Source organism: Runella aurantiaca (assembly GCF_003339505.1).
GTDB lineage: Bacteria > Bacteroidota > Bacteroidia > Cytophagales > Spirosomataceae > Runella > Runella aurantiaca.
Genome location: NZ_QPIW01000003.1, coordinates 173,014 through 396,219, shown reverse-complemented (window position 1 = coordinate 396,219; position 223,206 = coordinate 173,014). Strand labels below are relative to the sequence as shown.

The window sequence follows — 223,206 nt, the reverse complement described above, 5'->3', positions numbered from 1 at the left end:
AGGTGATACCGTTACCGACACCGTGTCTTTGCAGCCATTCAAATCATACACAAAACTATATGTTCCTGCAAACGTCATCCCAGTTACATTATTACCCGTAATGATGGCTGTAGTCGGTGTAGTGCCAATCTGTGACCACGTACCGCCTGTTGGAATTGGAACTAATGTGTAGCTCGTCGCTAAGGTATTGCTCAAGGCATCAACGCAAGCCAAAGTGGTGTCTCTGCCCGCATTAGGTTTTGGATTCACCGTCACCACTACTTGAGAAGTGTCTTTACAGCCTTCGGCATTTTGAGCTACCAACACATACGTAGTCGTAGTTATTGGCTGAACCGATGTGGGCGTTGCCACAACCGTGCCGTTGGCAGTCCCTACCGTCCACACTGGACTAAGGAAAGTAGCATAGTTAGTAATCTGAGCCGTCAAATCTACCGTTTCACCCGAGCAAATCGTCACTGCGCCATCACCAATCGAAGGTTTGGCATTGACAATCACCTCGGCCGTATCGGTACAGGTTTGACCACCTGAGGTAACTGAATACACAAAGCGGTAAGTACCTGCCGTAGACAAGCCTGTGATGTTGCCACTGTTGTCAATCATCGCTGCCGATGGGTTGGCGGGGCTTCCTATCGGTGACCAACTGCCTCCCGATGTTAATGCCGTTAATTTGGCCGTGCTGATAGGCTGACAGACCGCCACCGCGTCAGGACCAGCATCGGGTTTGACACATCCTGCACAAGGTGATACCGTTACCGACACCGTGTCTTTGCAGCCATTCAAATCATACACAAAACTATATGTTCCTGCAAACGTCATCCCAGTTACATTATTACCCGTAATGATGGCTGTAGTCGGTGTAGTGCCAATTTGTGACCACGTACCGCCGGGTGGAATTGGAACTAATGTGTAACTCGTCGCTAAAGTGTTGCTCAAGGCATCCACGCAAGCCAAAGTGGTGTCTCTGCCAGCATTCGGTTTTGCATTCACCGTCACCACTACTTGAGATGTGTCTTGACAGCCTGCTGCGTTTTGCGCTACCAACACATACGTGGTCGTTGTTATTGGCTGAACCGATGTGGGCGTTGCCACAACCGTGCCATTGGCAGTCCCTACCTTCCACACTGGACTAAGGAAAGTAGCATAGTTAGTAATATATGCCGTCAAATCTACCGTTTCACCTACGCAAATCGTCGCCGCGCCATCACCAATCACGGGTTGGGCATTGATATTAAGCATGACAAAAGCAGTATCAGCACAACTCACATCACCGATGGTGTTGACCACTACGGCGTAATATTTAGTACCTGCTGTGGTAAGAGCGGCACCGGTGGGTGTATAAGAAGCCGTGGTTTGGCCGCTGATGGCCGTTCCCAAACTGCTCGTTGTATCGGCCAACGGACCGTACCATGTGTAGGCTACGCCAGTGCTTGAACTAACAACATAGGCGGTAGGCGAACTACCCACACATATCGCCTGTGTTTTAGGGGTAACGGATGCGATTGGCTTAGTACAGGGTACAATACATGGGGTCTGCAAACACGTTAATGTTAGGTCTATACCATTTGCCGAAGTCTGTAAATCAATAGGTTCAATAATCAACTGAATAGCACCAACATTTGAAAGGTCTACTCCCGAGCCTACTGCCGTAAACGTCGTAAATTTCACCGGTATGTTGGCAAATTGTGTTACTGTACCCGAATCAACGACAACTACCGACTCTGAATAGTTAGCGGCATCCGTATAAACTCTCAGTGTGAATTTACTGCGCAGTATATCCGCTCCGGCAATCAGAAACCCAAATTCTCCTCCGCCTGTCATATTAATACCTCCTAAACCAGTAGGGTTCAGTGTTAAAGCATCATTATCGTTACCATCCCAAGTGAGGGTTAGTTTTGAATAATTTCCAGGACCATTCGAATGGGAGATGATACCATTACCCACATACCCCGAGATAACCTCAGGAAGTGGTGATGGCAACAGTTCTAATTGCATGTCACGTTCACCTCCAACAATATTGACATCATCCAAGGTACTGTTTCCGGCATCACTTAAACGTTGTAAAGTTTTTAATGAGTCAATCGTACAGATAGTTGAAGCAGATTCATGCACTACTGCCGTTACGGTATCAGAACAGGTAGAAGTAGTATAAACAAACCGATAAGTGCCTACTGTAAGTCCTCCTACAACCTGCCGAGGGGTAGATGTGGGCGTTCCAATGGTGATGACGGTTGGATTAGTGGGCAATGCAGACCAATTCCCGCCTGATAAGGTCGTATTGAGCAAATAAGCAAAGCCACTGGTCGGTGGTACACCAGCACATTGTATCGTATCAACACGAGGCGTAGGGCTAGGTATCACAGTTATACTCACAAAAGCGGTATCAGCACAAGTCACATCACCTGCCGTATTGACAACCACGGCATAGTATTTAGTACCCGCTGCAGCGAGGGCGGCACCTGTTGGCGTATAGTTAGCCGTAGTTTGGCCGCTGATGGCGGTTCCCAAACTACTCGTCGTATCGGCCAATGGGCCGTACCATTTATACTCTACGCCAGTGCTTGGTGTAACGGTGTAAGCTGATGCTGCACTGCCTACACATATCGTCTGAACTTTAGGCGTGACTGAGACTACTGGCTTAACGCAGGAAATTAACTGAATGCCCGTGATTAAACTAGCCCGGCAAGCACCTACTTCAATGTTGACAGTGTAAGTACCTGTGTCAGCAGGGGTCACAGCATTAATGGTAATGGAGGCCGTAGTAGCCGAGAAACCGTTAGGGCCCGACCATAAATAGGTAGTTCCACCACTGGCTGTAAGTGTAATAGAACTTCCTTCTGTTACGGATTGAATAGAGGTAACTGCTGGCACGAAATCACAATAGATTCCTTGGTCCCATGAATAATCTTCTTCCTCAGCGGTTAGCGTTGTGGTAGCAGTAATGGTAGCGGGCTCGCTGTTGTAGGTGGTATTGCTACCATCAGAATCATTGTTAGGGGTGCTATTGGCTGCGTTTTTAGGTGAAGTAGAATATCCTACGGGTAAACAGAATACCGCGTAATAATCTCCGGGTAATAAGTTTGTAAACTTGTAATATCCACCGTTGCCAGTAATCGTAAAATTAATGAGCGAGTCGGTGGCTGGGTTTTGTGCGCCCGTTACTCTTGGCGAAAATAGTTTTACTTTAATTCCATCAACGCCGCCCTCATTGGCATCTTGAATGCCATCTTTATTGGTATCAAACCATACTAGATCCCCATAGAAAGCGGGCGACCCAGGTTTTACCTTGATGCCTACTTTGATAGGTTCTGCCGCCAAAAGTGCTTGATTATTATCGGTGCGTGTGGCCACAAATCCAAAGGAGTTCCAGGCAATCTCGTTATTGGTTGGAGCATTTACGGGCGCTCTCATGGGCCAGTTGAATACTAATGAATCACCTCCCGCTAGTACCGTCGTACCAAAATCAATTTTGACTGATTGTACTTTGGTAATATCTGATGGCGGCGTAGTACTCCAATTGGCAGGTACACAACCCGTTGGGAAAGGAGAAGGGTCCAAGGGCTGTTTGACCTCATCACGGCAGGGGTTACCTGTGGTAGAATAATAAACGGTGATACCCGCAGGTGCCGAAATCGGATCGGCTAAGTTAGGCCGCCAAGCTGTCAAACGATTGCTTGGGTCGATTACCCCCTTATCTCCAATAAACGGAAGAATATCAATGATTTTGATATCTTTCATCGTTACGTTACCCGTATTTTTTACAATGAGTTTGTAGTCAGCATTTCCTCCTGGTACTGTTTGCCCAAAGGCAGGATATCTGGAGTAAGTCGTATCACAAATTCCTTTTACCCATTTGATGGATTCCATAGAAGCAGAGACTGCAATATTGATATCACATTGCCCGTAATTTGTACTAGATCTTCCTACCAACTCAGTAGTATTTCCGTCCAAATCCCAGTCCTGAGTATCCGTAAAATTTCCGTAGTTGTAGTCTGGCACACTCGCAGAAGCATTGGAGAAGGTTGCAATAAACTCAGCATTATAAGGTCCAGGGGGAAGGGCTGGCGAAATTTTCACGGAAACATTCACAGTGAATTGTTTACCGTAAGGCAAAATCGTCCCACTTGGAAATGTCCAGCGGTACAAATCTCTTAGAACTCCTCCTGTTGTTATATAATTAGGGATAATTTCCAGTGTAGGAGGCGTTGTAATACCAGAATTGTTAGCTGTAAAAGTCTCTGATCCTGACACATAAGTAGAGCCTGTAGGAATTAATAAAGCACAGACAGGGTTACTGCCATCAGCGTAACCTATATCAGCAGTTACTGTTCCAGAAAAAGTAACAGTCCCTCCCAATACTTGCGAGCAGTTCGATAGATGATTTGCGGTATAATTAGCTTTGGAGGTAGTAGGTCTAGGCTGTAAAATTACCGAATTATTACACACAGTTCGGCCTGCCTGGTTAGGTATTCCTGCTGTGGTACTTGTCCACTCCATACAGTTAGTGACTGTTTCGGGAATGGTTACTTCTCCTATTGATTTAAAATGCAATATCTGGTTATTCGCCAACAACGATGCATTGGGCGGAAAGGGACTTCTCAGCACAAACTTGATTTTGGTGAAGTAAGTACCCGCAGCAAGGTCGGGAACGCCCGTAGCATCAGGTAATACAATCCAAGTACTCCCCGATACATTGGTTTGATACTCAATATGATCAACATCGTCCCATTCAGCTACCCGTACCCCATTGAATTCGGCATCTTGGTCTATGATGACATTCGCGGGAATGGTCTCTATGATTTCTACACTATCCAAAGGGGTATTCCCATTATTGGTAAAACTCCAGGGGTACGCAAATCGCTGACCCGGGTAGTAAGTACCACCGCCTGATTTTGTCAATACCGCCGAGATAGTAGGCTCTGCCAGAGTGGTCGTCTCTGTTAAATCGGAAACACATCCTCCCACATTATCACCATCATTGAGTACTGAGGCACTGCCAGAAAAGGGCGTATAGGCCACCGTAGCGGTATTGGTCACAACATCGGTTGCATTAAAATCAGGCGAGTTGAATTTTACCTGTATATCTAAGTAATAGTAAAAACTCTCCCAAGCACCGGTGCCATTCAATTGTCGTAATGATAGATTGGGGATGCTTGCCGTCACCACGCCTGCGGAGTAGGTGCCTGTCCCTATTTCTGTATTGTTTAAGTTATATACTTTTGCACTGATAAACTCTGCATTGGCAGGCAAGCTGTCGGTAATGGTAATATTAGTTGCCTGCAACGTTCCAAAGGGAGCCAGCACGGGGTAAGAACCACCACTGGTTGCAGAAACCCGAACTCGGTAAGTGGTGATGTTGTTGATTGCCCCACCATTGAGCAGCGTTTTTGTGGCACAAATTCGAGGAATGGCCGTAACGTTGATGCACTGATTTTTGACTCCGGAGGTGGCTCCGCTTCCATCTGTTACTTCAGCGGTGGTACAGAGATTGGTATTATTGGGGGTGGTGAGGTTATTGGTTCTGACACAAAATTCCAATACGCCCGTCGAACCCGATGGAAGTGGATCAACGAAGGTAATGGTGAGTTTTTTAGCCCCTACTGTATTGGTAAAGACGAAATTTGCCACCGGGGCGTGGGTTGTACCCACAAAATCGCTTACCCCGTAAATATTATCAGGTAGGTTAATAACTGCTTTCACTCCTGAAGCATTTCCTGTGGTGCTGGAAATGGAATAATCTAACTGAAGGCAATACTTATCACCTGCCTCAATGGTCGTTAGGCTATTTTTTTCTTTGTAGTCAAGAGTAAGAACAACTTGACTTTGGGCTACACTAGCAAAAAGGCAAAATAGTATTGCCAAAAAGGCTGTGTTCTTGGAAAAAGATAATAAATATATTTTCATTGTATTAGGTATTAAAATTTTCAAAGTATTATATGAAATAGGTAGGATGTCATGGCAACATAGTCTACTTAATATGATACGCATGTTGTCGAACTTGAAGGTATAAAGCACCGTTTCCCCAGTCAGAATGTCTGTTTTGTCGGCAGAGGCTTCAATGGTAAGGGTTTGCCCCAAACTTGGCTACTACTTATTTGCCAAAATAATAAAACACCAATCAATGGTGAGGCCTTTCAGAAAGGCAATAAGGATATTTTTTTCATAAGACTATTTTCAAAGATTGAGGTAAGCAATGGATTAAGAAAAAGGAATGTTAACCTGTCATATCAAATAAGTTTATGAATTAAAAAAAAGGTGGATTGAAAGACTGAAACAAAATTTTATGCGTACTCCCACTTAAAATATTTATTTATCAAGTAAGATGCCATAGTATACTTATTCGAAATAATACACCATGAACGGTAGGAAAAAGGATACGCATAAATCAAAGAGCGCAAAGGTCCCCGTGAAAGAAAAATTCATGCCAAAATGTATCTATACCCCTAACACAAAAACTCCTCGCCCACAAGGTGAACGAGGAGTTGGTAGCTATGAGATTACTGAAAAAAATAAGGGTTGCTTCTCTTCAATAGGATTTACAATGGTTTTCCTACCTTTTTGGTTTGTTTAATTGTAAACGGAATACACAAATCTACTGGGCAGCAATTGTCTCCTGGCTCGATGATAATCGGGCAAGACATCGCTGGTTAGACGCCGTAGTTGATTTTTGTCGTTGTAAAAGATACATCCTCAGAATCTCTTTCACTTTATAGGTAAAGACTTTAATCGTATAGCTAAGCGTGTCTCTGAGTTGAGCAATCTTAGTGATAATCAAGATACAAAATGTAGCATCGAAAAAAAGCAATGATGAATCGAAAACAAGATGAGTAGCAATTCGAGGCTCCTGTACGAATTACCGGGGGTTCTGCCGTAAAGTGACTCGTCAAAACCCCCAGATATAAAAACCGATATTCTTACAACTCCAAGCGCTGTTTGTCTTTCAACAACACCTCGCGGAGTTTTTCGTAGGGAAGTTTTTGGGGTGACATTTTACCGTCAATCGCTAAAACCGCCGCCGTGGCTGCCGATTGTCCCAAAATCATAAAAACGGGCTCCATCCGAATCGAGCCAAACGCAATGTGTGAACTCGACACGCATACAGGCACCAAAAGATTATTACACTCGTTTTCTTTGGGCAAAATCGACCCGTAAGCGATAGAATAGGCACTTTTGGGATGTACGCCAATGTCACCTTCGTTTTGCACGAAGCCATCACTTTTGACGTACCGCTGCGCGTTATGGGCATCAAGCGCGTAAGAACCCATACCGATAGGGTTGGGCACTTTGGTTTGCGCCAAAGCGTCCGCTTCTTTCATCACAAATTCGCCAATCATGCGCCGCGCTTCGCGGATGTAGAGTTGGTGCGGCCAGTTGCCATTGTCGGTAAATTCATCTTTGGGCAATCCCCATTGCTTCATTTTGTCCTGCACATCGGCGGGAACGCGCGGGTCGTTTTGCAGAAAATACATCAGGCCTTTTTGATACAACTCATGGTCTTTGATGATTTCTTGGCGGCGCTCGTAGCTTGCTTCGGGATAATCGTAGTTTTTGCCGATATAATCCGTGCTAAACGGGCCATGGTTATTGGTATCGGTTTTACGGTTAGGAATAGGGTCAAACTTATCGTAGGTTTCGCGCCAGCCCGTTTTGAACACCCGCGCGTACAACTCATAACGGGCGGGGTCATAACCTTCTGGTTTTGGGAAAGGTATGCGGTTGTCGGGGTTATTGCTGAGGCACATTCTGAAGCAGTACGCCTGAATCTTATTGTCGCCCGTACCGTTTTCAGCGATGGGTTCAGCCGATACCTCTGGTAGTAATCCGCTTTTCGGGTCTCCTTCAATTTTGTAAGGACTGACGTTGGCTTTGAAATAGTGACCGTGTTGAAACACACCCGCCTGAACGCCGTTCCATTTTTCGCCGTACACGCTGTTGGCTTCGCGACCTACGTGGTATTTTACCCCCGCCAACGCCATTAAATCGCCTTCGTAGGTAGCGTCGATAAACATTTTTCCCTGATATACATTGCCACTCAGGGTCTTAATGGAAGTGATTCCGCCCGATTTTTTGGTGATTCCTTTGGCCGAACGGTCGAGCCATTCGTTACGATAAATGGTCAATTTGTACTCTTTGACAAAATCCTCAAAAACGCCTTCTGCCGCGTGAGGCTCAAAAATCCACATGGTCCGGTTGGTGCCGTCAAGAGCAGGCGTACCTTGCCCTTTGTTGCCGTATTCTTCTTTTTTCTGCCATTTCCACGAGGCTTCTTTCTGATAATGCGTATAGAGTCGCTGATAAAACTCGCGCGACAAGCCCCCAATCACTTCTTTGTTGCCCGTGTCGGTAAAGCCCAACCCACCCGACGACAAGCCGCCCAAGTGTTTGTCGGGAGAAACAACAATGACGGTTTTACCCATTTTTTTCACCTGTACCGCCGCAATGACTGCCGCGCAGGTTCCACCATAAATAATCACATCGGCCTGTCGCACCGCCATTGGGCTATTTTGTGCATTTTTCGGAGATTCCATCAAACCTCCCATTTTATGACTCGGCAATAAAATAACGGTGGCAATCAGCCACACCAGAGAGCGAATTTTGTTCATTGTAAAAAAGTGATTATTGGTTAAAAAAGGTGTTTTTAAGTATATTTTACTACCTAAAAACACCTTAAGATATTAGTATCCGGGATTTTGGTCAGCAGGTGATAAATCAGGATTATTATCCATTTCTTGCTTCGGAATCGGCCAAAACAAATGCGCATCTTTCACGTCTTTGCCGCGCGCCGTTTTGATGATTTCTTTGAGTTTGGCCACGCCCAATCGCTTGAGATCATACCAACGACTTGCTTCCATCATAAATTCGTAGGCTCGTTCGGTCATGACCAATTCTCTAAAAGACGCCGCCGATTGTCCTTCCAACGTAAAATCAACGGGAGATGCCGCCCCTGAAGGATACCCATACGCCCGACGGTGTACTTTATTGAGGCTTTCCAAGGCTTGGGCGGTGGGGCCGTTGTTGGCTTGGCTTACCGCCTCGGCATAAATAAGCAAGGCTTCGGCATAACGTAAAAGCGGAAAATCGTTGCCCGCAGGATTGGCGGGCGTATCCCTGAATTTACGAAAACAAATCGGCTCTGCCGTGGGGAAAGTCGTCAGTCTACCGCTGCGATTGGTATAAGACGAATACAGGTTGTAATCTTTGCGCAAGTCTTTGTCAGACCAGTTTTTGATCAAAGGCAAAGTGGGCAAGGTAAAATGCGCCCGCACACCCGTGGTATAGGGACCATCAGCAGGGTGTTGATAACTCGGATACCCCCAGCCCTGACCCGTGATACGGGCATATTTGATGTAAAAAACCTCTTCCGATGTCGTGGTTAAATCGGCACCGTAAAGCTTTTCAAAATCATCTGAGGTCTTGACTTCAACCAATGAATACAACCCTGACTTAATGACCTCGTCGGCTTTGTCGCGGGCCAAGGTCCAGTTTTCACGGGTCAGATACACACTGGCCAACAGCAACTTAGCCGCATACAGAGTGGGGCGTCCTGCCTGCCCAGAGGTAACGGTCTTGGGCAAATTTGTTTCGGCATACTGCAAATCGTCGGTGATTAGTTTATAGACCTCATCTACCGAAGCGCGTTTTCCACGCACCTGCGACACCTCACCGATGGGCGTGGTGCGGAGTGGCACTCCGCCGTAGTTGCGCACCAAATTATAATAGTTTAACGCCCTCAAAAAACGAGCTTCTGCTTCGATGGCGTTTTTCTCGGCGTCGGTGATGTTTACGCCTTTAACGGCCTGAATCACAATGTTGGAGGAATTGATGCTTTGAAACAAGTCGCGCCAAATGACATCTGTGCGGCCGATATTGGTACCGTCCAACCCCTGAAATTCGCTGACAGGAATCTGGGTACCACGCGAAATACAAAAATCTGACATTCCGTTCAATTGCGCCGGATAGTTGGTGCCGTACGAGTTTGCCCCCCGTACCTGCGCATACACGGCATTCAGGGCCGCAATGAGGTCCTCCTTGGATTTATAAAAATTCTCTTGCGACAAGCGGTCAGTTGGGACTTCTTCCAGTAAACCTTCGCAGGATGTAAACAAAAGGGTAAGAAAGAGAATAGCTATCTTTTTCATAATAAGTTCATTTTGGAAATTAAAAACCGAGACGTGCGCCAAATGTGATGGTTTTGGCTACGGGATACCCAAACTGGTCAACGCCAGGACTGATGGAATTGCCACCGCCGAGGGTACTTACTTCGGGGTCGTACCACGAATATTTGGTCAAGGTCAATAAATTCTGACCGCTCACGTACACCTGTGCTTTCCGCATCCATTTAAGCCCCCATCGGGCCGTGGGCAAATTATACGCTAATTGGACATTTTTAACCCGCACAAAAGAACCATTTTCTACGTATCTGTCTGATTCTCTAAACTTTGTATTGACGCTTATTTTGGGGTATTTAGCGTTGGGGTTAGGGCTTTGTGGTGTCCAACGATTGGCATACAAATCCTTGATTTGGTTTTCGCCAAAGTTGAAACTGTTGGCAAAACTGGCCACGTTGAAGTTAAACAGGTCTACCCCCTGCACACCCTGCACAAACAGGTTCAACTCAAAGTTTTTGAACGAAGCCGACGAGCTGAATCCAAAAATGGCACTGGGGTTAGGGTTTCCGATGATGGTTTTATCATTGGTGTTGATAATACCATCGTTGTTCAAATCTTTGAAAACAATCTCTCCTTTTTCATTCAGTCCATTTTCCTGATACCCAAAGAAAACCCCCACGGGCTGACCCACGCGCACCAAGCTGACAGGCACTCCAAGCGGATTTTGCAGGCTGCTGCCAAACACATCGCTTCCTCCCACCAACTGATTCACTTTGTTGCGGTTAAAAGAAACATTGGTTGAAATATCCCACTTAAATTCTCCCGAAAACAGGTTGGCATCTAGCCCTAGTTCTACCCCTGAATTTTGGATTTCACCAATATTTTGGGTCGTACTGGTGTAGCCTGCGGAAGTCGGCAACGAGACAATAGCCAACAAGTCTTTGGTATTTTTTTGGTAATAATCCGCTGTCAGACGAATGCGGTCTTGCCAAAAGCCAATGTCGAGTCCGATGTCGGTCTGGGTGGTAGTTTCCCACTTCAGGTCAGGATTGGATAAACTCCCGCTTGGGGCATAGCCAATCGAAAGGTCGTTGCCAAAAATCGTTTGATACGATGCCAAACTGTTCAGGGTTTGGTATGGACTCAGCGCCGTGTTGCCCGTTTGTCCCCACGAAACCCGCAGTTTAAGATCCGACAAAAACGATTTGTCTTTCAGAAAATCTTCTTCAATCACCCGCCATGCAAAAGCGGCCGACGGGAAATATCCCCATTTATTGCTCTTTCCAAACCGCGACGACCCGTCGGCCCGGTAGCTGGCGGTGAACAAATAGCGGTTTTTCAAGGAATAATTGACCCGCCCGAGGTAAGAAAGCAACGTCCATTCCGACGCTCCGCTGCCCGGAATACCCGGCGTAGCGGCTCCCTGCAACGCATCGGTGGTGAGTACATCGGAAGCAAAACCGCTCCCGCCCGCACTCAACGAATTGTTTTTTTGATTTTGGTACGTCACCCCACCCGTCAGCGACAGATTGTGTTTTTCATTGAACGAACGGACGTAGTTCAGGATATTTTCGTTCAAGAGGTTGGTTTGCCGAGACGTAGAAACCGAAGCTGAGCCCGTTGGGGAAGTAGACAATTTACGGGTCGAATATTGATCCTGACGGCTGTTAAAGGTTTCAATACCTCCCGAAATTCTTAACGAAAGTCCCTTGATAAATTCATAATTGACGGCGGTGTTGGCCAATACATAATCCCGCACATCTTTGTCGGTCCGCTCATTGACGAGCGCAAACGGATTGAGCAATACGTTGGAACTGAACGAATACGGAACCACATTGCTATAGTCGCCGGATGGTGTAAACGGTGCCACCGTGGGAGGAGCTACCAAAATGGCAGAAAGCGCCCCGTTGCCCCGGTTGCTGTTTTCGCCATCGATACGCCCTTGGTTGAGCCGGCTCAAAATGGTACTAAAATCAAAGGTCAGTTTATCACTTACGCGGTGGTTGATATTGCCCCGAATGGTTCCTTTTTTATAACTTGAGTTGGGAACAATCCCCTCCTGTGAGAGTAAATTTCCCGAAAATGAGTACTGCATCCGCTCAGTACCGCCCGAGAAAGTCAGTCCGTGGTTTTGGATGGGGGCGTTTCGGAGCAATTCCTTCTGCCAATTGGTTCCTTCGCCAAACCCATTGATTTCATCTTGCGTAAAATAAGGCTTAGCTCCATCATTGGTGGCGCGCTCGTTGGCGATTTCGGCCATTTCGCGGGCGTTCATCATTTCAATCAGCTTTGTGGGTGATTGAATCCCATAAAAGCTTTCTACATCCACCTGACTTTTACCCGCTTTGCCTTTTTTGGTGGTCACAATCACGACCCCATTGGCGCCGCGCGAACCATAAATGGCGGTGGCGGAGGCATCTTTCAACACTTCCATGGATTCAATATCGGAGGGGTTGAGCGCGGCAAGGCTTCCCGAAAGTGCAAAACCGTCAACTACGTACAAGGGTTCATTGCTGGCTCTCAGCGAGTTGCCTCCCCGAATCCGCACCGAAATATTAGAGCCAGGCGCGCCAGAGTTCTGAATTACCTGCACCCCTGCCACGCGTCCTTGCATTCCCTGCACGGGCGTCGTAATCGGAAACGACGTAATATCTTTTGCTTTTACCGAAGCCACGGAGCCGGTCAAATCACTCTTTTTGACCTGTCCATAGCCCACCACCACCACTTCGCTGAGGGCTTTAATGTCGGTTTTGAGCGAAACATCAAGTGCGGTGCGGTTACCTACCACGATTTCTTGCGGCTCATAGCCCACAAAACTAAACACCAACACCGCTGCCGATTCGCCGTCGGGCAGTGCGATGGAATATTCACCGTCACCATTGGTTGAAGTGCCGCGCTGCGTTCCTTTGAGCAAAATACTCACCCCCGGCAGTCCATCCCCTTTTTCGGCGTCAATCACTCTCCCTTTGAGAAGCTTATCGGCGGGTTTTTCTTTCAGCAAAGGCTCACTACGCTCGTTTTCGGGTTCGGTTCTGGGCGGCATCCGGTTGAGCAGGATTTTATTTCCTACCACCTCATATTCAATATTCAACGGCCGGAGCAAGCCTTCCAGTATGGTGGAAAGCCGCTCATTCTTAGCCACTAAAGTTACTTTTCGTTTAGAAGAAATAAGCTGGGGGCTGTACATAAAATGCACATCCGCTACTTTTTCGATGCGTTCGAGGGCGCGTCCAATTTCTTGGTTAGCTACCTGAACACTGATTTTTCGTTCGAGTAATTCCTGACCTCTGCTATCTATGGCGTACCCCAGAGAAGTGCCGAGGATAATCAGGAAAAGTTGATAACAAGTGATTCGCATGATTTTGAGCAGCAACTTGTTGAATTGTCGATGTTTTGACATAATTTTGGACTTTGTTGGTTTACTGAATTGACAAAAACATCCCCGCACTCGTCAATAAACGGGTGTCACGAAGCCTGAGAAACTTTGGGGAAATTACGGGTCGGTGATGCGGACACATCGCCGACTTTTTTTTGTTGGTTAATCGGTGATACTTTTCTAAATCATAGCGTCTCCAAGGGGTTTAAAAGGTTCTTTACTTATCGAAGTATGTGGAGTTTAGCGGTTATTATTTGTTTTTTTACTTACATCCCTTCCCTGTCACCACAATCTGCGCATCTATCAGTTCATAATTGGCTTCCAGTACTTTACAGATAAGGTGCATTTTTTCCAACAACGGTTCATCACCGAGCGTGGCGGTGAGTTCGCAAGCGCCCATGAGTTCTTCGTCGTACACAATTTTTACGCCGTAGGCTTTTTCCAACACCGCAAATACATCCGAAACGGGCGCCTGACGAAACTCAAAACTCTGCTGCTGAATGTCGGACAGGGCCAATAATTGCGGTTTTTCAACCAACGAGCGCACCAATCGGCTATCTGCCCGTCGAAAAGTCACTTGTTGGTTGGGGGTCAGCACCAAGCCAGTCAGTTCTCGATTTTTTTGTTTGGCATCTGCCGCTGGGTCTTCCCGCGTAAAGACAGACACTTTTCCCGTTTTGACAATGACCCGAACTTCCCGGTCTTTTTCGTAGGCTTGCACCGTAAATGAAGTACCCAGCACCTTGGTTACTAACCCATTGGCAAACACAAAAAACGGTTTTTCAGGATTTTTGGAGACTTCAAAAAAGGCTTCGCCAGACAATACAACCTCCCGCTTATCGGTCTGAAAAATGGTAGGATAACTAATGCGCGTTTGCGGTTGTAACACCACAGAACTGCCGTCGGAAAGCGTCACTGATTGGGCGCGGGAGGTTGTATTGGTAAATTCGATGAGCTTAACATCATGCTTAATCTGCTGAACAACTTCGTGGTAAGGGGTTACTTCTTTGCTAAAATTCCGCTGAAAAATCAGCCATCCAGCGAGTGGAATCAACACCACTGCCGCCGCCACGCGCACCCAGGTTTGGCGCCAAAGCGGGACCACCGCCACGCGTTCTTCGGCGCGTTGCACGAGCTGTTGGATGGCCTCATCCACTTCCACTTCCGAAATCTCTTCTTGCGCATGATACAATGCCCAGACAACCCGCTTTGCTTGTTGCACAGCGGCGTCCTTTTCGGGATGTTCCGCCAGCCATCGCTCCCAAAAAAGAGATTCTGCATTTTCCAAAACCCACGCCCGAAACGATTCGTCTAAGGCCAACGCCTCGGCGTCGTAGGCGGTATAATCAATCATAGAAATAATTGTACTTTGATACCCTGTCTATAGAGAGATAGACACATTGCCCGCGGCAATACTCACTTACAAAAACATTTTTTTTGATTATTTTACATTAGCCCAGAAGAAAAGCATCATTTTGGCCAACGAAAACCAATTGGTTTTTAAAGAAGTAAGGGCCCGATGCAGCAGATTAGCCACCGATTGGCGGTTCATGGTCAAAATTTCGGCGATTTGGTTATTGGACAGACCTTCGTAGAATTTCAAAAAGATAATCTCTTGCTGCCGTTTGGGGAGCTTGGCCAAAACGGCCTTTATTTTTCCTTCATTTTCGTGAAAAAGCTCGCTCTCAATCAGCGTTGATTCGGCCGAAGTATGGTCTGAGAAAGGCAAATCTTCGTCTAAATCTTCCGATTCGAGCATCCACCGTTCCTGACGAAGTTTACGAAATAGGTTGTTACGCAACGATTTGATGAGGTAAATCCGAACAAAAGGCGTCTCGGTCAGGTGCTCTCGTCGCTCCCAGAGTTCCAGAAACAAATCCTGAATGCAATCCCTGACAATCTCCCGGTCTTTGGTGAATTTGGCGGCGTAATTAAACAAGGCCCGGTAATGACGCCGCGAAAGCTGCCCCAACGCACCGCTGTCACCCGCTTTGAAGCGCTGCCAGAGAAGTTCTTCTTCGTTATGTAAGAAGGTGATTTTCAAAAGGGGTATTTGTGAGTTTTACCAAAGTTGACATCAAATTAACAAACAAACCCTCACAAATCATACTATTTTTTATAAGCATAATACCAATGCAAAAGCATTGTACTCCTCGGGTATTTTTATAAAACAGCAAAGGGTATCAACAAATAACTAGCCACTTATTCAGGGAATTAAAAAAAGTCAAATAATATTATTCCACTATTTCAATGGGAGGCAAGCCTCTTTTTTTTAGTACAAAACACAGTTTTTTTTAAACTAAACAAGCATTTTAAACATTTGTTTAAAATATGCATTTAAATGTTTGGCGGTTAAAAAAATAGTTTTCAACTTTGGCGCAAGTTTTGAAAATTAGGAGGCCAAAGTGACGTGTATTACTCAATCAAGTGAAGAAAAAATTAAAGAAGCAGCGAAGACTGTTTTTTTAAAAAAGGGATATGCAGGCACCACCGCGAGGGATATAGCGGAGGCAGCCAGCATGAACATTGCGCTTACGAACTATTATTTCAGAAGTAAAGAGAAACTTTTTTTTGAAATTTTTAGAGACCTGTTCAGTTATTACTGTAAAAACACCCTGAAAATCTTTGAGAAACCAATCAGTATTCGTGAAAAGCTGATTGAGCTTATTGAAGAAGATTTTCAAATGATGAAGAAGGAGCCGAGTTTAGTGTTGTTTTTGATGACCGAAATCCATCGGGACCCCGAACGGCTCTTGCCGGAGTTATCAAGGTTTAAGGAATTATTACATGTTACACTATCAAACCAAATTGAAGAAGAGATTATAAACGGCCGAATGCGCAATATAAGTGTGGAGCATTTGATGCCTTTGATTATGGGAAGCTTGCAGTTTGTTTTTGTGGGTAAGAATATGAATATGAAAATGTATAATGCATCAGAAGATGAATTTAATACATTCGCCGAAAATCATAAGAACCTAATTATCAGCATGATTACCGAATATCTTTTTATTTCTGAGACTGTTAGTTAGTTTTAAAAGCCATTGAAACATTTTCGCCCAATTATTGTTCATTAGATTATCCTTCTTTACCCTACCCGCCATTAAAATTACTGAGAACCTATGATGAAATTGACCTTTGGTCAATTTGATAAATTTATATATTCTGACACACATTGACAGTATGAGTAAGAAGTTACAAAACAAAGTTGCAGAATTTAAGGATGCTGCTGCTATAAAAGAAAAAGGATTATATCCTTATTTCAGACCTATCGAATCAGGGCAGGATACGGAAGTGATAATTGATGGAAAACCCGTTTTGATGTTTGGTTCCAATTCTTATTTGGGACTTACAAACCATCCTTACATTATTGAGGCGTCGCAAAAAGCGGCCCAAAAATACGGTACCGGATGCGCAGGCTCGCGCTTCCTGAATGGTACATTAGACATTCATATTGAGCTAGAACGCCGGCTGGCGGCTTATACTGGAAAAGAATCAGCTATTCTTTTCAGTACTGGCTATCAGGCCAATTTAGGCGCAATATCCTCACTTACAGGGCGTAATGACTACATTTTGTTGGATGAAATGAACCACGCTTCCATCATTGACGGAAGCCGTTTGTCTTTTTCAAAAGTCATTAAGTACGCCCACAACGACATGACTGACCTTCGCAAGAAGTTGAGTCTGTTGCCCGATGAAGCCGTTAAGCTCATCGTAACCGACGGCATATTCAGCATGGAAGGTGATATTGTCAATCTTCCCGACTTGAATAAAGTTGCCGCCGATTTTGACGCCGCCATCATGGTCGACGACGCCCACAGCCTGGGCGTAATCGGTGAAAAAGGAGCTGGTGCATCGTCGCATTTTGGACTGACAGATAGTACCGATTTAATCATGGGTACGTTCAGCAAATCGCTTGCTTCGTTGGGTGGATTTATCGCCAGCGACGCCGCCACCGTCGACTACCTCAAGCACCGCGCGCGTTCGCTTATATTCAGCGCCAGCATGACGCCCGCTACCGTGGCCAGCACGTTGGCGGCATTGGACATTATCGAATCGGAGCCATTCCACATTGAGCGACTTTGGGCCAACACACGCTACGCCAAAGAGTTACTCCTCATAAGTGGCTTTGATTTGGGCCATACCGAAAGCCCGATTTTGCCAGTTTATATAAGAAATAACGACCTCACATTTATGATGACCAAGCTTCTTCAGGAAGACGGCGTCTTTGTAAATCCCGTCGTTTCGCCCGCTGTTCGCCCCGAAGACACCCTCATCCGGTTCTCTTTGATGGCAACGCACACGTTTAGCCAAATTGAAGAAGCTGTCGACAAAATGGCCAGAATTTACCGCAAACTTCGTCCTGAGGCGATAAAAGTAAAACTATGATTCGCGTAGCTTCCGTAGACTCTAAGAAAGAGCTTGGTCAGTTCATTGACTTCCCGCACGATTTGTATCGCGATGATAAAAACTATGTCCCTGAGCTGTTTATCGCTCAGCGGGATATGCTGACGCCGGGCAAGCATCCTTTCCACGAACACTCTACGGTGAAGCCTTTTCTTGCGTATAGTAATCTACGTGTAGTGGGGCGTATTGCGGCCATCTTCAACCGAAATCACAATGCATTTACGGGAAGGAAAGACGGTTTTTTTGGTTTTTTTGACTGTATTGACGACCAAGAGGTTGCTGACGCACTCATCAAGCAGGTATCTGAATGGTTGAAATCGCAGGGAGCAGAGCAACTCAACGGCCCAGTCAATTTTTCTACCAATGACCCTAGTGGGCTTTTGGTAGAGGGTTTTGACCGCCCCCCGATGGCCATGATGCCCTACAATGCGCCTTATTACGAAAAACTGTTGCTGAAAACAGGACTACGTAAAAAGACCGATTTGTTAGCCTACGAACTGGAAGTAAGCAACTCCAACGACCGCTCCATAAAGCTGTTGGATACCTTACAGCAAAGGTTAAAGCGCGCAGGAATTACCATCCGAAAAGTAGACCTCAAAGATTTTAAAAATGAGGTAGTTAAGATTCGGGATGTGTACAACTCGGCGTGGGACAAAAACTTGGGATTTGTGCCGATGACCGATAATGAGTTTGATTATTTGGCCAAAGACTTGAAGTTGATTTTGGACCCAAACTATTGCATAGTGGCCGAAAAAGATGGCAAGTTTGTGGGGTTTGCGTTGGGGATACCCGATATAAATCAAGTACTTATCAAGATTAAGCGCGGACGGCTATTGCCAACGGGTATTTTCAAACTGCTTTTTCAGAAGAAAAATATCACCCGTATCCGTGTTCTGACGCTGGGGGTCCTTGAAGGGTACCGTAAAATGGGCATTGAAGCTTGTTTGTACGGGACCATCATCAAGAATACCTACGGAACCAAAATTACAGGGGGAGAATGTTCGTGGATGTTGGAAGATAATTACCTCATGAACCACGCCATCGAACAGATTAACGGCACGCTTTACAAAAGATACAGATTGTACGAGAAAGAATTATGAGCAGCAGGGTATTGATTACGGGAGCAAGCGGTTTTATCGGTTATCATCTGATAGAAGCCGCCCAAAAAGAGGGCTTGGAAGTTCACGCCGCCGTCCGTCGTTCCAGTAATGTCAATCACCTAAAAAAATTCAATCCTGTATTTGTATATCCAGCGTTAAGCGATAAAGAGGCGCTGAAAAAAATGTTGAAAGAGGGGGATTACAGCTACATTATTCACGCGGCGGGAGCCACACGAGCCAAAAATACCCAAGCCTACAATCTAATCAATGCCGATTATACGCGTTTGCTGGCCGAAGCAGCACTGGAAGCTGATATTCCGCTGAAACGGTTTTTGTTTATGAGCAGTTTGGCGGCACTGGGTCCTTTGTCGTATGCCGAAGAGCAGCCCATCACGGAGAACACTTTACCATTGCCCATTACGAGTTATGGCAAAAGTAAACTGTTGGCAGAGAATATGTTGGAAGAATTAACAGCCTTACCTTTGACCACCATACGGCCCACTGCCGTGTATGGACCGCGAGAGAAAGATTTGTTCATTCTTTTCAAAACCCTCAATCAAGGCTTCGACGCTTACATCGGCAAAGAACCCCAGCGATTGAGCTTTGTCTACGTCAAAGATTTGGCAGAGGTGACGGTTGCGGCCTTGCTCAAAGGCCAAAATGAACGTCAGGTCTACAACATCTCCGATGGATTTGCCTACGACCGATACGCCTTGGCCGACGCCTTTAAGGAAACAAGCGGCAAAAAACCCCGTCGGATTCATTTGCCCGTGGGCGTGTTGAAACTAGCCGCCAATATCATGGAATTGGGCGCCACGTTTTCGTCGGTGGCCCCCGTGGTAAACCGTGAAAAAGTAAAAGAGTTGACCGCACCAAATTGGTTTTGCAGTATCGAAGCCGCCAAACGGGATTTACAATACCAGCCTCATTATAACTTAAACAAAGGAATTGCCGAAACTTGGCAGTGGTACAAAGCCAATGACTGGATTTAAAGCAACCCACAAAAAGTGCCTTTACCGAAGTTTTTTTTCTAAAGAAGAAACTTGATTAGACCCATTCAAATGTACAGTCGTGATGAACAAAGGGCCAAAAGCCCACATTAAAATGAAAAAGTTAGCCACAGATATAACCAACCTCCTGTCGATTTTATGTCTAACGTTAGGCGTTGCGTTTACCCAAACGACCACCGTCAAAGGCGTTATTACCGACACTAAATCGGGCGAAACCCTGCCGTATGTAAATGTACAGGTAGTAGGAACCAACATCGGTAGCACTTCTGATGCCGAAGGCCGCTATAGCCTTACCGTACCAGCCAACAAATCAGTCATTAGGTTTACCTACATCGGGTACCTGAGCATCGACAAAAACGTCACGCCCGGGATTGCGCAGACCATTAATATAAAAATGGCCGTCGATGCCTTGCAATTGAAGGAAGTGACCGTCAGGGGAAAAACGAGCCGCTATCGAAACAAAGATAATCCAGCGGTGCAGCTCATTCGGGAGGTGATTGAGCACAAAGAACAAAACCAGATGGCGGCCAATGACTACGTGGAATACGAACAATACGAGAAAATTGCCTTGTCGTTGAGCAACCTTTCCGACAGTTTTAAGGAGCGTCGCATTTTCCGGAACTACCAGTTTTTGTTTGTCAACCAAGATTCGACGGGCATGGGCGGCAAAAATCTGTTGCCCGCTTACATGCAGGAGAAACTCTCTAAAGTCTATTTTCGCAAAAATCCCTATACCAAAAAGCAATGGGTAGAAGCCGACCGTAAGGCCGAATTTGACTCTAAATTTATTGACAATGATGGTTTGAACGCCTACTTCCGACGTTTGTACGAGGATGTAGACATTTACAAGAACGACATTTCTATCGCCACCAACCTGCTGCTAAGCCCCATTGCCAACACGGCCCCGACGTTCTACAAATTTTTTATTCGCGATACCGTCAAAACCCAAACGCCTTGGCTGATTGAGTTGGGATTTGTGCCGCGCAATAAAACCGATATGCTCTTTGAAGGGAAACTATTTGTGACCCTCGACGGTAACTACAGCGTTCAGAATGCTTACCTGACGGTCAATAAGGAAATCAATCTCAACTTCATGCGCGATTTGGAAGCAAAGTTGGAGTTTGAAAAAGGTACGGACGGCCGCTACCATCCTGCTAAAACTACGCTAGGAATGGAGTTTGCACTGGGCGATAAATCGGGCGGCCTTTATGGACAACGCGTCGTAAATTTCAAGAACTTTACCATCAATCAAGTCCGTCCCGACAGCGTTTATAAAGGCCCAGCGCAAGAAAATGTGGCCGCACTTTTGGCCGTAAATAAAGGAGAAACCTACTGGAACAATGTGAGACACTTACCGTTGGAGCGGCTGGAGCGCAATATTTACCGAAACGTAGACACGCTCCAAACCATCCCGTCTTTCCGCCGAACAATGGATGTTGCAACCTTGCTTCTGGCGGGTTATAAATCCTTCGGCCTTGTAGAAGTGGGTCCCGTCAATACGTTTTATAGCTTCAATCCCGTGGAAGGATTCCGTCTGCGTTTTGGCGGCCGAACCACCACCGACCTCAGCAATCGTTACTTTTTTGAAACCTACGCAGCCTACGGATTCAAGGATGAAAAATGGAAGTATTTTTTAAGCGGCACGTATTCGCTCAACAATAAATCGGTGTACCAGTTTCCGTTTCATTACATACGAGCCAGTTTTCAGCGCGATACCAAAATTCCAGGACAGGACTTGCAGTTTGTGCAGGAAGACAACTTTTTATTGTCCTTCAAACGCGGCGATAATAACCGCTGGCTGTACAATGAAATTTTTAAATTGGAGTACATCCGCGAGTTAGCCAACCATTTCTCTTACCGGGTGGGCTTTACGCAGTGGAATCAAAGCCCCGCCGGCATCCTGCGTTATGAAACCGTTGATAATGAAGGCAACGTACAAAGTGTACCTCAGTTGAAAAATACCGAGCTGAGTCTGGAACTGCGGTACGCGCCAAACGAGCAGTTTTACCAAGGAAAACTGTACCGCACACCGCTCATCAACCGCTCCCCTATTTTCACACTTCGCTACAACGTGGGCGTGAAAGGCTTTTTGTCGGGCCAAAACAACTACCACAACATTACGGCCAATATTGCAAAACGTTTTTACTTCTCGCAGTACGGCTACGCCGACGTCACGACGGAAGGCGGCTACATTGCGGGCAAAAACATTCCGTTTCCGTTGCTGATGATTCACCGCGCCAACCAAACCTACGCCTACCAATTGAACTCATACAATCTCATGAATTTTCTTGAGTTCGTGAGTGACCATTACGCCAGCGTAGACGTGCAATATTATTTCAACGGATTCATTTTCAACAAAATACCATTGCTCAAAAAACTAAAACTCCGCGAGGTGGTCAGCTTGAAAGCACTCGTAGGCGGCCTGCGCGACGAAAACAATCCGAACAAACAAACCTCTGTTTTTCGTTTTCCAGTTGACGAGCAGGATAAATCCATCAGTTACTCTTTGGGACGCACGCCGTACGTGGAAGGCAGCGTCGGGATAGCCAATATTTTCAAATTATTGCGTCTGGATTTGGTAAAACGTTTCAATTACCTCAATCATCCGGGTGTATCCGAGTGGGGCATTCGGGCGCGGTTTAGGGTTGATTTCTAATACTTTAAACCACCTAATTATCAATTATTTAAAGAAGCACAAAGAATGAATTACGCAATCATCGCAGCAGGAGAAGGTTCACGATTGGCGCAGGAAGGGTTTCCGCTTCCTAAGCCGATGGTCGCGCTGCACGGCGAAATGTTGATTGACCGTTTGATTGGTATTTTCAGTAATAATCGGGCCGAAAGCATTCAAATTATCATTAACGAAGCCTCGGAGGCACTGGAAAAACACTTGTCGGAAACAACTTATGAGGTGCCGGTTCGGGTCATCAAAAAATCCACGCCGAGTTCATTGCACAGCTTTTATGAATTGCTAAAGGCCAATCCCGCCATTGATGAGTTGTGTCTGACCACCACCGACACGGTATTTACGGAAGATGAATTTGAGTCATATATTCGGGCATTTGAACAAAACCGCGAGCTGGACGGATTAATGGCCGTCACCACCTTTGTGGATGACGAAAGTCCTTTGTTTGTGGCAACCGATGAACAACATTTGGTCACGGCTTTTACCGACACCAACACTTTGAGCACGCCATTTGTATCGGGTGGCATTTATTGTTTGCGCAACAAAGCCCTCGATTGCGTTACGCAGGCGATTGAAAGCGGCACCAGCAGAATGCGCAATTTCCAACGCCAATTGATTGACAATAAGTTAATTATCAAAGCTTTTCCCTTTTCAAAAATCGTGGACATTGACCACGTGAGGGACATTACCACTGCCGAGCTTTTTTTGAGCCACGCGCAGCAGACACCAAATCATGAAGTTGTTTTATAATGAATACATTTGAATTACTAGGAGTACACCGAAACAAGAAGTTTTCACCCAATCATATCGGAAATGATGACGCCATTTTTTCATTAACCGCCCAAGCACTCCAACGAATGGGATGCACGGTAAGCATCTGTTGCGAAGACGAGTTTCTGCAAAAAGAGACGATTGAGCAACGCTTTATTTTTACCATGGCGCGGCAGAAAGAAGTAGTGAAAAAATTGCAAGATTTGGAATTGGCGGGAAAAGTCGTTGTCAATTCTGGTTTTGGAATCGAAAAATGTTTTAGAACAAATATGACCAAAGGACTGGTCGAAAACGACATTCCATATCCCAAAAGTTTTATTGTGCCCACTTCTTATGCTGGAAATGATGTTTTTGAGCAACTGCCCGGCAAAGGATTTTGGATTAAACGCGGTGATTTTCACGCCATTCATAAAGAAGACGTGACCTTTGCGGCAAGCGCCGACGAAGCCCGTGAGATATTGCGTGAATACGCACTCCGGGATATTCCCGACGCCGTCATTTCTGAGCATTTGATGGGCGATTTGGTGAAGTTTTATGCCGTACGCAACACCGATTTTTTCTATTGGTTTTATCCGTACGCCAACAACCACCACAAATACGCCGATTATGAAAACATCAACGGCAAGTCGCTGTACTATCCTTTTGATGAGGATGCGCTCCGCAAAGCCGCCAATGCATCAGCCGAAGCACTCGATGTACACGTGTATGGTGGAGATGCCATCGTGGGAAAAGACGGACGGTTTCACATCATTGACCTCAACGACTGGCCGAGCTTTGCTCCGTGCCGTCAAGATGCCGCTGAGTCGATTGCCCAAGCCATTTTTCAACAATTTACCATAGCTGCCTGATGGAAAATTTGACCCAAAAAATACCCACCGACAAAAAGGAAACGCCCAAAAGCAGTGCTTTTGAAAATTCACTGAAATCAAGCGATACCGAAGAGCAGATTGATATTTGGTTTTATCGGCCCATTGGCTATCAAATTGCCCTTTTTTGCGCCAAAGTAGGCATTACGCCCAATCCCGTTACCATTGTCAGCATCTTTTTTGGCGTAGCGGCGGGAATTCTTTTCTATTACCAAGAACTGTGGATAAACGTCATCGGCATGTTGTTGTTGGTTTTTGCCAACTCTCTCGACAGTGCCGATGGGCAGCTGGCCCGCATGACCAATAACAAGAGCCGACTAGGACGCATCTTAGACGGAGCGGCGGGGGATTTTTGGTTTATTGCCATTCACGTTGCCATTTGTTTGCGCAGCCTAAACGAAGGTTGGAGCGCGTTTATTTGGGTACCGGGCGTGGTAGCGGGCGCTTCGCACGTGGTGCAATCAGCGATGGCCGATTACTACCGCAACGTGCATTTGTTCTTTATCAAAGGCACTTCTGGCAGCGAACTGGACAACAGCCGCGAGTTGCAGAAAGAATACGACACGCTGACGTGGGGTAAAAACTTCGGCATGAAACTGGTTGCAAGATTTTACTTAAACTATACCAAAATGCAGGAAAGCTTCTCGCCCAATCTGCAAAAACTTTTGGGTGTAGTACGCGAAAAATATAGCTCAGGGTTGCCCGAATGGCTTATTACCGAGTTTAGAGCACAAAATAAGCCACTGATGAAATATACCAATATTATTCAGTTCAACACGCGGGTTTTGTTTCTGTTTTTGTGGTTGTTTATCGACCAAGCGTGGATTTATTTTCTATTCGATATTTTTATTCTGAACCCCATTCTCATTTACATGTGCGTGAGTCAGGAGAAAGTGAGCCGTCATTTTTACCAAAAAATCGTGTCTTAACGTGAAGAGTACGACGATATACAAAGCCCTATTTTTGGTGCTGGGTGTCATTTTCCTGGGCTATATGATTTATGGCATGGGGCTTGACGTCATCGAAGCCAACATCCAAAAAATGGGTTTTTGGTTTATTCCCGTCATTGGCAGCTGGTTGGTGATTTATGTTCTGAATGCTTTTGCGTTTAAGGCCATCATAGAAGAGCCACAACTGCCCGCAAGCAACCTTTCTTTTTGGTCGGTACTTCGATTGACGATCACGGGTTACGTTATCAATTACATTACGCCGTTTGTGGCGCTGGGCGGCGAGCCGTACCGCATCATGTTGCTCAAACCCGCGCTCGGAATCCGCAAGGCCACGTCGTCGGTGTTATTGTACAGCCTGATGCACATGTTTTCGCACGTGTTGTTTTGGTTGGCGTCGATTGTGCTCATCGTGGCTTTTGTTCCATTGAGTACGCTGATGCTCGCGGGTTGCGGCCTCATGTTGGTGGTGGGTTTGGTGTTGGGCTTTTGGTTTATTCGCGTCTACCAACGCGGCTTTACGGTCAGTACGTTTCGATTGTTGGAAAAAATGTACTTCGTCAATAAAATGGTAAAGGGCTTTATGGCCGAAAAAATTGACGCATTGCATGAAATCGACGAGCAAATCCGCATTCTCTACGCGGAGCGAAAGCCACGTTTTTACGCTTCGCTGGGGCTGGAATTTGCGGCCCGGGTGGTCGGTTGCGCCGAGATTTACTTTACGGCTCAAGCCATCGGATTGGATATGTCGATAACAGAATCGCTGATTGTTAGCTCAGGCTCTTCGTTGTTTGCCAACCTGATTTTTTTCTTCCCGATGCAGCTCGGCACCCGGGAAGGGGGGTTGGCGCTGGCATTGCAGAGCATCGGAATGCCAGCCGCAACGGGCCTGTTTATCGGTATCGTGGTGCGTATCAGAGAGTTGGTGTGGATAGGCATTGGGTTGCTTTTGCTCCAACGTACAAACGTTCAACCAGTGGGCAAAGAAACTGCGCTGGAAACCATTTCAAATAAATGATGATTTTTTTGGTTAATCTGTCACCCAATTATTTAAAGTAAATCGTTTATGATAAAAGGAGTTTTGCTTGACTACGGTGGCACCATCGACACCAACGGATTGCATTGGGGCGGTGTATTGTGGAACAGTTACCAAAAATATGGGGTACAAATTGACCAAGAAACATTTTCAAAAGCGTACTCATTTGGGGAGAGAGCCTTGGCGATTCATCCGATTGTGAAACCTGAGCATACTTTTTTAGATACCTTACGGCTCAAGGTGGAGCAACAGTTTCAGTTTTTAAAAGACAACGGTTTTCAGGTCAATTCTGAAAGCATTGAGCTGATTGCAACGGACTGTCATCTTTTTGCCAAAACAACCGTGGGGCAGGCCGCCCCCGTTTTGGCGCAACTTTCAAAGCAGTATCCGCTGGTGATGGTTTCTAATTTTTACGGAAATATCAACAGCGTTTTAAATGATTTTGGGATTGCTGCGTATTTCAACGCCGTGGTAGAATCGGCCGTGGTGGGCGTAAGAAAGCCCAATCCAGCCATTTATCAACTCGGAGTGGATGCGTTACAATTGCCCGCCGAAGCCTGCGTCGTCATTGGCGACTCGTACAGCAAAGACATTGTTCCAGCGCACGAAATCGGCTGCAAAACAATCTGGCTAAATGTACAAGGTTGGGAAGAAACCGCCACCAAAACTGACTCCGTCGCCGATGTGGAAATCCATGATTTTGCGCGAGTACCTGAGGAGGTTACGAAATTAAGAAGTTAAGCACCAATGAAGTTAAACAATTAAAAGTTAGGCAGTTAAATGATTTTATTGTAAATTCATCATTCTGATTGCTTACTTTTTAAGATTTAGCTTCGACGCATTTTTACAAAAATACTGACACCAAATCATTGAAGAGTATGTACGATATATGCACCATCGGGCACATCACGCTCGATAAAGTCGTGACACCCCACTCGGTCAAATATATGCCGGGAGGCACTTCTTTTTATTTTTCCAAAGCCATCCAAAAGGCACAATTAGACTATGCTTTGGTCACGGCTTTGGCAACGAGTGAGTTGGGAGTGGTTGCCGACCTGCGCAAATCAGGCATTGAAGTATATGCTTTACCCAGCGAGTACTCGGTGTATTTTGAGAACATTTACCCCGAAAATCAAAACCACCGCGAACAAAACGTATTGCAAAAAGCCTCCCCGTTTGATGTTCCGGTCATGCCCGACATTACCGCTAAAATCTACCATTTAGGGCCTTTACTTTCAGACGACATCTCCCTGGAACTGTTGAAACTACTCGCCACCAAAGGCATGGTTTCATTGGATATTCAGGGATATTTGCGGTACGTTAAAGACAAAAAGGTGCTTTATAAAGACTGGGCCGACAAAAAAGAGGCGCTGCCGCACGTAAGCATTTTGAAAGCCAATGAGTTTGAAATGGAGGTATTGACGGGCAAAAGTAAGGTGCAGGAAGGTGCCAAATACTTGGCCGATATGGGCGTTAAAGAAGTAATCATTACCCTTGGCAGCCACGGCTCGGTGATTTATACCGATAATCGCTTTCATAAAATCCCCGCCTTTACGCCCACAAAAGTAGTGGACGCCACGGGTTGCGGCGATACGTACATGGCGGGCTATTTATCAAAAAAAATAGCCGGCGCCGACGTGGAAGAAGCCGGTGAGTTTGGTGCAGCCATGGCCACCATCAACATCGAAGCTTCTGGCCCTTTCTCGGGCGATTTCAACAAAGTTGAAAAAGTACTGAATTACGGAACTCATGAAGGGTACGAAAAGGTTTTTTCATGGGCAGAAGCATGGTCTTCGGTCGTTTAAAGTTGTTTTTGCAGTAAACTATAGTCATGAAACTTTCAATTATTCTGTGGTTGCTTGTTGCCCCGCTACTTTTATCGTTTTCGACACCCAACAGTAGCACCGATAAAGCACCCCTCCCCGACCCGGAGAGCTTTCCCGTACCCAACGGAATCAAAGGGCTTCTGTTTTATATCCAACGCGACCCTAATACCAACACGATTTGTTACGAAATCAATGTGGATAAAAACGGCAAATTAGAAACAGAGGACCCCGTTCATGCGTTTTGGATTCGGTATCCAGAGGGAGGAATTCGTAAAGACCTGAACTACATTCAACGAAAATTTGCCTACGGAATCAACGTAAAGTCGACGGGAAACGACCGCTACGAACTGCGCTCGGTGGCCTATTCTAAGCTACCGCTTTTGTTGAAGAAAGACGCCCAAAATCAATATCAGGTATATACCGCAATCAATAAAAAAGAGTGCGTATTGAGCCGGGTATTCATCCGCATCGACGGCGGCTCGTTTTGGTCGCCCAATGTTCTTTATATTGAGTTAAAAGGAACTGAAATCGCAACGGGCAAAACCGTAACTCAACGCATTAAGCCTGTCTAAGAGTGGCTTAATGCCCCCCCCCTTCCAAAAACGCTACCGATAACTTTTTCAGTTTGGCATCGCTCAATGTGCGGTCAAAAACGGCTAATCCGCCGATTTGTCCCTTAAAAAAATTACCCATTCCCGCTTTAAGTAGCACAGCCCCCACGGTAAAATCAGAACCGTTGTTGCCCATGCCGTCGGGAAAATAATACGGATTTTTGGATTGGGTCAAACCCTCGGGGTAGCCCTCAAAGCCTTTGGTATGGTCGATGAGTTCGGTCGGACGCGCTTTGAAAATACCGTTAAAATACGAGCGAATGTATTGCCCATCGTACGTAAAAGCAATGCAACACCACTCATTGGCGGGCACAGTCTGTTCACTCGCCGAATAATCAATAGAATAAGGAAACGGCGGCGTAGGTTTGCCAGTGAGTGAAATATGACCACATACCTGATTTCGACCGTTGTAATACGGCAACGACACAAACAGCCCGTACTGCCGTTTGCCACCGTCTTGGTGTTCGTTCCAAATCCCTCCCACAAATCCCGTTTGTTCTCCTGTCCACTTGACCCAGGCCACCACGGTCACGCCCTGATTTTTACCGTGAATATTGAGCTTACCGATTTCAGCATTGGGCAGCGAAAGAAAAGCCTTGTTACCAAAAAGCGCCGAATAGCCCGACAGTGGCCCTTCGTTGATGCGGGGCAGTGTGCCGTTTTGTTCTTGTAACGGAAAATCCGCCGTGCCCCGGGATTTTCTGGACTGTCCCTCTTGTTCTTTAAAATCCCACAATGCCACTAAGCCTTTGGTTCTGAGGAGTTTACTGAGAGAACGCTTTGGGGCTTGTCCATACACGGCACAGTCTACCCACATCGTCAGAAAAAAAAACAGTAAGCATGGATGAATAATTGGAATGGATTTTTTCATAACAACGTCGGGAATTGCCTGAATCAGTTTTAGAAAACAATTGGTACAATGTTAAAGATTTTTTCCTCATTTACACTCCAATCAGGAAGCCTTTCATGATTGAAAATTATTCTTTATGCTTCCTCCATATCTGCCTCAAGCGTGAACGCTTTTAAAAAATTATTGTTTTATAATTTATACCCATTGCGTTACTATCCACACCACCACAACTTTCTTAACATCCCGAATGACTCGGTTACACTTTCTAAAAAGTCCATTGGTTTTATCCTATTTAACAGACAATCAGAAAGAATATAGTCCGGTCATTTAAGAATTTAAACACTATGAGAACATTGCCCGTATATAGCTTCGCTCCTGCAATCAAACACTGGAGAGCGAGGGGTGGAAGTCATTATTCTGCCGATTCTTCCGTTTTTCTACGCCGTTTTTTACCCAACGGTTCTTGAAGTATCCGACTTCGCACCGCCTAAATATCTTTCAATTTCCTCTTACTATCATAATTTTTACCCTGAATGAGTTATTGGTCAAAATCAGATAAAAAGTTTTTTTTAGCGCTGATTACCGTTGCCTTCCTATCTCCGCCTCCCAGCCTGCTTTGGGCACAATCGCAGGCATCGGTCGACGGCGGAACCTTGGAAAACGCCACCTTGGAAGAGGTCGTGAAATACGCTTTGAAAAATCAGCCCGCCATCCAACAATCGGTGATTGATGAGCGCATTACCGAAAACAACATCAAAAGTCGGCTCGCCGATTGGTATCCGCAAATCAACTTCAATTACAACCTGCAACACAACTTTATTGTACAAACCAGCATCATTGGCGGCAATCCCGTTAAGTTGGGAGTCAGCAATATCTCGGCGGGGCAGTTTACGGTGTCGCAACCCCTTTTTAACCGCGACGTGCTTTTGGCCCGACGCACCCAAAACGAGGTACGATTACAGGCCAATCAGCTGACATCTTCCAACAAAACCGATTTGGCCGTCGATGTCTCCAAAGCCTTTTATGATGTTTTGACCACCAAGCAACAAATCGACGTGGCCAACGAAGACATCGTCCGGCTAGAGCGCAGCCTAAAAGATGCGCAGAATCAGTACAAAGCGGGCGTGGCCGATAAAATTGACTACAAACGGGCGCTGATTTCGCTCAATAATACCAAAGCCTCAAAGAAAGGCAACGAGGAAATTCTGAAAGGAAAAATCGAATACCTCAAGTCCTTGATGGCATATCCCAAAGCGCAAGAGCTAAATCTTCAGTACGACAGCCTACAAATGGAGCGTGAGCTTTTTTTGGATACCCTCCAAAATGCCGAATATACCTCCCGCATTGAATATCAGTTGCTGAATACCCAAAAGCGCTTATTGGAGTATAATTATCAATACACCAAATGGAGCTATTTACCCACAGTAGCGGCCAACGGAGCCTACAATTTGAACTTTCAAAACAACCAGTTTTTGGATTTGTACTCCAAAAATTTCCCCAATTCATTTGCGGCCATTACGCTCTCGTTTCCTATTTATCAAGGAGGAAAACGCAAGATTAATACCAATACCGCCGAGTGGCAGCTCAAACGAATTGATTTGGACATTAAGCGCCTGCAACTCAACGTCAACGCCGAATATGTGCGGGCTTTGGGCAGCTATAAAGGGAGCTTGACCAATTTGCTTACCCAAAAAGAAAACATGGAATTGGCGCGCGAAGTCTATGATATTCTTCAACTGCAATACCGGTCGGGCATCAAAACCTACCTCGAAGTCATCGCTTCGGAGACTGATTTACGACTGGCCCGTATCAACTACTACAACGCGCTTTATCAAGTACTTTCCAATAAAATTGACGTACAACGCGCCCTTGGCCAACTTAATTATTAAAAAACTGAATCACCGAATTATATGTATTCGAATCCCATACACTACTTTACCGCCGCATTGTCCATCGTTTTGCTGACGTCTTGCGATAAAAAAGAGGACCAAAAAGCGGTCCAACAGGCCCCTCCCGCCGTGGCCGTGACGTTGGAAGAAGTCACCACCACCGACGCCGTTTATTACGACGAATACCCCGCCAGCATTACGCCCATCAATCAAGTTGAACTGCGCCCGCAGGTGACGGGCTTTATTACGGGGGTACATTTTCAGGACGGAGCACGGGTGAAAAAAGGACAGCTTTTATACTCCATCGATGCGCAACTTTATTCGGCCAATTATGAGCAGGCCGTGGCCAACCTAAAAGTACAGGAAGCCAACGTCAACAAAGCCCAAAAAGACGCTGACCGTTACCATGAGTTGGATAAAAACGACGCCGTAGCCAAGCAACTGGTTGACAATGCCGACGCCGCACTCGAAGTAGCCAAGAAACAGGCAGAAGCCGCCAAAGCCAATATTTCGGCGGTATCTACCAGCGTAAGATATACCAAAGTGTACGCTCCGTTTGATGGTGTGATTGGTATATCTTTGGTAAAACCCGGCGCAGCGGTTTCGGCAGGGCAAACCTTGCTGAATACCGTCTCGACCGATGGACAACTGGCCGTTGATTTTGGCGTGGACCAAAAAGAAATCTATCGGTTTGCGACCTTACTTAAAAACAGAGCTTCCAAAGACTCCACATTTACGCTTGCTTTTGGCCCCGATATTTATCCTCATCCTGGCAAAATTCAATTGCTTGACCGCGCCGTAGACCCGCAAACGGGAACCATCAAAACGCGCCTAATTTTCCCCAATCCCGACAATTTACTGCGCGCTGGCATGACCGGAACCGTGCGGGTACTAAACCGCGCCTCTACCAAATCGGTCGTGATTCCGTACAAATCCGTGACCGAGCAATTGGGCGAATTTTTTGTCTACGTTGCGGGCGACAGCAGCAAAGTAAGTCAGCGGAGAATTGTAGTGGGCCAACCGTTGGGAACCAAAATCATCGTGAAAGAGGGATTGAAAGAAGGTGAAAAAATCGCCGTAGAAGGAGTCCAAAACTTACGCGAAGGGGCACTAATTAAAACGGACAAATAACTCATTTACAATTGTTTATTTCAATCGGAAATCAACAATCGCAAATACAAAATCTCTCCAAATGATTGCAGATATTTTCATCAAAAGGCCCATTACCGCCATCGTCTCGTCGATTGTGATTGTGTTGGTAGGACTCATTGCTTTATCTACCCTGCCCATTGCGCAGTATCCAGATGTGACCCCTCCTACCGTGACGATTTCGGGGAACTTTATCGGAGCCGATGCGCAAACGGTAGAACAAACCACCACCACCGCCATCGAAACCCAAGTCAACGGCGTGCCGGGCATGAGTTATATGTCGAGTACCAGTACGAGCAGCGGGCAAAGCGGCGTCAACGTGGTATTTGAGGTGGGCACCGACGTCAACATTGCGGCACTCGACGTGCAAAACCGCGTCAGCGTAGCCGAGCCTTCTCTGCCCGATGCAGTCAAACGTTTGGGGGTTACGGTCCGAAAACGTCAGCCGAGCATCATGGTGGTATTGGCGCTTTATTCGCCCAAAGGCACGCACGATGCGCAGTTTATCGGAAACTACGCCAATATTTACCTAAAAGATGCCCTCCAACGGGTCAAAGGAGTGGGCGATATTGTATCGCGCGCCGATGATTTCGGAATGCGTATCTGGTTAAATCCCGACAAACTCGCCAGCCTCAAAATGACGCCCGCGGATATTTCGGCGGCACTTTCGGAGCAAAATCTTCAGATTGCGGCGGGAACCGTGGGTGGAAATCCGCAGCCCAACACCCAGACATTTGAATACAGTATACTGACCAACAGTCGTTTAAACACAAAAGAACAATTTGAAGACATCGTGGTGCGCTCCTCGCCTGCCGAAGGGCGCGTGGTGTACCTGCGCGACGTGGCGCGGGTTGAGCTCGGAAAGTTTGATTATGGGGTAAATGCCTTTGTCAACGGAAAACCTGCGGCATTTATTCTGATTTATCAGGCGCCCGGTGCCAACGCCCTCGAAACCTACGACGGAGTAGTAAACGCCCTCGAAACCATGAAAAAGACGTTTCCGAAAGACATCGACTACGTCATGCCGACCGAAACTGCTACTGTGGTGCGGGTTTCTATTAGTGAAGTATTAAAGACCTTTGGCGAAGCCATGATTTTGGTGATTATCGTGGTGTTTTTGTTCCTGCAAAACTGGCGCGCCACGTTGATTCCGATTCTGGCCATTCCTGTCTCACTCATCGGTACGTTCATCTTTTTTATCCCGTTTGGATTTACCATCAATACCCTCACGCTTTTTGCTTTCGTGTTGGCCATCGGTATCGTCGTCGACGACGCCATTGTGGTCGTAGAAGCCGTTCAGCACAACATTGACCACGAAAAACTCTCGCCCAAAGAAGCGACCGCCAAGGCCATGAAAGAAATTTCTGGCCCCGTGATTGCCATTGCCTTGATTTTGGCGGCGGTGTTTGTGCCCGTGAGTTTTGTGCCGGGCATCGTGGGGCGTCTGTACCAGCAGTTTGCCATTACGATTGCCGTTTCGGTGCTGTTGTCGGCTTTCGTAGCGCTTTCGCTGACGCCGGCGTTGTGTTCTACCATGCTTCGCCCTTCCAAAGGAGCGGGCGATAAGAAGAATTTAATGGAGAAATTCTTCGACCGATTCAACAAATGGTTCGAGCGCTTGTCGGTTTCCTACACCAGCGGCGTGGCAAAGTGGATCAAAGGTACGCCCTACGTGATGGTGATGATGGTGTGTTTGTTTGTAGGATTGTTTTTCCTGTTCAAAAATAAACCAACGGGTTTTATCCCCGTTGAAGACGAAGGACGCCTTTTTGTGACGTATGAAATGCAGGAAGCAACTTCTACCACGCGCAACATTGCGATGATTAAGGAAATCATGACCCGTGTAGAATCCATTCCCGAAGTACGGGTCGTGGGTGGTTTAGCGGGGTTGAACGTGCTCAGTTTCTCCAACAAATCCAACGTTGGTACGCTATTTATTAACCTGCACCCTTGGGCAGAGCGCAAAGGTGCCGAGCACCACGTGCAGAGTGTCATCAAAGAGATCCAAAAACGCACCGCCGACATCCGCGAAGCGCGCGTTTTGGCCATTGCACCACCCGCTATTCCGGGCTTGGGTGCCACGTCTGGATTTACGTTTCAGATACAGCAAACCACCAGCACCGATAATATTCAGCAATTTGAGGGCGTAGCCCGTAATTTTCTGGGAGCGCTTACCAAACGCCCCGAAATCGGCGCGGCCTTTACCTTTTTTAACACCCGAACTCCCAGCTATAAAATTGACGTAGACCGCGAAAAAACCAAAAAACTGGGCGTATCGGTTTCAGAGGTATTCAGTTCATTGTCGGCCATGTTGGGAAGTAACTACGTCAACGACTTTAACCTTTACGGGCGAAACTTCCGCGTGGTGGTACAGGCCGACAGCAGTTTCCGCTCGTCGTTGGATAAAATTGAGAAATTTTACGTGCGCAACCGCGAAGGAAACATGATTCCGCTGAGTGCTTTGGTCACGACACAAGTGGTTGAAAACCCCGCTTTGATTTCGCACTATAACATTTATCGTTCGGTCGAAATCAACGGGACGCCCAAACCTGGCTTCAGCAGTGGACAAGCGATTACGGCGCTGCGGGAAGTAGCCGCCCAAACCCTTCCCGCTGGATATGGCTATGAATTTTCGGGCATGAGCAGCGAAGAAATCAAGGCAGGCGACAGCACCACGACCATTTTTGCCATTTCTATCGTCTTTGTCTTTTTGTTTCTGGCGGCCTTGTACGAAAGCTGGTCCATTCCATTTTCGGTGCTTTTTGCCGTTCCCATCGGGGCCTTCGGTTCTATTTTGACGCTGACGTTTTTACCCAACTTATCCAACAACATCTACGCCCAAATCGGGTTGATTACGCTGATTGGATTGGCCGCTAAAAATGCCATTTTGATTGTAGAATTTGCCAAAGAGCGCGTAGACGGCGGCATGGAATTGGTCAAAGCTACGCTTGAAGCCGTACAATTGCGCCTTCGCCCCATCATCATGACTTCGTTGGCATTTATTTTGGGTGTGTTGCCATTGGCGTTTGCCAGCGGTGCCGCTGCCGAATCACGCAAGACCATCGGTTGGACGGTATTTGGGGGAATGTTGGCCGCTACCTCGCTGGCTATTTTTGTAGTACCCGTACTGTTTGTCCTGATTGAAAAAATCAGCATGGGCAAGCAAAAACGTACAGAAAACGAAAAAACAAGTACAACTTCGACGGTAGTGGAGTAAGAAACATTTTAGGAAATAACTAAAACGCCCATAAAACAGCTGATTAATCAACTGTTTTATGGGCGTTTTTCATTTAATGATTTTACATTAAGTTAAGCAGGTTCACAAACTGCCCCATAGTAACTATCGTTGTATTATTGTACGTTTCTAAACTTAACAAATCGGCATCACCAGTAACTAAGAAATCGGCATTACAACTTTCACAAATGCCTAGCAAGTAATCATCTTTGGAATCTCTTACTAAAGTAGGCTTTGTTAAAATTGACACCTCCTTCAGAAATAGCATAGCCAGTGACATAAACCTGATAATCTGATTGGGAGCGATAATTTTTGAGAACTTTTTTCGAGTAATTACTCCCTCAAATTCTTGGAGCAGTTCGGCCGAGTAGTAAATCTGCAAATGAGTATTTTTTAAAACCGTATAGTAAAGTGTTCTTCGGGAGTTTCTATTAATGCAAGCTGATATGTACCAATTTGCATCAACCACCACATTAATTTTTTTTCTTTTGGGCATTACGGAAGGCTTTTATCTCTTTTTGAATTTCAGACATTGAAATCTCCACATCTGGCAGTTCAGCATCTAATTCATCAAAAAGCTCATCGGCCATCTGTAATTGAATTTTTTTGGCAATAGCAAGCCTATCCTTCGTAGGAAAAGCATTGAATGTCCTTATAAACTCTGTTTGAGTCATTTCGATTCAAGTTTAATAATATTATTAATATTATATCAAATGTAGCACTTTCTCGACCTCTTGTCAAAACCGAAACTAGAATTTTCTTCCGTTTTTTAGTCTACAATATAATGAACAGAATTGCTCTATTTTGCCATCTTTGCGCATAAAACTCACTAATATCTCCCAATCTAAACCTCCCTAAAAGTTGCATTCTATCTTTTCAAGGGCCTTTTTTTAAACCTAAATAACATTTGCTTGAAAAATCCGTTAAATTCTCGGAGATTTAATGATTAATTTGGCAAAATGTTTGCGGTAGCTTTGGTATCATGACGAGAAGACTTCTTTTAACCCTGCTGTTAGGTATATCTTTTTGGGTTGCGCAAGCGCAAGACCCTCAATTTTCGCAATTCTACGCGAACCCCTTGTATCTTAACCCTGCCTTTGCTGGTGGGGCTTTGGCACCGCGCGTTATGATGAACTACCGTAACCAATGGCCCGGCCTAGCCGCCAACTACGTTACCACTTCGTTTGCCGTTGACCATTACTTCTCAGGAGTCAATAGCGGTGTGGGCTTGATGTTTGTTAACGACAGTCAGGGAACGGGCAATTTGAGAACTTCCGAAATATCGGCCCAATATGCCTATCAACTTAAATTCAATGAAACAACCGCCCTACGCATGGGATTGCAGGGAACCTACGCCAATCGCCGCGCCGACCTACGCGAATTGACTTTTGGTGACCAATACACCAACCGTGGTTTTACGGGAAACCCTACCGCTGACCCCCTCGCCGCCAACGGAACGCCTACGATTGGATACATGAGTTTCGCCACGGGATTATTGCTTTATTCTGACCGTTATTGGGTAGGAGTATCAGCGCACCACCTCAATCGTCCAGAGCAGGGATTTTTTCAGATAGCCGATGGTACGCGTCTGCCCATCAAAGGAAGTATTCACGCGGGCTTAGTCATTCCGTTTGGGGGCTATACTGGTTTGGGCGATGAATGGAGCCGCGAAATGAGCATTTCACCCGCTATTAACTATAAATTTCAGGGCAAATACGACCAGTTAGATTTGGGGGTGTATCTTACCTATTCTCCTATCGTATTGGGGCTTTGGTACCGTGGGCTGCCCATTAAGAAATACGTTGACAACATCACCAACCGCGAATCGCTCATCGCACTGATTGGGTATCGCCAAGATAAGTTTTCGTTTGGTTACAGCTACGACATTACGATTTCGTCGTTGGGATTGCCGAGTGGTGGTTCGCACGAAATCTCGATGGCTTACACCTTTGATTTCGAGCCTTCGCCCCGTCATCGTCGCTCAAAGAAAGACAAACAGCTATCGTGTCCTAAATTTTAAGGATTATTTTTCTTCGATATCAGTAGCTACTACAACTTCACCTGCTTCGCAAAGGCATCTTTGAGGCGTTGGTCGTGCGTTACGACGACGAGACTGGCGCCGATTTGCTCGGATTGATTCTTCAGAAGTTCGATTACTTTATCGCAATTGATGTCGTCGAGGCTGGAGGTAGGCTCATCGGCCAAAATGACCGCTGGGTTGTTCATCAACGCCCGGGCGATACTGACGCGTTGTTGCTCTCCCTGACTCAATTGATTGGTTTTTTTGGACAGATGATCGGCAAAACCCAATTGCTCCGCAAGCTGTTTTACCCGCGCTTTATCTTGCGGTTTTTGGGCTAAATAACTCGAAAGAAGCACATTATCCATCACGTTGAGCGAGCTAACAAAATGCGGACGTTGGTAGATAATACCGATTTGACTTGCGCGTACCGCCGCCGCTTCGGCTACCGAAAGAGGCGTAATATCTTGATTGTTGATAAAAACTTGACCACCTTCAGGGCGCAACAATAAGGCCATTAAATGCAACAACGTCGTTTTTCCCTTGCCCGATTGACCCAAAATCAAGAGCGCTTCGCGGTCGTTACAAACAATATCAGGAAAAGAAAAATGCTTTTGGGGAGAATACGAAAACGTTAGGTTGTGGCAAGCAATCATCGGGCGCGGTATGTAAGAGTTTCTGCGGTTCGGTTATTAAATACAAAGAAACTTAGAAACGCAGAAACTCCCAACTAAAATGAAGAAAGAGCGATTATTGCCCAAAACGTCGTTTTACAATTTCTAACAATTCGCCAACGGTATCACCCGTCATGTCCCATAGATGCTGAGAGGCAAATTTGTAGGTAATCAGGCCGCGTGCGGTTTGAAAATCAGGCGCTTGTTCCAATTCGGTAATGGCATTTTCGTAGGCGCTGTTGCTTCCTCCAAACAATTGGTGAATAAACATAAACTTCTGGTGAAGCGGTATATTTTGCGAAATGCTCGCAATCGGCTGCTTTTGATAGTTGCTTGAAATCGACGCTTGCTCGGTTCTGAAACGCTCGTTTAGCGACTCCTTGGCGGCGTTTCCATTTCCACCCACGGTTTCGTGGAGGGTAGGCGGCATGGGAGGCATGGCGGGGGGCGTAAAAGCGGGTACGGGAGGGACGTAGACATCCACAGGGCGTGGAGGCTCCGGCTCGGTCAATTTGACGGGATTGGCCACTGACTCCTCTACCAGCGTATCAAAAAACGATTGGTCGGCCTGCGGCTCTCCTGGAATCACAATTGGTTCAGGACGATTCGTCTTTTTCAACAGTGACGAAGCATCCAACGCGGCTTTTTCAGAAAACACCGCCACCCATTGGTCAATAGAATCTAGTTCGGCGGTGCGTTGCGCAATGGCTTGCTCCGACCATTCAATGGCCTGATTGACGTACACAAACGCCCGATCGGCCATTGCTTCTGCGATGGACTGGGGCACAAACTTATTGAATCGAATGTACTTACGCAGTTGCTGAATCGTATCAGCGGTGACGGTAAAATTGGGCTGATTGCGAAAAATTTCGTTGAAATAACTGTTGGGGTCAATCAAGAGCACCAACGTATCTTTGGTGGCTTCCACCAAAACAGGCTCAAGCTGCTCTCTTTTTACCGAAATCTTGCGCGACACCACATTCATAAACTGCTTGAGCGCTTCTTTTACCTCGCTGCTTTCAAAGTCAAAAAATGGGCTTTTAAACGCTTCCGCATCGGCTTTCCACTTATCGTATAAACTACTGATAATAAACAAATTCACTTGTGGAATTGCCGTTAAGTTCAGGATATGCTGACCTGATGCGACGGAATTATGCGCAAAAAAATCGTCGCAAACTTTATGGGCAAACTGCTGACTATAGTCATTGAGGGCCGAAACATTAAACTTGTGAAGCATCCTAAAAATCGTTTGTTTTGTAAAAGTAGTTTTTCAAAGCCGGTTTCTGCTATCCATTATTCGAAAAATTTTCGATAAAAATAAAACAAATAACGGTTCAAGTATCACGGCTATTATTTATTGTAATGTTCATCGAACCCAATCACAATACTAAACATTCGCAGCCTCGCATTGGGTGGGTGGAGGTCGTTTGCGGCTCTATGTTTTCGGGAAAAACCGAAGAACTCATTCGTCGGCTCAACCGGGCAAAGATAGCGCGCCAAAAAGTGGAAATCTTTAAACCCGCCATTGATAAACGTTACCACGACCTCGACATTGTTTCTCACAACGAAAATTCGATTCGTTCGACCCCCGTTAACACCTCCGAGGAGATTTTACTCTTCGCCGGTGATTGCGACGTGGTGGGTATCGACGAAGCCCAATTTTTAGACAACAATCTCGTGGAGGTCTGCAACAAACTTGCCGGCAGCGGCAAACGCGTCATTGTGGCGGGCTTAGACATGGATTTTGCGGGCAAACCTTTCGGGCCTATGCCGCTGTTGATGTCTATTGCCGAGTACGTTACCAAAGTCCACGCGGTATGTGTCGTCTGTGGAGAAGTAGCGCAATATTCATACCGAAAAGTCACTTCTCAAGATAAAATTCTCTTGGGCGAAACCGATTCCTACGAAGCGCGCTGCCGGAGATGTTATACGATGGGGGAATTGGCGTGATTATTGCGACAAAAATCTTCATTAACTAAGTTGAACTGATGCGTCTTTCTTTCTACACCATACTTTTTTTTGCCGTTTTTCAGTGGCTCACTTCAACCTCTGCACAGGCACAAGGCTACTTGCTGCTTTCGGGAAAAGTCGTTGACAAATCGACCCAAAAGCCCATTTCGCACGCTTACGTGGGCATGATGAGCAAAAGTACTGGAACACTGACCAACGAGGATGGCCAATTTTTTTACCGTTTTCCACGCATTGCCATCGACTCTGCGGTGGTAGTAGCCGTGATTGGTTACAAACCTTTTCGACAAAAAGCCTCGGCCTATACCCTGAACCAAAAAGACGTGGTGATAGAACTCGAACCCGCCACTCCACGGCTCGTAGACAGCTCTTTCATCAAGACTTTTGAAGCACGAAATCTGGTATCGGATGCGTTGGGAAAAATAAAGAAAAACAATCCCCAAACGCCTTATTTACTAAATGGGTTTTACCGCGAATCTCTCCAACAAAACGGCGAATACGTCGACATTCGAGAGGCGGTGCTGCAATCTGAAAAAGACCCCCGCCCCAAGATTTTGGTTCCAGAAAAAGTAAAAGCCCTGAGAGGACGCCAGTTTTTGAGCGATAATCGTTCAAAAACGCTCGAAGGATATTCATTCCCAAACGGTGCCACGATTGTGACGCATTCGATTGACGTGGGTATTCCCGAATACCTCGACGGTAAAAACCTGTACGATTATGTATACGAACTGGATGATACCATCGCCTATTATCTCGATAAGCAGGTATACCGGGTACTTTTTCGACCCGTTAGCGCAGGCATCAAAGCGGCTCGCACGGGCAGCATCAGTATCAACGCCGCCGATTCGGCCATCATTCAAATTGAATATGATTTTACCGCTGAAGGGGTCAAAGATGTACTCAAAACGAGCACGTCTGACAAGGTTTTCGGCAAAACCAAACGAGAAGCCAAACGCGTCTATACCTGCATCAATTACAAGCCTTTTGCGGGAAAATGGTATTTGCAAGATTACAGAATGCTGCTGGATACACAGTTTGAGCAGAATAAAGTCCAAACATTGGGAAGCATAAAACTGCAATTTGTCACCACCGAAATTCAGAAAAGCAACGGGATGCGCATCCCCGAAACGGACGTATTGATTGATACCGAGAACTTTTCTCCGCAAGTCATTCCTAAATATGATGAGGTATTCTGGGGAAACTTCAACTTCATCATTCCCTCCGAAGCCATGCGGCAGATCGTGAATACGTTAGCGAAGTAGGGTTAGGTTGTCTCTTACAAAATAGGTAAATGAAAGGGCTGCAAAATTTTGCGGCCCTTTCCTGTTTAAAATCTTTATTTTTATTATCCGTGGTCTGTGTCTTCACTGACCTTCAAAAACGTTCTTGACAGTGTACGTGTAAAATCCATAGTTACAAAAAAATAAAAAAAGACTCTATGATGTGCAATCACCCATCATAGAGTCTTAATGAAATTAGATAGTTATAAACACATACTGTCATGAAAAGTCCAGTCATTGGTAGTGGGCTAATTTTTGTTGGGATAGTACTCTTTTACGCAACGGGAGCGTTTGCCCAGACAAGTTTTAAGTTGCGACTTGTCCCCAAAGTAATCGCTTGCGATAGTGCCATTGTCAGCGTAGAAATTCAGGCCCCCGACAGTGCATTTGTAATGGGAAATGCCAATTTGAGAATTTTCTATAAAAGTGCGCAGCTCGCAAACCCGTCTATTAAAAGTCGAAATAACTTTTCTTCAGGAGATTACTTTAGTATAACTTCATTGACAGATGTTGGGGCAGACACCTCTGTATTTACGCTGAATATCTTGTACAGAGGAGAGCAAGGGAGCGGAACTACCGTGGGGGCTTCTTGGATTTCAGTCGCTGACGTCAAATTTGCATTGACTGAAACAAATACTTCCAAATGCTATGACTTGTTTTTTCTGCCAATCGGTGCGTCCCGTTCACTGCCCAATACCGTCATAACCCGTGCTTATGCCTCCCCAACGGTGGAGGAACCAGGTCGGACGCTGACTGAAGAAGTAAACGGGACATTTACCAACATTACGAATCAATGTTCGCTTCCAATAGTTGCGATTGCAAAAGCTCCCACCATCAATGCGGGTGAAATGGCGATTCTGACGCTCTCGTCACAAAATGGAGTCTTTCCAGCTACGGGTACAATTACTGGGGAAGCCCCCATTCAATTAACCCGGGCAGAGCCAATCAAAATGGTATCAGGTAGAAATTCGGGAGGCAAGGGTTGGAGCATCTCAGGAGATACACAAAATTGCACCATCTCCAATGTCATTACCATTACGCCCGAAACACCCGCTATTTGTCCGGGCACATCCATCACCATGAGCGCGAGTGGCTGCACAGGCACGCTGACCTGGTTGGGCGGGCCGAGTCCACAAACTGGGTCTTCGGTAAGTTTTAGTCCTGCCGTTACCACCTCCTATTCGGCGAATTGCAGCACGGGCGGCTCGGGGACCTTTACCATTGTGGTGGCGACCAATACCGTTGCGGTAGGTTACGATGTAATCACAGGCAAAGAACGGTTCAAGGCCGTCACGACCCTTACTTCCGACAAGAAAGTAGGCCACGTCACTTTTTCGCCCAGTGCCAACGTCGTCTATGAAGCGGGAAACGCCATCACCTTACTCCCGGGCTTCGCAGCAGAAAAATCGAGTACTTTTCAAGCGGAGATAAAGACGTGTCCATAAGGCAATGAGAGATGGACCATAAAAAATCTGGCGGATAGATTTGAACAGGAAAATGTCTCTCCCGTTGGGCATAGTTAATAACCACGACTCCTACGCCAATGTCTGTGTATCCAAAGACATTGGATTTTAGATTTAAACGAAAGGGCTGCAAAATTTTGCGGCCCTTTCCTGTTTAAAATCTTTATTTTTAGGGACAATTAAACTTCATCCAATGAAACTACACCTTTTACCCCTGTTTTGCCTTGTGGGAGCAATGGCCTTTGCCCAAGCCCCCACCATTCAGCAATCCATTTCGATGAAAAGCGCGGGCAGCCCCAAAATCTCACCCGATGGCCGTTGGGTGGCGTATACCGTCACCGAAACCAATTGGGAAGAAAATGCCTACGAGACCGAAATCTGGCTGGCCAACACTGCTACCGGTGAAAAATACCAACTTACCAATTCCAAAAAATCAAACAGCAGCCCGGTATGGTCGCCTGATGGCAAAACGCTGGCTTTTCTCTCCACCCGCGACGATAAAAGCCAAATTTACGTCATCAAGCCGCAGGGCGGCGAGGCCATAGCACTCACCAAATTTGAAACGGGCGTATCGTATTTTGACTTTTCACCCAACGGAAAATCCATTGTATTTGCCACCACCGTTCCCGATTCCAAAGCGTTTAAAGAGCGTGTAGAAAAATACAGCGATTACGAAGTGGTGCAGCAGGATTACAAAATGACGCATCTCTACATTCTGCCCGTTTCAGACACCACCACCAAACTCCCCATGCCCAAAGCCTTGACCAAAGGAACGGATTTTTCGGTGGGTAGTTTTTCTTTTTCTCCCGACGGTACAAAAATCGCGTTTGATGCCACCAAAAATCCTGACTTAATCAACAGCCATACGGCTGATATTTATGTACTTACGTTGGCCGATACCACTACCCGGAAGATTGTTTCCATGAAAGGCCCCGACAATAACCCCGTTTGGTCGCCCGATGGAAAGCAGATTGCATTCGTAACGGCCAACGAAGATGAATTCTTTTTTTATGCCAATCGCCTCATTGCCAGCGTACCAGCCGAAGGAGGTACACCTACCGTTTTAAGCCAAAGTTTTGACGAAAACGCTGGTTTATTAGATTGGTCGAGCGAAGGGATTTGGTTTGGTGGCTTGCAAAAAACGAGTGCGCACTTGTTTTTACTAAACCCAATGACCAAGAAGTTTACAAAAATCACGCAACCTGACAACCTCATTGCCAACCAGTTCTCATTCACGAAAGACTTCAAACAAATCGCTTTTGTGATGGCTTCGCCCAATCAAATGGGAGAAATTGCGGTTTCGACCATTCCCGCTTTTGCGCCCAAAATCCTGATGCAAATGGGTGACCAACTCAAACCCTACAAAACGGCGAGCCGAGAAGTAGTCAGCTGGAAATCGCGCGACGGCGCCACGATTGAAGGCGTATTGATCAAACCCGCCAATTATGACCCCGCCAAGAAATATCCGCTTTTGGTCGTAATCCACGGTGGCCCAACGGGCATTGATATGCCGAGCATTACGGCCGACCGTTACTATCCTATTGAGCTTTTTACGACCAAAGGCGCGCTGGTACTGCGACCCAACTACCGTGGTTCGGCGGGCTATGGCAAAGCATTCAGGGCATTGAACGTCCGCAATCTGGGCGTGGGCGATTATGATGATGTCATCTCAGGTGTGGATTTTCTGATTGGAAAAGGCATGGTCGATAAAGACAAAGTAGGTGCCATGGGCTGGAGTCAGGGTGGCTATATCTCGGCTTTCATCACCACCTTCAGCGACCGTTTTAAAGCAACGTCGGTCGGGGCAGGGATTTCCAATTGGGCCACCTATTACCAAAATACGGACATTACGCCTTTTACGCGGCAATACCTCAAAGGAACACCGTGGAATGACCCCGAGATTTATAAGAAAACGTCCCCCATTTCGTACATCAAAACCGCCAAAACACCGACACTCATCCAACACGGCGAACTGGACCGGCGCGTGCCCATTGCCAATGCGTACGAGTTGCGATTAGCGTTGGAAGACAACAACGTCCCCGTCAAAATGGTGGTTTACAAAGGCTTTGGCCACGGCATCACCAAACCCAAACAAATGCGGCAGGTCATGGAAGAAAACCTACAATGGTTTGGAAAATGGGTCTTTGGCGAAGAACCGAAGAATTAAATCTTAAAAACTGAGCTTTTACTCTTATTCATTTTACTACTCCTAACTTAATGAAAAAACTACTTTTATCCCTCTGTATATTCTCCCTGATTTCACTTTTTTCATCGGCTCAACCCAAGCCCAACTTGGAATCTATTGTCCAAAAACACGTCAAAAACTACTATGCCGACCTGTATGATTTTATGATTTTGCCGAGCAATGCGCACATCAAAGAGCAAATTCAACCCAACTTGGATTGGCTGAGAACAGCCTTTGAGAAGCGCGGCTTCAGTACCGAAGCACTGCCAACGGGCGGACACCCTGTTTTTTTTGCCGAAAAGAAACCCGCTACCCCAACCACTGGACCGCTCAAAACTTTGTTGTTTTACATGCACTTTGACGGACAACCCGTTGAACCCGAAAAATGGCAACAAGAATCTCCCTACAAGCCCGTCCTGAAAAAACGCGGAGCCAACGGCCAATGGGAAAAGATAGACTGGGACAACCTACAAACGGGCTACGACCCCGAATGGCGCATCTTTGCCCGGGCCGTTTCGGACGATAAAGGGCCAATTTTGATGTTGCTGGCGGCGTTGGACATGATGCAGAAAGAAAGCATCAACTCACCCTACCACATCAAGGTAATCTTAGACAGTGAGGAGGAAATCGGTGCGCCGCACCTGGCCGAAGCCGTGAAGAAATACAAAGAGAAACTGGCCGCTGATTTTCTGATGGTGATGGATGGCGGGCGGCACCTCTCCAATGAACCTACGCTTACGTACGGCTGTCGCGGCATTGCCACCATTACGCTGACCACTTATGGGCCAAAAACACCACAACACAGCGGGCATTACGGAAATTATGCCCCTAACCCTGCGTTGCGCATGGCACAGTTGCTGGCCTCCATGAAAGACGAAGACGGCCGCGTGACGATTCCGGGCTATTATGACGGCATCAGCATCGACGCCGACGCCCGCAAAATTCTGGCGGCGGTTCCCGACAGTCCCGAAAACATTAGGCAAAAATTAGGCTTTGCTGCGCCCGATAAGGTGGGGGCTAATTATCAGGAAGCATTGCAGTATCCTTCTCTTAACATTCGAGGGTTGGTTTGTGCCAACATCGGCGAAAAAGCCAACACCATCGTACCAGAAGAGGCCATTGCAGAAATCGACCTTCGACTGGTTCCCGAAACCGACCCCGACCGCCTCGTTTCGTTGGTAAAAAAACACATCGAAGGGATGGGGTATGTTATTTTGAATCGGAAACCCACCGATGAAGAACGCCTCAAATACCCTAAAATCGTCACCCTTACCGAACGGGAATCCAGAATGCTGCCTTTCCGGACCGATTTCGGCATTTACCCCGACCGTTGGCTGACGGCGGCCATGATGCGCACTTTTGGCAAAGAACCCATCAAAATACGCATGACGGGCGGCTCCGTGCCGATTGTACCGTTTTTAAGAGAGTTGAATTTGCCCGCTATTCACGTGCCGATGGTCAACATGGACAACAATCAGCACGCCGCCAATGAAAATTTGCGACTGGGAAATTATGTGGAAGGAATAAAAACGTGGATGGCGATTTTGACGCAGGAGCAAGTAAAATAAACACGCGTCGGACGGTTTTGAACGGGGGCACCAGCCCGTCTGACGCTTATGAGGAATAAAAACGTGGATGGCGATTTTGACGCAGGAGCAAGTAAAATAAACACGCGTCGGACGGGCTGGGTGCCCCCAACCGTCTGACACTTAGTCTTTACCTAAATGCAATGCAGCTTTGGCGCGGTCATAAAAGCCGGTGCTTTTGAAGGTAAAGGTTTTGTGAAGAATGTAATTGCTGACAAAACTCAATCCCATTCCCACCAGCGTAGATGATGCCTCAGTGACGTTGACATCCTTGTATTTTTCGGGAATAATACCGTACGGGATTTTATAGATATAATCGTTGGGATCTGATGAGTGCAGAATTTTGAGCGTTAAAGCCGCAAAACCAACCGTAATTCCGAAGGAAATACAAGCCACAATACCGAATTTCACCATCTCACGACGGGTTTTGTTGGTATTTCGGGCATCAAAAGCAAACATTTTGGTGAGTACAAAGCCCACAACAAACGAGACGATGTAGCCCAACGATACTGACGTAAAAAAATCAACGTAGTTGCGAAAAAAACTGCCTGCTACAAATTGTACCGCCGCGCCAGTGCCTGCAATCAAAAAATATACGATGAGGTCTTTAAAATTGAATAGTGTTGATTTCTTCTTCACAAGCATAAAATAAGGCCACTTTCATCAAACAAATGGCATGAAGCAGCGGATATGAAGGCACAAAATAAACGCATTTCGAATACGGTCGCAAAAAACCTTCTCCTTTTTTATCTATCGGTCTCTGGTATCTCTGTTTTTTGGAACAAAAATCATAAAAAGAAAAACAGTTTCCGGCAATTCAGTGCAAAAGCACTCAAAGCCGAAAACTGTTTTTTAAGAATTTACCAGACCTTTATTTTTTTCTGGCGGGTGCAGGAGTCACAGGGGCAACGGGCTGTCGTACCCTCGCAGGCGCCCGTACCGCCTTGGGTGTTTGAGTACGAACACGCGGAGCTGGCTCAACAGGAGGCGGTGGGGGCGGCACCATCAGTTCTATCGCGGCTGATTCAATTTCCATTTTCTGCGACAGTTCCTCGTTGATTTGTTCCAACTTCTGTATTTGCACCTCAAGTTCTTCCACGGGTTTCCGCACCGTTTTCAGTTGCTGCCGCAGCTCTCCCAGTTGTTGATTCAACTGCTGCATCTGCGTTTCGCGCTGCTTGATTTGGTTTTCCAACTCGTCGATTTCCTTTTCAACTTCGGCCGCTGATTTTTTTACTTTTTGCCCTTCTTGGTACATGACCTTATTTCGTTTTTCGAGCACTTGGTTTCGTTCATCGGCAGCCTTGTTCTTTTTCCATTCCAACACTTCCATTTTTCGTTCCAACTCGCTGGTTTTGAATTCGTGCTGCTCCATCTCCAACCGAAGGGCTTCCATTTTTTGGTGTTGCGGCTCCATCAATCGATTGAGGCTGTCCATTCTACGGTGATGATACTGCATTTTACGTTCATCAATGGTATCAGAAAAAGCGACCGCAATGGCGTCAACAATGGGTTGGGCATCGGCCAATGCCTGTTCAGATATAGCTTCCAATTGGTCATCAGTAATGCTTATATTTTCAAAATCAATATGAGAAAGCCCGTTTGCCAAGGCCGCCATTCCTTGATGAAGGCCAGTTTCTGCATCGGTAAGACGAGCTAAAATGGCTTTTTGCTCCGCATTTGTGATGCTTTCAAGCGTGATCTCTCCATTGTCAAGCTTCTCTTTTAATTTCTGCAATTCAACCACTTCCTTCGCGGCTAATGGGCGTTGTTTCCACGTCACTTTTGTGAGCCTTCCATTCTCATCCAATTCAATTTTTGCGTCTTTGGATGTATGGCTAATATTCTTGGCTTTGGGAGTTTTGGGCTTATCCTGCGGCTGAAACGCATACACCGATACCCCAAATACCAACAGCACGAGCAATACCAACGCATTTGGGTTCATTCGGCGCTGCGGTTTTTCGGGAACCCCCAGCACCCGACGAACACGTTGCAACATCACTCCTTTTTTGGAAGCAAAGGCCATCGCCAATGCGGGTGACTGACGAAACGCTTCCACTTCGGCCAACGCCCGGGCAAAGGCTACTTTGTCGCCACAAACCTGAATCGCCACGTCGTCGCAGCAATGCTCACGCTCAATACGCACCCGCGACGACACCCACCACAACGCGGGATGGAAGAAATATACCACTTCAACCAACGATTGCAGGAGATTGACCAAATAGTCGTACCGCTTCACGTGGGCCAATTCATGCGCCAAAATCGCCTCAATTTGCTTGACGCTCAAACCAGTCGCCAGCCCAACGGGAAGCAAAACGACGGGGCGAATAAAGCCAATGACCACGGGCGTGCTCACCCGTACCGACTCAAACAAGTGCACGGTTGAGCGAATGTTGAGCGCAGTGGCAATTCGACGAAACATCTCCTGAATGCCCGATTCGGTCAGTCGAATCCCTTCTGCCTTCAATTGTTGTACATACACCCAGCTCCCCACCAAACGCAACAACAATACCGATGCGCCAATGACCCAAAACAGCACGATGGTCTCCAGATTGCTCTGCAAAAACCACAAAGTCTGCTTGTACCAAGGCAAGGAAATCATCACTTGCGAGCCTTTTGTCATCAAAGGCTGGGCAAATTGGGTTACTTTAGGAAGAGACGCCTGCAATACAAGGGGTTGATAATACAACGCAAATGTGGTCACCGAGGCCGCCACTTGCAACGAAAGCGCACCGATACCCGTCCAATAACGGCTATAACTCGCCTTTCGACGTAGTAAAAACAAGATTCCAGCGGCCACTAAAGCGATGGCAAACCCCTGCCAAACGGCGTGGAGGAGCATCCAACCAAAAGCTTCGATAATGGGTTCTGAGGATAATGAGAAAAGTTTCATGGCTGTTTTTCGATTTGGTCTAAGAGTTTACGAATTTCGTCGAGTTCGGCAGGAGTGGCTTTGTGGTTGCCCAAAGCGTGCATGACCAGTTTGCTGGCCGAGCCGCGAAAGGCCGTGTCGACAAAGCGTTCGAGTAAGGTCGATTGCGTTTCTTCTTCGCTGACATTGGCGGCATACACGTGCGACCGTGCTTCTTCCAAACGCGTCAAAAGGCCTTTTTCGTGCATAATCTGCATCAGTTTAAGCGTAGTGGTGTAGCCCACATCTTTGTTTTGGGCGAGGCGCTCATTCACCTGCCGCACGGTGCTGGGGCCTTCTTGCCAAAGCACCTGCAAAATTTCGAGTTCAGAATCGGTTGGCTTCATGGTTTTGTCATGCGGTTAAGCATTTATTCAATCTACGAATAATTTCGTAGCAAACATATACGAAGAGTTTCGTAATACCAAGTTTTTTATACGAAATATTTCGTAGATAAAACTTACCAACTCTCCAAGACATAGTAAGTTTGGGTTTTGCGGCTTTTTTACCCAATTTTACACTCCTAAAATAGCTAACCGATTATTCGTTCATGGTTGGCTTTTACGATTAAAAAAATGACCACCACGATTGTTCCCCAACTCCAAGCTACGCAACAAGCAGCGGCCCAAATCCGCCGTTTGACCAGTGCGCAAAAAACGACCCTCCTGAATCGTTTGGCTGACATACTGATTGAAAATCAAGCCCATATCATGGCTGAAAACCAAAAAGATATGGAGCGTATGCCAGACGGAGACCCGAAAAAAGACCGTTTATTTCTCAACGAAAAACGTATTCAGGGATTGGCCGATAGCCTGCGCGACGTGGCGCAATTGCCCGACCCGTCGGGGCAGGTGTTGTTTGAACGGGAAATTGAACAGGGACTCAAACTCAAAAAAATAGCCGTGCCGCTCGGTGTGGTGGGAGCCATTTTTGAATCGCGCCCCAACGTAACCGTAGACGTAGCCGCGCTGTGCCTGCGCTCGGGCAACGCGTGCGTGCTCAAGGGCGGCAAAGAAGCCGATTTCTCCAATCGTTGTTTGGTGGGGCTGATTCACCAAGCATTGCAAGAAAACGGCATAGATACCAACGCCGTGATGTTGCTACCAACCGACCGCCAATTTGTGATGGAACTGCTCACGGCTACGCGCTATGTTGATATTATCATTCCTCGTGGGTCAGAATCATTGATTCAGTTTGTGCGTAAAAACTCACTGATTCCCACCATCGAAACGGGCGCGGGGGTTTGTCATGGTTACGTAGAAGCTACGGCCGATTTGACCAAAGCCCGCGACATTGTAGTAAATGCGCGTGTATCACGTCCGTCGGTTTGTAATTCGATGGATTGCGTGATTGTTGACAAAGCCATTGCGGCCACTTTTTTGCCGATGCTCAAAGATGATTTTATCAAATGGAACGTAGAAGTGTTTGCCGACGATGAGTCCTATCCTTTATTTGAGCAAGTGCAATATCCTATGCTCCAACACGCTCAACCGCAGGATTTTGGACGGGAATTTCTGGATTACAAAATAGCGGTAAAAATCGTAGATGGTCTGGATGAAGCTCTTTCGCATATTCAAAATTATTCATCCCGCCACTCTGAGGCCATTGTTTCCCAAAACCAATCCGCCATTGACCGTTTTCTCAATGAAGTAGATGCCGCCGCCGTGTATGCCAACGCCTCCACGCGCTTTACCGACGGTGGGGTGTTTGGACTCGGCGCCGAAATTGGCATTTCGACCCAAAAACTTCACGCACGCGGGCCCTTTGCCCTCGAAAAATTGGTAACTGAAAAATGGGTGGTTGTAGGTGATGGGCAAGTGCGCTGGTAGAATAACTTAACTTTGTATAAAACCTAACGTTAAACCTTAAGCCCACATGAAACACCTACTATTGGTGGTTTCTTTTTTTTGTATGTCTGAAACCATTTTTGCCCAAAACAACCTAGCACAGCGCCTTTTCGACGCGCACGAGCTATTCAAAGAAAAAAGCGTCACCGAGCGTCGGGCGTTTAAACATCGTCATTTGGTGCCCCTCATCGATAAGGCCAAAACCAATTCCAATTTCAGCGTTACGGAAGCGGGTAAATCGTTTGAAGGGCGTTCAATTTTTCAATTAAAATATGGCAAAGGCGCACCTCCCGTTTTGCTGTGGTCGCAGATGCACGGCGACGAAGCCACTGCCACGATGGCGTTGTTGGATATTTTTAATTTTCTGAACGCAAGCGGCGATGGCTTTGATGATTTGCGCAAAAAACTTCAAGAAAAAAGTACGCTCTATTTCGTTCCGATGCTCAACCCCGACGGCGTGGAGCGCTGGCAACGCCGTACCGCGCAGGAAATCGACATGAACCGCGACGCATTGCGGTTGCAATGCCCCGAATCAAAATTGCTCAAACATCTTCAACAGACCCTCAAACCCGCCGTGGGTTTCAACCTCCACGACCAAAGCCCGCGCTACAGCGTAGGTGAGTCCAAAGAAGTGGCCGCGATTTCGTTTTTGGCAACCGCCTACAACGAAGAGCGCACCATCAACTCTGTTCGCGAGCGCGCCATGCAGTTGATTGTGGGCATGAACCGTGAATTGCAAAAGTTTGTCCCCAACCAAGTAGCGCGCTATTCGGATGAGTTTGAACCCCGCGCCTTTGGCGATAACATCGCCAAGTGGGGCACCAGTTTGGTGTTGATTGAATCGGGCGGATACAAAAATGACCCCGAAAAGCAGTATCTGCGCAAAATGAATTTTGTGGCCATTTTGACCGCGCTAGAATCCATTGCCGATGGCACTTACGCCCGCGAAAACCGAAACGATTACGAGAAAATCCCGCAAAACGCGCGTAACCACTACGACCTCATCATTCGTAATGCCAAAACTGAATTAAACGGCCAAACCTACACCGTTGATGTGGCCGTAAACCGCAATGAGGTCAACAACGCCGACGCCACCGCGTTCAGTTACCGCAGCAGCATCGAAGATTTCGGCGATTTGTCGGTCTTCTACGGCATTGATGAACTCGACGCCCAAGGTGCTATGCTCGTTGACGCCAAAGGCAAGCCGCTTGTGTTAAGATTGGGTGACCGAGGCAATTTTGAGCTTCGTTCCGACAAGAAAAGCTGGAAAGTCGAAAGCGGATTTTTGAAAAGTTTATAGTTGCCTTAAAATGCAAAAAATTTGGTGCGGTGGGTTGCTTAAATCCACCGCATTTTGTTTATTTCTAAACCTTTTACCATTAAAAATGAAAATACTAAAACTCATCCTGACGTATTTATTCGGTGCCTTCATGATTTTTGGGGGCGTGAATCACTTCCTGAAGCCCGAAATGTACCTTCCTTTTGTTCCGAGTTTTTTACCGGGCGAGGCCATCAACTATCTATCAGGAATAGCCGAAATCATCGTGGGCATCGGCGTTTTTATTCCTGCTTTTCGCTCGCAGTCTACCCTCGGAATTCTCGTGTTGATGTTACTGTTTCTGCCTTTGCACATCGTGGATGTATTCAAAGAAAATCCCGCCATCGGCAGTCATCAAATAGCGCTGATTCGCTTACCCCTGCAATTTGTGTTGATTTTATGGGCTTGGTTCATTCATAAAAAATAATCCTACGACATTGACCATGAAAAGACGAACGCTGCTTTCATCTCTCGCCTTGGCACCTTTAGCCATTCATGCTAAAAATACCACCCAACCAACGCTTTCGGACCGAGGTACTTTTGCCATTGATGCCAACCAGGTGCGTTTCTTCAACGCCGCCATTCGCGAGCGTTTCAGTATTCTGTTTGTGGCCGACACACACTTGTTCATTGATGATACTCGGGGAGAACCTTACCTACAATACAGCGCCCGCATGGCCAAAGCCTACAACCAAACGAAGCATTTCCAGACGGGTGAGCCGACAAATCCAGAAAAATGCTTTCAAGAAACGCTGGCCATTGCCCAGAAAGAAAAGGTTTCGTTGGTGGCACTCATCGGCGACATCATGAGTTTTCCTTCCGAAGCCGCCGTAGATTGGGTAAGTCAACAATTAAAAACGGCCAATCTACCCTACGTCTATACCGCAGGAAACCACGATTGGCACTACGAAGGAATGTCGGGCTCGGCAACGGAGCTGCGCGATACATGGACAAAAAAGCGTCTTTCTCAGCTCTATCAGGGCGAAAATCCACTGATGACCGTGCGCGAAGTTAACGGCGTGCGTTTTGTCGTTATCGACAATTCTATTTATGAAATTCTGCCCGAGCAGTTGGCGTTTTTCCGTAAAGAAGTTGCCACGGGAAAACCCTTGGTTTTGATGGTTCATATCCCCTTGTACGCGCCCGAAAGAGGCATGGGCTTCGGATGTGGGCATCCTGAATGGAGTGCCAAAACAGACCGAAATCACGAGCTCGAACGTCGTCAGCGGTGGCCAGAAGCGGGACACACCGAAGTAACCATGACTTTTCACAAAGAAGTTATGAAAGCATCCAACCTGCTAGGAGTCTTTGCGGGACACACCCACAACCAATCGCTGGATGTCGTCAACGGTTTACCCCAAATCGTCACCAATCCCAACGCGACGGGCGCTTATTTAAAGCTAGAATTTGTGCCACAAAAAATTTAACCAACGGCTTCTGCTAGGTGCCAATAGAATATTATTACAACCTATTTTAGGTATGGATATGGCTAAAAATACGGGAGAAACAGATATCCCTCTTTTATTGAAAGGAATGAACCCCATCTTGAATTCGGGCGAATATGTTTTCTGTACCCTTGAAAAAGATGCGCAAATCCACGTTGACGATGTTTTATTTTTCTTTAGGGAAGCTGAAGGAAATACGGTGGTCATACGACGAGACCAAGCAGACGCCGCAGAGTACGCTTATATGACTACGTTTGCTTGGATTTCACTTACGATTCATTCTTCGTTGGAAGCTACGGGGCTAACCGCCGCTTTTTCATCGGCATTGGCCCAACACAGAATCAGTTGTAATGTAGTGGCCGCCTACTATCATGACCATATTTTTGTGCCCGTTAAGGATGCAGAAAAAGCGATGGGTGTTTTAAAGGCTTTTTCGGAATAAAACGAGCATTATTTCCCCAACATTCCCTTCAATTTATCGAAATCCACCGCTTTTTGCAACCCTGCCATGGCTTGTATCATCATAGGGTCTTTGTGATTACCAACAATAACCACCGAGATAAACTGCGGCGAAGTTCGGGGGAGTTTTTTGTCAAAATAATTGGGATTCGGCTTAATCAAAATATCCGGATAAGGGTCGGTAGCAGTAATAAAAAGATGCGACAAAAAATCGTGAGGGTCTTGCTTTACAATGGCTGGTTTGTTCAATTCATCGGCTGGCATTTTCAGTAATGCCTCTACTTTGGCAATGGCATTTAGAAAGTTTTTTTCGGTTCTTGCTAGATTTTCCCAGTTTTGGGCTTTAAAATATTCATACTCATTTTTGAGGTATTTTTGCAGCTTTAAGGGGTCATTGCTGTATTGCTTTTCCATCAGCTTACGCTCGGTTTCGCGGCTTTCGGCATTTCGGCTCGCCATGGCTTTTTCTTCTTCCAAGCCCTTCAAAAGCTTCTGTTTTTTTCGTTCCAGAAATTCCTTTTTGGTCACCAGCAAAAATGGCCATTGCCCGTTGCGGGTGATGAGCCACGTGTGTTGCTGCCCCATTCGGCCAAAACCGATGCTAGTTTCTTCGACATGGTAATACAATCCGTCTTTTTCAACGGGTAATTGACGAATTGAACGAAATCCATTGTCCCAAGGAGACGAATCCGTGTAAGGTTCGTATACGTCAACGCCAAAAGTAATCACGTTGGCCGCAATAGTGAGGCTCGTTGAGGTCTCGTGCGCCTTCACAACGGTCTTATCGTTACAATAATAGGGCAACACCCGCAAGTTATAGCTATATTGATTTAACCATTGATACTCACTGCGGGTGGCATAATACGCACCGTTGTAGTGGGCATCTACCCCTAGAGGACGGTAACTCTGCTGCATCATTTTGTGCAGATTATCCACGACGATTTTCTCTTTGGCCAAGTCAGCCGTCAACACTCCCGATGTGGAGCCTTTCATGCCTTCTATCCATTTGCCGGGAGTTGTGAGCAACGTTGCTTCATTGCATTCTTGGGCATAAGCATTTCCCATAATTAGAAGAAATACACCAATAAAAACTTCAATTTTCATTTTTTTTACTTCGTTAAGCAGGGTTTAGTATATTGCTAAAACCGTTCGCAACTGAGCAAATATACTGATTTCGCCCCTTGTTTTTCAAGAGGTTGAGCGTACTCCAACTTCGTAATGGGTAATTATGTAGCTTTGTCCAAAATTTCAGGAAGCGTAATGCATATTTTTCATTCCATCGCCGACCTTCGCTCTTACTTGCGTTTACAACGCCAACAGGGAAAGACCGTCGGATTTGTACCCACCATGGGGGCATTGCACGAAGGACATTTGTCGCTCATAGAAGCCTCCAAAGCGCAAAATGACCTTAGCGTTTGCAGCATTTTTGTCAATCCGATTCAATTCAACAATCCCGACGACCTCGCCCGTTATCCCCGCACCCTCGATTCCGACTGTGCAATGCTGGCTCCGGCGGGCTGTGATGCCGTTTTTGCGCCGTCTGCCGAAGAAATGTACGGTAAAGCGACAGCGTCGGACGCCTATGCTAAACCCATTTTAAAATTCGATTTTGGTACACTGGAGCACGTCATGGAAGGGCAATTCCGTCCGGGGCATTTCAACGGAGTCGGAATTGTGGTGTCTAAGTTGTTCAACATCGTTCAGCCCGACCGGACATACTTTGGTCAGAAAGACTTACAGCAAGTGGCCGTGGTTCGGCAGATGATGATTGATTTGGGTTTTCAGATTGAACTTCACCCCTGCCCCACCCTCCGCGAACCCGACGGACTGGCGATGTCGTCCCGCAATCGAAACCTAACGGTGGAAGAGCGCGCCATTGCACCGCATATTTTCAAGGGGTTAAGCTTAGCCAAATCGTTGTTGCTTTCGGGCCGCCCTCCTGCTGAAGTGAAACGAGAAATCACCGCGCATTTTGAGCAACAACCCGCTTTTCGATTGGAGTATTTTGAGATTGTGGATGCCCATTCACTTCAAACCATCGAGGCAATGGCCGACGCTGGACAAACGGCGCTTTGCATTGCCGCCCATTTGGGAAAAGTGCGTCTGATTGATAATGTAGTTTTTTAGCGTGAACTTTGCCCCCCGATTAGCCGTTTTTCAGGTGATTAACCACATAGACATTTAGCTTATCATTCATTTTCAGCAAGAGAGCCGAGACATTGTTTTCCAACATTTTCTCAACGGTTTTACCACTGATTAATAACTTTTCTCAAGATGTTTGTCACAATATTCAAATCAAAAATTCACCGCGTTAAGGTCACTCAGGCAGAATTAAACTACGTTGGGAGCATAACGATTGACGAAGACCTGATGGATGCCGCAGGTATTCTGGAAAATGAACAAGTGCACGTAGTCAACAATAACAACGGCGAACGACTCATTACGTATGTCATTAAGGGTGAGCGCGGTACGGGCATTATTTGCCTCAACGGCGCAGCCGCCCGCAAAGCGCAAGTAGGTGATGTAGTCATCATTATTTCGTACGGTATGATGACCCAGGAAGAAGCAAAAACGTTTAAACCCAAAGTCGTTTTCCCCGACGAAAACAATAAAATAGTTGGCAGTTAGCCGTTTACCCATGAAAAATATCCTTAAATATTGTCTTTCGCTGGCCATTGCGGGTGGCTTGATGTGGTACGTTTTTAAAGACATGGATTTGGCCGCTATGTGGGCTAAATTCGAAAATGCCAACCATTGGTGGCTCATTCTGGTTACGCTTTTTACCATCATTGCCGCGTGGAGTCGGGCCTACCGTTGGAATATGTTGCTTGAGCCGCTGGGTTTTAAACCCTCTTCATTTGACTCCACCGTGGCAGTATTTACGGGTTATTTTGCCAACCAACTCATTCCCCGCGCGGGAGAGGTGACGCGGTGCGGCACGCTCAATCGGCTGGAACGGGTGCCTGTCAATGTCAGCTTTGGTACGGTAGTAGCCGAGCGGGTGTTTGATGTCATTAGCCTTCTGGCACTCATTGGTTTGGCTTTTATACTGGAATTCAACCGATTGAGCGATTTTTTCATGCGTCTTTTCGGTGAAAAACTGGGAATGGGCTCGGGCAACGGCTCTGGTCGAATAGTCCTTTTGGGCGGCGTGGCCGTATTGGGAATAGGCATTGCGGTAGCGGCTTGGTGGTTTTATCGTAACAACGCTGAACGGCTGCGTCAGAATTCTCTTTTTGCTAAAATCGAAGGATTTGTACTGGGATTGGTGGAAGGACTCTTGAGCGTTCGTAAACTTCGCAATCCGTGGGCGTTTGTTTTTCACACGGTTTTGATTTGGACGATGTACCTGCTCAGTTCTTATGTGTGCTTTTTTGTGCTCCCCGAATCGTCCCACCTTACCCTTTTGGCGGGACTGACCGTTCTGATTATGAGCGGATTGGGAATGTCAGCCCCTGTTCAGGGCGGGATTGGGCCCTACCATATTCTGGTCAGTAGCGCGCTGGTACTGTACGGTTTGTCCAAAGAAGATGGGCTGGCATTGGCCACTTATATCCACGGCACCCAAATGATTCTGATGTTGTTGTTAGGCGGTATTTCGTTCATTATCACTTTAGTCAAAAGCCCCAAAGCCGAAAGTCAAACTTCACTTTCACATTCTATTTCAAACAAAAATGTCTAATACTGCCGACAAAATTATGTCATGGGAAGCCGGCGCAGCAGCCGCTCGCGCATGGCAAGCAGAGGGTAAAAAAATTGTTTTCACCAATGGTTGCTTTGATATTGTTCACTTAGGGCATATCGACTATTTAGAAAAAGCCCGCAACCTCGGCCACAAAATGGTGCTGGGCCTAAACACCGACGCATCGGTCAGCAAACTGAAAGGACCGCTACGCCCCGTGGTCAACGAATACGCCCGAGCCCGTTTGATGGCTGCGTTGGAGTTTGTGGATGCTGTCATTTTGTTCGGTGAGCCCACTCCTTTGGAGCTGATTCAGACAATTTGTCCTGATATTTTGGTAAAAGGCGATGATTATACCCCTCAAAATATCGTTGGCGCGGATTTTGTCGTTGAAAGAGGAGGAGAAGTGTTAACCGTTCCGTTGGTTCAAGGTTATTCTACTTCTTTACTTATTGAGAAGATAAAAAAAGGTTATTAACCCTGATTTTAAGTAGATTTTGACGGTTTTATGTTCTTGTTGATAGATACAAAAATCCATTAATCAACCTAAAATCAATAAATCTAAGACACAAAAATGGGAGGTTTAATTCTTATTGGTATCGTATTCATGGTCATTGGGATGTTTGTCCAGTGGCGTCTGAAAAGCAAATTTACGGAGTACTCGCAGGTGGGATTGATGAACGGCATGAGCGGCGCCGAAATCGCCGACCGCATGTTGCGCGACAACGGTATCTACGATGTGCGCATTACCCAGGTGGAAGGAATGCTTACCGACCACTACAACCCCGTTGATAAAACCGTCAACCTGAGCGCCGATGTGTATCATGGGCGCAACGTTTCGGCGGCAGCCGTGGCAGCGCACGAATGCGGCCACGCAGTACAGCATAAAGTGGCCTACGCGCCGCTGAAAATGCGCTCGGCGTTGGTTCCGGTGGTACAAGTATGCAGCAATATCCTCAACATGTTCAACATGGCGATGCTGTTTATCGGCGGGTTTATATTCTACAACCAAGGAATCGTGAGTACTACCCTTTTGACCGTTTTGGTTGTGGCCAACTTGGGTGTAACGCTCTTTGCTTTGATTACCCTTCCGGTAGAATTTGACGCCAGCCGTCGGGCATTGGCGTGGGTAGAGCAGCGCGGCATCGTAAACCGCAACGAACACGTCATGGCCAAAGACGCACTGTGGTGGGCCGCCATGACCTACGTAGTAGCAGCATTGGGCGCATTGGCCAATCTGATGTATTACGCCAGTATGTTGCTTGGAAGAAGAAGCAACGACTAATTGGAATAACTTAAAAACACAATAAAAAAAGCGGCCCGAAAGCCGCTTTTTTTATTTTATTCTATGACCTGTATCCATCCTTTACACTGGACCGTGGGCGTTACTTTTAATTGGTAAAAGTACGTTCCGTTCAAAACCCCTTTACCCCAATCATCAGGATAATTAGCATTGCTGTAAACTTGCTTTCCCCACCGGTTAAATACTTCAAGTTGAGCGTTGGGAATTCCAATGATAAACGTATCGTTTTTGCCATCACCGTTGGGGGTGATGACGTTAGGAATCTTATCTAAGTTCAATACCGAAACTGTCTGTGTCACGGAGGTGGCACATCCATAGGCTGAAAACGCACTGAGCGTCACCTGATAGGTGCCGTTTTGGGTATAAGTAGCAATCGCAGGGGTAGCGTTGGTGCTGCGCGTACCATTCCCCAAATCCCACTCAAATTTTGCATTACCAGAAGTTCTGTTAAAATACTGCAACGTGGTGGGTTGTCCACAGGCGTAAACGGGCTCTATTTCGAAGCGCACATTTTGCGGCCCTTGCTCTACATTGACAGTGACGGTTCGAACGGGGGTGCATCCGTCGGGGTACGTGCCCGTCACGGTGTAGGTAGTCGTTTGGGTAGGTTTCGCCACTGGGTTACGAATTGTAACATCCGATAAGCTCGGCGAAGGAAGCCACGTAAATTTGGTTGCTCCCCCCTGCGCAAGGAGTTGTACACTCTGTCCTGCACAGATAATGGTATCAGGCACGACCCTGAAATCAGTTTTAGTATCTTCAATCCTGACCGTTACGCTTTTTTGGGGTAAACAACCATCGGCGTAAACCCCCGTCACGGTGTACGTAGTCGTTTGGGCAGGTTTGGCTATTATGCGTGTTCCGACAGAATCGCTCAAGGTCAATGCGGGACTCCAACGGTAACGAGTGGCAGTGCCCAAGGCCGTCAAAACCGCACTTTGACCAACACATATCGTGGTATCTTTTAAAGCCTGAAAATCAAGTTTGTTATTATTTACTGTAACCGTCACGTTGCGTTTGACGGTGCAATTAGAATCGGTAACGGTGCAGATAAATTGCGTAGTAGCGTTGACTTTTGCGATGGGGTTGGCAATATTGGGATTGCTTAAACCCTCCGACGGACTCCATGAATACTTGATACCCCCTTGTGCAAAAAGCGGCACGCCCACATTGGCGCAAACAGTCGTATCGCCGCTCGCTTTGGCATTTGAAACGCCCACTTTGATAATCTTGGTCACCACATCTTGGCCCCGACACACCAACGGATTGAATATGCGTAACGTAACGCGGTATTCGCCGGGTTGATTAAAGGTATAGGTTGACTTAACGGGGTCACGCGAGATATTGTTACCCTGCACGTCCCAATTGTAGGTTCTCCCACCAACGCTAGTATTGATAAAATCCAGCGTCAGGGGAGCACATCCAGACACAACGCCTTTGGTTGACCCTTCGTAGGTATCAAAATCGGCCTTCATGCGGTCAATATCAAATTTAAAAGCCGCGTTGTTACAGTCAAGGCTATTCCGATTGACGGACCAAACATTGGGAGTCGAAGGAAAATTGGCTTGCCGACAAACGCAGGTAGCGTGATAAATAACGCCATTTTTGGCAAAACGACTGGTTCCGCCATCCACATGGTCGCCGTCGTCACTGGTGACGGTACTCCCGATAAATGTGCCGTACAACAATGATTTGGCTCCTTTTTCGAGAATAGCGAGGTAAAAATTACTACCAGTGGTGGTACGCATAAACGCATCCTCGGTAGTAGGCAACCCCACGGTACTACTTGACAAAATATAGCCATTGCGACTGTTCACAACACCTCCCCAGCCCGACAAGTAAATATTGCCACATTCATTGACCAGAAAAGCCGTAGGTGCAATATCTGGCCCCTCACGATTGGAACCGATGGTGGTTGAAAATACCGTTTGGGCAAGATTTTTATCAAGTGCATGAACAAACTGGCCTGCGTTTGTAACATTGTAAGTACCCGCCGTAGCGGGATATTTACCGTTTGTAATTCCAAAAACGTGGGCATTTTCTTCGGCATCTACATCCACCAAATAACCAACATCAGAGCTATCGGTACCCAAATAGGTAATTTGGGCTAATTGGTCATTGGCGAATTTAGCCAGAAAACCATCTTCCAACCCTGAAAGGGTGTTTTTGAAAGCCCCTGTTTTTACGGGCAAATTAGAACTTCGGGTTACTCCTGTCACGTAGACCGCTCCCGAGGGTGCCCATTTGATTCCGTACGCTGCGTCGACTGAAGTTCCGCCCAAATACGTACTCATGAGCATCGTTTTCAGGTCCGAACTCAATTTGAATACGACCGCATCCTGACGGCCGCCGTATTGATTGCCCGGCGCATTCACCAACGGAAAATTAGAGGAATTGGTTGAAGTAGCTACGTAGACGTTGTCTTTATCATCGACCACCACTTCTCCCCGAAATTCATCACCGTAATTGGCCAACGAAAAATCAGGCGTACGGCTGTATCCATCGCTCCCGTTTCCGCCCACGTAGGTACTGCCCGACAGCACACTACCCGTAGCATTTAATTTCAGGACGAAAATATCCATACCATTATTAAACTCAAATCCACCGAGGGGCATCACGGGAGTTCCGCCCCCAAAACGGGTTTGAAAAGCCCCCGAAGTAAGCGGAAAATTGAGGGATGATGTTGTTCCAAAAATCACTAATTCACCCTTATTGTTCACAATCATGCTGTGCGGTACATCGCAATCAGAACCACCAATGTACGTGCCATACAATAACCGCGTTCCATCGGGACTAAATTTAAGCAGTCCAATGTCTACTTGATTTCCAGGCCCACCTATTTGCCTTTGAAAAGCGCCCGCCGTGGTGGGGAAAATACCCATAGAGTGCGTCGTGCCCACCGAGTACAGGTTTCCCTGTTCATCGTAGGTAGCAGCATGCCCGAAATTATTGGCGTAAGAGCCCGAAAAAGTCGAAAAAACCAGTTCCGGGTCAATGGTCAACGGGACCGAACGGTCATAGCCTTTGGGAAAATCAAACGAAAGATATTCCCCCTCTAGTCGGTACTGCGTGGCTACTTCCTTACTGCGTTGGTTGATTTCTTGATACGTGTAAGGCTTCGCTTCCTTAAATTGGTTGACCGTGGTGGCCACGAACAGCTCGTTCTTGACCAATTTTAGCTCTTTGCTGCCCACGTAGCGCATTTTGATACGCGAAGCATCGGCATTGGGGGCCACCAAAAATTCATATTTGAGCGTTTGCCGAAAGGCGTACATTTTGAAGTCAATGCCCGGATACACATCACGGTAAATGACTTCGCCAAACGACGCCACATTGGAAGCCCAACGGTTGGGGTCATTGCCCAAAAAGTAGTTGTATGTGGCAGTGTTTTTGTGTTGTTCTTCTACGTTAAATGTAGGATTTGACCCCTCAAAAAGCACTTCCACGGCGTGCCCGTTTAACGCACCTGTTTTGCGGGCATTGGGCGCACCTTTTCGGGCGTGAACACTCTTGAGCGCCTCTTCTTCAAAGAAGACATACATCAGCGATTTTTCTTTCAGCAGCAAATACCCTCCCGGTATTTCGGCGCAATAGCGCACGGCGGCCTCCCACTGTCCCTGATTTCGCACAAATCGAACCGCGGCGGAATTTTGCGCCATCAGCCCGCCAGTAATTCCCAGAAATAGTAAGGTAATACGTAAAATTTGCTTCATACAGAAAAAACGAAAATGCAGCTTTTAAATTACGAAGAATAATGACTTTGGCGTTGAAAAAGCCCGATTACTTGCTGTTTTCTATCCTTTTGACAATTCCTTCGCCCGACGCTCGGCCGCCAAGATTCCCGTTTGAAGGGTTTTGGACAAATCGCCCGCTTCAAACTCCCGTAAAGCCGCTTCCGTCGTGCCGCCTTTTGACGCCACGGCCTTGATTAAGTCATCCAAACTTTTGTCGGCATTATTGATTAAATGAAACGACCCCAACATGGTTTGTTTGACCAAGAGCGTTGCCAACGACTCTTCAAAGCCCATTTTCTTACCTGCTTCAACCATCGCTTTGACCAAATAATAAAAATAGGCTGGGCCGCTACCACTCAGGGCCGTCACGGCATCCAGCATGGATTCGTCTTCCAAAAACACCGAGCGCCCCGTGGCGTTGATGAGGTTATCTACTTTCAACAATTGCGCAAAACTCAACTCCTTGGCCGCCGAGAAGCCCGTGATGCCCATGCCAAGCATGGCGGGGGTATTGGGCATGGCCCGAATGACCAACCGATGGTCGAGTTTTTCCTGAATATTGGCAATCGGAATCCCTGCCATAATCGACAATATGACCTGCTGTGGCTGTAATACTTCGCGTAACGCATCCTGCACCGCCGCAAAATCCTGCGGCTTGACCGACAGAATCACAATATCGTACTCTCCTATGTGCGTACTGATGGTTTCAATGACCACGCCCGTGTTTTCGGTACGCAGGGTTTCAGCGCGGTCGGCGCTTTTTTCAATCAAAAGAAGGTTCTCTTTTTTTACAAGATCATACTGCAAAAACGATTTGGCAAAGGCCATGCCCATGTTTCCGCAACCTACAATAGCAATTTTCATTGGTTCGGGGTAAAAATTGGTGGTTAAAGCGCAAAATTGGGGATATTTTGGCAATAAAACGCGATTTTGAGTAAGTTTACAAAAAAGATACAGCGCACATGAGCCAAGAAATCGAAGGGGTTTATTTGAGTAAAGTTACCATCAAAGACTTTAACTGCTTTCGGGGCGAGCAAACGATTTCGTTTACGCGACCCGACGGCCGCTATCAGCAATGGAATGTTATTTTAGGAAATAATAATACAGGAAAGACAACGATTTTAAGGTTGTTGAGTGGGTTGAGTATTAGCAGAGAGATGTATAAGATACATAACGAAATACTCCCAGCAGGTGCATTTAGCGACAAATATTTACATGAATACTTTTCCCAACAACATGAGTTTACTGTCAAATCTAACCTCCAATATTTCAAAAAACATATATTAAAAAACGCTTTGTGGGGCTATAAACAGGAATCTAACTTAATGGTCAAATATGCATTGTGCAATGATGAACATTTAGGATTTATTAGCCTTTTAATGATACAAGGATATGGTACCTCCCGTAAAATGTCTCCCTCCAATTTATCAGAAACATATATTGATAATGCTATTGGAGGTCTCTTCCAAGACAATTACGAACTTATAAACGCCGAAGAATGGCTATTACAACTTGACTACGGCGCTAAAAACGGAATTAAAAACGCTGAAATCGTATTAAATAAGCTTAAAACGGTTCTGACCAGCGGCCTTTTACCAGATGTCAAAGCAATAGAATTAAAATCAGAATTGAATCCTGAAACCAACAGTATCAAGAACTACGCGCTGTTTGAGACAGATTATGGTAATGTTCGTTTGAAAGATTTGGGTTACGGCTATCAGGCAACGATGGCTTGGGTAGTAGACTTAGCCAAAAAGTTATTTGAAAGATACGCTTCATTAGAAAATCCTCTCACGGGGGCCGCCATTGTGTTGGTAGATGAAATTGATTTACACTTACACCCCGATTGGCAACGACAGGTTATCAGCCATTTAAGTAGTATTTTCCCCAATGTTCAGTTCATTGTCACGGCGCATAGCCCTCTGATTGTACAATCGGCAGACAATGTCAACTTGATTATTTTAGAAAAAGGGAAAGATAACCAAACGCACATTCGGCAGGAATTCGGCACATTTAAAGGGTGGACGGTAGAAGAAATTTTGCAGGATTTGATGGGCCTTGGCGATAAAACCCTGTCAGACACCTACTTGAATCTTCTTCAACAATTTGAAGATGGGCTTGATAGCGATAACTATGAGAAAGCGAAGGCCGCTTATGATGAACTTTTACTGATTCTTCACCCCCAAAGCAGCCAACGCAAATTGCTAAAGTTACAGTTGGGAGCCATTGCCCCTACCACCGTATGATTAGATTGCAAGACGTACCACGCCCCGCAGAACTGACCGATGAATTGATAGAAAAGCTAACAAAGGAATTTGAGGAGACAGGTAGGCATGTTTGGAAGCAAAATTTTATCACGAATAATTTATTGAAAATGTCTAATGGGAAATGTGCATTTTCCGAATGTATGTTGGTCGAAGAAGGAAAATATCTCGAAGTAGAACATTTCCACCCAAAAAAGTTATACCCTAGCGAAGTAGTAAAATGGGAAAATCTACTCCCCATCAGCAGTCCATGTAATAAAACTAAAGGTGACCATGACACAAAGAAAGAGCCCATTCTCAACCCTCGATACCAAAATCCTCAAGAGCATTTGTACTTTCGGGCGTACGAGCTTAAACCTAAAACAAGTCAGGGTGATTTAACGATAAATAAACTCAAGCTTAATGATAGGAGAATTTGGCTAACTAAGAGATTTGAAATAGGTGAATTAGCAAAAAGTAAGCTCAAAGATGTTCGTCGATTTTTAGAACATTTCATTTCTGATAACGAACGCTCTATTTTCAGTCAAGATGAAATAATGTGTAAGCTCATTAATTTACTTCACGAAGGAACTCCCAAAGCCGAATACAGCGCTGTTGTAGCCTCTTATTTGCTCAATGACGATGATTTTCAAATTATAAAAGACCTGATGCGAAAAAATAACCTCTGGGATGAGGAATTTGAAAGCTTAGAAAAGCAACTAAAATTCTGCGCCTTGAATGTTCGAGAACCCAAATCATAGTCGAATTTTTCCGGTTCGTCGCAAATTGGAAATAATTTTAGCAGGGGTAGCCTAAACTTCTGAAATTTGACCTAATCAACAAACAATAACCATTTGCCTGACCAAATAATGAAAAAGTATCTACTGCTTCTACTGTTAGGAGGGCTTTCTCCCGCGCTCATTGCCCAAAAGAAAGCAAAAAAATCGGCCCCACCTCCCGCGCCGACGGTTGTCAAAAAACCGCTTACCCACGATGTGTACGATTTTTGGAAAGACATTCCTGAGCGGGTCATCAGTCACAACGGACAGTGGTTTGGCTACGCGCTCAATCCGCAGGAAGGTGATGGGAAAGTGGTATTTCACAATCTTGCCACCAATCAAGCCGACTCCGTAGCCCGCGGCGAAGGGTTGAAGTTAAGCACGGATTCGGAGTTTGCCGTTTTTAAAATAAAACCCCAACTCGAACTGACCAAGGCGGCTCGACGCGCCAAAAAGAAAAAAGACGAACTACCGAAAGACTCATTGGGGATTTATGCACTCGCCTACAAAAAGCTGGTCAAATTTCCAACGGTTCAGTCTTTTAAATTGCCCGAAAAAAGCAGCGATTGGGTAGCTTTCTTGGGCGAAAGCCCAAAAGTAAAGCCAGATACCACCAAAAAAGCCCCGAGCAAACGCCCCAAACGGGAATCGGACGAAAACGGTTATCGCTTGGTGGTGAGACAATTGAAAAGCGGAACTGAAAAAATATTTCCGTTTGTGACCGAATACGAAGTAGCCAAAAATGGCAAACGCCTCGCCTTCGCTTCTACGGGTGCCGATTCTACCAAAACGGGCGTTTATATCTTTGAACCCGCCACCAATCAACTCACCCTGATTCACGCGGGCGTGCCCAAGCACAAATTCAAGAAATTATCCTTTGACGAAAACGGCGACCAACTCGCTTTTGTGGCCGATTTGGACACCAATGCCAAAGTTCAGGTTCGTTTGCCGAAGTTGTTTTATTGGAAATCAGGCGACGTCACCGCCACCCGCTTGGCCGACGAAACTACCCAACCCGCCGCGCAGGGCTGGCTCATCAGCAGCGAATACACGCCCAAATTCTCCAAAGATGGGGCGAAATTGTTCTTCGGAACCAATCCTAAACCCATTGTTCAGGATACCACACTCCTCAACGAAGAAATCGTGAACGTGGAAGTGTGGCATTGGCAGGACGCCAAACTCCAGACCCAACAAAAAGTATCGTTGGAGAGAGACCGCAAAAAATCGTATTTGGCGATGGTCAACCTCAGCGATAAAAAATTGGTCCAATTGGGCAGCGAACTCATTCCAGAGGCCGAGTTGATCAATGAAGGAAACAGCGATTTTATCATCGGTCATTCCGACATTCGCTACTCCAATCAGCACTGGGACTGGAACCCCAAAGAAGATGCGTACCTCATCAGCACCCGCGACGGTTCTAAAACCCTACTCAAAGAAAAAATCCAAGGCAATGCGCGCGTATCGCCCGAGGGTAAGTATTTGTACTGGTTTTCCAACCCCGACACCGCGTGGTTTGCGCACGATATTGCGGCCAATAAAACCATCCAATTGACCACCAATAAAGCTGTCAAATTTGCCGACGAAGAAGACGACCACCCTGATTTCCCAAATCCTTACGGCCTTGCGGGCTGGACCAAAGGCGACCAATCCATCCTCATCAACGACCGTTTTGATATTTGGCAAATTGACCCGCAGAACCCTAATACTCCTAAGAAATTGACCAACGGTCGGGGCGACAAACGAGTCTACCGCTACGTACGATTGGATGCGGAAGAACGGAACGTTGATTTATCTAAACCATTGCTCCTGAGTACAGTCAACGAAACCACCAAGCAGTCGGGTTTTGCCCAATTATCTCCCACTTTGCAGGTAACAAAGTTGTACGAGGGCGATTTTAGCGTCGGAAATCTGGTGCTGAAAGCCAAAAATGCCGACCGTTATCTGTTTACAAAACAAACCTTTAAAGAATATCCCGATTGGTACGCCACCGACGGAAGTTTCAAGAGCATAACACGTGTCACCAATGCCAATCCGCAGCAGTCTAATTACCTGTGGGGCTCGGTCGAAATCGTGAACTGGAGAGCTGGCGACGGCACACCGTTGCAGGGATTATTATACAAACCAGAGAATTTTGACTCGACCAAGAAGTACCCAATGATGACGTACTTTTACGAGAAAAACGCCGATAACGTACACACCCACTACGCCCCGCGCCCCATCCGCTCGTACATCAATTTCTCGTATTTTGTGAGCAATGGTTATTTGGTTTTTGTTCCTGATATTGTGTACAAAACGGGCTATCCAGGCCAAAGTGCCTACAATTGTATCGTGCCGGGCGTGTTGAGCATGATTGACAAAGGATTTGTGGACAAAGACAAAATAGGAATTTCTGGGCACAGTTGGGGAGGCTACCAAACAGCGTATTTGGTCACGCAAACCAACCTTTTCAAAGCTGCCGAAGCAGGCGCTCCCGTAGCCAACATGACGAGTGCTTACGGTGGTATCCGCTGGGATTCAGGACTTTCACGCCAAGCGCAGTATGAGCGCACCCAGACTCGTATTGGGGGTACACTGTGGGAAAAACCCATGCAGTACCTCGAAAACTCACCGCTTTTCCACGCGCCCAAGATTCAAACGCCCGTGCTCATGATGCACAACGACGACGACGGCGCGGTGCCTTGGTACCAAGGGATTGAGTTTTACATGGCGCTGAAACGTCTGGACAAACCCGTTTGGATGCTGAACTACAACGGCGAAAAACACGGCCTCACCAAACGCCAAAACATGAAAGATTTCGCGGTTCGTTTGTACCAATATTTTGACCATTACCTCAAAGGCGCCCCCGCGCCTTCGTGGATGGCGGAAGGCTTGCCCTTGGTCGAAAAAGGAATCAATCAGCACTTGGCACCTGCCAAAGCAAGCGGAGGCTCACAATTGGGCGGCGGAAGCGAGAAATAACAGCAAAATTGAAGTTCATAAAAAGAGCGCTCGGAAAACCCTGAGCGCTCTTTTTATGAATATATAACAACTTTATCGTCCAATCGCTACCTTCCTTAAAATTGAATCAATGACGTAGCGCGTCGTGATGCCGTCGGCTTCGGCTTCGTAGTTGAGCATGATTCGGTGATTGAAGACGTCGGGAGCCGCTTCTTTTATATCTTCTGGAAGCACATAATCTCGGCCCGCAAAATACGCCAATGCTTTGGCGGCCAAGTTGAGTTTAATGGTCCCGCGTGGCGATACGCCAAACTGCATGTATCGAGCTTCGTCGCGCAAACCATAATCTAGGGGGCGACGCGTAGCAAAAACCAGCTCCACAATGTAGTTTTCTAAGGTTTCAGAAAGCGTAATCTGATTGATTCCGTGGCGAATTTGCGCAATATCTTCCTTCGTCAAAATTGCTTTCGGCTCGTAGTTATAATCCAGATTTGACATCCGGCGCATCACTTCCATTTCTTCAGTTTTGCTGGGATAATCCACAAAAACTTTCATCATAAAACGGTCCAATTGTGCTTCGGGGAGTGGATACGTACCTTCCTGCTCCACGGGGTTTTGGGTGGCTAACACAAAAAAAGGACGGTCGAGGCGAAAGGTTTCTTCACCGATAGTGACTTGCTTTTCTTGCATGGCTTCCAACAACGCCGATTGCACCTTGGCGGGTGAGCGGTTGACCTCGTCGGCCAAAATCATATTGGCAAAAATAGGCCCTTTTTTTACTTCATAATCGCCCAATTTGGGTTTGTAAATCATGGTGCCGATGATGTCGGCGGGAAGTAAATCAGGTGTAAACTGAATACGCTGAAAATCCAGATGCAACACCTTAGCCAAGGTATTGACGGTAAGGGTTTTGGCTAGTCCAGGTACACCTTCCAACAAAATATGCCCTCCCGTACATAATCCGATAAGCAGTCGATTGATCAGGTTTTCTTGCCCCACAACCACTTTTCCCATTTCCTCAAAAATCTCCTGTATTTTGTTCTGTGGCATTTGGTTTCAAAGTAAGTGTAAGATGTAAAGTTAGGAATTAGCCGTTTTTACACCTTATTTTCTTACATTTTTTCTGCATTATCTGTTCTCCAAAGGCAACAAAAACACTTTTTCCCTGCTCTTTAACGACGAGATATGCCCTGAAACCATGTTATTGACAAACCTTACACCCCTATCGACCTACTCCCGAAGAATGCATAAGACCCATTGGCACAAGCGCTAAACCATTGACTCTGTGTAGTATAGGGTTAGCACCCTACTGGTATTATCCAAATTGCCATTTTGCGATGCCGCCAGTTGTATACGCTCTAAAAATTCCCAATTGATGGATATAATAAAGTCGTCGTGCTTGGAGGTCAAAAGTGCGTGTATACGTAATTGCCCCTCTCCTATTTCGTTGCCGAATATACTTTGACAACTCATCTCATACAATTGCTTCTTTAAAAGCTTTTCGGTCAATGAAAATGCCGTATCTGTTTTTGAAAACAACTCCTGAATCTCTGATTCGCACCTAAGTCCTGTCATGCTTTTGTTTTGCAGCACATATTGAATAAAACAGCAGGACACTTCACCGACCAAGCATATATCGGTTATTTTTTCTCTTTGAATCGTTTTTTTGACCGCTTTTAAGAAGTTATCATCATCAAAATAGAAGACCGAGGCAGGCGCAGTAAGAAACAAAACGTCCCCGAAGTGTTTGGTAATAAACCTTTCCATTTGGCAAAAAGGACACACCAGAAACAACTGATTTTGGGGCTTAGCATTCATGATTAGTTCGTGACATTTTAATTTGGGGTTGTACCCTCAATTGGGCACAACCCGTTTTTTTAGCCGATATTAATTTCAGCATTCAAATCACACTGCTTTTGCTTGATTATGAGCTGTTTTGCTTCATAGAAATCCTGAAGGAGATTTTTAATACGATTTTCGCGCATTTTTATGTCCTCTTCATTATCACTTTTTTCAATCTTACTTTCATGAAATTTTATTTTTACATGAACCAGTTGCGTAAGAATATCAAGTGCCTCAGATTGAGTGAAATTTCCTTTGAGAAATGGGATGTTCATGATTGAAAAAAGTTAAAGTTACTGTCCTTGCCCCAAAGAAAATGCGGGTTTCCCGTCAAAAGCATACAGGTTTTCGGTCTTGACGACGTCGATGCCTTTGTCGTGAGCCGCGCCTAACAGTTGAATAATTTGTTGTTTGTCTAACTTCTTGCCTTCAAGCGGCTTAAAGCGGCAACGCCAGTGGTCGGTGCAGAATGTTTCGGAGAATCCATCTGGCCATACTTTGATGCCACGATTGGTAATCATGCTGATTTGCACCTCAGAGGTATTGATTTGTTGCACTTTTTCCGCCAGTTCGTCGGCGCTGGTTCCGTTCCAGTGTACAAATAAATCTACGCCAAGCAGTTCTTTTAACTTGGGCGCTTTGCGTTGGTATTTGGGTAGGTTAAGTGCTGAGCCGTTGGCGTAGCTAACCGCTTTAAATTGCGAGGGTTTTTGGCCTAAGTTGCCAATCACTGCTTCGGCAAACTCTTTGGTCCCCACTTTTTGTTTGCTCACTCCTTCTTTGAAAATGTCATAGGTGTGGATGCCGTCCTCAATCGTTTTCAGCCACGCGTTTTGTACTTTTTCGGCCACCTCGGTTTGTCCGATATGATTCAGCATCTGAATCGCCCCTTGCAACAATCCCGACGGATTGGCCAGATTTTGTCCTGCCCTGCGCGGGGCTGAGCCATGAATGGCTTCAAACATGGCACATTCTTCGCCGATATTTGCCGAGCCAGCCAAACCCACCGAGCCTGCAATTTGCGCGGCAACATCGCTCAGTACATCTCCGTATAAATTGGGCATCACAATCACATCAAAGACCTCAGGCGTATCGGCCATTTTTGCCGCCCCGATGTCAATAATCCAATGCTCATTTTCGATGGTGGGGTATTCTTTGGCAATCTCATCAAACACCTGATGAAACAATCCATCCGTTTGTTTCATGATGTTGTCTTTGGTAAAGCAAGTCACTTTTTTTCGTCCGTACTGTTTGGCATACTCAAAAGCATAGCGAACAATTTTTTCGCAGCCCGGGCGGCTGATGAGTTTAAGGCACTGAACCACTTCATCGGTTTGTTGGTGTTCTATTCCTGCGTACAGGTCCTCTTCATTTTCCCTGACAATGACAATGTCCATCTCGGGGTGTTTGGTCTTCACGAAGGGATGTAAACTAACGCAAGGGCGTATGTTGGCATATAGGCCCAAAAACTTTCGGGTGGTTACGTTCAAACTTTTGTATCCTCCCCCCTGCGGTGTGGTAATGGGGGCTTTGAGGAAAATTTTGTTCTTGCGGATGATATCCCAAGATTCTTTGGCAATCCCCGCTGTATTGCCAGCTAGGTACACTTTTTCGCCTACCTCTACTTCATCAATTTCAATTTGAGCTCCTGCGGCTTTAATAATAGACAGAGTGGCATCCATAATTTCAGGCCCAATGCCATCGCCTTTTGCTATCGTAATTCTTTTCATTACTTGATTGGTTTTTGATTGACGGCACAAAAATCTGCACTGATTTTCATAAGTTTTTATTTAACTTTGCTATCATTATCATAAATATTTTTTATGAACTATACCCTCAATCAGCTAAGAGTTTTTCTGAAAGTGGCCCAAACGCTGAGTGTTACCAAAGCAGCAGAAGAGCTACATTTAACCCAACCAGCGGTTTCAATTCAGCTCAAAAATTTTCAGGATCAGTTTGAAGTGCCTTTGATAGAAGTCATAAACAAGAAAATTTATGTCACTGATTTTGGTAAAGAGATTGTTGAGGCTGCCGATAAAATTCTGAGTGAAGTCTATGCCATCAATTATAAAATGCACGCCCACAAAGGGCAACTTACGGGAAAACTTAAACTATCGGTAGTATCCACGGGAAAATACGTAGCCCCTTATTTTATTGCAGACTTCATCAAACAACACTCTGGAATTGAACTACTTATGGATGTCACTAACAAAGCACAGGTAGTGGCAAGTTTAGAAAAAAACGAAGTAGATTTTTCGTTGGTGAGCGTGTTGCCAGAAAATCTAAAAATTGATAAAGTGGAATTGATGCAGAACAAGCTCTTTGTCGTTGGGAATTCGGAAGTGAGCTATGAGGCAAGTCAATACGACAAAAGCATTTTTGAAAACATACCCCTTATCTATCGAGAGCCAGGGTCGGGCACAAGGCACGTCATGGAAAAGTTTATTATTCAAAATAGCCTTCCAGTGCTCAAAAAGATGGAATTAACCTCAAATGAAGCCGTTAAACAAGCCGTTATTGCTGGGCTAGGTTATTCAATAATGCCATTAATCGGCATTAAAAATGAGTTAGTCAACCAGCAACTGCAAATCATTCCCGTCGAAGGCTTTCCCATAACATCTACTTGGACGTTGATTTGGTTAAAAGATAAAAAACTGTCGCCCGTAGCTAATGCCTATCTTAATTATCTCAAAAAAGAAAAGCAAAATATTATTAATGTTAAGTTTGCTTGGTTTGAGAATTATTGAGCCTAGATGAAGACGAATTTTTGCAAAATCATCAAATGCGCGCGTTTTTCTCAAATTCCCTTTACTTTGTACATCAACCCAAGCTTTTTATCCCGTGTCTGATTTCCGCCTGAAAGTTTTCAACAGTGTTGCCCAACACCTGAGCTTTACCAAAGCAGCAGGTGAATTATTTATTACGCAACCTGCCGTTACCAAGCACATTCGCGAGCTAGAACAACAGTACGGCACAAGGCTGTTTGAACGAAAAGGCAATGCCGTTTTTCTTACCCCTGCGGGAGAATTGCTCAAACGCTATGCGGGTCAGATTTTGCACCTGTATCAGGAAGCGGCCTTTGAACTTAGCACCCTGCAATCCAAACACAGTGGGATTCTTCGGTTGGGTGCGAGTACAACCATCGGGCAATACCTCATTGCGCCACTGCTGGCCAAATATTACGAAAAATTCCCCCAAATAGAGTTGTCGTTGCTCAACGGAAATACCGAGATGATTGAAAATGCCGTTTTGTCGCACGCCATTGATTTGGGGGTGGTAGAAGGAAAAAAACATCATTCTGGCATCAAATACGTGGATTTTATGGATGATGAACTCGTGGCAGTGGTACACAGCAACAGCAAATTGGCACCTTTGGAAGAAATTAGCACCGAGCAGCTTACCCACATTCCACTTGTGCTGCGGGAGCGCGGCTCGGGGACGTTGGAAGTCATTGAAAGTGCCCTAAAAGAACACAATTTAAAACTATCTTCCCTCCAAATCATCATGCATTTGGGCGGCACGGAAAGCATCAAATCCTTTTTGGAACACGCCAATTGCATGGCGTTTTTGTCCATTCGCTCCATTCAAAAAGAACTGATTACTGGACAATTGAAACTCATCAAAGTGAAGGACTTGGTGCTTTTAAGGAAATTCTGGTTGATTCATTTACAGGGCCAACCCGAGCCGATGGCCGAATCCTTCATGCGTTTTGCCTTTCGCGAATACAGCAGGAAGTAGACTAGCAGGCACTATTTTTTGATGGGTACACTGGGTTGTGAGCAACCCAGTCGTTGGTTTTGAGAAACCAACGGCACCCGTGTCTCCGCTGCCGCTCGGCTCTGCCGCGTAACGACTATTAAAAGGCCTCTGGCCGCTGTGTTTGAAAAATCAGGCCAACATCCGCTCCACGATTTTCTCAGCCGTAGCTCTAATGGCTGGCACCGCGACCGAATTGCCAAACTGTTTGTACGCTGAAGCATCTGCCACCACGATTTTGAAATCATCGGGAAAGCCTTGCAGACGGGCCCATTCGCGCGGGGTCATTTTTCGGATGCCTTCCCGATTTACCTCGCCTTTGATTTTGGTCATCGGTGTATAATCCGTAATTCTGAAGTCGTACACCAGATTTCGTTCGCGCCCCATGCCTCCTACTACGATGGCATTGGCGATGGCATCATCGGCAATAATTTCGTAGCCAAAACCATTGCCTTTATTGGCATGGCGTTGTTTATGGTTAATCAACGTCTGTAAATACTGGGTAGATAAGTAATATTTAGCCGACACGGGCTCCGCCTCTTTCACGTCTTCAAACGCCACCGGAATGCCCAACGGCTTGGGGTATTCAAAATCATCAATGTTCAAATCTTCCCTAAAACCGACAATAAATATACGCTCCCGATTCTGTGGCACTCCGAAGTCCTTGGCATTCATCACTTTGGGTTCGGGCACATAATAGCCCAAATCTTCGCGCAGGGTGGCTAAGATTGTTTTGAGGGTTTGGCCTTTATCGTGGTTGATGAGTCCTTTGACGTTTTCCAGAAAAATGGCTTTGGGTTTTTTTCGTCGAATAATATCGGCCACGTCGAAAAACAGCGTTCCGCGCGTATCTTCAAATCCGCCCCGCCGCCCCGCAATGGAAAAAGCTTGACAGGGAAAGCCTCCGCACAAAATATCGAAACCATCAGGAATTTGACTTTTGGTCTCTTCCTTGGTAATGTCGCCAAAGGGCGCTTCGCCAAAATTGGCCGCGTAGGTCTTCTGCGCCTGCGGGTCCCATTCACTACTAAAAACACACTGACCACCAAGGGATTGCAGGGCCATTCTGAACCCGCCAATCCCAGCAAATAAATCTATAAAGGTAAAAACAGGTTGGGAAACGGAAGGAAAAGGAACATTTTCAGCCTCGTTTAGACTGATTTTTTCGGTTACTGTCATCGAATACTACTTTTCATCTTTGACTGCAAATAGCTAAACTTTGTCACGGATTGCAACAAAATTCTCATTTAACCTGCTTCATGAACATATGTGAATGAAAAAATTATGAAGCCATTGCATAGCTATATTCGCCAGCTTCAACAGTTTTTTCAACGTTCATGGCTCAAAATCAATTTGAATAATGCCTTTTAATTTCCCAGCACTTCCATTGCCGCCTGTAGATACATTTCCGAATCTTGTTTGAAGTAGGGCCCTACCTTTTGAGGCGCTTCCTTGTGGCCCAGCCGCACCACCACCGCATTTCTGGACGGAATCGCCCAGATGAGTTGCCCCAACAGCCCGCGCATACTGACCGTTTGTAGGTCTTTGTAAGGTTGCATCCAAAATTGGTACCCGTAGACTTCAATGGGCTTACCCGTTTTAGGGTCAATAACGCCTTTGGCGGGACTGAGGGCTTCGGTCATGTATTTTTCAGAAGCAATTTGGCGGCCTTTCCAATTGCCTTTCCAGAGCATCAGGTGCCCGAATCGAGCATAATCTCGCGCCGTGGGGGCAAAGCAGCAAAAGGCTTTCTCGCGGCCTTTGGGCTTATCGAGCATCCAGTAGGCATCCGTTTCACTACCAATCCGCTGAAAAATCTTTTCGGAAGCAAGGTCGGCTATTTTTTTGTTATACACTTTTTCCAATACCAAACCCAGAATTTGCGTGTCGCCACTGCGGTATTCAAATTCTTTACCAGCAGGTTTTTCTACGTTCAGGCCGTCGATGACATCGGCCATGTCTTCGCCGTAGTAGCCATAGGCATTGTTGCTGAACACCCCACGGTCTTTTTCGTGCCAATCCAGCCCACTGCTCATGGTCAGGCAGTGGCGCAGCGTAATTTTCGCCTTTTCTCCTTCGCGAAACGAGTCGATATAATTAGAAATCGGCTCGTCCAATCCTCTGATTTTATTTTCGTACAACGCTACTCCCACCAGCATCGAAATGATACTTTTGGCGGCCGAAAAGGATTGACTCAGGGTTTTGGGGTCAAAACCTTCCCAGTATTTTTCATAAACCAATTTACCATCTTGAAACACCAAAAAAGCCGTTGTTTGGTATTTTTCCAGCGTGTCCATGAGGTTTTGGGAAATCACCGCTTTGTTAAAATTAGAATCCAACGGCCAAGGCTCAGGAAGGGTTGAAGCCAACACCTGACGTTTGGGGTGGTGCTTATAATCCAAAATATCCACTTCTCCGCGCTGCACATAATTACGAATATGAACAAACGGGGGCGTGTAGGTCAGGCCTGCGCCCAAAAGCAACACGCCGCCCAAACCAAAAAGTAAATTCCGAAATAGCCTTTTCATACAATCTAAAAGTAAGTAGTGCGGTAGTTCTTTGCTGAACCAAGTTTAGGTAAGGTTAGGAGCAAAACGTCTTTAATGAAGCAAATATAAACGCTGTATTTCATGAAATATCTATTCGTCGCTGTGTTATCTTTTCTCTCTGCAGCACAGAGCCTCTCTCAGGAAACCTACGCCGAAAAATTGGGTTATCCCAAAGGCAAAAAAATCATCATTTTTCACATCGACGACGCGGGTATGTCGTACGAAGCCAATCAGGGAACGATTCTGGCGATGGAAAAGGGCGTGGCCAACTCAACCAGCGTAATGATGCCCTGCGGCTGGGTGCCTGCCTATATGAAATACGTGCAACAACACCCCACCACCGACGCGGGCGTTCACCTTACACTGACGTCGGAGTGGAAAGGCTACCGCTGGTTTCCGATTTCGGGACGGGACAAAGTCCCCGGACTGTTGGACAAAGAAGGTGCCATGTGGTCAAACGTCGATGATGTAGTCAAACACGCCACCCCCGACGAAGTAGAGATTGAAATTCGCGCCCAAATTGCACGTTTCCGCGCCTTTGGGGTAGAGCCCTCACACATCGACTCGCACATGGGCACACTGTTTGGCTCGGCGGCTTTTACCGAGCGCTACATCAAAGTAGGAATACAGGAAAAAATCCCCGTGATGCTTCCCGGCGGTCACGCCACGTTGATTGCCAAAGAGCGCAACAGCCCCACGCAGGAAATTCAGCAGTTTCAACAAATCGGCAAAATGCTTTGGAACGCGGGATTGCCCGTTTTGGATGATTTATTTGCTGATACATACGGTTGGAAGCTCTCGCCCCAAACACCTAATACGGAAGAAAACCTGCGTAAAATGAAAACCGAGAAGTACATTGAGTTGTTGAAAGAAGCTAAACCGGGCATTACGATGGTGATTATGCACTGCGCCGCCCCGAGCGAAAACTTCAAAGAAATCACCGATTCATGGCCCACCCGCTACGGAGACCTCTACGCTATGCAAGACCCAGAGCTCAAAAAGTTTATCGAAAAAGAAGGCATTATTCTTACTACTTGGCGCGAAATGCGCGAACGCCGCGCCAAAGTGAAGTAGAGAAAGTAGCCGAAAAATGTTAAACTGAAGTAACTGTAAAACCGTAAAAGTGAGCTATACTTTTGCGGTTTTACAGTTATTATTTTGCGGGTTTTCGGTTCAAAAAATACGTTTGCACTTTCCCATTATTGGCCCCAAAAATCCATTGATTCCCTATGGTTTGCACATCACGCACATCCCCATTCAACGCCAATCCTGATTGCCGCAAATATTCAAAATCTCCTTTACCGTTCCCTTTGAGAATAACGCCTTGGTTTGCATCAGTTTTGCCGATACGAATCCTGAAGTTGGATTGATTTCCTGCCAATAAAATGTCCGTTTTTCCATCACTGTCAAAATCAGCCGTAGCGATGGCATATACGGGCGACGTTTGGGCCGCCAAAGGCAAAGGTTTAAAGGTTAATTTTCCTTTCTCATTCATGAATATTCCCGTCCGCAACTCATTGACGTTTAGTTTTACGGCACGCGTAGTCCATTCTTTACCCAGCACTTCTTCGGCGGTGGCGGTTGAATAGGATTTGTAGTCGATGAAATTTTTACGTAACGGTGCCAATTGCTCCAAGGCTTCATCTCGCCCCGCCAATGGGTAGGCTTGCCCCTGGTTAAAATAAGCAATAAACGGGTCAAGGCGGCCGTTTTGGTCAAAATCGTCGTAATACAATGTCATTGGTTGCTCATTAGTGGCTTTTAAGGCAGTGTTCAACCCCACATTTCCCACCACAAAATCAACGTCACCATCACCGTCCAAATCCGCTGGAGCAATCCTGCTCCAAAGCCCAATGGAAGGCAAAGTCGAAAGAGTAAAATGCAAACTCTTTTTCTGATTTTCCAACACCTGAATCGGTTTCCACTCGGCCGAAACGATGATATCAGGAGCGTTATCGGTGTTTATATCAACCACGGCAACATCCGTCACCAACCCTAAATCCCATTTTTGGGCAATGACAAAATGCCCTTTTCCATCGTTTTGCAACAGGTGACTTTCGTTGGCATACGGAAAATTGGCGGTTTGGACTCCACCGCCCAGAAATAAATCCATATCCCCGTCCCCATCAGCATCAAAGGCTTCCACACAGGTTTTGTTGAGCATGATTTCGGGGATTTGCCCCATCAAACTGCGACTAAACGAACCTCTTCCGTTGTTGAGATAGAGGCGGTCCTGAAGTTGGGCGTAGTTTACGTCGTATTCGCCGCTCACTACGTACAAATCCAAATCGCGGTCACCATCGGCATCAAAAAACACCGCATCTCGGTCTTCAAAGGCTTTGTCGGTCTCAAAAGCGAGCTGCGTGTTTGGCGTAAAAAGACCCTTTTTTGTTTGCAAAAATAATTGCCCCGCTTGGTCGGTCGCTCCGCCCACGTACACATCTTCTAATCCATCCCCGTTTACATCGCCTTGGGCCATTCGAGGGCCACCAGAAGAATAAAGGTACGGCAGCAGAATCTGCGTATTGAAATCAATGGCGGGATTTTCGTGGTGGGTAAAATCCAAGGCATCTGTTTCTTTGAAAATCGGATTGCCCTTTGGTAAAAGCAGTGCTGGCTCAAACGGCACGGCTTTTTTTTCTTCAGCCAAGTGGGTTTTGTTCAACGCACACGAGGTCAGCAGTTGACTTTTATTGCTCGGCCAAAGTACCCGAACAGAATCTATTTTTGGGTTTTTACCTAAACCAAAATGAAGGTCGTCGTACATGCAGGCTTGAAATCCACGCGTGGGCGTAAACTCCTGATATTGAACCTGCCCATTGGTATACACGTACACTTTTGCACCTATCCCAAACGCGTTTGCACCATTACCTTTCAGTTTGATTTTGACAAAATTCTGCGGTTGTTGTTCCTGTTGTTGATTTTTGTAGAGGCTTGTCGGCTCGTTGGTATTGCACGTAATGAGGTCAATATCACCGTCTTGGTCAAAATCCGCATACGCGGCTCCACAGGCGATGTTGGTCTGTTCAAAACCCCATTCTTTGACTTTATTAGCAAACTGAACCTGATTGCCTTTTGCCGTTGCATTTTTAAAAATATAGTGATGTGTGGGGGTAGCAGGCATTTTTTGAAGGTGGTCCAACAACGATTTTTTTGATTTCTGGCCTTCTCCATTCATTTGCTCGTCGGCATAATACTTCACAAAATCCAAATCAGTATAATCCCGTACAAAACCGTTAGAGACAAACAAATCTTTCAGCCCATCGTTGTCAAAATCAGCCAACAACCCCGCCCAACTCCAGTCCGTAGCCTGAACACCCGCCAATTGACCCACTTCGGAGAATAGCGGATATTCTCGGCGGGCTGATTCAGGGCGATTTACCCCTTGTTCCATACTCCTTTTTCCGTTTTCCATCCAGCCTTGATTCATCTGTAACATATTCCGCATATTCTGCCAATGAAACCCATTTTCGAGCATTGCCTGCTGCACATTCCAGTTGTCGGGCCACGACAATATTTTCTGACGACGGTTGTCTTCGGGCAGCATATCGGTCGTAAAAATATCGGGCAACGCGTCATTGTTGACATCTGCAATATCCACACCCATCGTCGAGTACGAAAAATGCCCCATCATCTCCTTTCCTCGTTCCAAAAATGTTCCGTCGCCGTTGTTTAAATAAGCATAATCCTCTTCTACATAGTCATTACACACGTACAAATCGGGTTTGTTGTCGCCGTTAAAATCCCCAGTTGCAATGCCCAACCCAAACCCTAGCGCATTACTGATGATGCCCGCATCTTTGGTCACATCGGTAAAATGTCCACTGTCGTTTCGATACAACCTATCGCCTGCGTCGGCGTCAAATTCCTTTTTGAGGTAGGCCGCTTCCTTGCGCTGATACCCGCGTAGGTTGTGGTTCAGCACAAACAAATCCACATCTCCGTCGGTATCATAATCAAAAAACAACCCTTGGGTGGAGTAGCCCGCATCCGCAATACCGTAAGCTTCGGCCTGCTCCCTAAACTGGACTTGTTTTTGTAATTTATGGGTTGAACCAAGGTTGATAAACAGCTGATTTTTACGTTTTTCAGCGGGAAAATTACCCGAATAGCACACATAAATATCCAGCCAGCCATCCGCATTTACGTCGGCGAGCGTCACCCCCGTTTTCCACGAATCTGTACGCCCCGCTACACCAGCTTGTTCAGTAACATCATCAAAGTTGAGATTTCCTCGGTTGATAAACAGTTTATTAGGCACCTGATTTCCCGTCAGATACACGTCGGGTAAACCATCATTATTAAAATCGCCCACGGCTACCCCGCCGCCATTGTAGAAATACTCGTAGGCCAGAATATTGGCCGTTTCGGTTTCGGTCAACTGATTGGTAAACGTAATTCCCGTTTCGGAAGCGTCAAGTTGTTCAAAAAGTGTAGGCTCCGATTGACAGCCACTCCCAAACAGCAAGGCTGCCAACCAGATTCCCCATTTATTTTTCATCATTAGGTCAATCATTTAAAGCATCAAAAATACGACACTCCGCACGATATTTTACCTGCTCTGCATTTTATCATGCCCATCTGCCCTTTCCCGAATAATCAAATATCGACTTTCTCTGCTCGAAACTCGAAAGAAGCGTTTATTTTTGCCCAAAATCTACCGCTTTTCTGATGCGTCTTGCCTTTACCATTTGTACATTCAGTCACTTAGCACAGGCCAAAACCATGGCCGACAGCCTTGTGAGACATAACCCCGAATATCAGGTTGTGATTGGGCTTTTTGATAAAATTAACCAGCGAGATGTTTCTTCGGTTGAAAAATACCATCTTGTTGAAATTAATAAGGAGCAGATACCTGACTTTGAATCGCTTTTTGACCGCTATACCCCTTTTGAGTTGAGTTGTTTGGCCAAACCTTATCTGGCAAGTTGGTTATTGAAAAAATATCCTGCGGTACAAAAACTGCTTTATTTCGATTCTGACATTCTCTTTTTTGATAATCTGAACGCCATCGAAGATGATTTAGAAAACCACAACATCGTCATTACGCCCCACGTTACCGCGCCAATTACCACCGAAGGCTTACCCCGATTGCGTAATTTTCTCAATGCAGGGTTGTACAACGGCGGCTTTTTTGCCCTGCGCCGCAGCGAAGAATCAATGCATTTTCTGAACTGGTGGCAGGACCGCGTTTGGCACGAAGGCTATCATGATTTTGCCGAAGGGATGTTTGTGGATCAACTGTGGCTCAACTACGTGCCGCTGTTTTATCCAACAGCCCTGATTAGCAAAAACCTCGGTTACAATGTGGCCTACTGGAATATGCACGAGCGAAAAATAACGCACGAAAAAGGCCGTTTTTGGGTAAATAATACGTTTCCATTGCTGTTTTTTCATTTCAGCGGGTATCATCTCTCCCATCCCGACGATGTATCGGTGCATCAGAATAGATATACTTTTGCCAATCGCCCCGACGTAAAACCATTGTATGATGTATATAAACAGGCATTGATTGATAACCGAGATGCTGATTTTCGTTCTTTGCCCAATGCCTACCACAATCCGTCCTACTTTTATCAAAAAAACAAAGCCCTCAAACGCGTAATCGTTGCCGGATGCCGGCGTTTACTTCGATTATTAAACGCATCCTAATCATTTCATTTTCAGTACATTTACAAAAAATATTTTCTTAAGTATGTCTACCAATAAATCACTGATTTCCGTCGCGTTGTGTACTTACAATGGAGAGCGGTTTTTATGGGAGCAATTGGAGAGCTTAGCCCGTCAAACACAACTGCCCGATGAGTTGGTGATTTATGACGACCGCTCTACGGACAATACAGTCGATTTAGTACACAAATTTGCGCTGACAGCCCCTTTCAAAGTGCGCGTTTTTGTGAACGAGCAACAAGTAGGTGTCACCAAAAATTTTGAAAAAGCACTGACTCAATGCACAGGTGACACCTTGTTTTTATGCGACCAAGATGATGTTTGGCACACCGAGAAGATTGCGCACATGGCGGCATTTTTGGAGCAGAACCCTTCCTTAAATGTCGTATTTTCAGACGCGCTTTTAATCAATGAACAAGGAGAACCCTTTCAGAGTACTTTTTGGGATGTAGTACGACTTCAATCGGTCCAACTTCAACAATGGCGACAAGGAGAAAGTATTAGGATAATGCTCATCGGCAACCGTGTGGCAGGCTGCACCATGGCCCTCCGCAAATCATTTCTGAATCAATTACTGCCTTTTCCCCTCGATATTCCCGATTTTCTGCACGATACGTGGATTGCGTTTGTGGCGTCGGTTTTGGAACAAATCCAATTTATCCCCGAACCTCTCGTAAATTACCGGCAACATGCCGCTCAGCAAGTGGGTACCCGACCAAAAAATTTAGTCCCCCTGAGCCTAACCCAGCGGTTAGCAAGGCCGCATCAGCAAAAATTGATTCCGTACCAGCAACGACAGCGGGAATTGCAGACCTTGTATAACCACTTACAGCGCATTGTTCCGAAGGAGAATAAAAACCTGAAAATAGTGGAAGAAAAACTGCATTTTTTGACCGTAAGAGCCAGCCTTCCCGGCAATAGAATGTTGCGTCTAGTACCCGTTTTTAGGGAATGGATAAGAGGGAATTACCATTATTTTGCCGACCAAGACACCTCCCCTAGAGGTATATTTATGACGGCCCTCGGGGATGTATTGGAATAAAAAACACCTCCATTACGGGGATTTAAAGCACTTTTTTTTCAGTCGTAATTTTCGCCACAATCAATTGACTCACTTCGGGAGTCTCGATTTTTTCACGGTAATGCACCGTAACGTTTCGACGTACATACGCTGCGTTTTTGCTTAGAAAATGCGTATGAAAAAGCAATACGGGGTAATTGGCAATGGGAAAGAAAGGAAGTCCTGAAGCTTTATAAATGGTAATTGTTTCACAAAAAATGCAACACAGATGTTCGGGAAAAGAGTCCAACGTAAGTGCGCATTCCGCTTTTGTGGATAAAAAAGCCAACTCCTGAATGGATAGTTTTTTTGAGGCATCAATGACTTTCTCCGAAAATTGAGACGCCGTTGCTCGGTCAATCCCCTTCACAATTTGCGCCGACAGGTTGGTTTGTCCACACAATACCACGGAATAATCAGACTTTTCAAGGACTTCTTTCAGCACATTGACCCAAAACGAATTCGACATTTGCCGATGAGGCTCTCCCGTTTCGGGAAACAACAAAATATAAGGTTTCGTAACAGACAATGGTAATTTTGACTGAACCTGCTCCCAAGTGATTGACGCATCAATGGTAAAATACGGCACGACTTCTTCCAATTTTGTATCAACCCCTATTTCTTTCAACAAAGCCCTGTAAGCCTCAAAATGGTGATAGTTGCCATCTTTTTGCGGAATTTCGAGCTCAACATCCAAAAAACCACCCATACCACGCCGGTTAAAACCCACGGCTTTTTTGACATTCGTAAAAGGTAACACAAAATGAGACACCCCATAAGAGGTACGAACATCCAAATAAAAATCGTAGTGTTCATCGCGCAAAAAAGGCAGCGCTTGCTGAAATGTTTGGTAATGCCGTTTGAGTTTTTGCCAAAACCCGATTTTATTTCGATTGCTCAAATAATGATCAATCACCAGCGTATGACGAACGTAAGGGTTGTGTTCATTGACTGCTTTGCACCAACTCGGCGAGATAATATCAATGATTGCATTGGGATATTTTTGGCGAATAATAGGAAACAAATACGAAACTGTCAGGGCGTCGCCCATGTGGCCTAATGAAGCAATAAGCACTTTGGGAACGGCAGAAATCGGCGCTTTTTCCCGCTTACGATAAAACCACCGCACGTAGATATCAATGAAGAAATCCAGAATGCGTAGTGGAATGGTCTCGCGAGGGGTACCGCTGTAATGCCGCTTCATCCGTTATAGTTTATGTCCGAACTTTTCAAAATGGGGTTTCCAAAATTCTAATTCGTGGATATCCCATGCGTGGCACCCAAACGGAAGTTCGTTCCCGTTTAAAATAAAGGCTTTGGAAGGTAAATCTTCCACCGAAAAACGAAGCGCCTTGCGCCAATGGGGTAAGCTCACTTGCCGAATATACCGGTTCATTTCAATGCAAAAGAAAACATCTTCGTTGTAAAATGACCCTTTTTTTGCCAAATACTCTTCAATTTTGGGACGGTTATTGCGCACAATGTCCAGCATTTTTTGGACTTTTCGCAACGAAAACCCGCCATTACCTACCGTAAATTTTATCGTCACATCCAGCGGCTGATTATTACGTTGTTTGTCGCGAAGGTCAAACCAAATCGCTAACTGCTTTTTGAGACCAAAAACGACGCGGTCGGTCACAGAACTAAAATCACGCTCGATTCGCCACGGCGCTCCGATGTAATCATATCCTTGTCGACACCACGCCAAAAGCTCATCGCGAAACACAAAAGCATCCAATTGGTAAATCAGGATGTATTCGAAGTCGCTAAAACGTTCATAAAACTCCGCCGAAAGCATCAACCGATTATATGTCTGAACACTCCTAAAGTAATCGTCGTCAAAATTTTCTACTTTCAGTTGCGGATATTCCTCCAATAGATACGCAATATCCAGCGAAAAAGGTTTTATAATAACAATCGGATGCTCTTTTAATACCTGTAGTCCCTGCGTAAAAGAGATTTTTTCGTGCAAACTGAAAACAGACTTGTACAGGGGAATTACAACGGCAACGGGCTTCATACCACCTTATTTTGTCTGAAAAAAAATTTAAGGAGGCAAAAGTAAGCTAAAGGTAAAACAAAAACCCATTCTAAAATAAAATTTTACCGATACATCGATTGGTTTTGCATCAATTAGTACAACAATCGGTTGGTGGATATGTTTATAATCTTCGCCCAATAAAACCCCTATTTGAGGCATTTGGGGCATCTACCGGGACTTTAGCAAAAAATTGTATATTTTTTATAAAGACCGATGCTAACAAAGCAAATTTATCACTAATTTTGCGGCAAATTTAAACGTAGTTGTAAGCGAAAGACGGAGGTTATTCAATTTTAAATACCCAAAGGCCCGCCACAATTCACGAATCGATTATTAATACTAAACAATAAACACAAACATACTATGGTAGCTGTAAGACCGGATGAGGTTTCGGCGATACTTCGGGAGCAATTGGCCGGTGCAAAAACCGACGCCCAACTCGAAGAAGTAGGTACGGTACTGCAAGTGGGCGACGGGGTAGCTCGTATCTATGGCCTGACAAAAGTACAAGCGGGTGAATTGCTCGTATTTGAAAATGGCCTGAAAGCCCTTGCGCTCAACTTGGAAGAAGACAACGTTGGAGCCGTATTGCTCGGTGAGTCAAACGAAATCAAAGAAGGCGATACCGTAAAGCGTACTGGCGAAATCGCATCCGTTAAAGTAGGAGACGGTATCGTAGGACGTGTAGTGAATACATTGGCCGAACCTATCGACGGGATGGGGCCTATCCAAGGTGAAACCTTTGAAATGCCAGTAGAACGTAAAGCACCGGGGGTAATTTACCGCCAGCCAGTGACTGAGCCACTTCAAACGGGTATCAAATCGATTGACGCCATGATTCCAATCGGTCGTGGTCAACGCGAATTGGTGATTGGTGACCGTCAAACGGGTAAAACTGCCGTTTGTATTGATACCATCATCAACCAAAGAGAATTTTACGACAAAGGCGAACCCGTCTATTGTATTTACGTAGCTTGCGGTCAGAAAGCCTCTACCGTTAAGCAAGTAGAAGCTACCCTCCGCCGGTACGGTGCCATGGATTATACCGTTATCGTAGCGGCCTCTGCCTCTGACCCTTCGCCAATGCAGTTCTTTGCTCCGTTTACGGGTGCGGCCATTGGTGAGTACTTCCGCGATACGGGCCGTCCTGCGTTGGTAGTATATGATGACTTGTCAAAACAAGCCGTTGCTTACCGTGAAGTTTCTCTTTTGCTTCGTCGTCCTCCAGGCCGTGAAGCTTATCCCGGTGACGTTTTCTATCTCCACAGCCGTTTGCTAGAGCGTGCCGCCAAGATTACCACTTCGGACGAAATCGCTAAAACCATGAACGACTTACCTGCTTCGTTGAAAGACAAAGTGAAAGGTGGAGGTTCATTGACCGCCCTTCCGATCATCGAAACACAGGCTGGCGACGTTTCGGCCTATATTCCTACCAACGTAATTTCAATTACGGATGGACAAATCTTCTTGGAATCCAACCTGTTTAACTCAGGTATCCGCCCAGCCATCAACGTAGGTATCTCGGTATCTCGCGTAGGGGGTAACGCGCAAATCAAGTCCATGAAGAAAGTAGCGGGTACGCTTAAGTTGGACCAAGCCCAGTTCCGTGAATTGGAAGCATTTGCTAAGTTTGGTTCTGATTTGGATGCCTCTACCAAACTGACGATTGAGCGCGGTCGTCGTAACCAAGAAATCCTCAAACAAGGTCAGTTCTCTCCCGTAAGCGTTGGCGACCAAGTAGCCATCATTTACGCTTCTATCAACGGTGTGCTTGACAAAGTGCCCGTTTCAAGAGTAAGAGAATTTGACACAGAGTTTATCAATTTATTGAAAGCCGTTCATCCAGAAGTACTTCCGAGTCTGGCTGCTGGTAAATTGGATGATTCTGTCACCGATATTATTAAGAAAGTTGGTCGCGAATTAGCCGCCAAATACGCATAATTGAGCTAAATGTCGCGCATCAAAGAAATCGTCAAGGCTACGCCCCTCATCGGGGACGTAGCCCGATTTATCGGTAAGTACCGCACGCGGGTTCCGGCGGGGCACTTTTACAGCCCCATCGTGTCCGTAGATGAAGTACGTAAACGTGAAGCACAGATTTATCCCGCGCCCCCGCGCACGTTGCCGGGCCTCGACCTCCGCGAAGCGGAACAAGTAGCGTTGATGAATACGTTCGCAAAATCGTACTTTCCGTCGGTGCCTTTTACCGATACTCCCCAAGATGGCTTTCGGTATTATTTTGTCAACAAGTATTTTATCCACGCCGATGCCACCACCCTCCACTGCATGATGCGGCACTTCCGCCCCAAGCAAATCATGGAAGCAGGGTCGGGATTTTCGTCGGCGGTGATGCTAGATACCAACGAGCGGTTTCTTAATCAAAGCGTAAAATTTACGTTTATTGAGCCTTATCCCGACCGTTTGTATTCGTTGTTGACCCCCGCCGATCGTCAGCAAACGACGATTTTTGAAAAAACGTTGCAGGATATTCCCGTCGAGTATTTTGAAAAACTGGCCGAGAACGATATTCTTTTTATCGACTCCACCCACGTATCAAAAACGGGCAGCGACGTCAATTACTTTTTGTTCGAAATCTTTCCGCGCCTCAAACCGGGCGTTATCATTCACGTTCACGACGTATTTTATCCGTTTGAGTACCCCAAAGCTTGGGTTATCGACGGCAACGGACGTTTTGGTTGGAATGAAGCCTACAGTTTGCGCGCGTTTTTGATGTATCAGGATACGTTTGAGATATTGTTCCACAATGATTTCCTCCAGACGTTTCATGCCGATTGGCTTGCCGAAAATATGCCCACCTACGCCACCCGTGGCCGTGGTTCGAGTATTTGGCTGCGCAAAGTCAAGTAAAAAAAGTGTACAGTTGCCAGTCAACAGTTTACAGTAAAGGCAAGCCTTTGCATGAATCAAAAAAGTAAGTTAAGTTAAAATAGATTTATCCCCCAAGGATAACTATTAACAAATAACAGATAACTGTAAAAAAATGGCTTCATTAAAAGAAGTTCGCAATAGAATCACGTCGGTTAACTCGACGCAACAAATCACGAAGGCCATGAAAATGGTGGCCGCCGCTAAGCTTCGCCGTGCGCAAGACGCCATCATCCAGATGCGCCCTTACGCCAAGAAGTTGGGCGAAATGCTCGCTACGGTATCGGCAGGAACCGAAACCGCCGCCGAAAGCCCTTACAAGCAAGTGCGCACCGTCGAGAAAGTGTTGATTGTCACTGTTACCTCCGACCGTGGACTTTGCGGTGCTTTCAATACCAACGTCATCAAAGCCGCCGTGGCCCTCATTCAGGAAAAATACGCGACGCAAGCCGCCAAAGGCAACGTAGAAATATTGGCTTTGGGTAAAAAAGGCGGCGAGGCATTTTTGCGCCGGGGGTTCAAGGTAAATACTGACTTCATGGATGTGTATACCCGTTTGAGCTTTGGTGTGGTGAAAGAAGCGGCCGAAAGCATCATGGCCGATTTTGAAGCTGGCAAATACGACGCCGTTGAAGTGGTGTTCAACGAGTTCAAAAACGTAGCCACCCAAATCATCCGCGCCGATCAGCTTTTGCCGATTCCGGAAGCAAAAAATGATTTGAAAACGGCCACTACGTCCAACGTTAACTATACTTTTGAGCCTTCAGAAGAGCAAATCGTGACCGATTTGATTCCTAAAACGCTCAAAATCCAGTTGTACCGCGCGGTGCTCGAATCCAACGCCTCTGAGCACGGAGCACGAATGACCGCGATGGACAAAGCAACGGACAACGCCCAAGAGCTCATCAAAGCCCTGCGCCTAGAATACAACCGCTCACGCCAAGCCGCCATCACCAAGGAAATCCTGGAGATTGTCGGTGGAGCCGAAGCGCTTTCACAAGGGTAATTTCGAGTAATAGTTCCAATAACAGCAACAGCCCGCTTCGACGAAGCGGGCTGTTGTTGTTATTGGAACTGAACTATTATTGGTTAATAATCCAACTGACATACAATTGTTTTTATGGTATTTTGATTGATTTTTCAATGCTATTTATTGCAGTAACAAAACCGATTCCTCCTTTCACATTAGAATAGGTAGGCTTAGTCTCGATGAATGCATTATCCGCTCCTTCAATTGCCTGTGCCGCTTTTGAAAACGCTAAATACTCAGCAGAATAAACCGCAACATAAACTCTAATTTCATCCGCAAAGGCATTTGTAGTTTCAATCCGCCCTGCTTGATCTACCACTAAACCTATTTCTTTTTCAGAAGAAGTGAAGCATTGACTATTATAGCCAATTGAACGTTTTCCTTGTATGCCTGACAATTCTGGAAAGAAAGCATAACATTTATTTGAACCAAAATCCAGATTTGAACTGCTAATCTCTATATTTTCGGTAGCAATCGGTGCAAAAGTTATTTTTTTCCCTTTACTAAATGCGACTCCAGATGTCACGTAGTAACTATTTTTGGGAGCATTATTATGAATCAATAACTGAATGAGGGCGGGTTGATTTAACGTTATTTCGCGCTTTGTCCATTGAAACCTAAAATTTGTGATAGGCTTATCTAAAATAATATCTGGTGGAATTGTAGTAGGAGCACTCAAAGCTTTACCAATGTTAGGCACTTCCGCCTCAATGACATAAGTCTTTTCTGGTTTTAGAATATAACTTGGTAATTCATACATTCCGTTTTTGAGCATTAATGTACCAACCCTATCCCCATCTTCCCAAAGAGTTACAAGTGCATTATCATAAAATGTTTTATCGGGTTTTTGGTCCGTAACGGCCCAAGTTTTTCCTACATAAACTGAAGGGAATTGATTGGCTATTAATGTACTATTAAGCACAATTTTTACCGACGGAAGTGGTAAAACAAATAAGCTCCGATTTTGGCAAGCGCCCAATGACAGGATAATCGCCAAACAAATATATAGCCAATGTGCACGCATGACTTAAAAGTAAATTTGGTATGAAAAATAAGGCAGTATTGGGAATAACGCTTTTTTTACCACACTGAGGCGCGTTATTTCAAGCATTTCATCCACTTTTTGATAATTTCTTATTACTTCCAGATAGTATGGGTTACTCCTATTGTAAGCATTATAAAACCCAAAATTCCATCCAAACTCTCTCCCTTTATTATTTTTAGAACGATAAATAGCACCTAAATCAAGTCGGTGAAAATTCGGCATTCGGGAGTGATTACGCCCCTCATAGTAAGGGGATAAATTGCCTAAGTAATCAATATATGCTGCCGAAGGCAATGTAACGGGATACCCTGTTTGGAAGACCCAGTTCGCCACAAAAGACCACTTTGAAGTAAGCTGATAATTTGCGATTAAAGCAATATTGTGCCGACGGTCATATCTTGATGCATACCACAATCCATTATTTATTTGAGGCGTTTGGCGTTCACTTTTAGCATAAGTATAACTTATCCATCCATTCCACTTTCCTTGCTTTTTTTGAAGCATTAATTCTATGCCAAATGATTTGCCCTGTACTCCACTAATTACGATGTCCTGCCAATTTTTTTGATAATCAACAATAATATCCGACCCGTACTGATAATCTACCAAATCGCTCATTTTTTTATAATAGCTTTCGATTGACAATTGCCAGATATTCTTAGTATCCAACACATAATACCAACCTATATCTGCTTGATTAGATCGTATCGGAGGCACGCTTAAGGTAGCAGGAACCCAAATGTCGTTGGGCAATCCTACCCCATTTGAAGTAAGCTGATGCATATACTGTTGCATACGAGAGTACCCCATTTTTATGCTGTGCGCCTGAGAAATGGACCACGTATAGGCAATACGAGGCTCCCAATTTGAATAAATATGATTGTCAACGTTTAATATTGAATATCGCACTCCTGCACTAAGGTGAGTGTTTCCTTTCTTCCAATTATTTTCGGTATAAAAGGCGGATTCTTGGGTATAAATTGGGGAATTATTATTGGCAGAAATAGCCGAAGGTTTATTATCCAAAGTTGCTCTTATCTGACCAGGGAAATAACGATGGAAAATATGGTCTACTCCCAATTGAACTGTATAATCATTGGAAGGGGTGTATTCAATAACAGTTTTAATCCCCCAATCTCTGATAGAGTTATCTAATGAAAACTGATTAGTAATCGTTTCGTCTTTCGTTTTACGTTCTTCATAAGTCTGCATTTGGTAATTAAATCGACTATAAGTTCCAATTATGCGCCAAGAAAGTGTTGGTAAAAGTGTACGATTATATCGCAGTGAAGACGTCATACTCCCCCATTTTAAAAGACTCGAATTTCTAACATCATTACGTTGACTAGCATTTTTAAAGAAATCATAGTTAGAATAAATACTGAAAAACAACTGGCTCTTATCATTAAAGATATAATTGGCTTTGGCGTTTAAATCATACAACCAAAAACTTACAAAATCTTGCACAGACTTCCCTGTAACCAACTTGATGTGTTTAGGCAACTGTAACAAAGCCGTATGCATGAGCCTTCCTGCAATCAAATAAGAAGACCTATTTTTTATAATGGGGCCTTCTGACAAGAATCGAGAATTAATTGCGCCTAGACTCAACTCTTTCTTTTTCTTCTGATTACTGCCTTCTTTCATTGTTAGGTCAATTACTGATGCGGTCCGTCCTCCAAAACGAGCAGGAAAACTCCCCTTGTACAAATCGACATTTTTTACAACATCTGGATTAAAAACCGACAAAAAACCAAAACCATGAGAAGTATTATACATCGGGGCTTCATCCAATAATACCAAATTTTGATCAGGGCTACTTCCTCGCACATATAGACCTGATGTTCCTTCCTGCCCCGTCATAACACCGGGCGTCATTGCCAGAGCTTTCAAAATATCTGATTCCCCTAACAGCATAGGCAACTTTTTAAGTTTTGAAACAGGAATATTCAAAAAACCTGCCTGTCGATTTGGCATTGTTTCTTTAATGACTATTTCCTCAAGTGTAGTAGAGACCAAATCAATGATTAATGAAGTATCTCTTTTAAGAATTGTGGACAATGAAAATCTATCATACCCTGGATAGCTGCATATAATATCAAAACTCCCAGCTAAACCAGATAACACAAAATGACCATATTGATCAGTTGTTGTCCCTTGTGATTTATTTTCTAAGTAGACAATTGCCCCTACTACCGCTTCTCCGCTTTCTTTTTCTATAACTTTCCCTTTTACAAATACTCGTTGTGCAAAGCAATTGCTCCAGAAAAATACAAGCAATAATGTCCAAACTATTTGTTTCATTCTGCGTTGTTTAAGTAAAATCAAAGAAGGGAAGGTACCCTATACAGCTCCTGAAAAACTAAAAAAGCTCACTATTGCGCAATAGTCAGGGGCAAATCTCCGTAAAAGATTTTTGCCGCGCCTCCACCCTAGAGGCCATAATGGGCCATTTCCAACAAAAATTTGTGAAAATGTTACATCTGGAGATTGTCGGTGGAGCCGAAGCACTTTCGCAAGGGTAATTTTCAGTAATAATTCCCATAACAGCAACAGCCCGCTTCGATGAAGCGGGCTGTTTGGGTTTAAAAACATAGGAGAAGGACATTATTTTTCCAACCACATTTTAGCTTCATGCGTCCCTAAAATATTGACACTCCCATTTTTATCTTTGAAGGCAATCTTCCCGAGTAATGTGATATTTTTTTCATCTTCCCAATTTATTTCCCATTCACCATTTAAACTGATAAGGGGTCGTAAACTCTCTAAATTCTCACTTCCTTTACTACCCAAATTAAGAAAAAATGTATTTTCAGTTGCCTGATTATAGTAAAAGAAAGACACTTTTTCACCATTTGAAAAATCATACCAACCTCCACATCCTCCTTTACGGCAGTTCTCAAAGTGGATAGTCGCATTTTGATACACAACGGCAGAATCGGCATTTAATGGGTTCGCAATACGCTTATAAACCGCCGACCGGATTCTCCAATCACCTTCCATTTTATTTCGCATTTTAACATCTGCCGATTCACAACTTCCAAGAAGCCCTGTCAGAGTACACAAAAGCAAGAGTTGTTTGGTCTTCATAAAGTAAATAAGAAAATAGATTTTAACTGAATATTTACCATTGGGCATAAGACACAACATATGGATTTAGAGTCATTTGAAAATGTGGACTAACATCATAATACCAAAAATCAGTCCAGTTCATAGGAGGACATGCATACTGATCAACAAGAATACTTCCTATATGATCATCATGATTCCTGATTTTGAAAGTTGTGCTAAGGTTCTTGGTAGATTCTCCTATTCCGGGCACTATTACTTTAAAACTTCCCCCAATATTTATATCCTGTGAAAAATCGCCCCAATCAACTTCCATGAAAGAAAAAGATAAAGTTCCACCCAGTGTACCGGACTCCCAATACGCTATAGATTGCTGAACTCTCCACCATTGCCCGCCATTTATTTTAGAACGAACAGAAGGTTCCCAATCTCCGCTATGCCCTAAATCACGTATTTGACCTAATGATGAAAAATTTGTCCCATTAGCAGGAGCATAAACTTTTAACCATATTTCAGGTGCACCATTTGCCCAGGATTCATAATGAGAAATATCATCAGAAGACATTCCTGTTATATACAGATATTCGTTATCTCCTCGCTGAGGAAAACTGCAAATTGAGGAAGTCCGTAGATTCTGTTGTTTTTTTTGAGAATTCTGCTGAACTCTCTCAGAGTTTAGAAGTGAGTTGTTCAATTTTAACTTCCCATCTTCCTGTAAAATTAATCTCTCATTTTGCCCAATAACAATTACTGGCAAATCAGGCTCTTTTTGGCTATCTAGCCAATGTATATTCCCTTCTATATCAAACGCTTTCAACTTTTTATGAGTACTTTCTTCAAAATCAAATGGAACAATTGCCACTAAGGGTAAATAATTTTCCGTATCCCACTTATCAATATGTACAGGTACAGAAATATTTAAAAGCGGGATAGCTTCCTCTATTTCATTCAATTGATTTTGTGCAAGAATCGAACTACTAAATATTTTTTGCATTTTTTCAATAAAGATTTCCCTGAAGTTACCTTTATTGGGCACCGTTTTAGATTTTACAAATTGAAATGGAATATCAAAATCACCATCAATCTTACGATTTGCCTCATTTTTAATAAATTTTCTCATTTCTTTATCCCTAATAATATCAGAAACAACTAGGGCTATTAAATCAAGCATCTCATCCGAGTTTGCAGGTTTTCTAGCTGCGCTAAAATGCGTTTTGTTAGTTACGTTTATATCAAATTGCCGTAGTTCTTCTTTTGAAGGCTGACAACCAAACGTAAAAAAAACAATAAGAGCCCATCCTACAACATACTTTTTCATACATTTGTACTGGTTTAAATGGTTAAAAAATTGTTTGAACTGTCTGAAAAAGTCACCGCAGCCGTCCAAAGTCGGGGTGGCTTTTTCTTTTTGAACTCACTATTGCGCAATAGTCAGGGGCAAATCTCCGCAAAAGATTTTTGCCGCGCCTCAACCCTAGGGTGAATTTTTCTCCACCCTAGAGGCGATAATGGGCCATTTCCAACAAAAATTTTTGAAAACCATCCTTCCCTGCTACCCCCAATTTTGAAATAAGGTTGTTTTTGTGGGTCTTTACGGTGGCGAGACTTACCACCAAAGCCGCCGCTATGTCGGCATTGGTGCGGCGTTGAATGGCATAGTAGAGCACTTTCAACTCCTGCGGCGTGAGCGCAATCGACCTGCGTTGCAGGAAGGTATTCAGTTGTTTCAGTTTTTCCAACTCCTCGGCAGGGGAGTCAGCGGCTGTTTTGTTCGGCATTCAATATTTATTTAAATAGCTCATTTATAAACCATTGCTTGCACAGACACTCTCTAAGCAGGCATGAAATTGATTAAAATGAGTTTTTCTAAACGTTGAAAAAACAACGGTAATGCTGCGTATCAGCACCAACGGTTGAACTACAAAATAGGAGGTACATTTTGGGCGGCATGAAACAAAAATTGCTGCAAGCCCGCCTTTCCTTCCACACCGAGCTTAGCGATGAGGTTGTTTTTGTGCTTCTTCACCGTACAGATGGCCGTGCCCAATTGGTCGGCTATCTCCCGATTGTTCCTGCCTTCTTTGGCCCAATACAGCACATTGAGTTCCTGAGGGGAGAGAAAAATAGATTGGCGGAGCAGAAAAATGTCTAATCTGTTCAATGGGTCGAAATGGTCTGGTTGCGGGCACTGGGCTGTCATCTTTTTTGATTTTTAGATACTTAAACACTTTATGAGGTGTTCATCAGCAACCTCTACCATAAATAGATAGATAGATAGATAGATAGCATCTGATGAACAGCCTTTGGGTACGGGCTGTCAATGGTTCGTTCATCAAGAAGCAGGGTAGAAGAGCTGTACGCCCAAAACGTATAGCGTGCCAAAGATAAACTGGTTTTTTTGAGAAAAACAAACAATAGTTATCAAACGGTGTATGAGGGTTGATAGCGGCTTTTTTGCTTTTCATCAAGCCCCTACGTCTCCAAATTACCCCGTGACTTATGGGTATAAAAGCCGCGCAAATTGTTTTTTTTAGGATAAAATTATCTTTACTTCCTTTTCCGTTTTTACTTTGTAAATAAACGACCCATTCAAAGCGTACTGAAGCACTTAGCATTTTCTTAACACCCCAATCAAAACCTTTTTAGCCATTCGCAAGTATGAAAAAACGAGAAAAATTAGCGATAATAAGAAATTATTATCCCAATGCCGTCACCACGATTGACAGTGTAAACAAACTCATCGACTTTCTGGAAGAGCATTTGGATTTAGAACCTGGCCAAATCATGCTGGCCGACAGTATTTGCAGCGATGATGTAAACGCCATTCAATATCCATCCAGAGCGCATGAGTTTTTGGGGCCTTTCAAAATGGGCGGCTTGGATGGTTTTCCTTTTACGGGCCTTACGGGCATGGGGGCCTTTGCCAGCCACGTACCCGACGAGGGCGCGGTCTTTATCTATTACGGGCCCCACATCGGCATCACCAAAGAAGGAGTCATCGGTGAGATTAAGCGCATCGGTCAAGCTAAAAATTCGGGATGCTGCGGAGCCGCCAAAGGTGCGCTCAATAAACTGGTGAACAATCAAATTATGGAAGGAAACGTGACCGAAATGGACTTCCAGATGAACACCATTGAGCAAATATTGCTCCGTCAAAAGGACCGAATTCTCAACGCCGCCGTACCCCTTTATGAGGCAACCGAAGTAATCTATGAGGCCATTGACCAACGTATCCATGAATTGGTCGAAAAGACAAACTACCACTGCAAGTACGTGATATTGTTTGGAACCATCCTGATCAACAGCGATTCTGACATGGGGTCTTACACCAGCGCAAAACGCTTCGACATTATTGACTTAGCTACCAAAGAAAAAAAGAGCGTCTTGGATTTCTACGACAATTAAGCAATAACCAAGAGATTGAAAGGGGCCGCCGAAAGCATACAATTGTGTGCTCTCGGCGGCCCTAAATTTTTTAAAGGCGTGCATCATTTATCAGCCAACTTAATTCGTTTCAGTCAGGCTGTCTTTTCTTCCTTTTCTCGACTTTACTTGGCAAATTTCAACGACAGTTGGTCATGCTATTTAGCATAATTTTCTCAACGCCGCCCTCTACAATTGAACGTGCCAAAACGAGTGTTTTGCATAGACTTTTTCTTTATCAACAGACCATTGAGGTAAAAAACTGCAAAATTCAGAAAAATAAACGCCCTTTTAGGATAAAAATACCGGAATTCCAGTATTGCGCCTTGCCTAATCTTGTATGAAATTTGGGTACTCAAATCTTTACCCTACTTCCTTAGAATCTTTACCCTACTATTTTAAAAACTTTAACATTGATTATTATGAATCCACAACTATTCATTTCTGCGGATTTGGGCCATCAGCATCTCTTTTCATTCGACTTGGAAAGTATAATGCGCTTGGAAGGTGTTCGAAATTACACCCGCTTTATCCCCGTAAAAGGACAACCAGTCATTACCTGTCGGTCGTTGGGTATTTACCTTGAACGGCTCCCTCAACAATTTGTGCGGGTCCACAAGAGTTATGTTATCAACAGTCGGTATATTTTGGGGATAAATCCGCACAGTCATTCTATCTTAATGACCGACGGCACTTCCATTCCTATATCAAGACGAAAGCGAACAACCATCATGCGCCTTTTGGGGAAGTCCCGTTAAAATCAACGACTTAACTACAGTTCTATTTATTTTTGAGAATCAATTTAACTTTAAATCCAAAAAGATTCTATATTTTCAGGAAAAAGTACCCTTCTATGCGCGTATTGTTGGCAGATGACCACCTGATTTTGCTTGAAAGCCTGGCAGCTCTCTTAGAAAAAAAAGAAGGGGTTCAGATTGTTGCCAAAGCAACGAATGGCTTAGAAGCACTCCGTCTAGTGGAAGAGCTGCCCGTCGATATCGTCGTTTCTGACCTCAATATGCCTCTTTTGGGCGGTATTGAGTTTACTATGCGTGTAAAGGAACGATTCCCCCACATAAAGGTAATTTTGCTGACCATGGTGGAAGATGCCTCACAGATTCGTGAAGCTATTCTGGCGGGAGCATGTGGATATATCCTAAAAAGTGCCTCTCCCGACGAATTGCGAAAAGCTTTGACCGAAGTAGACGAAGGAAGGCGATACTTTAGCCGTGATATAGAAAAGCAACTGTCTTCTATTCCCAACCCACAAATCCCCAATGGCCACGAAATAGTGAACGGGGTTCCTCATTTAACCAAGCGTGAAATCGAAGTTATCCGGTTTATCGTACATGATTTTTCCAGCGAAGCCATCGCTAAACAACTGAATGTCAGCATCAATACCATTGAAACCCACCGCCGAAATATCTTCAAAAAATTACGCCTGAACACCGTAGTAGGCTTGGTGCGGTTTGCCATTAAGCACAAACTGATTGACTGAAAATCGTCGATACCCATTCAGCCCACAGGTTAATTCTTTATCTTCGGTCTTATCAATATTGCGAGAAATTCCTGATGCAGGGCATTACAGTAAGGCGATTCTGGAAAATCTTCTTTAAACCGTTCCAACAATTTTCGCGCCGCCGTGTATTCTTTTTCGGGTGAAAAGTGAGCCAGAGAAAACGCCCTTTGTACGGTTTTGGCAAGCATCAATTCGCGGGTTTGGGGAAATTTACGCAGTCCTTCATAGATTGAATTATACCTTCCTTCCCACACCGTGCTGTCGAGTTGCACCACGGCATTTCGGTTCATAAAAGGCCCAGGAAGAAAACCCAGCCACCGCGAATACAAAGCCTCCCGGTAAATATCCGAAATAAGGGCTTCGTCGTCCATTGTTTTGAGGCTAATCGACTCATTTTTGGAAAGGTCTCCCAAACTCCGGAGGTAGGTTTGTTTGCGTAAATATTTTTGCCCTTCCAACGACGCCAAAACATACGCATAAATCTGGTGGTTTGTGGTATCATGCTCGCGTTGAAAACGTTCGGCCGACTCCGTAGCAAGATCATTGATAACAAACGAATAATCCTCCAACGACATGTGTTGAAAGAGGGGTTTGCGCCGGAGAGAATCCTGCCCAAACAGCAAACTCCCGTACAAAAACTGGTGTAAACGAGCCGTTGGGCCTTTTACAACGGGAAAAGACGACCGGCTAGGGTTGATAAAGTAAAGGGTGTCGTTGGGTTTGAGCAAAAAATCAACGCGGTAGCCTAAACATTCAACCGTTACTTTTTGGGGCGATTCAATACATAAATCGGCTTTAAAACAGCCACTTTCGTCGGTGCGCTCTTTCAACACCGCTTCGGGGTCGTAGGGAGAAAAGCCCAAAGGCGTATCCAAAAAAATCTGATATTGCGAAGAAGGAAAACCCTCAAAATAGCCTTGAATATGCACATTTGGCTGGGCAAAACTCCGCAAACAGCAAACCAGCAAAAGGAGTAAATACCGCATAATCATGTTTGTTTAACTACGTAATGCTTCCCACAAAATCTCAATCGGATGTTTGGCTTTGCGTCCCGTACCATCTTTAATTTGATGGCGACAGCTCGTGCCTGGCGCGGCAATAATGACTTCTTCTGGCTGTTGACGCACCGTAGGAAAAAGCACCAATTCACCCACTTGCATCGACAACTCATAATGCTCCTCCTCGTAGCCAAAAGAACCCGCCATGCCGCAACAACCCGAAGGAATCAACTGAACGGTATAATTTTCGGGCAACGACAGCATCTTTTTGCTCGGCATCAGCGACGACAAGGCTTTTTGGTGGCAATGCCCGTGCAATTTAATGGTTTTTTGTTCATTCGTAAACTGTTGACGATGAATACGTTTTGCGTCAATTTCTCGCGCAATAAACTCTTCAAACTGCAAGGCATTTTTGGCTAATTTTTGGGCGGCCTCTTGAAGTTCTTCAGGAACCAAATCGAGGTATTCATCCCGAAAAGTCAAAATAGCCGAAGGCTCAATGCCAATCAAAGGGGCGTCGTCTGAGATGAAACCTTTGAGCATTTCTACATTCTGAATCGCTATTTTCTTTGCCTCTTTCACCAAGCCCTTTGAAAGGTACGTCCGGCCGCTCTCGACGTGTTGGGGAATGATGACTTCATAGCCTAGTTTTTCGAGCAATAAAATTGCTTTTTGGCCTATTTCAACGTCGTTGTAATTCGTAAATTCATCGCAGAAAAGATACACCCGCTTGCCTCCGCTTTGTGTTCTTGCCTTATGCCAATCTTTAAGGGTTGTTTTTGCCAACATGGGCATGGTTCGGTCTGGATGAAATCCAACCACTTTGTTGGCAATGCGCCGCAATGATTCATTGCCGAAAATGGAATTATAAGCCCACGGCGCTATGCTTGCCAAACGCATCTGTTGGGAGAAATTGGCAATTAGCCGCGACCGAAACGGCACGCCGTTTTTATCGTAATAGCTTTGCAAAAACTCCGCCTTCATCTTGGAAATATCCACGCTCGACGGGCACTCCGACTTGCAACCTTTGCAGGATAGACAAAGGTCCAAAATCTCCTTGGTTTCTTCGGCCGTAGCATCGACGGATGATGATTCGGTATAAAAATGACGCAGCATATTGGCACGGGCGCGGGTTGTGTCCCGCTCACGACGCGTTGCCATGTAGCTCGGGCACATGGTCCCACCAGTGATGTGGGTTTTGCGACAATCGCCCGAACCACTGCATTTTTCGGCCAATCTTAACAAGCTTTCTTGTTTTGAAAAATCAAAGACCGTTTCGATATGAGAGGCTTTTTGGTCAGGCTGATAACGCAAAAATTCGTTCATCGGTGGTGTATCCACAATTTTCCCCCGATTGAATACCCCCTGCGGGTCAAACAAATTTTTCACTTCCCGAAACAACCCATACACCTCCTCCCCCATCATAAACGGAATGAACTCGCCGCGCAGGCGGCCGTCGCCGTGCTCGCCCGAGAGAGAACCGTTGTATTTTTTGAGCAACACGGCCGTATCGGCCAAAATAGCCCGAAACTTGGCCTTGCCTTCCGAAGTTTTTAGGTTGACCATCGGCTCCACGTGCAGCTCGCCTGCTCCCGCATGGGCGTAGTACGAGGCGTGCACTTGGTGTTTTTTGAGCACTTCGCCCAAATCTTCGATATAATTTGGCAAATCATCCACCGCCACGGCGCAATCTTCGATGAGGTTGACGGGCTGCAAATCGCCGGGCAAATTTCGAATTAGGCCCAAGCCTGCTTTGCGCACATCCCAGGCTTTTTTGGATTCATCGCCAAACAGTAACGGATACGCATATCCTAAGCCGTTGAGCTTCAGTTCAGCCACCAATTTTTCCGCTCTTGTTTCTACTTCTGCGCGGGTTTCTGCGCCAAATTCTACCATAAGCATCGCCGCAGGATCACCTTCAATAAAAAAGCGATTATGGCGGTATTCGTTGTGCTCCTTGGTAAAATCCATGATGTATTTATCCACCAATTCCGACGCCAACGGAGTGTGTTTCATGGCAATACCGTTTGCCAGCAGTGATTCATGCAGCGACTGGCAATGCACACACAGCAATCCAAGCTGGGCGGGTGGCAACGGCAAAAGGTTAAGTTTGGCTTCGGTAATAAAACACAGGGTTCCTTCTGAGCCCGCAATAAGTTTGGGGAGATTCAAGCCGTTTGGTGCGTCAAGTAGCGCGTCAAGCGCGTAGCCTGAATTACGGCGGGTGACCGTTTTTTTAGGAAATTTCTCCCGAATAAGTTTTTGATTGCCTGCATCTGACAAAAGTGACGAAAGACCTTCCTCAATCCGCTCCCGCAGAGAATCTGCCTGATGGAAAACCGATTGTCCGCCAAACACAACCTCGCTTCCGTCGCTCAATAAGGCTTTAACTTCCAATAAATGGTCGCGGGTAGCGCCCCAACTGATGGAGTGTAGCCCGCAAGAGTTATTACCAATCATCCCGCCAATCATCGCACGGTTAGCAGTAGACGTTTCGGGGCCGAACATCAAACCATAGGGCTTCAAGACCACATTGAGGTCGTCACGAATCACGCCTGGCTGCACGCGCACCCAATGTTCTTCCGTATTGATTTCGAGAATTTTGTCAAAGTATTTAGAAATATCCACCACAATTCCCTCGCCTACCACTTGGCCCGCGAGGGAGGTTCCCGCAGCTCGGGGAATAAGCGTGAGGCCGTGTTCGACAGCAAACAAAATGAGTTTTTGAATATCACCTACTGTTTTGGGCAAAGCAACCGCCAGCGGGATTTCTTGGTATACCGAAGCATCGGTTGAATACAATCGTCGAATGGCCTGGTGGGTAACCGAATTGTCAAAATAGAATTCTCCCTCAAAATCAAGGGTTAATTGTTGAAAAGGAACTTTAGTAGGTGCAGCGTAAAACATTGGAACGAATGATTTGTGCAAATGTAATTTAAAATCAGATTGGGCGTACCTTTGTCTCCCTTTACGGATAAACATTCAACCTCGGGGTATACCTTACATTATTTACCAAAAACAAGATTTTTACCAAGATGCCTGCTACTTATATTGAAACACGCTTAACGCTCAATCCAGACTATAACGACATTTTGATGGCCGAATTGGCCGAGATTGGCTACGAATCCTTTGTCGAGTCCAGCGACGGCCTCTCGGCGTATATTCCTGATATAAGCTTTGACTTAGACGCTCTCCAACAAATCATTGAGCGCTACCAATCCATGACGACCATTACGTTTGAATCCCAACAACTCGAAACCAAAAACTGGAACGAAGAATGGGAACGCAATTATCAGCCGATTGAGGTGGCAGGCAGAATTCGGGTACGGGCTTCTTACCACACACCCGACCCAGCGTTTGAGTACGACATTGTGATTGACCCCAAAATGTCGTTTGGAACGGGCCACCACGAAACCACCACACTAGTGATGGAGCAACAGCTTTTGCTCGACCATCAAGGAAAATCGGTGCTGGACGTGGGAAGTGGCACGGGAATTTTAGCCATTCTGGCCGAGAAACTAGGTGCTAACCGACTCACCGCCTTTGACATTGAAGAATGGGCCTACCTCAATGCGGTAGAAAATGCCGCCATGAACGGCTGTACGCACATTCACGTTTTTCAGGGAACAATTGCCGATTGCCCCGCTGCTACGTATGATATTGTATTAGCCAACATCAACCGAAATATTTTGTTGCAGGAAATTCCTACCTACACCGAGTTTCTGATTGATGGCGGCACGCTGATGGTCAGCGGATTTTACGAATTTGACATTGCCGATATTGTTCAAAAAGCCGAAGAAGTAAATCTTCGATTAATCGCCCAAAAAACCCTCAATCAATGGGCGGTTTTAAGATTTGAAAAACCATGAAAATAAGCATTTTAGGATGCGGCTGGCTGGGTCTTCCGCTGGCCGCACAACTTGTCGGAGAAGGGCATACCGTAAAAGGAAGCACGACGAGCGTCGAAAAATTGGCCGTTTTGCGTGCCCTTCAGATTGAACCGCTATGGCTCCAACTTACGCCCGAACCCAAGGGCATCGGCTGGGATTATTTGCTGGATTGCGACGTGCTGGTTGTCAACATTCCCCCACGACTGGAGCGCGCAGGGCCTGATTTTCACGCGGCCCAAATGCGCCATTTGATAGAGTTGATGAAAGATAGCCCCGCCCAACGGGTCATTTATATCAGTTCCACCTCCGTTTATCCTGAGCTCAACCGAGAAGTAAAGGAAGAAGATGTGGTTTATCCCAGCCAATCAGCCGCCCCCACCTTGGCCGAAGCAGAACTATTGATTCAATCACTGCCCCAAGAATGGCTTGTATTGCGTTGCGGCGGTTTGATGGGGTACGAACGCATACCCGCAAAATATGTATCAGGCAAAAAGAACCTCACCACTGGCGAAGTTCCCGTCAATTACATCCACCGGGACGATGTCATCGGGGTCATCAAGGCTTTTTTACAAAACCCATCGGTATGGAATGAAACTTACAACGTAGTGGCACCAATGCACCCTACCCGTCGAGAAGTGTACCTTGCGAGTTGTACCCCTTTTGGCTATCAGCCACCCACGTTTATTACTGGTGAAATCAATCCTTTTAAAATCGTCTCTTCTCAAAAATTACTGGATAAACTCAACTACCCGTTTCTGTATTCTAACCCTCTCCAATTTCTGTATCAAATGTAGATTTTTGTTTAATTAACTCTCAACAAAAACCAAACACTTATTTTTCTTTCACATTTGTTTAACGTTAATAGTCATACGTTAAACAAATGTATTTTTTTGAACTTTTTAAAGATAAAAACCTAAATTTTACCTAAAAATAATACCAAAATATTACTAAACCAATATAAAAATAGCCCTTTTAGTCCAAAAAACTGACGACAAAATTTAATATCTACAGATTTATTTAAAAATAATTTGGATTTTTGTTTAATGTTTTGCTAAATTTGTTCAACAAACAGAAACCAAAACATTCAAATAAGCCCACAATGACAGCTATCGAGTTCACTTACCACATCGCTAAAGTGTCAAAGTCACTAAAGCCCTTTGCGATGCGTTTAACAAAAGACAGCGAAGATGCTAACGATTTGTTGCAAGATACGCTGTTGAAGGCTTTTACCAACCGTGACAAATACGCCGACGGCACAAACCTCAAGGCTTGGTTGTACACCATCATGAAAAATACCTTCATCACCAACTACCAGCGTATGGTGCGGAAGAATACATTTATCGATACGAGCGACAACTTACACTACATCAATTCTTTTGAAAACAGCACCGAAAATGAAGCCGCTGGCAAATTTGCCATGGACGACATCAACAGAGCCGTTAATTCACTGGAAGAAGCCTATCGTACTCCGTTTATGATGTACTATCGGGGGTTCAAATACCACGAAATTGCTGACCGCTTGCGCATTCCCATCGGAACGGTTAAAAATAGAATTCACATTGCGCGGAAAGAGCTCAAAGACAAGTTGTACGTCTATGCGCATCCATTTTGAGTAGGGATAATGAGACATTGGCGGCTTAGCTGTCTTAGCCGACAAAGCGAAGCTGCCAATTTAAAAAGAGGAAGGTTTCGAAAAGTTGATCGGTATCCGGTCAACTTTTTTGTTTTAGATAAAATTGACTTCGGTATACAGACGAATCCCAAATTGCTCTTCAACGGAAGACTGGATTTTTTCAGCTAATTGCTTGATTTCTGCCCCTTTACCGCCACCATAATTGACCAATACAAGCGCCTGACGGGCGTGTACACCAATGCTCCCGAAGCGTTTTCCTTTCCAGCCGCATTGTTCAATCAACCATCCTGCGGGCACTTTTACGACCTCATTGTTGATTACATAGCCCGGTATCTCAGGATACATCAATTTCAGATGCTCGTATTGCATCACTGAGATTTCGGGGTTCTTGAAGAAACTGCCAGCGTTGCCGATTTCGACGGGGTCAGGCAATTTGCTACGTCTGATTTTAATGACGGCGTCGCTAACGGCCTTGATACTCAGCTCATTTACGCCCATTTGGTCGAGCGTTTTTTGAATATCGCCGTACGAAACGTGAAATACGGGTGTTTTTTGCAACTTGAACTGCACGTTGCAAATAATGTACTGCCCCTTCAGTTCATTTTTGAAAACGCTATCACGGTAGCCAAAACGGCATTCCTCATTGGTAAATACCCTTTTTTGACCCGTCAGAATATGAACCGCTTCGAGTCGTTCGAAAGTGTCTTTGATTTCGACGCCATACGCCCCGATATTCTGCATGGGAGCAGCCCCGACGGTACCAGGGATAAGGGATAGATTTTCAAGACCAGCCAAACCTCGTTCTACACAATACAGCACAAATTCATGCCAATTTTCGCCAGCACCCACGCGCACCCATACATTTTCCTGATCTTCTTTGACCGTACGAATGCCCTTGATGTTGATTTTAACTACCAACCCATTGAAATCCTGCGTAAGTAGAAGATTGCTGCCGCCGCCCAAAATAAGTTTTGGGAACGTCTGCACGTCTGGAAGCTGAAGTAATGTCTGAATATCTTCGTCATTATCCACTTCTACTAAATAGCGAGCCGTAGCATCTATGCCGAAGGTATTGTATGATTTAAGAGAAACGTTGCTTTGAATGGTAAGCATTTTACCGTAGTAGATTCTAGTGCAAAGAACGTAAAAAATGGTTGTTTCACAAAGGTTTCGTCAAACAAGCCATGTAAAACCCGTCGAACCCATCGCGCGCTGGTGAGGTTCGGGCTTCTTCCAAAAGCTGCCATTTTGCGCCCTGTTCGGCCAAAAATCGCTTCACCTGTTCTTCACTTTCTGACGGCAAAATGCTGCACGTAGCGTAGACCAACTTCCCACCGGGCTTCACCATTTGCGAATAATTGGTCAGAATTTCGTACTGTGTTTGGCGAATTTGGGTCAAAAAATCGGGTTTCATTTTCCACTTAGAATCGGGATTACGACGCAACACCCCTAATCCCGAACAGGGAACATCCAACAATACGCGGTCGGCGGTATCGCGGAGACGTTTAATGGTTTTGGGCTCAATGACGCGTGTTTCTACGTTGCTGACCCCGTTTCGTCGCGCTCGGCGGCGCAGTTCTTCCAGTTTCCAACCCTCCACATCCATCGCAATGAGTCGCCCCTGATTGTGCATCAACGCTGCCAAATGCAGGGTTTTTCCACCTGCACCCGCGCAGGCATCAATGACCCGCATGCCCGGATGCACATCCAACATCGGCGCAATGCACTGAGAACCAGCATCTTGCACCTCAAACTGTCCGTTTTGAAAATAATCGGTCTGAAAGACGTTCTTTTTCTCCCTCAACTTCAACGCGTCGGGCAATCCGGGCAGGGTTTCGGTAAAAATCTCTTTGCTGGCCAAGGCTTCTTTCAAGGCGGCGGCGGTGGTTTTGAGGGTATTGGCCCGCAACACCACGGGAGCAGTTTGGTTGAGTGCATGAAGTTCATCCTCCCACGCGGTGCCCAATTCGGCGGCGCCGATTTCGTCTAGCCAATCGGGAATCGACTCCCGAATTTTGCGGCTTTTTTTGGCTTCTTCGTAGGCTTGGCGGATGGCGTTGGGCTTGATGTACGCAAATTCCGTCCACGGCGGCAGTTCGTTACCTTTCAGCAGTTGCCACGCCGCAAAAAAGTCCAGATAAGCAGGCTTGCCCAAATGAGCAGTAACAAAGTCTAACATTCGCCACCAACGAACAATCTCGTAGGTGTTTTCGGCAATAAAGCCCCGGTCGCGCGCGCCCCATTTACGGTTGGATTTGAGCACCTGCTCAATCACTTTATCGGCCTGACGCCCTTTTTCGAATATTTCGGTCAGCGAAAAAACAATCGCTTCCACTAAAACGCGGTGGTATTTCATGCAATTTGAATCAAAAGGTAAAGCCTCCTTTCTATACGCCCATCAGCCATTTCATCAAGTAAATGACTCCCAGAGCGGTACCTCCCATGAGCGCGGAAGCAGGCGTAAAAGCGCGCAAGGTAACGGAAACGTTTAGGTTTCCAAAGCGCGAAATTACCCAAAAGTACGAATCATTGGCGTGTGAAGTGACCATTGACCCCGCTCCCGTTGCCAATAACGCCAACAGCGTACCGTCTGGACCGGCCAATCCGAGGGCAGCCAACAAAGGGGCCACCAGTGATGCCGTCGAAACCACCGCTACCGTCGACGAGCCCTGCGCGGTTTTGAAAATAGCCGCCAGTCCAAACGGAACCAGTAATCCCCAACCGCCCGCCGCCAACGCCGCGCCGTATACTTTTCCCAATTCAAGGGTTCTGATAATTTCGCCAAAAGCGCCGCCCGCTGCCGTTACGATAAGGATGGGCCCCGCTTTTTCGATGGCTTCGTCGAAAAGTTCATTCAGCACTTTTTTCTCTATTTTTTGAAATAAAGGCAAGGTCAAAATCAAGCCGACCAGCAGCGCGGCAATGGGCTCTCCCACAAATTTGATTATGCTCATCACCAACGGCGAGGCCATATCGGGATACAAAAGCGACACCGATTTCAAGGAAATCAGCGCAATGGGCACGATGATCGGCAAAAAAGACAAAGCTGCCGAGGGTAAATTACCGCGCTTTTCGATGGTCAGGTCAGAAGGTGTCTTTTCAGTGACGTCGAGCGTAGCGGGCAACGAAAGGCTGTACAGGTACCCAACCGTAGCCGCCGGCAATGCCACTAAGATTCCCAACAACATGGCTTTTCCCAAATCGACATTCAACACGCCCGCAGCCGCCGTGATGCCCGGATGCGGAGGCACCAAACAATGAACCGCGTACAGCGAAGTAGCCAAACATCCTACCAAGGCCAGCCGTTTTTTGGGGAGGGTACGGCCCAACGAAACCACCAGACCGCTCAACACCACAAACCCCGAATCACAAAAAATAGGCAATCCGATGAGAATACCAACTAGCGTAATGGCGAGCGGCGCATAGCGTTCGCCTGTTTTGTTCAGTATAAAATTAGCCAAACTGAGCGTAGCGTTGGTTTTATCCAAAATGATGCCCAGCGTAGCCCCCAAAATAATCAGCAAACCGATTTTTTCGAGTGTACTACCAAAACCCACTTTGATGGCCTTCAAAAGAGTTTCTCCGTCCATCCCCGCGGCAAACCCTACGCCCATTGCCACAAAAATCAACACAAAAAAGGTATTGAACTTGTACCTTGAACTGAGCAGAATAATGGTCAAAATACTGACAATAAGCAGCAAGGATACGTAAAGAGGTGAAAGCATCTAAAGAATAGGTTAGAGTCTGAAATCCGCTCTACCAAAAGCTTTCCTTTGGGCTATCTTAATGTCATTATGAAAAAAAATGTAAAGCTTCTTGGGGATATACAATCGCAATGATATATGCTTCCACTTAAAAAAAGCCCACTACCCTTTCGACTTTCGTTAATAAAAGCCCCTGACCATAGCAAACCACATCCATGAAAATACAGACAAAATGTAGCTCATAGTAATAGTTCCTTTTTATTTGCGTTCGCAAATTGCTTAGGAGTCATTCCTGTTTTTTTTCTGAATATTAAGACAAATTTAGCGGTTTGAGAATAACCCAACATTGCCGACACCTGCCATACACGATATTGACCGGAGCATAAAATTCGTTTGGCACATTCCAACTTAATATTCATATGAACTTGATAATGAGACTGTCCGTAGATTGCCTTGAAAGCCGCTTTAAACTTGTCTACGGGAACATTCATGTCAAAGGCAATTTTAGTAAGTGGTGGTATTTTTTGCAAAGGATGGATTAACATTCCTATGTAAAATTCATGGATTTTGATTTCAAGAAAAGGGTCAGACGCAGGTTTGTTTTTTTGTAGTGTAGGTATTGTGTTCATAATCGTCGATTGGTTAAAGTATATTGGTTTTACAGATACTTTTGCCAAAACAATGCCGATTTGAACTCTTTTTTAGGGAATGGAATCAAACCCTCAGTTAATGATATAAAACCACAAGTCGAGTACTATAAAATATATATTCAGCTTCAAATCAAAACCATTTATGATTGGCATTGGGTGTTTTTGGGAAAAACAATTCCAGTGTTGTTCCTCCCGTTTGGGCATGATATGCTCGAATAGTTCCCTTATTTAATGCCATTAATTCTGCACAGACCAACAACCCCAATCCTGTGCCTTTTTCACCAGATGTTCCGTTTTTAGATATTGTTTTCGCGGGTTTTTGGGTAGAATCTTTCCATTCAAACTCTTCCCCTTTATTGGTCAAATGCAGTACTGCGTGTGAAGCCTCTGCTGTGATAGCTATTTGCAATACCTTATTGGGCGGCGAAAACTTAATGCTGTTATGTATAATGTTGTATAAAATAATCTGCAATTGATTTTCGTCGACATAAATTGAATCTGAAGAATCTATACGCCATTCAGCACGAAGTAATTTTTCCTGCATTGTTCCCTCAAGAGAGTCTAATACCTCTTCTATGTTGGTTTTTAATGATACAAGCCTTGGATTAGCCTTTAGGAGTTGTCGTTGCGAAAAAGCCCAGTACAGTAGATTAGTGAGAAGCGTTTGCAGCGTAATTGCTTTTTTACGTAACGCAGACGATTGGGTTGATAGCTGTTCGGCGGTCAAATTTGCGTTCTCAAGCAAGGTAATAGTATTAATTAAATCAACAACTGGCGCGCGCAAGTCATGCCCAATAATGCCAAACAGCTTATCTTTGGTTTCGTTCAATGCTTCTAATTGTTGATTTTTCTTACTGATTCGATGATTGTAAACTTGATTTTTTCGATAGAACCAGTATCCACCTCCCAAGGATACGGCGAGCACGCCCAATAATATCCAAAGGATTCTTGCTTGCTTTTGCTGATTTTGCAGCTCTAATTCTTTGATTCGTAAGCTTTTTTCAAATAACTCTTTTTCCCGTTCGCTTTTTTCCAGCTGGTATTTTGCTTCAATATCTTTGGTTATTTCCCGGTCTTTATTTAGGTCAATGCTTTTCGTTACGGTTTGGAGTTGTTCGTAGGTTTGGAGCGCATCCCGGAAATGCCCCAGCGCTTTTTGGGCGGCGAGTTGATTTTTCAATGCGCGAATCAGATATTCATAGCGAAGAGGCTCGTTTTGTACCAAGGCAAAAGACCGACGGGCATAATCCAATGCATCCTTTGGTTTTCCGGTGGCCAAAAACAATGACGAGATGTGCGCATAGTTTGTGGAAAGAACCGCATTCCAACCGGATTCTTTTGCGTGTTTAAGGGCGGTTTTCTCGGCTAATCGCAATATTTCTAAGCTCTTTTTATATTCTTTGAGCGAAACCAGATTTGCCCCCATGCCGAGCAGAATCTCAACATTTATTTCATCATTTTTTTGATGTTTGGCCAGCAGATGCGACTTCATGAAATAGGTATGGGCCGCCCGAAACTTTTTCTGATTTACCAAAAAAGCCCCGTACATTTCAAAGGCATGCATGCGGTGCACATCAGAGTTCTGTTTTTCGGCAAAATCAAGATGTTTTAGGATATATTTCTTTTCGTTGAGCGTATCATTGAGCCGGCGAAAGGTGAGGGCCAACAGATTATAGGCAGCTCCTGTATAATAATCCTGATGGTATTTTTCATTGAAACGTGACAAGGCAATTAGCTCCTGCATGGCATTTACCTGATCGTTTTTGTCCAGATAGAACATGCACTTTATATACATCGTCTGAGCTACCCATTGCCATTCTTTTTGCCGCATTAAAACGGAAATTGCCTTCTGAGCGTAAACGAGCCCAGAATCTGTCTGGTATTTTTGTTTATGATAACCAGCTATTTTTGAAAGAAAAATACCCCGGACGCTTTCATTTTTACTTTTCTCCGCCAAAGCCACCCCTTTTTTCAGGGTGGCGTACATTTTATCCAGTTCTCCCGAGCTTGAGTAGATTGATGCTTGTTTTCTGTACTGTTCTAAAAGGGTGGAATCGTGAGGAGTCGGTTTAGAAGAAGTTTTTAGCCCGTTTTGGCCATACAAACCTATTGATAACCCCAAAAGTATCCCAAAAATCAGACCTTGGTAAAAGGATTCAATGCTGACGAATCGCATGTGAAATTGATAAAATGGTGATAAAGTAGCATAGTGTGTATAACTTTAATGACAATCTTTAATTTTTGTCCAGCAAACTCCAAAAACCCTGCAATGAATTACGATAAGCTAATCCAATTGGAATTTTAGCCGTTCCTAGCTGTAGATATTTAGTGTCGTATGCGGCAATTTTTTCCACATTGACAATATATGATTTCTGAACTCGGGCAAAGCTACGCTTAGGCAATCGCTGTTCCAGCGAGGTAATGGTCTCATTAACCACAGTAACTTGCTGATGACCAATGAGTTTTGAATAAATCCCAAAGGCTTCTACGTAATCAATGTCTTTATAATGAAATTGTTTTAATTGGCGTCCCGCTTTTAAGAAAATACTGTGGGAGTCAGCAACGCTGTTGTCAGCTACATTCATTTCCAACGCCCGATTGACCGCTCTTACGCAACGCAAAAATGAAAAAGGTTTCATTAAATAATCGGCTACGTCAAAATCGAAACAATTCACCGCAAAATTGGGGTCGGAAGTAGTAATAATGGTAGGAAGGCGTTTGGGGAAAAGCTGGAGAAGTTCTTCGCCTGACAGGTCGGGTAAGTGCATATCCAAAAAGACCATGTCAAAAAGATTCTGTTTTAGCTCCCCTAAGGCCTCAAAGGCTGTTTTACAGACAATCGGCTTTTGTAAAAAAGGGAGTTTTTGCAAAAACTCACTCAGTATCGAAGCCGAACTTTCATCGTCTTCGACAATTAGCGGTAAATAATTTTTCATATCGTTCTTAAAAGGCAGGAATTAGGTTGGATCATGCGGCTATGCTGCAGGTACAAATCTAAATAAACAAAATAACATGATTCATACCAAAGTATTAATAACTATGCTAAACATCATTCATTTTATTGTAATAATCGACGATTTCATTTATCCATAAGTCCTATTTCATTCTATTTAAATCCTATTTGATAGGGATATATAACAAAGTCAAATCGTAAAATATATACTCATTAGAAATAAATATATCCCCAATGCAGCAAAATACGATTTTGTGAGTCTAAATACACCATTTGGATATAATTTATATCCATTTGACACCTATTTGTCTATTTTTTAAGGCATCCGGCGGCATAATTGCACCTCTCTCATTGAAGTTTACCCTACTTGAAATTATTTCTAATCCTTAAAAAAGTATGTCTCTATAGTCAAATAAAAAAGGATAAAAACGTGCCGTACCGACCAAAGTAATGCCACGCTCTTATCCCTGAAATGTCAAATACTTTAAAAGCATTTGCACCATGCAAATTTATCAAAAAAATGGTGTGACGGGAGAACTATGTAAAGGCTTTTCCGTTGCAGGTCCAGTGCTTCTTCCCCGCAGTATTCTCCATACTGCGGCGGGCGCTTGCAATTTCAACAATAGCAACTTGATTTTCAGGCCATTATTTACTTTTATCAGATACCCCCTTCTGTATTTTATACACGTCCAACCTCTTCCACAATCTTATTTTATCATGAAAAAACTACTATATCTAAGTAGCATAGTGTTGTTATTCCTATTAGGGGCAGGGGCGCAGGGGTACGCCCAAAAAGGATCATTTGCCGTGCAGTTGGTATTGAAAGAAACCGATTGTATCAACAATAAAGTCATTCTTCAGGTACAGGTTAAAGCCAATCACGCCGACAGTACCTTTCTTCTGGGAGATGCCAACTTTCGGCTTCGGTACAGTTCGCTCGCCATTTCCAATCCGGTCATCAGCCCTAATGCAGGAGCTCTCAGTGGAAACTCGACTTACAGCCTCAATCTACAAGGCTCTACTCAAGGCACTATTAATGGGTTGGTTTCGCTCAATGTGCTGTATGGAGGGCAATCTTTACCCACAACTGTCACTACCAACTGGCTGACCGTCGCTGACCTTACTTTTGATTTGGTCTCTCCTTTGGCCACCAATTGCGTGGACTTGACTTGGCAGACGGACAAAACGCCCCCCGTAACTGGCATGAACGAAATCATCGTTACCAATGCCTCTCCTCTAACATTTACCAACCATTCAGTCAAAGCAAGTGGTGTGTTTAATAAACTCATCTTGTGCCCGAGTCAAATTTGCCAAACGACTCCCCCCGACACGGGTAGTTTCGGTGTTCAATTGTTGGTAAAAAGTTTTGACTGCGTTACGAAAAAAGTGCAAGTCGAAGTTCAGGTGAAAGCGAAAGACGCAAGCAGCACTTTTTTGATGGGCGATGCCAATTTCCGTTTTAACTACAATACTACGGTACTCTCTAATCCAATCCTTTTTGCCCAAAATAATTATTCGGGCGGAGCATATACTTCTCAAAACTTACAAGGAAGCGGTGTGAGTGGCAGTAATGGAATCGTGTCACTAAACGTTAAATACGGCGGTAGCAGCCCTCCTGCTTCCGTCGGAACAAGCTGGACCAGCGTGGGCGTGATTGAATTTACCTTCACGGGCGACGACGCCACGGCCTGTTTTGACCTGAATTGGCAAAAAAGCACCGACCTGCCTGCTACCGGCATGAACCAAATAACGGTGACCAATCAAGCTCCTTTTACTTATACCTCTCAAGCAGCCATTTCAGACAATACCTATAACAGCCTGACGCTCTGCCCAAACCAATATTGTACCACTGCCTCTACGGGAAGCTATGCCGTACAACTTACCTCCAAAAGCTTTGATTGCATCACCAAGAAAACCGTGGTACTTGTAAGAGTGCGGGCCAAAGATGCCAACAGTACTTTTTTGATGGGCGATGCCAATTTCCGTTTCAATTACAATACCACTCTGTTGGCCAATCCTACCATTGTGCAACAGGCCAATTTTGCCACTTTCCCTTACACCGCACAGGATTTACAGGGAAGCGCCGTAAGCGGTGCGGCAGGGATTGTGTCGCTCAATGTCAAGTATTCTCCTTCTGTCGGCAATACCCCTACGGCGCAGCAAGTAACCGCCGATTGGGTAACAGTAGCCTGCATAGAGTTTGACTACGTGGGCAGTACGAATGCAGCCTGTTTTGACCTGAATTGGCAAACGGGAGTTGATTTTCCAGAAACTGGAATGAATGAAGTGCGCATCACTGGCAATACCTATACGTTGACACCAGTAGCTCCAGCGCCTGTGTTTGAAAAACTCACTCTTTGTCCAGCCCAACTTTGCCAAACACGAAATGTGGCACTTTCCATTAAGAAGACGCGTACTTCTGACGCTCAGGCCAATCTGGGAGACCTGACGTCTTTCAAACTGGTCATTAAAAATGCAGGGCCTGATACGGCGGTCAATGTGATAGTCGTAGATTCATTGCCCGCTTCAATGCAGTGGATAAGTGCGGCACCGACAGCCACCTCAATCAACGGCAATGCCGCCACTTGGACAATTCCCAGCATTACCCCGAGCGATAGTATAATCATTACCGTTCAGGCCAAAATTCTTTCAGCTGGGGTAAGCCTCAACGAAGCCGCCATCATAAGTGTTGCTGGAGGAATACTGCCTGCCCCCATCTCTGATAATGCCTGCGTGACGGTGCCAATTTCACTTTGCAGCAATGAAGCAGCGCAAATTTCGGTTCCCGACAAATATACAAACGTGATTTGGTACCGCACTTTTAACGGCACCACTACGCAGGTGGGCACAACCAATACGATTTTAGTCACCCAAATAGGCAGCTACAGCTTTACGGCTACCAATCAGAGCTGTCCAGCTTCGGGCTGCTGTCCCATCGTATTCATCGCTGGCGATTGCTGTCCCTCCGACCTGTGCATTCCTTTCGTAGTGAAGAAAATTCGAAAGAATGGAGTCCTGATTAAATAATTGAATCAGAGATGCCTGTTCCGAATCACGTAAAGGTTCGTGAGCAGGCTTTCTGAACGACCATCCCTTTTTACTTACCCCTTATTCTTTGTCACCCTTTTCAACGTCCCTTATGAAAAACCCTTCTATTACTGCTGCTACTCCTGTCTGTGAAGATAGAATTGGCGCCCTGTTTTGGCTGCATCACCTGCGGGTACTTCTATCTCTTTCGCAGACTTTACAAAACCCCTTTTTTCCTATCCATAGAATTAGAAATGATTCCTCCACCCCCTCCCCGCCTTCACATGGTTTTCCGGGGCTTAAAGCGCAACAAAAAAGTAGGCACTACATTAATTCAAGCTAACTATCATCCTGGTAGGATGGCGTATTCTATTTTTTTATACTCTAACAAACCGTTTCGAAATCATGAAATCATATTTATCAAAACAATTAAAAATAAGTCCGTTGCTCTGGGTGCTTTTGTGGGTACTGGGAGCAACATTGGGCGTTCATGCCCAAAGTCCAGGTGGAGTAGCGACGAATCTGAAAACTTGGTACAAAGCAGATGTTGGGGTCACAGGTACTACAGCGGTTTCGGCTTGGAATGACCAAGTCAACACCTATCACGTTACCCAGGCTACGGCGAGTCATCAACCCTCCTTGGCTTCTGCCTCATCAGCTTTCAACTTTAACCCCTCCCTTAGTTTTACGGGGACTGATCAGTTAGAATATAAGGCGGGCCGATTTATGACCACGACCAGTTCAGGAACCATGTTTGGAGCTGCGTCAAACAGCCTTGACGGTGGTTATGAGAATTTAGGGGACTTGGGAATTGATAACCCTCACATGGGGACGCTGACCAACCAACAAATTATGTGGATGAATACCTCGTCTCCCGTTCGCATTGACCATCCGACTCTTCTTACAAAAGATAAAACCCATCTATTTGGCTTCTTTTGGAACGGGGGAGGCCCCAACGTTGGGAGTGGATTGCGTTTAGACGGAGTCGAGAGTTATGATGCTACAACCGAAGCCACAGGAGTAGGTAATAGTGGTGTGGTTGATGGAATGTGGACCATTGGAGGCTATCAGTATGTCGAAAACTGGCATGGTAATATTGCAGAAATTATACTTTACGATCGTAACCTTACTGCGGTAGAGAAGGATAAGGTTGACACCTACATGGCTGTGAAATATGGAACAACGTTGTCGCATAATTATTTGTCGGCTGATGGAACTACCATTTATAACATAGCTACTTACGGCTTCAATGTTACGGGAATCGGTCGCGATGACGCTTCGGCACTCAGTCAGAAACAATCAAAGTCTATTAATGCAGGCACATTAGTTACCATTGGTAACGGTACGGGGATTTTTGCCACCAATGCTCTTAATCCCAATACTTTTCCTGCTAATAACACTTTTGAAATTATTGGTGATAATGGCTTATCGGCCAGTTACGCGACAGCGTACTTACCGCAAACTTACGTATCGTCTGCACCGTCAGCCTTCAAATTGATGTCGCGGATATGGAAAGTACAGGAAACGGGAACGGTCGGAACAGTCACCATCAGTGTTCCTGCTTCCACCAATGCGGAAGTACTCTTGGTAAGCAACAGTGCTACTTTTACCCCTGGTAGCGCTACCGAAATCACACTTACACCCGATGGAAATGGTAACCTTACTGCCCAAGTTAACCTAAATGATGGTCAGTTTTTTACGTTTGGTGCAACGGTACTTGCTCCCGGTGGAGTAGTAAGTAGCCTACAATTATGGTTGAAGGCAGATGGCGGAATCACTACGGCTTCCGGCAACAATGTTCAAAATTGGTTTGATCAGTCAATCAATGGCCGTCACCCTTCTGTAGTAGATGCACCTCAACGTATTGATGGAAGCAGTAACTTCAATCCGGTTGTACGCTTTGATGGTGTCAATGACCGTTTTGATTGGGTTAATTTTTCCAGTGGCTTAACACAGGGCGAAATCTTCTACATGCTCAAAAGTAATCGAGCTACCAATGTCAACAATGGCTTGGCTACTTGGGGAAATAACCACTGGCAGCATTATACTTGGAGTAACCAAAATATCTATGATGCGTTTGGGTCTACAACCCGCCAAAACTTCGACCCCACTTGGGACATTCAGCAATATGGTATCTACCAAACCATGTCCAAAGCAGGTCAGTGGACGGCATGGCGCAACGGAAATCAAGAATATAACAAAGCCAGTAATACTGTACGTTTCAATGAAGCGGCAACCAATCTCGGCTTTGGAAATCTTACGTATTTTTCGGGGGATGTGGGGGAAGTAGTACTCTACGGAAATGAATTGACGGTGACTGAAAAACAGCGCGTCAATTCTTACTTGGGTATTAAATACGGTTTAACACTTGCACACGACTATTTATCTGCCGCAGGCACTTCAATCTACCCAATTGGTGGTGGCTACGGCGCAAATATCGCAGGTATTGGTCGTGATAATGTACAAGGGTTATTTCAAAAACAATCAAAGTCTGTCAATACGGGCTTCCAGCCCACCATTGCGTTGGGAAGCAGCATAGCTACCACCAATGTACTCAACGCGGGTACCATTGCAACCGACGCCAGCTTTATGATGTGGGGAAGCAATACGGGAGCGACAGGCTATGCCGTTAATGTAACTTCGCCAAACGTCAATGCCCGCATGGCGCGGGTGTGGAAGGTGAAAAAAACCAGCTGGACAGACCAGTCGGTGACCATCCACATCAACGACCCGCAGGCGCAGTATTTGTTGATTCAAAACAGCGACCCAACGTTTGCCACTATTACGCAGGAAATCGCGCTGACCAACGGTGCAGCTACGATCAACTCTTCGTTGTTACCCGACGGTGCTTATTTCACATTTGCACGTCAGGTATTTCCTCCGGGGGGAGTAGCTACGAATCTTAACTTCTGGATTGTTGCAGAAGAAGGTTCATTAACGGCCGGTGTTCCAACTACGGACGGACAGGTTATTGACAAGGTGTTGGACAAAGCCAACGGTGGTGAAGCTTACAATGACGACGCAGGCGCCAACCGCCCCGTTTACCAAAGTGAGGCGGGCGACCAGTTGAACTTCCACCACACCATGCGTTTTGGTAATAACAACGCCTATTGGGAAACCACTACCGACGTTGACAAGGACAAGTTTGATAACTTTGCCGTTTTTACCGTATTCAAAGCGCCTCCTGCCAGTTTTGGCAACAGTGCTTTGTGGGGGAATGCGGACGGGAGTTTCCAACGGTTTTCATTGGTCAACAATACCTCGCGTATTTGGTACTCACCGGGCGTTACTTTCTCCAACGTATTGACGCCAGGAAACTGGTATATAGCGTCGGACATGGTGAATAACACCGCTGTAAGTAACGCAACCCAGTTTTATACCAGCGGTAAGTTTACGGGGCAAGTCACCAATAACTCTGCTTTATCAACGGCACCTCTCTATATTGGTCGCCGGGGGTTAATCTCTGATCCTTTTTACGGAGATATGACCGAGGTGATTGTCTATGGAGCAGGGGTTGGCAGCGGAGGCAGTACAGTCATGACTGCCGCTCAACGCAAGTCCATTGAGTCGTATCTGGCTATAAAGTACGGCATTACCCTTGACCAATCTTCTCCGCAAGACTATTTGGCTTCTGACCAAACCACCAAAATGTGGGATGCCACGGCCAACGGAGCGTATAAAGCTGATATTGCGGGGATAGGACGCGATGATTTTGGAAACCTTAACCAAAAACAATCAAAAAGTGTCAATGCTGACAACTTGATTACGATTGGAGTAGGTTCGGCACTCGCGGCTGATAATGAGTCGAATGCCGGAACCTTTTCGAATGACAAATCATTCCTGACTTGGGCCAACAACGACGCAAGTGCCTCTTTCTCAGTATCGGTAACAGGGGCCACTTCTACGCTCCGTTTGGGTCGGGTTTGGAAAGCTGACAAGACCAATTGGAGCGACCAAGACATCACGCTGTGTTATGCAGGTGGAGGTAACAATCGGGCGTTGCTCATCAGTACTGACCCTACCTTTGCAACCATTACGCAGGAATTACCTCTGAATGCCAACGGTTGCGTTACGTTCAATTCAAGCCTGCTGCCCGACGGAGTTTACTTTACCATTGGTGGAGTATTGTCGGGTCCGGGTTGCGTAAATGCCAACCTGCAACTCTGGCTTAAAGCTGACCAAGGTGTCAATACAGCTTTTGGTACGGATATTGAAAGCTGGTTTGACCAGTCGCTCAACGGTTATCATCCCGAAGCGGTCAATGAGCCTTTCCGAGTTTCGGCAGGAAGCAACTTCAATCCGGTAGTTCGTTTTGACGGGACGGATGACCACTTCAAATGGACGACATTCTCCAACAGTTGGACGGCGGGTGAGGTATTTTATATGCTCAAGAGCAACCGGGCTACCAACGTGTCTAACGGTTTTGCTACTTGGGGAAATAACCATTGGCAACACTATACCTGGGGCACCCAAACGATCTTTGATGCTTTTGGTTCAACAACCCGTCAGACGTTTAACCCTTCGTGGAATATCGAAGAATACGGAATTTACCAGACCATGGCCAAAGCAGGGCAATGGACGGCGTGGCACAACGGAAATCAGGAATTTAATGATGCCACCAATATCGTTCGTTTCAATGAAGCAGCTACGAATCTGGGCTTTGGAAACCTAACCTATTTCTCAGGAGACATTGGAGAAGTGATTCTTTATAACCGAGAACTGACGGCTGCCGAAAAACAGCGCGTCAACTCCTATTTGGGGGTTAAGTATGGTTTAACGCTGGCCCACGATTATCTGTCGGGTACAGGAACTACGATCTATCCGATTGCAGGTTATAACAAAAACATCGCAGGGATTGGACGCGACGATTGCCAAAGTTTAGTACAAAAGCAGTCAAAATCTTCCAATACGGGTGCATTATTGACAATGGGGATTGATAACCTCATTGGAACCGACAATGCAACCCACTCCGGTGCCTTCGATACCAATGCTTCCTTCCTCATGTGGGGAGACAATGGGGTGGCAGGTACCGTGGCACTTCCCGCCGAAAGCCCTACACAATGCGGGCCGCCTCCAACAGCAGACAAGCGCCTCGGTGCCATCTGGAAAGTGGTGGAAACGGGCACCATAGAAAGTACCAAACTGAACATAGACTTGAGCGGAGCCGGCTTCAGCGCCGACTACCCTGTCTATATGCTGGTATCTTCTGATGCTGCTTTTACGAGCTACAATTCCATTTTATTGACCGGCGCAGGTGCTAACATCTACGCGGCCAATTTCAATTTTGATGGAACGAAATACATCACTTTCGCAGGAAATACAACGCCTCCCGCCAACCTGTGCGAAGGCAACAAAACCCTGAGCTGGTGGCGCTATACCTGGCCTTGGACAACCAAAACAAAAAACTATGACATTGGCGATCAACGTATTGCCGTAACCGTTACTGATCCAAGTAACGTGGGTTATTTGTTCAACTGGTATCCTGTCAGCTACGGACGCTCACTGTACATTCCTCGTAACGACAACAACGAAGCGGCCAAAATCACGACCAAATTCGAGTTGTTGGATGTAACCAATCCGGCCAACAAAAAACCTGCCTCCGGCGTAAGCTTTGTCATTTACCGTGTTGACGGTTGGTGGTGGGGCAAAGACGTGGTGAATGTCTATGGAAAATTGAACGGAGTAACGGTGTCGCCTAAATTATCGCGGGCAAAATACACCGATATTGCGCTCAATTCGGCTACCCAAGCTACCGGCAATATCTATTGGAGAGGTTGGTCACAATGGGGAAAACTGTACGTGAATTTTGACACTCCCGTGGATGAGATTTACGTAGAATATTCTAAAGACAACCAATACAGTTTCAAGGTATTCAATGACATCGCTATCGGTGATCTCAGCATTACCTGCAAGCCTCCAGTACCAGAAGTGGCCACGCCTGATAACGTTTATTTGTACAAAGAAGTATCGCCTAATCCAGGCCTTACCGAGGAGGCATTTACGTACAAATTTACGGTTCAGAACTTGAATTGTGACGCCCAAACCATCAACTTAAATGACGTCCTGCCTTCGGGCCTGACATGGGTGGACAGCAGTTTGGCAACATCCCTTACGGTAGGAACGACCAATGGATACGGCGGAACCAATACGCTCGCATTGGGGAACATCACGGTGCCTAAAGGAACTTCCTATATCTACATGGATGCGATTTCGGCTACCACGGGAACGTTTACGAATCAGGCAAGTTTTGTCATCAACGGCAATACGTATCTATCGGACGAACCAAGTGTTCCAGGAGCGGATAGTCCTACGCCTATTACCATTGACCAAAACGATCCTTTAGCCGCCATTTCCATTGTAAAAACAGTGGATAAAGCTACGACAGGTCAAAATACGGAGGTTACTTACACGTATAAAATTACCAATAGTGAAGCTTCTGCGGTAAAAATCATTTTGCAGGACAATCTTCAGCAAAAAGCACAATACGTGGCCGCGTCGATGACGGGTGTACCGGGTGGTGCGCTGGTAAGTGCGTATGCCAACGAAAGCAGCTTTACGATTCGGGATTTGGACGTACCGGGCGCCGGTGTGGAAACGGTCATTACCGTTAAAGCAAACGTGAAAGATACTGGTATTGATTCAACGCTGTATAATTTTGCCACGTACACCCCCGACGGCAGTACATCTTATCGTCAGGTGGAGGTAATTTCCAATACGGTGAGCACGAAAATTACGGCTCCTCCCGGTAGCTTTACCTTCGGGGACTGCACAAATGCAACCGTTACAGGTACATTTACGGCAAATGGCACAGCCGGCCAAACCGGTACACTGACAATTCCTATTACCGGTGCTGTTGCAGGGCCGGTGACAATTACTGTAACCGCGACTGATTTTGCCACGTCTCCTGTACCGTTTGAGGTAACAATAACGGCAGGTCAAACTTCTATTGCAATTCCTATTACTTATACCGGAGCCGGTGTAGCGGGTATTCGTACCTTGACCGTAACATCAGCGGAAGCTACGGGTAGTTGTGCTCCAAACGTGACAGTCATTGCTTTGATTGACACCGACGGTGACGGAACCCCTGATGCCACCGATACCGACGACGACGGCGATGGATTGACCGATACAACGGATCCAAAACCATTGGATACCGACAACGACGGCACCAACAATGATGTGGATACGGACGATGACGGTGACGGAATCCTGGATACGGCAGAAGCACCGGGTCAAGCCTTGGATACTGACAATGATGGTACCCAGAACGCCACCGACACGGATGACGATAACGATGGAATCCTTGACAGCGCGGAAATCGGCGTATTGGATGGTACAGGTAAATACACCTTACCTGACAGCGACGGTGACGGAATTCCTGACTTGGCGGATGCCTTGGATACGGACGGTGACGGCACTCCTGATGCTACTGACACCGACGATGACAATGATGGTCTGAGTGACACAACGGATCCAAAACCATTGGATACTGACAACGACGGCACACCAAATGCGACCGATACGGATGATGATGGCGACGATATCTTGGATGGTGCGGAAGCGCCGGGTCAAGGCCTCGACACCGACAACGACGGCACACCAAACGCAACGGATACGGACGACGATAACGACGGTGTATTGGACAGCGCTGAAATCGGCGTATTGGATGGTACAGGAAAATACACCTTACCTGACAGCGACGGCGACGGTTTGCCTGACTTGGCCGATGCCTTGGACACTGACGGCGACGGAACCCCGGATGCCACCGATACCGATGATGACGGCGATGGATTGAGCGATGCTCAGGATCCAAAACCTTTGGACACCGACAACGACGGCACACCAAACGCCACCGATACGGATGATGACGGCGACGGCATCTTGGATGGTGCAGAAGCACCGGGTCAAGCCTTGGATACCGACAACGACGGTACACCGAATGCCACCGATACCGACGACGATAACGATGGAATCCTTGATAGCGCAGAAATTGGTGTGTTGGATGGTACAGGTAAATACACCTTACCTGACAGCGACGGTGACGGAATTCCTGACTTGGCGGATGCCTTGGATACGGACGGTGACGGCACTCCTGATGCTACTGATACCGATGATGACGGCGATGGCTTAAGCGATGCTCAGGATCCAAAACCGCTCGACACCGACAATGACGGTACACCGAACGCGACCGATACGGACGATGACGGCGACGGAATCTTAGATGGTGCAGAAGCACCGGGTCAAGCCTTGGATACCGACAACGACGGTACACCGAATGCCACCGATACCGACGACGATAACGATGGAATCCTTGATAGCGCAGAAATTGGTGTGTTGGATGGTACAGGTAAATACACCTTACCTGACAGCGACGGTGACGGAATTCCTGACTTGGCGGATGCCTTGGATACGGACGGTGACGGCACTCCTGATGCTACTGATACCGATGATGACGGCGATGGATTGAGCGATGCTCAGGATCCTAAGCCTTTGGATACTGACAACGACGGTACACCGAATGCCACTGACACCGATGATGACGGCGACGGAATCTTGGATGGTGCGGAAGCGCCAGGTCAAGTGCTGGATACCGACAACGACGGTACACCGAATGCCACCGACACGGATGACGATAATGACGGAATCCCCGATAGTGTCGAACAGGGCACATTGGTAGGCGGAATTTACAGTCTTCCTGACAGTGACGGTGACGGAATTCCTGATTTGGCGGATGCCTTGGACACCGATGGTGATGGTACACCTGATGCTACCGATACGGACGACGATGGTGACGGATTGAGCGATGCTCAGGATCCTAAACCGCTCGATACCGACAACGACGGCACACCGAACGCGACCGATACCGACGATGACGGCGACGGCATCTTGGATACGGCGGAAGCCCCGGGCCAAGGCCTCGACACCGACAACGACGGTACACCAAACGCGACGGATACTGACGACGATAACGACGGAATCCCCGATAGTGTCGAACAGGGTACGTTGGTAGGCGGAGTTTACAGTCTTCCTGACAGTGACGGTGACGGAATTCCTGACTTGGCCGATGCTTTGGATACCGACGGTGACGGAACACCTGATGCTACCGATACCGATGATGACGGCGATGGAATTCCTGATGCACAGGATGCCAACCCATTGGATACCGATAACGACGGTACACCAAATGCCACCGACCTCGACGACGACGGTGACGGTCTGTTGGATACACAGGACCCTAAACTGTTGGATACCGATAATGACGGACAGAAAAATGACGTCGATACGGATGATGACGGTGATGGTATCTTGGATGCGGCAGAACAACCCGGTAAAGGTCTCGACAGTGACAATGACGGAACAGGTAACGAAACCGACACCGATGATGACGGCGACGGCATCCCTGACAGCACCGAACAGGGTGTATTGGTGGGCGGCGTCTACAGTCTTCCTGACAGTGACGGTGACGGTACGCCTGATTTGGCCGATGGAGTCAATGACACGCTTGACACCGATGGGGACGGTACGCCAAACAGTACCGACACCGACGATGACAATGATGGTCTGAGTGACACAACGGATCCCAAACCATTGGATACTGACAACGACGGTATCAACAATGAGGTGGATACCGACGATGACGGTGACGGCATAGCCGACGGCAGCGAAGCGCCGGGTCAAGTGCTGGATACCGACAACGACGGTACACCGAACGCGACGGATACGGATGATGACAATGACAGCATCCCTGACAGTGCAGAGATCGGTGTGTTGGACGGAACAGGAAAATACACGTTGCCTGACGGCGACGGTGATGGCTTGCCTGACTTGGCGGATGCGTTGAATTTGGACGTGGACGGAGACGGCATTCCCAATGCGACGGATCCTGACATGGACGGTGACGGCATCAACAACATCTACGATACGGATGTGGACGGTGACGGCATTGGCAACGCGACCGATACGGACGATGACGGCGACGGCATCTCTGACGGAGCCGATACAGTTCAGCCAAACGACGGGGACGGTTTTGGGACTCCGGGCAACAACGACGGTGACGCAACTCCTGACGCTTCGGACTTTGATTTGGACGGTGACGGCATGCTCAATGACGTGGATCCCGATGTGGACAACGACGGCATACCGAACACGGCTGATACGGACGATGATGGAGACGGCACTTTAGACGGCAGCGATACCACTCCGCAAGGACCGGTAGCAACTGACACCGACGGTGATGGCACTCCTGATGCCACCGACACCGACGATGATAACGATGGATTGAGCGATGCTCAGGATCCTAAACCGCTCGACACCGACAATGACGGTACACCGAATGCGACCGACACGGACGATGACGACGACGGAATCTTGGATGGTGCAGAAGCACCGGGTCAAGCCTTGGATACCGACAATGATGGTACCCAGAACGCCACCGACACGGATGACGATAACGATGGAATCCTTGACAGCGCAGAAATTGGCGTATTGGATGGTACAGGTAAATACACCTTACCTGACAGTGACGGTGACGGAATTCCTGACTTGGCCGATGCCTTGGATACCGACGGCGATGGTACCCCTGATGCTACCGATACGGACGATGATAACGATGGATTGAGCGATACCCAAGATCCAAAACCATTGGATACCGACAATGACGGTACACCGAATGCGACCGACACGGATGATGACGGCGACGGCATCTTGGATACGGCGGAAGCGCCGGGCCAAGCCTTGGATACCGACAACGACGGTACACCAAACGCAACGGATACGGACGACGATAATGACGGTATTTTGGATACAATCGAACAGGGAACTTTGGTAGGCGGAGTTTATACGCTTCCTGACAGCGACGGTGACGGAATTCCTGACTTGGCGGATGCCTTGGACACCGACGGTGATGGTACACCTGATGCCACCGATACGGACGATGATGGTGACGGATTGAGTGATGCTCAGGATCCTAAACCGCTTGACAGCGACAACGACGGTACACCAAATGCCACCGATACCGACGATGACGGCGACGGTATCTTAGATGGTGCAGAAGCACCGGGCCAAGGCCTCGACACCGACAATGACGGTACACCAAATGCCACCGATACCGACGACGACAACGACGGAATCTTAGATACGGCAGAAATCGGAGTATTGGACGGAACAGGTAAATACACCCTACCTGACAGCGACGGTGACGGAATACCTGACTTGGCCGATGCTTTGGATACCGACGGAGATGGCACACCTGATACTACCGATACCGATGATGATGGTGACGGATTGAGTGATGCTCAGGATCCTAAACCGCTTGACAGCGACAACGACGGTACACCAAATGCCACCGATACCGACGATGACGGCGACGGTATCTTAGATGGTGCAGAAGCACCGGGCCAAGGCCTCGACACCGACAATGACGGCACCCCGAATGCCACCGATACCGACGATGATAATGACGGAATCCTTGACAGCGCGGAAATCGGTGTGTTGGATGGTACAGGTAAATACACCTTACCTGACAGCGACGGCGATGGAATTCCTGATTTGGCCGATGCGCTTGACACTGACGGTGATGGCACTCCTGATGCCACCGATACCGACGACGACGGCGATGGATTGAGCGATGCCCAGGATCCAAAACCATTGGATACCGACAACGACGGTACGCCGAATGCCACCGATACCGACGATGACGGCGACGGCATCTTAGATGGTGCAGAAGCACCGGGCCAAGGCCTCGACACTGACAACGACGGTACCCCGAATGCCACCGACACAGATGACGACAATGACGGTATTTTGGACGGCGTCGAACAGGGAACTTTGGTAGGTGGTGTTTATACGCTTCCCGATTCTGACGGTGACGGAATACCTGATTTGGCCGATGCCTTGGATACGGACGGCGACGGAACACCTGATACTACCGATACCGATGATGATGGTGACGGAATTCCTGATGCGCAGGATACCAATCCATTAGATACCGATAACGACGGTATACCTAACGCCACTGACCTCGACGACGACGGTGACGGTCTGTTGGATACACAGGATCCTAAACTGTTGGATACCGATAATGACGGACAGAAAAATGACAGCGATACGGATGATGACGGCGACGGTATCTTGGATGCCAATGAGCAACCAGGCATGCTGCTCGACAGTGACAATGACGGCACGGGTAACGAAACCGACACCGATGATGACGGCGACGGAATCCCTGACAGCACCGAACAAGGTGTATTGGTGGGCGGCGTCTACAGTCTTCCTGACAGTGACGGTGACGGTACGCCTGATTTGGCCGATGGCATCAATGACACGCTTGACACCGATGGGGACGGTACGCCAAACAGTACTGACACCGACGATGACAATGATGGTCTGAGTGACACAACGGATCCAAAACCATTGGATACTGACAACGACGGTACCAACAATGATGTGGACACCGATGATGACGGTGACGGCATCTTGGATGGTGCAGAAGCGCCGGGTCAAGTGCTGGATACCGACAACGACGGTACACCAAACGCGACCGACACGGATGATGACAATGACAGCATCCCTGACAGTGCAGAGATCGGTGTGTTGGACGGAACAGGAAAATACACGCTGCCCGACGGCGACGGTGATGGACTGCCTGACTTGGCCGATGCGTTGAATTTGGACGTGGACGGTGACGGCATTCCCAATGCGACGGATCCTGACATGGATGGCGACGGCATCAACAACATCTACGATACGGATGTGGACGGTGACGGCATTGGCAACGCGACCGATACGGACGATGACGGCGACGGCATCTCTGACGGAGCCGATACAGCTCAGCCAAACGACGGGGACGGTTTTGGGACTCCGGGTAACAACGACGGTGACGCAACTCCTGACGCGTCCGATTATGATTTGGATGGTGACGGCATGCTCAATGACGTGGATCCCGATGTGGACAACGACGGCATACCGAACACGGCTGATACGGACGATGATGGAGACGGCACTTTAGACGGCAGCGATACCACTCCGCAAGGACCATCAGCTTCGGATATTGACCTATTCCCTAATGCTACCTTTGGAAGTATGACTTTCAATGTGGGAGATTCAAAAATGGTTGTCATTAATATCAATGAAATCAAAGGGAATCCAACCATTGGAAGCATGAGCTTCTTTGTTCCATCGGCCACCGGGTTTACGTTTGGATTTGACCCTACATTGGCAACAACGACAGTCGTTGTTTCTGAAATGGTCAATAACAACGACTGGACGGTGCTCGACACAGGAACCGGGCTATTGTTTACTTCTAAACCCGGGGTGGTCATTCCTGCCGGCAGCAGAAGTAGAGTGGCTCTCAGTGTAACGGCAAATACCGCAGGAACAACCGCTACTATTACCACCAACATCACCCCTAATTCGGGTGGAGATGCCAACAGTAATAATAACGTTTCGGTGGTAAGTATGTCTGTCCAGAACTAAAAGATGTTCATTGTCAGGGGTTTCAACTGAAATCCCTGACAATTTTTTGAACTGTAAATGAATCATCTGATGAAAAATATCATTCTGAGCTTTCTTTTTTTTCTGCTTACTCTGACGAACGTCGTTGCTCAATATGCAGAACCCGCCGTTACCGGGGCGAACTTCGTGCCCGGTACTGTTGGCGTGGGACAAACCACGTTACTGACCATTAGTTTTGCTAATTCAGGCTCAACTCCGATTCCGGCAGGCTCCATAGAATTGACGATCAGTACCGCCAATAACTATTACTCTACGAATGGCACCACGGCTCCTGCCGGTACGGGAGGGGCTTTATTTACCTGGGTTTATTTGGGGCCGGATACGTGGCGCGGAAGCAATACCGCCGCTATTCCTGCTTTTGGAGGAGGTAATGTTACGCTTCAAGTCACCGGAACAGCACAATCGCCGGGGTTTGAAGTGACGAATATCAATGTACAACCGGTAAGTAATTTTGCCGCGTTTACAGATTCGCCCAATAACAATAACCTCCAGCCTAAATTACAAGTAAATGCAGCTTCGCTTGATACTGACGGTGACGGCACTCCTGACGTCACGGATACCGATGATGATGCGGATGGCATTTTGGATACACAAGATCCTAAACCGCTCGACACCGATAACGACGGTACACCGAACGCCACTGATACCGACGATGACGGCGACGGCATCTTGGATACGGCAGAAGCGCCGGGTCAAGGCCTCGACACTGACAACGACGGCACACCGAATGCGACGGATACGGACGATGATGGCGACAGCATCCCTGACAGTGCAGAGATCGGCGTATTGGACGTTACCGGTAAATATACCCTGCCCGACAGCGATGGCGACGGTTTGCCTGATTTAGCAGATGCCACAACTCCATTGGATACTGATGGCGATGGTATTGCTGATGCAACGGATACGGACGACGATGGTGACGGTTTGACCGACACCACAGATCCAAAACCTTTGGACACCGACAATGACGGTACACCCAACGCGACCGATACGGATGATGACGGCGACGGCATCTTGGATGGTGCAGAAGCACCGGGCCAAGGCCTCGACACCGACAACGACGGTACACCAAACGCGACGGATACCGATGATGACGGCGACGGTGTTTTGGATACAATCGAACAGGGAACGTTGGTAGGCGGTGTTTATACGCTTCCTGATTCCGACGGTGATGGCTTGCCTGATTTAGCCGATGCGTTGGATACCGACGGCGATGGTATTGCTGATGTCACGGATACGGACGACGACGGTGACGGTTTGACCGATACACAAGATCCAAAACCTCTTGACACCGACAATGACGGTACACCGAACGCGACCGATACGGATGATGACGGCGACGGCATCTTGGATGGTGCAGAAGCGCCGGGTCAAGGCCTCGACACCGACAACGACGGTACACCGAACGCGACCGATACCGATGACGATAACGACGGAATCCCCGATAGCACCGAACAGGGCACGTTGGTAGGTGGAGTCTATACGCTTCCTGACAGCGACGGCGATGGTTTGCCTGATTTAGCAGATGCCACAACTCCATTGGATACTGACGGAGATGGTATTAGTGATGCAACCGATACGGACGATGATGCGGATGGTCTGTTGGATACGCAAGACCCCAAACCGCTTGACACCGACAATGACGGTACACCAAACGCCACTGATACCGACGATGACGGCGACGGCATCTTGGATGGTGCAGAAGCACCAGGCCAAGGCCTCGACACTGACAACGACGGCACACCAAATGCGACGGATACCGATGATGACGGCGACATCATCCTTGACAGTGCAGAAATCGGCGTATTGGACGGTACCGGTAAATATACCTTGCCCGACAGTGACGGCGATGGCTTGCCTGATTTGGCCGATGCTTCCGGAACAGTTTGTGTAACATTGAACCTAAAAGTGTTGCTCGAAGGACCGTATGATACCGCTACCGATAAGATGGGTACGATGCTCAATCAGAGGGGGTTATTACCGGGTCAAACGCACGTAGGGCCATTCGGAGTGGATACTCCTGCGGGTCAACCGTATACGGGTGCTCCATGGAACTACAACGGCACCGAAGGTAGCCCAAGTATCACGTACGCAAACACCGTTGTGGATTGGGTACTGGTTTCGTTGCGGACTGATTCTCTTTCGGTTGCTTCTACCGTGTTACGCAAAGCGGCCCTGTTACACGACGACGGCCACATTACCTTCACGGATGCGTGTTATAGCTTGCCGACGGGTAACTACTTTGTCGTCATTGAGCACCGCAACCACATGGGAGTGATGTCAGGTAAAGTAAAAGTGCAAAGCAATACGCTCAACTTCGACTTTACCCAACAGGACAGCTATGTGATCGCCAACCCGCCATCATTTGGTCAAATCCAAGTGAACGGTAAGTGGATGATGCACGCTGCTGACGGTAAAAAAGACACCTTCACCGACAACTACGACATCAACTTCAATGATTCGCAGTTGTGGAAAAGTGAAAGTGGTTTCTTTGACAAATACCTATACGGTGACTTCAACATGGACGCTGACATTAACTTCTTAGACAGCGTGATTTGGAAGAAGAATAATGGCCGTTACTCTGTCGTACCGCGTTAATTGGATTCACAAGCCCACTTGGCAAAACCAAGTGGGCTTTAACCTTTGAAAAACCATGCAAAAGTTATTTTTTACCGTTGCATTGTATGCAGCGACGTTAAGCGGAGCATTGGCACAGGATGCCTTTTTCAATGCCCGGCTTACCCTCAAAAAAGTGGATTGCATTGATAAACGGGTGCAGATGGACGTGGAAATACGCTCGGTTCAGAAGGATGCCCCGTTTTATTTAGGCGATGCCAATTTTCGCTTTGGCTACGATGGACGCCTTTTGTCCCGACCTGCCATTGTGCAACAGCACAATTTCAGTCGTGAAGCAGCCAATGGTCAGGAGTATGGAGTGCAAAACTTGAACGGATCTTCAGAAAACATTGCTCAAGGACTGTTATCTCTCAATGTTTTTTATACTGGTTCAGGACAAAAATCTCAAAAAGTAACCTTAGAATGGATGAGTATCGCCACCATTCAGTTTGATATTGCTAATACCAGTATCAACACTCCCTCTCAAGTTCTCTGGTATACTCCGCAAACGTTCCCTAAATCGGGCTTGTCTGAAGTAGTGGCCAATGGCAATGAATTTCAGCTAAAAGTGGTAAAATCGGGCAGCTTTAGTAACGCAACTATTCCCGTGATTTCCGAAGCATGCCCCAATTTATCCTCCAATTCCTCTTCCGGTCCTTCGGTAACGACCAAACCTCCCACGCTTACTCCGTCTGACCCTTCGGTGACGGTTCCCGATCCCGACCCCATTAGCAATGTAAGTATTGGGATTGAGGGCGATGATTTGGTCATCCCAGAGGGTTTCTCTCCGAATGGTGACGGAGTCAATGACGTGTTTGCGTTACGGAATAAAAAAGGGGTAAAAATCAACCTGCAAATTTACAATCGTCTAGGTGTCCTGGTGTACACAAATGCCGACTATCGAAACGATTGGGACGGGCTTGATACCAACGGGAAGGGCATTTCAGAAGGTACTTATTTTTATGTCATCAAAACGGCCGATGGGCAAAATTATCGAAGAGCACTTACGATAGCACGCTAGTTAGTTGTCTGAATTACTGAGTAATTAAAAAACCCCGCTGAATTGATCAGCGAGGTTTTTTAATTACTCATGTTACGCATGAGTAGCTTGTTTTAAATTAGACAGTTCTTGGAAAGCTGCCTGAAGAATGGAATGCCCCTAACACCTCTGGAAGATGACCTAAATGCCTTGATCTTAGCATTAAAAGACACGGCCGAAGCATTTGTGCTCCTGTTGTTGAAGAAATTCAGGATGTCCAAATAATGTGTTTGAATAGACCTTGCGACAGTTTTGAAAGAATCAAGACCACACTCTTCCACTTCATTGTACCAAAGCGCCAATTTTTTGAAGGCCTGCTCTTTGGATTTACAAGCTCGAAAAATGGCTCGTAACCCTGTTGCCAATCGGTAGGCTCGCTCGATAATCGGGTAACGCTCAAAAAGCAATCTTGAACGTTGAACTTGCGAGCCTGTCCATTTGTCATGATGTTTGAATAACAAATACCTGCTTCTAACCAACAACTGTTTGAGTGTATCGCCGTTAGCTAGAATTTCAGGTTGACAAGGCAAGTTACTTTGCTTTGCAGTTTCAATCGCTTGATTTTCCTGATCAAGTGCCTGCCATCTGTATTTGACCCTGACTTCCTGAACCGCATCATAGGCTAATTTTTGGACATGGAACCGGTCGATGACCTTTGATGCCTTTGGAAAACAACGACTTACAATCAGTCCCATATTGGCTGCCATGTCTAGGGTCACCTCCCGAACTTTGCCTCGAATACGCTTCGAAATCTTGCTCAAAACCTCGATAACTGAGCTGGCTTGCGTCCCTTTTACCATCGCTACTAATGAACCTTTTCGACCTTTAGCAGCCTTGTTGGTTACAATCGTATAAAGTTCACCATTGGACAGTGAGGTCTCATCAATGCTTAAATATGGACCGATATTTTCAGAATATAAAAGCCAGTCGGCGGCATGCTCACGTTGCTTCCAATCTTTATAATCACTGATATGATCTTTATATGCTCTTGAAGTTGCTTACCATCCAAATGGAAATATTTACCCAACTGTGAACAACTAACAGGGTGATTATCAATACAGTCCTTTTAAAAAATCCCGCGGCGGCGTACCGTGCGAACTCTTTGGTCATCCGAGTCCCCTGTTGCACTACATTCCAGTCCCTGCTGATAATTTCGCCAGTGGCCTTAACTTCCCAACGACGACGTTTAATGCAAAGTGTAACACGATGATTACGAATGGGAAAGTCCTGAATATATATCTCAGGTAAAAAGCCTTTGGACTCTAATTTGTAATCTTTGTATTCGCCGGGTGGCAGATTCTTTTCTTGCAGATAGATGTGAAGACCCGTCAGGCCTTCAACGATTTTAGAAAGTTCGAAATAGTCGAGGATCCCCTCAGGTAATAGAAAACGAACTAAGGATAAGTAAGATTCTTGCAAGGCAGTCAATATTGATTCTCTGCAAAACAACTACATTTTTAGCTGCCCCCCTACTTTTCCAACGCTCTCCACAACTTTTGGTCTTGATCCATACTCTGTTTTGTGGTGCAAGTAGAATTAAAAAAGCACTTAACATTTCTGCTAAGTGCTTGACTTTTAGGGCTCCCGAGGCTGGGCTCGAACCAGCGACCCTCTGATTAACAGTCAGAAATTCAAGCTTTAGCTTCTTTTGTATTATTTAATAAATATTGCTGTATATCAGCTATTTACAAATCAGAAAGTTGGTCAACTTTAGATTCTTTTATTTACTTTTATCATATTTGTGTATCAAATTGTGTATCAAATTTTATTTCCATTTTTCCAGCTATGAAATCACATATACCAACAGCAAATGTTATTTTAGACACTCGCAAAGAAAAAAATGATGGAACTTACCCACTGAAACTACGCATCACATTTAATAGAGCACGTAAGTATTTTAATGTGGGTCTGCCATCACTCAGTCTGGAAGATTACAAAAAACTGGATTCATCTAAAGTACGAGACCCTTTCCTGAAAGATGTAAAGGTAAACATTACGGCCCGTGAGTCAAGGGCTCTTGATGTATTTAGTCAACTCAATCCATTTAGTTTTGACGAATTTGAAAAATTATTTTTCCCAAAAGAAGATGGAGCAGTATTCTCCAATGTGTATACAGCTTTTGATTCCTACATTACTAAACTGAAACAGCAGGGCAGAGTTTCAACAGCCACTTCCTACGAATCAGCCAAGAATTCCCTTCAACAATTCAAGAAGAAACTCATGTTTGAAGACATAACTCCTGACTTTCTCAATAGTTATGAACGGTTTATGCTTGCCAGTGACAAATCTTCAACCACTGTGGGCATTTACCTTCGCAGCCTACGAACCATTTACAACCAAGCCATAGAAAATGGTATAATTGGCAGGGAAAAGTATCCGTTCAGGAAATCAAAATTCCAAATACCCGCAGGTCAGAATATTAAAAAAGCCCTTTCATTGGCAGAATTGAAACAAATCTTTGAGTATGAAGCCATCCCAAACAGCCCAGAAGATAAAGCAAAGGATTTCTGGATATTCTCTTATTTGTGCAATGGCATAAATATCAAAGACATCTGCCGACTTAAATATTCCAACTTAGACGGGGATAGGATAGCATTCCAAAGGGCAAAGACTGAGCATACCAAAAAAGGTAATCAAAAGCAGATTGTGGTCTATCTGAGTGAACAAGCAAAAGCGATTATCACAAAGTGGGGTAATCCTAACCGATTGCCAAGCAATTACATTTTTCCTATTTTGCAACCTAATATTGATCCTCAGCGAGAGAGAGAATTAGTGCAGTACCTCACCAAGCAGGTCAACAAATACATGAAAAGGATAGTAGCTGAGCTGGAGATTGATAAACCAGTGACTACTTATGCTGCAAGACATAGTTTTTCAACTGTGCTTAAAAGGAGTGGTGCTCCCATTGAGTTCATTTCTGAAAGCTTGGGGCACAACAGCCTCAAAACCACAGAACATTACCTCGATAGCTTTGAAGATGATGTTAAAAAGAAATACGCCGAATCACTGACAAATTTTAATTGACATGAACTTTGAAGCTATTCAAAAATTAATTGCTGATGAAAAGGATGGAGTTACCTATAACGACTTTTGCAAACGTTTAAACTCCTATCCCATTCATCGGGACTCGTTGGGTGAGGAGGTCATTGGAATAATTGAAAGGGTGGAAGATGGAAGCTATACTGTAGAAGACTACGAAACTTATTTAACTTTTGACCTGACTCAATGTGACCGTTTGTGTGTAAATTCTAACGATGAAGTACAAGTACTGGCTTATGAGGAGCTACATGACAGCTATTACCAAGTCCGTCTTAACCAAAGTATGGAAGAGCTGTCCCGAGAATTTGAAGCATGGAAATTCAAATTAGTCGCAGAGTGTGACGAAGAGAGTTTTGATAAAATTATAAGCACTACTCAACGGAAGCTACGCTATTATGAAGAGGAGTTATTAGGTACAAAGTCGTTTGCTTCTTATCTTCCAATCATTCAATCAAACTTTCTGAAAATTGAAGATAGCCTACTGGAATTGAAGAGACGTCTTTGGCCAAAAAACGAAGTTATTGCTCAAAAGGAGCCAGAGTCAGTTGCGAACAGTAAGAATGAAAATAAATTCAACAGCATGGAGCTTGACTTGGTCAAAAAACATTTTTGGCAACTAACTCAAAAAATAAGTAAGGCAGGAGGAAAGCCACACCTCAGTGAGAAACAGTTTGAGCAATTTATTACGAACGCTTTCTCAGGCCATGATGACTCTCCTAAAGAAAAAATAAAAATGAATATCGCACACGGAGAATTCGGGACAATACGGTTTTTGTTTTATAAATTCTACGATTTGTGCAAAATTGATTATGAATCAACAAATCAAAACAAAGATAAATATGTTCGCTTGCTGACTGATAATTTTGAGGGATTTGACTACAAAAAAACTGCCGATAACTTTAACAAATAGGCTTAAAATACTGTGTTTGTACTATTTTAGTACTTTCTTTCTACTGAAATACTGCGTTTCAAATTCCCATTATTCAATCCAATAGTTTTGATCCGGAAAATCAAACAATTGGACAAATGAAAGAAAACGCAGTAATTATCACCACCCCCGCAGACCTCGAACAACTGATACAAACAGTTGTTGAGCGAGTTGTCTCCAACCACTTCCAAGTCAAAAATAAGGACGATCCAGACCTCACTTACCCAACAATTATGGGTACGGAGCAGGCTGCATCATTTTTGGGTATTGCCGAATCAACTCTTTACCGATACACCAGTAAGCGGCTCATTCCCTATCATAAAAGGTATCAAAAACTATACTTCAAAAAAGCGGACCTTCAAAACTGGGTTAATGAAGCACGCAACAATACAATTAATGAACTGAAAAACAGTATTTTAAAGACAAAAAAATTATGAATCAGACAATATATACAATGGCCGAGGTGACGGAAATCCTAGGCTTTAAAAACAAACAAAAGCTATTTGCATTTTTACGCAGGTACAATATACTACAAGGCCAGTTACCTGCTCGGGAATTTTTAGTTGTGGGCTATTTTGAAACCCGCCCTTACCACATATATGGCAAAAACGGGAAGTATGTTTTTAAAACCGTTCAATTGATTCAGGTCACTCCAGAAGGTTTGAAATTCATACAAAATCTCCACAAACTTTTAACAAAAGACCTGTATGCATCACCTTTTGCCAACAATTAATACTCCGCTAACAAAACAAACTATCTTGGCCGCTACCAACGGCGGTCTTGATATTTTCAGCCATTATATTTCAGATTTTGAACAGCCAAAGAAGGCTTTTAAGGCTGTTTTCAGAAAGGATGAGCACCCTTCCGCCAATGTGTTTCAGGGGGAGTCGGGAGTGTATATTTATAAGGATTTTGCGGAAGGAAAGCCAATAAATGCCATTGATTTTGTAATGAGGCTGAAAAATTGTCCATTTTATGATGCCCTCATTTACATAAACCAAGATTTAGGGTTACGTCTTAGGGAAGCACAAAACAGGGGCTCTTTTGAGGTGGGGGGAAGTTTTGACTATTGGAGTCAGTTTGAGGATGCCTCCACTACTGTTTCCCGAATTGCAGCAACCCTGACTAAGTACGAAGTAGCAGGTGTAAAAAAATACGTCACTGATAAAGGATATACGGTAAGCACCACAGCAGAAAATCCAGCTTTTGCTTTCAATTTGGGAGAGGGATATACAAAAATTTATCGACCATTAGAAAAGAACCCAAAGCACAAACACTGTTACATTGGCAAAAGAACTTCGACCTACCAAAGCATTTTTGGCCTTTCACAACTACCCGCACAATGCTCCGTTATTCTGCTCGTAGAAGGCTTAAAAGACTGCATTATTGCAAATACCAACCTGAATGAAGATGGCATTTACGCAGTTGGTTTGGACAATGTGAGCACCAAAATACCAGATGAAATTCTTCGACAGCTTCACTCCAAAGCTAACCATGTAATCCTATGCTTAGACACTGATGAAATAGGGCGTAAGGAAAGTAACCGCAAATCTCAGCAATATGGGTTACGCAATTTTATTTTACCCTCTTTGCTAAGTGAAAATGGTGGTAAGGATATTTCGGATTGGTTTTGTTTGAAATTGGATAAACGATTGTTGTTAGACAGCTTGGGGGAAGTGTTGGCTTCCCCTGAGCCAAAACTCAGCATAACACCCGAACCTAAAGAAAATAAGCCATTGCCCTTGCTGGAGTCTTTACTCGAAACAGAAAAGAAACTGGCCCAGCTAGCAACACAGCCAATTGTTTATTCTCCGCCATTGGTCAATATGGGGGAAGTACCCATTATTCGGAGAGGGACAATCAATATTATTCAGGGTAAGTATGGCTCCCATAAGTCAAGAATTGCGGAGGCATTTTGCAGTTTACTGATTGCCAACTCTTCCGATTGTATGCAGCACTGTCTTAATTTTGAAAGGACAGATGAGGCAATTACGGTGGTTTATATTGACACGGAACGGAACCTAAATGAAGAATTTCCTACTGCCATTCAATCCATTAAGCAAAAAGGCTGTTATGGAGTCAATGACACCCCAGTAGATTTTAGGTTTACATCCATCAAACAAGTACCCCGAAACAAAAGGCTACAAGCCGTAAAGACATTTATTGAACAGATACGTACACAAACTACCTACCCCATGTTCGTACTTTTGGATGTGGTTACGGATTGTGTAAGTGATTTTAACAATGCCTCGGAGTCAATGCAGTTGTTTGACTACTTGGGGAATTTGTGTGACAATTTTGGATGTACTTTTTTGTTGGTCATTCACCAAAACCCTAATTCTGACAAAGCACGCGGACACACTGGAACTGAAGCAACCAACAAAGCTTCTACCGTGATGCAGATTGGGTATGAAAAAGGGAAAAATAATGAGGATACCGACCTTATCAGTCTCAAATTTTTAAAAATCAGAAGTGCAAAAAGGCCAACACCTGTTCATTTGTTGTACGATGAAAACCAAAAAGGGCTTGTTTTGGCTCATTCTGATTTTATCCAAAAAATTACAGCAGAACGCAGACAGGTGGCAGACAGTGAATTGGTAGCAGAAAAATTGGGAGAGCTTTTGAAGCCTTCAATGCCCCAAAAAGAGTTGCTCTTGGTTCTTAAACAGAGCTTTGAGTGTTCAGAAAACACCCTCAAAAGCAGGTTGGAGGAAATTACTGAGAAGAAAATCGAAATCATTGACCACAAAGGCAACATCTGTACATTACGAGCCCACACGGCCAATGGAAAGCCAACGGTTTATGAATTGGAGGTATCGGAACAGATAACAGAAAGTGAGCAGCCTTTTATGATTTGTGAATTGTTCTAAAATTACCCAGCCAAGACAATGCCCTATAAAAGGAACATGCGTTTTGGTTGGTTTTTTACTGTTTTTTTAATGTCATAACCACGCCAAAGTAGCCTCCTGAGATACCTTTGATGGTACATTCTGACTAAAAAACTATTTTCAGTAGAAATGTTACCGACATATTTTCTTGTTTTTCAAATTACTTCCGCTAAATTTGTAGAAAATTTACTGACAAAAAAACTTGAAGTATTTATTAAAAGATATTGCCACCATTCAAACAGGCTTATACCCTAGCCCTAACTGGCTGGGGAATGATGTGGCTTTTTTGCAGGCCAGACACTTTGATGAAAATGGAGTTCTAACGGCTGCACTTCTACCTGAATTACCACTCAATGACCAAACCGAAAAGCACTTATTGCAGGAAGGAGACTTGCTGTTTGCAGCCAAGGGCTCTAAAAACTTTGTTGCATTGTACAGAAAAGAGTTTGGTCCATGTGTAGCCTCTTCCACTTTTTTGGTCATAAAATTAGCTAATAAGGAAGTAGAACCTGCGTATTTGGCTTGGTTTATGAATTTTCCAACCACTCAAAAATTGCTCAAAGGCAATGCTATCGGCACCTCTTTGCCTTCCATACCCAAAAACGTATTGCAGGAACTGGAAATAGATGTACCTACGCCCTCTACCCAACATACTATTGTAAAAATTCATACTTTGCAGCAGAAGGCGACTGCAATTCAAATGCAAATCATTGAGCTTAGAGCGACACAAATCCACCATCTTTTATTGAAAGCATCCCAAAAATAATGACATACCCGATGGAAAAATTGATTACCAGTACCGAAGTGAGGCAGATTGTATGGAAAGCCTGTGATACATTCAGGGGTATTATTGACCCAAGCCAGTACAAAGATTACATCTTGACCATGCTTTTTTTGAAGTATGTCAGTGACGTACACAAGGAAAAGCATAAACAATATCTCGAAAAATACCAAGGGGATGAAGCTCGGGCAGAAAGAGCCATGAGGCATGAACGATTCATTGTACCTCCCCATTGCAGCTTTGATTATTTGTATGAGCACCGCAATGAGGTAAATATCGGGGAGCTTATCAACATTGCCCTGAATGATTTTGAGGATGCCAACCGTGAAAAACTCAGCAGTGAGGATGGCAGTGGGGTATTCCGTAATATTGACTTCAACAACAGCAATTTAGGGGATGCTAAGGACAAAAATACTCGCCTCAAAAACCTGCTGATTGATTTCAGCAACGAAAAGCTCAATTTAGCCCCCTCACATTTGGAAGGAGCTGACATCATAGGTGATGCCTACGAATACCTGATTGCCAACTTTGCCAGTGATGCGGGCAAAAAAGCAGGAGAATTTTTTACCCCCAGTGAAGTTTCTACCCTTTTGGCCAAATTGACCAAATCAAAGCCCGGAGCCAGAATTGCCGACCCTACCTGTGGCTCAGGCTCTTTACTCATTAAAGCGGGTAAAGAAGTAGGCTCTCCCAATTTCTCACTCTACGGACAGGAAGCCAATGGCAGTACATGGGCCTTGGCAGTGATGAACATGTTTTTGCACGGTTTTGATAATGCCACCATTCGTTGGGGAGATACCATTCGTAACCCTAAACTCAAAGAGGGTGATACCCTGATGAAATTTGATACAGTTGTAGCCAACCCACCTTTTTCATTGGATAAATGGGGCAAAGTGGATGAAAAAGATGAGCAAAAAACCAGCAACAACTTTGACCCTGAAAAAGACACTTATAACCGCTTTTGGAGGGGTGTACCTCCTAAGAGCAAAGGAGACTGGGCTTTTATCAGCCACATGATTGAAACTACCTATGAGGGCCGTGGAAAAGTAGGGGTGATTGTTCCTCATGGAGTATTGTTTAGAGGCAGCAGCGAAGGAAAAATCAGGCAACAAACCATTGAAGAGAACATTTTGGAAGCTGTGATAGGCCTCCCTTCCAACCTGTTTTTTGGTACGGGTATTCCTGCGGCTATTCTGATTTTTAATAAAGGCAAAGGAGACAATACCAACGTACTATTTATAGACAGCAGCCAGCACTACGAAGCAGGCAAGAACCAAAATAAACTCCGCAGCACAGATATTGAGCACATTGTAGACACCTATCGTAAATTCAACGAAGGTCAGTTCTCAGCAGGGGTGGTAGAAGAAAAATATAGCTACGTGGCCACTTTTGAGGAGATACAGGCCAATGATTTCAACCTGAACATTCCCCGCTATGTTGATACATTTGAAGAAGAGGATGAAATTGATATTGCGGCCGTGCAACAGGAGATTGAAAAGCTGGAAGTGGAGTTGAAAATTGTACAGGCTGAAATGGGGAAATATTTAAACGAATTAGGATAATGAATCATTTACGAAATATACCTAGCGACTGGGAAATATTGGAATTAAAAGAGATTACAGAAAAAATAATGGTAGGTATCGCAAGCGCAGCAACACATGCTTACCGCAACACTGGAGTAATTCTCTTTCGAAATCAAAATATCAAAGAAGGTTTTTTAGATGATTCAGATTTACTTTTTATAGATGAAGCCTATGAGAGGGTACACAAAAATAAACGACTTAAAAGTGGAGATATTTTAATTGCCAGAACTGGCTATCCGGGTACAGCCTGTTTGGTACCAGATCTATACAATGGCGCTCAAAGTTTTACAACTTTAATAGCAAGACCCTATCATAACATTGTGAACAAAGAGTATCTCTGTTTTTATATTAACTCGGAGTTAGGGCAAGGATATTTTGAATTAAATCAAATTGGTGGAGGTCAAAAAAATGTGAATGCAGGAACATTGGAGTTTATGCCAATACCTTCCCCTCCTCTTCCCGAACAAAAAGCCATAGCCTCTTGCCTCAGTACGTGGGATGAAGCCATCCAAAAAAGCTCCCAACTCATCACTCAAAAAGAGCTTCGCAAAAAATGGCTAATGCAGCAGTTACTTACAGGGAAGAAGCGATTAAAGGGGTTTAGTGGGGAGTGGAAGGAAGTAAGATTTGGGGATATAACCTTAAATTTTTCTCGAAGGAATAAAGGACTGATTGATGCAAAAGTCTATTCAGTTACTAACACAAACGGCTTTGTTTTGCAATCAGACCATTTTGAAAGAGAAGTTGCAGGAAATGACTTATCAAATTATAAAATAATAAAGCGGAATGAATTTGCATATAATCCTGCAAGAATCAATGTTGGGTCATTGGCATATTTTGAAGACGAGGTTGGAATAATCAGCTCACTTTATGTATGTTTTTCAACTAAAAAAGACATACTGGACTATTATTTATTGCAATTTTTGAGGCTTGAACACACTAAACACCGAATCGAGAGTTTAGGTGAAGGGGGTGTAAGAGTGTATTTATGGTATGACCTCATAGCAAAAATCAAAGTTAAGTTACCTTCCCTCGAAGAACAAACTGCCATTGCCCAAATCCTGCAAACTGCCGACAAAGAAATAGAACTTCTCAAAAACAAGCTATGCCAGCTCAAAGAGCAAAAGAAGGGATTGATGCAGGTGTTGTTAACGGGCAAAAAGAGATTAAAGCTATGAATCAGCAAGAGTTAGAAAGCACACTTCAATACTTACAGAACTTGCCAAGCGAAACGGAAGTGGTGGAGTTTAAAGAGGCAAAAGCCAATTTTGATTTTAATAAACTTGGCAAGTATTTTTCTGCCTTAAGCAATGAAGCAAATCTAAAAAATCGCCCTTTTGCATGGTTGGTTTTTGGGATTGAAAACAAACATCATGCCATTGTTGGTACCCAATTCCGTACCTCACGGAAAGACCTTGATAGCCTAAAAGGAGAAATAGCCAACAAGACCACTTCGCGCATCACATTTATGGAAATTTATGAACTTCCACTAACTGAAGGTAGAGTGATTATGTTTCAGATACCCGCCGCACCAAAAGGGGTTCCTCTTGCCTTCGAGGGGCACTATTATGGCAGAGACGGTGAAGAACTATCTCCTTTGAATTTGGAAGAAATAGAGCGTATAAGGGCCCAAGCTATCAATAACGATTGGAGTGCTGGTATTGTCAAAGAAGCTACAATTGATGATTTAGATGATGAAGCAATTAAAGTTGCCAGATTAAATTTCAAAAGTAAGTCTCCGGATAAAGCTGCGGAAGTAGATAACTGGGATGATATAACCTTCCTTAACAAGGCTAAAATCACCATTAAAGGCCAAATCACCCGTACTGCAATTATACTTTTAGGAAGAGAAGAAGCTGAGCATTTTATTTCTCCAGCAGAAGCCAAAATCAGGTGGATTCTTAAAGATAGCAAAGGAGTTGAAAAAGACTATTTAATAGTCAGTTGCCCTATGCTTTTGGCAGTAGATAAAATATATACCAAAATTCGCAATCTCAAATATCGCTATATAAAAGACGATACTCTATTCCCCGATGAAGTGAATCAGTATGAGCCTTACAGTATCAGAGAGGCTTTAAATAATTGTATTGCCCATCAGGATTATACAAAGTATGGCCGTATAAATGTGATTGAAATGGAAGACCAGTTAGTGTTTACCAATCTGGGAAGTTTTATTCCCGGTAGTGTAGAAAAGGTTGTCAGAGAAGATGCTCCCGAAGAGCTTTACCGAAACCGTTTTTTAGTTACAGCCATGTTCAACCTAAAAATGGTAGATACAGTAGGTGGAGGAATCAAGAAAATTTTTAACTACCAAAGAGCCCGCTTTTTTCCAATGCCAGATTATGATTTGTCTGAGGGGAAGGTCAAGGTAACTATAGCCGGGAAAGTATTGGATATGGAATATGCTCGCATCCTAGCACAAAACAAAGATTTGACCTTGGAAGAGATAATGATGCTGGATAAGGTTCAGAAAAAACACTTATTGACTGATTTTGAAGAAAAACACCTTAAAACTAAAAAACTGATAGAGGGGCGTAGACCCAATTATTACATTGGCATTAAGGTGGCTCAAGAGACAGGCCAAAAAGCAGCGTATTCCAAAAACCGAGCTTTTGATAAAGATTATTATCTTGACTTGATAGTAAAAGCTATTAAAGAACATAAAAGTGTAGATAGAAGTGATGTGGATGAATTACTATGGAACAAGCTGCCTGACTGGATGAATGATAGACAAAAGAAAAGTAAGATAAAAAATCTTTTATCTGAACTGCGAATGAAAGGTACGATTAATAATGCAGGTAATGATGCAAAACCTAAGTGGATAATTACAAAGAAAGTACAATGATACAGTAAAAGAAGAAGTAAAAATGGTGTAAGAAAAGATACTAGAACTAGAAGAGATTAGAAGAGATTAGAAGAGATTAGAAGAGATTAGAAGAGATAGTAGATGATATAAGAACCAAAAGATTAGAAGATAGAACTAATCAAAGGTTATAATAGAAGCAGTTTAAAATTACTATTTATCCAGCTAAAGAAACAGTAACTAACTTCATAATTGATAAGAAATAAATATAGAGTATAAATAAACCATGAATACACCCAGCTTTAAAGAAGACCATGTTAGTCAGTTACCTGCTTTGCAGTTACTGCAAAAGTTGGGTTATACCTACCTTCCCCCCGAAAAAGCCCTCAAACTGAGGAACAATAAAATCAGTAATGTACTGCTGGAAGAAGTCCTTCGTAAGCAACTGAAAGAAATCAACAGCATTCGGGTCAGTTCAACCAAAACCTCCTTTTTCAGCGATGCCAACATTGAGCTAGGAATCCATGCCCTCAAAGAACTACCCGTGAATGAAGGGTACATGACTGCTTGTGAGTCTGCTTACAACCTTCTCACTTTGGGTAAGGCATTGGAGCAAAGCATTGATGGTGACAAAAAAAGCTTTACGTTACAATACATTGATTGGAAAAATATCCACAACAACGTCTTTCATGTCACGGAAGAGTTTGTGGTAATGCGCAGCACAAGTAAAGATACCTACCGCCCTGATTTGGTGCTTTTTGTCAATGGTATTCCCTTGTGCATCATTGAGTGCAAAAGACCTGACATCAAATCTCCCGTGTCAGAAGCTATTTCCCAACATACCCGAAATCAGCAGGAAGATGGCATTAGGCCATTGTACATGTACAGTCAATTGCTGTTGAGCATTGCTACTTTGCAGGCGAAATATGGCACTACTGATACCAAAGAAGAATTTTGGGCTGCTTGGAGAGAAGAAGGAGCCACAGAACAGCAACAAGCGCAAAAAGACCTGCTGAAAGAGCTTATCAATACGCCATTGAGTCCTGAACAAAAGCAATTACTCTATCAGGACCGTGAGTATTGGGAAGTAAAATATATGGAGCAGCTTGAAAAATCAACATTGGAAGTAAGTGTACAGGATGAATATTTATTTAACCTTTGCCGACCCGAAAGACTGATGGAGCTATCCAAAGACTACATTCTGTTTGAAGGGGGCACTTACAAAAAGATAGCCCGTTATCAGCAGTACTTTGCCATTAAAAAGGTTATCAAACGCATTCAGAACATTGAGCAGGGAAGAAGGCAAGGAGGAGTTATTTGGCATACCCAAGGCAGTGGTAAGTCACTCACAATGGCTATGCTAGCCAAGAAAATTTACCAAACCATTCGCAATCCCAAAATAGTGTTGGTCACAGACCGCATTGATTTAGATACTCAAATCACTGACACATTCAGCAAAGTGGATGTCCCAGTACATAATGCCAAAACAGGGAATCAGTTAGTGGCACTGCTACAAAGTAAAAGTGATGCAGTAGTGACCACCATTATCAATAAATTTGAAGCAGCAGTTAATCAGTTGGCCAATACCCCTTTAGAATCCCCAAATATTTTTGTCTTAATTGATGAAGGCCACCGTACTCAATACGGAACTTTCAACGTGAAAATGCAAAAAGTGCTGCCTAATGCCTGCTTTTTGGCATTTACGGGAACTCCCCTGATGAAAAAAGAAAAAAGCACAGCCCAAAAATTTGGAGGAATCATTGATGACTACACTATTTTACGAGCTGTTGAAGATGGGGCCATTGTACCCATCATGTATGAAGGACGATATGCCATTCAAAATGTTAATCAAAAAGCCTTAGATCGCGGGTTTGAAAGTGTGGCTGAGCCCCTTAGTGAATACGAAAGAAAAGACCTGAAAAGAAAATACAGCCAAGCAAACCTCATTGCCAAAACCGAACAACGGATTGATGAGATAGCCAGAGATATTTCAGACCACTATACCCAAAACTGGGGTGTGGATAAAACGGGAGAAAGAAGTGGATTCAAGGGAATGGTGGTAACCCCTGACAAAGCAACGGCCATTAAGTACAAAAAAGCTTTTGATTTGATTGGAAAAGTTACCACTGAAGTAATCATATCCCCCTCTGATGACCGCCAAGGTAATGATGATATTCACGAAGAGTCCACGGATGAAGTAGTGGCCTTTTACAAAAAAATGGAGGCTAAATTTGGAAAGGACTTTGAAAAAAAACTGATAAATCAATACAAAAAAACGGATTACCCTGAGCTCATAATTGTAGTTGACAAACTGTTGACAGGATTTGATGAACCGCGTGTGGTGGTCATGTACGTTTGTAAAAAGTTAAGAGAGCATACCCTCTTGCAAGCAATAGCAAGGGTAAATCGAGTAGCCGAAGGCAAAGAATGTGGCTTTATCATTGATTATGAAGGCATTCTTGGAGAACTGGATGAAGCAATGAATGTGTACAACGATTTGTCTGAATTTGACAAGGATGATTTGCAGGGTACACTCACCGATGTTAAAGAAGAGATAAAAAAATTACCTCAACGCCATTCAGTGCTGAATGACCTTTTTAAATCCATTTCCAATAAACTGGACATCGTAAGCTACTCAAACCTTTTGGCTGACGAAGCAATAAGAACAGAGTTTTACCAAAAATTTACTGCTTTTGCCAAGTGCTTAAAAATAGCACTTTCCTCCCTAGACTATGAAAACAACACTCCTCAAAAGACAAAATCGCTTTATTTAAGCCATTTTAAGTTTTTCACCAACCTCAGAAATGCAGTCGTTAACACCTATTCAGACAGGGTTGATTTCAAAAAATACGAGAAGCAGCTCCAAAAACTGCTTGACCAACACGTAACCACTGAGGAGGTCATCCGACTGACTGAGCAGGTCAGCATCTTGGATGCCACTGCTTTTGAAAAAGAGTTGGAAAAAGTGGTAGGCAGTAGGGCCAAAGCTGAGACAATTGCGAGTAGAACAAGCAAACACATCAGTGAGCGAATGGATGAAGACCCAACCTTTTACAAAAGGCTATCTGAACTCATTCAGCAAACCATTGCTGATTTACGGGCCTTTCGTATCTCAGAATTGGAGGCTATCAAAAAACTGAAAGAATACCGAGAGCAGGCTATCAGTAAAAAAGGAGATGACATTCCAACTGACTTACAAAATAAGGAAGAGGCCATTGCCTTTTACCGATTGATTGTGTCTTCCATTAAGCTCTCACAGGAGCAGGGCATAACTTTTGCACAAGAAACGGATGCCATTATTCGCAGATATGTAGTGGTTGATTGGCCTAATAAGTTGGACATAGTTCGGAAGATTAACTTTTACATTGGGGAATACCTCATTGATGAACTCCAAATGCCAATTTTGGAAGCCGAAGAACTAGCCAGCAAATGTGTAGAAATAGCCAAAATACGGTACAAAGCATGATTCATTCCATTCAATTTGGGTCCAAAACAATAACCTTCAAGCTCCAATACGGGACACGTAAATCTCTGGGTATTACAGTAAATCCTGAATTGGAAATAATTGTCAAAGCACCCATGGATGCCCCTTTGGATAAAATTGAGGAAATTGTCAGAAAAAAAGCCCCTTGGATAATCAAACAGCAAAGCTTCTTTTTGTCCTTTTACCCTAAAACCCCAACCCGCAAATACATTGGCGGAGAAACCCATCTTTATTTGGGCAGGCAATATCGGCTTAAAATTGATTACGGGGTGCCTGAAACAGTCAGAATTAAGGGAAGGTATATTGAAGTACGAGCCAGAGAGCAAGCACGGGTCAAAGAGTTGGTTACCCTGTGGTATTTGGAACATGCACGGGCAAAATTCCCCCCAATAGCCCAACCACTAATTGATAAATTCAAGGTGTATGACGTAGAGCCATCTTCGATTGTTTTAAGAGACATGCCCACTCGCTGGGGAAGTTGCACCCCCAAGGGTAAAATCATTTTGAACCCCGAATTGATAAAAGCACCTAAGGGCTGCATTGAGTATGTAATTATTCACGAACTCTGCCATCTTGTCCATCACGACCACACACAAAAATTCATCGACCTCCAAACCAAAATGATGCCTGATTGGGAGAAATGGAAATCGAAATTGGAAAAGTTGTTGGCCTGAAATACTGATGTAAAGCCACCCAACCAAAACAAGCAGGTATATAGGGGGTTGGGTTGGTTGGGTTTAGTTTTCGAGTTCAAAAGTGAATGATCCAATTCGACAACTAGCCAACCCAAAGGCATATATTGGGTAGTGTATTGGTTGGGTAGCTACCGCTTGATAACTTTTTGATTCAATTAATGGCAATTAGGCTAAAAAGTAGTTTATTCAAACTTGAAAAGTTCGGGTAGTTCAACCCCTAAAGCTTGGGAGAGGGCATAGGCAGTACTGATGGTGGTATTTACTTCTCCCCTCTCAATGTTACCTACCTGATTCTTAGACAGATTGGCTCTGAAATACAGTTCCTCTTGGCTTAAACCTTTCAGTTCTCTGAGCCTACGGAGGTTTTCACCAAACCTTTTTAAGAAGCCGTTATCACGAATTTTTGTCACAGCCCAAAACTGAGCTGTTTCTTTTTAACAATCCACCCATTATATTGGGTATATTTTCAAATTTTTACTTAAATAATAAAATATGGAAGACATTTCACAGCTAAATTTATACATGGGTGCCCTATGCAAAACCCTAAATGATAACGGTTTTCGTCAAAAGCTTATCCTTAATGGTGAGCCACGATACATTGATTACAAACTGGATAGGTTAATGCCCGATTTAACTGTTATGCATATAACTAGTGATGTTGAAGCGTTTCAATTTTTAACATCGAAAGGGTTGATTCGTAATGATATATGTCACTTTTGCGGAGAGGCCCCAATTGATGGAAGAAAAACATTTATTGAACCATCCCATAAAATTGCTTTTAGCATTTGTAATCATTGCTACGCTAAGGGAATCCCTCCTACAAAAATTGACGTGAGAAATACTGGCTGTTTAGTTACATTGTTTTTTGTAACACTTACTATTATATTATTACGACTAAATTAATATAATAATTGTCAGTATTTAAATAAATTTCTGGGACTTTATCAAAATCTAACTTAATAAAATGCTGATATTTATAATTATTGTCCTTGTTATTGTCGGGTTCATAATACACGATAATTTGTCCAATCAACTACCCAAAAATGAAAAAATGGATGAGTATCAATATGCTCGTGATTCATATTCAAGGCAAGTAGGTGAAAAAAGTCAACCAGTTGAAGGAACGATGAAAGAGAAGTACCCTAACCTCTTCGATTACGGCTATGACAAAAGATATGAATTAAAAATGGAATTATACAAAGATGATGGGAAAACTATAGAATTTAAACACCCTATTTTGAATAAGGGTATTATTGGATATGTCCACCATGGCATTGAAGATGTATATGGCAAACCGCATATATACGTTGATGTCAAATTTAAGAATGGGAAATTATTTAGAGGTGCAAGGCTGCCTATTGAGGAAGATTTGACAAAAGATGAATATAATGAAGTTTTGGGGCAAATGATTCTGTCTCATTGGTCAAATCCAGACTACGTACAAGCTATTATGAGTTAATAACAGATTTCTTTTTCTTAAGTAATCAGTTTTTTCTTCATTTTGTAAAACTTGATGTAAAATTTTTAATACCCCCTTTTTTTTGAGTGCGTATTGAAACAAGACAGTGTAGAGCTCATCCCCAGCTTACGAAAACACTGCCTCTATATCCCGTCGTGCTTCAAATAAAAATATTACTAATGTACACACGGGGAAAGAGAAAAGTGAAAAATAATTCTTGTTTCACTTTAAAACATTTATCATCATGCTTACCGTAACCAATTACGCAATCCGTACTACTCAGGAGGGGAAAAACTATTATGCCTTAGAACTAACCAGTGATGAGCCTGAAATGGTCTTATCACGTTCTACAGGCAGGTATTACATCACTGCTCGAAAATGTTTCATGAGTACGACATTCAATGAAACAGTTTGTAAAAATTTCATCGGAAAACAATTCCCAGGTTCCATTACAAAAGTTGAATGTACACCTTATGAATTTACTGTTCCAGAAACAGGTGAAGTAATCACTCGTCAGCATCGGTATGAATACAGTCCTTTAGAAAATGGTACACCTGAACAGGCAGTGTTTGGCAACCAATTTGAAACTGCCTGACAGTTCACCACTCATCTACTTTGGGGTAGGGTCTTTCAAAAGGCTCTACCCTTTTTTTTTTCTTTTTTCACCAAAAACATTCTCTAAAATGCAACTACAACCAGCACAGCGTAAAAATGTCAAAATAAAATTAGGGCTACAAGGAAGCTCAGGCAGCGGCAAAACTTATTCAGCTTTACTTTTAGCCTATGGGCTTGTCAATGACTGGAAGCAAATAGCTGTTATTGATACTGAAAACCAAAGTGCTTCGCTTTATGCTCATTTAGGCCGTTTTTATATTCTACCCCTAAAGCCACCTTTCTCTCCTGAACGCTACATTCAGGCCATTAAAGTATGCACTGAGGCCCAAATACGGGTGGTTATTCTTGACAGTTTGAGCTTGGAATGGGAGTATATCTTGGATGCCCATTCACAGCTGACAGGCAACAGCTATACCAACTGGGCTAAATTCACTCCTAGACATCAACAGCTGATTCAAGCTATTCTACAAGCAGATTGCCATATCATCTGTACCCTCAGAGCAAAACAAGATTATGTCCTAAACGAAAAGAATGGCAAGCAGGTGCCTGAAAAGGTAGGAATGAAGCCTATCCAAAGAGAAGGTACTGATTATGAACTCACTTTGGTCTTTGAACTGGACAGTAAACACCACGCCATTGCTACCAAAGACCGTACAGGCTTATTTGCAGGACAACCTGAATTTACCATCACTACCCAAACTGGAAAACTCATTCAGGATTGGTGTCAATTGGGACAGCCTGAGAAACCTTTTCACGAGTATGTCAATGAATGTCAAACAGTGGATGAACTGAGGGAGCTGTACATGTCTCATCCTGAGTATCAGCAATCACATCTGAACTACTTTAACCTGCGTAAAGCCCAGCTACAAAGCCCTATTTCTACCATTTCACCTCAAACTCTATCTACCAATGGAACTGCAACTCGTCAATAACCACTCTTTGGCTCCTGTTATTCAGCAGGAAATTATCACACCCTCAACAGAAGTGGCTTTTATACAGGCCAATACTCTTCCCATGTCTTTGGTTGAATTGGAGCACCAACACCTGATTCCTGTCTTTGTCAAGGACAATGAGCCCGTAATTTCCCATCAGGATTTTATCAATTGTGCCTTAGAAATTGTCCATCAGGTTTTTCCAAATGAAACTGTCCTGTCCCCTGCCATCAGAGTATCTCACCCGATCAAAGGCAGGATTCCCGAAGCCAAGGACAAGCGAGCCAAAGACCTATTACCACATGAAGAAACACTTTATTTTGAGCGAATGATGTTTGTGATTGAAGTAGCCAGCATTAGGGATAGAATCAATGGAAATGAGTTATGTCTGACCATTGGTGGTGTGAAGTCTTACAATCTTGATAACCTTTACAATAGAAAAGGAGCAGATGAGCATTTCAAAATTTTCATTGGTTTTCAGAACAAAGTATGCTGTAACCTGTGTGTTTGGTCCGATGGATTAGTTCTTAACCTGAAAGCAAAGCACCTATCTCAGCTAATGAAGGGGATTTATGAACTGGTATTGGGCTACAAAATGAACAATCATCTCAAAGCAATGCAATCCCTAACGGAATCTTATTTGACCGAACATCAATTTGCTACATTGATTGGGAGAGCACGATTATACCAATTTTTACCCCCTAACGATAAAAAGGAGGTGACCAAACTGAATTTTGTAGATTCTCAGATTAACACTATTGCCAAAGATTACTACCACGATACCTCCTTTTGTAGGGAACAAAATGGAGACATCAACCTATGGAAAGTGTACAATCTCTTCACTGGAGCCAATAAACAAAGTTACATTGACTCCTTTTTGGGGCGGTCAGTGAATGCTTTTGAGTTGATAAACAGTATTGGCAATGCCGTACAGCATCAGCAGTATCATTGGTTTTTATCTTGATTCACCAAAGGGGACCGGTTAAATACGGTCCCTTAATCCAACAATTTTATGGAAACACCTACAATTGACCGATATGAACAATTTAATTATTTGGACCCATTCTCAATTATGGTAGTGAATCAGAAAGGAGAATTACGTAGGTTGTATTGTCCCTTCATTGTAATTGGCAGACTCAATTGGGAAGAAATTTTTGAAGGCTACCAATACAAGGTAGAAATGGTTAAACTTGAACCTCCCAGTCGGATATTCTATGTTATTTCAGGGAAAACGTACACACATTCCCTCTTTAGCATTTATTTAAAAGGGTAAAGAAGAATGGGTGAGCAGTGAGTTGTGTATCAAATTGTGTATCAAATAAAAAAAGCACTTACAAGAATTATCTCGTAAGTGCTTGATTTTTAGGGCTCCCGAGGCTGGGCTCGAACCAGCGACCCTCTGATTAACAGTCAGATGCTCTAACCGACTGAGCTACTCGGGAATTTGAATGCCTACGTCGTTTCCGATTTTGGTGGTGCAAAAGTAAGTAGTTCAGTATTTCAATGCAAGAAATTTTTGAAAAAACTTTACTCCCTTTTCGCTTATTGCCTGACATTCTATAGGTTAAACCTACCAAAAATGACAGATAAATAAATCATGCATCGGTAAGAGGAGGCAAAAACTTCTTAAACTCGCTCCAAAATAAGTGCCTTTATGCGTTGTGCGTCGCTTTTTGTAAAATTTTCAATCACAATTTCGGGCCTTGCGCGGGGAATAACCCTGATGGTCGCGAAAAACATACCACTGTCAATTTCAACACCAGAGATATCGCTATAAAATACAAATTGCTCGGTACCGCCGATGAGTTTTCTCATTTTAAAACTTACACCTTTGTCGGTCAACTGAACCTCATTCGGCCTAACGGGGTCTTTTATACTGCTCGATTTGAATACTTCATTCATGAGTTTAAAATTTAACGTATAATAGTAGGATACTATCCTATGGGTACATAAACTATTTTTTTTGTCTCAAAAAATTCCTCCTCAAAGAAATCTTGAAGTTCAAAGATACGGCTTTTGCGCTTTAGTTCGGCCAACTCTTCATCCAAATCGCCTCCCTTCAGTGCTAAAATACCGTTTGTGATGGGGTGAACATGGTTCCGGCTAATTTTACTACGCACCCAACTATACAACGGTGCAATGCGCGTCACCGCCCGCGTAACCACAAAGTCGTAGTCTCCATCGGCTTGTTCGGCCCGGCAATGTTCTGCTCGAACATTTTTCAAGTCAAGGGCATTGGCGATTTCTTGCACAACTTTGATTTTCTTCCCGATACTATCCACCAAATGGAACTCCGACTCAGGAAATAGAATTGCCAACGGAATCCCAGGGAATCCACCACCCGTACCTACATCTAAAATATTGGCAAACTCTCTGAATTTTACCACTTTGGCAATGCTCATCGAGTGTAATACGTGGCGCTCGTAAAGATTCTCCACGTCTTGTCGAGAAATAACATTAATCTGTGCGTTCCAGAAAGCATAAAGCTCTTGCAATTGCCCAAACTGTGCCTTTTGCTGAGGCGATAACTTTGGAAAATATTTTTCTACTATTTGCATATCATTCATGTTTTACTGATTCATTTGGGTATTACCTCCATCTTACTTTTTTGCGTCGATTGTACCACATCACAAACGACATTGTAAAATAATAGACAAAGAGCGTCAAGTCCATCAATGGAATGGCAAACCAACCTACTGATTTGTGAAGTTTACGAGAAGCAAGGCCCAGTACAATCCATTGTGTCACAAGACGTATACTAAAAAGCACGCCTATGATGATGATGTAGGCTAAGAAAGCCTGATAATTCCATAAGCAGCCTAAAATCAACCCTAAAAATAACATCCACGACAGTACATGCGCACCTGACAATACCGCTAAACGAACTTTATTTCCCGTTTTATAGTATTTGCTAACCGATAAATGTCGTTTCTTTTGGCGATACCAATCTTTCCACGTTGTTTTTGGAAGTGAAACCATAAATGCATCGGCGTTTAGGCAAACAGCCGTATTGTGCCCAGTGGCAATTTCATTCATCAACAAATCATCATCACCACCCGTAACCCGTAAATGCGTATAAAAGCCTTTGTTTTGGGTAAAAAGCGACTTGCTATACATTAAATTCCTACCTACTGCCATGTAGGGCTTTCCTGCTAAGGCTAAAGATAAGTATTGAATAGCTACATAAAATGTCTCAAAACGAATCAAGCGATTGAGAAAACCGTCAAGTTTTTGGTAGGGAGAAAATCCAATAACAATCTGCTTTTCCTCCGTAAGACAGGCCGCCATCCCTTTAATCCACTGATCGGTTGTTGGCCGACAATCTGCATCGGTCAATAATATTACCTCATGCTTCGCGCCTCGCACTGCGGTTGTAACGGCGTACTTTTTGGGCGTAACGTGGTCGTATTCTTGCCTGATATGTACAAAACGAACCTTGTTCCAGACGTTTGCTTCTTCTTCCGCAAATTCTTCAGTTCCATCCCACGAGCGGTCATTCATCACAACCACTTCATAGTTAGGATAGTCTTGCTCGTTAAGCATGGGCAACAACTCGCGTAAATTTTCTAATTCATTGTGCGCACAAACTACCACCGTTACAGCAGGCCAGTGTTTTTTTTCAACGGGAGGCTGTTGGAAAAGAAGTTTCGCAAATACGAACAGGATGTAATACAATTGAACTAAGACAATTACGACAAACAGGCCTAGTAAAATGTTTAAGAAAGGATAAAGGAACCAATTGGTCGAGTAGAATATATCCATGCGGTAGTAAAAAGTCCGCAAATATAACAGGGGTTGGGCAGATGCTAAAGACCTTATGATAGATTAAATGATATAGTATTCTAATTTTGTGCCTCAAAAGTTAATTCACTTTCATGAAATTCGATATTATTCATAAAGATTCTGGCACCAAGGCCCGGGCTGGAGTGATTCAGACCGACCATGGTACCATTCAAACCCCCATTTTTATGCCCGTTGGTACCGCTGGTACTGTCAAGGCAGTACATCAGCGTGAATTAAGGGATGATATAAAGGCACAGATTATTTTAGGGAATACCTACCATCTTTATTTACGCCCAGGGTTGGATATTTTAGAAAAGGCAGGCGGATTACATCGTTTTAACGGATGGGACAGACCTATTTTAACCGATAGCGGCGGGTATCAGGTCTATTCGTTGGCAAAAACAGGGCGTAAAATCAGCGAAGAGGGTGTAAAATTCAAATCGCATATCGACGGGTCTACCCACTTTTTTACTCCAGAGGGCGTCATGGATATTCAGCGCCGAATCGGTGCAGACATTATCATGGCTTTTGACGAATGTACGCCTTACCCATGTGACTTTTCCTACGCGAGGACGTCTATGGATATGACACATCGCTGGCTGAAGCGCTGTTGCGACCGTTTTGACAACACACAGTCTATTTATGGCTACCAACAAACACTATTCCCGATTGTTCAAGGAAGCGTTTATAAAGATTTGAGAAAACAATCAGCCGAGTTTATTGCCAGCATGGAGCGAGAAGGTAATGCTATTGGAGGATTATCTGTGGGAGAACCAGCCGAAGATATGTACGAAATGACCGAGCTAGTTTGTGGTATTTTGCCCGCCGATAAGCCTCGTTATCTGATGGGCGTAGGCACCCCAGAAAATATTTTGGAGAGCATTGCATTAGGTATCGACATGTTTGATTGCGTGATGCCTACTAGGAATGCCCGGCATGGTATTTTATACACAACAGAAGGCGTAATAAATATTAAAAATGAGAAGTGGAAAGATGATTTCAGTCCTATTGATGAGCGTTTAGGGGGCTACGTAAGCACTTCTTACACAAAAGGATACTTAAGGCACCTCATCAAATCAGAAGAAATCCTCGGGGCACAGATCGCAAGTGTTCATAATTTAAGCTTTTATTTATGGCTTGTAGGACAGGCTCGGGAGCAAATTATTGCGGGAACGTTCCTTCTTTGGAAGGCTGAAATTTTGAGAAAATTAATGTACAGACTTTGAAAGCTGGTAAAAAAGAATTTTCTTTAGAGTATCAAAATATTTTTTGAAATAAAAATTGAATCCATACTTTTGTTGGCGAATCTGGTCAGGAAAGACTATTTTTGCGATAGTAGAATTTATAGGTATAGTGAAACGTATCCCCCTTATTCAACAAAAAGGTTTATTATGAAAAAAGTATCTCTGCTTGTCACATTCGTATTGTTGGGATTCTGTTTGCTTGAAACTCAAGCGCAGTACAATCCAAAGGCTCCTTACGAAGGCCCCTACAAGCTGAACACTTGGTCTTTAAGTGCTTATCTTGGTCCAAGTCAATTTTACGGCGATTTACGTGAATATGACTTCTTCCCTGTAGGTACTGACAATTTTGACAGCCGTTCAGAACGTGGAACCATGCATTTTGGTGTATCTCTTGGAAAACAACTCACCTACCTCTTTGGGGCAAGATTGGACGTTGGTGCAGGAAATTTGAAAGGGATGAAACGCCGTATCTACCAATCTTATTTTAATGCCAATTATTTTCAAGCCGATGTCTCAGCCACTGTAAACATTAAAGGTCTTCTTTTTGGACCCACAAAATTAAAACGCTGGAAAATGGATGTGTACGCTGGTGCTGGTCAAGTTTGGTTCAAATCTACCGCTTACCAGTTAGGCTCTGGCCGTTTACAGCGCCGCTCTGATGACTCACCTACCTTGCGTAACAATACGGCTGAACTCAACAAGAAGGCGTCTTCTTATACTCAGGAATGGGTTATCCCTGTTGGTTTTACCGCTTCTTATGAACTAACAAAGTCACTTGATTTAGGTCTTGATTTTCGGTTGAACAACGTAAATACTGAGAAATTGGACGCAACAGTAGGCGGAGACCCTTCTTCTATTTATGATGGTCCATCTGGTGGTCGTTTGTATGAAGCTAGTGATGCAAACAGTTTCTTAGGAACGCCTAAAGGTAGCTCGGCGCTTGATAAATACGGCTACCTTGCTGTAACGTTGACCTACAAATTGGGTAAAAACCCATTACGTGTAGAGAAGAAAAACGGCAAATGGGCGTATGACTTCAACGCACTTGATGCTGGCAAAGGTTTTTACCACTTGCGTTATACCGATCCTAAGTTGCTCGTAAAACCCCCGAGAATTCTTTCATTGGCTGAAATTGATTCAATTGCGAAAGCCAATAAACCTAAAGAAATTGACCCTCGTTTGTTGCAAGATACAGATAACGACGGCGTTTCTGACTACTTCGATAAAGAGCCTAACACTCCCGCAGGAAGTATCGTAACGGGTGCTGGTCAGAAAATCGACTTTGATAAATATGTAAGAGATGCCCTTCCTGGCATGGCTTGCAATGAAATATTTGCCAACATATTGTTCGATACCGATAAAGCCATCATCAAACCAGAGTTTTATGACTTGCTTAACAAAGTGGTTGAGTTGATGAATAAAACACAATGCCGCCTGCAAATGGCTGGTCACGCTGACCGCCGTGCTTCAGACCGCTACAACGTAGCTCTTTCTGAACGCCGCGTAAATGCCGTAAAACAATACCTCGCGCAAGCAGGTTTGAAAGATCCAAACCGCATTGTGGTAGATGCCTACGGTTCATTTAAGCCAATTGCTGATAACGGAACGGTAGACGGATTGAAGAAAAACCGTCGCGTAGAATTGAAATTGATGCCTTAATATCTAAAGGCCTCCCAAATGAAAAGACCTTGGCAAACGTCAAGGTCTTTTCATTTGGTACTAACCACACACGTATTGTATCTTTACGGTCAGATTAATAAATAAAATGTACCAGCAACTCCTCCAGAAAGAGAAACAAATAGCAATTATTGGCCTTGGATATGTAGGACTTCCCATTGCTTTAGAATTTGCCAAATATTTTCGAGTCATTGGATTTGATATTAATCAACATCGTATCGATATGATGAGGGCTGGCCAAGACCCTTCCAACGAATTGGATTCAACCGTTTTTGAAGGTAAAGACATCTTCTTTACGGCCAATCCCGACGATTTGCAACAGGCTCATTTTTTTATTGTAGCCGTTCCTACCCCCGTTGATGATTACAAAGTACCCGATTTGAAACCTCTCATCGGGGCGTCGCACGCGATTGGGGAAGCCCTAAAAAAGGGAGATTACGTGATTTATGAATCAACGGTCTATCCTGGCTGTACCGAAGAAGATTGTTTGCCGATTTTGGAGGCCGAATCTGGGCTGACATTAGGTCAAGATTTCAAAATTGGATACTCTCCAGAACGAATCAATCCTGGAGACAAAGAACGCACCATTGATAAAATCCTAAAAATTGTTTCAGGGAGTGACGCCGAAGCGTTAGAAGAAATTGCCCAAGTCTATGGCAAAATCATCACCGCAGGCATATACAAAGCCCCAACCATCAAAGTGGCCGAAGCCGCTAAAGTAATCGAAAACACCCAACGCGACCTCAATATCTCATTGATGAATGAGTTGGCCATTATTTTTGACATGATGGGAATTGATACCAAAGATGTGATTGAAGCAGCGGGGACCAAATGGAATTTTATTAAACTATACCCTGGCTTGGTAGGCGGACATTGCATCGGTGTTGACCCGTATTATTTGCTCTATAAGGCCAAAAAATTAGGCTACGACCCGCAAGTAATCCACAGCGGACGACGTATCAATGACGGTATGCCTGGGTTTATCGCTAAACGATTGGTACAGATGTTGATTCAAAAAGGAAAAAGCCCTCAGAATGCCAAAGTGCTGATGATGGGTATTACTTTTAAGGAAAATGTCTCGGATATTCGCAACTCAAAAGTGGCGGATTTGGTCAAAGAACTGATGAGCTTCTCCATCAATGTTCACCTTGTTGACCCGTATGCTTCCCCCAATGAAGTCGCCCATGAATATGGATTGACGCTCATTGATAAGCCTTCCAAAGACTATGATGCGGTTATTGTTTCGGTAGGCCATGACGGATATAAAACACTGGATATTAACTATTTCAAGTCTATTATGAATACTGAGCCAATTTTGATGGACTTGAAAGGAATGTATAAAAACACAGAGGAAAATATAACGTATTGGAGATTGTAACTAATAGTTGTAAACGATTATTCTCCAACTGAAATAAATTTTTAGATAGCCAAAACCGAAAGGCTATACTATTGGGCCATAAACAAAAAAAAATGTACGATTATCTTATTGTGGGTGCAGGGCTATTTGGAAATGTATGGGCACACGAAGCCACCAAAAGAGGCAAAAAATGCTTAGTGGTAGACCGTCGGAACCACATTGGCGGAAATACTTACTGCGAAAATGTAGAAGGAATTAATGTTCACTACTACGGTGCACACATTTTTCACACCAATGACAAAGACATTTGGGATTATGTCAACTCATTTGTAGAATTTAACCGTTATACCAATTCGCCCGTGGCAAATTATTACGGTGAACTCTACAATTTGCCCTTCAATATGAATACTTTCTACCAAATGTGGAAGGTACGTACTCCTGAAGAAGCTAAAGCAAAAATTCAGGAACAAATTGAAGCCGCCAATATCAAAGAGCCTAAAAATCTGGAAGAACAGGCCATCTCATTGGTAGGAACCGATATTTACGAAAAACTCATTAAAAGCTACACCGAAAAACAATGGGGACGTAAGTGTGTAGATTTGCCAGCTTTTATTATCAAGCGTCTGCCAGTCCGGTTTACATTTGATAATAACTATTTTAACGACCGTTATCAGGGGATTCCGATTGGTGGCTATAATAAACTCAACGAAGCCTTGTTGGAAGGAATTGATGTACGTTTAGGCGTAGATTACTTTAAAAACCGGGCGGAATTGGATGCATCGGCCAAGCAAATTGTGTACACGGGTCAATTGGACGAGTATTTTGACTTTAAACTCGGCTATCTGGAATACCGCAGCCTGCGTTTTGAGCACCAAACGTTGGATACCCCCAACCATCAAGGTAATGCCGTAGTTAACTATACCGACGGCGAAACGGCCTATACGCGAATCATTGAACACAAGCATTTTGAGTTTGGGACGCAAGACAAAACGGTCATTACACACGAATATCCGCAAGAGTGGACGCCCGGTCAGGAACCTTATTATCCTGTAAATGACGATAAGAACGATAAGCTATTACGTGAATACCGTAAACTAGTTGACAATGAACCGAATGTGATTTTTGGTGGGCGCTTGGCAGAATACCGTTATTATGACATGCACCAAGTGATTGGGTCGGCCCTTGCAAAAGTTCGAAAACATTTTGGAGAATAAAAAAAAAGAACTATATTCGTACTGTTCTTTGGGTAAGTGTTTCTTTTCGTTCAGTGCTTTTATTTTTAGAAATAGGAAATAAAACAGTGAGTAAGAAACGCCAAAAGCGTCTCAAATGCTGAAAAGCAGTCACAAAGTGGTTTAAGCAAGTTAAAAATCAGGATTCAAGTGAATGATTGATGATTAGTTTCCTTAAAAATTTTGGTGAACTAAGGTGCAAACAAGAAACTTACTCAAAAAACTAAAAAAAACGGGGCAGGCAACTGTCCCGTTTTTGCATTTTATAGCCTTCCAGTGAAAATCGGCCTTACTTTTTCACGAATCGTTGTCCACCAATGAGATAAGTTATGGTAAGTAAAAATGTAGAAATCAAAAGAAATACGATAGTGAGCAACTCATATTTTGTTCCTTTCAGCCACATAGCCAACCCGCCCGAAATAAAAAAAATCAGCCCTATAAAAATGATAAAAATCCCAGCCCAACGAGCCAGACCCGCTGGGTCAGTTAGTTTGTTGGGGTCATGCGGAAAGTTAGAAAGCAGATAAAGCGCCTGTTTTTTCCAAATAAACACCCCTAAGCCAATCAACAAGCTACCCGTAATTCCAAAAATGTATATCTCCGCCATTAGCTTTTAAGATTATCAGCCCAATTGAAACGGTCGTCTGGCGAAAATTTCCACGGAGCTTGGTTAGTTTCAAGGTTGTTAAACATGCCATTCCATGAGCCCGGCGCTTGGGCTTCATCCATGATTTTGTAGCGGCGCAATTGCAGAATAATTTCTAATGGATTGATTAGCACGGGGCACTCTTGCACGCAAGCGTTGCAGGTAGTACACGCCAAAATTTCTTCTTCTGAAATATAATCACCAAGCAGGCTTTTGCCATCGTCCTTAAACTCTCCCCCGTTGGCCAGCATGTTTTTACCGACATCTTCCAAACGGTCGCGGGTATCCATCATGATTTTGCGCGGAGAGAGTTTTTTGCCCGTAATGTTTGCCGGACAGGCCGACGTACATCGGCCGCACTCCGTGCAAGAGTACGCATCCATGAGATTTTTCCAGCTTAAATCAGCCACATCTTTGGCGCCAAAACGCCCGATTTCGGCGGGCACTTCATTGGCATCCGGTTGTTCAAGTCCCAACATGATTTTGACTTCTTTGGTAATATCTGGCATGTTTGACATTTCACCTTTGGGAGTTAAATTGGTAAAATAGGTATTGGGGAACGCCAAAAAAATGTGCAAATGCTTAGAATAAGTTACGTACAACGCGAAGCCAAAAATGCCCAAAATGTGCGCCCACCACGCGACGCGCTCTACTGCTACCAAAGCGCCATCCGAAAGATTGGTAAAGATAGGTTGCAGGAACCCGCTAAAAAAGAAACCTCCTACTAATGGATAATGCTCCGCACCGCGTTCTTGTAATAAGCTATCGGCGGCATTCATGCTCAAAATTGCTAGCATCAGCACAATTTCAATGCCTAAAATGGTATTGGCATCCAGTGCAGGCCAGCCGTTCAGCTCACGGTGACGAGTGGGTTGAAGGCGCTCTACTTTGGTGATGTTGCGCCGAATCAGAAAAATGACGCAGACGGCGAGTACACCCACGGCCAAAAACTCAAAGAAATTGATGAGGATTGGGTAAAAATCGCCCAATAATGGGGCAAACAACCGGTGAGTGCCAAATACCCCATCCAACACGATTTCGAGCACTTCAACGTTGATGAGCAAAAAACCCGCGTAAATCACAAAGTGCATTAGACCCACAATGGGGCGGTCAAACATCTTCTTTTGCGCAAAAGCCACCCGTAGCATGGTAGACAATCGTTCGGCAGGGCGGTCGGTCCGATCAACGGCTTTGCCGAGTTGAATCGTCTTTTTAATAATCCCGATGCGTTTGCTAATCAGCCAAGACGTGAGGCCGAGTGCTGCGACAAAAAGAAGTTGTTGAACAATTTGCATAATGGTTCTCAATGGTTGATTTATTCTGCAAGCAGAGTATGAACAAATATCGGAAAAATGAAATAGGTTGCAAATGAACAGGATAAAAAACTGCTCGGCAATCTCTAAACTTACTTAAAGTTGTTAACTTTCGGGAAGCTATGCAAAACTATTCTATCCTTTGGGCTGTTACACACACATACCCAAACTAACCAATTTTTCGACAATATGACCTATCGTGAGTTGAAGTCTAAACAGCTTCTCAAAATCCACACGCTTGGAGAGTTAAAAGCGGCGGGTTATCAGCCAAAATCCATTAAACAGGAATTAAGAGATAATCTTATTGAAAAATTACGGGCCAAAGAATCGGTTTTTCCGGGTATTTGGGGATATGAAGATACCGTTATTCCTGATGTGGAACGGGCGATTTTGTCAATGCACCACATCAATCTATTGGGACTGAGAGGGCAGGCCAAAACACGTATTGCACGATTAATGGTCAATTTGTTGGATGAGTACATTCCGGTGGTGGCTGGCTCAGACCTGAACGACGACCCTTTGGAGCCACTTTCGCGTTTTGCCCGGGATATCATCCATGAAAAAGGAGACGATACCCCAATTGGGTGGATGCACCGCGACGATCGCTACGCCGAAAAACTCGCCACGCCCGACGTTTCCATCGCTGACTTAATTGGCGATGTTGACCCCATCAAAGCGGCTACGCTCAAGCTTCCTTATTCGGATGAGCGGGTTATCCATTTTGGACTTATTCCGCGTTCGCACCGTTGTATCTTTGTCATCAACGAGTTACCCGATTTACAGGCACGTATTCAGGTTTCTTTGTTCAATATTTTGCAAGAAGGAGATATTCAGATTCGTGGTTTTAAACTTCGTTTACCACTGGATATTCAATTTGTATTTACCGCCAACCCCGAAGACTATACCAATCGCGGGAGCATTGTGACTCCTCTGAAAGACCGGATTGACAGTCAAATTGTTACGCACTATCCTAAGTCGCTCGAAATAGGCCGCAAGATTACGCAGCAAGAGGCGATTGTCAAAACTGAACAAAAAGGCATGATTAAGACCAATGAAATCATCAAAGATTTGATTGAGCAGATTGCCTTTGAAGCCCGCGAAAGCGAGTACGTGGATTCTAAAAGCGGGGTGTCGGCTCGCCTAACGATTGCGGCTTACGAAAACCTACTTTCGGCGGCGGAACGGCGTGTGCTTCTCAACGGTGAAAAAGAAACCTACGTACGTATTTCTGACCTTTATGGCGTAGTGCCCGCCATCTGTGGAAAGGTAGAGCTGGTCTATGAAGGTGAAGTAGAAGGGCCCGTAATTGTGGCCCAAAACCTGATTGGCAAAGCCATTCGTACCCAATTCCTGAATTATTTCATCAATCCTGAATCCCTGAAAAAGAAAAAAGGAGCTAAAAACCCTTTCCAAAAAATCCAGGATTGGTTTGGTGAAAATGAAATGGATATTTTGAGCGACCTCACCAACCGCGAATACGAAGCGCGTTTGCGTACCATTGAAGGTCTGGACGACTTGGTGGATGATTTCCACCGGGGATTGGGTCGCGAAGAAAAACTGTTTTTAATGGAATTTGCCCTGCACGGAATGGCCGAATACTCACTCGTGGGCAAGCAAGCGATGGACAATGGGCTTCATTTTAAAGATTTGCTCAGCAGTATGTTTTCGGGCCCCGATGCTGATGATGACGACGACGTGTTTTAGTTTTATATATAACAGCGCCTAAATTAAAAGCCCTGCCAAATATGGTCGGGCTTTTAATTTAAGTAGTAAGTCGTCGATTGGGCCAGAGCGAATCCAACAACGGTCGGGTGTTTAGTTCTAAGCGTTGTTTTACGAATCCATCGCGCAAATAAGCAGGAAGCGCATCAATCCACTGCGAATATTGGTCTATTCCTACCGCTTTTGCTACATAACATTCATGCACAAAATTGAGGTATTTCACGATGTTGAGCAACGAATGGTGAAATTGGGAAATATCAATATCTGCTTCAACAAACCGCTCTAATTGGCGCTGACTACCCGATACTTTTAGTCTTGCCATGATGTCAAAATAAGTCGTAACACCCATACTTTTAGCAATTTGTTCCCAATTTCGTACGCCAAACTTCGTCAATATCTTTCCCTTCTTGGTACGGAGTGCCTTTTCAGGATTGGCCTGTAAACGCTGCCGAAACGCCCGCGCCGATAAGTTACGCGTGGTTTTCAGAAATTGAGCCACGTGTGCTTCCGCCTGCTTAGGCGTTTGGATGGGCAATAAAAGAGCTTGCTCATCACTATCAAGCAAATGATGAAGGGTATAGTGCCCAACGGGCCCCTCTGCGTAAAAACTCACCGATTTGGGATACCAGCCTTTGACCACGTACCCGTTGATAATCTGCCTGATAATGGCTTCGGCATTCACATTAATCCCCTGAATGGACAGGAAAGCCTTGGCGCTATACAACACGCTATAATACGCCTGCGGGAAGGTGGAGTGAAGGGCATATTTGAGGAAATTCTCGTCAGGATTGGCGGCGGTGGTTCGCAATGTATACTCCGCATTCCACGCGTTGAGGAGCCATTTTCTGGTGAGATTTAGGCGTTCAGCTTCCTGCTTTGGGCGGAACCTGCGCAACCCTGCCAAATGCCCGATTTTGTTAGAACCTACCAAGTGACGAATGTGGTAATCAATCCCTCTAAAGTGATTTAAAAACACCTGCGCAGGAATGGATTTTTGCCACTGCTCATCAGCATTTATTAATTGATTTTCTGGCTGCTTTATCATTGTTTTTGGTATTATTTCAATAAAACATCATTGTAAATAAACAACGAAAAAACACAATTAAAAGTTCCTCCTAAACCAGCTCCACATTGTAGCATATTTTCCTAATTAACAGATAGTTAATTAACTTATTTTACACCCAAAATTAGTTACTTTAAAGCCTCAAAAAGAGCAGCTTTTTTCGTATGACTTTTCCAATAAAAGAGGTTTTAATTAAAAAAAGCAGTTTCGGTAAAACCTCCGAGGAAGGCATTATCTTTGCGACTTCAATATCGATTGTTTATGGCCACATTTTTCTTCAAAAAAGCCCCCACCCGAAAAACTTTCATTCAGTTCATTTTTTCGGGTTACGTTTTCATTTTATTCTTCTTTACACTGGTTCTCACGGCTTGTTCTGACCAAAATCAGAGCGAAGCAGCGCAATTTTTTTTAAAGGGGAATCTCGCGCTGGAACAAAAAGAATACGCCAATGCCATTCGCTACTACAACGAGGCTTTGGAGAAAAAAAAGGATTTTGCGGATGTTCACAGCAATCGTGGGATTGCTTATTTGCGGATAGGCGAGTGGGACAAGGCGCTGGAGGATTTTAATCAGGCGCTGGAGATTGATAAAGACTTTGCCGAAGCTTATTTCAACCGGGCGGGTGTGTTGATTGATAAAAGTGAGTTGTCGATAGCGGCGGCCGATTTAGAGCAGATTCGTAAGGTGTACCAAGATTCCTCCAATTATTACTTAAAATGGGGCGATTTAAAATCCCAACAGGGTTATTACGAACAGGCGCTTTCGGAATACGACCGTGCGCTTGCTTTGCAGGCAGGAAACGAGCAGGCGCGGGTCAACCGGGGAGTTGTTTATTTTGCCAAGAAAAATTTTAAAGAAGCACAAGACGATTTCGAAAGTGCTCTCAAGCTTAATCCACAACAGGATTTGGCTTACAATAACTTGGCCTTGATTTTTGCGCGCAATAACCAACCCGAGAAAGCCCTGCAATTCATTAATCGGGCCTTGGATTTTGACGTAGTCAACCCGATTTATTTAAACAACAAGGGTTACGTACTGCTGCTGCAAAATCAGTTGGAAGAAGCCAAAAAACTGATTGACCAGTCGCTGACCAAATCGCCCAAAAACAGTTATGCACACCGCAATGTAGGTCTATATTTTCTCCGTAAAGGCCAAAAAGCCGAGGCTTTGGAAGCACTCCAAAAGGCGTATAATCTCGACCCTTCCACCGACCAGATTCACGCTTGGCTCGGCGAAGCACTTTTGTTAAACAGTCAAAAAGAAAAAGCCTGCAAAATGTGGCGACAAGGACAATCTTTGGGCGACGAAGCATCTTCTACCAAATACGATCAACACTGTAAATAATACTTTGACGCGTTAACCACACCTTTTGCTCACTTTATAACCCACCTTTACTTTCTTGAAAAATATTATCATTGGCTTATTTTTTGCGGCTTTGTGGGCGTCGGCTTCGGTAGCCACTAAATTCGGCATCAGATCAGCCGACCCACTCATTTTGGCCAATGTGCGTTTTTTGATTGCGGGTGGTTTGATGCTCGGCTTCGCTTACGTGGTGCAAGGGCGTAAAAATCCGCTGCCCAAGGGCAAAGAATGGGGCCAACTCCTCATTTTTGCCTTTCTCAATACAACGCTGTATTTGAGTGCCTTTGTGATTTCAATGCGCGAGGTTGCGGCGGGCATCGGCAGTCTTTCAACGGCCACGGGTCCACTTTTTGTGATTATCATTTCGGCGTTTTGGCTCCAGCGTCGATTGCGCTGGTACGAGGCGGTTGGCGTAGTACTTGGCCTGTCGGGGGCAGCCATGGCCACTTGGCCTTTGCTTCAAAACAGCTACGCCAGCGCAAAAGGATTATCCATTCTGATGGCGGGGATTGTGGCTGTGTCGGCGGCAAGTGTCTATTATTCTAAAGTAAAATGGCAATTGTCCAACCTGTTGATTAACGGTTGGCAAGTGATGCTCGGTGGACTGATGTTGTTGCCATTTACCATCTATTTTGCCGATTGGCAACGTACGCAATGGGATATTCAATTTTGGGCTTCCGTGGCGTGGCTAATTATTCCAGTGTCGGTTATTTCGCTGCAACTTTGGTTTTATTTGTTGCGTCTTGATGCGGTAAAGGCTTCACTTTGGCTATTTTTGTGCCCCATTTTTGGATTTACCTATTCCAACCTCCTGCTCGATGAACCGCTCTCTTGGCACACTTTTGCGGGAACAGCCTTGGTAATTTCGGGCCTCTACGTAGCCCAGCGCGATAAATTTTCGTAAATATTATAGGGGCAGACGCAAGGCCTGCCCTTACTGATTAAAATTCCTTCTTCAAACGAAGGCCAAACGCCACCGCGTTGTTCTGTAAGGGTTCGGCCGAAAGCCCAATGCGGGGCCGGCCCAAACGCGAATTGTAGGTATTGACGGCTCGCCGCAGTTGAGCGTTTGCAACGAGATTGGAAGTCAACGAAACACCGATAGCCCCAAAATATGTAATCCAGAACGTTTGACGACTCACACCTCTTCCACCCACCGAGCGCGACGTAACCAAGAAGTAGATACCCGGCAAAGCCGATATTACGGAGCCAACCGCGCGTATGGTGCGTGCCCGAGTAAAATAACGATTCACGGCTGGGTCATCCATTTCACCAAAAGGAATTTCAAGCGAATATTGGTTACGGAGGCGTTGTCCACCGTAATAATACCGGCCGTTGCTGCCAATGATAATGGGTTTTAAATGAACATTTTCCAGCAGAGGTTGAAAAAAAGCAGTATCTCTCCGAGAACTCGGGGGTTGTTGTGCGAACAGCGACGAAGCAGCAAAACACAAAATAAAAACGACGATAAGCGCTCGGTTAGTCAGTTTATTATTCTTCATTCTAACGTATTTTAAAAACAAATGGGCGGTTGAAAGCAATGGATTGGAAATGATTGAGAGGGCATAAGATACTGTAAAAATGACAATCTACTTTTGAATTTTCAGGGATGAGGCCAGAAAATCTCAAAAATATTCAAAATCAATACATTAAAATAGAATTAAAAAAAGATGGTGCAGTTCTAAATTTTACGGCTATTTTTCTATCATCAAAACCAAAATACTGACATTAATCATTTAATAATCAAATCATTAAATACAAATTGTTTTTGTTTTTATTTTCAACAAAGCAAAGTTTTGGTATTGGAAAATAAAGTACTATTTCTATTTTAATGGCAAATTAATCTCTCGAAATTCTTCTCCGCGTAGATTTGAATATTCATTAGCAAAAACGGCCACGCCCGATTGCTCAGCTGCCGTTACTCAATCCGTCTACTGAGTTCATAGTAAACACCATAGTTAAGTACATGAAAACACATGATTCATTGTTCGATGAACACGCAGTACTCCATGATTTGAAGCACTTCTTGCCTGCTCAAGCGCCACTCAAAGACTTTATCCACCACAATACGCTACACGCATTTCAGACGGACAAATTCTACGAAGCTACACAAAGAGCATCTGAATTGTTTGGATACAAAGTCTCGCTTTCGCTGGATGAATTTCGTGAATTATATAAGTCGGAGCGCATCAAAAAAGAGGTGCTTGACAAAATCATTGTCGAAAAGAAAGGAACAAAAGCCCTTAAGGAATGGCAAAACAACCTTATTTCCAAAAAATACGCTCCTGCGGCCTTACCGAGGGTTGGCGCATTGCGGGCCAACTGGAAAAAGCATTACCGCATTGATTTGGATTCTCTCGTGCATCCGATTCTTTTCCGAGTGCTTTGCAGTTATCTTGACCAAGGCATTTCGATTTGGAATTTCCCCATTAAAGACAAAACGTTTCTTGCTTCCATGCGGGAGCTCGAAAAAAATAGTTTTTCGAGCATTTTTAGGGCTTCTCGCGCCAAAGATTTGCTTTTAAACAATAGTTGCGAAATCAGCTCGTTGTTGAAAATTCTGGTAGGCAAAAAAGAATTATATCAACAATACCTCTACGATCAGCAATTCGCGCATCAGGGATGGTCGGGGATGGTATCGGCCATTGAAGACCAACCACAAACATTGCTCGACCGCCGCAAAATATCACTCCATGATGTGGTTGTGTTTGAACTTTTGTTGGAAATCGACGCCCTCGACTTTCACTGCGGTGGAGATTGGCAACCGTTAAAAGAGCGCATGATTCAAGCGCCAACACCGCTTTTTGCCCCCGTCGAAAAAACCGAACTGAACGAAGTGCTTTCGCTGTGGCAGGAGGCTTTTGAATGGAGTTATTATGACCAAGTACTAACGGGACTCCAAAACAAAAAGAAGGAGAGCGTTGATAGCTCTCGCAAAAGCTTTCAGGCCATGTTTTGTATCGACGACCGTGAATGCTCCCTGCGCCGCTATCTGGAAGAGTTTGACCCTGCCTGCGCGACATTTGGTACGCCTGGTTTTTTTGGGGTGGAGTTCTTCTATCAACCCGAAGACGGGAAATTTTATACCAAAGTTTGCCCCGCTCCCGTCACGCCCAAATACTTAATTAAAGAAATAGGCAACAAACACCGACGCAAAAAAGATGTGCATTTCAGCAAACACTCCCACTCTTTTTACGGAGGTTGGCTGATTTCTCAAACGCTGGGATTTTGGTCGGCCGCGAAGCTGTTTATCAATATCTTTCGGCCTTCGATGAGTCCCGCTACGGCGTCTTCTTTTAAACACATGGACCGGTTTTCGACGCTTACCATCGAAAACAAACATGCCAATCACCACGAAAACAACCTTCAAATTGGGTTCACGATTGACGAAATGGCCATTCGTGTCGAAAACCTGCTAAAAAGTATTGGTTTAGTAGATAATTTTGCGCCTATTGTATACGTGATTGGACACGGAGCGAGCAGCGTAAACAACCCTCACTACGCCGCCTACGACTGTGGTGCCTGCGCGGGTCGGGCTGGCTCGGTCAACTCCCGGGTGATTTCTTTCATGGCCAACCACCCCAAAGTCAGGGCTATTTTGAGCGACCGAGGCATTGTGATTCCTGCCGATACCCAGTTTATAGGAGGTCTTCACGATACCACCCGCGACGAAATAGTGTACTTTGACGAAAATACGCTCTCGCCCAAAAATCAGGAAAGACACAAAAAGAATGAAACAATTTTTGAGAAAGCGTTGGATTATAACGCCAAAGAACGCTCTCGGAGATTTGAATCCATTGATACCACACTGAGCCCTCAAAAAATCCACGAAAAGATAAGAACCCGCTCAGTATCGTTGTTTGAGCCTCGGCCTGAGCTCAACCACGCCACCAACGCCCTTTGTATCATTGGCCGGCGGAGCTTATCGAAAGATGTTTTTCTGGACAGACGAGCGTTTTTAAATTCGTTTGACTACCAAGTAGACCCCGAAGGAAAGTACCTACTCAATATTCTCAACGCGGCCGCGCCCGTGTGCGGAGGCATTAATCTGGAGTACTTTTTCTCACGCGTAGATAATCAAAAACTCGGTGCAGGAACCAAATTGCCGCACAATGTAATGGGACTTTTTGGCGTTGCCAACGGAATCGACGGCGATTTGCGTCCTGGACTGCCGAGCCAAATGATTGAGGTACACGACCCAGTGCGTCTTCTGATGATTGTGGAACACTTCCCAGAATTAGTCTTGAAAACGATTCAAAAAAATCCCGCAACGTATGAGTGGTTTATCAACGAATGGGTCAATTTGGCCGTGATAAACCCCGAAACACAGGAAATTTCAGTGTTTAGAAATGGGGAGTTTGTGCCTTATAATCCTTTAGCAAATCACTTAGACACGGTCAACGACATTACGTCCTTGTTAGAAACTCACCATGAAAACCTTCCCGTTTACTCACTTAGCTAGTTATTGCCATGACCTTGTTCCTTCATATTTTTATTCTGCTCCCCGTTCTTGGATTCATTATCAGTTTATTGGTGCCTGCGCCTAAAGAAGGTGTTATTTCGGGCGTTGCTTTTGGAACGGTGGGCTTGCATTTGGCTTCCACCCTCGGCTTTATTGGGTATTGGTTATTGAATGGCCGTCCCATTCTGAACATCAAAGACATTGTGCTTTTTAAAGCCACGGGATACGAGTTTTTTATTGATTTTTGTTTTGACGAAATCGCCGCCACCTACCTTTTTGTTGGCTCGTTTTTGACTTTCTTGGTCACCATCTACAGTCGGTATTATCTCCACCGCGAAAGTGGCTACAAGCGGTTTTTCAATACGATTCTGTTCTTTTATGTAGGCTACAACATCATCATTCTCTCTGGTAACCTCGAAACTCTTTTTGTGGGTTGGGAGATTTTGGGAATCTCTTCTTTTCTCTTAATTGCCTTTTATAGAGACCGTTACCTGCCCGTCAAAAATGCTGTCAAGGTATTTTCCATTTATCGAATTGGCGATGTGGGTCTGATATTGGCCATGTGGATGAGCCACCATTTGTTTCACGAAAATATTACTTTCCTGAAATTAAACAATTATGAACTCGTGCACGAACACCTCCAAAGCCATACATGGATTGGGGTTTTTATCTCGATTATGATTTTGATTTCGGCAGCGGCAAAATCGGCTCAGCTCCCGTTTTCTTCGTGGCTACCCCGCGCCATGGAAGGGCCTACGCCCTCGACGGCCATTTTTTACGGCTCACTTTCGGTGCATTTGGGCGTGTTTTTGTTATTGAGAACCTATCCTTTTTGGGAACACCAGCTCTCAGTCCGGATTCTGATTGCGGTATTGGGGCTACTTACAGCGGTGATTACGACGGGAATTGCCCGGGTTCAATCGTCGGTAAAAAGTCAAATTGCGTACGCATCTATTGCGCAAATCGGGTTGATTTTTATTGAAGTGGCGGCAGGTTTGGAAATGCTAGCGATGTTTCACTTTGCTGGAAACGCTTTCTTGAGAACGTATCAGCTGCTGGTTTCACCGTCGGTGGTAAGTTATTTGATTCGTGAACAATTTTACAACTTCTCCCCTCGTGCTCATTCTATCGAACATTTCTTCCCCAAAAAACTCGAATATACGCTCTATCTGTTGAGCATTAAGGAGTGGAATCTAGATTCGTTGATGTACCGTTATTTATGGAATCCGTTGAAATGGGCGGGCAACAAAATGAATTTCCTGACCGTCAATCGGCTGTTGATTTTCTTTATTCCTACCTACGTTATTGGATTGGTTTGCCTTTACAATGAAGAGCTGATTCCTACCAATATCCACGCCTATCTGCCGATTTTCTTTTCGTTGATTGGACTATTGATGGTATTGAAATCCTTTACAGAACGCCGAAAAGCGCCGATCAGTTGGATATTGGTCATCATGAACCACTTTTGGATTGCACTGGCGATTTCGTTCAATGAACATTTCAAAAACGACCAGACAATCTTGTACCTCAGTGGCATTATTGCGTCGGGGGTTTTAGGCTATTTCTGTCTTACAAAACTTAAATCCATCGAAGGTAACATTGACCTAGACCAATTCCATGGGCATTCGTACAAACACCCCAAGCTGGCGTTTATTTTCCTAATGGCATGTTTGGGGGTTTCGGGTTTTCCCATTACCCCAACTTTTATTGGGGAGGATTTGATTTTCAGTCATATCCACGAGAATCAAGCTATTTTGGCATTGTCAGTTTCTTTGAGTTTTATCATTGACGGACTGGCCATCATCCGGATTTATGCCCGGATTTTCTTAGGGCCACACGTAAAATCAGTGTACGAAACCGCCTATCGTTCCTCATAGATTTGATATTGTCTGTAGTTTATTTGTTTAGTGTTAGTAGTGATACCGAAAGAGGCTGTCTATGAAGGCAGTCTCTTTTTTTACAAACTTCAAAAGAGAATGAATGGGGCATTTCTCGGATTTGAATTGATGATTCGATTATCTTTGTTTGCGATTGTTTCCCTTAACTCCGTTGGACTGTGCGCGTTTTTAACTACTTTTTATTGTTATTGCTGGCGTGTTATGCTGGGATTTCTGCCTATGGACAGAAGTCAAAACCCGCCCCTATCAAGTTGAAAGTGATGACCTTCAACATTCACCACGGCGAAAATAACTTGGGCAAAACCAACTTAACTCGTGTGGCAGATTTAATCAAAAAGCACAAGCCCGATTTTGTGGCGTTACAAGAAATTGACAGCGGAGCCACGCGCTCGGGAAAGTTGAACCAAATGCGAATTCTATCGCTGTTGACGGGCTACGAGCAAGCCTTTGGCAAAACCATTGATTTACAGGGCGGAAAATACGGACTTGGCATCTTATCGGCCCGCCCGATTGAGGCCGTTCAGCGGCTCAAACTCCCCAATCCAGACTCCACCGAACCGCGCCTGCTGATGTGTGCTTTGGTGGACCTTGGCGTCAATAAATACGTCCGGTTTTGCACTACGCACCTCGACCATCGGTCGCCGCTGAATCGAGGTCTGCAAGCGGCGGTCATTAACGAAAACTTACAGAATAGTCTATATCCAGTCATTGTAGGCGGGGATTTTAACGCGACCGCCGACGAGCATACCCTTGAAGCAATGACCAAATACTGGAACGACGCGGGCGCAAACACCGAAGGAGCCACCTACCCGGGCAACGGTAAGCGAATTGATTACTTTTGGACGCACAAAGAAAGCCCGTTTAAGGTGCTCGATTATCGCGTCTTGTACGAGCCTACCACCTCCGATCACCTTCCCGTAGTTGTTACTTACTCATTCGGAAAATGAAAGCACTGCTTTTTCGCGTCCCCACCGTTGATGACCGCTCGTTTCGGGTGCAGGTAGATCACGACAAACACTTTTACCAACGTCTTCATTTTCACCCTGAATTTCAGTTGACCTTAATCAAGGAAGGCGCTGGAACTTTGGTGGTTGGTGACCGAATTGACCGTTTTCAGCCTTATGATTTAGTGCTGTTGGGGGCCAACGTGCCGCACGTGATGCTCAACGATGCCGACTATTTTCAACTAGATTCGACGCGGCAGGTCATGGCGTATTCGTTCTTTTTTAAAGAATCTATTCTGGGAGAGATTTTTATCAAATCACCCGAATTGATACACATAGCTGAATTGCTACGGGAAGCCACGCATGGGGTACGGATTCGATTTTCTGAGCCTAATTCGCTCACTGATAGGCTAGAAAAAATAAATGAGCTGCGTCCTTTTGAGCAATTAATGCTACTGCTAAACACGCTTGACACCCTTACGCTCACGCCCGACTGCGAACGCCTATCGGGAACATCCTACAAAAACCCGAATAAACCCGTTGACCATCAGCGATTAGAGAACGTTTTTAACTTTATTCTGACCAATTACGCCAACGCCATTACCCTCGACGACATTGCAGGCGTAGCCAATTTAACGCCTCATGCATTTTGTCGGTTTTTGCGGGTTCATACCCGTAAAACCTTCTCTCAACTACTCAATGAAGTGCGGATTGAGCACGCTTGCCGGTTGTTGAAAGACTCCACTCAAAGTGTTAGCCAAATTGCTTTTTCGTGCGGGTACGCCAATTTATCCAATTTCAATCGACAGTTTAAACAGGTAACCGGTATGCCACCACGCGACTACCTAAAAAAAACCAATTAAGGAAAAGTAATAGTTCTTTATCCATTTAGAAGGGGTAAAATGTGGTTTTTGAGTAAAATTCTATTAGAATCAGTCAACCGGCGAAAAGTTTGGCAAACTCCGGCACGTTAATTTTGTAGCGTACAAATTAATTAACATTTACGTTTCTGCATAATCTCAAAACTTTCCTCATATGAAGCCAAATTGGATAGGCGTATATCCCGCCGTGACGACAAAATTTTTTGAAGACGAAACCCTCGATCTCAAAACGTTTTCCTACAACATTGACGAACAAATCAAAGCTGGCGTACACGGCATCATCATCTGTGGTTCGCTTGGAGAAAACAGTACGTTGACCTACGCAGAAAAGCTGGAGCTTTTGACGGCGGCCCGTGAGACCATTGCCGACCGCGTACCGTTGATCATCGGCATTGCAGAAAACATCACCCGCGTGGCGGTTTCGTTCGTGAAAGAAGCGGCTGGTGCGGGCGCAGACGGCTTTATGCTGTTGCCCCCCATGCGTTACCCATCCGATGAGCGCGAAACGTTGCATTATATGCACACCGTAGCGGATGCAACTGATTTGCCCGTGATGATTTACAATAACCCATTGGCTTACAAGACTTTAGTAACCATCCCAATGTTCAAAGATTTGGCCCAAAATGCCCACTTTGAATCCATGAAAGAGTCGACGGGCGATATTCGCTACATGACTGACATTATCAACGAACTCGGTGGACGCTTCAAAATTCTTTCGGGCGTTGACGACATGGCATTGGAAAGCCTCATCATGGGTGCTGATGGCTGGATTGCGGGTTTGGTGGATGCTTTCCCGCGTGAAACGGTTGTGATTTATGAATTGGCCAAACAGGGGCGCATTGAAGAAGCTCGTGAAATTTATCGTTGGTTCTACCCGCTGCTGCATTTGGACGTATCGACCAAGTTTGTGCAAAACATCAAATTGGCTGAAGTAGCAACGGGCTTAGGAACAGAATACGTGCGTCAGCCGCGCTTGCCGTTGATCGGTGAAGAACGTGAGCACGTGCTGAAAGTCATCAACGATTCATTGGCGAAACGGCCTGTTCTGCCTGCGATTTGATATTTTTAACCGCAAAGGGCATTAAGAAGTTCGCAAAGAACACGAAGATATTCTTTGCGAACTTTGCGCTCTTTCTTTGTGCACTTTGCGGTTAAATTCTTTAACTAAGCTTCACCCTTCTCTATCTCTTCATACTGCTTTGCCCCTGCGCTGAGCCGCTGTTGGATGCGTTTCCGCAGATGTTCGGGCGTCAGCACTTTCATGCCATCTCCAAAGCCCAGAATTTCTTTTTCCAGTTCAAAATTGTGTTGAACACAGATCTCGATAATGATGCCGTCGCGGAGGGATTCTAGGGTCTTTTGCGAATGGTGGAGTGGCTTGGTTTCGACGTAGGGGGCGTGTTCGGCACTGACCCAAATTTTTACTTTTTTTGCCCGTAGCGTCGGACTTACGGTTACACCGATCACATTTTTGTAAAACGCTTCGGGTACATATTTCTCATTGGGACGGTACTGCTCTTCCTCGTTGAGTGTTGCTTCCAGCATTCTGTCCAAGGCCAAATGCAAAATATCACTTTGACCGTTTTTTACCCCCACGGCAAACCACCTATTCTTGAATTCTTTGAGCCACCACACGTGAAAAAAGAATCGACTCGCTTCCCGCGCTCGAAACGATTGATACGTAATATCCAATGCTTTCTGTTGGACTACCGCCTGATACAGCACTTCCAGATACGACAATCCGCGCAGGTTTTCGTTTTTTTCAAAATCTATTACGGCCCGTTGGTGGTGCTTGGCGGCATAGACGTGAGCTTCGAGCTTTTGAATGACCGAATTCAATTGTTGAAAGTGCGAAAAACCCTTGAACTGCCGTAACACCTCCACCGCTTCGTTCATCCGGGTAAGGTCTTGGTCGGTGAGCGGAATTTGAGTAATGCTGTAATTGGGGTCTTCGTAGGTGTAGTATTTTTTGTCAACCACAATAATCGGCGCAAAATAGCCCAGCTTATCACTCCGCATCATCTGAATATCGGCCTGCACGGTGCGGCGACTGATGCCTTTGTCCATGCCTTCGTACTCGTACATAGCGTCGGAGACTTTTTCGATCAAGTCTTCGAGCGTCCATTTGCGGTAGCGATTGCGCAGGCAGGCATCAATGGTTTTAAAACGAATCAGGGCATTGCGGTTGACGGGCATGGGTTATTTTCGGTATGAGGGCGTAATTTTTTCAAAATTTCCGAAAATAATTTCATCTACGCAAAAAGAGTGCGCACTTGGGGCTAACATTTGTATCGTCAAGTCAGTCATTGGTACTCAGAACCTGACGTTGGTCTCATCAATGGCCAAGTAGTATCGGCGACGTATCGTGCGATATGCTGTCTGAGTCGTGATTATTTGACTTCATGTATGCACTGTGGGTCGGGGGTTCGACTCCTCCCCCGAAGCAATTCGGGTAACTCAGCGGTAGAGTAACAGAAGGATGAAGACGGCCACTTCATAAAAAACGGTCACCATGGGCTACAATGGCAAAAAGTACTTCTGTGACGACGGTGACGTTTAGCGTCGTGCACAGTTCAGAAAAAGCCTGAAAGTCAGCAGATACCGCAGTCAATGCCTGCACCGCTTTTTTGAGTCAGGGTTGTTGTCAATGAAATAGGAAGGGTCTGTTTCAAAATGACAATTCAAGTTTTAAAAACCGTTGCATCGCTCGCCGCTCAAGCCGCCTTCCGCCTTGGATGAATGAAGTCCTTTTTGTCATTAGCTAAAACAAATTTTAAAAACACTCACATTCCTACAACCATGAAAATCATCAGAATCAATACTTATCAAGCCGGATTGGTATTCCGCAAAGGAAGTTATGTAAAAACCCTTACTGAAGGCGTCTACTGGCTGATGCCATCCGAGAAGGTGCAGCTTTATGACCTCACTCAACCTTTTGCGGCTCCCTGCAATCTGAATATCTTGTTGCAAGACGAAAAACTGAAGGCCATGTTGGATGTCATTGAGGTCAAAGACCATGAAATTGTTTTACAATATGAAAACAGAACATTCACAAATGTCCTAAAACCTGGTCGTCATGCTTTCTGGAAAAGCATTGTGGTATATCGTTATCTGACGGTAGATTTGAGCAAAATAGACATTGTGGAAGACATTGATCTGGCGGCGTTGACCTCCAAAGAGGTGCTGGCTTATATGCGAACTTACACCGTGGAGCCTTACGAAAAAGCCCTGCTGTTTGTGGATGGGAAATACCAAAAGCAATTAGCTTCCGGAACGCACTATTGGTGGCGCAACAACCTTTCGGTATATGTTTCTAAAGTCGATACGCGTCAACTGCAGTTAGAAATTTCGGGACAGGAAATCCTGACCAAAGACAAAGCGGCTTTGCGCATCAACTTTTATGTGCAATATAAAGTCACGGACATCCTGAAAGCGCTGCTCGAAAACAAAGATGCGGAAAAACAACTCTATATCGTGATGCAATTGGCGCTGCGCGAGTACATTGGCACGTTGACGTTGGATGAATTGTTGGAGAAAAAAGAGGCCGCGTCTGCTTTTATTATCAATGCCGCTGCCGGTAAAGCCGAAACGCTGGGAATTATGCTTATTGGATGCGGGATTCGTGACCTGATTTTGCCCGGCGAAATGAAGGAAATCATGAACCAAGTGCTCATTGCGGAAAAGAAAGCGCAAGCCAACACCATCATGCGTCGCGAAGAAACGGCTTCAACGCGCAGTTTGCTGAACACCGCCAAACTGATGGAAGAAAACGAAATGCTGTTTCGTCTGAAAGAAATGGAATACGTCGAGAAAATCGCCGATAAAATCAACACCATTTCCATCTCAGGCGGCGGGCAGGTACTGGATCAATTAAAGCAAATTTTCGGTTCTGCGAAGTAAGTGAGTTTACTTTCTTAGTAGAAGTTTGTCGGAGTATTTTTATGTAAATTTAAAATTGAATTTTAAATTTACATAAAAATACCCTTATGATTGACCGATTGTTAGCTCCGAAAATCCTTGATTTAGTAAAAAAATTCCCGATTATTTCACTAACCGGGCCCCGGCAATCGGGTAAGACAACTTTACTCAAAAACTTGCTGCCCAATTACCGATATGTTTCACTCGAAAATCCTACGACAAGGACTTTTGCCAAAGAAGATCCCAATAGTTTTCTGAAAACCTATGACCAATTTGTGGTTTTTGATGAAGTACAGCGCGTTCCTGAGCTTTTTTCTTACTTACAAACCAAAGTAGATGAAGACCAAATCATGGGGCAGTACGTACTTTCCGGTTCTCAAAACTTTTTGCTGTTACAAAATATCACCCAAAGTTTAGCGGGAAGAGTAGCCATTTTGAAGCTGTTACCGTTGAGTTATGCCGAATTGTCAAAGGCAAACCTGCTTTCTGAATCCATTGCTTATCACATCTTTACGGGGAATTATCCCGCAATATTCGGGCGAGGTCTTCTGCCTGACGAATTCTATTCCAATTATATAGAAACCTACGTACAGCGTGATGTAAGGGAATTATTGGCAGTAAAAGAATTGAGCAGTTTTCAAACCTTTCTGCGTCTTTGCGCCGGAAGAGTTGGCCAACCCCTTAATTTAAGTTCATTGGCCACTGACTGTGGAATTACCTCTCCTACCGCCAAAGCGTGGCTGTCTATTTTAGAAAGCAGTTACATTACATTTACGCTCCAGCCTCATTATCAAAACTTTAATAAGAGACTGATCAAAAGTCCCAAGCTTTATTTTTATGATACAGGGTTGCTTTGTCATTTGCTCAATATGACGGATGCCCGGCAAGTGGAAACGTATTATCAGCGAGGGAGTTTATTCGAGAACGCCATCATCGCCGATATGTCAAAAAACCGTTTCAACCGAGGCGTTTCCCCACAGTTTTATTTTTGGCAGGATAGCAATCGTAACGAAATAGACTTGCTCGAAGAAGGAGTAGGTACAATCAATCTGTTTGAGATGAAATACACCGCTACTATCAATCCAGAACATTTTAGAAATCTTCGATTGTATCGAGAACTTTCATCCATCGGAGGAGATAACTTTCTGATCTATGCAGGAGAGGAAAACCAAATTCGATCAAATGCCAAAGTTATTCCCTGGAATCAGGTAATAAATCTGTAAAATCAACAAGACTTGCCAAGTTTACCTCAGGTATGCTGAAAAACTTGGCAAGTCTACCTAAAACGATGAATATCGCAGCCTTACAACAACTCATTGCCGATGATTACATCAAGGTGCAAAAGCACCCCACGGCACCGTTGTACATCTACAACTATACCCCCAAAACCCAATACGACCGCGTTTGGAATGAATTGACGCTGGCGTGCAGAGGCTTGATTTTAGATGAGGAATATAACATCGTGGCACGCCCTTTTGGGAAGTTTTTCAATTTGGGCGAAATGGAAAACCAAGTCATTCCCAACGAGCCTTTTGAAGTGTTTGAGAAACTTGACGGTTCATTAGGGATTTTGTATTGGTATGATAATAAGCCGTTTATCGCTTCGCGCGGGTCGTTTTCGAGCGAGCAGGCGCTGATGGCTACGGACATGTTGCATACCCAATACGCCCCCGTTATTCCGAATTTAGACCCGACCAAGACGTATTTATTCGAAATCATTTATCCCGAAAACCGCATTGTGGTGGATTACGGAGCCGAACGCAAATTGGTTCTTTTGGCGGTCATTGATAACCAAACGGGAATTGATGTTTTAGAAACGCAACATCATGCATTTCTAAAAGAAGGCGGTTTTGAAATCGTCAAACGCTACGACGGCCTGAACGATTTACAGTTGCTGAAAACGCTGGAGGAAGAAAACAAAGAAGGATTTGTGGTGCGTTTTCAAAGTGGATATCGTTTGAAAGTGAAGTTTGAAGAATACCAGCGCGTCCACCGAATTGTGACGGGCGTTTCAACCGTCAGCATTTGGGAGTATTTGAAAGCAGGACAGGATTTAACGCCGATTCTGGAAAAAGTACCCGATGAATTTTATGAGTGGGTCAAGGAAACCCACGCGCAACTTTTGGCGCAATTTGCGGAAATTGAAGCGATCTGTAAGGCTGATTTCAAAATTTTAGAAACGCGTAAAGACACTGCGCTGTATTTTCAAACCTGTCGTTACCCAGCGGTTTTGTTCAAAATGTTTGACCAAAAGCCCTATGACGACGTGATTTGGAAGCAACTGCGCCCCGTATTTCAGAAGCCGTTTGCCAATTATGATGTATAAAAAATGAAAAAAGTAATCTTACTGCGGGGACTGCCCGCCAGCGGAAAATCGACTCTCGCCCGACAACTGTTGGACGAGAACAAGGGCATGTACAAACGGCTGAACAAAGACGAACTCCGCGCCATGCTCGACAACAGCGAACATTCAAAACACAACGAAAAGTTTGTAGAGCGAGTCCGTGATTTGATGTTAGTGGAAGCTCTGCGCGATGGAAAACACGTCATCATTGATGATACAAATTTATCAGACCGCCCAGTGGAGCGCATTCGTCAGGTGGTGCAGAAATACTGCAAAGAAACGGGAGAACAGGTGCAGATAGAGGTTCGGGAAATGAACACTTCATTGGAAGAAAGCTTAGCACGGGATGAAGTACGGGAGAAAAAAGTAGGCCGCGACGTGATTTTACGTATGTACAAAACCCACGTGTTGGGCGATGAGCGCGGGCCGCATTATCAGCCCCAAGACCCAACTTTGCCGCCTGCTATCCTGTGTGATTTGGACGGCACGTTGGCTATTTTGAGAAACCGAAGCCCTTACGATACCATGTCGTGCGAATTGGATGATCTCAACCAACCCATTGCCGAAATCATCAAAAATTATTACACTTTGGGTGTCAAAATTATTTTGATGTCGGGTCGAGAAGAGAAAGCGCGGACGCCGACGCTCAATTGGCTGAAATACAACAATATCCCTTATCACGCGCTCTATATGCGTACGACGGGAGATATGCGCAAAGATGCTGTTGTCAAAAAAGAGCTTTACGAAGCGCACGTAAAAGGGCAATATTTCGTGCAATTTGTGCTCGACGACCGCAACCAAGTCGTGGATTTGTGGCGCTTGGAGCTGGGTTTGCCGTGTTTGCAGGTGAATTACGGGGATTTTTAAAAGCGTTGAACCGTATAAGTTTTTTATGGCCTTATACGGTTCTTTTATTTAGTAGTTGATTGCCAAAAAATGCTTTTTAAAAGCAGAAATAAACCAACGGCAACGCCATGATTCGGAACGTATCTTTATTGCTCTGTTTTCTGCTTTATCAGTCAGTTTACGCCCAATCTCCCAAACCCAATATTCTCTTTCTTTTTGCCGACGACCTCCGCGCCGATGCTTTGGGTTGTTACGGCAATCCTTACGTCCAAACGCCCAATCTCGACCAATTGGCGCGTAATGGTATGTTGTTCAGCGAAGCGCATATTTTGGGGGGCAATCACGGGGCCGTTTGTGCGCCGAGCCGCGCCATGTTGATGAGCGGAAAAGGCTTTTTTAGAGTAACTGACAAACTAAATGGCGTCACTACGTGGCCGATGCTACTGCGCCAAAATGGCTACGCTACTTTTATGACGGGCAAATGGCACAACGAACCCGCGGCCGTGGGAGCGAGTTTTATGGAAGCCAAAAACGTGATGCTCGGCGGAATGGCCGACCATTATCAAACTCCGATGTGTGATTTGAAACCCGACGGAACCTTTACGACCCCCATCAAAAAAGGATTCTCTACCGATCATTTTGCCGAAACGGCCATTCAGTTTTTAGACAAACAATCGGCCAACAAGCCTTTTGCCACTTATGTAGCGTTTACGGCCCCGCACGACCCGCGCTCGCCTTTGCCCGATTATCTCAAACGCTACGGTACCGTGCCACTTCCGCCAAACTTTATGCCCGCGCATCCCTTCAATTTTGGCAGCGATATGACCGTGCGCGACGAGATGCTGGCCGCTTATCCGCGAACCACCGAGGTTATCAAATCACAACTTACGGAGTATTACGCCATGATTACGCACTTAGACGAAGCCATTGGGAAGATTCTGGCGAAGCTGAAAGAGAAAGGATTAGACAAAAATACCATCATCGTTTTTGCCGCTGACAACGGCCTAGCAATGGGAAGTCATGGCCTGTTGGGCAAACAAAACCTTTACGAACACAGCATGAGGGTGCCGCTGATTATGAGCGGAAAGGGCATTCCTAAAAACCAAAAAAGTGACGCTTTTGTGTATCTGTTCGACCTGTTTCCGACAATCTGTAAAATGCTCAACGTAGCCGCTCCCAAAGATTTGGAAGGGAAAGATTTGTCGGGAATTATTCAGAACAAAACCCAATCGGTGCGTGAGCAAGTCTTTACGGCCTATACGTTCTCGCAGCGCGCTATTCGTGATCGACGTTGGAAGTTGATTCGTTATCCAAAAGTCGATTTTGTCCAACTATTTGATTTACAAACTGACCCGCACGAACTTAACAACTTGGCTCAAAAACCCGAATACACCGCCAAGGTAAAAACAATGATGGAAGATCTAAGAAAACATCAGCAATTATACGGTGATACCTTCCCGCTGACTGCAGCTGAGATTTCATCACAAGTATTTGATTATAAAAACGTTGTACGCAAACCCGACCAATGGCAACCGAAAGAGGTCTTGGAAAAATATTTTAAAGACTAATCCCCCTTGCGCCCTTTGCGAAAAACCATTCAATCCCTTATGAAATACTTATTCTTCTATGTTTTCGCCCTCTTTTCTTTGGAAGCAGTGGCCCAAAACCCTAATTTTAAGGGTAAAAAACTGCATTTATATCTGCTCGTTGGTCAATCAAACATGGCGGGGCGCGGCAAGGTGGAAGAGTCTGACCGCACGCCACATCCGCGTATTTGGATGCTTAACAAAGACAATCAGTGGGTCCCTGCCGTTGCACCCATGCACTTCGACAAACCCGAAGCGGGCGTTGGGCCTGGGCTGGAATTTGCCCGCGTAATGGCCGAGGTTGATACATCTGTCATCATAGGTCTTATACCCGCGGCCGTGGGTGGGTCGGCCATTGACTCGTGGCAACCGGGTGGCTACCACGACCAAACCAAAAGCTATCCCTACGACGATGCCCTTCGTCGGGCGAAAGCAGCGCTGCCCGCGGGGAAATTGAAAGGAATTTTGTGGCACCAGGGCGAAAGCGACAGCAAACCCGCATTGGTAGGAAGTTATACCCAAAAATTAGAGGCGCTCATCAAGCGTTTTCGTAAAGAATTATCGGCCCGTAAGGTGCCGTTTGTGGTCGGTACGTTGGGCGATTTCTTCGTGAATCGTATTCCCGAAGCAAAAGACATCAATGAGCAACTTCGCCAATTACCCAAAAAAGTTAAACACACGGCTTGCGTTGAAGCCGCAGGGTTGGCGGAGAAAGGCGATAAAACGCATTTTGACGCACCTGCCGCCCGCGAGCTAGGCCGCCGCTACGCGGAAGCGATGAGAAAGTTGGGATACTAATGCTTTCCCGTTTGAGATTTGAGTAACTTAGAATTGTCATTTCTGCTGCAATAGTATTTTACTCAATTACTTAATCAGACTATGAAAAAGCCTATCCTTACCCTCGCCATCGTGTGTGCCAACATCGCTTCTTTTTGCCAAAGTATTCTGATTCGACCCAACCGAATCGAGACGGATTATACCCAATATGAGAATGTATTTCTTCGAAGTACGGCCATTCCCAATCTCATCGGAGTGAAAATCAATGGAAGTCATGCCAACCCGTCCGCCACCGAATCGGGTAATTTGTTGCTCAGCGTTGAAGGACGCGGGTACGCAGGCGGGTCATTTACGGGTATTCAGGGAGCAATACGATTTAAAGCTACCCAAAACTGGAACGACAATAACAGGGGAACGCAAGCTGAGATTTTTACGACTCAAAACAATACAACTCTGGCCTTGAGTCGGCTATTTGTAAACCATGACGGGAAAGTAGGAATTGGCAATTATCTAACTACGGTTCCCGATCATCAATTAGAAGTACAACAACCAAACGATTCAGATCGAGGAATTGCTATTTATCGCTATGGTGGTGATGCCCCGGCCATTTTCGGGATTGGAGCCCGAGGCAGTACTATCACTCCCACCCCCACCCTCCAAGACGATATCCTGGCACGCTTCGGAGCCAAAGGGTATAACGGCACTGGCTATACTTCTTCCAGAGCTCGGATTGAGATGGTAGCTAACCAAAACTGGACCGATGTCAACAATGGAGCAAAAATAAATTTTTATACGACCGAAAATAACTCCATCAACACCACCAATAAAATGACTATTCAGGGCAATGGTAATGTAGGAATCGGCGATGACACTCCCTCTTCTACACTTACCCTAAATGGCGCCCTTGAGTTGGCTATTGAAACCAAAAGTTTTAACACAAACGATATTACATTCGACAACTTAGACCGAAATGGAAAATCCGTCATTCGATTTGATGGCCCAGGAACAGTACATCTCAAAGGCATTGCCGGGGGCGTAGATGGTCGGGTTGTTTATATCATGGTAGGGAGAGGAGCCGAATTAAAAATCTATTTAGCTTCTAGCTCAACTAATTCCGCCAATAAACTTCATTTCGATATAGGGGGCGGTTTTATCATTGATACCGTTCAACAATACAGAGGCATGACAGGTCTCATGTTTATTTATGATGGAATTGACCAAGCATGGCAGTTAATGGACAGAAAATAGCCATTCAGTAAATAAATAGTACTCTGGACTTTAATAAAAAAGATGATTTCTTCTTCCAATAGCACTGTCCCAACTTTATCTAAACGATTTTCATGACATGAACCGACGGGAAGTTCTTAAAAATGTCACCTTAGCAGCAGGCGGATTGGTCGTTTTACCCACTTGGGCAGAAGCGTGGAGCCCGAGCACTATCCAAAGGTGGGCGTTAAATCTTTCGCCTAAACAAGAAGCGTTGCTAGTTTCGGTGGTGGATACAATTATTCCAACGACCGATACGCCCGGAGCCAAAGACTTGGGCGTACCTGATTTTATCCAAAAAATGCTGTTGGATTGTTACGAAAAAGACGTGCAGGAAAATGTCAAAAAAGGCCTTGAAAAAACCGATGCCATTGCCAAAGACCGCTATCTCCGGGCTTTCGTTGACTGCAATTCCCTCCAACGTAAAGACGTTTTGGGGAAGGTAGCAATGTCGGCCGACCAGACACAAAAAGACTATTTAGCACTTGTAAAATCACTGACAATTCTCGGGTTTACCACCTCCGAATACGTCCAGACCAAACACCTGAAATATAATCAAGCGCCAGGACATTATTACGGGTGTGTGCCCGTAAAAACGTAGCCAGTAGTTTGTATTGAGTACTGAGACGGAAACACCAATGTTCGTACTCAATACCTAATACTTTATACCCCATGTTCTTTACTCAATACTCAAATGTCATACCTTAATATAGATTCCATCAAAGACCGTACCTACGACGCCATCGTGATTGGTTCAGGAATCAGCGGCGGTTGGGCCGCGAAGGAGCTGTGCGAAAAAGGGCTCAAAACCCTTGTTTTGGAGCGTGGCCGTGATGTACAACACGTAACCGACTATCCAACCGCCAATAAACATCCGTGGGAATTTGAGCATCGCGGTCAGGTACCGTTGGAAATTCGCAATCAATACCCCAACGGTCGAGCGAGTTTCATGCGCGAAGAAACCATGCACTGGGCTTTAAAGCCAGGAGAACAGCCGTTTGTGGAAGAACAGCCGTTTCAGTGGACGCGCGGCTACCATGTGGGCGGCAAATCGCTGTTGTGGGCGCGCCAAACGCAGCGTTGGTCGGACTTTGATTTTGAAGGCCCCGCCCGCGATGGGTTTGCGACCGATTGGCCCATCCGCTACGCCGATATTGCGCCTTGGTACAGCCACGTCGAAAAATTTGCGGGGATTTCGGGCAATAAAGACGGCTTGCCAGAATTGCCCGATGGTGAGTTTTTGCCGCCGATTGAATTGAGCTGCATCGAAAAACATTTTCAGGAGGCCATCACCAAAAATTACAAAGACCGCCACGTGATTCAGGGGCGTTGTGCCCACATTACCGACCCGCAGCAAATCCACTACGACCAAGGCCGCGCCAAATGTCAGCACCGGTCGCTCTGCAACCGTGGCTGTCCGTTTGGCGGTTATTTCAGTAGCAATGCCTCCACTTTACCGTGGGCGGCCAAAACGGGCAACATGACTCTGCGCCCGCATTCAGTGGTGCATTCCATTATTTTTGATGAGAAGAAAAGAAAGGCTTCGGGTGTACGCGTCGTAGATGCCACTACAAAGGAAGTGATAGAATTTTACGCTAAAATCATTTTTGTCAACGGCTCGGCACTCAACAGCAACCTGATTTTGTTGAATTCCATTTCAAGTCGTTTCCCCAACGGCCTAGGCAACGACAGCGGTACCTTAGGGAAATACATTGCGTGGCATAATTATCGCGGCCGCATAAACGCCGAATATGAAGGCTACTACGATAAAATGACCGACGGGAAAAACCCGAGCAACGCCTATATTCCGCGTTTTAGGAATCTCCACAAACAGGAAAGTGATTTTCTGCGCGGCTACGCCACGGGCATCGGTGGCGGCCGGGGACGCCTCACGCGACAGGCCGAAATCGGCGAAGAACTCAAAGACGCGCTCCTGCATCCGCAATTGGGCAACTGGAACCTCAGCGCGTGGATGATGGGCGAAACCGTGCCCATCGAAAGCAACCATGTGCGTTTGGACCCGAACTTAAAAGACCCTTACGGAATTCCTCAGTTGGTGACGTCGGTGAAGTGGACGGAAAATGACGATAAAATGGTGAAAGACTACCTCGAACAACTCACCGAAATGTTTACGTTGGCAGGCTTTAAGAACATTCGTGGTGTGGATACGCACGCAAATCCGGGTTCAGATATTCATGAGATGGGCGGCATTCGCATGGGCAAAGACCCCAAAACGTCGATGTTGAACGAATGGAATCAAGTACACAGTTGCAAAAACGTGTTCGTGACCGACGGTGCCTGTATGACTTCCACTGGTACCCAAAATCCGTCTCTGACCTACATGGCCATCACCGCCCGCGCGGCCGATTATGCTGTGAAGCAACTGAAAAAACGAAAGTTATAATCTAAATCCTCCTTCCTCTGTGTAACTCTGTTTCTCTGCGGTTAAAAAACAGTAACTAACTCAAAATGAATACAATGAAAAAAGCAACCATTTTATTAAGCCTCTCCCTTTTGTTTATCAGTGCCGTTGGCGAAGTTTTTGCCCAAAAAGGCAAATTATACACGTTCCCCATCGGAATGCAGGCGTACACCTACCGCGCCAGTTTTCCTAAAGACGTAGCCGCCACGCTCGACACCCTCAAAATGTTGGGAGTCACCGAATTGGAAGGCGGAGCCGCCAAAGGCACCACGCCCGAAGAATTCAGAAAAATGTGCGAAGAGCGTGGCATCAAAATCCCCGGAACGGGCGGAGGCTACGAACAATTGGTAAAAGACCCCGCAGCGGCGGCCAAAACGGCCAAATTGCTAGGCTCTAGCTACCTGATGTGCGCATGGATTCCGCACAAAGTCAAAGGTGGTTTTACGTTTGAGGAAGCCAAAAAAGCCGTGGATGATTTTAATATGATTGGCAAAGTGTTGAAAGAAAACGGCATCACGTTTTGCTACCATAACCACGGCTACGAATTCCAGCCTTACGAAGACGGAACCTTGTTTGACTACATTGTCAAAAACACCAACCCCGAATATGTATCCTTTGAATTAGACATCCTATGGGCATTTCACGGAGGAGCTGAACCCGTTAGTTTGTTGAAAAAATACGGCAATCGCTTCAAACTCATTCACCTCAAAGACCTCAGAAATGGCGTAAAAGGCGATTTGACCGGCGGTACACCCTTAATAAACGACGTAGTGTTGGGCACAGGACAGGTCGACGTGGCGGGTGTAATTAAGGAAGCCAAGAAAATCGGTATTAAGCATTATTTCATCGAAGACGAAAGCCCCACTTGGTATCAGCAAGTGCCAAAAAGCATTGCTTATTTGAAGAGTTTGTAATTTCTAAATTGATTTTAAGTAGAGCACCCTATATCCATTGATAGGGTGCTCTACTTTTTTGTTTTTATTGTGCCCCTAAGTAGCAATATTTTTAGTTATATTCTTTTTAAGATTAGAATTATTTCAATATTATTGCTCTCAACAACTCTCTAGCAACAGCGTAAAAATCTTCTGTGGCTTATAGCCAACTTGGTTTCAAAACATTGAAGCATTCGCTTTTGTTTTTGAGTTGAATAAACCATTTCAATATAAACTAAATCACCAAATTCATGTTAAAATTTACCTATTTTTCGATGGCAAGACTAGTCTTTGCGACGGGGATGTGGTTACTAACCGCAATTGCCTTTGCCCAAAACCAAGTCAGTGGGACGGTCAAATCCGCCGATGGCTCCCCTATCCCAGGAACAAATGTCGTTGTGAAAGGCACCACAATTGGCACCACCAGCGGGGCAGATGGAACGTACTCCATTACGCTCCGTCAAAACAACGCGACGTTGGTCTTTTCTTCCATTGGTTTTCAATCGAAAGAGGTGGCTGTTGGCAACAACAGCACCATTAATGTAACGCTCATCGAAGACGTTTCAAACCTTCAGGAAGTCGTTGTAACAGGTTTGGCGTCGAGCATCAAACGTTCCAACTTGGCCAACGCGGTAGGAACCCTTTCGGCTAAAGACCTCATGGGAACGACCCAAATCCAAACAGTAGACAACGCATTTTACGGAAAACTGCCGGGGGTCAACATGAACACCAACGGTGGCGCACCAGGAGGCGGGGTTTCGATTCAGTTGCGGGGGATTTCATCGCTGGTAGGCGCTTCCCAGCCTCTATACATTATTGACGGAGTTTATGCCAACAACGGGGTTAATCGTTCGGGTCGTGCCTCGGTCACAGGCGCAGGAGCGGAAACCCAAGACGATGCCTCTAACCGGATTTCAGACTTAAACCCCAACGACATCGAAAACGTAGAAGTACTCAAAGGCCCATCGGCGGCGGCTATCTACGGTACCCGGGCCAATGCCGGGGTAATCATCATCACCACCAAACGCGGTAGTGCAGGCAAAACAAAAGTATCGTTTGCCCAAGACTACGGATTTGCTACTCCACAACGACTATTTGGGGTAGACAACTGGACGGAAGCTAAAATCAACACATTTTTTGCCGCTGCTCGTCGGCAGACGGAGTTAGACCGCTTCCGTGCGGCCAATGGCCAAACCTGGGATTATGAAAAGTATTTTTACGGAAACACGGCACCACTTTCCAACACTCGTTTGGGAATTTCGGGCGGGAACGATAAAACCAAGTTTTTCATTTCGGGAGCCTTGACCGACGAAAAAGGCATTGTTCGACGTACGGGCTTTAAACGCTATTCGTTACGTGCCAATATCGACCATAAACTGACCAACGATATTACCTTATCCGTAGGGTCAAACTACATCAATACCAACTCCGACCGGGGTTTTACGGGAAACCAAAATAACTCAGGGGCGAGTATTGGGTACAACATCGCTTATGTTCCCAATTATTACAACCTTTTCCCCGATGAAAGCGGTCGCTACCCCGACAACCCTTACTTCTCCGAAAATCCCGTGGCCGTAACCGACCGTGGTATCAACAACACCAATGTCAACCGATTTATTCAGTCGTTTAACCTGACGGCGAATCTTTACAAGTCAGAAAAATCACTACTGAAATTGGTAGGACAAGGAGGATTGGACTATACCCAAGGAACAACGTTTGTTTATCTTCCCGAAGATTTGCAATACCAACGCGCTCAAGGAAACCCAGGCGATGTGATTTGGGGAAAAACCGAAAACGTGAATACCAACTTCCAAACGGCATTGGTTTATAACTGGAACATTAGGAAAGTCAATCTTACATCGCAAGCGGGTGCGGTGCGGCTTAACTTCCGCGAAGACCGCTTGCTCAACCGCTCGCGTGGATTGGCAGGAGGTCAAACCAACTTGCGTCAAGGAACCGTACAAGAGATTTTTGACCAACGTTTTCAGACCATTACCGACGTGGGTGCGTTTGTTCAACAAGAAGCCAACTGGGATGATAAAATCATCGCTACGGCGGGCGTACGTTGGGATAAATCAACCCTTATTGGCGATGCCGACAAGTTTTGGGCTTTCCCGAAAGCATCTTTGGCCATCAACATTGCCAACTTTGACTTCATTCGCTCATCGAGCTTGTCTTCTGTTTTCTCACAAATCAAGCCGCGTGTTGCCTATGGACAAACCGCTGGAGTACCAGGTTTTGGAACCACATTTACGCCGCTCAACTCGGCCAATATCGGCGGATTGCTTGGCTCGGTGGTGACCACTGCGGCGGGCAATGCCGCCATTGAGCCTGAGCGTGCGGGTGAGTTGGAGTTTGGGCTAGATTTAGGATTGTTCAACAACCGAATCCAACTGGAAGCGACCTACTACGATAAGCAAACCCGCAGTAATATTCAGAATTTGCAACTTTCTCCTGCGGTGGGTATCAGTACTATTCCTACTAACTTAGCCCAACTCCAAAACCGTGGCGTAGAGCTTTCGTTGGGAGGAACCATTGCCCAAAAAGAAAAGTTTCGCTGGAGTTCGCGGGTGTTGTGGTGGAAAAACGACATTCTTCTTACCAAGTTGGGGATCCCTGCCTACAACTTAGGGGCTTTTGGGGTAACATTGGGGACATTCCTGTACCAAGAGGGCTTTTCGCCAACGACCATCGTAGGTACACGCCCAGCGCGTGATGCCAATGATACGCCTGCCGCTGAAGGTGTGCGTACAGGGGCGTACATTTTGGGAGATAACCAGCCTGATTTTCAGATGTCGTGGAGCAATGAAATCAACTTCTTCAAAAACTTTGATTTCAACATGCTTTGGCACTGGAAAAAAGGAGGGGATAATATCAACCTAACCGAGTTTTTGTGGGATGGCGGCGGAACCTCTCCTGACTGGGACGATGACGATAACGGCGACGGCGTGCCTAACGGCCGTCAGCGGGGCTTAGCTCCTCACAACGGCGCCGACCGTTGGGTACAAGATGCCACCTATCTTCGTTTGCGCGAGGCAGCGTTGTACTACACTGTCCCTACCACCTCATTGAATAAATGGTCCAACAATAAAATATCACGGGTGCGCGTAGGTTTCTCTTGCCAAAACCCATTGACGTTCAGCAAATACCGTGGCTACGATCCCGAAACTTCCACTTTTGGGTTGCAAGCCGTGGCATCGGGGGTAGATATTGCTCCTTATCCTACACAGCGTCGCTTTTTTGGTCATTTAGTTGTTGAATTTTAATGCGTTACGGACATGAAAAAAATACACTTATATACTCCGGTTTTTGCAGGGCTGTTGTTGATGATGAGTTCTTGTAACTTTTTCAGCCTTGATACTCCCAACGACCCCAACAACCCTTCGCTGGGAAGTGTGAGTCAAAACGCGTCTCGTACCCAAGTGCAAAACTTGGTAACTGGGTTGGAATCGCGTCACCGTGATTATCTCTTTACCGTGACAATGTTGTACGGAACAATGGGGCGTGAATTGTGGTACTTAAACGCCTCTGACCCTCGTTGGCAAACTGATTGGCTCGGCATGAACGGGCGTCAGGCAACAGCCAACATGTTTGGATATTTGAATACGTATCAGCAACCTTACTTTGCCATTCGTCAGGCGCAGACAGTGATTGATGCCGTTAGCAATACCAATACTTTTACGACCGAAGAGAAAAATGCGGTTTCGGGCTTTGCCAAAACCCTCATGGCGTACCAATACCTGATTGTGGCAATGGGGCAATACGACAATGGGATTCGAATTGATGTCAAAGACGTTCAAAATCCAGGGCCTTTCTTGCCGCTTGCAGAGTCGTTTACCCAAATCAAACGCATCTTGGACGAAGGCAATACCGAATTGAGCGGTGCTGGCACAGGGAATTTTCCTCTACGTTTGACGTCTGGTTTCACAGGAAATGGCTTCGGAACCATTGCTGGACTGCGTCAACTGAATCGTGCCATTGCGGCGCGCTTGGCCGTGTATCGTCAGGACTGGCAAGGTGCTTTGGATGCAGTAACCGCATCCTTTTATAGTGCAACTGGTAGTTTAGAAGCAGGCCCTGCCCATACCTTCGGGGCGCCACCAGATACGTTTAACCCGTTGTTTTTTGTCAAAAATGCCAATGTAAGCACCATGATGGTGGTGCACCCATCGGTCTTACGTGATACCATTGCGGGAGATGCACGCGTCCGTGCGAAGTTTTTCCGACGTACGGCTCCTGTCTCGGTTACATCAGATGGAACACCTCTGGCGGGTTTGTACCAAGACAACCGTTTTGCCCTCAACACCTCTGAGGTAAAGTTTTTCCGTAACGAAGAGTTGGTGCTGATTGCTGCTGAGGCCAACGCCCAGCTCAATAAAACCACAGAAGCAGTGGCGGCCATTAACCGTATTCGTACTGCTGCGGGTATTGGAAACTACACGGGCGCTACGACCAAAGATGCCCTTATTGACGAAATCTTGTTCCAACGCCGTTATTCGCTTTGGGCCGAGCCTTGGGGACATCGTTGGGTAGATTTGCGTCGCTACGATCGCCTCAATGCCGCAAACGTAGATGTAACCATTGACCGTGGTACAATTTTCAGGCAATTGGCCCGCCCGCAGGCCGAAATCAACTGGGATGAATACGTAAAAACGCGGTAATTTACGGTTTGCCCAAAATTAAAAAATCCCTGCTACTTCGAATGGCAGGGATTTTTGATTATGGTATCCTCAAGTCTAATTTTCAACCTCTTCTCATAATTCACCTGTTTTTAGCGTGCTAAAAACAAAATAGAATGTCGCATTTTTACAATCAGCATGAAATCGGTATCCGTAATTTTAAATCGTCAAATCAAAAATTTCAAAAACGATGAGGAAAGCACGATTCCGATGGGTATGACCTACCTGATTATTCCTGAAACGAATATAGCCCGATTAAAATGAGAATGAAAAAGGCAACAGCAAATGAGCCAAAGGTTTATTCATCCGTCTTAAAATCAATCAAAAAGGTCAATCCCTTTTCTTGAATTATATGGAGAGTTGCTCCTATTTGTTCGAGACGATTTCTGATGTTTTGGATACCAAACCCCTCTTTTGTGTTGGGCATCATACCTTTGCCATTATCGGCTACAATCATCTGCCAGCGGTGAGCCGTTTGTTGATCAAAAGCGATTCGTACTTGGGTAGCTTGGGCATGTTTAAGGGTATTATTGATGAGCTCTAAGCAAATAGAGTACAATGTAAACTCCAAATCTTTAGAGAGAGGAACAAGGGCAGTGGTATCAAGCGTCAGGTGAAAGTATTTGCTTTGGTTAATTTTAGCCGCAAAAATTTCCAAGGCCTTTTTTAATCCTTCTCTCTCCAGCTCAGCAGGCTGAAGATTATGAGCAAGCAGGCGTACATGGTGATAAGCCGCATTTATTTGTTGTTGGATTCCCGCAAAAATTTGCTGCTCGTGGAGAGATAGTTCACCAATTTCGACCACTTCCATACTGATGCTAATGGCCGAAAGCAAACTTCCTAGGTTGTCGTGCAACTCGGCAGCTACGCGGGTTCGTTCCAATTTTTGACCTTTGAGCATGGCTTGTTTTATTTCGTCTAATGCCCTTTGGAGTTCAGCAGTGCGCAGTTTTACTTTTTCTTCCAGTTGTTCATTAGCTTTTTGGATTACTTTTTTTTGTTTTCTATTTGTCTGGTAGAGTTTGCCAATGACAAATAGGAACATTCCTGCAACAGTTAACCCTCCTATTAACCAGTTTCTTTCTCGTTGTTTGGCTATTTTTTCTTGATTGAGTACGTATATCTGGTTTTTTTGTTGCTCATTTTGCACTCGTTCATCCAATGCTGCGTGCTGTTGTGCCAAATAATTTTGGTTGATTTTTTCGGAAGCTTTTTGGTATATTTCTAAATATTGCAGGGCTTCTAAAGTTTGTTTTGTGGCTTTGTGATTTTTATATAGAAGGAATGAAAAATCTTGCTGCAAATCGGTAAAATTGGCCAATGCGTTGATTTTTAAACCTTTCAAAGCATTTTGGTTTGACAAATTATAGTTTTTTTTGTTGGCATAATAGCGAGCCAGCTCAATGTAGCTGTACATAGACAAATATCGAATTCTAGGGTTTTTGTGATTCAGAAAAAGTTCTATTGAGCGATAAATAAAGTCCGTTCCCTTTTGTTCATTGCCAAGCGCCCAGTAGCATTTTCCTACATTTTTGTAAGAAATCGGGAGGAGTATATCAAACTGATTCTTCTCGGAAATTTTGCGACATACATCGAAAAAATAAAATGCTGAATCAATTTTTTCAAACCCAAAATAGTGGAGTCCAATGGAGTTTAGGCAATCGGCATGTTGAAATTTAAGTTTTGCTTTTTTACAAATTTCAAGCTCTTTTTTATAATGCCAAAGGCTTTTAGGATAGACTTTTTGGTCGCTATAGCTTATCCCTGCCCAGTGATGACTGATGGCAAGCAAACTGTCGTTTTTTGCTTTTTGGGCCGCCACGATGGCTTCCTCAAAAGATTTAACGGCCTCAAAGTACAACTCTCTTTTTTGCAGTGCCCACCCGATATGGAAATGAGCTTCGGCAATCTCATTAAGCATATTTTGAGCCTGCAATTCAGGGAGAATTTTTCTCAACAAACTCAAACTGCTGTCAAACTGAGCATCTTTGTTGAATGCAGTTGCGATTAAGGTATTGAGCGTAAGTATTTCTTTTTTTTGGGTGGGCGCGGATTTGCTTTCAACGGCTAATAATACTTTTTTGAGACTATCAACGGAATAACTGACCCTAAAATACTGCCCGTAAGTAACCACAGAAAACAGTATAATGATAGACAGTACTACCGACCGTTTGGTAAATGCTCTCATATTTTTTCCCTTGATGTATTGTAACCAATATAGTTTTTTTATTAATTAAAACATAAATCATGACTTCTACACACCATGGCTTCCCCCATTAAAATATTTCTGGTAGACGACCATACCATTTTTATCGAGAGTATGACCATGCTACTAGGGGCAATTGAGGGGGTGGAGTTGGTGGGAACGGCCTTTGGTGGAGAGGAAGCCCTCAGTAAGCTGTCTTTTTGCGAGGTTGAAGTGCTCATCTGCGACTACTTTATGCCGCAGATGGACGGTGTTCAATTGACCCTTGCTCTGCGTAGAACCCACCCGCACCTGAAAGTACTCATGCTTACCACCCGTGAAGATGCCGAAGGAATCCGAACCGCTATTCAAGCGGGTGTAAAAGGATATTTATCGAAAAAAGCCACCAAAGCCGAACTTCAAAGCGCCATCGTAAGCTTGTCGCAAGGACATACGTTTTTTTCGGAAACGGTCATGGATACCTTGACACAGCCACTGACGCAGGCGGAAAAAATGCTCCCACACGACGAAGCCCTCACTCGCCGCGAAATAGAAATCATCCGACTAATTGCGCAAGAAATGACCGGGCTTGAAATGGCTCGGGAACTTAATTTGAGCTATTTCACCATTGAAACCCATCGTCGGAATATTTTCCGAAAACTCGGCGTCAATTCTTCATTTGCATTGATCAAATACGCGGTACAACATCAGCTTGTTTAAACACACAACAGGCCCAAAATCTGTTGTTTATACCGAGAAATAGGTATAAAAATACCTATTATTAGTTATTTCCCCCTATTCTAAACTTTCCGACTTTTGTCCTAACCAAATCCTTCACGCAATACCCTGTAAAGTTGGCATTTTCAGCGGTCGCTTACTGGTTTTCCTAACCGTCTTTGAAACATTTAATGGATGGCTTACAGTCATGCTTTCAAAATGCCGTTGCCCTATTCTTGCACAAATCAAGCATAGGTAAATGTCATAAATCCGAAGTATCCATAAAACCACTTTACCATGAAAACCTTTATCACTCCTGCTTATTATGCGCAGTGCCTCCTTCGTACAATTAGGCATCAAATGATTCCTCTTTGCTGGCTTCTCTTTTACTTTCAAACGGTGCAAGCTCAGGTTAACGGCGCATTGGACGTTGATTTTTCCACGAATGGAAAAAACTCCATCACCTTTCCGGGGGCCAGCAACGGCATCGAATTTGCGTTGGGTTCAGCCCTGCAATCAGACGGAAAAATAGTAGTGGTTGGAAGCAGCAACGGTGGACTCGCTACCATACGTTTACTGCCTAACGGCACTTTAGACAATACTTTCTCAACTGATGGTAAAGTGGTTTTCAGTTACTCAGGGCTTACTGCACAGGCCAATGCCGTGGCCATCCAGTCTGACGGAAAAATAGTGGTGGTCGGGCAGGTACACGATACTTCGGACCCCAATAAATTGTACGATTTCGTCATTTTGAGGTATCTGCCCAACGGCAACATAGACAATACGTTCAACGGCACGGGGTCAATCCGTACCCATGCCAGTTTGAACGACTTTTATTATGATGTTGCAGTCCAAACGGATGGAAAAATAGTGGTGGCGGGCTCCCAAAACAGTCAGTTTGTGGTACGGCGTTATTTGAGTACGGGTACATTAGATGCAGATTTTGGCAGTGCAGGTACGGTTTTCGGCGTTTTTCAAGGCGTAGCTCGGGGAGTTGCTTTGCAACCTGACGGTAAAATAGTGGTAGGAGGATACACGTGGGAGTTTATGGCACCCGATAGAGATTTTGGGGTGATGCGTCTGAATGCCAACGGGACTTTAGATAATACCTTCGATACCGACGGCAAGGCCATCACAGACATTGGCAACTCTACCGACGACTATGCCTACGACCTAGCTGTTCAGGAGGATGGAAAGATTGTTTTGGCAGGTAAAATCTGGAACGGTACAAGCGATGACGTAGCCTTGGTACGCTACAACGAGAATGGCAGTTTGGATTTAAACTTCAACGACACTGGTAAACAAACGACCTCTATCAATCCCGGCGACGACCGGGGCAATGCGATAACCCTCCAACCCAACGGCGACATTGTCGTTGGCGGCACCACCCGAACGCCGGCGTATAGCTATGAAGTAATTCTGTTGGATGGTACCCGCGCTATTATTGATGTTCCCGCCAACGACGACTTTGTGGTGCTGGTGTATCAATCCGATGGGGACTTAAACACCTTATTTTCAGGAGATGGTATTCGCACCATCCCTTTTACAGAAGGAAAGCATGACAAAGGGAATACAATGCTTTTGCAAAATGACGGCAAAATCATCGTGGCCGGCTCGGTTCATAATGGCACCAACGAAGACTTTGGCATCTGTCGTTTGCATGGCTTTTACCGTTTTTACACCCTTGAAAACAGGTTGTATCTCTCTTTTGGCGATGAAGCAGAGCAGGCGCGCTGTATGGTCGTTCAGCCGGATGAAAAAATACTGGTGGCTGGTTATACCACTTCAAGCGCTGCTAAACAATTTGCCATTGCGAGGTATCTAAGGAGCGGAGCTTTGGATGAAACATTCTCGGGAGATGGAAAACTCATCATTAGCAGTACCATCCTGCCCAATGAGGCATACGCCAATGCCATCGCCCTTCAGCCTGATGGAAAAATCGTAGTGGCGGGGCAAGCATACAATGGCACCGATAGTGACTTTGCGGTGATAAGGTTGTTGCCTGACGGTACGACGGACAATACTTTCGGAACCAATGGAAAAGTGCTGGTCAATATTTTCGGGTTAGACTATTGCAAAGCAATGGCCCTGCAACCGGACGGCAAAATCGTGTTGGCGGGCTACAGTATCTCTACCGGTGGCATAGGTATTTATAAATCTACGGTGGCAAGGCTCTTGCCAAACGGTACATTGGATGTCTCATTCGATACCGACGGCAAGGTAGAATTGGGGGGAACCATCGGGACCGATGAAATCAATTCGGTCCATATTTTTAACAACAAGATCATCATCAGCGGCTACGAACTTAATCAAGACTTTGTAGCCTATCGGCTCAATGCCGACGGAAGTCTGGATAATACCTTTGATGGGGATGGAAAAGCAGTGACTGATTTTGGGATGGAACAGGCGTTGGGTTGGTGTTCGGCCATTCAGCCCGACGGTAAACTCATCATAGGAGGACGACTTGCACTGGTTTCGGGGGTGATGGTGCTCGTTCGCTATAACGTAGACGGTAGCCTCGACAATACGTTCTCGGGCGACGGTATCTATACTTCTACTAGCTATCCAGCAGATAACAGGGCTTATGCAATCAAGGTATTGGCGAGTGGTAAAATCCTAGTGGGAGGCGATGTGTTTGGCCTTAATACTTGGAGTAAAACCCTCCTGCGGGTCAATGCCAACGGGACGACTGATCTCAATTTTGGATTCAATGGTGCTTATACCTTCCCTAATTTAGGATACGAAGACGACCGTTTCGGCGCTATGGCGTTGGGCAATTACGACCGGGTGTATGTTGCAGGTTCGTACGACAATGGCACCAACTTCGACATGACCCTTTCTATTTTTCTCCAATGTAAACTCAACCCTCAAATAGTTTCGTTGACCCATCCCAACGATGACATCAGCCTCAATCGCATCAATAACCCCGAAACTGGCAAAGCGATTCAGGCAACCAATTGGGTCTTGGGAACGGCAAATGTAGCCTGCAAAGCAAAGGATTTTATTGAATTAAAACCGGGCTTTAAGGTGGAGCCGGGAGCGGTTTTTAAAGCCGAAATGGGGCTTGTCTGTTCTTATACCCTCAACCCAAACGATCCGTAAAGTACTGATTTGAAGGTTTATTGGCCCCGGAAAATGGAGACCGGTACCCATTAGAATTTAAAAAATTCACTTCGTCCGAAAAGGCCAATTTCTTGATGTAATACACTAAACAAAATCGTATTGAAATGAAGCACTTGTTTATTTGCAGCACACTGCTTTTCGTATTGCCCATGGCTTGCCGTCAGGCCGATACACAAACCCAAACCGCCACCACCACTTTTGATGAAGGCAAAGAAACCGCCGCCATCCTACAGGTTATTGAAGGAGAAACTAAATGCTTTTTTGATGGAAATTATGATTGTTGGGCCAAACATTGGGTGCATCAGCCCTACGCAATGCAGGCTTGGAACAACGACGATGGCACCTATGATGCCGCCATTGGGTGGGAAAAAATCAACGCGCAAGGCAAAGAATGGATTGAGAAGTATTACAAAAATGGCAAAAATGTCGTACACCCGGTCGTAAAACGGGAAAAACCACAGGTGAAATTTTACGGCGAGAATGTAGCGTATTTGCTCTGGAAACAATACAACGCCAACAGCGCAAAAACCCACTACATCATCAGTCAGGAAACCCGCCTCATGGAAAAGCACGACGGAGCTTGGCAAATAGCCAACGTATCGGCTTTCTGGAATGCCAAATCACGGGTGTCAGTAGATAGTCTAAACGCCATACTGCCATGAAACGCTCCTCCGCTGCTGTTTTGTTTGCCTTTGTATTGCCTTTGGTTTGGAGTTGTGAATTTGATACCAGAGGTTGGGGTGGACTTTGTATTTCTGGAGGTGAGGCATCAGGTCTCAGCTATGTAGAACCCTACGATTTCAGTGATAAAAAAACTTTTGAAAAAGATAGTCAAATCGTAGTTTATCATGGCTCGGCCTGCGGGAAATTGACCCAAAAAATCAGTGAAAATGAAATTAGCTTGCAAGGAAGTCGTCGAATACCTCGTTGGGCTACGCATGCTACCGTCTTTTTGAATGGCTGGAAGTTGGAGTATGAATCCGACGATCACCACGTACGAACGCTTGGGGTAGGAATTGGTCACATCAACCTAACCGTTAATCAAAATAGGAAAGAGGTGACCTGGGCTGCTATTGGAGCGCTCGGAGATTATAATTTTGATGATGCTTACAATTTTTGCTACCACTATACTGTAATTGCTTGGAACGAGGCCAAGATAAATCTGGCGGTAGATGACGACGAAAACTGTGCTTCAGGAACTTCCACTTACAACATGTATCCCATTGCGGGACACCTCCAAAATAATGTTTTCAAACGAAGGGTAACGGCGGGGGTGGTTCCGCGCGGTTTTTTTTTCCGGGTAGCCCAAAAAGAAGACCATCACTTGCTCCAACTGTCTTATAATATCGTTGGAAGTGAAAGAATCTTACAGAACAAAATCTACGATAACTACCCCGAAAGTACCAACCCTTTGCTCCAAAATTCCAGCCGTTTTGACTCAGCAGGGGTATTGAGTTGGAGTACCCAAGTTATTTTCAAAGACAACCAAGAGCGCTGGGAGCCCAATATAGAAAAAAACGGATACTACTTTGGAGAGATGGTTACGGGGATAGGCGGTAAGGATTTAGGGGTAATCCATCCGCCTTTTCTCATTACACCTTTGGATGATGAGGGGTGGTGGGAGTCGTTTGTTACCAGTGGCAGTCCTCTGGTGGTGACTAAAGAGTTTACGATTTCTAATATTCCCTACGAAAACGCTATCCCCATCTTATCGGGCTGGGATTTGCACTATGAAGCACTTGACGGTGACCATCATGTCCGAAAGATAGGGATCTGGATCAGCGATTGGAGTTACAGTAAGCCCTTCCGCGCTTCGAGGGGTACGCTTAAATACACCCTTTCTACTATACTGACCGATGATGAGGAAAACTCTTCGTTGGCCAATCACCGCGTTACTGTATTGGGAATCAAGCCCACGGCCATTGTACAGTCTGAAGATGGAAATATCCTGCCTGAACTTGATAATGATTTTTAAATCCGAATCCAAAAAGATGAAAAAACAACCCTACCTCTTTACATTCTGCCTATTGTTTGGCATGGCGCAATTGGTACTTGCACAAAATCCTCAAATGGTCAAAGACATCAATGCGGTGGCGGCGGGGATGCCTAATGTAGGCAAACAGGCAGTAGTTGGCTCAATTTTATATTTTGTAAAAGAGCCTTCAGAAATCTGGAAAACTGACGGTACTTCAATCGGAACGGTATTGGTCAAACATATTATTTCTGCCAGCGGGGATGCGAGAATTGATAATTTAACTAATGTAGCAGGAACGGTTTTTTTTAGTGCGAACGATGGCGTTTCGGGCAAAGAACTTTGGAAAACTGATGGGACGGCCGCCGGTACTATCTTGGTGAAAGATATTTTTGTCGGCAGTTCCGATTCAAACCCAGAAGACTTTACAGCATACAATGGTGAACTGATTTTTTCGGCTAAAAATGAAGCAAAAGGGATTGAAATTTGGAAGTCTGACGGCACTTATTCGGGTACTGCCATTGTCAAAGACATCGAGACAGGCAGTGCAAATTCGTATCCTCACGGGTTCAAAGCGGTCAAAGGTGTTCTTTATTTTTCAGCACAAACTACCGCCAATGGAGAAGAACTTTGGAAAACGGACGGTACAACAGGCGGTACGGTTTTAGTGAAAGACATTAATCCGGGAGATGACTCTTCAACCCCCGATAAACTAACCAATGTGAGTAGTTATTTGGTAAATAACGGTGTGTTATTTTTTAGGGCCAATGATGGAACTCATGGCCTTGAATTGTGGAAAAGCGATGGTACAACAGCAGGGACAGTGATGGTTGAAGATATATATGTGGGTGATGCATCTTCATCACCCACTGAGATGGCAAATGTTGATGGAGTGCTTTACTTCTCAGCCAGCAGTGCAGACGTTGGGCGAGAACTTTGGAAATCAGGCGGTACTGCGGCCAACACAGTATTGGTAAAAGATATTTTTGTTGGCAGTGAATCCGGATTTAGTTCAGTTTTTTGGGTTGTGGGTAATACGTATTATTTCAGAGCAAACGATGGCACAAACGATTGGGAACTTTGGAAAAGTAATGGTACCGCGGCAGGAACAGTCATGGTAAAGGACATCAATACAAATGGTAGCGGCAGTCCCTCAAATTTATTGAATATTGGTTCAACCCTTTATTTTACAGCTGATGACGATGTGCATGGTCGTGAATTATGGAAAAGTGATGGTTCAGCCGCAGGAACGGTATTGGTAAAAGATATTAGGGCAGGCAGCAATGATGCCAGCACCGGTTTTTTTGCCAATTTGTCCGGAAGTTTGATTTTTGGCGCTTCTGATGGGATAGAGCAAGAATTTTGGATAAGTGATGGTACTGAGCTTGGTACGCATAAAATCATTATGCCAGGCCATACCTTTGGAGGGGAACCCCGAGAACTAGTGCGTATTGGCCAACTAATTTACTTCTCAGCCAACGACGGTATCAACGGAACGGAACTTTGGAAATCTGATGGAACGGCTGAAGGAACTGTATTGGTAAAGGATATCAATGTAGGCAGCTCAAGTTCGTCGCCGTCCTCACTGGTCAATTTTAATGGAACACTCTTTTTTTCGGCCACAAATTCAACCAATGGCATAGAGCTTTGGAAGTCTGACGGTACGAATGCCGGCACGGTGATGGTAAAAGACATTGAACTGGGCAGCAGTAATTCTTCTCCTTTTGATTTTGAGGGAATAGGAAACCGCCTTTTTTTTGTTGCTTCAAAAAGTGATTCAGGGAGAGAACTTTGGAAAACAGATGGCACATCAGCAGGTACTGTATTGGTAAAAGACCTAAACGCAGGTACTGATTCGTCGACCCCCACCAGGCTTACCAATGTAAACGGCACCCTCTTTTTCTTTATTGAAAGAGATTTGCCTCCGGAGACCATTCTTTGTAAAAGTGATGGTACAGCCGCAGGTACTATAGAAGTAGATAATATTGGACCTTATGTGAGAATCGGTTCGGTGGCTGTCATGGACAATAGTCTGTTTTTTACTTATGAGAAGGTTTCAAACAATTATTGGTTAATTGTTAAAAGCGACGGTATAACAACCACAGTATTAGATGTGGGATATCAATTCTATTGTTCTGGATTAACCAAAGTAAATAATACCCTGTTTTTTTCTGCAAACAGGTTTCCTGAAGGTCAGGAACTTTGGAAAACGGATGGGACTGTCGAAGGGACCGTTTTGGCTGCGGATATCAATAGTACAGGCAGTTCACGCCCCAATAGTTTTTGCGATATTAATGGTACACTTTTCTTTGAAGCAGATGATGGTGTTAACGGCATGGGTCTATGGAAAAGCAACGGTAGTGCCGCTACTACTGCTTTAGTAAAGGGTATTTATGCAGGTAATTCTGAGATTAACGGTATTTACAATATGGGTGGCATGGCCTACTTTGCAGCAACGGATGGTCTTCACGGCCGGGAGCTATGGAAAAGCAATGGCACCACCGCCGGTACGGTCCTGATTGCCGACCTCAACCCTGACAATAACAACGGATTTCCCGGCGCGCCCTATTATACCTCCCATTTTGCTTCTATTGGAAACACCCTCTACTTTGTAGCCGATGACGGACAGCATGGCTTTGAACTCTGGAAGTACACCCCATGCCCGCAAGGGTTTACGGCTACCCCTACGGGGACCGTTACCACTCACCAACTTGCTTCGGAGACGGTCATTTCAATTGCTGGTAGCCCCAATACCATTCCCAGCGGGGCCAATGTCATTTATCAGGCAAGCAAATATGTTCAGCTAAATCCAGGGTTCAAAACCGATACTGGGGCGGTGTTTGTTGCTAAAATTGATGGGTGCAACTAGTATAAAGCCATTAAAATGAGCAGTTTAGGCCTCTTGTTTGATTTAACTTCTTAGTTTTCTTAACCCTGCATTACTTATGAAAAAGCAATTTCTCTTATTGCTCATTTGGCAATTTTTATACCTCATCCCCAAAGCCCAAAACCTCCAAATAGTCAAAGACATCAATGCGGTGGCGGCGGGAATTGAAGTTGATGAAAATAACGGCACCGCGATCATTGGTTCACAGATGTATTTTGTCAAACGTACCTCTGAACTGTGGAAAACCGACGGAACAGCAGCAGGTACGGTATTGGTCAAACACATCGTTTCGGCCTTTGGTGATTCTAACCCTCTCAACCTGATCAATGTAAGCGGGACACTTTACTTTACCGCCAATGATGGCATCAATGGGGAAGAACTTTGGAAAAGCGACGGCACCGCGGCCGGTACCGTCATGGTCAAAGATATTTATACAGGCAGCCTTGGTTCCGAACCTCAGGGGTTTGTATCCTACAACGGGCAGTTGGTATTTGCGGCCATGACTGCCTCGCAAGGGCTTGAACTCTGGAAAAGCGACGGCACCGCTGCCGGAACGGTTATTATTAAAAATATCAATTCGGGAACTGCCAATTCAGCTCCCAGTAGTTTTACCATTGTGCAGGGAATCCTCTATTTCGGGGCCTTTGATGCAGCCAATGGTCGAGAATTGTGGAAAACCGATGGCACTACCGGGGGAACTGTATTGGTCAAAGACATCAATCCCGGTACTACCCACTCATATCCCAACTCCCTTGTCAGGGCCGGTTCATTTGGTGGTGTTGCTGCGACGGATGTTTTGTTTTTTACCGCTGACAATGGTACAAAGGGAAGAGAACTCTGGAAAAGTGATGGTACTGCGGCCGGCACGGTATTGGTCAGAGATATTTTTCCGAGTGCAACTTTGACGGATCCTTCACCTCAGAGACTCACAAATGTAGACGGGACGCTTTATTTTACCGCAGATAATGGCTCTGCCGGTCGCGAACTTTGGAAAAGTGATGGAACAGGAGCCGGAACCGTCTTGGTCAAAGATATACATCCTGGCTCAGAAAGTGGGATAACTGATTACGGTCTGCCCTTTGTCGTCAATACCAGCACGTTGGTTTTTTATTTTGAAGCCAATGATGGAACCAACGGACAGGAACTCTGGAAAAGCAGCGGAACTGCAGCGGGAACGGTGATGGTTAAAGATATCAACAGTGGAGCGGCTTTCGGTTACCCTACTTCTTTCAGATTGGTAGGAAGTACGCTCTATTTTTCCGCCTATGATGGAACCAATGGGTCCGAACTTTGGAAAAGTAATGGGTCGGCAGCAGGGACAACTTTAGTCAAAGACATTTGGGCCGGGGCCGGGAGCAGCTATCCACAAGGACCGGTGAGCCTGTCCGGATTCCTTATCTTTCTGGCCCAAGATGGGAGCAACAGCACCATCAATGAACTCTGGAAAAGCGACGGCACCGGTCCCGGAACGAGCAAGATAGTGCCCAATGCCAATACCGTCAGTGCTCAGCCCAAATACGTAGTGACGATGGGCAATAAAGTTTTCTTCGCCGCAAATGATGGCATCAACGGCGAAGAGCTTTGGAAAAGCGATGGCACTTCTGCCGGTACAGTCATGGTAAAAGACCTCAATTTTGGAAGCCTCAGCGCTTCACCTACCGACCTTATCAATATCAATGACACCTTGTTTTTTGTTGCTGAAAACGGTATCCATGGCCGGGAACTTTGGCGAAGCGACGGCACCGCTGCCGGAACCGTATTGGTGAAAGACATCAACTTGGGGATAAACTCTTCCTCTCCCGAAGAGCTAACCGAATGGAACGGGACATTGTTTTTTAGGGCTTCTACCAATACCGCCGGTTCCGAATTGTGGAAAAGTGACGGTACTGCGAGCGGAACAGATATGGTGAAAGATATTTACCTCGATTCCGGTCCCGGAGCGCCCAAATATCTTACCAACGTTGCAGGGACTTTATTTTTCTTTGCCTATACTACAACGGGCCCCGCTCTCTACAAAAGCGATGGGACCACCGCCGGGACGGTAAAAGTAGCTGATATAAATATGGATTGGAATGAGATTGAACCTCCCGTCGCCATTGGGAATACCCTGTTTTTTTCCGGTCCTAATGCGAGTGCTACTGATATCGAACTCTTTAAAAGTGATGGAGTTTCCATTTTTTTAGTAAGAGATATTCGATCCGGCACCTCACCCTCATCGCCGGGATCATTCACGAACATCAATGGTACATTGTATTTTAAGGCCAATGACGGTACTAATGGCGAAGAACTTTGGAAAAGTGACGGCACTGCGACAGGAACCGAGATGGTCAAAGACATCAATACGACGGGAAGCTCATTTGCTGTGAGTTTGGTCAGTATCAAAGACACCCTCTATTTCTCCGCAAGCGATGGGACCAACGGCCGTGAATTCTGGAAAAGTGATGGCACTGCAGCCGGCACGGTGATGGTCAAGGATATTGCGGCAGGAGGCAGCAGTTCCAATCCCACCCGGTTTTTCAACTTTGGTGGCACGGCCTATTTTGCAGCAACCGACGGTTTTCACGGGCGGGAGCTTTGGAAAAGCAATGGTACTACTGCCGGTACAGTCCTGATTGCCGACCTTAACCCCGACAATAACAGTGGATTTTCCACTGCCCCCTATTTTACGCAGATGGGAGGCAATCTATACTTTGTAGCCGATGACGGACAGCACGGCTTTGAACTCTGGCGGTACACCCCCTGCCCGCAAGGGTTTACGGCTACGCCTACGGGAACCGCCACCACCCACCAACTGGCTTCGGAGACGGTCATTTCAATTGCTGGAAGCCCTAATACCATTCCCAGCGGGGCCAATGTCATTTATCAGGCAAGCCAATATGTACAGTTGAACCCGGGATTCAAAACCGATACTGGGGCGGTGTTTACCGCTCAAATTGGCGGGTGCAATTAGCACAAAATGCTTAAAATGAATGATTTACGACGCATGTTAATATAGAGGTTAACCGCAATCAATTTAAAAGCAAAACCATGAAAAAATCAGTTTTGACATTTGCATTTGCCTACTTGTTATTGATGGCTTCCCGTGGGGCGGCAGCCCAATCGTCGGGAGCTTTAGATATTCCTTTTAGTACTTCGGGGAAGGTCACTACTGATTTTTCAGGAACCAATGAAACGGCTTATGATGTAGCCATCAATTCGACCGGTAAACTCATTGTTGTGGGTGCCAAAACCGACGCTTACCGGGTGCTCATTGCCCAATACCTTCAAAACGGCACTTTAGACAATTCGTTTGCGGGCAATGGCAAAAAGACACAATTGGTAACGGCCTCCGATGGAAGTGGCACGGCCCAAGGGCTGGCCGTGGCCCTTCAGTCGGATGATAAAATAGTGGTTGTCGGTTTTGCCCGTTCTGTCATCAACCCTAATCACTATGAGTTTATGGTGCTACGCTTTAATACAGACGGCTCTTTAGACAATACATTCAGCGGTGATGGCATTGTACGTGAAAGTGTAAATGGCTCGGATGTATTTAATGATGTGGCCATTCAGCCAGATGGCAAAATTGTGGCAGTAGGAATAAGCAACCCAAAGATTGCGGTCAGAAGATACAATACCGACGGCAGTTTAGACATGGGCTTCTATGGCAACAGTATGACCAACTACCCGGCAGGCGAAGCTAAATCGGTAAAACTCCAAACCGATGGTAAAATTGTGGTGGCAGGAAACAGTAATAATGCCTTGGTTGGGGGGAACACCCTTGACTTTTTAACGGCCCGCCTCAACCCTGACGGCACTTTGGATACAGGTTTTGACGCAGATGGCTATGCGGTCACCCCTGTTGGAACGAGTCATGATTTTGGGCAAGCGCTCGCTATCCAATCGGATGGAAAAATAGTCGTTTCTGGTTATTCCTCCAATGGTTCAAACAATGACTTTGCCCTAATAAGGTACAATCCAAACGGCAGTTTGGATACGCAGTTTAGCGGCGATGGTAAATTAACGACCGCCGTAGGCCCCGGAGATGACCTTGCGTTTGATGTGACCCTTTCTCCCGACGGAAGCATTGTAGCCGTGGGGTCGAGCCATACGGAAGAGACTATTATAGTGCTTTTGGACGGAACGCGTGTCATTGTACCTGCCAACAGCGACGTAGCCGTAGTGAAATACGATCGTTTTGGTAATTTAAACGCTACTTTTTCGACGGATGGCAAACTGAAAATAGCTTTTGAACAAGGTGAAAACGACAACGGATATGGCGTGGCGCTGCAAAACGACGGAAAAATAGTACTTGTAGGAATGGCCGATAACGGGTCGAATCAGGATTTTTGCATGGCGCGTATTCATTCCATTTATGGTTTTGCAACGCTGGAAAATCGTATCTACACCTTTTTTGGGAATGGATATATTGAAAGTGCTCAAAACATTGTCGTTCAGCCGGACGACAAAATCATTGAAGTGGGTAGTGCCTACGACCCCGTTACGACCAACTCTTACGTAGCCATTGCCCGCTTTACGCGCTTTGGACGTTTAGACGATACTTTCTCCGGCGATGGTAAACTTCTCCTTGCTGAATCGGTGATTGACAACGTTCCTGACGGCAATGGCCTGGTGTTACAATCAGATGGTAAAATCGTAATGGCGGGTCATATTTCCAATGGAACCGACCGGGATTTTGTGGTCGTCAGATTAAACGCCAACGGAACATTAGACAACACTTTTGGGACGAATGGGCGCGTCATGATGAATATTGGGGGCGAAGACTATTTGTACGGCATCACTCAACAGGCCGACGGAAAAATACTGTTGGTGGGTAACAGTATTCAAAATGCGGTTAATAAGATAATTGTGGTTCGGCTCAATGCCACCGACGGGAGCTTGGACAATGCTTTTGACGCCGATGGGAAAATGGAGATTTTGACCACCAGTTGTCTCGACAACACAAGTATTGGTGGTGTTGAAAATAAAAAAAGCAATCAGCGGAGAGCAGCATTAAATTGTAGTGAAAGAGCATACAACATCCACGTTTTATCCAACAATAAAATTGTTTTGAGCGGGTCTATTCAAATGGATGAAATTGAGGATGACCGTGCTCATTTTCTGGTCTATCGCTTACATCCCAACGGAAGTTTAGACAATACTTTTGATGGTGATGGTAAATTAGTGACCAATGTTGCAATAAGTAAAAGTACGAGGATAAAGGCCGCTGTTCAGGCAAACGACAAGCTGATATTGTCCGGTATTTTAGCAAATCAAACCTTGGTAGCCCGGTTCAATACCGACGGCAGTATAGATAACACTTTTTCGGGCGATGGCGTATTTACAACGTCCTTTGGGGCAAATGTATCCACCAAGCCCGTTGCGGTTATTGCCCAACCGGACGGCAATGTGTTGATAGGCGGAAGCAGTGAGAATTCCTTCATTTACCATCCCGAATTTTTGATGCGCCTCAAGCCTGATGGTACTTTAGACCATAGTTTTGGTACAGAAGGGGTTTATCTGCTAACATCACTAGGATATACTGAAGAACTACTATTTGAGCCTCCATATCTTGTGAGAGACATTGCCTTAGGCAGTTATGATAGGGTTTATATTGCGGGCTACTACCTAAATGGCACCAATACTGACTTTACCCTTGAAGTTTTTCTGCAATGTAAGTTGGATGTACTGCTTACCCATTCTCTGGGTGATATCAGTACGGTACAAGTCAGTCCGGTTGTGGGCAAAACCATTCAAGCTACCAATTGGATTCAGAACACTGGCCAAGCAGAATACTCCGCCCAAAAGAGTATACTGCTAAACCCCGGTTTTGAGGCACGGGCGGGAAGTGTATTCAAAGCCAAAATCGGCGGTCATTGCTACTATTCCCAAAACCCATCTGATTTACTCCCCTAGATTTTAACCTGAATTATTTATGAAAAAGCACGTTCTTTTATTGCTCATCTGCCAATTTTCATTCTTCCTGCCCAACGCCCAAAACCCACAGATGGTCAAAGACATCAATGCGGTGGCGGCGGGGCTGACCGGTAGTAGCCAAAGTCCGGTGATCATGGGCTCATACCTCTACTTTGTACGCAATGATTCTCAACTCTGGAAAACCGATGGCACTGCCGCAGGGACGGTTCTGGTTAAACACATGAGTACACTGAATATCAATTCTTATATTTATAGCCTTACCAGAGTAGGGACAACGCTTTTTTTTACGTTCAATGATGGCGTGTATGGCAATGAGCTTTGGAAAAGCGACGGCACGCCCGCAGGTACGGTTATGATCAAGGATATTTATGCAGGTAGTATGAGTTCTCAACCATACGACTTGATAGCCTATGATGGACAATTGGTGTTTTCGGCCACCACCGCCACGCAGGGACTTGAAATTTGGAAAAGCGATGGCACGGCGGCGGGTACCGTCATTATCAAAAATATCAACCCCGGCGCGGCTAACTCCGGTTCTATTGGTTCTTATGATTTTACTATTGTACAGGGTATGCTTTATTTTAGGGCCGACAATGGCACCAACGGGGCTGAACTATGGAAAAGTGACGCAACTACGGCCGGAACGGTCATGGTCAAAGATATCAGAGCGGGCAGTGAGACATCCAGTCCATTTCAACTTACCAATGTCAGTTCTTTTACCGTCAACGATGGGGTTTTATTTTTTGTGGCCGATGATGGGACCAATGGCCGTGAACTTTGGAAAAGTGATGGTACGGCGGCGGGTACGGTGATGGTCAAAAATATTTACTCAGGTCCAGAAACAAGTTTGATTTCAGAACTTACTAATTTAGATGGTACGGTCTATTTTGCCGCCGATGATGGCTCACATGGCACGGAACTTTGGAAAAGCGATGGCACTGCGGCGGGCACCGTCATGGTCAAGGACATTCGTCCTGGTGCAAGCGGTGGGCTTGAGCCTGACCTCGTTTATTCTTATTCTATAGAATTGCGAGTGGTGGGTACTGCAACGCTCTATTTCGCTGCTGATGATGGCACCAACGGCTATGAACTTTGGAAAACCAACGGGACTTCTGTCGGCACCGTCATGGTCAAAGACATCAACACGGAAGACGATAGCAAACCTGCTAATTTTTTATCAATTGGTACTACCCTTTATTTTAAGGCGGATGATGGCACCAATGGCATTGAACTTTGGAAAAGCACCGGTACTGGAGCCAACACAACGATGGTCAAAGATATTAATCCTGCAGGAAACGGCAATCCTTATTATTTAACCAATCTGGCGGGTACATTGCTGTTTTTAGCCACTGAGGGCGCAAATGGGGCTGAGTTGTGGAAAAGCGATGGCACAGCGGGGGGGACGTCCAAAATTGTATTAAGCGGTTGGACGATTGGGGGGCTCTATAATCTCACTACTGTCCTGACACCTATTAATAATACCCTTTTTTTTGTTGCCAATGATGGCATCCATGGGGCTGAACTCTGGAAAAGCGACGGGACAGGAGCGGGGACAAGTATCGTAAAGGATATTAGCGCGGGGAGTTCAGGCTCTGCCCCTGCTTCCTTAATTAATGTCAATGGTGTGTTATTTTTCACGGCCAACAACGGAGCCGATGGGCGTGAATTGTGGAAAAGCGATGGAACCACGGCCGGCACGGTGCTGGTCAGAAACATATTGCCTAGTGATAGTGATTACGGTCCGGTTTCTCTTTTCAATTTCAACGGCACCTTATTTTTTAGTGCCGATGATGGTGTCAACGGGCGAGAACTATGGAAGTCGGACGGGACAACGGTCGGGACTGTCATGGTCAAAGACATCAATTCGGGCAGTAGCGGCAGTAGTCCGGGCAGTTTTGCCATTTTTCAGGGGCAGCTTTTTTTCAGCGCTGCTTCGGGCCTTTGGAAAACCAACGGCACCACCGCAGGGACTGTTAAAATCAGCGATTGGCCCAACTCACCGGCCGAGCTTACCGCTGTGGGCAATACCCTCTATTTTCAGGTAGATGACGGGGTGTCGGGGGCTGAACTTTGGAAATATTCCGGCGGTATTCCCCAAATGGTCAAAGACATCCAAACGGGCGGCAACTCTTCATCCCCCAATAATCTAATCAATTTCAATGGGATACTTTTTTTTGGTGCCAATGATGGGGTCAATGGAGTAGAGATGTGGAAAAGTGACGGCTCAGTGTTGGGGACGAGCATGGTCAAAAACATCAATTTGGGTAGTCATGTCTTTTACTATTTTGCTTTTACGGAGGTCAACGGTACGTTGATGTTTACGACCGAGGATGAAACCAACGGGCGAGAACTTTGGAAAACTGATGGCACGGCCGCCGGTACCGTATTGGTGAAAGATATTAATATCGGAGATGCCTTTTCTGATCCAACTGACCTAATTAACTTCAACGGTACGCTTTACTTCGCCGCTACCAATGGCTATCTTGGTAGAGAATTGTGGAAAAGTGATGGCACCAATGCGGGTACGGTTATGCTGGCCGATATTAACCCTAATAATGGCTATGGGCTTTACAACAGCAGTCTGGCCATTATGAACGGCAATCTATATTTTACTGCCAACGATGATGTGCATGGATTTGAACTATGGCGTCTGTGCGACTTCATTCGCACACCCACCGGTACCCTCTCTGCCGATCAAAAAGCATCCGAAACCGTCATAACGGTCAGTGGCAGTGCCAATACCATCCCCAACGGCGCTAATGTCGAGTATGGAGCAGGAAAATACGTGCAGCTTAATCCTGGATTTAGCACCCAACTAGGGGCCGTTTTTAAGGCGCAATCAGGCGGCTGCAATTAGTATAAAACATTTAAAATAAACAACTTACGCCACTTTCGAATGAATAAAAAAAAATTGAATGGCTGTAAATTTAGCGACAAGACCATGCAAAATTGAGTATTTTTATAGGCCCGGCCATAGATTGCTGGGCCGTTTTCATGGCAGCATTGACAAAGTTTTTTGTCAATTCGTTTTCAACGCTTTTAAGTCTACCTTGTAAGTAAGCGTAGTACAATTTCTATAGAAAATATCTCCTAATTGAATAGGTTCGCAGCTTTGGGCATACACGGCCTTCTCATCGCAATTGAGCACAATATACCCCAGTTTTGCTGAAATAATTACCCAACCCAAGCCCGCAGAACATTGGCCTTATTTTTTGTCATGAAGCTATTTTTTTGTATCGCTTAAAAGGGACTCTAATACTATGCTTTCTGAACGACTTAATTTATCTGGAAAAACAGCCGTTGTAACGGGTTCGAGTCAGGGAATTGGCAAAGCAATTGCCATTGCGCTTGCCGAATACGGCGCCAACGTAATCATCCACTATCGCCGTGATAAAAAAGAAGCCGAACAAGTGGTCAAAAAAATGAATCAACCTAAAGGTAAAGTACCGATTGTAAAAGCTGATTTTTCAAAACCAAACGGCGTCAAAAAATTTTTCAGTAGCGTTTCTAACATAACCGATGCCGTTGATATTTTGGTCATCAATGCTTCGGTACAGGTGGCTAAAAATTGGCAAGACGTTACGGAAAATGAGTTTGATTTTCAGGTCAATGCAAATTTTAAATCTACCCTTTTGTTGATGCAGCAGTTTGCCCCTGCCATGGTCAAAAAAGGCTGGGGGCGAATTCTGACCATTGGCAGCGTGCAGCAGGTTAAGCCCCATCCCGCCATGATTGTGTATGCCGCCACCAAGTCGGCGGTTTTTAATTTAGTAAAAAATGTAGCGCTTCAATTGGCCGATAAGGGGGTTACGGTCAACAATTTAGCTCCTGGCATCATTGATACGCCACGCATTCAGGCGCCTGTTCCTAAAATGGAAAAGCGAATTGCCCAACGTATGACCACGCCCGAAGGTGGCATTGGAAAACCCGAAGATTGTGCAGGCATGGCCGTATTTTTATGCTCAGACGCGGGGCGCTACATAACGGGGCAGAATCTGTTTGTGGATGGGGGCATGAGTTTATAAAATAGCCCGCAGCACTTCCCGTTTCCATTTTGGTCCGGGGTGTTTTTCAACGGTAAAACCCGCCGCCCGGAGGTTGCGTTGCACGTAGCTTTTTGAACAGTAGGTCGTTAGGTTGCCGTTTGGTTTTAACAACGCAGCCAATTGCTCAAAAACCTCCCGCTCCCAAAGTTCTGGCTGGGCCGACGGAGCAAAAGCATCGTAATAGATGGCATCAAATTGAAGTGAAGTCTCGAACTCCTGAAGCCTTGTTTGGTATTTTTCAAGCGTAAAATACGGGGAGAGTCGAACACGCCGTTCCCACACCGCTTCGTGAAGTTGTAACAATCGGTGGATTTCCAATAACCCGTCGTAATTCAATCCCCCGACCAGCTCATCTGCCAACGGATGCGCCTCAACGGTCACGTAGCGAACGGGCACCTGCGCTGTTTCGGCCTCCAACCACGTGAGCAACGCATTGAGGCCCGTACCAAACCCCATTTCAAAAACAGTTAGAGGGGCAGAACATAGACTTAACCGATAATGGCGAATGGCTTCTTTCAGACCCAAATCAATGTAAATTGACTGCGATTCCTGCAAGGCTCCGTTGACCGAATGATAATACGCATTGAGCGTTTCGTTCCATAATGTATGCGAGCCGTCGGAGGTGAGAATACGTTGAATACTCATTTTACTAGTGCATTTTCCGAAATGCCGCCAGTCCGCCTTTTAGGTTTTTCAGATTCATAAAACCATGTTGTTCACGTAGTTGTTGAATGGCTTTTTGGCTCCTCATTCCGCTTTGACAGTGAATAACAACCAATTTTTCGCGATTTATTTGACCCGTAAAATCCGTCAACACCGACAGAGGCATCAACTCTCCACCCAGGTTATCAACGGCGTATTCATTGGCCTCACGCACATCTATCAACTGAAAATCAAGGTTGTTTTTCAGCATCTCAGCCAGTTGCTCGGGGGTCACTTCCATTTCCCAATCTGGGGTTTTTATGCCGCAAAATTCATCATAATCAATCAATTTGTCAATGATAAAACGCGCGGGCAAACGGGGTATTTTTATAATTCTGGTCGTTAAGGTAAGGGCATCCATGACAAACAATTTACCCACCAATGGCTCGCCAATACCCGCCAATAATTTAATGGCTTCGTTGGCTTGCAAACTCCCGATGATGCCCGGCAAAACGCCCAAAACCCCCGCTTCGGCGCAGTTGGGCGCGAGTTCAGGTGGTGGTGGTGTGGGAAATAAATCGCGGTAGTTCGGGCTATTTTGGTAGTTGAATATGGAAACTTGCCCTTCAAAACGATAAATAGCACCATAAATAAGGGGTTTGCTCAACAGCACACAGGCGTCATTTACCAAATAGCGCGTCGGAAAATTATCTGAACCATCAATAATGAGATCGTATTTTTCTAAAATAGTAAGCGCATTTTTAGACGTAAGCTGCTCAAAATAAGGCTCAATCGTACAGAAAGGATTCAATGATTGTAAGCGTTTGGCGGTTTCTTCCACTTTAGCTTTGCCGATGGATTCTGTTCCGTACAAAATTTGCCGTTGAAGGTTGCTTTCATCGACCCGGTCGCCGTCTATGATACCGAGCGTACCCACGCCAGCGGCGGCCAAATACAATAAAATCGGACTCCCCAGCCCCCCGCATCCAATCACCAACACCTGCGCCGCTTTCAGCCGTTCTTGTCCTGCCGACCCAAATTCAGGAATCAGTAAATGGCGGTTATAACGACGTAATTCGTCCGTAGTCAGCATTTGTTAAATTTTGTTAAGACCCCTATTAAACCTTCTGGCAAAGATTTTTCTCTAAGCTAACGTACAAAAGCCTAAGCAGTCACAAAACAAATGTTAAACCTTAAACTAAAAGTTCCATGAAAATCAAAATGTCTTGGAAAAGCATAACCGCCGCCGCTGGGGTAGCGTTGATGTTGATTGCCTGCAACAAAGAAAACACGGGCCCGACGCCCGAAGAAGAAATCATTGCCGCCGAAGACAATCAGTCAATTATTGACGAAACAGAAGCGGTTTTTACGTACAATGATGAACTATTCGGGGGGCTTTCTTCGCTTCGAGAGTCAGCCGAAACTGGCACCGACAGCATCGGAAACCCAGGAAAGCGCCCACTCAAGGCCGACAAATGCGCGACCGTTTCGCGTACTGAATCCAACGGGATTATTACCATCGTGGTTGATTATGGTACCGCAAAACAATGCGAAGGCCGAAAAGTAGGCGGCAAAATGACCATCCAAATCCCCGTAAAACCGCGAAGAGATGCATCTGGCTTATTTACCCAAAACATTACGTACGAAAACTTCCAGCGTGGCCCACGCATTATCAATGGCAAACATAGCATCAACTTAGCGCTTGAAAACGGCCGTGTAGTGACCAAAGAGGACTTTACCGAAACCACCATCACCACCGAAGACGGTAAGACGATTACTTTCAGCAGCACCAAAACCCGAAAAGAAGACGCCAAAGGCACTCCGCTCAACCGTGCCGATGACGAAATCCACGTTACGGGTAACACCACCGCCACGGGCAGCGACGGCAAAACGTTCAAATCAACCATCACAAAGGTCCTTATTACCAAGATAGCGTGCCGAGGCACAGGCGGAATTTTTCCCGTGTCGGGCACCATTGAGATTGAACGCCCCGACAAACCCAAGACGGTGGTTGATTACGGCGACGGCACCTGCGACCGCACTTACACCGTTACCTCCGACGGAAAAACCATCACAAAGAGCCGTAAGTAAGCGCCGATTACTAGGCACTATAGTCCAGTTTTTTTGTTTGACAACCGCCTTGTTTTTGTCGGTTGTCAAACAAAAAACATCAATCATTTATCCTCACTTTATTTTCTGCTCTTTTACAGAAGCCCCCACGGCGGGATTACACGCCTGCGTCTCGGCCAAAAATACGCTTCCCTGTTCTGCCAAAAAACCTACCTGCAAATTCACCGTTGTTCCCGCCCGATACACCACATTGGCACCCGACTGAATTTTATTGGTTGCGGTTACCACTTGGGTAGCCTCATACACCTTGTTTTGTCCGTTAGTAATCGGATTTGTAAGAATATACTGGGTAGGACATAGTACCTCAAATGTTTGCTCGGCAAAGGCTCCATTTTGAGTATAGGCTCCCTGATAAAAAGCCCTGACTCGGACCGTACCACCGTCGCCAGTCAAGGTCACTGTATTTCCCGATAAAGTTGCGGGGCCCGAAATTAGCAAATACTGAATTGTTCCCCCCGCAGGCGTCGTACTTGCAGAGAGGGTAAAAGGCGGGTCTGTTGCTTGTTTATTAGAAATACCCGTAAAGGCAACGCTATAATTGGTAATGCTGCGATTTACGTCAAATGCCCTTTCTACTGGCAGCGCGGGGCGGTAGGTGCCATTGCCATGCTGCGTTGCCCTTAGTTCAACTTTCCCCGGTTTTCCAGTCAGGGTGACTGTATTGCCGATAACGTACGCTGGCCCTGAGGTAACGAAGTAATTGACGGGCGTTGCCCCTACTGAAGAAATAGCAGCGGCCGTCAGGGTAGCGGTTGTTGTATTTAATGGAATGTTTTGATTCGGAATCGGGCTAAAACTGAGGGTCTGAGCTGACCCGCTACACGCCACTTCAATGTCTTTACGCAAGGTGGTTGACAATCCTTCTGGGTCTGTCACGGTCAGGTAAATACGGTACCAGTACGTCGCATCGCCTACTTCACAAGTCAGGGCGTCCAAAGTTGTATTGATGGAATTACCCACTAATGCGGGGTTTCGATGCTCATGTCCATTATGAGCCAAGCCCACAATCCAACTAAATGTAAGACTGTCGGCAGGCGACTGGGCATCGGACACCGTTGCCGACAAAGTCAACGGATACGACTGACTCTCAGGAATTTGAACTAGATTATCTAAGCTACTACTTTCAATGACAGGCGGGGTGTTGTTGACATAAATATAGATGGAATCGCTGCTACTCAGTGCCCCGCTTCCGCCTGCATTGTCTTTTACGGTCAATTTTACCTTGTATTTTTTTCGCGTATTGGCAGAAGGCTTGAAAACATAGTGAGGTGCTAAACCTGTACTAAAAGCCGCGCCATCGTCTATTTTCCATTCGTAGGTTAAGGCTGTTGCTTCTGGGTCGTATGATTTTATGGCCGTAAATGCCACAGGCAACGGCGATATACCAGCGGCAGTATCGGCCTCTATTTTTGCGACGGGCGGGATATTGCCCGTGTTATAATTTAAACGGCGTATTTCATCACAAGGAAGTCCATTGCCCGTAATATAATATAGCCCCTGATCAGAGCTGTTGTAGGCCAAATGTACTATCTGGTAAGTAGTGCTCATAAAATGGGAGATAGAGGCTGGTTCGTAATTTTGGTTCAACTTCATGACCCGAATCCATTTACCCCCAAAATCAGCCATAAACAATGCATTTTGGTACGCCGCTGGAAAATTAGTTCCTGCATAAAAAGTCCCTCCCATCGTAGAGTTTCCCGTAAATGTGGGTCCTGTATACGGAAAAGACGGGGTGCCAATCTGAATTTTTGTCGTTTGGTTCAGGCACACATTTGCGGCGGTTGACAGTTCTCGGTATTCTACAATAGGTTTGCGGTAAGTAGCGGGCGCATAGGTTAAATTATCATAATCGAAATTTACCCGGTCAATGCCTTCATAACGCGGCCAACCAAAATTTTGATTAGGTCCCGTCACGGTATTGATTTCTTCGCGGGTAGTATTGCCCACATCTCCAACCACCAATACTCCTGGGCTTGCATCTTCTGGATGGTGACTCCCAGTACCTGGAATCAAATTCATTTTAAAAGGATTCCGCAGGCCTTTGGCCCAAAGACGAGACGCTGGCGCTCGCGGAGTGGCTGAATTATACAGCGGATTTGAGGAAATTCCGTTCCCTGTAGCGGGATCGATACGAAGCACTTTACCATTGTGCGAATCATCTCTTTGGGAGCGATAAGCTCCAATATTATGCTCGGCAGTGATAACCCCCGCATTGATTGCTAACTGATAACTGCCCCGGTAGCCCTCATCAACGCCCGCCGAAGCCCCGTCGCCTGTTGAAACCAAAAGCGTACCATCACTGCCAAAAACGAGCGAGCCGCCAGCGTGGTTGATACTGATAATCGGTATTCCATCAGCAGGGCTTGTTCCAATCAATACCAATCGACTATTGGGATTCACTGTTGTAAAACTCGGACTTGCTCCAAGGTCTGCGGTGTATCGGGTCACCCTAACAATAGACCCCGTTTGATCTGATCCATCGCCGCCATTTGTACCGTTCAACAAAAACTGGCGATTGACCGCGTACATAATATAAAAGTAGCCATTTGTCAGAAAATCGGGGTCAAGTACCAGTGAAACTAGCCCTAAATCACTGTTATTAAGCACTTCTCCCGAAATATCAAGCAGTAAATATTTTTGTTGCAATGTCCCGTTTGCTCCAAATAGAAAGGCCCACACTTTTCCGCTACTCTCACAGGCATACATTTGTCCAGCTGCATCAAATGTCACCCCTGTAAGATTCGTAAGCCCCTCATCAATTCCACCTTTCACCTTCAACTGATCTTGAAAACCAGACGGTTGGGCATAGCTGGAAATACTACAAAATATCCACCCTACCCAAATACCCACAAGGATCAATCGGTAATTCATCGCTGTATTTTTATCCAATAAAGCCATTTCTCTTATCTAAGTGCGTTGTTTTACAAAACTTTACAAAATAAAATGATTAATTCTAATGAAGAATAATACCTCCAAAAGATAATGGCAGGCCATTGGAGAATTTAGGGGCAAAAAAAATGGTTTTTAAGCATCATGCTCAAAAACCACTTAGGCAAAAGGTACTTAATGAAGGGTGGGTTAATAATTCACAAGTTGAGTAATTTTTTTTACGTTGTCGGCGAGTTGGGCTACCGCACCCAGCACAATGATGGCGGGCGAGCCTACGCCTTCGGCCTGTACCAGTTGCAGAATATTTCCTACTTTACCAGTTACAATTTTTTCATCAGAGCGCGTACCGTTTTGGATAATGGCCACTGGTAATTCGAGCTTGCCAAGTTGGGCATAGGTTTCAACAATCTCCGAGAGTTTGTGCATCCCCATCAACACCACCACCGTGGCCGACGATTGTGCCGCGAGGGCCAAATCATTCGAGAGTTTGTGGTCTTTGGTAGTGCCCGTCACCACCCAAAAACTCTCGCTCAGGCCGCGCGTAGTCAAAGGTATTCCTGCCAAGGCAGGAACGGCATAACTGCTCGAAATACCCGGCACCACCTGCGTTTCGATGCCGTGGCGCTGCGCGTATTCCAATTCTTCATACCCTCTACCAAAAATAAACGGGTCGCCGCCTTTGAGGCGAACTACGTGGCCGTATTGCTGGGCATATTCTACAATCAAATGGTTGATTACATCCTGATTACAGCTGTGCTGAGCAAAGCGCTTTCCGACGTTGACAATGATACAGTCGGGCTTACAATACTCCAACAACTCTGTGCTTGCCAGCGCATCATGCAGCACCACATCCGCAGATTTTAGGGCCTTAATACCTTTGAGGGTTATTAAATCGGGGTCACCCGGTCCCGCACCTATGAGCGTAACTTTCATATCTTAGCTATCTTTTCCAAATTCCACCAACGCTAGTTCAGGCTCACCTTCGCTCTCCAATTGTTGCTGACGAATTTGATTTACTTTTCCAATAAAATGCGCGGCTTTGGCCACAAATCCTTCGGCAAACTCCTGCGTAGGTTCGTTCTTATTGATGCTGAACACCAACTCTTTAAACGAAACCCCTTCGGAAAGATCACTAAACTCCGCGCCAAAATGCTCGTCAAAATCCTTCACAATGCCGTACTGCGTATTGGTCGCCACTCCTTTGCTCACCAATAATGCTTTGGCTCCCGTTACAAATACGTTGTAAGCGTGATAAATGGCATCGGCCCAGATTTTCTTTTCAAGATTCTCGTTGGCCCAGCTGAGTTTGTCATTGGCCTCAATAATCGTCGTAGCCACCAAATCAATCAACACACTGGCGCACTCTCCCACCCCTACTTCGGTTTGGAAAGGCTCTTCGTGGTCCCAATCTACGTAATCACTGCTAACTACCGTGGTCAAATCAGCCAACGGTTTGAGCATAGAATAAAAATATTTGTTGCCCTGACGCAAGAAATAATCGTTGTAATATTCTCCCTCAAAAGCGTTGGTTTC

160 protein-coding genes and 1 tRNA gene (1 of these 161 only partly in view) are annotated in these 223,206 nt (G+C 45.2%); 102 read left to right on the top strand and 59 right to left on the bottom strand.

The genetic code is table 11. The features are described 5' to 3' along the window. The 7 genes from DVG78_RS06920 to DVG78_RS06895 form a co-directional block, all read right to left on the bottom strand. On the bottom strand, nt 1-5,859 hold a 5,859-nt coding region (locus DVG78_RS06920; protein WP_310589118.1), incomplete at its 3' end, for an SdrD B-like domain-containing protein. Between the two features lie 674 nt (nt 5,860-6,533). After that, entirely contained in the window at nt 6,534-6,638 is a 105-nt protein-coding gene (locus DVG78_RS30740; protein WP_510186798.1) for a CVP-CTERM putative protein-anchoring domain-containing protein, read from the bottom strand. Between the two features lie 273 nt (nt 6,639-6,911). After that, nucleotides 6,912-8,537 carry an FAD-dependent oxidoreductase gene (locus DVG78_RS06915; protein ID WP_229598155.1) on the bottom strand — a complete coding sequence of 542 codons (1,626 nt, stop codon included), beginning with the start codon at nt 8,535-8,537 and terminating at the stop codon, nt 6,912-6,914. 135 nt (nt 8,538-8,672) lie between these two features. Next, a complete protein-coding gene (locus DVG78_RS06910) occupies nt 8,673-10,136 on the bottom strand; it encodes a RagB/SusD family nutrient uptake outer membrane protein (protein WP_114460348.1) in 1,464 nt (487 codons plus the stop codon). Nucleotides 10,137-10,155: 19 nt separating this feature from the next. Further along, nucleotides 10,156-13,506: a TonB-dependent receptor gene (locus DVG78_RS06905; protein ID WP_114460347.1), complete on the bottom strand. Its 3,351-nt coding sequence runs from the start codon at nt 13,504-13,506 to the stop codon at nt 10,156-10,158. 238 nt (nt 13,507-13,744) lie between these two features. Further along, entirely contained in the window at nt 13,745-14,836 is a 1,092-nt protein-coding gene (locus DVG78_RS06900) for a FecR family protein (protein WP_114460345.1), read from the bottom strand. An 87-nt stretch (nt 14,837-14,923) separates the two neighbouring features. Continuing rightward, on the bottom strand, nt 14,924-15,526 hold the full coding sequence (locus tag DVG78_RS06895; protein WP_114460344.1) for an RNA polymerase sigma factor: 603 nt from the start codon (nt 15,524-15,526) through the stop codon (nt 14,924-14,926). Nucleotides 15,527-15,887: 361 nt separating this feature from the next. On the opposite strand from DVG78_RS06895, the gene DVG78_RS06890 reads away from it, so the two are divergent. From DVG78_RS06890 to DVG78_RS06835, 12 genes are all read left to right on the top strand, one after another. Continuing rightward, entirely contained in the window at nt 15,888-16,511 is a 624-nt protein-coding gene (locus DVG78_RS06890; protein WP_114460342.1) for a TetR/AcrR family transcriptional regulator, read from the top strand. A gap of 151 nt (nt 16,512-16,662) precedes the next feature. After that, a complete protein-coding gene (gene spt / locus DVG78_RS06885) occupies nt 16,663-17,868 on the top strand; it encodes a serine palmitoyltransferase (protein ID WP_114460340.1) in 1,206 nt (401 codons plus the stop codon). Further along, a complete protein-coding gene (locus tag DVG78_RS06880; protein ID WP_114460339.1) occupies nt 17,865-18,986 on the top strand; it encodes a GNAT family N-acetyltransferase in 1,122 nt (373 codons plus the stop codon). The genes spt and DVG78_RS06880 overlap by 4 nt, the downstream gene beginning before the upstream one ends. Continuing rightward, nucleotides 18,983-19,978: an NAD-dependent epimerase/dehydratase family protein gene (locus tag DVG78_RS06875; RefSeq protein ID WP_114460337.1), complete on the top strand. Its 996-nt coding sequence runs from the start codon at nt 18,983-18,985 to the stop codon at nt 19,976-19,978. Before DVG78_RS06880 ends, DVG78_RS06875 begins: the two co-directional genes overlap by 4 nt. 112 nt (nt 19,979-20,090) lie before the next feature. Beyond that, complete coding sequence (locus DVG78_RS06870) at nt 20,091-22,652, top strand: DUF5686 and carboxypeptidase-like regulatory domain-containing protein (protein ID WP_114460381.1); 2,562 nt, start codon at nt 20,091-20,093, stop codon at nt 22,650-22,652. A 45-nt stretch (nt 22,653-22,697) separates the two neighbouring features. Further along, a complete protein-coding gene (locus tag DVG78_RS06865) occupies nt 22,698-23,432 on the top strand; it encodes an NTP transferase domain-containing protein (RefSeq protein ID WP_114460335.1) in 735 nt (244 codons plus the stop codon). Further along, a complete protein-coding gene (locus DVG78_RS06860) occupies nt 23,432-24,301 on the top strand; it encodes a hypothetical protein (RefSeq protein ID WP_114460333.1) in 870 nt (289 codons plus the stop codon). The genes DVG78_RS06865 and DVG78_RS06860 overlap by 1 nt, the downstream gene beginning before the upstream one ends. After that, nucleotides 24,301-25,248: a CDP-alcohol phosphatidyltransferase family protein gene (locus tag DVG78_RS06855; protein WP_114460331.1), complete on the top strand. Its 948-nt coding sequence runs from the start codon at nt 24,301-24,303 to the stop codon at nt 25,246-25,248. The genes DVG78_RS06860 and DVG78_RS06855 overlap by 1 nt, the downstream gene beginning before the upstream one ends. A 1-nt stretch (nt 25,249) precedes the next feature. After that, on the top strand, nt 25,250-26,284 hold the full coding sequence (locus tag DVG78_RS06850; RefSeq protein ID WP_114460330.1) for a lysylphosphatidylglycerol synthase transmembrane domain-containing protein: 1,035 nt from the start codon (nt 25,250-25,252) through the stop codon (nt 26,282-26,284). Between the two features lie 48 nt (nt 26,285-26,332). After that, complete coding sequence (locus tag DVG78_RS06845) at nt 26,333-27,043, top strand: HAD family hydrolase (RefSeq protein WP_114460328.1); 711 nt, start codon at nt 26,333-26,335, stop codon at nt 27,041-27,043. A 137-nt stretch (nt 27,044-27,180) separates the two neighbouring features. Then, entirely contained in the window at nt 27,181-28,107 is a 927-nt protein-coding gene (locus DVG78_RS06840) for a PfkB family carbohydrate kinase (RefSeq protein ID WP_199563211.1), read from the top strand. A gap of 26 nt (nt 28,108-28,133) precedes the next feature. Beyond that, on the top strand, nt 28,134-28,700 hold the full coding sequence (locus DVG78_RS06835; RefSeq protein ID WP_114460325.1) for a DUF4833 domain-containing protein: 567 nt from the start codon (nt 28,134-28,136) through the stop codon (nt 28,698-28,700). A gap of 7 nt (nt 28,701-28,707) precedes the next feature. Here DVG78_RS06835 and DVG78_RS06830 read toward each other — a convergent pair whose 3' ends face one another. Next, nucleotides 28,708-29,610 (bottom strand): LamG-like jellyroll fold domain-containing protein, encoded by a 903-nt coding sequence (locus DVG78_RS06830; protein ID WP_114460323.1) that lies wholly within the window; start codon nt 29,608-29,610, stop codon nt 28,708-28,710. Between the two features lie 512 nt (nt 29,611-30,122). Between DVG78_RS06830 and DVG78_RS06825 the strand changes: the two genes are divergently transcribed. From DVG78_RS06825 to DVG78_RS06815, 3 genes are all read left to right on the top strand, one after another. Beyond that, complete coding sequence (locus DVG78_RS06825) at nt 30,123-31,478, top strand: TolC family protein (protein ID WP_114460321.1); 1,356 nt, start codon at nt 30,123-30,125, stop codon at nt 31,476-31,478. A gap of 21 nt (nt 31,479-31,499) precedes the next feature. Next, complete coding sequence (locus DVG78_RS06820) at nt 31,500-32,609, top strand: efflux RND transporter periplasmic adaptor subunit (protein WP_114460320.1); 1,110 nt, start codon at nt 31,500-31,502, stop codon at nt 32,607-32,609. Between the two features lie 61 nt (nt 32,610-32,670). Continuing rightward, nucleotides 32,671-35,844: an efflux RND transporter permease subunit gene (locus DVG78_RS06815; protein WP_114460318.1), complete on the top strand. Its 3,174-nt coding sequence runs from the start codon at nt 32,671-32,673 to the stop codon at nt 35,842-35,844. Nucleotides 35,845-35,926: 82 nt separating this feature from the next. On the opposite strand, the gene DVG78_RS06810 is transcribed toward DVG78_RS06815, so the two are convergent. Together DVG78_RS06810 and DVG78_RS06805 are read right to left on the bottom strand one after the other, a co-directional pair. Next, nucleotides 35,927-36,358 (bottom strand): putative toxin-antitoxin system toxin component, PIN family, encoded by a 432-nt coding sequence (locus DVG78_RS06810; protein WP_114460316.1) that lies wholly within the window; start codon nt 36,356-36,358, stop codon nt 35,927-35,929. Beyond that, nucleotides 36,336-36,536, bottom strand: a complete 201-nt coding sequence (locus tag DVG78_RS06805; protein ID WP_114460314.1) for a hypothetical protein — start codon at nt 36,534-36,536, stop codon at nt 36,336-36,338. Before DVG78_RS06805 ends, DVG78_RS06810 begins: the two co-directional genes overlap by 23 nt. A 308-nt stretch (nt 36,537-36,844) precedes the next feature. Between DVG78_RS06805 and DVG78_RS06800 the strand changes: the two genes are divergently transcribed. Further along, nucleotides 36,845-37,882 (top strand): PorP/SprF family type IX secretion system membrane protein, encoded by a 1,038-nt coding sequence (locus tag DVG78_RS06800; RefSeq protein ID WP_114067499.1) that lies wholly within the window; start codon nt 36,845-36,847, stop codon nt 37,880-37,882. Nucleotides 37,883-37,911: 29 nt separating this feature from the next. Here DVG78_RS06800 and DVG78_RS06795 read toward each other — a convergent pair whose 3' ends face one another. Beyond that, a complete protein-coding gene (locus tag DVG78_RS06795) occupies nt 37,912-38,538 on the bottom strand; it encodes an ABC transporter ATP-binding protein (RefSeq protein ID WP_114460312.1) in 627 nt (208 codons plus the stop codon). A 94-nt stretch (nt 38,539-38,632) separates the two neighbouring features. After that, the gene (locus DVG78_RS06790) at nt 38,633-39,793 is read right to left on the bottom strand and encodes a DUF8457 domain-containing protein (RefSeq protein ID WP_114460311.1); all 1,161 of its coding nucleotides are present in this window, start codon (nt 39,791-39,793) and stop codon (nt 38,633-38,635) included. Nucleotides 39,794-39,918: 125 nt separating this feature from the next. Between DVG78_RS06790 and DVG78_RS06785 the strand changes: the two genes are divergently transcribed. The 5 genes from DVG78_RS06785 to DVG78_RS06765 all read left to right on the top strand — a co-directional run bounded on the left by DVG78_RS06785 (nt 39,919) and on the right by DVG78_RS06765 (nt 47,020). After that, complete coding sequence (locus DVG78_RS06785) at nt 39,919-40,506, top strand: thymidine kinase (RefSeq protein WP_114460309.1); 588 nt, start codon at nt 39,919-39,921, stop codon at nt 40,504-40,506. Nucleotides 40,507-40,544: 38 nt separating this feature from the next. Further along, nucleotides 40,545-41,786 (top strand): carboxypeptidase-like regulatory domain-containing protein, encoded by a 1,242-nt coding sequence (locus DVG78_RS06780; protein ID WP_114460307.1) that lies wholly within the window; start codon nt 40,545-40,547, stop codon nt 41,784-41,786. Between the two features lie 239 nt (nt 41,787-42,025). Beyond that, entirely contained in the window at nt 42,026-43,249 is a 1,224-nt protein-coding gene (locus DVG78_RS06775; RefSeq protein WP_114460305.1) for a 3-coathanger stack domain-containing protein, read from the top strand. A 211-nt stretch (nt 43,250-43,460) separates the two neighbouring features. Beyond that, nucleotides 43,461-45,434: a S9 family peptidase gene (locus DVG78_RS06770; protein WP_114460304.1), complete on the top strand. Its 1,974-nt coding sequence runs from the start codon at nt 43,461-43,463 to the stop codon at nt 45,432-45,434. A gap of 50 nt (nt 45,435-45,484) precedes the next feature. Continuing rightward, nucleotides 45,485-47,020: a M20/M25/M40 family metallo-hydrolase gene (locus tag DVG78_RS06765; RefSeq protein WP_114460302.1), complete on the top strand. Its 1,536-nt coding sequence runs from the start codon at nt 45,485-45,487 to the stop codon at nt 47,018-47,020. 141 nt (nt 47,021-47,161) lie between these two features. On the opposite strand, the gene DVG78_RS06760 is transcribed toward DVG78_RS06765, so the two are convergent. The 3 genes from DVG78_RS06760 to DVG78_RS06750 form a co-directional block, all read right to left on the bottom strand. After that, nucleotides 47,162-47,683, bottom strand: coding sequence for a GtrA family protein (locus tag DVG78_RS06760; RefSeq protein WP_114460300.1), 522 nt, complete (start codon nt 47,681-47,683; stop codon nt 47,162-47,164). Between the two features lie 226 nt (nt 47,684-47,909). Continuing rightward, nucleotides 47,910-49,931, bottom strand: coding sequence for a M56 family metallopeptidase (locus DVG78_RS06755; protein ID WP_114460299.1), 2,022 nt, complete (start codon nt 49,929-49,931; stop codon nt 47,910-47,912). Next, a complete protein-coding gene (locus tag DVG78_RS06750; RefSeq protein ID WP_114460297.1) occupies nt 49,928-50,296 on the bottom strand; it encodes a BlaI/MecI/CopY family transcriptional regulator in 369 nt (122 codons plus the stop codon). Before DVG78_RS06750 ends, DVG78_RS06755 begins: the two co-directional genes overlap by 4 nt. Before the next feature lie 228 nt (nt 50,297-50,524). On the opposite strand from DVG78_RS06750, the gene DVG78_RS06745 reads away from it, so the two are divergent. The 5 genes from DVG78_RS06745 (at nt 50,525) to DVG78_RS06725 (ending at nt 55,001) form a co-directional block, all read left to right on the top strand. After that, nucleotides 50,525-51,778: a glutamate-5-semialdehyde dehydrogenase gene (locus tag DVG78_RS06745; RefSeq protein WP_114460296.1), complete on the top strand. Its 1,254-nt coding sequence runs from the start codon at nt 50,525-50,527 to the stop codon at nt 51,776-51,778. Between the two features lie 46 nt (nt 51,779-51,824). Beyond that, nucleotides 51,825-53,096: a M14 family zinc carboxypeptidase gene (locus DVG78_RS06740; protein WP_114460294.1), complete on the top strand. Its 1,272-nt coding sequence runs from the start codon at nt 51,825-51,827 to the stop codon at nt 53,094-53,096. 85 nt (nt 53,097-53,181) lie between these two features. Continuing rightward, complete coding sequence (locus DVG78_RS06735; protein ID WP_114460380.1) at nt 53,182-53,541, top strand: DoxX family protein; 360 nt, start codon at nt 53,182-53,184, stop codon at nt 53,539-53,541. A gap of 16 nt (nt 53,542-53,557) precedes the next feature. Beyond that, nucleotides 53,558-54,541: a metallophosphoesterase family protein gene (locus tag DVG78_RS06730; RefSeq protein ID WP_114460292.1), complete on the top strand. Its 984-nt coding sequence runs from the start codon at nt 53,558-53,560 to the stop codon at nt 54,539-54,541. Nucleotides 54,542-54,593: 52 nt separating this feature from the next. Beyond that, nucleotides 54,594-55,001 (top strand): ACT domain-containing protein, encoded by a 408-nt coding sequence (locus DVG78_RS06725; RefSeq protein ID WP_229598153.1) that lies wholly within the window; start codon nt 54,594-54,596, stop codon nt 54,999-55,001. 8 nt (nt 55,002-55,009) lie between these two features. On the opposite strand, the gene DVG78_RS06720 is transcribed toward DVG78_RS06725, so the two are convergent. Further along, entirely contained in the window at nt 55,010-56,122 is a 1,113-nt protein-coding gene (locus DVG78_RS06720; RefSeq protein ID WP_147277010.1) for a hypothetical protein, read from the bottom strand. Nucleotides 56,123-56,278: 156 nt separating this feature from the next. On the opposite strand from DVG78_RS06720, the gene panC reads away from it, so the two are divergent. From panC to DVG78_RS06695, 5 genes are all read left to right on the top strand, one after another. Continuing rightward, entirely contained in the window at nt 56,279-57,145 is an 867-nt protein-coding gene (gene panC, locus DVG78_RS06715) for a pantoate--beta-alanine ligase (RefSeq protein ID WP_114460378.1), read from the top strand. Between the two features lie 147 nt (nt 57,146-57,292). Next, nucleotides 57,293-57,646 carry an aspartate 1-decarboxylase gene (gene panD / locus DVG78_RS06710; RefSeq protein ID WP_114460289.1) on the top strand — a complete coding sequence of 118 codons (354 nt, stop codon included), beginning with the start codon at nt 57,293-57,295 and terminating at the stop codon, nt 57,644-57,646. Nucleotides 57,647-57,656: 10 nt separating this feature from the next. After that, nucleotides 57,657-58,700, top strand: coding sequence for a lysylphosphatidylglycerol synthase transmembrane domain-containing protein (locus tag DVG78_RS06705; RefSeq protein ID WP_114460288.1), 1,044 nt, complete (start codon nt 57,657-57,659; stop codon nt 58,698-58,700). Then, nucleotides 58,693-59,178, top strand: coding sequence for a D-glycero-beta-D-manno-heptose 1-phosphate adenylyltransferase (gene rfaE2 / locus DVG78_RS06700; RefSeq protein ID WP_114067514.1), 486 nt, complete (start codon nt 58,693-58,695; stop codon nt 59,176-59,178). The genes DVG78_RS06705 and rfaE2 overlap by 8 nt, the downstream gene beginning before the upstream one ends. A 96-nt stretch (nt 59,179-59,274) precedes the next feature. Further along, on the top strand, nt 59,275-59,985 hold the full coding sequence (locus tag DVG78_RS06695) for a zinc metallopeptidase (RefSeq protein ID WP_114460287.1): 711 nt from the start codon (nt 59,275-59,277) through the stop codon (nt 59,983-59,985). A 56-nt stretch (nt 59,986-60,041) separates the two neighbouring features. Here DVG78_RS06695 and DVG78_RS06690 read toward each other — a convergent pair whose 3' ends face one another. Next, nucleotides 60,042-63,716 carry a DUF7948 domain-containing protein gene (locus DVG78_RS06690; RefSeq protein ID WP_114460285.1) on the bottom strand — a complete coding sequence of 1,225 codons (3,675 nt, stop codon included), beginning with the start codon at nt 63,714-63,716 and terminating at the stop codon, nt 60,042-60,044. An 81-nt stretch (nt 63,717-63,797) separates the two neighbouring features. Then, nucleotides 63,798-64,601 carry a pyrroline-5-carboxylate reductase gene (gene proC / locus DVG78_RS06685; protein WP_114460377.1) on the bottom strand — a complete coding sequence of 268 codons (804 nt, stop codon included), beginning with the start codon at nt 64,599-64,601 and terminating at the stop codon, nt 63,798-63,800. A gap of 98 nt (nt 64,602-64,699) precedes the next feature. Here proC and DVG78_RS06680 point away from each other — a divergent pair, with 98 nt between their 5' ends. The 3 genes from DVG78_RS06680 (at nt 64,700) to DVG78_RS06670 (ending at nt 69,717) form a co-directional block, all read left to right on the top strand. Next, nucleotides 64,700-65,983 carry an AAA family ATPase gene (locus DVG78_RS06680; protein WP_114460284.1) on the top strand — a complete coding sequence of 428 codons (1,284 nt, stop codon included), beginning with the start codon at nt 64,700-64,702 and terminating at the stop codon, nt 65,981-65,983. Beyond that, nucleotides 65,980-66,741 (top strand): HNH endonuclease family protein, encoded by a 762-nt coding sequence (locus DVG78_RS06675; protein WP_114460283.1) that lies wholly within the window; start codon nt 65,980-65,982, stop codon nt 66,739-66,741. The genes DVG78_RS06680 and DVG78_RS06675 overlap by 4 nt, the downstream gene beginning before the upstream one ends. A 108-nt stretch (nt 66,742-66,849) precedes the next feature. Continuing rightward, the gene (locus tag DVG78_RS06670; RefSeq protein ID WP_114460281.1) at nt 66,850-69,717 is read left to right on the top strand and encodes an alpha/beta hydrolase family protein; all 2,868 of its coding nucleotides are present in this window, start codon (nt 66,850-66,852) and stop codon (nt 69,715-69,717) included. 72 nt (nt 69,718-69,789) lie between these two features. Here the strand turns inward: DVG78_RS06670 and DVG78_RS06665 are convergent, their stop codons facing one another. The 4 genes from DVG78_RS06665 to DVG78_RS06650 form a co-directional block, all read right to left on the bottom strand. Beyond that, on the bottom strand, nt 69,790-70,746 hold the full coding sequence (locus DVG78_RS06665) for an AAA family ATPase (RefSeq protein WP_114460280.1): 957 nt from the start codon (nt 70,744-70,746) through the stop codon (nt 69,790-69,792). Between the two features lie 219 nt (nt 70,747-70,965). After that, on the bottom strand, nt 70,966-71,514 hold the full coding sequence (locus DVG78_RS06660) for a hypothetical protein (RefSeq protein ID WP_147277009.1): 549 nt from the start codon (nt 71,512-71,514) through the stop codon (nt 70,966-70,968). Nucleotides 71,515-71,573: 59 nt separating this feature from the next. Continuing rightward, nucleotides 71,574-71,813, bottom strand: coding sequence for a hypothetical protein (locus tag DVG78_RS06655; protein ID WP_114460277.1), 240 nt, complete (start codon nt 71,811-71,813; stop codon nt 71,574-71,576). An 18-nt stretch (nt 71,814-71,831) separates the two neighbouring features. Continuing rightward, nucleotides 71,832-73,268: an NADP-dependent isocitrate dehydrogenase gene (locus DVG78_RS06650; protein WP_114460276.1), complete on the bottom strand. Its 1,437-nt coding sequence runs from the start codon at nt 73,266-73,268 to the stop codon at nt 71,832-71,834. A gap of 93 nt (nt 73,269-73,361) precedes the next feature. On the opposite strand from DVG78_RS06650, the gene DVG78_RS06645 reads away from it, so the two are divergent. Beyond that, nucleotides 73,362-74,285, top strand: a complete 924-nt coding sequence (locus DVG78_RS06645; protein WP_114460275.1) for a LysR family transcriptional regulator — start codon at nt 73,362-73,364, stop codon at nt 74,283-74,285. Between the two features lie 94 nt (nt 74,286-74,379). Further along, nucleotides 74,380-75,276 carry a LysR substrate-binding domain-containing protein gene (locus tag DVG78_RS06640; protein WP_114460274.1) on the top strand — a complete coding sequence of 299 codons (897 nt, stop codon included), beginning with the start codon at nt 74,380-74,382 and terminating at the stop codon, nt 75,274-75,276. 150 nt (nt 75,277-75,426) lie between these two features. Here the strand turns inward: DVG78_RS06640 and DVG78_RS06635 are convergent, their stop codons facing one another. Further along, nucleotides 75,427-76,473: a DNA cytosine methyltransferase gene (locus tag DVG78_RS06635; RefSeq protein ID WP_114460272.1), complete on the bottom strand. Its 1,047-nt coding sequence runs from the start codon at nt 76,471-76,473 to the stop codon at nt 75,427-75,429. 188 nt (nt 76,474-76,661) lie between these two features. Next, on the bottom strand, nt 76,662-77,822 hold the full coding sequence (locus DVG78_RS06630) for a serine hydrolase domain-containing protein (RefSeq protein WP_114460271.1): 1,161 nt from the start codon (nt 77,820-77,822) through the stop codon (nt 76,662-76,664). 102 nt (nt 77,823-77,924) lie between these two features. On the opposite strand from DVG78_RS06630, the gene DVG78_RS06625 reads away from it, so the two are divergent. After that, nucleotides 77,925-78,917: a polysaccharide deacetylase family protein gene (locus DVG78_RS06625; RefSeq protein ID WP_114460269.1), complete on the top strand. Its 993-nt coding sequence runs from the start codon at nt 77,925-77,927 to the stop codon at nt 78,915-78,917. A 79-nt stretch (nt 78,918-78,996) separates the two neighbouring features. On the opposite strand, the gene DVG78_RS06620 is transcribed toward DVG78_RS06625, so the two are convergent. Continuing rightward, on the bottom strand, nt 78,997-82,347 hold the full coding sequence (locus DVG78_RS06620; RefSeq protein ID WP_229598152.1) for a VCBS repeat-containing protein: 3,351 nt from the start codon (nt 82,345-82,347) through the stop codon (nt 78,997-78,999). A gap of 167 nt (nt 82,348-82,514) precedes the next feature. Between DVG78_RS06620 and DVG78_RS06615 the strand changes: the two genes are divergently transcribed. Both DVG78_RS06615 and DVG78_RS06610 read left to right on the top strand, forming a co-directional pair. Further along, a complete protein-coding gene (locus DVG78_RS06615; RefSeq protein WP_114460267.1) occupies nt 82,515-83,495 on the top strand; it encodes a glycosyltransferase in 981 nt (326 codons plus the stop codon). A gap of 43 nt (nt 83,496-83,538) precedes the next feature. Then, the gene (locus DVG78_RS06610) at nt 83,539-84,555 is read left to right on the top strand and encodes a glycosyltransferase family 2 protein (RefSeq protein ID WP_114460265.1); all 1,017 of its coding nucleotides are present in this window, start codon (nt 83,539-83,541) and stop codon (nt 84,553-84,555) included. A 22-nt stretch (nt 84,556-84,577) separates the two neighbouring features. Here the strand turns inward: DVG78_RS06610 and DVG78_RS06605 are convergent, their stop codons facing one another. Together DVG78_RS06605 and DVG78_RS06600 are read right to left on the bottom strand one after the other, a co-directional pair. Further along, nucleotides 84,578-85,777, bottom strand: coding sequence for a glycosyltransferase family 9 protein (locus DVG78_RS06605; protein ID WP_114460263.1), 1,200 nt, complete (start codon nt 85,775-85,777; stop codon nt 84,578-84,580). A 3-nt stretch (nt 85,778-85,780) separates the two neighbouring features. Beyond that, entirely contained in the window at nt 85,781-86,593 is an 813-nt protein-coding gene (locus tag DVG78_RS06600; protein ID WP_114460262.1) for a DUF5672 family protein, read from the bottom strand. Nucleotides 86,594-86,977: 384 nt separating this feature from the next. Between DVG78_RS06600 and atpA the strand changes: the two genes are divergently transcribed. From atpA to atpG, 3 genes are all read left to right on the top strand, one after another. Continuing rightward, complete coding sequence (gene atpA / locus DVG78_RS06595) at nt 86,978-88,555, top strand: F0F1 ATP synthase subunit alpha (RefSeq protein ID WP_114460261.1); 1,578 nt, start codon at nt 86,978-86,980, stop codon at nt 88,553-88,555. Nucleotides 88,556-88,564: 9 nt separating this feature from the next. Further along, nucleotides 88,565-89,482 carry a class I SAM-dependent methyltransferase gene (locus DVG78_RS06590; protein WP_114067537.1) on the top strand — a complete coding sequence of 306 codons (918 nt, stop codon included), beginning with the start codon at nt 88,565-88,567 and terminating at the stop codon, nt 89,480-89,482. A 133-nt stretch (nt 89,483-89,615) separates the two neighbouring features. Continuing rightward, entirely contained in the window at nt 89,616-90,506 is an 891-nt protein-coding gene (atpG, locus tag DVG78_RS06585; RefSeq protein ID WP_114067538.1) for an ATP synthase F1 subunit gamma, read from the top strand. Between the two features lie 112 nt (nt 90,507-90,618). On the opposite strand, the gene DVG78_RS06580 is transcribed toward atpG, so the two are convergent. The 6 genes from DVG78_RS06580 to DVG78_RS06555 form a co-directional block, all read right to left on the bottom strand. Further along, nucleotides 90,619-91,554 carry a DUF4249 family protein gene (locus tag DVG78_RS06580; protein ID WP_114460260.1) on the bottom strand — a complete coding sequence of 312 codons (936 nt, stop codon included), beginning with the start codon at nt 91,552-91,554 and terminating at the stop codon, nt 90,619-90,621. 3 nt (nt 91,555-91,557) lie between these two features. Next, complete coding sequence (locus tag DVG78_RS06575; RefSeq protein WP_114460259.1) at nt 91,558-93,879, bottom strand: TonB-dependent receptor; 2,322 nt, start codon at nt 93,877-93,879, stop codon at nt 91,558-91,560. Nucleotides 93,880-94,182: 303 nt separating this feature from the next. Continuing rightward, nucleotides 94,183-94,665, bottom strand: a complete 483-nt coding sequence (locus DVG78_RS06570; protein ID WP_147277008.1) for a hypothetical protein — start codon at nt 94,663-94,665, stop codon at nt 94,183-94,185. Between the two features lie 34 nt (nt 94,666-94,699). Next, nucleotides 94,700-95,962, bottom strand: a complete 1,263-nt coding sequence (locus tag DVG78_RS06565; protein WP_114460257.1) for a DUF3103 family protein — start codon at nt 95,960-95,962, stop codon at nt 94,700-94,702. Between the two features lie 178 nt (nt 95,963-96,140). Continuing rightward, nucleotides 96,141-96,422 (bottom strand): response regulator transcription factor, encoded by a 282-nt coding sequence (locus DVG78_RS06560; RefSeq protein ID WP_114460256.1) that lies wholly within the window; start codon nt 96,420-96,422, stop codon nt 96,141-96,143. Nucleotides 96,423-96,562: 140 nt separating this feature from the next. Further along, a complete protein-coding gene (locus DVG78_RS06555) occupies nt 96,563-96,844 on the bottom strand; it encodes a helix-turn-helix domain-containing protein (protein WP_114067545.1) in 282 nt (93 codons plus the stop codon). 458 nt (nt 96,845-97,302) lie between these two features. Here DVG78_RS06555 and DVG78_RS06550 point away from each other — a divergent pair, with 458 nt between their 5' ends. The 3 genes from DVG78_RS06550 to DVG78_RS06540 all read left to right on the top strand — a co-directional run bounded on the left by DVG78_RS06550 (nt 97,303) and on the right by DVG78_RS06540 (nt 99,565). Then, nucleotides 97,303-98,049, top strand: a complete 747-nt coding sequence (locus DVG78_RS06550; RefSeq protein WP_114460255.1) for an LCIB family protein — start codon at nt 97,303-97,305, stop codon at nt 98,047-98,049. A gap of 440 nt (nt 98,050-98,489) precedes the next feature. Next, on the top strand, nt 98,490-98,825 hold the full coding sequence (locus DVG78_RS06545; protein WP_114460254.1) for a LytR/AlgR family response regulator transcription factor: 336 nt from the start codon (nt 98,490-98,492) through the stop codon (nt 98,823-98,825). Nucleotides 98,826-98,920: 95 nt separating this feature from the next. Next, nucleotides 98,921-99,565: a response regulator transcription factor gene (locus DVG78_RS06540; RefSeq protein ID WP_114460252.1), complete on the top strand. Its 645-nt coding sequence runs from the start codon at nt 98,921-98,923 to the stop codon at nt 99,563-99,565. 29 nt (nt 99,566-99,594) lie between these two features. Here DVG78_RS06540 and DVG78_RS06535 read toward each other — a convergent pair whose 3' ends face one another. After that, nucleotides 99,595-100,572 (bottom strand): hypothetical protein, encoded by a 978-nt coding sequence (locus tag DVG78_RS06535; protein WP_147277007.1) that lies wholly within the window; start codon nt 100,570-100,572, stop codon nt 99,595-99,597. Nucleotides 100,573-100,584: 12 nt separating this feature from the next. Next, a complete protein-coding gene (locus DVG78_RS06530; protein WP_114460250.1) occupies nt 100,585-103,491 on the bottom strand; it encodes an FAD-binding and (Fe-S)-binding domain-containing protein in 2,907 nt (968 codons plus the stop codon). A 128-nt stretch (nt 103,492-103,619) separates the two neighbouring features. On the opposite strand from DVG78_RS06530, the gene prmA reads away from it, so the two are divergent. The 3 genes from prmA (at nt 103,620) to DVG78_RS06515 (ending at nt 106,086) form a co-directional block, all read left to right on the top strand. Next, nucleotides 103,620-104,453 carry a 50S ribosomal protein L11 methyltransferase gene (gene prmA / locus DVG78_RS06525; protein ID WP_114460249.1) on the top strand — a complete coding sequence of 278 codons (834 nt, stop codon included), beginning with the start codon at nt 103,620-103,622 and terminating at the stop codon, nt 104,451-104,453. Next, entirely contained in the window at nt 104,450-105,268 is an 819-nt protein-coding gene (locus DVG78_RS06520) for an SDR family oxidoreductase (protein ID WP_114460247.1), read from the top strand. Before prmA ends, DVG78_RS06520 begins: the two co-directional genes overlap by 4 nt. A gap of 305 nt (nt 105,269-105,573) precedes the next feature. Further along, complete coding sequence (locus tag DVG78_RS06515; RefSeq protein WP_114460376.1) at nt 105,574-106,086, top strand: RNA polymerase sigma factor; 513 nt, start codon at nt 105,574-105,576, stop codon at nt 106,084-106,086. A 114-nt stretch (nt 106,087-106,200) separates the two neighbouring features. On the opposite strand, the gene murB is transcribed toward DVG78_RS06515, so the two are convergent. The 6 genes from murB to DVG78_RS06485 all read right to left on the bottom strand — a co-directional run bounded on the left by murB (nt 106,201) and on the right by DVG78_RS06485 (nt 113,397). Then, nucleotides 106,201-107,220 carry a UDP-N-acetylmuramate dehydrogenase gene (murB, locus tag DVG78_RS06510; RefSeq protein WP_114460246.1) on the bottom strand — a complete coding sequence of 340 codons (1,020 nt, stop codon included), beginning with the start codon at nt 107,218-107,220 and terminating at the stop codon, nt 106,201-106,203. Nucleotides 107,221-107,266: 46 nt separating this feature from the next. Then, nucleotides 107,267-108,463 carry an RsmB/NOP family class I SAM-dependent RNA methyltransferase gene (locus DVG78_RS06505; protein ID WP_114460245.1) on the bottom strand — a complete coding sequence of 399 codons (1,197 nt, stop codon included), beginning with the start codon at nt 108,461-108,463 and terminating at the stop codon, nt 107,267-107,269. A gap of 31 nt (nt 108,464-108,494) precedes the next feature. Further along, nucleotides 108,495-109,832 carry a GntP family permease gene (locus tag DVG78_RS06500; RefSeq protein WP_114460244.1) on the bottom strand — a complete coding sequence of 446 codons (1,338 nt, stop codon included), beginning with the start codon at nt 109,830-109,832 and terminating at the stop codon, nt 108,495-108,497. 218 nt (nt 109,833-110,050) lie between these two features. After that, the gene (locus DVG78_RS06495) at nt 110,051-110,440 is read right to left on the bottom strand and encodes a helix-turn-helix domain-containing protein (RefSeq protein WP_114460243.1); all 390 of its coding nucleotides are present in this window, start codon (nt 110,438-110,440) and stop codon (nt 110,051-110,053) included. Nucleotides 110,441-110,591: 151 nt separating this feature from the next. After that, a complete protein-coding gene (locus tag DVG78_RS06490) occupies nt 110,592-112,637 on the bottom strand; it encodes an ATP-binding protein (RefSeq protein WP_114460241.1) in 2,046 nt (681 codons plus the stop codon). 58 nt (nt 112,638-112,695) lie between these two features. Beyond that, a complete protein-coding gene (locus tag DVG78_RS06485; RefSeq protein ID WP_114460240.1) occupies nt 112,696-113,397 on the bottom strand; it encodes a LytR/AlgR family response regulator transcription factor in 702 nt (233 codons plus the stop codon). A 734-nt stretch (nt 113,398-114,131) separates the two neighbouring features. Here DVG78_RS06485 and DVG78_RS06480 point away from each other — a divergent pair. From DVG78_RS06480 to DVG78_RS06465, 4 genes are all read left to right on the top strand, one after another. Next, nucleotides 114,132-116,441: a DUF11 domain-containing protein gene (locus DVG78_RS06480; protein ID WP_158549981.1), complete on the top strand. Its 2,310-nt coding sequence runs from the start codon at nt 114,132-114,134 to the stop codon at nt 116,439-116,441. A 405-nt stretch (nt 116,442-116,846) separates the two neighbouring features. After that, nucleotides 116,847-129,914 carry a DUF8202 domain-containing protein gene (locus DVG78_RS06475; RefSeq protein ID WP_114460238.1) on the top strand — a complete coding sequence of 4,356 codons (13,068 nt, stop codon included), beginning with the start codon at nt 116,847-116,849 and terminating at the stop codon, nt 129,912-129,914. Between the two features lie 69 nt (nt 129,915-129,983). Continuing rightward, nucleotides 129,984-132,551 (top strand): hypothetical protein, encoded by a 2,568-nt coding sequence (locus DVG78_RS06470; RefSeq protein WP_114460237.1) that lies wholly within the window; start codon nt 129,984-129,986, stop codon nt 132,549-132,551. 55 nt (nt 132,552-132,606) lie between these two features. After that, nucleotides 132,607-133,590 carry a T9SS type B sorting domain-containing protein gene (locus tag DVG78_RS06465; protein WP_114460236.1) on the top strand — a complete coding sequence of 328 codons (984 nt, stop codon included), beginning with the start codon at nt 132,607-132,609 and terminating at the stop codon, nt 133,588-133,590. Nucleotides 133,591-133,682: 92 nt separating this feature from the next. On the opposite strand, the gene DVG78_RS06460 is transcribed toward DVG78_RS06465, so the two are convergent. Together DVG78_RS06460 and DVG78_RS06455 are read right to left on the bottom strand one after the other, a co-directional pair. After that, nucleotides 133,683-134,579: an ISAon1 family transposase gene (locus DVG78_RS06460; RefSeq protein WP_114460235.1), complete on the bottom strand. Its 897-nt coding sequence runs from the start codon at nt 134,577-134,579 to the stop codon at nt 133,683-133,685. A gap of 7 nt (nt 134,580-134,586) precedes the next feature. Then, nucleotides 134,587-135,027, bottom strand: coding sequence for an ISAon1 family transposase N-terminal region protein (locus tag DVG78_RS06455; protein ID WP_374755711.1), 441 nt, complete (start codon nt 135,025-135,027; stop codon nt 134,587-134,589). 366 nt (nt 135,028-135,393) lie between these two features. Here DVG78_RS06455 and DVG78_RS06450 point away from each other — a divergent pair, with 366 nt between their 5' ends. From DVG78_RS06450 to DVG78_RS06400, 11 genes are all read left to right on the top strand, one after another. After that, nucleotides 135,394-136,632, top strand: coding sequence for a site-specific integrase (locus DVG78_RS06450; RefSeq protein WP_114460234.1), 1,239 nt, complete (start codon nt 135,394-135,396; stop codon nt 136,630-136,632). Between the two features lies 1 nt (nt 136,633). Beyond that, nucleotides 136,634-137,557: a hypothetical protein gene (locus DVG78_RS06445; RefSeq protein ID WP_114460233.1), complete on the top strand. Its 924-nt coding sequence runs from the start codon at nt 136,634-136,636 to the stop codon at nt 137,555-137,557. Nucleotides 137,558-137,673: 116 nt separating this feature from the next. Further along, the gene (locus tag DVG78_RS06440) at nt 137,674-138,012 is read left to right on the top strand and encodes a helix-turn-helix domain-containing protein (RefSeq protein ID WP_114460232.1); all 339 of its coding nucleotides are present in this window, start codon (nt 137,674-137,676) and stop codon (nt 138,010-138,012) included. After that, a complete protein-coding gene (locus DVG78_RS06435; RefSeq protein ID WP_114460231.1) occupies nt 138,009-138,308 on the top strand; it encodes a phage antirepressor KilAC domain-containing protein in 300 nt (99 codons plus the stop codon). The genes DVG78_RS06440 and DVG78_RS06435 overlap by 4 nt, the downstream gene beginning before the upstream one ends. Beyond that, complete coding sequence (locus DVG78_RS06430) at nt 138,283-140,445, top strand: AAA family ATPase (protein ID WP_114460230.1); 2,163 nt, start codon at nt 138,283-138,285, stop codon at nt 140,443-140,445. The genes DVG78_RS06435 and DVG78_RS06430 overlap by 26 nt, the downstream gene beginning before the upstream one ends. Before the next feature lie 220 nt (nt 140,446-140,665). Continuing rightward, entirely contained in the window at nt 140,666-141,229 is a 564-nt protein-coding gene (locus DVG78_RS06425; protein WP_114460229.1) for a restriction endonuclease subunit S, read from the top strand. Nucleotides 141,230-141,240: 11 nt separating this feature from the next. Further along, nucleotides 141,241-142,806 carry a type I restriction-modification system subunit M gene (locus tag DVG78_RS06420; RefSeq protein WP_114460228.1) on the top strand — a complete coding sequence of 522 codons (1,566 nt, stop codon included), beginning with the start codon at nt 141,241-141,243 and terminating at the stop codon, nt 142,804-142,806. Next, nucleotides 142,806-144,005, top strand: a complete 1,200-nt coding sequence (locus DVG78_RS06415; protein ID WP_114460227.1) for a restriction endonuclease subunit S — start codon at nt 142,806-142,808, stop codon at nt 144,003-144,005. The genes DVG78_RS06420 and DVG78_RS06415 overlap by 1 nt, the downstream gene beginning before the upstream one ends. Further along, nucleotides 143,933-145,672: a DUF8451 domain-containing protein gene (locus DVG78_RS06410; protein ID WP_199563210.1), complete on the top strand. Its 1,740-nt coding sequence runs from the start codon at nt 143,933-143,935 to the stop codon at nt 145,670-145,672. Before DVG78_RS06415 ends, DVG78_RS06410 begins: the two co-directional genes overlap by 73 nt. 244 nt (nt 145,673-145,916) lie before the next feature. Further along, entirely contained in the window at nt 145,917-149,096 is a 3,180-nt protein-coding gene (locus DVG78_RS06405) for a type I restriction endonuclease subunit R (protein ID WP_114460226.1), read from the top strand. Then, nucleotides 149,093-149,788, top strand: a complete 696-nt coding sequence (locus tag DVG78_RS06400; protein WP_114460374.1) for a M48 family metallopeptidase — start codon at nt 149,093-149,095, stop codon at nt 149,786-149,788. Before DVG78_RS06405 ends, DVG78_RS06400 begins: the two co-directional genes overlap by 4 nt. 203 nt (nt 149,789-149,991) lie before the next feature. On the opposite strand, the gene DVG78_RS06395 is transcribed toward DVG78_RS06400, so the two are convergent. Next, nucleotides 149,992-150,219 carry a helix-turn-helix domain-containing protein gene (locus tag DVG78_RS06395; RefSeq protein WP_199563209.1) on the bottom strand — a complete coding sequence of 76 codons (228 nt, stop codon included), beginning with the start codon at nt 150,217-150,219 and terminating at the stop codon, nt 149,992-149,994. 82 nt (nt 150,220-150,301) lie between these two features. Between DVG78_RS06395 and DVG78_RS06390 the strand changes: the two genes are divergently transcribed. From DVG78_RS06390 to DVG78_RS06370, 5 genes are all read left to right on the top strand, one after another. Further along, nucleotides 150,302-150,712 (top strand): hypothetical protein, encoded by a 411-nt coding sequence (locus tag DVG78_RS06390; protein WP_114460225.1) that lies wholly within the window; start codon nt 150,302-150,304, stop codon nt 150,710-150,712. 148 nt (nt 150,713-150,860) lie between these two features. Continuing rightward, a complete protein-coding gene (locus DVG78_RS06385) occupies nt 150,861-151,268 on the top strand; it encodes a hypothetical protein (protein ID WP_147277006.1) in 408 nt (135 codons plus the stop codon). Nucleotides 151,269-151,512: 244 nt separating this feature from the next. Next, nucleotides 151,513-151,863: a hypothetical protein gene (locus DVG78_RS06380; protein ID WP_114460223.1), complete on the top strand. Its 351-nt coding sequence runs from the start codon at nt 151,513-151,515 to the stop codon at nt 151,861-151,863. Nucleotides 151,864-151,951: 88 nt separating this feature from the next. Next, a complete protein-coding gene (locus DVG78_RS06375) occupies nt 151,952-152,815 on the top strand; it encodes an AAA family ATPase (RefSeq protein WP_114460222.1) in 864 nt (287 codons plus the stop codon). Next, complete coding sequence (locus DVG78_RS06370; protein ID WP_114460221.1) at nt 152,793-153,779, top strand: DUF3871 family protein; 987 nt, start codon at nt 152,793-152,795, stop codon at nt 153,777-153,779. Before DVG78_RS06375 ends, DVG78_RS06370 begins: the two co-directional genes overlap by 23 nt. A gap of 404 nt (nt 153,780-154,183) precedes the next feature. Here DVG78_RS06370 and DVG78_RS06360 read toward each other — a convergent pair. From DVG78_RS06360 to DVG78_RS06345, 4 genes are all read right to left on the bottom strand, one after another. Further along, a tRNA-Asn gene (locus DVG78_RS06360) sits at nt 154,184-154,257 on the bottom strand. A gap of 184 nt (nt 154,258-154,441) precedes the next feature. Continuing rightward, entirely contained in the window at nt 154,442-154,717 is a 276-nt protein-coding gene (locus DVG78_RS06355) for a hypothetical protein (RefSeq protein WP_114067371.1), read from the bottom strand. A gap of 32 nt (nt 154,718-154,749) precedes the next feature. Further along, the gene (gene rsmG / locus DVG78_RS06350; RefSeq protein ID WP_114070261.1) at nt 154,750-155,373 is read right to left on the bottom strand and encodes a 16S rRNA (guanine(527)-N(7))-methyltransferase RsmG; all 624 of its coding nucleotides are present in this window, start codon (nt 155,371-155,373) and stop codon (nt 154,750-154,752) included. 31 nt (nt 155,374-155,404) lie between these two features. Then, nucleotides 155,405-156,577 carry a glycosyltransferase gene (locus DVG78_RS06345; RefSeq protein ID WP_114460219.1) on the bottom strand — a complete coding sequence of 391 codons (1,173 nt, stop codon included), beginning with the start codon at nt 156,575-156,577 and terminating at the stop codon, nt 155,405-155,407. Between the two features lie 113 nt (nt 156,578-156,690). Here DVG78_RS06345 and tgt point away from each other — a divergent pair, with 113 nt between their 5' ends. From tgt to glf, 4 genes are all read left to right on the top strand, one after another. After that, nucleotides 156,691-157,824, top strand: coding sequence for a tRNA guanosine(34) transglycosylase Tgt (gene tgt, locus DVG78_RS06340; RefSeq protein ID WP_114460218.1), 1,134 nt, complete (start codon nt 156,691-156,693; stop codon nt 157,822-157,824). 165 nt (nt 157,825-157,989) lie between these two features. After that, nucleotides 157,990-159,501: an OmpA family protein gene (locus DVG78_RS06335; RefSeq protein ID WP_114460217.1), complete on the top strand. Its 1,512-nt coding sequence runs from the start codon at nt 157,990-157,992 to the stop codon at nt 159,499-159,501. A gap of 106 nt (nt 159,502-159,607) precedes the next feature. Next, nucleotides 159,608-160,897, top strand: a complete 1,290-nt coding sequence (locus DVG78_RS06330; RefSeq protein WP_114460216.1) for a nucleotide sugar dehydrogenase — start codon at nt 159,608-159,610, stop codon at nt 160,895-160,897. Nucleotides 160,898-160,989: 92 nt separating this feature from the next. Further along, the gene (gene glf, locus DVG78_RS06325; protein WP_114460372.1) at nt 160,990-162,090 is read left to right on the top strand and encodes a UDP-galactopyranose mutase; all 1,101 of its coding nucleotides are present in this window, start codon (nt 160,990-160,992) and stop codon (nt 162,088-162,090) included. A gap of 307 nt (nt 162,091-162,397) precedes the next feature. On the opposite strand, the gene DVG78_RS06320 is transcribed toward glf, so the two are convergent. Both DVG78_RS06320 and DVG78_RS06315 read right to left on the bottom strand, forming a co-directional pair. Beyond that, complete coding sequence (locus tag DVG78_RS06320) at nt 162,398-162,715, bottom strand: DUF3784 domain-containing protein (RefSeq protein WP_114460215.1); 318 nt, start codon at nt 162,713-162,715, stop codon at nt 162,398-162,400. Next, entirely contained in the window at nt 162,715-164,049 is a 1,335-nt protein-coding gene (locus DVG78_RS06315; RefSeq protein WP_114460371.1) for a 4Fe-4S dicluster domain-containing protein, read from the bottom strand. Before DVG78_RS06315 ends, DVG78_RS06320 begins: the two co-directional genes overlap by 1 nt. Before the next feature lie 207 nt (nt 164,050-164,256). Here DVG78_RS06315 and DVG78_RS06310 point away from each other — a divergent pair, with 207 nt between their 5' ends. Further along, nucleotides 164,257-165,771, top strand: a complete 1,515-nt coding sequence (locus tag DVG78_RS06310) for a P-loop NTPase family protein (RefSeq protein WP_114460214.1) — start codon at nt 164,257-164,259, stop codon at nt 165,769-165,771. Nucleotides 165,772-165,829: 58 nt separating this feature from the next. Here DVG78_RS06310 and DVG78_RS06305 read toward each other — a convergent pair whose 3' ends face one another. Continuing rightward, nucleotides 165,830-166,834 carry a hypothetical protein gene (locus DVG78_RS06305; protein WP_114460213.1) on the bottom strand — a complete coding sequence of 335 codons (1,005 nt, stop codon included), beginning with the start codon at nt 166,832-166,834 and terminating at the stop codon, nt 165,830-165,832. A 279-nt stretch (nt 166,835-167,113) separates the two neighbouring features. Here DVG78_RS06305 and DVG78_RS06300 point away from each other — a divergent pair, with 279 nt between their 5' ends. Both DVG78_RS06300 and DVG78_RS06295 read left to right on the top strand, forming a co-directional pair. Next, nucleotides 167,114-168,196: a tetratricopeptide repeat protein gene (locus DVG78_RS06300; RefSeq protein ID WP_114460212.1), complete on the top strand. Its 1,083-nt coding sequence runs from the start codon at nt 167,114-167,116 to the stop codon at nt 168,194-168,196. Nucleotides 168,197-168,251: 55 nt separating this feature from the next. Next, complete coding sequence (locus DVG78_RS06295) at nt 168,252-169,118, top strand: DMT family transporter (RefSeq protein WP_114460211.1); 867 nt, start codon at nt 168,252-168,254, stop codon at nt 169,116-169,118. A 37-nt stretch (nt 169,119-169,155) separates the two neighbouring features. On the opposite strand, the gene DVG78_RS06290 is transcribed toward DVG78_RS06295, so the two are convergent. Further along, complete coding sequence (locus tag DVG78_RS06290; protein WP_114460210.1) at nt 169,156-169,716, bottom strand: hypothetical protein; 561 nt, start codon at nt 169,714-169,716, stop codon at nt 169,156-169,158. A 464-nt stretch (nt 169,717-170,180) separates the two neighbouring features. On the opposite strand from DVG78_RS06290, the gene DVG78_RS06285 reads away from it, so the two are divergent. From DVG78_RS06285 to DVG78_RS06265, 5 genes are all read left to right on the top strand, one after another. Beyond that, a complete protein-coding gene (locus DVG78_RS06285; protein WP_114460209.1) occupies nt 170,181-172,676 on the top strand; it encodes a YbcC family protein in 2,496 nt (831 codons plus the stop codon). An 8-nt stretch (nt 172,677-172,684) separates the two neighbouring features. Next, nucleotides 172,685-174,553, top strand: a complete 1,869-nt coding sequence (locus tag DVG78_RS06280; RefSeq protein ID WP_114460208.1) for a proton-conducting transporter transmembrane domain-containing protein — start codon at nt 172,685-172,687, stop codon at nt 174,551-174,553. A gap of 179 nt (nt 174,554-174,732) precedes the next feature. Beyond that, complete coding sequence (locus tag DVG78_RS06275; protein ID WP_114460207.1) at nt 174,733-175,521, top strand: endonuclease/exonuclease/phosphatase family protein; 789 nt, start codon at nt 174,733-174,735, stop codon at nt 175,519-175,521. Beyond that, nucleotides 175,518-176,381 carry an AraC family transcriptional regulator gene (locus DVG78_RS06270; protein WP_114460206.1) on the top strand — a complete coding sequence of 288 codons (864 nt, stop codon included), beginning with the start codon at nt 175,518-175,520 and terminating at the stop codon, nt 176,379-176,381. Before DVG78_RS06275 ends, DVG78_RS06270 begins: the two co-directional genes overlap by 4 nt. Before the next feature lie 172 nt (nt 176,382-176,553). After that, entirely contained in the window at nt 176,554-177,459 is a 906-nt protein-coding gene (locus DVG78_RS06265; protein WP_114460205.1) for a dihydrodipicolinate synthase family protein, read from the top strand. Between the two features lie 104 nt (nt 177,460-177,563). On the opposite strand, the gene DVG78_RS06260 is transcribed toward DVG78_RS06265, so the two are convergent. Next, nucleotides 177,564-178,595 carry a helix-turn-helix transcriptional regulator gene (locus tag DVG78_RS06260; RefSeq protein WP_114460204.1) on the bottom strand — a complete coding sequence of 344 codons (1,032 nt, stop codon included), beginning with the start codon at nt 178,593-178,595 and terminating at the stop codon, nt 177,564-177,566. Nucleotides 178,596-179,198: 603 nt separating this feature from the next. On the opposite strand from DVG78_RS06260, the gene DVG78_RS06255 reads away from it, so the two are divergent. The 12 genes from DVG78_RS06255 (at nt 179,199) to DVG78_RS06200 (ending at nt 195,151) form a co-directional block, all read left to right on the top strand. Continuing rightward, nucleotides 179,199-180,299 (top strand): slipin family protein, encoded by a 1,101-nt coding sequence (locus tag DVG78_RS06255; protein ID WP_114460203.1) that lies wholly within the window; start codon nt 179,199-179,201, stop codon nt 180,297-180,299. An 86-nt stretch (nt 180,300-180,385) separates the two neighbouring features. After that, nucleotides 180,386-181,540, top strand: a complete 1,155-nt coding sequence (locus tag DVG78_RS06250; protein WP_114460202.1) for an ATP-binding protein — start codon at nt 180,386-180,388, stop codon at nt 181,538-181,540. 65 nt (nt 181,541-181,605) lie between these two features. Then, entirely contained in the window at nt 181,606-182,643 is a 1,038-nt protein-coding gene (locus DVG78_RS06245) for a T4 RnlA family RNA ligase (RefSeq protein ID WP_158549980.1), read from the top strand. Nucleotides 182,644-182,646: 3 nt separating this feature from the next. Further along, nucleotides 182,647-183,528: a phosphatase domain-containing protein gene (locus tag DVG78_RS06240; RefSeq protein WP_114460200.1), complete on the top strand. Its 882-nt coding sequence runs from the start codon at nt 182,647-182,649 to the stop codon at nt 183,526-183,528. Between the two features lie 107 nt (nt 183,529-183,635). Then, a complete protein-coding gene (locus DVG78_RS06235; protein WP_114460199.1) occupies nt 183,636-185,075 on the top strand; it encodes a sulfatase family protein in 1,440 nt (479 codons plus the stop codon). A 39-nt stretch (nt 185,076-185,114) separates the two neighbouring features. Next, on the top strand, nt 185,115-185,891 hold the full coding sequence (locus DVG78_RS06230) for a sialate O-acetylesterase (RefSeq protein ID WP_199563208.1): 777 nt from the start codon (nt 185,115-185,117) through the stop codon (nt 185,889-185,891). An 81-nt stretch (nt 185,892-185,972) separates the two neighbouring features. Further along, nucleotides 185,973-187,118 (top strand): hypothetical protein, encoded by a 1,146-nt coding sequence (locus tag DVG78_RS06225; RefSeq protein WP_114460198.1) that lies wholly within the window; start codon nt 185,973-185,975, stop codon nt 187,116-187,118. A 97-nt stretch (nt 187,119-187,215) separates the two neighbouring features. Then, nucleotides 187,216-187,737 carry a gluconate 2-dehydrogenase subunit 3 family protein gene (locus tag DVG78_RS06220; RefSeq protein WP_114460197.1) on the top strand — a complete coding sequence of 174 codons (522 nt, stop codon included), beginning with the start codon at nt 187,216-187,218 and terminating at the stop codon, nt 187,735-187,737. Nucleotides 187,738-187,830: 93 nt separating this feature from the next. Beyond that, nucleotides 187,831-189,540 carry a GMC oxidoreductase gene (locus DVG78_RS06215; protein ID WP_114460196.1) on the top strand — a complete coding sequence of 570 codons (1,710 nt, stop codon included), beginning with the start codon at nt 187,831-187,833 and terminating at the stop codon, nt 189,538-189,540. Between the two features lie 74 nt (nt 189,541-189,614). Further along, nucleotides 189,615-190,472 carry a sugar phosphate isomerase/epimerase family protein gene (locus DVG78_RS06210; protein ID WP_114460369.1) on the top strand — a complete coding sequence of 286 codons (858 nt, stop codon included), beginning with the start codon at nt 189,615-189,617 and terminating at the stop codon, nt 190,470-190,472. A gap of 269 nt (nt 190,473-190,741) precedes the next feature. Further along, nucleotides 190,742-193,756 carry a SusC/RagA family TonB-linked outer membrane protein gene (locus DVG78_RS06205; RefSeq protein ID WP_114460195.1) on the top strand — a complete coding sequence of 1,005 codons (3,015 nt, stop codon included), beginning with the start codon at nt 190,742-190,744 and terminating at the stop codon, nt 193,754-193,756. A gap of 12 nt (nt 193,757-193,768) precedes the next feature. Next, nucleotides 193,769-195,151, top strand: coding sequence for a RagB/SusD family nutrient uptake outer membrane protein (locus tag DVG78_RS06200; RefSeq protein ID WP_229598149.1), 1,383 nt, complete (start codon nt 193,769-193,771; stop codon nt 195,149-195,151). Nucleotides 195,152-195,467: 316 nt separating this feature from the next. Here the strand turns inward: DVG78_RS06200 and DVG78_RS06195 are convergent, their stop codons facing one another. Then, a complete protein-coding gene (locus DVG78_RS06195) occupies nt 195,468-197,357 on the bottom strand; it encodes a tetratricopeptide repeat-containing sensor histidine kinase (RefSeq protein ID WP_114460194.1) in 1,890 nt (629 codons plus the stop codon). A gap of 75 nt (nt 197,358-197,432) precedes the next feature. Between DVG78_RS06195 and DVG78_RS06190 the strand changes: the two genes are divergently transcribed. The 9 genes from DVG78_RS06190 to DVG78_RS06155 all read left to right on the top strand — a co-directional run bounded on the left by DVG78_RS06190 (nt 197,433) and on the right by DVG78_RS06155 (nt 215,991). Beyond that, complete coding sequence (locus tag DVG78_RS06190; protein WP_114460193.1) at nt 197,433-198,074, top strand: response regulator transcription factor; 642 nt, start codon at nt 197,433-197,435, stop codon at nt 198,072-198,074. Nucleotides 198,075-198,368: 294 nt separating this feature from the next. Beyond that, complete coding sequence (locus DVG78_RS06185) at nt 198,369-201,173, top strand: 3-coathanger stack domain-containing protein (protein ID WP_114460192.1); 2,805 nt, start codon at nt 198,369-198,371, stop codon at nt 201,171-201,173. Nucleotides 201,174-201,298: 125 nt separating this feature from the next. Further along, nucleotides 201,299-201,856, top strand: coding sequence for a nuclear transport factor 2 family protein (locus DVG78_RS06180; RefSeq protein WP_114460191.1), 558 nt, complete (start codon nt 201,299-201,301; stop codon nt 201,854-201,856). Then, complete coding sequence (locus DVG78_RS29880; RefSeq protein WP_147277005.1) at nt 201,853-203,169, top strand: hypothetical protein; 1,317 nt, start codon at nt 201,853-201,855, stop codon at nt 203,167-203,169. Before DVG78_RS06180 ends, DVG78_RS29880 begins: the two co-directional genes overlap by 4 nt. 16 nt (nt 203,170-203,185) lie before the next feature. After that, nucleotides 203,186-206,035 (top strand): ELWxxDGT repeat protein, encoded by a 2,850-nt coding sequence (locus tag DVG78_RS06175; RefSeq protein WP_158549979.1) that lies wholly within the window; start codon nt 203,186-203,188, stop codon nt 206,033-206,035. A gap of 76 nt (nt 206,036-206,111) precedes the next feature. Further along, nucleotides 206,112-209,003 carry an ELWxxDGT repeat protein gene (locus DVG78_RS06170; RefSeq protein ID WP_114460189.1) on the top strand — a complete coding sequence of 964 codons (2,892 nt, stop codon included), beginning with the start codon at nt 206,112-206,114 and terminating at the stop codon, nt 209,001-209,003. Between the two features lie 77 nt (nt 209,004-209,080). After that, the gene (locus DVG78_RS06165; protein WP_114460188.1) at nt 209,081-211,945 is read left to right on the top strand and encodes a 3-coathanger stack domain-containing protein; all 2,865 of its coding nucleotides are present in this window, start codon (nt 209,081-209,083) and stop codon (nt 211,943-211,945) included. A gap of 19 nt (nt 211,946-211,964) precedes the next feature. Next, a complete protein-coding gene (locus tag DVG78_RS06160; RefSeq protein WP_114460187.1) occupies nt 211,965-214,823 on the top strand; it encodes an ELWxxDGT repeat protein in 2,859 nt (952 codons plus the stop codon). A 403-nt stretch (nt 214,824-215,226) separates the two neighbouring features. After that, nucleotides 215,227-215,991 (top strand): SDR family NAD(P)-dependent oxidoreductase, encoded by a 765-nt coding sequence (locus tag DVG78_RS06155; RefSeq protein ID WP_114460186.1) that lies wholly within the window; start codon nt 215,227-215,229, stop codon nt 215,989-215,991. Here DVG78_RS06155 and mnmC2 read toward each other — a convergent pair. Next, nucleotides 215,986-216,657, bottom strand: coding sequence for a tRNA (5-methylaminomethyl-2-thiouridine)(34)-methyltransferase MnmC2 (mnmC2, locus tag DVG78_RS06150; RefSeq protein ID WP_114460185.1), 672 nt, complete (start codon nt 216,655-216,657; stop codon nt 215,986-215,988). The two genes, DVG78_RS06155 and mnmC2, sit on opposite strands and share 6 nt — an antisense overlap. A gap of 4 nt (nt 216,658-216,661) precedes the next feature. Beyond that, nucleotides 216,662-217,747 (bottom strand): molybdopterin-synthase adenylyltransferase MoeB, encoded by a 1,086-nt coding sequence (gene moeB, locus DVG78_RS06145; RefSeq protein WP_114460184.1) that lies wholly within the window; start codon nt 217,745-217,747, stop codon nt 216,662-216,664. A 116-nt stretch (nt 217,748-217,863) separates the two neighbouring features. On the opposite strand from moeB, the gene DVG78_RS06140 reads away from it, so the two are divergent. Next, nucleotides 217,864-218,745, top strand: coding sequence for a hypothetical protein (locus DVG78_RS06140; protein WP_114460183.1), 882 nt, complete (start codon nt 217,864-217,866; stop codon nt 218,743-218,745). A gap of 93 nt (nt 218,746-218,838) precedes the next feature. Here the strand turns inward: DVG78_RS06140 and DVG78_RS06135 are convergent, their stop codons facing one another. The 3 genes from DVG78_RS06135 to DVG78_RS06125 form a co-directional block, all read right to left on the bottom strand. Beyond that, the gene (locus DVG78_RS06135) at nt 218,839-221,655 is read right to left on the bottom strand and encodes a PQQ-dependent sugar dehydrogenase (protein WP_158549978.1); all 2,817 of its coding nucleotides are present in this window, start codon (nt 221,653-221,655) and stop codon (nt 218,839-218,841) included. A gap of 207 nt (nt 221,656-221,862) precedes the next feature. Then, the gene (gene cobA, locus DVG78_RS06130) at nt 221,863-222,606 is read right to left on the bottom strand and encodes a uroporphyrinogen-III C-methyltransferase (RefSeq protein WP_114460181.1); all 744 of its coding nucleotides are present in this window, start codon (nt 222,604-222,606) and stop codon (nt 221,863-221,865) included. 3 nt (nt 222,607-222,609) lie between these two features. Next, nucleotides 222,610-223,206, bottom strand: partial view of a ferredoxin-like domain-containing protein gene (locus DVG78_RS06125; protein ID WP_114460180.1) — the end only. The gene runs 1,578 nt beyond the window's last position; 597 of the gene's 2,175 nt are visible here — the last part of the coding sequence; its start codon lies off the right edge, out of view; it ends in the stop codon at nt 222,610-222,612.

Coding starts and splice junctions, on each gene's coding strand:
- DVG78_RS30740 (WP_510186798.1), bottom strand. CDS start 6,638: ATGTCTTGCCCGATTATCATCGAGCCAGGAGACAATTGCTGCCCAGTA.
- DVG78_RS06915 (WP_229598155.1), bottom strand. CDS start 8,537: ATGGGAGGTTTGATGGAATCTCCGAAAAATGCACAAAATAGCCCAATG.
- DVG78_RS06910 (WP_114460348.1), bottom strand. CDS start 10,136: ATGAAAAAGATAGCTATTCTCTTTCTTACCCTTTTGTTTACATCCTGC.
- DVG78_RS06905 (WP_114460347.1), bottom strand. CDS start 13,506: ATGTCAAAACATCGACAATTCAACAAGTTGCTGCTCAAAATCATGCGA.
- DVG78_RS06900 (WP_114460345.1), bottom strand. CDS start 14,836: ATGATTGATTATACCGCCTACGACGCCGAGGCGTTGGCCTTAGACGAA.
- spt (WP_114460340.1), top strand. CDS start 16,663: ATGAGTAAGAAGTTACAAAACAAAGTTGCAGAATTTAAGGATGCTGCT.
- DVG78_RS06880 (WP_114460339.1), top strand. CDS start 17,865: ATGATTCGCGTAGCTTCCGTAGACTCTAAGAAAGAGCTTGGTCAGTTC.
- DVG78_RS06875 (WP_114460337.1), top strand. CDS start 18,983: ATGAGCAGCAGGGTATTGATTACGGGAGCAAGCGGTTTTATCGGTTAT.
- DVG78_RS06870 (WP_114460381.1), top strand. CDS start 20,091: ATGAAAAAGTTAGCCACAGATATAACCAACCTCCTGTCGATTTTATGT.
- DVG78_RS06865 (WP_114460335.1), top strand. CDS start 22,698: ATGAATTACGCAATCATCGCAGCAGGAGAAGGTTCACGATTGGCGCAG.
- DVG78_RS06860 (WP_114460333.1), top strand. CDS start 23,432: ATGAATACATTTGAATTACTAGGAGTACACCGAAACAAGAAGTTTTCA.
- DVG78_RS06855 (WP_114460331.1), top strand. CDS start 24,301: ATGGAAAATTTGACCCAAAAAATACCCACCGACAAAAAGGAAACGCCC.
- DVG78_RS06845 (WP_114460328.1), top strand. CDS start 26,333: ATGATAAAAGGAGTTTTGCTTGACTACGGTGGCACCATCGACACCAAC.
- DVG78_RS06840 (WP_199563211.1), top strand. CDS start 27,181: ATGTACGATATATGCACCATCGGGCACATCACGCTCGATAAAGTCGTG.
- DVG78_RS06835 (WP_114460325.1), top strand. CDS start 28,134: ATGAAACTTTCAATTATTCTGTGGTTGCTTGTTGCCCCGCTACTTTTA.
- DVG78_RS06830 (WP_114460323.1), bottom strand. CDS start 29,610: ATGAAAAAATCCATTCCAATTATTCATCCATGCTTACTGTTTTTTTTT.
- DVG78_RS06825 (WP_114460321.1), top strand. CDS start 30,123: ATGAGTTATTGGTCAAAATCAGATAAAAAGTTTTTTTTAGCGCTGATT.
- DVG78_RS06820 (WP_114460320.1), top strand. CDS start 31,500: ATGTATTCGAATCCCATACACTACTTTACCGCCGCATTGTCCATCGTT.
- DVG78_RS06815 (WP_114460318.1), top strand. CDS start 32,671: ATGATTGCAGATATTTTCATCAAAAGGCCCATTACCGCCATCGTCTCG.
- DVG78_RS06810 (WP_114460316.1), bottom strand. CDS start 36,358: ATGCCCAAAAGAAAAAAAATTAATGTGGTGGTTGATGCAAATTGGTAC.
- DVG78_RS06805 (WP_114460314.1), bottom strand. CDS start 36,536: ATGACTCAAACAGAGTTTATAAGGACATTCAATGCTTTTCCTACGAAG.
- DVG78_RS06800 (WP_114067499.1), top strand. CDS start 36,845: ATGACGAGAAGACTTCTTTTAACCCTGCTGTTAGGTATATCTTTTTGG.
- DVG78_RS06795 (WP_114460312.1), bottom strand. CDS start 38,538: ATGATTGCTTGCCACAACCTAACGTTTTCGTATTCTCCCCAAAAGCAT.
- DVG78_RS06790 (WP_114460311.1), bottom strand. CDS start 39,793: ATGCTTCACAAGTTTAATGTTTCGGCCCTCAATGACTATAGTCAGCAG.
- DVG78_RS06785 (WP_114460309.1), top strand. CDS start 39,919: ATGTTCATCGAACCCAATCACAATACTAAACATTCGCAGCCTCGCATT.
- DVG78_RS06780 (WP_114460307.1), top strand. CDS start 40,545: ATGCGTCTTTCTTTCTACACCATACTTTTTTTTGCCGTTTTTCAGTGG.
- DVG78_RS06775 (WP_114460305.1), top strand. CDS start 42,026: ATGAAAAGTCCAGTCATTGGTAGTGGGCTAATTTTTGTTGGGATAGTA.
- DVG78_RS06770 (WP_114460304.1), top strand. CDS start 43,461: ATGAAACTACACCTTTTACCCCTGTTTTGCCTTGTGGGAGCAATGGCC.
- DVG78_RS06765 (WP_114460302.1), top strand. CDS start 45,485: ATGAAAAAACTACTTTTATCCCTCTGTATATTCTCCCTGATTTCACTT.
- DVG78_RS06760 (WP_114460300.1), bottom strand. CDS start 47,683: ATGCTTGTGAAGAAGAAATCAACACTATTCAATTTTAAAGACCTCATC.
- DVG78_RS06755 (WP_114460299.1), bottom strand. CDS start 49,931: ATGAAACTTTTCTCATTATCCTCAGAACCCATTATCGAAGCTTTTGGT.
- DVG78_RS06750 (WP_114460297.1), bottom strand. CDS start 50,296: ATGAAGCCAACCGATTCTGAACTCGAAATTTTGCAGGTGCTTTGGCAA.
- DVG78_RS06745 (WP_114460296.1), top strand. CDS start 50,525: ATGACCACCACGATTGTTCCCCAACTCCAAGCTACGCAACAAGCAGCG.
- DVG78_RS06740 (WP_114460294.1), top strand. CDS start 51,825: ATGAAACACCTACTATTGGTGGTTTCTTTTTTTTGTATGTCTGAAACC.
- DVG78_RS06735 (WP_114460380.1), top strand. CDS start 53,182: ATGAAAATACTAAAACTCATCCTGACGTATTTATTCGGTGCCTTCATG.
- DVG78_RS06730 (WP_114460292.1), top strand. CDS start 53,558: ATGAAAAGACGAACGCTGCTTTCATCTCTCGCCTTGGCACCTTTAGCC.
- DVG78_RS06725 (WP_229598153.1), top strand. CDS start 54,594: ATGGATATGGCTAAAAATACGGGAGAAACAGATATCCCTCTTTTATTG.
- DVG78_RS06720 (WP_147277010.1), bottom strand. CDS start 56,122: ATGAAAATTGAAGTTTTTATTGGTGTATTTCTTCTAATTATGGGAAAT.
- panC (WP_114460378.1), top strand. CDS start 56,279: ATGCATATTTTTCATTCCATCGCCGACCTTCGCTCTTACTTGCGTTTA.
- panD (WP_114460289.1), top strand. CDS start 57,293: ATGTTTGTCACAATATTCAAATCAAAAATTCACCGCGTTAAGGTCACT.
- DVG78_RS06705 (WP_114460288.1), top strand. CDS start 57,657: ATGAAAAATATCCTTAAATATTGTCTTTCGCTGGCCATTGCGGGTGGC.
- rfaE2 (WP_114067514.1), top strand. CDS start 58,693: ATGTCTAATACTGCCGACAAAATTATGTCATGGGAAGCCGGCGCAGCA.
- DVG78_RS06695 (WP_114460287.1), top strand. CDS start 59,275: ATGGGAGGTTTAATTCTTATTGGTATCGTATTCATGGTCATTGGGATG.
- DVG78_RS06690 (WP_114460285.1), bottom strand. CDS start 63,716: ATGAAGCAAATTTTACGTATTACCTTACTATTTCTGGGAATTACTGGC.
- proC (WP_114460377.1), bottom strand. CDS start 64,601: ATGAAAATTGCTATTGTAGGTTGCGGAAACATGGGCATGGCCTTTGCC.
- DVG78_RS06680 (WP_114460284.1), top strand. CDS start 64,700: ATGAGCCAAGAAATCGAAGGGGTTTATTTGAGTAAAGTTACCATCAAA.
- DVG78_RS06675 (WP_114460283.1), top strand. CDS start 65,980: ATGATTAGATTGCAAGACGTACCACGCCCCGCAGAACTGACCGATGAA.
- DVG78_RS06670 (WP_114460281.1), top strand. CDS start 66,850: ATGAAAAAGTATCTACTGCTTCTACTGTTAGGAGGGCTTTCTCCCGCG.
- DVG78_RS06665 (WP_114460280.1), bottom strand. CDS start 70,746: ATGCCACAGAACAAAATACAGGAGATTTTTGAGGAAATGGGAAAAGTG.
- DVG78_RS06660 (WP_147277009.1), bottom strand. CDS start 71,514: ATGAATGCTAAGCCCCAAAATCAGTTGTTTCTGGTGTGTCCTTTTTGC.
- DVG78_RS06655 (WP_114460277.1), bottom strand. CDS start 71,813: ATGAACATCCCATTTCTCAAAGGAAATTTCACTCAATCTGAGGCACTT.
- DVG78_RS06650 (WP_114460276.1), bottom strand. CDS start 73,268: ATGAAAAGAATTACGATAGCAAAAGGCGATGGCATTGGGCCTGAAATT.
- DVG78_RS06645 (WP_114460275.1), top strand. CDS start 73,362: ATGAACTATACCCTCAATCAGCTAAGAGTTTTTCTGAAAGTGGCCCAA.
- DVG78_RS06635 (WP_114460272.1), bottom strand. CDS start 76,473: ATGACAGTAACCGAAAAAATCAGTCTAAACGAGGCTGAAAATGTTCCT.
- DVG78_RS06630 (WP_114460271.1), bottom strand. CDS start 77,822: ATGAAAAGGCTATTTCGGAATTTACTTTTTGGTTTGGGCGGCGTGTTG.
- DVG78_RS06625 (WP_114460269.1), top strand. CDS start 77,925: ATGAAATATCTATTCGTCGCTGTGTTATCTTTTCTCTCTGCAGCACAG.
- DVG78_RS06620 (WP_229598152.1), bottom strand. CDS start 82,347: ATGATGAAAAATAAATGGGGAATCTGGTTGGCAGCCTTGCTGTTTGGG.
- DVG78_RS06615 (WP_114460267.1), top strand. CDS start 82,515: ATGCGTCTTGCCTTTACCATTTGTACATTCAGTCACTTAGCACAGGCC.
- DVG78_RS06610 (WP_114460265.1), top strand. CDS start 83,539: ATGTCTACCAATAAATCACTGATTTCCGTCGCGTTGTGTACTTACAAT.
- DVG78_RS06605 (WP_114460263.1), bottom strand. CDS start 85,777: ATGAAGCGGCATTACAGCGGTACCCCTCGCGAGACCATTCCACTACGC.
- DVG78_RS06600 (WP_114460262.1), bottom strand. CDS start 86,593: ATGAAGCCCGTTGCCGTTGTAATTCCCCTGTACAAGTCTGTTTTCAGT.
- atpA (WP_114460261.1), top strand. CDS start 86,978: ATGGTAGCTGTAAGACCGGATGAGGTTTCGGCGATACTTCGGGAGCAA.
- DVG78_RS06590 (WP_114067537.1), top strand. CDS start 88,565: ATGTCGCGCATCAAAGAAATCGTCAAGGCTACGCCCCTCATCGGGGAC.
- atpG (WP_114067538.1), top strand. CDS start 89,616: ATGGCTTCATTAAAAGAAGTTCGCAATAGAATCACGTCGGTTAACTCG.
- DVG78_RS06580 (WP_114460260.1), bottom strand. CDS start 91,554: ATGCGTGCACATTGGCTATATATTTGTTTGGCGATTATCCTGTCATTG.
- DVG78_RS06575 (WP_114460259.1), bottom strand. CDS start 93,879: ATGAAACAAATAGTTTGGACATTATTGCTTGTATTTTTCTGGAGCAAT.
- DVG78_RS06570 (WP_147277008.1), bottom strand. CDS start 94,665: ATGAAGACCAAACAACTCTTGCTTTTGTGTACTCTGACAGGGCTTCTT.
- DVG78_RS06565 (WP_114460257.1), bottom strand. CDS start 95,962: ATGAAAAAGTATGTTGTAGGATGGGCTCTTATTGTTTTTTTTACGTTT.
- DVG78_RS06560 (WP_114460256.1), bottom strand. CDS start 96,422: ATGCCGAACAAAACAGCCGCTGACTCCCCTGCCGAGGAGTTGGAAAAA.
- DVG78_RS06555 (WP_114067545.1), bottom strand. CDS start 96,844: ATGACAGCCCAGTGCCCGCAACCAGACCATTTCGACCCATTGAACAGA.
- DVG78_RS06550 (WP_114460255.1), top strand. CDS start 97,303: ATGAAAAAACGAGAAAAATTAGCGATAATAAGAAATTATTATCCCAAT.
- DVG78_RS06545 (WP_114460254.1), top strand. CDS start 98,490: ATGAATCCACAACTATTCATTTCTGCGGATTTGGGCCATCAGCATCTC.
- DVG78_RS06540 (WP_114460252.1), top strand. CDS start 98,921: ATGCGCGTATTGTTGGCAGATGACCACCTGATTTTGCTTGAAAGCCTG.
- DVG78_RS06535 (WP_147277007.1), bottom strand. CDS start 100,572: ATGCGGTATTTACTCCTTTTGCTGGTTTGCTGTTTGCGGAGTTTTGCC.
- DVG78_RS06530 (WP_114460250.1), bottom strand. CDS start 103,491: ATGTTTTACGCTGCACCTACTAAAGTTCCTTTTCAACAATTAACCCTT.
- prmA (WP_114460249.1), top strand. CDS start 103,620: ATGCCTGCTACTTATATTGAAACACGCTTAACGCTCAATCCAGACTAT.
- DVG78_RS06520 (WP_114460247.1), top strand. CDS start 104,450: ATGAAAATAAGCATTTTAGGATGCGGCTGGCTGGGTCTTCCGCTGGCC.
- DVG78_RS06515 (WP_114460376.1), top strand. CDS start 105,574: ATGACAGCTATCGAGTTCACTTACCACATCGCTAAAGTGTCAAAGTCA.
- murB (WP_114460246.1), bottom strand. CDS start 107,220: ATGCTTACCATTCAAAGCAACGTTTCTCTTAAATCATACAATACCTTC.
- DVG78_RS06505 (WP_114460245.1), bottom strand. CDS start 108,463: ATGAAATACCACCGCGTTTTAGTGGAAGCGATTGTTTTTTCGCTGACC.
- DVG78_RS06500 (WP_114460244.1), bottom strand. CDS start 109,832: ATGCTTTCACCTCTTTACGTATCCTTGCTGCTTATTGTCAGTATTTTG.
- DVG78_RS06495 (WP_114460243.1), bottom strand. CDS start 110,440: ATGAACACAATACCTACACTACAAAAAAACAAACCTGCGTCTGACCCT.
- DVG78_RS06490 (WP_114460241.1), bottom strand. CDS start 112,637: ATGCGATTCGTCAGCATTGAATCCTTTTACCAAGGTCTGATTTTTGGG.
- DVG78_RS06485 (WP_114460240.1), bottom strand. CDS start 113,397: ATGAAAAATTATTTACCGCTAATTGTCGAAGACGATGAAAGTTCGGCT.
- DVG78_RS06480 (WP_158549981.1), top strand. CDS start 114,132: ATGAAAAAACTACTATATCTAAGTAGCATAGTGTTGTTATTCCTATTA.
- DVG78_RS06475 (WP_114460238.1), top strand. CDS start 116,847: ATGAAATCATATTTATCAAAACAATTAAAAATAAGTCCGTTGCTCTGG.
- DVG78_RS06470 (WP_114460237.1), top strand. CDS start 129,984: ATGAAAAATATCATTCTGAGCTTTCTTTTTTTTCTGCTTACTCTGACG.
- DVG78_RS06465 (WP_114460236.1), top strand. CDS start 132,607: ATGCAAAAGTTATTTTTTACCGTTGCATTGTATGCAGCGACGTTAAGC.
- DVG78_RS06450 (WP_114460234.1), top strand. CDS start 135,394: ATGAAATCACATATACCAACAGCAAATGTTATTTTAGACACTCGCAAA.
- DVG78_RS06445 (WP_114460233.1), top strand. CDS start 136,634: ATGAACTTTGAAGCTATTCAAAAATTAATTGCTGATGAAAAGGATGGA.
- DVG78_RS06440 (WP_114460232.1), top strand. CDS start 137,674: ATGAAAGAAAACGCAGTAATTATCACCACCCCCGCAGACCTCGAACAA.
- DVG78_RS06435 (WP_114460231.1), top strand. CDS start 138,009: ATGAATCAGACAATATATACAATGGCCGAGGTGACGGAAATCCTAGGC.
- DVG78_RS06430 (WP_114460230.1), top strand. CDS start 138,283: ATGCATCACCTTTTGCCAACAATTAATACTCCGCTAACAAAACAAACT.
- DVG78_RS06420 (WP_114460228.1), top strand. CDS start 141,241: ATGGAAAAATTGATTACCAGTACCGAAGTGAGGCAGATTGTATGGAAA.
- DVG78_RS06415 (WP_114460227.1), top strand. CDS start 142,806: ATGAATCATTTACGAAATATACCTAGCGACTGGGAAATATTGGAATTA.
- DVG78_RS06410 (WP_199563210.1), top strand. CDS start 143,933: ATGCCAGCTCAAAGAGCAAAAGAAGGGATTGATGCAGGTGTTGTTAAC.
- DVG78_RS06405 (WP_114460226.1), top strand. CDS start 145,917: ATGAATACACCCAGCTTTAAAGAAGACCATGTTAGTCAGTTACCTGCT.
- DVG78_RS06400 (WP_114460374.1), top strand. CDS start 149,093: ATGATTCATTCCATTCAATTTGGGTCCAAAACAATAACCTTCAAGCTC.
- DVG78_RS06390 (WP_114460225.1), top strand. CDS start 150,302: ATGGAAGACATTTCACAGCTAAATTTATACATGGGTGCCCTATGCAAA.
- DVG78_RS06385 (WP_147277006.1), top strand. CDS start 150,861: ATGGATGAGTATCAATATGCTCGTGATTCATATTCAAGGCAAGTAGGT.
- DVG78_RS06380 (WP_114460223.1), top strand. CDS start 151,513: ATGCTTACCGTAACCAATTACGCAATCCGTACTACTCAGGAGGGGAAA.
- DVG78_RS06375 (WP_114460222.1), top strand. CDS start 151,952: ATGCAACTACAACCAGCACAGCGTAAAAATGTCAAAATAAAATTAGGG.
- DVG78_RS06370 (WP_114460221.1), top strand. CDS start 152,793: ATGGAACTGCAACTCGTCAATAACCACTCTTTGGCTCCTGTTATTCAG.
- DVG78_RS06355 (WP_114067371.1), bottom strand. CDS start 154,717: ATGAATGAAGTATTCAAATCGAGCAGTATAAAAGACCCCGTTAGGCCG.
- rsmG (WP_114070261.1), bottom strand. CDS start 155,373: ATGCAAATAGTAGAAAAATATTTTCCAAAGTTATCGCCTCAGCAAAAG.
- DVG78_RS06345 (WP_114460219.1), bottom strand. CDS start 156,577: ATGGATATATTCTACTCGACCAATTGGTTCCTTTATCCTTTCTTAAAC.
- tgt (WP_114460218.1), top strand. CDS start 156,691: ATGAAATTCGATATTATTCATAAAGATTCTGGCACCAAGGCCCGGGCT.
- DVG78_RS06335 (WP_114460217.1), top strand. CDS start 157,990: ATGAAAAAAGTATCTCTGCTTGTCACATTCGTATTGTTGGGATTCTGT.
- DVG78_RS06330 (WP_114460216.1), top strand. CDS start 159,608: ATGTACCAGCAACTCCTCCAGAAAGAGAAACAAATAGCAATTATTGGC.
- glf (WP_114460372.1), top strand. CDS start 160,990: ATGTACGATTATCTTATTGTGGGTGCAGGGCTATTTGGAAATGTATGG.
- DVG78_RS06320 (WP_114460215.1), bottom strand. CDS start 162,715: ATGGCGGAGATATACATTTTTGGAATTACGGGTAGCTTGTTGATTGGC.
- DVG78_RS06315 (WP_114460371.1), bottom strand. CDS start 164,049: ATGCAAATTGTTCAACAACTTCTTTTTGTCGCAGCACTCGGCCTCACG.
- DVG78_RS06310 (WP_114460214.1), top strand. CDS start 164,257: ATGACCTATCGTGAGTTGAAGTCTAAACAGCTTCTCAAAATCCACACG.
- DVG78_RS06305 (WP_114460213.1), bottom strand. CDS start 166,834: ATGATAAAGCAGCCAGAAAATCAATTAATAAATGCTGATGAGCAGTGG.
- DVG78_RS06300 (WP_114460212.1), top strand. CDS start 167,114: ATGGCCACATTTTTCTTCAAAAAAGCCCCCACCCGAAAAACTTTCATT.
- DVG78_RS06290 (WP_114460210.1), bottom strand. CDS start 169,716: ATGAAGAATAATAAACTGACTAACCGAGCGCTTATCGTCGTTTTTATT.
- DVG78_RS06285 (WP_114460209.1), top strand. CDS start 170,181: ATGAAAACACATGATTCATTGTTCGATGAACACGCAGTACTCCATGAT.
- DVG78_RS06280 (WP_114460208.1), top strand. CDS start 172,685: ATGACCTTGTTCCTTCATATTTTTATTCTGCTCCCCGTTCTTGGATTC.
- DVG78_RS06270 (WP_114460206.1), top strand. CDS start 175,518: ATGAAAGCACTGCTTTTTCGCGTCCCCACCGTTGATGACCGCTCGTTT.
- DVG78_RS06265 (WP_114460205.1), top strand. CDS start 176,554: ATGAAGCCAAATTGGATAGGCGTATATCCCGCCGTGACGACAAAATTT.
- DVG78_RS06260 (WP_114460204.1), bottom strand. CDS start 178,595: ATGCCCGTCAACCGCAATGCCCTGATTCGTTTTAAAACCATTGATGCC.
- DVG78_RS06255 (WP_114460203.1), top strand. CDS start 179,199: ATGAAAATCATCAGAATCAATACTTATCAAGCCGGATTGGTATTCCGC.
- DVG78_RS06250 (WP_114460202.1), top strand. CDS start 180,386: ATGATTGACCGATTGTTAGCTCCGAAAATCCTTGATTTAGTAAAAAAA.
- DVG78_RS06245 (WP_158549980.1), top strand. CDS start 181,606: ATGAATATCGCAGCCTTACAACAACTCATTGCCGATGATTACATCAAG.
- DVG78_RS06240 (WP_114460200.1), top strand. CDS start 182,647: ATGAAAAAAGTAATCTTACTGCGGGGACTGCCCGCCAGCGGAAAATCG.
- DVG78_RS06235 (WP_114460199.1), top strand. CDS start 183,636: ATGATTCGGAACGTATCTTTATTGCTCTGTTTTCTGCTTTATCAGTCA.
- DVG78_RS06230 (WP_199563208.1), top strand. CDS start 185,115: ATGAAATACTTATTCTTCTATGTTTTCGCCCTCTTTTCTTTGGAAGCA.
- DVG78_RS06225 (WP_114460198.1), top strand. CDS start 185,973: ATGAAAAAGCCTATCCTTACCCTCGCCATCGTGTGTGCCAACATCGCT.
- DVG78_RS06220 (WP_114460197.1), top strand. CDS start 187,216: ATGAACCGACGGGAAGTTCTTAAAAATGTCACCTTAGCAGCAGGCGGA.
- DVG78_RS06215 (WP_114460196.1), top strand. CDS start 187,831: ATGTCATACCTTAATATAGATTCCATCAAAGACCGTACCTACGACGCC.
- DVG78_RS06210 (WP_114460369.1), top strand. CDS start 189,615: ATGAAAAAAGCAACCATTTTATTAAGCCTCTCCCTTTTGTTTATCAGT.
- DVG78_RS06205 (WP_114460195.1), top strand. CDS start 190,742: ATGTTAAAATTTACCTATTTTTCGATGGCAAGACTAGTCTTTGCGACG.
- DVG78_RS06200 (WP_229598149.1), top strand. CDS start 193,769: ATGAAAAAAATACACTTATATACTCCGGTTTTTGCAGGGCTGTTGTTG.
- DVG78_RS06195 (WP_114460194.1), bottom strand. CDS start 197,357: ATGAGAGCATTTACCAAACGGTCGGTAGTACTGTCTATCATTATACTG.
- DVG78_RS06190 (WP_114460193.1), top strand. CDS start 197,433: ATGGCTTCCCCCATTAAAATATTTCTGGTAGACGACCATACCATTTTT.
- DVG78_RS06185 (WP_114460192.1), top strand. CDS start 198,369: ATGAAAACCTTTATCACTCCTGCTTATTATGCGCAGTGCCTCCTTCGT.
- DVG78_RS06180 (WP_114460191.1), top strand. CDS start 201,299: ATGAAGCACTTGTTTATTTGCAGCACACTGCTTTTCGTATTGCCCATG.
- DVG78_RS29880 (WP_147277005.1), top strand. CDS start 201,853: ATGAAACGCTCCTCCGCTGCTGTTTTGTTTGCCTTTGTATTGCCTTTG.
- DVG78_RS06175 (WP_158549979.1), top strand. CDS start 203,186: ATGAAAAAACAACCCTACCTCTTTACATTCTGCCTATTGTTTGGCATG.
- DVG78_RS06170 (WP_114460189.1), top strand. CDS start 206,112: ATGAAAAAGCAATTTCTCTTATTGCTCATTTGGCAATTTTTATACCTC.
- DVG78_RS06165 (WP_114460188.1), top strand. CDS start 209,081: ATGAAAAAATCAGTTTTGACATTTGCATTTGCCTACTTGTTATTGATG.
- DVG78_RS06160 (WP_114460187.1), top strand. CDS start 211,965: ATGAAAAAGCACGTTCTTTTATTGCTCATCTGCCAATTTTCATTCTTC.
- DVG78_RS06155 (WP_114460186.1), top strand. CDS start 215,227: ATGCTTTCTGAACGACTTAATTTATCTGGAAAAACAGCCGTTGTAACG.
- mnmC2 (WP_114460185.1), bottom strand. CDS start 216,657: ATGAGTATTCAACGTATTCTCACCTCCGACGGCTCGCATACATTATGG.
- moeB (WP_114460184.1), bottom strand. CDS start 217,747: ATGCTGACTACGGACGAATTACGTCGTTATAACCGCCATTTACTGATT.
- DVG78_RS06140 (WP_114460183.1), top strand. CDS start 217,864: ATGAAAATCAAAATGTCTTGGAAAAGCATAACCGCCGCCGCTGGGGTA.
- DVG78_RS06135 (WP_158549978.1), bottom strand. CDS start 221,655: ATGAATTACCGATTGATCCTTGTGGGTATTTGGGTAGGGTGGATATTT.
- cobA (WP_114460181.1), bottom strand. CDS start 222,606: ATGAAAGTTACGCTCATAGGTGCGGGACCGGGTGACCCCGATTTAATA.